A 230,686-nucleotide genomic window follows, 5' to 3' on the forward strand; every position below is an offset into this window, starting at 1 on the left:
AATTTGTGAGGGGTTCCGTGGGCACCTATTTTTGTATCTGATTGCTAGGGATGCTAAAGAGACAAAACCAATTTCACTGCTTTTTATTTTGGTGTTATATATTGCTGACTACTATATGAACAACAAAATTCATTATTTCCACTATTCGTTATGACACCCACCCTCATTGCTTGTTGCATATCACAAAACTATTACCCGCCTCAGATATTACAACTTGGTATATATACAATAAAAATCTATTTAAAACCATCGTCTGACATAAGGACATTCTCAATGTATAAACCAATGCTTGGTAATTCTAAGCTTCACTTCATATTTTTGGCGACATTTCTTCTCTTTGGCTGTGGAGGAGGAAATGGAAATAATGATAAGCAGAACAATGTTAACGCAATGAAATTAAGTGACCTCCACAACATAAACTCAGGTCTCTCTGCGTGCATAAATGAGCTGGCTGAAGAAAGTGATACTCCATTGGATGAGATAACCAGAGTAAGCTGTGGAAATAACATTGCATTTGATCGGCTTGAGGGCATAGAGTTTCTAACTAACTTAGAAGTTATTTATATTGAGGAGAACGGTTTGTATGGTGACATTGACATTCCGTGTGAAAAAATCCAGAACCTTATTGAGTTAAACTTATCAGCTGGGAAGGGGATAACAGGTATCAACGTGAGCGAGTGTTACAACCTACAAAAGCTTGTTGCTCAAGGCAATGATATCAACAAGGTTGATTTATCAAGCAACGAAAACCTGCAGTATATTGATTTTAGCTACAATGATTTAGGTACACTTGAACTGCCTGCTGGCTCAGAAATGTACGAATTGCACATTAGCAACACAAGTTTTGATATCAGTAATATTGAGAGGAAAGACTTAATCTCTTTCCTGAAAGTAAGTCATAATCATTTAACAAGTATCGACTTAACCAGTTTTACGAACTTAGTATCATTTGATGCTTCTCATAATGATTTGACGGAAATAGATACAACGAATAACCCCCTCCTTCAGGAAGTTGATATTGATTCCAATAATATTGAAGATGTTGTTTTTTCAAACAACCCACAACTGAAAACTATTTCTATCAAATATAACCCTCTGAGCACGGCAGCTATAGACTACTTAGACTCTCTGTCTTCTAGTGGAATAATTGTATCAAGATAGTTAAATGACCTCAGCCCTAGCTCTGATGTGAGACTAAGATAACCCACCTAACCTCTCTTAAAGCTAGGTGAGTTTTACTTTATGCGCCTAGATTACTGGAGGCTTTCGATTTGATCGGCGAGTTTGATTTGCTCCGACGCGCCGTGAACGATTGGGCGCAGCACATTATCACGCAGAGTTTGCTTGCCTATCTTGCGCATCGACTCCTCAAACACATGACGGTTGTCCTTACCGACCCAGTTTTTGACTTCGCTGGTCATTTGTGGGGTGAAGATGGCGCGGCATATCTCATCGAGGTGAGCACTGTTATCACTTGGGTTGGCTAAGTCTGCTAAAAACTTATCGCGATTAAATACGTAGACCGAGGTGTCTTTATGGCCCCAGTTACCCGGAATCGTCAGCGCCGAAGACATATACTCTCGACCAACCATTGGCTTAATCAGCTGTTTGGCCAAGCGATATAAATTTACCGCAGGAGCAACAGGATTAGGGATCTGCCAAGGTTTCTTCGACTTGTTGGCTTCAATCACACTGATGTAATCGCTTGAATCAAGTTTGTTCTCTCTATTGCCAAGGTAACCATTTCGACTGGTCAATCGTTTGACAATACGGCGCTCAAAGTCGTTGGCAAAGCCCTGCTCTTCAGCGAACTTAAATAAAGAATCAATCTGATCAAATCGCTCGTTTTTATTTTGCGGTTCGAGATCAATGCTTTGCTGCTTGGCAATATGCTGCGCTACAAAGGCAGAAAAACCCGTGTAGTTATCTTGCTTATTAAGCGCTTTTTGTGCTTTGCCTATCACATCCAGTGTCGCGCTATCATCCTGGATCTTATCAAAGGCTTCGCGATACAGCTTTCTGTAATGCCCAGAGTGCTCTTGACCATATTTAAGTAGCGGCTTGCCTGCTGCTTGTAAAATCTCGCTGGCGCTTTTGTCTGGATTCTTAACCGCTGTTTGGAAGATGTTTAACCACACTTTTGGCATGGCTTGATCTTGGCTCAGTTCATAGAGCATTTTTATCCTGCGTTGAATGACCTCAAATGGCGTTTTTCCAGGCTCTGACCAGCGACTGATTTCCTTCTCTTTGTCTGACATCTCATCCGACACCTCAAATATCTTGTTGGAGTACTGAGCCGCAATTTGACTTAATCCAACACCGCCAATTGTGGCGCCAACACCAGCATAAAGCACAGGAGCAATGCCTGTTCCAAGTGGTCCACCGAGTATCATGCCAAGCTGTCCAGCCGTAAGCACCGTATTACCAATGGTCTCAGCAATCACCACATTACGCTGATGGCGGTTAAATTGACTAAGAATACCCTTAACTTCGGTGAGATCTTTATCTGAACTGTCTAACACTTTTGAGTCGCGGATTTGTTGCAGCCATTCATTTAACGAGCGTGCTTCTTGAATGCCAAGACCCATTTTAGTTAGGCCAGCGACCACCATTTGCGCCTGTCCAACCACATTGAACGCATCACCGACTTGAGACAGCACACTCGTCAGGCTTTGCACAGACGTTCCTGCTAAGGCTTCTGCTGTTGCTCTAGCTTCAAAGGAAATCATGCCCCAATACATGCCACTTAAACCAGATTCAGTAAATGCTGCTGCCACATAGGCATCGGCAAACTTGGCTACCTTGTCATCTTGGTTGGCTTGGAATTTCGCAATTTGTTGGAGAAGGTCATGGCACTTGGCAGAAGATGGATCAAATACCTCACTTTGATTATCGGCCGTTAACAACTTTTGTACATGCTCGGGAAGGACACTGACATCAAGGTCGGCTTTGGTACTCATCATCTGATTATGACCAGAGACTTCCTCTTTAAGCTGCTTGAGCTTAGCGATATTATCAGTAAGTGTTTTAAGCTCACCGTCAGCTTGCTTACCTGATTGTAAGATAGGTTTGACCGACTCCAGAACATTGGCCTTAAATTTGAGCTGTTCAAGCAGTGCACTTTGAAGGTTTTGAATTTGCTCATCATCGGTTGCATTAATCAATTTCTCTTTGAGCACCAATTCATCACTGAGCGCTTTCATGACTACGCCACCAATATCTTCTCTTAGCGATTTTTGCTCAGCTTTTAGCTCAGAGAAGGCTTCACGTGTCTCGTCATATTCCTCTTTGGCGCCTTTCCAACCTGTAAATACCACACCAGCAAATGCAGGGTAAAGTAAGGTACTTTGCGCAGCTAAAACTAAAGAGCGCGGAAGACCTGAGTTCTCCAAACTTACCGCAAGATCATCACCGCCATCTATGACAAGCACTGGCCCCGACTGGTTTGGCGTAAAAGAAGTGACATTATTGACATCACGGCCTCTTATCATCCTCTCCACTGCTACCATGTGTTTGGCTCTGTGTTTTAAAAAACCACCTTGCAGCGCTTGCTTCATTTTTTCAAGTGATGGGAAACGAAAGCTCTGCTCTAATGCGCCGCCACTCACCTTCCATGGGTGCTTTTTATTAGATGAAGGAGCAATGTCTACTTCCCATCTTTTCTCTATATCTGCTGCCAAGGCTTTATCACTAGAATAATTATCCTGTAAGTAACTTTTCAGTGATTTCAGAGAATCAAATACCCTTGGCTTGCTATATAGCTCACTGGATAGCTCCCAAGAAGAAAATCCGCGCCGCGAGATTTGCACATCAAACTCTTCACCCAAGGATGCTAACTCATCGTTCAGGGAAGCTTGACCATCTAAGCGTATGATCTGGCCATTATCATTGGGCTTACCTCGATTAAACGAGCTACTGTGAAGACGCTCTTGACTGGTATTTTTCACCTTGGCAATAGAAATAATATTACTGGCAGATTTTTTAGGTGCTGACGTTTCAAGTGGTGTTTCTTGGGAGGGTTTTACAGCTGATAACATTGTTTAACCTTTATATTGTTTGTTTTTATTTTATAAGCACTAAGCTTACACCTCCCCAATAAATGGGGATGCACAATATAAATGATAATAAATCCCATTACCATTTGGGTTTAACTATTAATTACAATAAGTTGCATAATATATCGTGATGAATAACCTGATTACTTATAAGTTTAAATTTCCTATCTCTGGCGTATTTCTAATCTAGGTAGAGCTGTTAGTAGGGGATAATTAATTTGGGTGGCATAAGTTAGTTTAGTTTGAGTGAAATGATAAATTTCAGGTAAAAAAAAGCTGGCACGGAGAAGCCAGCTAAAGTCTCATTAACAACCCATTACATACTAATTACCTTGAGGCTCTTTGAGCATAGCTAAAACTTCTTGATACATAACAATGTGTCGCTTATTTTTGCCTTTATATCAGACTTTTGTGTATTACTTCCCGCCACAGCGTAAATACTAAAAGACAAGTAACAGCTTTATGTGACTGATATCGACAATGAGGTTTAAGGAGAAAATTCAGAGATAAAACGCACAAATAAAAAAGCTGGTAGCCATCAAGACCACCAGCAAAGTTGTACATAGTTAAAAAGACAAACATGAATGCATATAGTGCATATATCCCGATTAAGGATGGGAAGAAAATACGACAAAATAGATAAGCATTCAAGTTCATATTCATTGAATCTACCCATTGTGTATATCGTTTGTTCATTACTTTATCTTCCGCACAAAGAAACTTAATATAAATGATTGATTTATAATATTTATTATTTTATTTTTTAATAAGGTTTCATCAGAAAACCAACTTCTATTCAAATCCAGAATAAGCACACTTTTTAAATGTTTTTCAATCCAACTAAGATGAGTATTGAACAATAAGCAGCCATACACCAAAAGTCGTGGGAAGAAGTAACTAGGTGAGATTTCATCGCCTGTCGAGTTGGTTAAGCAGACTTGCAAGCCTTGGCATAAAGTGGTCCTTCTTGTGTTAACCGCTGTAAGCAGAGGGATAAAATGTACTATGGTAGGTAAAAAAATGCTGACCCAAAAGTGTGAGTTGGAGTCAGCATAGTTCCATGAAGCAAATAAGAGTGTTCAAAAATTACCCATAGGAGCCCCCATCCTAAATGACACAATACAAAACTCAATGCATATTTTGTTCTAATTCTATCTATCGATAGGATTTGCTTCTTACCGCATCCTTTAAGGTAAACTTTGGAAATTTTACCAAAAAAAGTGTGATTGAAATCATAATGGAAGGATTGGCGGCCGAGAATGTATCGGTGAATAAAAGTAGCCCAACCAAGGTTTTTTAGCCCATAGCATGACATATAACTTAATTGAGTCCACAAAGTTAGGACTCCCTTCCGCTTCTAGCGGTATCGTTTTGCTTGCGAATAAGGTAACGTATAGTGATAGCAGCAGTCATAACAATCAAAAACTTGATCAATTCACTGACTGCTCTATCAGAAATACTGTTTGATAAACGATATTCATCTAGAAATGGTATATTATTACTATGTCCAATGGTGATTGGTGAAAAATTTGGACCACAAGTTAATAGAACAAATTGAAGAAATGTGTGCAGTGCGAGGAGTGAGACTGACTCCTCAGCGAAAAAGGGTTTTCGAGTTAATCTGTGCTAGCCCAAAAGCGTCAAGTGCATATGAGTTACTGGAACAGCTAAAGACGAGTGAACCGCAAGCGAAACCACCCACAGTATATCGCGCACTCGACTTTCTCCTAGAGCAAGGATTCATCCACCGTGTTGAGTCGACCAATAGCTTTATCCAGTGCAATTCATGTAACGCACACAAGCATTACTCACATTTGTTAATATGCGATAAATGCAGCAATGTTATTGAACTTCAAGAGGATAGTTTGATAACTTTACTGACAAATAATGCTAAAAAACATGGATTTAAGATCACAAATCATGTGATAGAGTCCCATGGAATTTGTCAGTCATGTACAACCGGACAGACGGAATAATATTACACCATGATAATGCGCGCCGAATTTATAAACCCGTTTTTAGCCTCCTTGATGAATGTGCTTAAAACGATGGCTTCTCTAGAATTGAAGCCACAGAAGCCTCGAGTCAAAAAAGACGAGATTGCTCGCGGTGATGTATCCGGCTTAATTGGTATGGTTGGTCAACCAACTCGTGGGTCAATGTCGATAACCTTTGATGAAACGCTTGCACTAGAAATTATGCAAAACATGCTAGGTGAGCGCCCCAACGGCCTGAATGATGAAGTAACTGATATGGTGGGCGAGATCACCAATATGGTAGCAGGAGGCGCTAAACGAATCCTCTCTGAAAGCGGCTTTGATTTCGATATGGCAACGCCGATAGTCGTTTCTGGCAAAGGACACACGATCCGCCATAAATGCGAGGGCGCCATCATCATCATGCCCTTCACCTCAGAATGGGGCAACGCCTTTATCGAAATTTGTTTCGAGTAACTTACTCTGACAAAAAAGCTTCCACAAGATGGAAGCTTTTTTGCTTTAAGCAATAATATGGCGACTTCTCAGTGTTTGTAAGCACTCTTCCATCAAACGATCAATCGGCTTTGCTCCTGCCTGTAAATCTAAATCTGGCGCAAGAGGTGGCTGATAATCAGAGTCAATACCGGTGAAGTTGGCAATCTGGCCTGCACACGCTTTTTTATACAGCCCCTTTGGATCTCGCTGCTCACACACTTGCAAAGAAGTATTAACATACACTTCTATAAACTCCCCTTCTGGGAGCAAGTCTTTAACCAGTTGGCGCTCTTCCCGATAGGGCGAAATAAAAGCTGAGAGAACGATTAAGCCAGCATCAGCCATCAGTTTGGCTAATTCACCAATACGGCGAATGTTTTCACGTCTATCTTGCTCCGAAAACCCAAGATCGCTACACAAACCGTGTCGAACGTTATCACCGTCTAAAAGGTAGGTATGATAGCCAAGTTCAGCCAAGGCATTTTCTAGAGCACCAGCAATGGTTGACTTACCTGCCCCAGATAAGCCTGTAAACCAAACTACAACTGGCTTTTGCCGTTTTATTTGAGATCGAAAAGCTTTATCAATATTGTGCTGATGCCAAGTAATGTGACTGTCTTGGACTTGTACCTGAGATGTCATAAGCGCATCCTTTAAAATGGAAAAAATCTTGGAATAAGAGCCAGCACCAGCAACGAATACACCAAAGAGACAGGAAGCCCAACTCTCATGTAATCCGCCAATGTATACTGGCCTAAGCTGTATACGAGTAGATTAGTCTGATAACCGTAGGGAGAAACAAAACTTGCACTGGCGCCAAACAACACCGCCATAATAAATGGCATGGGATCGACGCCGTAACCTAAAGCCATGCTATAGCCCAATGGAAAGGCAAGTGCTGCCGCCGCATTGTTGGTAACAAGCTCTGTTAATATCAGAGTAAAAAAATAGGTGGCAACCATAGCGCCAAAAGCCCCCCAGCCATTAAATGTTTCAATAAACACATTGCCTAATGAGGCTGAAAGGCCAGAAGAGAGCATCAACTGTGCAATGGAAAGGGCCGATCCCACAATAACCACAATATCGACAGGAAACCGTCGTCTAAGCTCTCCTAGCTGAACCACGCCACTAAACAGTGAGGCGAGTAAAAATAAAGACAAGCCTTTAATAAGCGGGAACTCACCGAGTAAAGCAGCCACAATGACACTAATAAACCCTAGCAAGACTATGCGAGACTTCCGACTATCAAGACGAGCGCTAGAGTCGAGAGCGTTAACCAATACAAATTCTTTACTCTGGGTTTGCCTTTCCTGTTCGAACCGTTTACCCGGCACAAGAACTAGAGTGTCACCCGCATTAAGCTCGATATTCCCAAGGCCACCACGAAGCCGTTCGTGACCACGTCGAATCGCCACTACAACCGCGTCAAATCGCTCTCTAAACTCGCTTGATTTTAATGTTTTGCTGCATAAACTGGCCGAAGAGCTGACCACCACTTCTACTAAGCTTTGACCATTTAGATGATGCTGGCCAAACAATCTTAAACCTTGGATCTCCTGTAAGGTGGTAACACTTTCGATATCACCGCAAAACAATAACCTGTCGTTTGCCTGCAACACAAAGTCTGGCTCAACAGATGGCATAACTTCACCATCTCTTATCACTTCTGCGAGAAACAATTTACGCAAATCACGCAGCTTGTTATCGCTAATACTATTCCCCACCAAATGCGAATTAGGCTCGACAATGGCCTCAAGAAAATAAGGTAACTCTTCTTCTTGCAGCTGGTCATTGGATGGCAAAAAATAGCTAAGCGGGATCAGAATCAAAAGCCCTGCAACCAATACCACCAGCCCAATGGCGGTCGGGGTGAAAAAGCCAAGGCTAGGAAGTCCTGCATCTTCAACAAAGCTGTTAATAATAAGGTTGGTTGAGGTACCGATCAAAGTCAGAGTACCACCAAGAATCGCAGCATAAGATAAAGGGATCAGCAACTTGGAAGGCGCATGGGTTTGGTTACGTTTTATCGCGCCAATTAAGGCCACCACCACAGCGGTATTATTGGTAAAGGAAGAAAGTAACGCGGTTGATAGTCCTAACTTAGCGATCACGGTCGCCAATTTCCCAGAGGACAAAGAGCGACTAACCCAACTCACCAAACGCGTCTTTTCCAATGCACTTGATGCAAGGATCAGCAAAACTAAAGTCAGCAAAGAAGAGTTAGTAAAATTTGTTGCGACATCACCTAGCTCTATCCTGCCAGCGAGAAAGGCGACAAATGCTGCCCCAGCAAAAATAAAGCTTGGCTTAACGCGTGTGGCAATAAGGCTAATAACAATACCTAATAATACCGCTAGCACAAATCCTTGTTGCCACATGGTGCACACCCTCAATTAGTTAAATTTTGGCGTCCCACTCGGGAAAATGTTTGAGGATCAGGGCTTTTAGCTCATTTTCAAATGCCCCCATTCGCTCGCTTGGTGACGGTGTCCGCTCATTTAATGCTTGACGAACTAGTCCAGCACCCACGGTCACGTTAGTTAAGCGATCGATAATGATAAAACCGCCGCTATCTTGAACCTGGTCATAACTGTCGAGGGCTATAGATTCATTCAAGGTCCAATCACAAAGACCAATACCGTTTAAGGGCAGCTCCTTAGCATCATGCGTGGATAAATTGTTAATATCGTATTGATGCTGAATAGATACCACACGTCCTATGGTCTTCTTGCCGGCGATTTTGATGTCATACTCTCGTCCAGCGACCAAAGGCTGCTCAGTCATCCACACAACATCCGCTGATAAATGCGAGCTAAGGGCAACATCATCTCCCTCATGGACAATCAAATCACCACGACTAATGTCTATCTCATCTTCCAATGTCAGGGTGACGGCTAATCCAGCCTGAGCCTGAGACAAGTTCCCATCGAAGGTCACAATACTGGCTACGCGAGATGTTTTTCCTGATGGTAACGCCTTGATGACATCACCAACTTTAATCGAGCCAGAGGCGATGGTGCCAGAGAAGCCTCGAAAATCGAGATTAGGCCGATTCACATATTGAACAGGGAAACGAAACTCACCGTTTTCTTTGGCTTTAGTGACATCAATGCTCTGTAAAAGGTCTAATAAAGCTGGGCCATCAAACCATTTAAGGCGCTCACTAGCCTCAACCACATTGTCTCCTTCAAGCGCCGAAAGTGGAACAATATGGATATCGGTTTGACCTTGCAGCTTATTAGCAAAAGCCAGGTAATCGTCACGGATTTCTTCAAAACGCTGCTGTGAGTAATCAACCAAGTCCATTTTATTGACTGCGACAATAAAATGTTTCAAGCCAAGTAGATTCGCGATAAAGGAGTGACGACGAGTTTGATCCAATACACCTTTGCGCGCATCAATCAATATCACCGCCAGATCGCAAGTAGAGGCGCCGGTGGCCATATTTCGCGTGTACTGCTCGTGTCCAGGTGTATCGGCGATGATAAATTTACGCTTTTGGGTAGAGAAATAGCGATAAGCAACATCAATGGTGATACCTTGCTCGCGTTCAGCCTGCAGCCCATCAACCAACAAAGCTAAGTCAGGACGCTCACCCGTAGTACCAACCCTTTGGCTATCGGCGTGAACAGCAGCTAACTGATCTTCATAGATTTGCTTGGAATCATGAAGCAATCGTCCAATCAGAGTACTTTTACCATCATCAACCGAGCCACAGGTTAGAAATCGAAGTAATGATTTGTATTGATGCTGAGTTAGGTAGCCTTCTATACCCAACTCTGCTAATTGAGTTTCCACTGCCGTGTTCATAATGCTTCCTCGATCCTGTTAGAAATAGCCTTGGCGCTTTTTAAGTTCCATCGATCCTGATTGATCGTGGTCGATCGCACGACCTTGCCTCTCACTAGAGGTGGCAACTAACATCTCTTCTATGATGCCAGTCAAGGTGTTTGCTTGAGATTCAATCGCCCCTGTAAGCGGATAACAGCCTAAGGTGCGAAAGCGAACCTTTTTCTCTTCAACGGTTTCACCAGAGCCAAGCTTCATTCGTTCATCATCGACCATGATCAACATGCCATCACGCTCAACAACAGGCCGTTTTTCCGCAAAGTACAAAGGAACGATGTCGATATTTTCTAAATAGATGTATTGCCAGATATCTAATTCAGTCCAATTGGAAAGTGGAAAAACACGTATACTTTCCCCTTTATTTATTTGGCCGTTATAGGTATGCCACAGCTCTGGGCGCTGGTTTTTAGGGTCCCAAGTATGGTTCTTATCACGGAAGGAATAGACCCGTTCTTTTGCTCGTGATTTCTCCTCATCTCGCCTTGCCCCACCAAAGGCTGCATCAAAGCCATATTGATTTAGTGCCTGCTTGAGACCTTGAGTTTTCATGATATCTGTGTGTTTAGAGGAGCCATGCTCAAAAGGGTTGATCCCCATAGCCAAACCTTCTGGGTTCTTATGAACCAAAAGCTCAAAGCCATATTTCTCTGCTGTTTTGTCGCGAAATTCAATCATTTCCTTAAACTTCCAGTCAGTGTCGACATGCAGCAGTGGAAAAGGAATTTTGCCCGGATAAAACGCCTTGCGAGCTAGATGTAGCATCACGGATGAGTCTTTACCAATCGAGTACATCATCACCGGATTATCAAACTCAGCCGCCACTTCTCTTATGATGTGGATACTCTCGGCTTCGAGCTGCTGTAGATGGGTTAAACCTTGTTGATCCATGTTAGTGCTTCCTATGCGCTCACAATGCGCAGCTTATTGAGGTTAATAGACGTTAGGCGAATTGCTGCTGGGGTAAGGTACTCTGTGGCTCTCCAAACCAAGCAAGTTTGCTTGATAATGCGACCACTTCTCCAACCACGATCAAAGACGGTGACTTAGCATCCTGAGCCAGTGCCGCTAACTCGGACAATTGACCAGTGAATACTTTCTGACAAACTTGGGTACCACGTTCAATAATGGCTGCCGGAGTGTCAGATGCGCGTCCATGTAGTATTAGCTGCTCTTGGATATAATCTGATTTGAGCAACCCCATATAGATGACCAAGGTTTGATTACCTCTTGCCAAGGTAGACCAATCCATACCATCCCTATCTGCTTTAAGATGACCGGTAATAAACATCGCGCTTTGTGCATAATCACGATGGGTAAGCGGAATTCCCGCATACGCTGTGGCGCCAGAGGCGGCGGTAATTCCGGGCACGACTTGAAACTGAATCCCCGCGTCAGCCAATACTTCTAACTCTTCCCCTCCACGACCAAAAACAAAAGGATCGCCCCCTTTTATGCGCGCAACGCGGTGGCCTTGCAGAGCAAAATCGACCAACAACTGATTTGTCTTTTCCTGAGGAACACTGTGATAACCTGCGCGCTTTCCAACACACACCAAGATGGTATCGCTTGGGATCAAAGCAAGAATGTCATCGGAAACCAAATAGTCATACAAAACCACATCAGCCTGCTGTATAAAACGTAGCGCTTTAAGTGTCAGAAGTTCAGAGTCTCCGGGGCCTGCACCGATCAGGGCAACTTCTCCAGCATGCAAAATACTTTGCCCAGCGCTATTTAGAGCTGAAACGGATGGATTCAACTTTCTTATGTTGTTTTTGGGAAATGGAGAAATCGTATCCTTGTTCGTCATCATGCTGTTCCTTGCCTGTCTTTGAACGCATTATGGCGCCACATACATATTACTTGAAATTCTAAAATTTTATTTTTTATACCTTTTAGTGATATGCAATGACTGGCTTTATCCTAGCCACAGAATCCAGATGCGATCTCGCAGACAGAACCGAGTAAAAACCCTGACTCCAAATCACATTTCGTTAGTGAGTGAAATATTCATTGCACAAGCTTTTGCTAAATTATGCTTGGTTTAAAAACAACGCTACTGGAGCTAATACCATGAAAGTCGCAGTCACCCCCCTTGCGGTAGCCGTCTTGAGCGGCATGCTGACGATTGCAGGACCGGCTATGGCCGAAACTATCAAGTTACGTATTGTCGAGACCACCGACATTCACACCAACTTGATGGACTACGATTACTACAAAGACAAACCGAGCCAAAAAATTGGTCTGACTCGCGCTGCGACTATAGTGAAACAAGCTCAGGCTGAAGTTGAAAACAGTGTTCTGGTTGATAATGGCGACTTAATTCAAGGCAGTCCTATGGGTGACTATATGGCTGCGAAAGGAATAAAACCGAGTGAAGTTCACCCTGTTTATAAAGCAATGAACCTGCTTAGCTATGATGTGGGTAATATAGGTAACCATGAGTTTAACTATGGCCTAGCGTTTCTAAAAGAAACCATCAATGACGCCAACTTTCCCTATATCAATGCCAACGTATTCGATAAAGAAACAGGCCAACATTACTTCAAGCCCTACATCATAAAGCCACACACATTTAAAGACGTGAATGGTAAAGAACATCAAATCAAGGTTGGTTATATTGGCTTTGTTCCCCCACAAATCATGGTTTGGGATAAGAAAAATTTAGAAGGGAAAGTGTTTGCTAAAGACATTAAACAAACAGCCCAAGCTCTCATTCCAGAAATGAAGAAACAAGGTGCGGATGTCATTGTCGCTATCCCCCACTCTGGTGTTTCCTCAGATCCATACAAACTTGGCTCAGAGAACTCAACCTACTATCTAGCAGAAGTCGAAGGGATTGATGCTATCGCTTTTGGACATTCTCACGCAGTATTCCCGGGTAAAGGCTTTGATAATATTCCTGGTGTGGACAACATAAAAGGCACAATTAATGGTGTGGCCTCTGTGATGCCTGGCCGTTGGGGCAGCCATGTAGGAGTCATCGACCTTGAGCTCAAACAAGATAAAGGCGAGTGGAAAGTTGTCAAAGGAGAAGCCCAAGCTCGACCAATTTTCGACCAGAACAATAACAAGTCACTTGCACAAGCAGACCCTGATATGGTCAAAGCACTGACATTCGATCACAAAGGCACGCGCGACTTTGTTAATCAGCCAATTGGTAAAGCAAGTGGTGTGATGTACAGCTATTTAGCCTTAGTTCAAGATGATCCAACCATACAAATTGTCAACTTGGCTCAAAAGGATTATGTCGAGCGCTTTATTCAAGGAGACCCTGACTTAGCCGATATCCCAGTCCTTTCTGCCGCCGCTCCATTTAAAGTCGGTGGACGTAAAAATGATCCAGCTAACTTCACCGAGGTTGAATCTGGACAACTGACTTTCCGCAACGCTGCCGACCTTTACCTCTATCCAAATACCTTGGTGGCAATGAAAGTTAAGGGCCAGCAAGTAAAAGACTGGCTTGAATGTAGTGCGGGGCAATTTAATCAAATTAATCCAAGCAGTACCCAGCCTCAGCAATTGATTAACTGGGATGAGTTCCGTACCTATAACTTTGATGTGATTGATGGTGTCGAGTATCAAATTGACGTGACTCAACCTGCTAAATACGACGGAGAGTGTAAACTCATCAACCCTGATGCTCAGCGTATTACAAGTCTTACCTTCCAAGGTAAGCCTCTGGACATGAAGCAAGATTTCCTAATCGCAACCAATAACTACCGTGCATACAGCAATAAATTCCCGGGTACAGGCAGCGAGTTTATCGCCTTTGACTCACCGGATGAAAACCGTTCCATTATTGCCAACTACATTACTCGCGTGAGTAAAGAGCAAGGTGAATTTAAACCAAATGCGGACAATAACTGGCGATTTGCGGCTATTAACTCCGATAAAGCGCTCGATATCCGCTTTGAAACTTCACCCAGTGACAAAGCGGCAAACTTTATCAAAAATAATGGCCAATATCCGATGAAAAAAGTAGCCACCGACGATCTTGGTTTTGCTGTTTACCAAATAGAGATGCCAAACTAAATGCCATCTTTCAAACGCCGCGACTTTAATCGCGGCGTTTTTAATCCCCAAGATTCACAATAAATCTTTCTTATTGGGGTAAAATTCTAGAAAATTCATCTAGTCAGTCAGCAATATGGATCCAATCACACATTTTAAACAACAACTTTCCAGTGCAGGGTTTGACCAGCACAGCATAAACCAGCTCGTCGACTGCGCTCGGCTGGTAGAGCTACCCACACGGCACATATTGCTCAATCAAGGACAAGTAGCTGAAGATATTTTTTTCTTGATTGAAGGCGTTTGTCACTCCGCCTATTTAACCGATAAAGGAAAAGAGTTCAGCAAAGAGTTCTACTGGGAAGACGATTGGATCATTGGTTTTGAAGGCTTAGTCAAGCAACAAGCCTCACCTTACTTACTGGAATCTCTTACTGCATGTGTTTTGTTTTCTCTGCCTATTGCCACCCTTCGCAACTGGCGGGATGACAAACATCCGATTTATGTAAAGCTGTTGGAAACTCAGCTTATGTACAAGGAGAGTAAAGAACGCTTTATGCTGCTCTATACACCTGAAGAGCGTTATGAGTTATTTTGCCAGCACTATCCTCATCTATGCCAAAGGCTGACTGACTACCATATTGCGGCCTATCTTGGTATTACCCCAATTAGCTTAAGTCGTATCAAGAAACGCCAGAAAAATTAACAATGGTTAATGCGATAGATAACCGATTCCTTTAAGCTCCGTATCTAAACACATATTCAATAGGCAGATTATGATCACATGGCAACTTCTCACTTTCGAACAATTAACCACTCACCAGTTGTATCAAATGCTGAAATTAAGAGTAGATGTGTTCGTTGTTGAGCAAGTTTGCCCTTACCCTGAATTAGATGGCAAAGACAGTATTTATGGTGTTTATCACCTACTGGGTTATAAAAATGATGAGCTGATTGCCTATTCACGGTTACTGCCTAAGAATATTAGCTACCCTAATGTGAGCATAGGCAGAGTAGCGACTGCACACTCTCACCGAGGGGGGGGATTGGGGCATAAACTATTAGAACGAGCACTGATAGAATGTGAAAAACTTTGGCCGACAGAAGATATTGAAATAGGCGCTCAGGCACATTTAGAAAGCTTTTATCGCCGACACGGATTTATACCCACCTCTTCACAATACCTCGAGGATGGTATTGCTCATATTGACATGAAATTCAGCCGCTAACCGTGAGCAAGCTTTCTTTACAGACCCTAGCCTTATGGCTATTAATCGCAGGTAACCTAAGTGCGTCGCTGTCAGATGTAATGGTGAAATTACTTGATGGCAGCGTACATCCAAACCAATATATTTTCATCCGGCAGCTAATATCTGTGATTGTAATATATCCATTTTGGAGCAAGGAGTGCGTGGAATCCAGACAACTTAACGCACCATGGTTAAACTTGTTTCGTGCCCATTTAGTCATTATTGGCAGTGGCTGTATGGTGGTTGCCATCACACACCTGACATTAGCCAGTGCTAATGCAGTATTTTACGCCGCCCCATTACTTATGTTGCCAATATCAGTCTTGATGTTGAAAGAAACGCCGCCTCGAAGCAAGATATTAGCGACAATTATCGGCTTTATAGGGGTTCTGATCGTCCTCAGACCTTCTCAGTTCCACTGGGCAGCTATCTTTGCCCTCACCACTGCGACAACACTGGCGTTATTTAATGTTTCTGCCCGTAAACTGCCGCAAAAACAAACCATGATAAGCACGCTATTTTGGACCTCTGTACTCTCAGTGCCTGTATCCGCTGTACTAGCCTTGGCCTATTGGCAGCCAATCAACTTTGTTCAGCTCAGCCTTATTGCTGCTAGTGCTGTTTTTGTCTTGCTATACAACGGCCTCGCGGTTTTAGCCTATCGAAAAGCGCCTGCGGGCGAGATTGGCGTCGCAGAATATTCTGGCTTAGTGTTTGTCACTTTATTCGGAGTATGGTGGTTTAATGAAGTCCCTGACTGGTTGACTGCGATAGGGATCCTCTGCATCATAACCCCTTTAGTGCCAATAAAGCGCGGCTTCCGGCATGGTTCAAGACAGCAATGATCGATATACAAGCAAAACTATCTTATTTACTGCGGCCAAACGCACCATCTGATAAGCGAAAGAACATGACAGATTTTGAGCTTTTCTCAAGTTGAAGAATATCGAGTTTACCATCTTCAGCGAGTTTAAAGCGCACTAACTGTCCTGCCTTTATCCGGCTTAAAGGTCTATCACTTCCTTCAACTCGAACGAGAGCGTTGAGATCAGACATGGCCAAATCATTATTGCGAAACACTTGAGCAAGAGTATCACCCTTTTCTACGGTATATTCTTGCCATGCCTCAGACTTTAAACTTTGCTGCTCGCCAGAACGCTGCTGGCTCAGTCCAGTAGTATTAATGTTAACCGAAAAACGCTGCTTTGACTCAGAGTGAGCACTATTTTGCTCTGAACCTGGGGTGGCCTGTGGCACAGGGAGCACAAGTAACAGGAGAAAAAGCGGAACGAGTATGATTAATACTCGTCGATGAAGTTTTGGCAGTATCCACCAAAGATCTTTGACATAGCGAACCATAGCCTTCCAATCAATCTGCGCGATCTTTTGTTGAATTAGCTCTACATAATCGACCTGTTTAGGCTTTTTCTTTCTACGGTTCATTAATCGGGCTCTCCCTAAGGTCCACGACTCTAAGTATAAAAACGAAGCGCACTCTAGTATAGGGATTTTGAATCTGTTAGGTAATGTAGAGGTCAAAATTGCTATTTGAGGCAAAAAAATCAGACTCAACTCCCACATTAGGAGCATTATTGTTATCGAACTCTAGCGCCATTTCATCGAACCTTCATAACTGGTATCCTGTGCGCCGTAAATACACTAAACATAGAGAGACATCATGTCTGAAGTTAAATTTGAAACAGTAGAGCAAAAAGCCAGCTACGGTATTGGTCTGCAAATGGGCCAGCAGCTAGCTGGCTCTGGTCTGGAAGGTCTTAGCGTTGATGCTATCGCAGCGGGCATAGCTACCGCACTCGTTGGTGATATGCCAGCAATTGAAATTGACGACATTAACTCTGCGCTTCAAGACATGCATCAGCGCGCTGAGGCTGCTCGACAAGAAGCTGCTAAAGCTGCTGCTGCAGACGGTGAAGCTTTCCTAAAAGACAATGCTCTTCGCTCAGAAATCACTGTGCTTGAGTCAGGTCTACAATACGAAATCCTAACTGAAGGTACTGGTGAAATCCCTACTTCAGACAAGCAAGTTCGTGTTCACTACCACGGTGAATTAACTGACGGTACTGTATTTGACAGCTCTGTTTCTCGCGGTCAACCAGCTGAGTTCCCAGTAACTGGCGTAATTAAAGGCTGGGTTGAAGCACTTCAACTAATGCCTGTTGGCTCAAAGTGGAAACTCTACATCCCTCAAGATCTTGCTTATGGCGAGCGTGGTGCTGGTGCATCTATCCCTCCATTTGCAGCACTAGTATTTGAAGTTGAGCTACTGGATATTCTGTAATAGCCATATGACTCAATAAAGAAGGCGGCTTTATAGCCGCCTTCTTTATACCTAAATTATTCCAGATACAAAAAAGCCGAGCATTTGCTCGGCTCTTTCGTTACTACGAACTGATTACTCAGCAGCTTCTTCAGCAGCTGGGCGATCTACAAGCTCAATGTAAGCCATTGGAGCTTTGTCACCAGCACGGAAACCAGCTTTTAGGATACGAGTGTAACCGCCCTGACGAGCAGCAAAACGTGGACCTAGTTCGTTAAATAGTTTTGCAACTACTTCGTTGTCACGAGTACGTGCAAATGCTAGACGACGGTTAGCAACGCTGTCAGTCTTAGCTAGTGTAATCAAAGGCTCAACGACGCGACGTAGCTCTTTTGCTTTTGGCAAAGTAGTCTTGATAACTTCATGACGTACTAGAGAGCTAGCCATGTTGCTGAACATCGCTTTGCGATGTGAGCTGTTGCGGTTGAGTTGACGACCACTCTTACGATGGCGCATGACCTAATCCTTCTAACTAGTATCGATTAATCTTCAGCGATAGACGCTGGTGGCCAGTTTTCTAGGCGCATACCTAGAGACAGACCACGTGATGCAAGTACGTCTTTGATCTCTGTAAGAGATTTTTTACCAAGGTTAGGCGTTTTAAGTAGCTCAACCTCAGTGCGCTGTACAAGATCACCGATGTAGTGAATCGCTTCTGCTTTCAGACAGTTAGCAGAGCGAACTGTTAGTTCAAGATCGTCTACAGGACGCAGTAGGATCGGATCAAATTCTGGCTTCTCTTCTTTCTCCTCAGGAACTCGTACATCACGTAGATCTACGAAGGCATCCAATTGCTCAGCTAGAATAGTAGCTGCGCGACGGATCGCTTCCTCAGGGTCCAAAGTACCGTTCGTTTCCATATCGATGACAAGCTTGTCTAAGTCTGTACGCTGCTCTACACGAGCTGCTTCTACAGAATAAGCAATTTTGTCTACTGGGCTGTACGTAGCGTCAACCAGTAGGCGACCAATTGGACGCTCATCTTCTTCAGTATGGATACGAGCTGAAGCTGGAACGTAACCACGACCACGTTCTACCTTGATACGCATTGCGATCTCGGCATTAGCATCTGTCAAATGACAGATAACGTGTTCTGGGTTAGTGATCTCTACATCACCATCATGGGTGATGTCACCTGCAACCACAGGGCCCGAGCCTGATTTGTTCAGCGTAATAAACACTTCATCTTTGCCTTCGGCAACGCGCACAGCCAAACCTTTTAGGTTTAGAAGAATTTCAAGAATATCTTCCTGAACACCTTCTTTAGTGCTGTATTCGTGTAGAACGCCTTCAATCTCTACTTCTGTCACAGCACAACCTGGCATAGAAGATAGAAGAATACGGCGAAGTGCATTACCTAGAGTGTGACCAAAGCCACGCTCCAATGGCTCAAGAGTTACTTTTGCGTGTGTCGTGCTAACTTGTTCGATGTCAACAAGACGTGGCTTAAGAAATTCTGTTACAGAACCCTGCATTGTGTCCTCTCTTTAGTTTAAACCTTACTTAGAGTAAAGCTCGACGATCAGTTGTTCGTTGATGTCAGCAGATAGATCTGAACGTTCAGGCAGACGCTTAAACGTACCTTCCATCTTACCACCATCTACTTCAATCCAAGTTGGTTTTTCGCGTTGTTCAGCAACTTCTAGAGCTGCTTTGATGCGAGACTGCTGTTTTGCTTTCTCACGGATAGTAACAACGTCATTAGCCGCAACTTTGAAAGAAGGAACGTTTACAACTTTACCGTTAACTAGGATAGCTTTGTGGCTAACTAGCTGACGTGCTTCTGCGCGAGTTGCGCCAAAGCCCATGCGGTAAACTACGTTATCAAGACGACCTTCAAGAAGCTGAAGTAGGTTTTCACCAGTGTTGCCTTTAAGGCGCGCTGCTTCTTTGTAGTAGTTACGGAATTGTTTTTCTAGAACGCCGTACATACGACGTACTTTTTGCTTCTCACGAAGCTGAACGCCATACTCAGATAGACGACCGCGACGAGCGCCGTGTACACCTGGTGCGTTATCAATTTTACACTTGGTATCGATCGCGCGAACACCAGACTTAAGGAATAAGTCAGTGCCTTCACGACGGCTAAGCTTCAGCTTAGGACCCAAATATCTTGCCATGATCTTTCTCCAGTAATCTAAAAAACGTTATACACGACGTTTCTTAGGTGGACGACAACCGTTATGAGGGATTGGTGTAGCATCAACGATGTTTGTGATGCGGAAACCAGCAGCGTTCAGTGCGCGAACAGTAGATTCACGACCTGGACCTGGACCCTTAACCATAACTTCCAAGTTCTTTAGTCCGTATTCTTTCGCCATTTCAGCACAACGCTCAGCAGCTACCTGTGCCGCGAACGGAGTAGATTTACGAGAACCACGGAAACCTGAACCACCTGCAGTAGCCCATGCTAAAGCATTACCTTGACGGTCAGTAATAGTTACGATTGTGTTGTTGAAAGACGCATGGATGTGCGCAACGCCATCTGCAACTTGCTTGCGTACGCGCTTACGAGCGCGAGTTGGTTGTTTAGCCATTGTACTCTACCTTCCCGATTATTTCTTGATCGGCTTACGCGGACCCTTACGGGTGCGAGCGTTGGTTTTAGTACGCTGTCCACGTAGTGGTAGACTGCGACGATGACGAAGACCACGGTAACAGCCAAGGTCCATTAGACGCTTGATGTTCATGGATACTTCACGACGTAGATCACCTTCTACAGTGTACTTAGCTACACCATCACGCAGTTGATCGATCTGCTCTTCAGTTAGTTCACTGATCTTAACATGCTCAGCAATGCCCACCCCAGCTAGAATAGCTTGAGAACGAGTCTTACCGATGCCGTAGATCGCTGTTAGTGCGATTACAGCATGCTTTTGATCAGGAATGTTAATGCCTGCTATACGGGCCATTATTCACTCCTAAGTGTTTCTATAAAAGAATTAGCCGCAGCAAAGCCCGTTATGGATACGCTGCGGAATACTACTTCTTTTGCACGCAAAAGGTAGGCCGAGCAATATACTCAACGCTACCTTATATTTCAAGTAAAAATTTCTGCTTATTAGCCTTGGCGCTGTTTGTGCTTTGGCTCACTGCAAATCACGCGAACGACACCGTTACGCTTGATAACTTTACAGTTACGGCAGATTTTTTTAACGGAAGCACGAACTTTCATTGCTAAACTCCGCAATTAAAACCCGATTTATCGGCCGTAGCCTTTCAGGTTTGCCTTTTTCAACACAGAATCATACTGTTGAGACATCAGATGAGTCTGTACCTGTGCCATAAAGTCCATAATAACCACTACTACAATCAGTAGTGATGTTCCGCCGAAGTAGAAACGTACGTTCCACGCGACCATCATGAACTCTGGAATCAGACAGATAAAGGTAATGTATAACGCACCCGCTAGGGTTAAACGCGTCATCACTTTATCTATATATTTAGCTGTCTGCTCACCTGGGCGGATGCCGGGTACGAATGCACCAGACTTCTTCAGGTTATCTGCTGTTTCTCTAGGGTTGAATACCAACGCTGTGTAGAAGAAACAGAAGAAAATAATCGCTGCTGCATATAGCATTACATATAAAGGCTGACCTGGGCTAAGAGCCAAAGACACGTCAGTTAACCAACCAAGCGTGCTGCTCTCACCATTTTGACCAAACCACTGCGCCAGTGTTCCTGGAAACAGTATAATACTAGATGCAAAGATTGCTGGAATAACACCTGCCATATTAATTTTAAGTGGCAAGTGTGTGCTTTGTGCAGCAAAGACCTTACGACCTTGTTGACGTTTCGCATAGTTAACGACGATTCGACGTTGACCACGCTCCATGAAAACAACGAAGTAGATCACTGCAAAAGAAAGTACAACAATCAACAGCAGAAGAAGTACATGCAATTCACCTTGACGCGCTTGCTCGATTGTTTGACCGATTGCAGAAGGCAATCCAGCAACAATACCTGCAAAAATAAGTAACGATATACCGTTACCAATTCCACGCTCTGTAATTTGTTCACCTAACCACATCAGGAACATGGTACCAGTTACTAAACTTACGGTAGCAATTAGCGTAAACATGGTTTGGTTGATAACAACCAGATTATCGACCATGTTTGGTAAGCCTGTTGCAATACCAATAGCTTGGAATGTTGCAAGTACAAGCGTGCCGTAGCGCGTATATTGGCTTATCTTACGACGGCCTGCTTCACCCTCTTTCTTGAGTTCAGCTAACGCAGGGTGAACTACGGTTAGCAGTTGGACAACAATCGATGCCGAAATATACGGCATGATGCCCAACGCTAATATAGATGCACGCTCAAGAGCACCACCGGAGAACATGTTAAACATTTCAACGATGGTACCTTTTTGCTGTTCGAACAAATCGGCAAGTACAGCAGCGTCAATACCAGGAATCGGCACAAAAGAGCCGGCTCGGAATACTAAAAGTGCACCAATTACGAATAACAAGCGCGACTTTAGTTCACTTAAGCCGCTCTGAGCACTACGAAAATCTTGTCCTGGTTTCTTAGCCATCTGTACCTCGTTCCTCGAGATTATTCCTCGATTTTACCGCCAGCAGCTTCGATAGCAGCTTTAGCGCCTTTAGTCACACGTAGACCTTTAACAGTCACTGCTTTGTTAATTTCACCAGAAAGAACAACTTTAACAAATTCGATGTTCTTAGTGATAACGTTAGCAGCTTTAAGGCTGTTTAGGTCAACGACGTCACCTGTTACTTTCGCTAGCTCAGCTAGACGAACTTCAGCAGACACGAGACTCTTACGAGAAGTGAAGCCGAACTTAGGTAGACGCTGTTTCAAAGGCATTTGACCGCCTTCGAAGCCTGGACGAACACTGCCGCCAGAACGTGACTTTTGACCTTTGTGGCCACGACCACCGGTTTTACCAAGGCCAGAACCGATACCACGACCTACGCGCTTCGCAGAAGGCTTAGAACCCGCAGCCGGTGATAGAGTATTCAAACGCATTCTGATTACTCCTCAACTTTAACCATGTAGAAAACCTTGTTGATCATTCCGCGTACACACGGAGTATCTTCAAGTTCTACAGTATGGTTGATTTTACGAAGGCCTAGACCCTTTAAGCACAATTTGTGCTTAGGTAGACGACCGATTGAGCTTTTAGTTTGAGTAACTTTAATAGTTGCCATGGTGTTCTTACTCCGAAATAGATTCAACAGTTAGACCACGTTTAGCAGCAACCATTTCTGGCGACTTCATGCTATCTAGTGCATCGATCGTAGCACGAACGATGTTGATAGGGTTCGTAGAACCGTATGCTTTAGATAGTACGTTATGTACACCTGCTACTTCTAGTACTGCACGCATCGCACCACCTGCGATTACACCTGTACCTTCTGCAGCTGGCTGCATGTAAACTTTAGAGCCCGAGTGGCGACCTTTTACCGGGTGGAAAAGTGTGCCTTCGTTAAGCGCGATAGTAGTCATATTACGACGCGCTTTTTCCATTGCTTTTTGAATCGCTGCAGGTACTTCACGAGCTTTGCCGTAACCGAAACCTACGCGACCGTTACCGTCACCAACTACAGTTAGTGCAGTAAAGCTCATGATTCGACCACCTTTAACCGTTTTTGATACACGGTTAACTGCGATTAGCTTTTCTTGCAAATCATTCGCTTGAACTTGTTGTTCTTTAGCCATCTTCCAACCCTACCTTAGAATTTCAGACCAGCTTCGCGAGCAGATTCTGCTAGCGCCGCTACTCGACCGTGGTATTGGAAACCAGAACGATCAAATGCAACTGACGCTACGCCTTTTTCTAGCGCGCGCTCAGCAACAGCTTTACCTACTGCTTTAGCTGCATCGATGTTACCAGTGTTCTTCACTTGCTCACGGATCGCTTTTTCTACAGTAGAAGCTGCTGCGATAACCTCAGAGCCGTTTGATGCGATAACCTGAGCGTACACATGACGAGGAGTACGGTGTACTACTAGGCGAGTTGCACCCAGTTCTGCAATCTTACGACGTGCGCGTGTAGCACGACGGATGCGAGATGCTTTCTTATCCATAGTGTTACCTTACTTCTTCTTAGCTTCTTTAGTACGCACATTTTCATCTGCGTAACGAACACCTTTACCTTTATAAGGCTCAGGCTCACGGTAAGAACGAATGTCAGCCGCAACTTGACCTACTAGCTGCTTATCGCAACCAGAGATAACAATTTCAGTTTGGCTAGGACATTCAGCTTTAATACCCTCTGGCAACTCGTGCTCAACAGGGTGTGAGAAGCCTAGTGTTAGAGATACACCTTTGCCTTTAATAGCAGCACGGTAACCAACACCTTTAAGAGTTAGCTTCTTAGTAAAGCCTTCAGTAACACCAACAACCATGTTGTTTACTAGAGCGCGAGCAGTACCTGCTTGAGCCCATGCATTAACAACACCTTCTTTAGGACCGAAAGTTAGGTTGTTTTCTTCCTGAGCCACTACAACTGCATCGTTAAGAACGCGTGATAGTTCGCCCTTTGCACTTTTTACAGTGATTTCTTGGCCGTTTAGTTTCACCTCTACGCCAGCTGGAATAGCGACAGGTGCCTTAGCAACACGAGACATATTCTACTCCTATTACGCTACGTAGCAGATGATTTCACCGCCAAGACCTGCTTTACGTGCAGCACGGTCTGACATCAGACCCTTGGAAGTTGAAACGATAGCAACACCAAGACCGCCCATTACAGAAGGAAGATCATCTTTCTTCTTGTAAACACGTAGACCTGGACGAGAAACACGCTTAAGTTGCTCGATTACTGGTTTAGCTTGGAAGTACTTAAGAGTAACTTCTAGCTCAGGTTTTACTTCGCCTTCAACAGCGAAATCAGTGATGTAACCTTCAGCTTTTAGTAGTGCAGCAATTGCAACTTTAAGCTTTGAAGAAGGCATTTTAACAGCAACTTTGTTTGCTGCCTGACCGTTACGAACGCGGGTCAGCATATCCGAAATCGGATCTTGCATGCTCATATGATTTACTCCAAATGATTAAGTGGCAATTACCAGCTAGCCTTACGAAGTCCAGGAATCTCGCCTTTCATGCAAGCTTCACGAACTTTGATACGGCTTAGACCGAACTTACGTAGGTAACCGTGTGGACGACCAGTTTGGTTACAACGGTTGCGCTGACGTGATGCACTTGAATCACGTGGAAGAGTTTGCAATTTAAGAACTGCGTTCCAACGATCTTCTTCAGATGCGTTTACATCGCTGATGATAGCTTTAAGCGCTGCACGCTTCTCAGCGTACTTAGCTACTAGCTTCGCACGTTTTACTTCACGTGCTTTCATTGAATTTTTAGCCATAACAGTAACCCTTCACCTTACTTACGGAATGGGAAGTTAAAGGCAGCCAGCAGAGCACGGCCTTCCTCATCAGTACCAGCAGACGTCGTAATAGTGATGTCTAGACCGCGTACTCGATCAACTTTATCAAAGTCGATTTCCGGGAAGATGATTTGCTCGCGAACGCCCATGCTATAGTTACCGCGTCCGTCAAAAGACTTAGCGCTAACGCCACGGAAGTCACGTACACGTGGAAGAGCGATCGAAATAAGACGCTCAAGAAAATCCCACATACGTTCGCCACGCAAGGTTACTTTACAACCGATAGGGTAGCCTTCACGGATTTTGAAACCTGCAACAGATTTGCGCGCTTTTGTGATAAGTGGCTTCTGACCAGAGATCGTTGCCATATCAGACGCTGCATTTTCTAGCAGTTTCTTATCGTTGATTGCTTCACCAACACCCATGTTTAGGGTGATTTTCTCGATTCTAGGGACTTGCATGACGCTTGTGTAGCTAAACTGTTTGGTCAGTTCAGCGACTACAGACGACTTGTAGTAATCATGCAGTTTCGCCATAGTAGAACTCCAAATTACTCTATTTAGTTAGAAACGGTTTCACCGTTAGACTTGAAGAAACGAACTTTCTTGCCGTCTTCAAAACGGAAACCGATACGGTCAGCTTTACCAGTAGCTGCGTTGAAAATAGCCACGTTAGATACATCGATAGCTGCTTCCTGCTCAACAATACCACCTTGGATATTCATTGCAGGTACAGGTTTTTGATGCTTCTTAACAAGGTTAATGCCTTCAACGAAAACTTTACCAGTTGCTAGAACCTTAGTTACTTTACCTTTCTTGCCTTTATCTTTACCAGCAAGAACGATTACTTCGTCATTACGACGGATTTTAGCTGCCATTTCTACGTGCTCCTTACAGAACTTCTGGAGCCAGTGAAACGATCTTCATGAACTTATCGCCACGAAGTTCGCGTGTCACAGGACCAAAGATACGTGTACCGATTGGTTGCTCAGTGTTATCGTTTAACAATACGCAAGCATTTCGGTCGAAGCGAATGACAGAACCGTCAGGACGACGTACGCCTTTACGGGTGCGAACTACCACCGCCTTCAGAACGTCACCTTTTTTAACTTTACCGCGAGGAATTGCTTCCTTAACAGTAACTTTGATAACGTCACCGATGTGTGCATAACGGCGATGAGAGCCACCCAGAACCTTAATACACATTACGCTGCGTGCGCCTGAGTTATCAGCTGCGTCCAGCATACTTTGCATTTGGATCATGTTAGTGCTCCGCTAAATATAAAAAAAACTAGACCCTCACGGGTCGGGCTGCCTCTTTAAAAGGGACGCGAATTGTACCACCCTTTTATGTAATTGGGTAGTCAAAAAATAAACGGCCCCAAAATATTTTTTGGAGCCGCTTTTTTCATAGAATCAACGAAATTAAATCTTCGCTTTTTCTACGACTTTTACCAATGCCCAAGACTTAGTCTTAGACAGAGGACGACACTCTGCGATTTCAACTGTGTCGCCTAGGCCACACTCGTTGTTCTCGTCATGTGCGTGTACTTTAGTCGTGCGCTTTACGAACTTGCCGTAAATTGGGTGTTTAACCATGCGCTCGATAGCAACAGTGATAGACTTGTCCATCTTGTCGCTAACGACACGACCTTGTTGAGTACGTTTTACTTCGCTCATTATGCGCCTGCCTTCTCAGTCAAAACAGTTTTCACACGTGCGATATCACGGCGTACAGCTTTCAGAGTGTGAGTTTGCTGTAGCTGACCAGTTGCCGCCTGCATGCGCAGGTTGAACTGTTCGCGTAGCAACTCTAGTAACTCAGAGTTAAGCTCTTCAACGCTCTTTTCGCGTAGATCTTGTGCTTTCATCACATCACCTGCTTAGTTACAAATGTCGTCTTGAAAGGCAGCTTACGAGCCGCTAGGCGGAACGCTTCACGTGCCAATTCTTCAGGTATACCACCCATTTCGTACATTACCTTTCCAGGTTGGATTTGGGCTACCCAGTACTCAACGTTACCTTTACCCTTACCCTGACGAACTTCTAGTGGTTTTTCTGTGATAGGCTTGTCTGGGAACACACGGATCCAGATTTTACCTTGACGCTTAACGTGACGTGTCATTGCACGACGTGCCGCTTCGATCTGACGAGCAGTTAGACGACCACGGCCAGTTGCTTTAAGACCGAATTCGCCGAAGCTTACTTCAGTACCTTTAGCTAGACCACGGTTACGACCTGTCTGAACCTTACGGAACTTAGTACGTTTAGGTTGTAGCATCTGTCGACTCCTTACTTACGGCCTTTGCGCTGCTTCTTAGGCTTGTCGCCTTTAGGCTCTACAGCGTTAGCTGCTGGCATTCCGCCTAGGATCTCACCTTTGAAGATCCAAACTTTAATGCCGATCACACCGTATTGAGTGTGAGCCGAAGAAGTTGCGTAATCAATGTCAGCACGTAGAGTGTGTAGAGGCACACGGCCTTCACGGTACCACTCTGAACGTGCAATTTCAGCGCCGCCTAGACGACCACTTACTTCTACTTTGATACCTTTAGCACCTAGACGCATAGCGTTTTGTACCGCACGCTTCATAGCGCGACGGAACATAACACGACGCTCTAGTTGAGACGCGATGCTGTCACCAACAAGTTGTGCATCTAGTTCAGGCTTACGTACTTCAGCGATGTTAATTTGCGCTGGTACACCTGCAATTTTAGCTACAGCTGCGCGTAGCTTCTCAACGTCTTCACCTTTCTTACCGATTACAACGCCTGGACGAGCAGTGTGAATAGTCACACGGATGCTCTTAGCAGGACGCTCGATAACGATACGTGAAAGAGACGCTTTTTTCAGTTCACTTGTAAGGAACTGACGTACCTTGAAGTCGCCGTCTAGGTTGTCAGCGAATTCTTTGGTGTTAGCAAACCATGTAGCATTCCAAGGCTTAACGATGCCAAGACGAATACCATTTGGATGTACTTTCTGACCCATTGCTTACTCTCCTAGTCTCAAGCGTCTGCAACAACAACAGTGATGTGGCTTGAACGCTTCAAGATACGATCCGCACGACCTTTAGCACGAGGCATAATACGCTTCATGATAGGGCCTTCATCTACGAAGATCTTTGCGACACTTAGGTCGTCAATATCTGCACCTTCGTTGTGCTCCGCGTTCGCGATAGCTGACTCAAGAACTTTCTTTACTAAGTCAGCAGCTTTTTTGTTGCTGAAAGTTAAGATTTCTAGAGCTTGGTCAACTGATTTACCACGGATTTGATCCGCAACTAAGCGAGCTTTCTGAGGCGAAATGCGAGCAAAGTTATGTTTAGCTAGTGCTTCCATCATCTACTCCTTAACGCTTCTTAGCTTTCTTATCCACGACGTGGCCGCGGTAAGTACGAGTTGGTGCAAATTCGCCCAGTTTGTGACCGATCATTTCGTCGGTTACGAATACTGGTACGTGCTGACGACCATTATGGACAGCGATGGTCAAACCGATCATCGTAGGGATGATCATTGAACGACGGGACCAAGTCTTAATAGGCTTTTTGTCTCCGCTTTCCACCGCTTTCTCTACCTTCTTCAGCAAGTGTAGGTCGATAAATGGACCTTTCTTGAGAGAACGTGGCATGGCGATTCCTCTTTATATAGATTACTTGTTACGACGACGTACGATGTACTTGTCAGTGCGTTTGTTCTTACGAGTCTTGAAGCCTTTAGTTGGCTGACCCCATGGTGATACTGGGTGACGACCACCAGAAGTACGGCCTTCACCACCACCGTGTGGGTGGTCTACTGGGTTCATCACAACACCACGAACGGTTGGACGAACACCGCGCCAGCGGCTAGCACCAGCTTTACCAAGTTCACGTAGCATGTGCTCAGAGTTACCAACTTCACCGATTGTTGCACGGCCTTCAGAAAGTACTTTGCGCATTTCGCCAGAACGTAGACGAAGAGTTACGTATGCACCGTCGCGAGCAACGATTTGAGCATATGCACCCGCCGAACGAGCTAGCTGACCACCTTTACCAGGCTTAAGTTCAACGTTATGAACCGTTGAACCTACTGGGATGTTACGCATTGGAAGTGCATTACCAGCTTTGATTGGTGCGTCTGCACCAGACTGGATAGCATCACCAGCTTGAACACCTTTAGGTGCTAGGATGTAACGACGCTCACCGTCTGCGTACAGAACTAGAGCGATGTTAGCGCTACGGTTTGGATCGTATTCTAGACGCTCAACTTTCGCTGGGATACCGTCTTTAGTACGTTTAAAATCAATTACACGGTAATGGTGCTTGTGACCACCGCCGATGTGACGTACTGTGATACGACCGTTGTTGTTACGACCACCGTTCTTAGAGTTTTTCTCTAGAAGAGGTGCGTATGGCTTACCCTTGTGTAGGTCAGCGTTAACAACTTTAACAACGTGACGACGACCAGGGGAAGTCGGCTTACATTTAACAATAGCCATTTCTCAACTACTCCTGTTATTCCGCGCCGCCAACAAAGTCAAGATCTTGACCTTCTTTCAAAGTAACGTACGCTTTTTTAACGTCGCTGCGGCGACCTTGGCGTAGACCTTGACGTTTGGTCTTACCCTTAGTGATAAGAGTATTTACAGACTTAACTTCAACTTCAAATAGCTTTTCTACAGCTGCTTTGATCTCATTTTTAGTTGCATCTTTAGCAACTTTGAAAACGATAGTGTTCGCTTTCTCAGCAGCCATAGTTGCTTTTTCAGAGATGTGTGGAGCACGTAGAACTTTTAGGATACGCTCTTCAGTGATCATGCTAGCATCTCCTCAACTTGCTTAACTGCTTCTGCAGTCATTACAACTTTGTCGAACGCGATTAGTGAAACTGGATCAATACCAGCTGCATCACGTGCATCAACTTTGTATAGGTTACGAGCAGCTAGGAATAGATTCTCATCTACTTCGCTAGTCACGATAAGCGCATCAGTTAGCTCAAGCTCTTTCAGCTTAGCGACAAGCTCTTTTGTCTTTGGCGCTTCTACTGAGAAGTTATCAACAACGATTAGACGCTCTTGACGAACAAGCTCAGAAAGAATGCTCTTCATAGCACCACGGTACATTTTCTTGTTAACTTTTTGGCTGTGATCTTGTGGTTTCGCAGCAAAAGTAACACCACCTGTACGCCAGATTGGGCTACGGATTGTACCAGCACGTGCACGGCCAGTACCTTTTTGACGCCATGGCTTAGCGCCACCGCCTGCAACTTCTGAACGTGTTTTTTGAGCACGAGTACCTTGACGAGCACCTGCTGCATACGCAACAACTACTTGGTGTACAAGAGCTTCGTTAAACTCACGTCCGAAAGTAGTTTCGGAAACAGTTAGTGCATCAGCACCTTTAACCATTAGTTCCATTACTTACTCCTGAGACGTTATGCTTTAACAGCTGGTTTAACGATCACGTTACCGCCAGTTGCGCCAGGGACTGCACCTTTAATAAGAAGCAGGTTGCGCTCAGCGTCAACACGTACGATCTCTAGGTTTTGAGTCGTTACACGCTCAGCACCCATGTGACCTGCCATTTTCTTGCCTTTAAATACGCGACCTGGAGTCTGACATTGACCGATAGAACCAGGAGCACGGTGAGACAATGAGTTACCGTGAGTCATATCTTGAGTAGAGAAGTTCCAACGCTTAACAGCGCCTTGGAAGCCTTTACCTTTAGAAGTACCAGTAACGTCTACTTTCTTAGTTTCGTTGAATAGTTCAACCGTTAGTTCTGCACCAACTTCGAACTCTTCACCGTTTTCCAAACGGAATTCCCAAAGACCGCGACCAGCTTCAACACCTGCTTTAGCAAAGTGACCTGCTTCTGGCTTAGTAACACGGTTAGCTTTCTTAGCACCAGTCGTTACCTGAATTGCTGCATAGCCGTCTGTTTCAAGTGTACGAACTTGAGAAACACGGTTAGCTTCAACTTCAACAACAGTTACTGGGATAGAAACGCCTTCTTCAGTAAATACGCGGGTCATACCCACTTTACGACCGATTAGACCAATCATTCTTCTAATCTCCCTTAACCTAGGCTAATTTGTACGTCAACGCCCGCAGCAAGGTCTAGACGCATTAGAGCATCAACAGTTTTGTCTGTTGGCTCAACAATGTCGATTAGACGTTTGTGAGTACGGATTTCGTACTGATCACGAGCATCTTTGTTAACGTGTGGAGAGATAAGAACTGTGAAACGCTCTTTACGAGTAGGTAGTGGGATTGGACCACGAACCTGTGCGCCAGTGCGCTTAGCTGTTTCAACGATTTCCGCTGTAGAAGCGTCGATTAGTTTGTAATCGAAAGCTTTTAGGCGGATACGGATACGTTGGTTCTGCATGAGACAGAGCTCCAAAATTAAAAATTACACAAACAATATCGCCACTCATACTCGAATAGCCGAGAGAATGCCGATTGATTTATGTGAAACCGTAGCATCCAAGATTAGGACGCATTGTCAGTTAATTTTCGATTAACTATCCCTACATGCCAGAGTCACCTCTGGGGATAGTTTTTCCGAAGAAAAGATAGCTAATTGTATTAACTGCGAACATAAGCTGAGTTTACATTACCTGAAAAATCTTATAGATAATTCAGCTCCTCGTTACTCATTGGTTCACAACTGGCTTAACCAGTGCGCCGCATTATACAGATCACGCTTTGACATGCAAGCACTGTTTGAAAAATAAACGCATCACACAGCCATAAGTCATTCGCTTTAATCTGCTAATAAAACAAAGCGCAGACTGGCTAACCCGTCTGCGCTTGAGTCATTTGATAAACGCTAACTTCATTAGGCTAATCGTTGACGCACCGCTTCAAATAGACAAACCCCTGAAGCGACGGAAACATTTAAACTAGACACGCTACCTGCCATAGGGATTTTGATTAAATCATCGCAAGTTTCACGAGTTAAGCGGCGCATACCATCACCTTCAGCACCCATTACAATGGCCAGTGGACCTGTCAACTTAGCTTGATAGATATCATGCTTGGCTTCGCCAGCAGTGCCCACAAACCAAATCCCCTGTTCTTGTAAGGTGCGCATAGTGCGCGCTAGATTGGTGACGCGAACAAGCGGCACGGTTTCCGCTGCGCCGCAAGCAACTTTACTCACGGTAGCGTTAATATTGGCCGACTTATCTTTTGGCACAATCACAGCAGCAACCCCTGCTGCATCAGCGTTACGTAAGCACGCACCAAGATTGTGTGGATCGGTCACGCCGTCCAAAACCAATAATAATGGCGCATCTTGTTTGGCAATAATGTCGTCCAAGTCATGCTCATTGAGCTGCTTGGCTGGTTTTACCTTGGCCATAATACCCTGATGATTCGCGCCACGCGCTTTGTCATCAAGTGTTTTACGCGCCATTTGCTGAATTGACACTCCGCACATTTGCAGCTGATTGATAATCGGCATTAGGCGGTCATCTTGACGGCCTTTTAGCACAAAGGCTTCGACAAAACGCTCTGGTTCTTTTTCCAATACTGCTTTTACCGCATGAATGCCGTAAATAAATTCATTAGTCATTAACTTATCCGATTAGTGTTTCTTAGCCCGTGCCTTCTTGGCTTTCTTACGTGGCTTTTTCTTATTTGCCTGATTAGAGGGCTTTTTCGACGCTTTTTTACCTTTGCCTTGATGCTCATCGTCATCTGGCCGTTTAGTTGCTTCAACTAAAGGTTTGGCTTTTCCTACACTACGCCTGCCGTTTGCCGCAGCATTTTTTTTCGCTTTAGCTTTTTGCTGCGCTTCTGCTGCACGCTTCTTCGCCGTTTTTCCTTTGCCGCGTAGCTTACGACTTGTTTCAACTAATTCAAAGTCTATTTGCCTATCATCTAGATTGACTGACAATACTTTCACTTTGACCGCATCGCCAAGACGATAAATCGCACCAAAACTCTCACCAATAAGCCTTTGACCTATTGGATCAAATTGATAGTAATCATTGGCAAGCGTTGAAATATGCACCAAACCATCAATATGCAGCTCGGTCAAACGAACAAAGAAGCCAAATCCGGTTACATTAGCAATAACACCGTCTAACTCTTCACCCACATGATCTTGCATGTACTCACATTTGAGCCAATCCGCTACCTCTCGGGTTGCATCATCAGCGCGGCGCTCTGTCATTGAGCACTGCTCACCGTAAAAATCCATATCATCGAACGAATAGTGATAGCCACCAGTTGGCGTCCAGCGATCTTTTAATGTGCCATTTTCTTTGGCGATAAGATATTTTATCGCCCGATGCAACAAGAGATCCGGATAACGGCGAATCGGCGAGGTAAAGTGAGCATAACGCTTAAGCGCTAGACCAAAGTGTCCACAATTATCGGCATTATAAACGGCTTGCTTCATCGAACGCAGCAGCATGGTTTGGATCAGCTCTTTATCTTGACGCTCACCAATTTGACGCACCAGATCTGCATAATCAGTTGGTGAAGGCTCAAGACCGCCTTTCAGATCGAGACCTAGTTCACTTAAAAAGTCGCGAAAGCCCATTAAACGCTCTTCTCCGGGCGATTCGTGGATCCGATACAAAGCCGGCTCCTTAGCTTTTTCAACCAAAGATGCCGAGGCAATGTTGGCCAAAATCATACACTCTTCAATGATTTTGTGCGCATCATTACGCACTACAGGCTCGATACTGTCTATCTTGCGCTCAGCATTAAAGATAAATTTGGTTTCAACCGTTTCAAATTCAATCGCACCGCGATGATCGCGTGCTCGTTTAAGCACCTTATACATCTTGTGCAGCTCTTCAAGATGAGGCACCAAAGGCTCATAGCGCTGGCGCAGCTCTTCATCACCTTCAAGAATATGATGGACCTTATTGTACGTCAGGCGCGCATGTGAATTCATCACGGCTTCATAATGCGTATAACCTGATAACTTACCCGATTCAGATACTGTCATCTCACACACCATGCACAGGCGATCCACCTGAGGGTTGAGCGAGCAAAGACCATTAGACAGCACTTCTGGCAACATGGGCACAACTTGAGAAGGGAAATACACTGAGTTACCACGATTAATGGCTTCTTTGTCTAACGCAGAATCTGGACGCACGTAATAGCTGACATCGGCAATTGCTACCCAAAGACGCCAACCGCCACTTTTTTTTGCCTCACAGTAAACAGCATCATCAAAATCTCGTGCATCTTCACCATCGATAGTCACTAAAGGCAATTCACGCAAATCAACCCGCCCTTGTTTGGCTTCTTCAGGCACCTCTTCACCTAGACCCTCGATTTGCGCATCGACTTCTTCAGGCCACTCATGAGGGATTTGGTGGGTACGAATGGCAATTTGTGTTTCCATACCTGGCGCCATGTTCTCGCCCAGCACTTCCACCACTTTGCCCATCATGCCACGCGTACGAGAATCGCGGTCGGTAATTTCAATCACCACCACATTACCCATTCTCGCTCCAGCACGCAGCTCATTAGGAATAAGAATGTCTTGGCTTAGCCTTGAATCATCCGGCACCACATAAGAGTACCCATATTCCATAAAGAAGCGACCAACGATTTGCCCTTGCCTTTCTTCCAGCACCCGCACCAAACGGCCTTCTTTTTTGCCTTTTTTCGAATTCTGTGTTGGTTGCACTAAGACAAAATCACCGTGAAGCAGGTTTTTCATTTGATGATGAGGCAGTAACACATCCCCTTCTTTGCCTATACTGCCTTCGGGACGCACCCAGCCATGACCATCTTTGTGGCCAATAACATAACCTTTAATCATCTCCAGCTTTTCTGGCACGGCATAACACTGACGGCGGGTAAACACTAGCTGACCATCTCTTTCCATCGCCCTTAATCTGCGACGTAAGCCTTCATACTGATCTTCACCCTTCAAATGCAGGGCTTCAAACAAGTCATTGCGATTGAACGGCACACCCGCTTGCTCGAGAAACTCAAGAATAAACTCACGACTGGGGACAGGATTGTCGTATTTCTCGGATTCGCGTTCAGCAAAAGGGTCGTTTGGGGTGTGTTCTGACATAGGCAGGCCTAATTCTACAAGGAAGGTATTTAAAGCTAGTATATCCGACTCAATTACTAAGCTACAGAAGTGTTAGGTCAAAATGCCAAATTGTTAGGCTATTTTCATTGTTTAAGGTGGGTAGGTCTGGTTTTTTTAAAGTACGAGTAAAAAATACGCTTCTACAACAGATCAGCTTTATAAGCTATTTATCAATTAATAGGTACTAGGAAACAGCCCAGAGTATCAGACTCCATTATTAAGTTGCACAACTAAACCCTTTGGGTTCTTACACATTTCAATGTAACACTCAGCATCAGCTAATATTTCCTCAACAATTCTATTATGCACTTTGTCCTGCTTCTCTCTAACTGTTTCGAGAACATGATGAATAAGATCATGAAAACTAATGTCTTCGTATTGTGCTATATAATCCGGCTGAGCTCTCTCTTGTGAGATAGTCAGCTCATAGTTTTTCGCTGGGTTCACAATTAGTATCGACTTTGCCAATTCAAATTTCTCATGTCCTGAATGTGCAGCAAAGCTATTGCGATATAGCATTACTTGGTCATGAACAACTCTATACTCTTCAGTAAACATTTTACGGTTTAGACGTGCTCGCCTTCCTGGGCAATTGGTGAAACATTTGGCATAGAATGTTAACGAAGATACAAATAGAGACTTAACCAAATTCCAAACTTCTCGATCAGTGCCATGTAAAACTCTGGACTTGTCCTTTTCTTCAGAAGGTAGAAATGTATCTATAGATTTTAACCAACCAAGAACCGTTTCTAGATCTTTTTCAATCAAAGAATAACCTGCTAACTGCTCGGATAACTTCGAATCTAATATGAAGGCTGGTAATTGCTTTCGCTTATAAAAATATTTTAGATGAATAGTCCCTGCTTCTTCATTCAGAGTTCTTTCAACGCGGATATTTTTACGTGTTTGGGACAACATATAGAGAACCTCTCTATCTTATATTGTTGTATAAATATCCTCATAAACTTATCTACACTTATCAGAACTTAATCTATACATATCAAAGATTTAAAAGTGAAGGTTAATATTAATGCACAAGGACTTTAGTTCATTCGGACCATTACAAAATAGACCTTCTCATAGAAATATCCTAGGTTCACATTTAAAGTCACATAAAAATGACAACCGCCAGTGCGCAAAAAAGTAGATAGGCGACAACACCACCAGCATAAGGAATTCGTAAGAACCACCACTAAAGCTCAGCGATTTGCGACAAGGTTTCGGGATAGCGTTGGACCAATTTAAGCAGCGTTACCGCTTGTCCATTTGGTGCACTTCGGCCTTGTTCCCAGCTTTCTAGCGTGCGAGATGAAGTGTGCAAGAGCCGAGCAAATACACCGCGAGACATATTAAACTGCTCTCGAAGACTCAAAATCTCTTCAGGTGAAATATTTAGTTCATTAATATCATCAACTTGATAGGTCTTTAGTGTTAGCTTACCTTCTGAATGCTGTTTGGCTTCAGAAAGAGCAGAGCTTAACTCTGCAAATAAATCACGATTGTTCATTGCGCCATGCCTCCATAAAAGCCTTAAGCTGTTTCTTTTGCTCTGCTGTCAAATCAGACACTTCATTTTTGCCATATATGGTGAGCAAATAAAAGCGTCGTTGTTCATCTAAAAAATAGTAAATAATACGAGAGCCGCCTCGTTTCCCCTTACCTTTACTTGCAACTCTAATTTTTCGTAAACCACCCGTTCCTTGAATGACATCCCCTTGTTTAGGGTTAGACATTATCTCTGCTTGGAAGAGTCTAAACTCTTCATCGCTGAGGTATTGGCTGCGATACTTTTCAAATATGCTGGATTCGACAAAAACACTTTTCATACAAAAATTATACGTGAATTACGTATAGATAACAAATAGCCTATCGCCTAGCTAATCTTTTTCTACATACCATATGAAAAAATCACCCGTGTGGGTGATTTTGTCTGAGTCAAACCTGAGTGCAGTCAGGATGAAATATAACTGGACGTTACCAAGAGGTTTCGCGTTTCTTCGCTCTGGCAATAATATTTTGCGGCATACGGCGTTCAAGCCCTTGGCGCAAAATCGAGATCCGTTTGTGGGTGCGTTGATCAGCGGTAACAGATGCGTAGAGCCATCGATAAGCATCTTCGTAGTCTAGCGGGCTGCCATAGTCTCGCAGCAGCAATTCAGCTAGGTGAATTCTGGCTTTTAAGTTACCCATGGCGGCGGCTTCCCGCAGGTAAGGAATAGCACGTTCTTTATCTTGTTGCACCAAGGTGCCCCGCGAGTAATAACGCCCAAGCTGCTCTAGTGCCGCAGGCAGACCTTGATGAGCGGCGTTTTCGATATAATAAAGCCCAAGCTCAACGTCTTGCTCAACACAAACACCCCACGCCAGCATGTCACCATATAAGAATTCGTACGAGGGCAAACTTATCCGAGTCGCCCGAGCAACGATATCTTCAACAATCTGACAATTATCGGCCTTAACTTGCTCTAGATGCTTATTTTCGTTAATTAGTTTTATTAGTTCAGCTTCGGTATAAATGGGTATCGGTTCACCAATATCGGTAAACTCATCGGCAACAGCCGCAGAAGCCCCAAACAGTAATACCATCGAAGCAGCTAACTTTCTTAGCTTCATCGTCTGCACTCTTTGACTTCGATAATGTGTTTATCTGCCTAATCAAGGCAGTGGCGTAATATCACGCCTTATGAACTCAAGATTGGCCTGCATTTCACCATCTTGAATTCTTTATCGACCTCGGCAGCTAAGTCTTTAATCAAAATTGCCGATGACTGGCAAAAAATTGCCACCTTAATAGTTAAGTATAGGCTTAACCACCAGACATAAAAAAACCAGCACTCTAGTGCTGGTTTTTCTCACTCTTCATACAAAGCAAACTTACGCTTGGTAAGGATGAACCTTGATGATGGTTTCGTTACGATCTGGACCGGTAGAAATGATATCTACGGGTACACCCGTAAGCTCTTCGATACGTTTAATGTAATCCAAAGCGGCTTGTGGTAGCGCTTCTAGAGACTTAGCGCCAAAAGTAGTTTCAGACCAACCAGGCATGGTTTCGTAGATTGGCGTCGCTGCTTCAAAAGATTCAGCCGCCATTGGTGATACTTCTAGAACAGTACCATCTTTCATCTTGTAACCAGTACAGATCTTGATCTCTTTTAGACCATCAAGAACATCTAACTTGGTTAAGCACATACCAGTTAACGAGTTGATTTGGATAGCGCGGCGCATAGCCACAGCATCAAACCAACCAGTACGACGCAAACGACCTGTCGTAGCACCAAACTCATGACCAACATCGCCTAAGTGTTTGCCTACAGGATCTTGTTTGTCTTGACCATCGTATAGCTCAGTTGGGAATGGACCTGAACCAACACGAGTACAATAAGCTTTAGTGATACCTAGAATATAACCAATATGGCGTGGGCCAAAACCAGAACCTGCGGCTACACCACCAGCGGTAGTGTTAGATGAGGTTACATATGGGTATGTACCGTGGTCGATATCAAGAAGCGTACCTTGAGCACCCTCGAACATGATCTTGTCACCGCGCTTACGAGCTGCATCCAGCTCATCAGTCACGTCCATAACCATGGAAGTGAGAAGCTCAGCATAGCCCATGCACTGCTCAAGAACCGCTTCATAGCTAACCGTTTCTGCTTTGTAGAAATGCTCAAGCTGGAAGTTATGAAATTCCATGACTTCTTTTAGTTTCTCAGCAAAGACTTCTTTATCGAAAAGATCGCCAACACGCAAACCACGACGAGCGACTTTGTCTTCATAAGCAGGACCGATACCACGACCCGTTGTACCAATTGCTTTTTTACCACGCGCAATTTCACGCGCGTTATCGATAGCAATATGGTAAGGAAGAATTAGAGGACAAGCTTCAGAAACGAAAAGACGTTCACGAACTGGAATGCCGCGCTCTTCAAGAGGTTTCATTTCTTTCAACAGTGCTTCTGGTGATAGTACGACACCATTACCGATAACACATTTGACGTTATCGCGAAGAATACCTGATGGAATTAAGTGAAGAACGGTTTTTTCACCGTCAATGACAAGAGTGTGACCTGCGTTGTGACCGCCTTGGTAGCGAACCACGTATTTTGCATCTTCAGTTAAAAGGTCTACGATTTTACCTTTACCTTCGTCACCCCATTGGGTGCCCAGAACGACTACGTTATTTCCCATCTTTCCAAGTCTGATTGCTAGTTAAAAATGGATTCTAGCACCGAATTACATTTGTTGCAGTCATTTTTTAATCATGAGCAAGCCATCCTTGGCTAAGCGACTGTGTAGTTTGAATTTAAACTCAATTTAAGGCTTACTCGTCGGCGTAAATCTTAACCATTAAACGCCCATCAAGGCCGATACTGGCACGATACATACCACTGGTATTCATAGAAAAATGTATTTCCCCATCGCCGTTTATAGCGATGACGCCGCCTTCTCCACCCATGGCTTTTAATTCACCATGGATAACCGCTTCACAAGCCTGCTGAACATTTTCTTTCAAATAGCGCATTCGCGCTGCAATGTCACTGGCCACTGTTTTGCGAATAAAATATTCACCCATGCCTGTGGCTGAGACAGCCAGATTACCATTTTGTGCATAAGTGCCTGCACCAATAATCGCCGAATCTCCTACGCGGCCATATTGCTTATTGGTGATCCCGCCAGTACTGGTCGCTGCCGCAAGGTTGCCTTGCTGATCAAAGGCCACAGCGCCGACCGTACCATGTTTACTATCATCAGGGTATTTAGACTCTGATAGCGCAAATAATCCCTTCTCTTTCATGGATTGCAATTGATCGTAGCGACGATCGGTGACGAAATAATCCTGTTCTGTGTAGGTATGTTGCAGCCCAAAAGCAAACTCTTCAGCCCCATCGCCAATCAGTAATACATGAGGACTATGCTCCATGACGTCGCGAGCTAATTCCACCGGGTTTCGAATATGGCGTACACCTGCCACTGCGCCAACTTTAGCGTCTTCACCATGCATGACCGAAGCATCCATCTCTACCATTTCTTTATGAGTCAAAACAGAGCCGCGCCCTGCATTAAAATGCTCTGAATCTTCGAGTACTTTAACCGCTGCTACTACCGCATCCATAGCATCACCACCATGAGCTAGTATCTCATGGCCTGCCCGAGCTGACTTTTCTAAATCACGACGAATTTCTTCATTTAGATCCTTACTCATTTGCTCACGCAAAATGGTGCCTGCACCGCCATGGATGGCAATTGAAAATGGTTTACTCACGTCTTGCTCCTGCATGCTGATAGGGTTAATTCTCCAGACAAACAAAAAGCGCAAGTTAATCTCTTAAACTTGCGCTTTGTTACAACCTTAATGGGCAGCTTTATTCTATTAGTGCGAGCTGCAGCTACCACTGCCACAGCAGTCATCGTGATCATCACCGTGATCGTGACTACCGCAGCTACCATCTGCTTGGTGAACATGACCATGCTCGATTTCTTCCGCAGTTGCTTCACGTACAGACACCACTTCCACATCAAACGTAAGAGTTTGGCCTGCAAGCATATGGTTACCATCCACCACAACTTCGTCACCATCGACTTCTGTTACTTCTACTGGAATCGGACCTTGATCAGTATCAGCTAAAAAGCGCATGCCTACTTCAATTTGCTCTACACCTTGGAACACATTGGCAGGCACACGTTGTACAAGCGCATCATTATGCTCTCCGTACGCTTCTTCAGGCGAGACAGTCACTGAAAACTGAGCGCCAGCTTCCTTACCTTCCAGAGCCGTTTCAAGACCTGTGATCAGGTTGTTGTTGCCGTGCAAGTAATCCAGTGGCGCTTCTGTTGTCGATTGATCAACAACCACACCATCCTCTAGCTTGACTTGGTAAGCTAGGCTGACAACTACATTTTTTTCAATTTTCATAATGACTCCAAGGAGATAAAGAAACGGAGCAAACTATTGCTCCGATTTACTGTTTTCTATGCCGCTATTATGGGGAACAATTACAGAAACTCAATTAATCCGGCTTAAAAATCCCGATCATCTCTTGTTTCGCATGTTCAGTTTTTTCCACAGCTTGAGGCTTACGTTGTTCTTGATATTCACACTCAACACACTCAACCAGCTCGATATTATTTTCTATCCACCAACGCAAAGTATCTTGCTGAGAACATTTAGGACAGCTAGCACCTGCGATAAATCTTTTTTTCATTGTGTTCATTCCAATACATCACCCATGGATCCCTCTGACGATACTTTTACGCATAGAAGGTAAACAGGGTTTGGAGTTAATCCCAAAAGTTCTTTGATTGTTGATCTTTTTCCATTTCCCGACCAAAGATTTCTTCCAGTTCTTTGCGGGCTTCTTTGGCTCTCATCGCCAATTGTTTGTCTTCGTGATGCTGAGGAAGCAACTCTTTCAACATGCCGTGATCAAGTTTTTTGAAATGCGCTTCCGCTCGTTTGGCTTGATAAGGGTGCATTCCAAGCTCCACCAATGCTTGGCGGCCAAGATCTAACGCGCCCAAGAAGGTTTCACGGGAATAATTTTCTACTCCGTGACTCATAAGCTGATACGCTTCGACACGACTTCGTGCACGGGCAAACAGCTTAAGATGCGGAAAGTGGTACTTACATAACTCGACAATTTTCATGATCTCTTCTGGCGAGTCGGTACATATCACCATGGCTTCAGCCTTACTTGCCCCAGCGGCCCTTAATAAATCAAGCTGGGTAGCATCGCCATAAAACACTTTATACCCGTATTTTCTCAATAAGTGAATCTGGCTAGCATCACTTTCTAATACAGTGACTCGGATTTTGTTGGCATACATTAAACGGCCGATAATCTGACCAAAACGGCCAAAACCAGCAATAATTACCCGTGGCTGACGATTAACAACATCACTACGCTTTAACCCTGACTCGTCAAAGTTTAACCCTCGCGCATACCACTTGCTTTGCGCCATCAAAAGAAGCGGTGTCGTCACCATAGATAAACTCACCACCACCAGCAAAAAGGCATTTTGCTCTGGGGCGATTAATCCTTCTTTACTCGCTGCGGTGAAGATAACAAAGGCAAACTCACCACCTTGACTTAAAATCGCCGCCATTTTGCTGCGTACTTTGGGCCGGCCACCTGACAATCTGGCCAAGAAGTAAAGAATCAATCCCTTGATAACAACTAAACCAATTACCGCCCCTAGTACATTAAGAGGCTCAAGAGCCAGCAAGCCCAGATTTACTGCCATTCCTACTGCGATAAAGAAAAGACCGAGTAATAGGCCTTTAAAAGGTTCAATAGCAATTTCTAATTCATGACGATACTCACTCTCAGCCAGCAGCACGCCAGCAAGGAAAGTACCCAAAGCCATCGACAGACCAAGATGCTTCATCAACAAAGCAATACCAATCACTAGCAATAATGCCGCGACTGTAAATAGCTCACGTACACCACTTAAAACCACATAGCGAAATAAAGGCCTTAGGAGAAAATGGCCTCCGACAAGCAGACCTATAACACCGCACAACATCCAGATGGCATCGGACCAATTACCAGCCGTGTTACCCGCCAGTATCGGAAGCAGGGCAAGCATTGGAATAACGGCAATATCTTGAAACAAGAGAACAGCAAAACCAGATTGCCCCGTTTCACTACCGGCAAGCCCTTGCTCTTCTATCACTTTTAAAGCGATTGCCGTGGAAGACAGCGCAAGCCCCATTCCTATTACTAAACTTGTTTGCCAACTAAGGCCGCAAAAATACGCCACAACGCCCAGCGCAGCTGTAGTGATGACAACTTGCGCCCCGCCCAGTCCCAAAATAGGCCCCTTCATCTGCAGTAGCTTTTTGGGGTTAAGTTCTAAACCAATCAAAAACAGCAGCAGTACTACGCCAAACTCGGCAAAATGCAAAATAGCTTCAACATCACTGATTAAGCTTAACCCCCAAGGGCCAATCACTACACCAGCCAGTAGGTAGCCAAGTACAGAACCAAGCCCTAGCCGCTGGGCAAGCGGCACTGCAATGACAGCTGCGGTTAAAAAAATCACACTGCTTTGTAAGAAATCACTTTCAAGTGCCAAACGGATCTCCTTCTACATTGAGGCTAGTCGCAAAATCTGTCGTGACATGGAGCAACCAACGGCGGTAGTTCTCCGCATGTTGATAGCGATCCATTTCAGTGATATTTCGTGCCCAATAAAGAACTAAAGGCTCTATCCAATGCATCTGGCACAAGGCTGCAGACAATTCAAACGGCTGGAGTATTTCTGACAAAGGATATCGGTTATAACCTTCACTACAGAAAGCTTCCTCGTTTCCCCCTGTGGTAATAATGCTACGCCAATACTTACCTTTGAGTGCTTCCCCCTTACCATAAGCAAACCCTTTGGCTAGCACTCTATCCATCCATTCTTTGAGAAGCGCTGGGCAAGAATACATATAAAGTGGATGCTGAAATACAATCACATCATGTTCTAGAAGAAGCCGCTGCTCGGCATCAACATCGATAAAGAAGTCAGGATAATAGGCATAGAGATCTCGTACCGTCACATGTTCTAACGACGCGATCTTTTTGACCATGACTTGATTTGCAACTGAACTGCGTGACTCTGGATGTGCATAAATCACCAGTACTTTTGCAACTTTAGGAGGTTCGTTGGTTAAATCATCTACCGCCATGTTTTAAGCAGTCATCCTTCTGTTTTCAAGACATAAGAGGTTTTTTATCTGTATGAGTTTGTTATACGTTGTTGTTAAGCATAACGCAATGATCGACATTTTATCTCATTCCACCTACTATTCGACGCGATAAGAGAAATATTAAATAATAAAGCATAAACTATGATTACCTTTTCTGACATCCAGCTCCTGCGTGGCGGTAAAGCCCTACTGGATAACACCTCAGCAACCATACACCCGGGCGATAAAGTCGGCTTAGTGGGTAAAAATGGCTGCGGCAAATCCACCCTGTTTGCCTTGATCAAAAATGAACTGTCCATAGACGCGGGTAACTTCAACTGCCCTTCGTATTGGGAGATGGCGTGGGTCGCACAGGAAACACCAGCATTAGAGCGCCAAGCACTGGACTATGTTATTGATGGTGATCGCGAGTATCGCCGCCTTGAAGCTGAACTAACCGCTGCAGAGCAAAAAGACAATGGCACCTTGGTTGCTGAGCTGCATGGAAAGATCGAAACCATTGGCGGCTATAGCATAAAAGCTCGCGCCGCTGAACTGCTTGACGGTCTTGGCTTTTCCCAACAGCAAATGAATTGGAACCTCACTCAGTTCTCTGGTGGTTGGCGGATGCGCTTAAACCTCGCTCAAGCGCTACTTTGTCGCTCCGACTTATTACTCCTGGATGAGCCAACCAATCACTTAGATTTAGATGCTGTGATGTGGCTAGAGCGTTGGCTACAAAATTATCCTGGTACCCTGATCTTAATCTCTCACGACCGTGATTTTCTCGATCCTGTGGTTGGGCGCATCATACATGTTGAAAATCAGCAGATGAACGAATACACAGGGAACTACTCATCATTTGAAGACCAGCGCGCGCAGAAGCTACTTCTCCAACAGGCTCAGTATCAGAAACAGCAAAAACAAATGGCGCACATGCAAAGTTATATCGATCGATTCCGATATAAAGCCTCAAAAGCTCGCCAAGCACAAAGCCGAATTAAAGCTCTAGAGCGAATGGAAAAAGTATTACCTGCACAGTTTGACAATCCGTTTAGCTTCGAGTTTCGAAAGCCCGATGCTCTGCCAAATCCGATTATTATGATGGACCAAGTATCGGCAGGTTATGGTGACAGTCTAATTTTAGAGAAAATTCGCCTCAACCTTGTACCTGGCAGTCGTATTGGTTTGCTCGGGCGAAATGGTGCAGGTAAATCAACTCTGATTAAATTGCTCTCTGGCGAGCTAAAAAGTCAGGCGGGTGAACTAACCTACTCCCAAGGCGTCAAAATCGGTTATTTCGCGCAGCACCAGCTGGAAACTCTACATCCAGAGGAAACACCGCTTCAGCATATGATGCAAATCGCACCAGATAAAAATGAACTGGAGCTAAGAAACTATCTTGGCAGCTTTGGTTTTCAAGGTGAAAAAGCACTAGATAAAGTGGCGCCCTTTTCTGGCGGAGAAAAAGCACGCCTTGTTCTAGCACTGATCGTCTGGCAAAAGCCAAACTTATTGCTACTCGATGAGCCGACTAACCACCTAGACCTTGATATGAGACAAGCACTAACACTTGCCCTGCAAACCTTTGAAGGCGCTATGGTTATCGTTTCGCATGACCGCTATCTACTGCGAGCCACCACTGATGATCTCTACTTGGTTCACAACAAGCAAGTCGCACCTTTTGATGGCGACCTAGATCAGTACTATAAATGGCTCACTGATCAACAAAAAGCAGAGCGCCGTGAAGCCCAGCCTACACCAACTGAAAAAAGCGCCACAAACAGTGCCGCCGCTAAAAAAGAGCAAAAGCGCCGCGAAGCAGAGTTACGCAAACAAACCGCGCCGATTCGCAAAGCAATAGCCAAACTGGAAACTAAGATGGACAGTTTAAACTCCACACTTAGCCAAGCAGAATTGCAATTGTCTGATAACTCACTGTATGAGTCAGAAAATAAAGCTAAACTTAACGGGGTGTTAGCAGCGCAAAGCCAAGCGAAAATTGAGCTTGAAGAAGTAGAATTAGAATGGATGGCACACCAAGAAGAACTTGAACAAATGGAACAGGAGTTTAATCACCAATGAACTCGAAGCACGTATCTGTGTCCCTAACCTTAGAACGCCTGTGGCAATTTAGCTTGCAATATTATGGCGTCCGAGAAGTCAAAGATGCGTGCCTTAATTTACAAAATCAGTTTAAGGGTAATGTTAACCTTTTGCTGCTCCTTAAGTGGCTAGACGAGCAGCAAGCAGCGTTCCTAGATGAAGACTGGCATAGAGTAGAAGAATGTCTGGGACGTTCTGAGGCCTTACTCCACAGCTACCGAGATTTACGCCGTAAGCTCAAATCACACGTTCCCGAAACCTTATATCGAGAGTCACTTCAATTCGAGCTACAACTTGAAAAGCAGCAACAATCTGATCTTGTTGATTGCATCAACAGTATCACGTTATTGCACAATCAAGGTGAACCACTGACCTTAAGATACTGCCGTCAACTTGGAGGAGAGCACTTACATCAAGCTTTTGCTCAACCAATTGAAGAAGTGGTGCCCAAATAGGAAGTATTATGACCCATTTTACTGCTGCTAGAGGTTTATCCAATCCGCACCTGCAAACATTGGCGCCGCGCTTTATCCGCAAAAAAGCGTTATTTGAGCCCATATGGCAAAGGCTAGAAACCCAGGATAACGACTTTCTCGACCTAGCATGGAGTGAAGACTGGCACGCAGAACAAGCCCAGAAAAAGCCTGTTTTTATTCTCTTTCATGGTCTAGAAGGCTGTTTCTATAGCCCTTATGCCAATGGCTTAATGCACGCTTTTGCCCAGCATGGCTGGCTAGCGGTAATGATGCATTTTCGTGGCTGTAGCGGCGAGCCCAACCATAATGCTCGCAGTTATCACTCCGGTGAGATAGAAGATGCGCGTTTTTTTCTCGAACATATTGACCGCCAGTTTCCCAATCAAAGAAAGATTGCTGTTGGCATATCGCTTGGTGGTAACATGCTGGCAAACTACCTCGCACAATATAATCAGGATCCCTTGCTCGAAGCAGCCACAATTGTTTCAGCACCACTGGATCTCTCGGCATGCTCCGCGCGCATTGAACAAGGCCTTTCTAAAATCTACAAAACCTATTTACTCTCTTCTTTGAAAAAAAGCGCACTGCAAAAGCATCACTTAATCAAGGGAGAATTAGATGTTTCCTATCAAAGCATCAAACGCGTAACCAAACTGTATCAATTTGATGATTTAATTACGGCGCCTTTGCATGGATTTAAAGGTGCTGATGACTATTATCAGCGTTGCTCTGCCATTCACAAACTCCAAGATATTCGTCTTCCTTTGCAAATCATACATGCGAAAGACGACCCCTTTATGACAGAGGCGGTTATCCCTAAGTACGCTCTGCCAAGCAATATAGACTATCGACTATCTGAGCAAGGTGGTCACGTTGGCTTTGTAACTGGAAGTGCCATAAAGCCGAGATTTTGGCTCGAAGAGACATTGCCTACTTACTATCAAAGCTTGGTATCATCTAGCTAACGCTTTTACTATTGCCGAACATAAAAGAAAGAGGTATTTATGATCGTTCCTTGGCAAGACATTGCCCCAGAAACTTTAGACAATTTAATCAAAGAGTTTGTCCTTAGAGAAGGCACAGATTACGGCGCTGTAGAAGCCTCATTGCAAAACAAGATAGATCAAATAAAACAACAACTTAAATCTGGTGATGCTGTCGTGGTTTTCTCTGAGCTGCATGAAAGTGTTGATATTCAACTTAAGCATAAATTTTCCTTTTAAAGCACTGCATACACTATTGTCTTTGCAAAGCATGTTATAGTGAAGTGCAACAGTGGACAGTTATTCATAGACAAGGGTTGTCATGTCAGCAAAACATCCAGTTATCGCCGTTACTGGCTCGTCAGGTGCAGGTACTACCACCACATCTGAAGCTTTTCGCAAAATGTTCAATATGATGAAGGTCAAGCCAGCTTGGGTTGAAGGAGATAGCTTTCACCGCTTTACTCGCCCCGAAATGGATGTTGAAATTCGCAAAGCTCGCGAACAGGGGCGACACATCAGCTATTTTGGCCCTCAAGCCAATGACTTCCCTGCCTTAGCTGAATTTTTCCGCAAATATGGCAATGAAGGTACAGGCAAAGTTCGACGTTATCTCCATACCTTTGACGAAGCGGTTCCCTACAATCAAATGCCCGGTACTTTTACCCCTTGGCAAGAGCTACCAGAAAGCTCTGACGTGCTGTTTTATGAAGGCTTGCATGGTGGCGTTGTCGACGGTGAAGTTAACGTCGCGCAGCATGTGGATTTTTTGATAGGCATGGTGCCTATCGTCAACCTTGAATGGATTCAAAAATTCGTGCGCGACACCCGCGACAGAGGACATTCACGAGAGGCTGTGATGGACTCAATTGTTCGCTCAATGGATGATTATCTTAATTACATCACCCCGCAGTTTTCTCGCACTCATATTAACTTCCAGCGAGTGCCTACCGTCGATACATCAAACCCACTAAACGCCAAAGGCATCCCAAGCCTTGATGAGAGTTTTGTTGTTATCCGCCTTCGGGGAATAAAAAATGTCGACTTCCCATATCTACTGGCAATGATAGATGGCTCATTTATGTCACGTCACAACACCATAGTTGTACCCGGTGGAAAGATGAGTTTTGCCGTCGAGTTGATAGTTAGGCCAATACTTCAGCAGTTGATAGAAACGGGAAAAATTGGTTAAGACTTACTTTGTATACAGGATTACTTTTGATTGCGTGATCAGGCGCACACTTTTGTACACAAAATAGCCAAGTGAAGGCGATTAAAATCAAGAAATCAATTCAAAAAAAAGATACTATTTGAAACAGAAACAAAGATGGCTTGCAGCATTTGAAAAGTGCTCTTATCCTAATAAGTCTTGATTCAAGGCTTAGCTAAAACATGGAAAGAAGCAAGCGTACCCTGCAGAGGAAGTGAGATATTATGGTTCTAGGTAAACCTCAAACTGATCCAACATTAGAATGGTTCCTTTCACACTGTCATATTCATAAGTACCCATCTAAGAGCACACTGATCCACGCTGGTGAGAAAGCGGAAACGCTTTACTACATAGTCAAAGGTTCAGTTGCGGTACTTATTAAAGACGAGGAAGGCAAGGAAATGATCCTGTCGTACCTAAACCAAGGTGACTTTATCGGTGAGCTTGGTTTGTTCGAAGAAGACCAAGAACGCACAGCGTGGGTTCGAGCAAAATCACCTTGTGAAGTGGCAGAAATTTCTTTCAAGAAATTCCGTCAGCTTATCCAAGTAAACCCTGATATCCTAATGCGCTTGTCGGCTCAAATGGCAAGTCGTTTGCAGGTAACCAGTCAAAAAGTCGGAGATCTTGCTTTCCTTGACGTAACTGGCCGTATCGCTCAGACACTGCTGAATCTTGCGAAACAACCAGATGCCATGACGCACCCTGACGGCATGCAAATCAAGATCACTCGTCAAGAGATTGGCCAAATAGTTGGCTGTTCACGCGAAACGGTTGGCCGCATCTTAAAGATGCTTGAAGAGCAAAACCTGATTTCAGCACATGGTAAAACGATCGTCGTATACGGCACTCGATAACCATTGTTCTACACATAAAGCCGAGTTCATGATTGGACTCGGTTTTTTTCTTATTTGTTAATTAGCTTGCTCTATCCTAACCTTAGTTTGAATTTCAACAGTAACTTTCAGGCAGGATGGACTCATGATTTTAAAGCTACTTTCTTCGCTGGTATTGGCTTTCAGCCTAGTTTTTTCATCAATCTCAATTGCCCAAACGACCATAATTCACCCTATCCCACGGGAAGGTTCTGAGCTAGACCAGTACGCCATCGACCTCATTCAGTTTCTTGTGGATAAATCAGGCGAAGGGATTTTGCTCCAACCTTATAAAACACCTGTTGACTCACAATCACGTAAAGTCACTCTGCTCAAAGAAGGCAAAATTACGGTAGATTGGCTAGGCGCCGATAAGACCCTTGAGCAAGAGCTACTTCCTATTCGCTACCCAGTTTTTCGAGGTCTCCTTGGCCATCGTATTTTTATCACCAATAAAACCACTGCAGCCAAACTAGGCAATATAAACAGCATAGAGGAATTGCGTAAGCTTGGTATGATACAGGGGCAAGGCTGGGCAGATGTAAAAGTCTTAAAATCCGGCGGGTTTAAAGTAAGAGAAGTGCCTAGCTTTGATAATATCTTTCGTATTGTCGATAGCGAACGTACCGATTTGTTCCCACGAGCCGTTATCGAACCCTACAGCGAAGTTACCCAGCGCAGTCAATTATCCAATCTAGTGGTTGATGACAAACTGATGCTGATTTACCGCTTTCCTATGCTGCTGTTTGTGAGCCCTAAGAACCCTGAGGTAGCAGCTACGCTCAAAAAAGCGTTCGAAGCTTCGTATCAAGATGGTTCATTTGTTGAGTTCTTTGAAAAAGCACCTCTAGTGAAAAAAACCTTCGAGCAAGCGGGTATTAAAAGTAGAAAAGCGTTTAGTATAGATAACCCCCACCTAAGCGAAGAAACGCGTTCGATCCCAGACCAATATTGGCTTAGTGTAACAGAATAGAAAAAGGCGCCTTAAATGGCGCCTTTTTATTCAGAAGTCTGTGCATCCCCACTCAAGACTCGTTATTTGTGCTCTCAAATATCTTATCAGCCGATGCAGCGACAAACCCAGGATATAATTCACCATTACTCATAGGATAGCGTTTAGCAAATTCATAAAAGCCGCCAGGGACTATCTGGGAGCCTTCTGTGAAAGATACTGGCACTTTATCTGCCATGGTCGAGGATTGCTCAAGTAACACGTCTGATGAGCCTTTGACCTCACCGCCTGATTCATTAATTGTAAACCCAGCTTGGCGCAAATGGTCATTAACCTGTTTTGCTTCATCGAACGCAGTCAGTTGATTGACACTCACAGTAAAGTGGTTGGCTCCATAGCCGTGAGCAGCAAGCCAAGCAGCGTATTCACTTTCTTTGGCAAGTTGTTGGTAATCTTCAAAACTGAGTTGCCAAAGACGGCCAGAAGATAAAAACTCAAAGCTTGTCAGTTTGCTAGTATCAATCTGATCGACCAACCTCTTGACTATGCTCTGCAATTGCGGCGAACACTCTTCTACTTTTAGCTCACTAATAAAGACTTTAGGTTGCTTAGGATCTGGGTGTTCGTAATGTTTCGCCAGCAATTTTTTCGCCTCAAATTGGTAATCTCCACATGGAGTGTAACCAACATCAATAAAGGGCTTGGCTATCGCTTCCATACCAACTGGGCTTAAATTAAAAGTTCGCAGAGCGATATGGTCGTTAATCAGGGGCTCGCTTTCTTGCAATAATTGATGAATTTTATCTGCTGAGGGGCATAAGCGCTGAATATAGTCATTCCATAACGACTGAAATAAAACATCTGGCGTCATAACGCCTCCTTGTCTAGTTTATTAGGTTGATAGTCAGCTCGCTGGCTCAGCGAGCTGACCCTTTTCGCTAAAGGTACTATGTGTACTAGTTATAACTCCACACCAGGACTCAGTGTTTCAGGTAACACGGTTTGATCGCCCTCCATCGAAGCCATTGGATAGGCACAATAATCAGCCGCATAATACGCACTTGGACGAAGGTTACCTGAAGCGCCAGGGCCGCCAAATGGCGCATCACCACTTGCCCCTGTCAGCTGGCGGTTACGATTAACAATACCTGCGCGGATATGGTCGACAAAATATTCCCACTCGCTATCATCGGTGGAAACAAGCCCTGCGGATAAACCAAAGCGCGTATCATTGGCAAGCTCGACCGCTTTTTCTAGACCTTGGTATCGAACGACTTGCAGCAAAGGACCAAAATATTCTTCATCTGGCAGCTGCGCAATTGGTGTGACGTCTATGATACCTGGAGTGACAAAAGCAGCTTCACCTGCTTTAGCCTCTAACAAGCTTTGACCTCCAAGCTTAACCAGATTCGATTGAGCCTGAAGAATAAAGTCGGCTGCCGCTTTTGAAATTTGTGGCCCCATAAAGGGTGCAGGCTGCGCAAAAGGTTGATCAACATGAATCTTTTGCGTTGATTCAATCAAATTAGAAACTAAGGCGTCCCCTTTTTCCCCCAAAGGAACATAAAGGCGACGTGCACAAGTACAGCGCTGGCCTGCACTAATAAATGCCGACTGAATAATGGTGTATACGGTTGCATCTAAGTCACCATATTGCTCAGAAATCACCATAGGGTTGTTGCCGCCCATTTCCAAAGCCAGCATTTTGTCTGGTTGACCAGCAAACTGACGATGCAGGATATGACCGGTATTGGCACTACCAGTAAACAACACACCATCAATACCTTTGGATTCAGCCAATGCAACGCCTGTTTCTTTAGCACCTTGAACCAAGTTAATCACGCCGGCAGGCAGACCTGCTTGTTGCCATAACTTCATTGCGAACTCGCCTGTTAGCGGCGTTTGCTCCGATGGTTTAAATACCACAGTGTTACCGGCAAGTAAGGCTGGGACTATATGGCCATTTGGCAAATGACCAGGGAAGTTATAAGGACCAAATACCGCCATCACACCCAAAGGACGATGACGTAAAACAATCTGGTTACCTGCCGCTTCACGTTGCGCTTCACCTGTGCGGTCATGATAAGCACGAATTGAAATAGCGATTTTACCCACCATCGCGGCCGCTTCCGTTCGGGTCTCCCACAAAGGCTTACCGGTTTCTTTAGCGATAATCTCTGCGATTTGCTCACTGTTTTCTTTCACTTTCTCAGCAAAAGCTAGCACGATTGACTCACGCTCTATATAGCTGCACTTTTTCCAGCTTAAAAAAGCGTTTCGAGCAGCACTGACCGCTGACTCAACCTGCTCGGGAGAAGCACTTTGTCCTTGCCAAATTACTTCGTTGTTGTAAGGGCTGGTGGAATTTATTGCTGCGCCATGCCCATCCAGCCACTCACCTGCAATCCAATGTGTCATATGATTATTCCTCTCAATTACTGGGCCAACATGCGAACGTAGTCACCTTGCTTGACTTGTAAAGCCTCAGCCGCTTCTGGGGATAAAATGACAGACTCAGAGGCCTGATCATATGCAGCCTTAGTTGCTACCGCTCTAAAATGCTCAAAAGAAGTATTTGAGACTAAGTAATCCTGCGAGCTAGAGTGCTGCGCAATCGATACTTTTGCTCGGAATGAGTGGCGTACAGATTCGATATTGCGCATATCACACTCAACCGATGGACCACCATCGAAAATATCGACATAGTTGCGACAAGTGAAGCCTTCCTTTTCAAGTAAGCGCAGCGCAGGTTTAGTGTTTTCGTGTACTTGACCTATGACCTCTTGGGCCTCTTTACTAAGCAAGTTAATGTAAATCGGCAGCTTAGGCATAAGATCGGCAATGAAGCCTTTCTTACCAATACCGGTTAAGTAATCCGCCATGGTAAAGTCGATGGAGAAAAAGTGCTCTTGTAACCATTGCCAAAATGGTGAGTTACCTTCATCGTCAGACACCCCGCGCATTTCGGCAAATACGGTTTTAGAAAAACGATGTGGGTGCTCGGCCATCATCAAAAACCGACACTTTGACATTAACCGACCGTTCAATCCGCCGCGAAAGCTAGGTCTTAGGAATAAAGTACAAATCTCACTGCAACCTGTATAGTTGTTACCAAAAGTCAGCAGCTTTACCACATTATTGACCCCAAGCTTTGGCGATGAGTGAACTATGGTACTGATATGATAAGAATAAAATGGCACATCCCAACCAATGGAAGCTTCGATACCCGTGCACCCTGCTACCTCGCCACTCTTGCTATCAAACCCAACCATTAAATAGCCTTCATCGCCGGGCTCTGTCACTTTCGGTTTAGAAAAGCTGTATTCAGAGTGTGTAATACGGTTGGTCAATAACTCTTCGTTGACCGGAAGTGATGTAAATCCATGTCCAGATTCGACGGCACAAGTATGCAAAGCATCGTAGTCCGACATTGTTATCGGGCGAACAACTAGCATCGATATTCCCTCCTGATGCATAGGTCAGCGCCACATTCATCAAGATTTGGCTCATCTCTAGCCAAATAGCATTCACAACAGGTTATAGGATTTAAGAGCCGAGGATCGTCTTAGTGTTGGGAATACCTAATGCGTGGAACTGAAAAAAGAAGATCGCCTCACTAGGACGATCTTCCGTGTTTCTTAATTATTTACTGAGTGTTGCTAGAGCCTTATCAAGCCTTGATAAACCCTCTTCAACTTCTTGCTTAGTGATGACCAAAGACGGTGTAAAGCGAACAACATTGGTACCCGCGACCAGTACCATCAAGCCTTCTTTACCAGCGGCAACCAACACATCTCGCGCTCGGCCTTGCCACTCGTCATTGAGCGCAGCGCCGAGTAGCAAACCTTTACCACGAACTTCAGCAAACATCTGATATTTTTCGTTGAGTTTGTTTAACCCTTCTCTAAACCATGTTTCGCGCTCTGCTACACCTTTAAGTGTTTCTGGGTCGCTGACGATATCGACCACAGCTTCAGCGACTGCACAAGCAAGTGGGTTACCCCCATAGGTTGAGCCATGTGTACCAATTTTAAGATGCTCAGCAAGCTCTGCCGTGGTGAGCATAGCGCCAATTGGGAAACCGCCACCAAGTGATTTGGCTGTACTCAAAATATCTGGGGTTACACCAAGGCCTTGGTAAGCATAAAAGTGCCCTGTACGACCGTTACCTGTTTGTACCTCATCAAAAATCAGTAGCGCATTGTGCTTATCACACAGTTCACGAACCGTTTGTACAAATTCGTCAGTCGGAGCGATGATGCCCCCCTCTCCTTGAAGAGGCTCCATCATAATCGCACAAGTGCGATCTGAAATATGTGCCCGTAAGGTCTCGATATCGTTGTACGGTAAATGGGTCACGTCACCCGGTTTGGGACCAAAGCCATCAGAGTATGCTGCTTGTCCACCTACGGTAACGGTAAAGAAAGTTCGGCCATGAAAGCCTTGTTTAAAGGCGATAATTTCAGATTTCTCAGGACCAAACTTATCGGCTGCATAGCGACGTGCAAGCTTAAGCGCGGCTTCGTTGGCTTCTGCGCCTGAGTTGGCATAAAACACTTTGTCGGCAAAGCTCACTTGGGTGAGTTTTTTCGCCAAACGCAGCGCTGGCTCATTAGTCATCACATTACTTAAATGCCAAAGCTTTTGACCTTGCTCTGTTAGCGCATTCACCATAGCTGGGTGACAATGTCCAAGACAGCTCACCGCAATACCACCTGCAAAGTCGATGTACTCTTTGCCTTGCTGATCCCAAACGCGTGCGCCTTCACCTTTAACAGGCACCATTTCCATCGGGTTATAACAAGGTACCATGACCTCATCAAACAAACCGCGTTCTACTTTACTTTCAACTGTCATTGCACATTCCCTCTCAATACCGCATGCCAGGCAATTTTTGCATCCTTGCCTTCTTATTAATGAAAGCACATTTTGTTTTGCATATGAGCAATTACGGCATTGTATTTACATTTAATTAACCATTTCAATAGTGAATTATTCTTTTTATTCAACCATGAATAGGCAACCCCTCACTTTCATTGAGTATTTATGCACTAAGTCACTGCTTTTATGAAGCAATATATTCTTATAGTTAACATAAGCTGTCGTTAAACATGGTGATTACAGGCTTGAAGTGTTAAAGCTCAAAGGGGCAACGAATAGTTTTTCACAACATATTCGCAGCATAAAATATGAAATAAATGTTAAAAAAAGTGATCGCTATCAGGTTTTGAGAGAAGAGAAAATAGTTGAGCGATCGAGAAAGTTAGCCAATAACTCATGGCCTTGCTCGGTTTTGATTGATTCAGGGTGAAACTGAACCGCTTCTATCGGCAGGGTTTTATGTTGAAAACCCATGATTTCATCCATTGAACCATCTTCTCGCGTTGTCCATGCGGTCAGTTCGAAGCAATTGGGTAAGCTGTCATTTTTTACCACCAGCGAGTGGTAGCGAGTGACAGTGAGTGGGTTATTGAGCTGGGTAAATACGCTGCGGTTATTATGGCGAATGGCAGACGTTTTACCGTGCATCACCTGACGTGCGCGCACCACTTCTCCGCCAAACACTTGCGCAATGGCTTGATGGCCTAAGCACACGCCCAAAATAGGTAATTTACCTGCAAAATGCTCAATCGCGCTGAGTGAGATGCCTGCTTCATTCGGCGTACATGGACCTGGTGATATCACCAAATGAGTGGGATTAAGCGCTTCAATCTCTTCAAGGCTAATTTGATCGTTACGCACCACCTTTACCTCTGCGCCCAACTCACAAAAGTACTGATACAAGTTGTAGGTAAAAGAGTCGTAGTTATCGATGATCAGCAGCATAGCTCTTAAATGGTTTTGATAAATCGTATATATGACGCGGTATTGTGCATTACCAAAGCCGAAAGGCAAGGATTAACTGAAACTAGATTCTGTTATTTAACCATGTAGCGAGCTTCGCTTGGATGACTTATCGGCGAATTTTATGCTCGGTAGCAATATCCCACCCCATAAATGGACTAATTTGCACTTCCAAACTCTTTTGGCACTCAAGATCCCGGAGCTAAATGGTTCTAAATTTGAGATTCTGCCCAATGATCGCCACATTGGCGATCATTGACCGAGCGTTTATAGAATAATTACTACCCATTGATAATGCTTATCTCTATAATTTGCCACTTAACAGAAAGTGGTAAATAAACGAGAACTATAAATGACATTAAAACATATCGCAGTGGCTGGCCTTACCGTATTTGCATTAAGTGCCTGTCAAACTACCTCAGTTGAAAATATTCAAACTACAGCCTCACAAACAACCATTGATGAAGCGAGAAAAAACTTCAAAGGGGCAGAAGACTTCAAAGTACTCGATAACGGTGTGATTTATTACACCAAGCAACTTGACGGTAAACATCGCTGGAGTCCAGTGCACACAAAAGAGCTTAGCTATCGCATGTCTTGTGAAGACTTCCGCTGGTATCTAGAGCGCGGCATGACAGTAAGGATAGCGCTAAGAGGCAAAGGCGCGGTCACCTATGACTATAATTTAGAGCGCTGCGAAACCGAAGCGCCAACCAATCTTTACGATTCCTAACATCAACCGCCACTGCTTTCAGTGGCGATTTTTTACAGTAAAGGCTATTTACGTCTGCGCCATAGGGCTAGACCAAATAAAGATACGATTGCGCCAAGGCCAAATGAGCCGGCCATTTTTAGCTCAAGTACCGCTGGGTCGTGATCTGATGAACGAAAGTGGTCGGTATATTTTGGCAAATCACCTGTGTATCTATCACTGTATTCAAACAGAGTCGATTCACCGCCATTAATATGCCATTCAGTGGCATCGACCACATACTTTTCAAGACTTGGGCTTATCAATATATGGTCAAGCGCGCCCACTTCATCATTGTATGAAAAGCTCCAATTATTTGGATGTTTAGCGGCCACCGCATTAATGTAACCATAGCTGTGATGAATAACCTCGCCCTGATCGCCAAATTGCTCAACACCGCCAATATAAGTATTGCGCGCCGCTTTAATCACTTTGCCATATTGCTTTTGGCTGTAATCGGTTAAAACCAGCATAGGGTCTTCTTTACCGTAAGCATTTAAATCACCCAATATCACTTTATGGCCAGGAATATCTTCAAGCGCCTCTCCTAGTGCCACTGCGGCGGCAACGCGAAAGTTCTCACATGAGCCTTGCTGATCGACGTCTTTTCCACCCTGACCGCCTTCATCGATTGGCGCAGCGTCTTCCCAACATTTGGAGCCTTTTGATTTAAAGTGGTTAACCGCGACAGTGATACGTTCCTCTGCATCTTGCTTTTGGTCTTTGCTTTTTATCCTAAAGGTAGGGGCGAGTGTATTGCGCTGGTAATTCTTACCATCTTCAATCACCTTGCCATCATCATCAAGCACTTCTGGGGCTTGTTGGCTCGGCATCTCAATGACTCGTGAGCTTTGAAGCTCAACGGATTTAAAACGATACAGCACCCCTGTGGTAATCGCATCAGTGCCAATATAATCATTTTTATCCTTGATACCGTCACCATTGGTATCAAGCGCGACAAACTTATAGCGATCTTTTTTGTTATCAATCTGCTGGTTTAACTGCTCAACAAGCTGGCCAATGGCGCCATTTTCGCCCAAGCCATTATTTTCAATTTCCATTAAACCTATGATATCGGCATCCAGGCGCAAAATGGCATTAACAATTTTGGCTTGCTGAATTTCAAACTCAGGATAGGTCTTAGCGCCTCGATTGCCGCCATTGGGGTTAGTGTCTCCGCCAAAAGGAGAGTTGAAATAATTGAGCACATTAAAGGTCGCGATTCTTAAATCGCCCTTTTCTTTAACTTCTGGTTGCTGAGTACGTGGGTAGCGGCGAATAAAATTGTCTTTGCTTAAGGTGTTGGTGGTAATTAAGCGATAGTCGCCATAGCTGTAGCTCAGCACCCCTTCAAGCCCAACGATAGTATCGCCAATGCGAATATAATCTTCGGTCGAGCCATTTTGGTCAGCGTCGGTGACACCAAATTCAGGGTAATAAGGAATCACGCCATTGGGCGCTTTATGGTCAGATTCGATAAATAAACGTCGCTCGCTATTATCCTTGCTTTGCTGCTTAGCCTTATCTGAACCGGCAGCAAAAGCTTGGTTAGGGTGCATATTGATGCCCCCTTGCGCCAGTACCATGTTATTACGACTCGCCGCATAATCGTAACCAAAGGTGCGCGTGACTCGCATATCAAGATTGGCACTTGTTTTAACCAACATACCTTCATAGCGCTCAAGGGATTGTTCAAAGCTGGCATCATCGGCCAAAATATCAATCTCAGTTGCAACTGGCGGTGTGTGCTCTCCCTGCTTAACCCATGCGTTTTTCCCCGCTTTTAGCTGGGTCTGCTGGTAGTTTTCCTGAACTTTACCTTTAACACAGACTAGATCGCCTGGCTTAAGCTCAGACTGAGATTGGTTGGTTTCAACAAATAGGCCTTCTGAGGTTTTCGGGTTGCCATCATCGTTAAGCGCTTGCAGGTAAAAGCCTTTGGTCAGACTGCTAGTAACTGCGCTCACTATGCCTTTTACATACACCTCATCGTCGGAGATAAAGGCACCATTATTGAGCAGTGGAGAGCGACTGCCCTCACCTTGAATCTCTTGAATTGAGGTAAAGACTGGCTCATGACCGTCTTGCTCGCATGCAAACGGCTCTGGTGCTTGACCGCCATTAAGCTCACCCAAACCTTGAATATCATTTTTATCTGACTCTAGCCAATTTGAGGCTTGGTAATGAGAAGAAGGAGAAAAATCATCTTGGCTGCGCGTTAAGGTGACATCTTTGGCAAAATCATTTCCGCCCATATCACCGATTACATCATGTACATCGTTACCTTTAAGCAGAGCAACTGGGTCATTACCGTTAAAGCCAAGTACATCATTGTCTAGAAAATCACTGAGGTTTTTAATATCCTCATTTGACTGCGTATGGCCAATCACTAAGACGCTTTTCGCCTGTATAACTTTACCGTCTAATGACAGCTTGCTATCCCAATCGCCACCACCATTGATTGATTTAGCCAAACTGTAACCATCAAGCTCTACCGAAACTTCGCCAGTATTGGCAATTTCAATGGCTTTATTATTATTGCTACCTTCGACGTATTGAGAAATAATGATCTCAGACATTGCTGGCGTAGAGAGAACACTTGCGACCACTGCTGCAAGTAAAGTTGGAGTGAGTTTTTGTTTCATTCTGTCCACCTTGCGTCGCTTCCTTTGTTATCTAGGTATAGAAAGCGCGTTTCAATTCCCTTTTCCTGTTGAGAAAAGACTTATAAAGCTCGACCAGTGTTGATGTTTTTTATGAAACTAAAAACAACATTCCATGACATTGAGATTTCGATCCCATAGGTAAAATGAATATTTGGATAAGCGTCAAACTTTAAACTGAATTGAAATACTTGTTGCAAATTTGCAAGCTAGGTATCAAGAAAGGAGAGAGTTTCGAGCACAACTAGAATAAAGGCTCAAGGGTGGAGCGGACGCTAATCACTAGCGTCCATCACAAGGTTAGGGCTTATTGAGGTGGTTATTGTTGTCGTCTTCTTTGCGCTCATATTCACCTTCAAATGTATGGCCATCATTATCTTGGTTGTGGCCAAAGCCATCTTGCCGGAACTGATGAGAGCCAAACTCTGCGGAGGCTTTTACCACCATTTTGGTCATCAGATACTTGGCTAAAGCGCGGCGCGGCGCAGGCAATAGGACTATCATGCCCAGCGTATCAGTTAAAAAGCCTGGAATAAAAAGCAACACCCCAGCGACGGCAAGCAACACACCTTCTAGAATTTGCTGTGCCGGTAGCTCTCCTTGCTTAAGCCTGCTTTGCACTGAGAGTAAGGTTTGTAATCCTTGACTACGCACTAAAGAGGCCCCCAGAAATGCGGTCAAAAAGACCATGGCGATGGTTGGCCATAAGCCAAGATAATCGCCTACTGAGATAAACAAACTTATCTCGATAACAGGAACCAATACAAATATTAAGAATACGATAGCAAACACATGCCCTCCTTTGTTGGCACTAGTGTAAGATCAAAGCTTGCCAAACCTCAAACGAAAGCGACAAAAATTCACAGCGCTATGGCAGTTTAAACTCAGTTTAGCGTTTAAAAACATTCAACAAAGCAAAAATAAAAAAAGTGATCAAGATAGCGTTTTTATCCGCTGAGTGAAGTATCATGAGCCCCATAAGTCAGGACGTATTTTACAGCCAAAAAACTCTGACGAATGGATTCTTAAGTTGCAGAATGGCGAGCATTTTCATTTACATCAGAATAATTATCTAAGGATCCTATCATGGCTAGCCTAAATGATACCCTACACCCAGCGAACACAACCCGTATTGAAGAAGATCTTCTCGGTGAGCGACACGTTCCCGCTGATGCTTACTACGGCATCCATACCTTGCGCGCAATTGAGAACTTCAATATTTCTAACGTGACCATTTCCGATGTGCCTGAGTTTGTTCGTGGTATGGTAATGACCAAAAAAGCGGCAGCGCTTGCTAATAGCGAGCTTGGTGTTCTACCAAAAGAAATCGCTCAATACATAGTTGAGGCATGTGATTTGATCCTAGACACAGGCAAATGTATGGATCAGTTCCCATCGGACGTGTTCCAAGGTGGGGCTGGAACCTCGGTCAATATGAATACCAATGAAGTAATTGCCAATGTTGCATTGGAGATCATGGGCAAAGAAAAAGGGCAATATCAGTTTATTAACCCTAATGATCACGTTAACAAGAGCCAGTCGACCAACTGCGCCTACCCAACGGGTTTTCGTATCGCAGTTTATAACAGTGTCCAGACGCTTATCGAAGCAATAGAATACTTAAAAGGCGCATTTGCACTAAAAAGCAAAGAGTTTAAAGGCGTACTAAAAATGGGCCGTACTCAGCTTCAAGACGCTGTGCCTATGACAGTTGGACAAGAGTTTCATGCCTGGTCTGTGACCTTAAATGAAGAAATTCGTGCGCTTGAATATACATCTAAACTCTTGCTTGAAATTAACTTAGGCGCGACGGCAATTGGTACTGGTCTCAATGCCGCGCAAGGCTACCAGCAATTGGCAGTGAAGCATTTGGCACAAGTTACTGGGTTGGATGTGGTACCGGCAGAAGATCTTATTGAAGCAACCTCAGACTGCGGCGCTTATGTAATGACCCATGGCGCACTAAAACGCCTCGCGGTTAAATTGTCTAAAATCTGTAACGACTTACGTCTTCTATCTTCTGGTCCTCGCGCTGGTATTAATGAGCTCAACTTACCAGAGCTGCAAGCTGGCTCGTCAATTATGCCCGCTAAAGTTAACCCTGTGGTTCCTGAAGTGGTCAACCAAGTGTGTTTTAAAGTGCTGGGCAATGACAACACGATTTCGTTTGCAGCAGAAGGTGGCCAATTGCAGCTTAATGTCATGGAGCCTGTAATTGCTCAGAGCATGTTTGAGTCCATTTCTTTACTTGCCAATGCGTGTATTAATCTGCGTGACAAGTGTATCGATGGCATCACAGTTAATAAAGAAGTGTGCGAGGGATACGTCTATAACTCCATTGGCATAGTCACTTACCTAAACCCGTACATTGGCCACCATGAAGGCGATATTGTCGGTAAAATCTGCGCAGAAACAGGCAAGAGCGTGAGAGAAGTCGTGCTTGAGCGAGGCCTACTCAGCGAAGAAGAACTCGATGATATCCTCAACGTCGAAAACTTCATGCATCCCAAATACAAAGCAAAGCGCTATCAATAACAAAACGTGACTAGGGCCGAAGCAGGCCCTTTTTTGCACAGCAAATTTAATTCCACAATTTTTTAGCGGATTAAATCAATCGCTTTCTAAAGTTCGAATTACTGGCTTTTAACAGCCAAATATAAAAGTTAAAATATATAAGAGGTATCTACCATGATTATGCTTGAGCTATTTGTCGTCCTGCTCTTCATCTTCCTCGGAGCGCGCATTGGTGGTATTGGGATTGGCTTTGCTGGCGGCGCTGGCGTCATCGCACTGTCCTTTGTTCTGGGCGTGCCTACCAGTCAGACTTACATACCTGTTGATGTCATCTTGATCATAATGTCAGTCATTACTGCCATTGCAGCAATGCAAGTTGCAGGGGGTATGGATTGGCTGGTTCAATTGGCGGAAAATTTTCTTCGTAAGCACCCAGAGCGGATAACTTTTTATGCGCCCATTGTAACCTTTTTAATGACTTTGATGGCAGGTACGGGCCACACGGCATTCTCGACCCTACCGGTTATCGCCGAAGTGGCCAAGGGTCAAGGCGTTCGCCCATCTAGGCCATTGTCAATTGCCGTTGTCGCATCACAAATCGCGATTACCGCTTCACCCATATCCGCCGCTGTGGTTGCATTCTCATCCATGCTCGCGCCAAAAGGGATTGATTATCTGACCTTACTTGCTGTGTGTATCCCAACCACTTTCATCGCTTGTATGATAGGTGCATTTGTTGCCAACTTCATGGGTAGTGAGTTAAAAGATGATCCCATCTACCAGCAGCGTTTAGAGCAAGGTCTAGTTAAGTTAGCACCGCAAAAGCAGCGTGATATTTTACCAACCGCTAAAACGGCAACCTATATATTCCTCATCGCGATTGCATTTGTTGTGTGCTACGCAGCTGCCATCTCAACATCAGTAGGACTGATTACCGACCCAGCGCTTGGGCGCAACGAAGCCATTATGGCAGTGATGTTAACCGCGGCAGCAGCGATTGTGCTCTTCACTAAGATTGATGCTTCAAAAATCCCCAGCGCGTCGACATTTCGCTCAGGAATGACGGCATGTGTTTGCGTTCTTGGCGTGGCATGGCTGGGCTCTACTTTTGTCAACGCCCATGTGGAAGGCATTAAAGAGGTGGCTGGGGGGTTATTGAGTGACTATCCTTGGATGCTAGCAATTGTATTATTTTTTGCTTCCATGCTACTTTACTCTCAAGGGGCAACCACGGTCGCTTTAATGCCAGCAGCACTGGCAATAGGTGTCGCGCCGCTCACCGCAGTGGCTTCGTTTGCTGCCGTCAGTGCTTTATTCGTCCTACCTACCTACCCAACCTTGCTCGCTGCGGTAGAAATGGATGACACAGGCTCGACTCGGATCGGCAATTATGTCTTTAACCATCCCTTTTTTATCCCAGGCGTTGTGACCATTACTTCTGCTGTTGCACTGGGCTTCACCTTGGGAGGGGTCCTTATTTAGATAAAGCATGGAGGTACTATAATACCTCCATGATAAAGACCTCTTTTTAGACAAGCAGCCTCTTGACTTAGATCATATATATCACTGTTCTCAAAAGTGCCTAAATAATGAATAGTTTTCTCTATTTAAATCATCAAACCTATTATATTCAATATAAAAACTATTTTTATAGCATAGTCATTTGATTAAAATAAAATTTTAATCATCAGACATTGTTAGCTGAATTTATCACATAATACTTTTGTGAAGAACAACAATAATAATATCGGTCATAATTATTAGAATGGGTAAGGTTTTTATACTTATATAAAATATACCACTCTTAGTTGACTTCTATTTACTGCTTGCCAAATAGAAGTTAGGAGGTCATCATGACAGCACAAATTGATCCAAGTGGCAAAAAAACGGGCTTCTTTGCCAGACTCAAGTTTCCATCCGCCTACAGCATACTTTTTATATTAATTGCCTTCGTCGCACTGCTGACATGGGTGATCCCTGCTGGTCAATATCAACGCGAAATGAACCAGGATTTAGGCCGTGAGGTACCCATAACTGGGACATACCAAACCGTCGAAGCCAATCCGCAAGGCATAGCGGATGTCTTTCTTGCACCTATAGATGGCTTTTACGATCACCAAAGTTATCAAGCGGCTGCTATCGATGTTTCTCTATTTATTCTGGTTATGGGTGGGTTTCTTGGTCTTGTCACAGCAACAGGCGCCATTGATGCCGGAATAGAGCGAGTGACTCATGCCTTGCACGGCCGAGAAGAGATGATGATCCCTATATTGATGGCGTTATTTGCTGCAGGTGGCACAATTTATGGTATGGCAGAAGAATCATTGCCTTTCTATTCTCTGCTAGTTCCGGTCATGATGGCTGCACGCTTTGACCCTGTTGTGGCTGCCGCAATCATATTACTCGGAGCAGGAATTGGTGTACTTGGCTCGACTATTAACCCTTTTGCCACCGTCATCGCTGCTAACGCATCAGGCATCCCGTTTACTGACGGTATATTGCTGCGCGCAGCAATATTAGTCATTGGTTGGTTTATCTGTGTCGCTTATGTTATGCGTTATGCGCGTCTAGTACGCAGCGATCAAAGCAAGTCCATTGTCTATGACCAATATGAGGAAAATAAACAAAGGTTTCTTGGTCAGAGAAGTGAAGAATCTATTGAGTTCACAGGCCGCCATAAAGCAATCCTATGCATATTTGGCGCTTCCTTCGCGGTCATGATCTACGGTGTTTCAGTCGCTGGGTGGTGGATGGCCGAAATATCAGCCATGTTCCTTGCTGCCGCTGTGTTAGTTGGCTTAGTTGCCGGCATGAGTGAAGAAAATTTTATCCATAACTTTATTGATGGTGCGCGTGACTTACTCGGCGTAGCACTTATTATTGGTATTGCTCGTGGTATCGTGGTTGTGATGGATAACGGAATGATCACAGACACTATTCTAAACTCTGCTGAGCAGACAGTGACAGGTTTGTCTTCTGTTGTGTTCATCAACGTAATGTTCTTTTTGGAAATTTTACTTTCTTTCCTTGTTCCCTCGACCTCAGGACTTGCCGTGCTAACCATGCCAATCATGGCGCCTCTGGCCGACTTTGCAGGAGTAGGACGAGATCTTGTCATTACCGCATACCAATCAGCATCCGGACTAGTCAACTTAATCACACCGACTTCTGCGGTCGTAATGGGAGGACTTGCAATAGCACGCGTCCCATATATTCGCTGGATAAAGTGGGTCGCGCCACTGCTGGGTATACTTACCATCTTCTGCGTTATCATGATAAGTATCGGTGCCATGTTCTAAAAAGCTCTCATTCTACCAAGCCGCTTAATCAAGCGGCTTTTTTAGTACAAATAGTCGGCAGATTTTCAAATGTCACCGTCACTTCAATCCTTATGTTTAACGTGAGCCAAGTCATATTTATCGAAAGAATTTATGTTAATAAAAGTTAAACAAGTCCATGTAATTAATTACCTATTAATTTCTTATGAATAGATTAAATTTAAACTTTGGTTTTAAATTTCTATTCGTTTGAATATTGTTCCTAGATGGTGGCTCTCTATTATCATGGAATTTAAATAGGTGAATATTTTTTCCATCTAAATGTATATTCAGAGCGTTAACAAATATTAAACACATGCATAGATATTGTTAAAGCCTTTTCTTAAAGACAATAATGTATAAAACATAAACTGTGATTCCCTTCTAAGAAGCCCCCAGTAACAGGCGTATTATGAATTTCAGCCAAACAAACATTTCTCCATTCTGAGCACACAACACGCCAGAACTTAACCAGAGAGACTTGAGTATGAATAACTTGTACGTTGGTTCCGAAATTGGTCAGTTGCGTCGCGTTCTCGTTCACCGCCCCAAACGCGCGTTAACCCACCTAACCCCTTCAAACTGCCATGATTTACTGTTTGATGATGTGCTTGCAGTTGAGCGGGCTGGCGAAGAACACGATGTGTTTACCGCAACTTTATCTGAGCAAAATGTTGAAGTACTGTTTCTAACCGACTTGCTGTCTGAAACGCTCCAAGTGTCAGAAGCAAAAGATTGGCTACTCTCGCATCAGGTATCAGAGTACCGACTAGGACAGACATTTGCTAGCGATGTTCGTTGCTACCTAAGAGATTTGCCCAACATAGAACTGGCTAAAATACTCACAGGTGGCTTGTCTTATGCTGAAATGCCAGTTCAATCTTCTTCCATGATGCAAGGCCTTCACCAACCGATAGACTTTATCCTTGAACCACTTCCCAATCACTTATTTACCCGAGATACCTCCTGCTGGGTATATGGCGGCGTGTCGATAAACCCAATGGCCAAAACCGCACGCCAACGAGAGACGAACCATCTCAGAGCAATATACCGCTGGCATCCGACATTTGCTCAGCAAGGTTTCATCAAATACCTCGGCGATAAAGAAATCCAGTATGACAATTCGACCATAGAAGGTGGGGATGTTTTAGTGATTGGTAAAGGCGCGGTTTTGATCGGAATGTCTGAACGTACAACGCCTCAAGGCGTCGAGCATTTAGCTTCGCAGCTTTTCAAACACAGTCAAGCCAAACAAGTCATTGCGATGGAGTTACCCAAGCATCGCTCTTGCATGCACCTTGATACTGTCATGACCCATATGCGCGAAGATACTTTTTCAATCTATCCAGAAGTGATGCGCAGTGATATCCAATGCTGGAAATTAACTGGCGATGAGTCAGGCAAGGTCAATGTAAAACAAGAAAACAGCTTTGTTCATGCGATAGAAAAAGCACTTGGTATTGGTCAGATTAACCTCATCACAACAGGGGGGGACAACTTCAATGCAGAACGAGAGCAGTGGAATGATGCCAATAATGTTCTGACTGTAAAACCTGGGGTTGTGATTGGCTACCAAAGCAACACCTATACCAATGAAAAATACGACAAAGCAGGTATTACCGTGTTGCCTATCCCCGGTGACGAGCTTGGGCGAGGTCGCGGAGGCGCTCGTTGTATGAGTTGTCCTATTGAGCGTGACGGCATTTAAGTCCTAACACCTATCAATGTCTAGATTGGGAGATCACATCATGAACAAACAAACGGTCGTCATTGCACTTGGTGGCAACGCACTTCTTCGTCGCGGCGAGCCTTTAGAAGCAGGGGTTCAGCGTCACAACATACAAATTGCTGTTAAGGCGATCTGCGAAGTCGCACAAAATTACAAAGTCGTGCTCGTACATGGAAACGGCCCTCAAGTAGGTTTATTGGCTCTACAAGGCTTGGAATATAAGCAAGTTGCTCCTTATCCGCTTGATGTACTAGGGAGCGAAACCCAAGGCATGATCGGTTATATGTTAATGCAAGAATTTAAGAACCAGATGCCAGACATCAATGCGACCTGCATGCTAACGCAAATGACGGTCGATCCAAACGATCCTGCTTTTCTTAATCCCACCAAACCCATTGGGCCAATTTATACTCAGGATGAGGCGCGAACGCTGGCCGAGAAATATAATTGGACCATCAAACCCGACGGTGATCATTTTCGCCGCGTTGTCCCAAGCCCTGAGCCAACAGGGATCATCGAACATCAAGCGATTACCACTCTGATTGAGCATGGCCACCTGGTGATATGCACTGGCGGCGGGGGAATTCCAGTCCAATATGATAATGGGCAGTTAGTCGGTGTCGAAGCGGTAATTGATAAAGATATGTCAGCGGCTTTGCTAGCAAAACAGTTACATGCTGATGCCCTGTTAATCTTAACCGATACAGATGCCGTCTATCATGATTGGGGTAAAAGTAGCCAGCGAGCATTAAGAAACACAACACCAAGCGAGTTAAGCCAATATCAGTTTGAGCAAGGATCTATGGGGCCCAAGATTCAAGCATCATGTGAATTTATTAAACAGGGAGGAAAAGTGGTGGGTATTGGCGCTCTAGAAGACGGTTTGCGCATTCTTCAAGGACTCGCAGGGACTTCTATCACTCAAGGTTAATTCAAGTTGTATCACTCTCGTTGTAAACAAATAAGTTAATCACTGCGCCTGATTATTAACAGAGCGCTCGTCGAACAATAAGGAATACACTATGGCTTTCAATCTTCGTAACCGCAACTTCCTAAAGCTTCTCGACTTCACTCCGAGAGAGATACGACATTTTCTCGATCTCTCGATAGAGCTCAAAAAGGCCAAATATAATGGCTATGAGCAGCCTAGATTGAAAGGAAAGAATATCGCCTTAATTTTTGAGAAAACCTCAACTCGCACTCGATGTGCTTTTGAAGTTGCCGCTTTTGACCAAGGTGCACAAGTCTCTTATTTAGGCCCCACAGGATCGCAGATTGGCCACAAAGAGTCGATGAAAGACACCGCCAGAGTGCTAGGGCGCATGTATGACGGGATTGAATATAGGGGTTTCGGCCAAGAGATTGTCGAAGAGTTGGGTTCCTATGCTGGTGTACCTGTCTGGAATGGACTGACGAATGAATTTCACCCAACCCAAATACTGGCAGATTTTTTAACCATGATGGAACATGGCCGTGGTAAGCAACTTCACCAAATGGCATTTGCCTACTTGGGAGATGCCCGCAATAACATGGGCAACTCTCTTATGGTCGGCGCGGCCAAAATGGGCATGGACATCCGTCTTGTAGCGCCAAAACAATTTTGGCCACATGAGGATTTAGTTGCGCAGTGCCGTGAAATAGCTCAATCAACGAACGCAAAAATTACCTTAACCGAAGACATTAATGAAGGCGTGCTTGGTTGCGACTTTCTTTATACCGATGTATGGGTGTCAATGGGGGAAGCGAAGGAGGCATGGGCAGAACGTATTGCTCTAATGCTGCCTTATCAAGTTAATATGCAAACCCTCAAAGCCACTCAAAACCAAAATGTGAAATTTATGCACTGCCTACCGGCGTTTCATGGCGAAGATACCAAAATTGGTAAACAACTGGCAGATGAATACTCTGAACTAAAACAAGGCTGTGAAGTCACTGACGAAGTGATTGAATCGGACTACTCGATTGTTTTTGATCAGGCAGAAAACCGCATGCACACCATAAAAGCGGTAATGGTCGCAACCCTAGGAGACTAACTATCACCCCAAAATAGCGGCTTTAACTAGGTATTTTCATCAAATAAGAGATAAGGGGTATCATGATGAACCCCTATCTCTTTTTTTTTTGAGTACGTTTCAACCATGACCAGTTGCTGAACCTAACATGGCCCCTCAACTAGCAATAACTCTATTAAAAACTCGCTTGTTTGTTTGGTGATCACTTTCAAAAAGACACACTTTATTTGGTGATAATATGACCCGACATCAAAGTCACCACAGAAGTGGCAATTGAGTATTTTAGGGTACTTCAACGGATTGAAGCACTGAAAGCCATAGGGAACAACTTTACACCATTCTTTTTGAGGAATTCTCATGAGTGAAACTCTTAGCCCACACTCAGTTGAAGAAAATGAAGACAAAACCCTGATTACAGCCTGTAAAAGGCTACTTCAACAACAAAGCTTTTCGACTCAACATGAACTGAGAGAGGCGCTGGTTGATGTCGGATTTGTTGGTATTAGCCAGTCGACTGTCTCACGTTTATTGTCACAACTTGGCGTAGTCAAAGTCCAAAATGCTTGTGGTAAAAAAGTATATTGTATCACGGTAGAAACAGCTCCCGTGCGTATTGAGTCTTCTATTTCCTCACAGATTGAATTCATTACTCACAACCAATCGATGGTCGTCGTGAAAACGCACCCAGGCAGTGCTCAACTGGTCGCTCGACTAGTCGATATAGACCCACATATTGATATTCTCGGTACGGTCGGAGGAAACGATACTGTCTTAGTGATCCCCAAGGACATACAACAAATTGATGAAACAGAAAGGGTAGTTAGAGCTAGACTAGGAATAGCCTAACTATCTGATAAAATAAATATTTCATTAAGCTTGAAACTTAATACCACTTTTCTCTGTCTGATTGAGTTAAAATGAACAAAATTTGACTTAAGTGACTTCTGTATGCGTGCTATTTTATCGCTTTTTTTGCTCTCTCTGACCGTTTTTTCAGCGCCTAGTATGGCGCTTTTTGAGCAATCTAAATCGACACCCAGTTTCGGTAACCAAGCTAATAGCTTTGTCCCTGTCGATGAAGCCTTCCCATTCAATGCGTTTCAACAAGACGATCGTGTCTTTCTCGATTGGCAGGTCAAAAAGGGCTATTACCTCTACCAGCAGAAGTTATCCATTAATGGTGAAAACGTTACGCTGAAAGCAGTCAACATAAAAGATGGCACACTACATCAAGACGAATTTTTTGGCGAAGTTAATATTTATACTGAACCTTTATTCATTGAAGTTCCTGTAACGGATTACCAAAATGGAGCCAAGCTTATCGTGCAGTATCAGGGCTGTGCTGAAGCTGGTTTCTGTTACCCGCCAGAAACTCGCATAGTGGATTTAACACCTTTTAACTCTACAAGTAACAACACTCCAGAGCCAACAAGTCAAGCCAAGCTAGCGAAAACGAATGCTGCCCCCCCCCCATTAACATCACAAGAGTCTAATCTAGCCACCAGCCTAAGCGATAACTGGTGGACGCCACTACTTTTCTTGGCGCTTGGGGTAGGACTTGCTTTCACTCCATGCGTTTTGCCCATGTACCCTATTCTGACTAGTATTGTGCTTGGTAGCGGTAAGCTCAATCACGGCAGAGCACTTGGACTGGCCTTTATCTATGTGCAAGGCATGGCCCTCACCTATACCCTACTTGGCTTAGTCGTCGCCTCTGCTGGACTACAATTTCAAGCAGCAATGCAACACCCCTATGTACTGATTGCTTTGAGCGTCCTGTTTATCGCTTTAGCCTTATCGATGTTTGGTGCCTATACCATTCAGCTACCTAGCAGTGTTCAAACTTGGCTCAATAACTTAAGCAACAAGCAAAAAGGGGGAAATTCATTCGGTGTATTTGCAATGGGCGCTATATCAGGGCTGGTTTGTTCTCCATGCACCACTGCCCCGCTCTCCGGCGCCTTACTTTATGTGGCTCAAAGTGGCGATCTAGTCACAGGAGGCGTCGCCCTCTATGCACTGGCCTTAGGTATGGGGATCCCATTGATGCTGGTTGCTGTATTTGGTAATAAACTGCTGCCTAAAGCGGGAAACTGGATGGATAGAGTCAAAACACTGTTTGGGTTTATTCTCCTAGCCGCGCCAATATTCCTACTAGAACGTATCATGCCTGAAGTTTGGGCAACAGGGTTGTGGTCAGCACTTGGCCTGGCGGCATTTGCGTGGCTGTATCACATCAAGAATTCCTTACCATTAGGTGGATGGAAACAAAGTACTATCGGCGTCATTGCGATACTCGGGTTATTTGTATCGGCGCAGCCAGCTTTAACCTATTGGCGTGGTGGACATATTGAACAGTCGCAACCAAGTATCCAATTCACTCGCATAGCAAATGTGGCAGAGCTTGATCAACATCTAGCACAAGCTAAACTGGCTGGCAAACCTGTGATGCTCGACTTTTATGCCGATTGGTGCGTAGCTTGTAAGGAATTTGAGAAGTACACTTTTCATCAATCCGATGTGGAAAACAAACTGAAAGGCTTTGTGTTACTCCAAGCTGATGTCACGAAAAGCTTGCCGCAAGACATTGAGCTCCTAGAAAAAATGAAGGTTCTCGGGCTACCCACCATAGAATTTTGGGATGCAAGCGGACAGCCTATCCCCAGTGCAAGAATCACTGGATTTATGGCAGCTGAGCCTTTTTTACAACATCTTGATACACATAGCCTATAAACCAAGGTAAAGTCGCCGCCAGTTCTTGAGCTGGCGGCCACAGTCACGTATCTTCCTGATTGAGCAGAAAACCCGATATAGTTCAGAGTTTTTATGCATGGAGATTGTTCACGTCCTTAAAGCCGACAATAATCTTATTAAGCCAACCTTTAATTGATACGATTCAATACCATGGATTCAACTTACACCATTATCATCGCTGACGATCATCCGCTATTTCGTAATGCACTGTTTCAGTCAGTACACATGGCAATAAGTGGTGCTAATTTGATCGAAGCTGACTCGCTTAACGGCTTACTCACGGTTTTGAGCAAAGAACAAGAGCCTGATTTACTGCTATTAGATCTCAAGATGCCCGGCACCAATGGTCTATCAGGGTTAATACAACTGCGCGCAGAATACCCAGATTTACCAATCGTGGTCATTTCTGCCAGTGAAGAGCCTTCCGTTGTCACACAAGTCAGAAGCCATGGCGCGTTCGGTTTTATCCCCAAATCGAGCGATATGCGTGAACTCATCAAGGCTTTAACCCAAGTACTAAACGGAGAGCCTTTTTTTCCTGAATATGCAACCACACACCAGATTAATGACGAGTTAACTGAAAAAATAGCAGCTTTAACTCCACAACAATATAGAGTCCTTACAATGTTATCTGACGGACTACTAAACAAGCAAATAGCCTATGAGCTTAATGTCTCTGAAGCAACGATAAAAGCCCATATGACGGCTATATTTCGCAAGTTAAATGTAAAAAATCGAACTCAAGCCGTTATTTTGCTCCAACAGCGAGAATATGAATATTCTTAACGTTTTTTCACTATTGATGTTATTTATCTGCTAAGATACTTTCATCGATTAACGAATCGATGTGTTCATCCCTCTGTTTAACCAACTCTGGGAGTCAAAATATTGCTTAGCGTATTATTCACTCAATTTGTTGTGCTCTGGGCTGTTATAGACCCTGTAGGCTCTGTACCAGTTTATCTATCTCAAACCCAACATCTTTCAGCAAAACAACGTCGATTAGTCGCACTGAAAGCGGTAGGTATTTCGGCTGGAGTGCTACTCTTTTTCTTGCTTGTTGGACAACTGCTTCTCGACGCAATGCAAATTCCTTTACCAGCTTTCCAAGCTGCCGGAGGACTCGTTTTACTGCTATTTGCATTGACTATGATATTCGGCGAGTCTAAACCGGAACAAGAAACGAAAATATCAGAGGAAGCCAGTCACTCAGACTTGGCAGATCTCGCTGTTTACCCACTAGCCATACCCTCGATTGCATCTCCTGGCGCTATGATGGCTATAGTGATGCTGACTGATAATCATAGATACTCAGCAGCCGATCAGTTAGTCACTGCCGCTGTCATGATTGGCGTATTATTGATAACTTTAATCCTCTTGCTAGGAGCAACTCATATCCAAAAGTGGATAGGAAATGTCGGAGCGGCGATCATCAGCCGAGTTATGGGATTAATCCTTGCAGCAGTTGCGCTTAACAACTTACTGTTAGGAATAAAAGACTTTTACCTCGGCTAGCTATCAAAAATATTTTTAAGCGGCTATTAGACTTTGGTCTAATTTTTTAGTTAAAAACGCTTAAATTCAAGCTAACTTCTAAACAAGCGCCTGTTTTACAGGCGTTTTTTGTATATCTCAACAATACTAAAGTTGAAAAGCGCTTCTAACTGACGCTTGGTAAGGTAATTAATGAAACATTTTATTTACAACCAATCGTAAGGAGGCGGCAATGGCATTTGAAAGTCAGGAAAGAGCCAAAGCCTATTGGAATAAGAACGTAAAGCTCATGATTACCTTAATGGTTATCTGGTTTTCTGTTTCATTTGGTTGCGGGATTTTAGTTGTCGACCAACTCAATCAATTTCAGATCGGTGGGTATAAGTTGGGATTCTGGTTTGCTCAACAGGGCTCCATCTATTCGTTCCTCGCTATTATCTTTTTCTATGCATGGAAAATGCGACAAATCGATCGTGAATTTAATGTCGACGAGTAGGGAGCGACGGAAATGGATCTGAAAACTACGACTTATTTGATCGTTGGCGCCACTTTTATTCTTTATATTGGTATAGCCATATGGGCACGCGCAGGCTCAACAAAAGAGTTCTATGTCGCAGGTGGCGGTGTCAACCCAATCGCAAACGGCATGGCAACAGCAGCAGACTGGATGTCGGCAGCTTCCTTTATTTCAATGGCTGGCTTGATCGCATTTATGGGCTACGGCGGGTCAGTATTTCTAATGGGGTGGACCGGGGGTTATGTCTTACTTGCACTTTTACTCGCACCCTATTTACGCAAATTTGGTAAATTTACCGTGCCTGAATTTGTAGGTGAGCGCTTCTATTCAAATACTGCACGTATTGTTGCTGTCATCTGTCTCATCATAGCGTCTGTTACTTATGTTATTGGGCAGATGAAAGGTGTGGGTGTTGCCTTCGGACGATTTCTCGAGGTGGACTATTCAACGGGATTGTTCGTTGGTATGTGTATCGTATTTATCTACGCTGTTATGGGTGGAATGAAAGGTATCACCTACACACAAATTGCCCAATATTGCGTTTTGATTCTTGCATATACAATACCAGCAATATTCATTTCGCTTCAATTGACAGGTAACCCTATCCCTCAAATAGGTCTCGGCAGTACGATGGCTGGTAGTGATGTGTACCTGCTTGATCGCCTTGACCAAGTGGTGACTGAATTGGGATTTAGTGAGTACACGACCCAAGTTAGAGGCGACACTTTGAATATGTTCGTCTACACCATGTCTTTGATGATAGGGACAGCTGGTTTACCGCACGTTATTATTCGCTTCTTTACGGTACCTAAAGTAAGAGACGCCCGCTCATCGGCTGGCTGGGCATTAGTATTTATCGCCATTTTATATACCACAGCCCCTGCTGTATCAGCGATGGCAAGACTAAACTTAATGGATACAGTCAACCCAGCACCTGGACAAAATCTTGCCTATGATGAGCGGCCGGATTGGTTTAAAAACTGGGAAAAAACCGGACTATTGGGTTTTGAAGACAAAAATGGGGATGGAAAAATACAATATACCCCTAGTGCAGAAACCAATGAACTGAAGGTAGATCGCGATATCATGGTTCTCGCCAACCCAGAAATCGCCAAGCTGCCTAACTGGGTCATTGCACTTGTCGCTGCTGGCGGACTTGCTGCTGCTCTCTCTACTGCCGCAGGACTACTGCTCGCAATCTCATCAGCCATCTCACACGACTTAATCAAGGGTGTGATTAACCCCAATATATCCGAAAAGACAGAGCTATTGGCAAGTCGGATTTCCATGGCTATCGCCATTGCCGTTGCAGGATATTTGGGCCTCAATCCACCTGGTTTTGCCGCAGGGACCGTAGCACTGGCCTTTGGTTTGGCCGCCTCTTCGATCTTCCCTGCACTCATGATGGGCATTTTCAGCAAAAATATTAATAAAGAGGGTGCAATAGCAGGCATGATTGCGGGTATTACCATAACCCTATTTTATGTTTTCCAACACAAAGGTATTCTATTCATTGCTGACTGGAAATACTTGCAGAGTTGGGGCAGCAACTGGTTCTTAGGTATCGAGCCTAACGCTTTTGGTGCGATAGGTGCTGTGTTTAATTTTGTCGTTGCTTTCATTGTCTCCAAAGTCACGGCTGAAACACCACAAGAAGTAAAAGACTTAGTGGAACACGTCCGTGTACCAACTGGCGCAGGCCAAGCTGTCGATCATTAGTCGTTAACTTGCCTCTCTACCATCTACTGTAGAGAGGCTTTCCCCCTACAAAAATTTCAGTTACTGTGAGTTTATCTGCATCAATTGGATACTAAGATGTTAACAAACAAGCATTTCATTGCTGCTCTACTTATTGCGCCGATTTTGTCTATTATTGCTTACCTTGCGACTGATATTGCAGTGAGTGAAAAACCACAGCCTGCGATTAAAGGACAGAGTTACAAAATGGTCAGTCAGTCTAACTGCCGATATACCAGCGGGCTTTGCAATATGGAAAATGGTGATTTTAAAATTAAAATACGCTCAGAGAAGATAGGAGATGATCAGCTGGAACTTTCATTACGTACTGAATATGCAATTGAAGGTGTAAAGTTGTCCATCGCAGATAGCCAAACACAAAATACGCCTCCCACAGACATGAAACCGTTAGATCAAGCAGGGAAAAGCTGGCACATCAGCTTGCCTAAACCCAATTCTTCTCAGAGCTGGTTAAGAGTAGTAGTGCAATTTGGTGGCTCCCTATACTACGGAGAAACTCAAACTGCGTTCGTAAAATACGAAACGCTGTTCACCGATTAAAACACGATACTCAAGCCATGGCTTGCTCTTTTTTACCTATCCGATTTAACAAACTTCTGAGTTTTAGCGGCTTAACCGGTTTGGGAATAAAGTAAAAGCCATTGGAACGAACGCCTTCCATCATGTCATCAGCTCTGTCTGCACTAATAATGATCCCATCAAATCGCTGACCTAATCTTAATCTAAATTGCTGCAACAACTCTAACCCAGTTCGATCATTATCAAGCCGATAATCAGAGAGGATCACATCAGGTCTCCAGCCTTGCTCAAGACACTTTAGGCTTGAGAAGATATCCGTCGCCGTACGCACATCCCCCCCCCAACGCTCTAATAAGCTCTCCATACCTAGCAAAATATCTGGCTCATTATCAACGCAAAGCACTTTAATTCGACCCAAGGTAACATCAAGCTTTGTCTGAGTTGAGGGCGTCAACTTGGCAGCTTGTTTTCCACGCTCAAGAGTAATCGAGAAAACACTTCCTCTGCCAGGCCAAGAGCGCATAGAAATTTGATGTCCCAAAACGTGTGCAATCCCTTTAGATATTGCTAAACCTAGCCCAAGACCATGATCTGTACGTGCTTGGTCGCCTCGATTGAATTCCTCGAATATCTCCTGCTGTTTCTCTGGCTCAATACCAACGCCATTGTCCCACACTTCTATTCTGGCTTTTTCTCCAACGCGTCTAACACCCAAAACAACCTTACCTTTGGGGTTATATCGAAAAGCATTAGTTAAGAAATTTTGTACGACTCGACGAAGTAATTTTGGATCAGATGATACGACGAGTTTACTATGCACCATTTGAAAATCGATACCTTGACACCTAGCCAAGGCGCTAAATTCAGCGTTGAGATTTGACAACACATCACTCACGGCAAACATATGAGGATAGACTTCAAGCTTACCAGACTCCAAGCGTGAGATATCAAGCAAATCACCAATCAGATCTTCAGCAGCTTCTAAGGCGGTTTCTATATGCTGAGATAAACGCTGGGTTTCCTTTTCTTGGGCTGTTTCTGATAACGAAGATGCAAACAAACGTGCAGCGTTAAGTGGTTGCATCAAGTCATGACTTACGGCAGCAAGAAATCGTGATTTAGATTGAGACTCAAGTTCAGAACGCTTTGTTGCTGTAACCAAACATTTATTTAATTGCTCTAGTTCTTGAGTTCTTTGCAAAACACGCTCTTCGAGGCTTTCATTTACTTCCTTAAGCGATCGTTCTGCCTCACGAAAAACCGTAATGTCAGAAAAGCTCATCACAAACCCACCACCTGGCATTGGGTTTCCTTGAACCTCAATGACTTTTCCATCAGGCCGAACTCTTGAGGAAGTATGCTGGGTACCTCTATGTAGATGATGTAGACGGCGACGGACATGATCTTCTGGATCACCTGGGCCACATAAGCCTTGTTCGGCATTATGACGAACGACATCTGCGATTGGCCTACCAACTTGGATAAAACCTTTAGGGAAACTAAAAAGTTCTAGATAACGATTATTCCATGCAACTAGCCTTAGTTGCTTATCAACCACTGCAATACCTTGACCTATATGTTCAATAGCGCCTTGGAGAAGACCACGACTAAAATCATATAGCTCCGATGCTTCATCTACTATCGTTGCCACTTCTTCCAGCTGCATATTGCGACCTTGCAACGCAGAAGTCAGCACCAATTTAGCTGAGGCGGCACCAAACACGCCGGCTAGAACTCTCTCCGTATGACGTATCAAACTGGGTGACGCCTGATGCCCAGAGATAAGATGCTGGTTGTGGGTTTGCGCAAATTGTTCATAAGCGGCGCGAACACGCCCTATTCCTACAAAACGAGCCGCCAACATTTCAAGTTCACCAACCGTCACTCTACTTTGATAAAGACTTAAGTTGTCACTTTCCGTCGCTGGAAGACCAATAAAAGAACCCGATTGCAGTCGCTCACTGATGCTAGTTCGGGTAAATAAAGACACAAGCAAATAACAAACTGCATTTAGCAGCAAACTCAATGTCATGCCCCAATCAACATTCTCAATATTTAAAGGTTTAAGAAGTTCAGGAGGTGTCATTACCCATGCAAAAAACTGATTGGTGTCATATTGAGACATCTGGTTTAAAAGCGTAACAAACCAAATGGAAAATCCCACACCAAGGCCACTATATACGCCCTTGCGATTCCCTTTTCTCCAATACATGCCACCCAATATTGCGGGGGTGAACTGAGCGACAGCAGCAAATGACAAAAAACCAATCGTCGCCAGCGAGTGAACATTGCCGAGTACATGATAAAAGCCCCATGCACCAATCAGAAGAACTACTATCAGGCAACGTCGGATTCTCAACAGTAACTTAGAAAAGTGGCGGTGTTTGCGTTGCGCCAGCTTAGTCCCTCGCAATAACATTGGCATAACGAGATCATTCGACATCATGATAGCTAGGGCAATGGTTGAGACAATCACCATTCCACAAGCGGCTGAAGTCCCTCCCAAGAAAGCAATTAAAGCTATCTGTTCAGCGCCTAATGCCATAGGTAAACTGATCATATAAGTATCTGGGCTAACACCACTTAAAACTTCCTGACCAACCCAAGCAATAGGTAATACAAACATCGCCATCAGAAGCAAATAGATAGGAAAAATCCAACGCACAGTTCTTAAATCTTTGGCATGTTCATTTTCGACCACTAATGTGTGAAACTGGCGCGGTAGACATAATATCGCCATCATAGTCAACAAGGTATGAATGACAAGGGTCGCAATATTGGGAGAGCGATAAGTGCTATGTGCAATCGACAACAATTCAATATCTGCACGTTGAAGAGTAAGGTAGACAATAAAACCACCCACAATGAGGAAGGAAAATAACTTTATCACCGATTCAAAGGCAATCGCTTTCATCATCCCTCTATGATGCTCAGTACTATCAACGTAACGAGTACCAAACAAAATCGTAAAGACCGCTAGAGCTGTCATGACAAACCACGAGATATCAATCCCCTGTGTTGTAACAGCGCTAAATAACTCAGGTGATACCAGTTCTAGCCCCATGGTGATAGCTCGTAGCTGTAAAGCGATATAAGGTAAAACACCCAGAACAGCTATTAATGTCACCGCCACTGCGAGTCCTTGTGATTTGCCATAACGTGCGGCAATAAAATCGGCAATTGAGGTAATGTTTTCTCGCTTCGCTGTAACCAAAAGCCGAGCTAGTATTCGCCAACACAAGGTAAAAACTATAATTGGAGCAAGGTACAGAGGTATAAACGACCATGGGTTTATGCTCGCTTGACCAACAGTGCCATAAAAAATCCAAGAAGTGCAATATACAGTGATCGACATACTGTAAATCAAAGCACGCCAGCGAGATAGCCAATTGGGGGCCCTATCACCGTACCAAGCAATAACAAAGAGCAACCCCAAATACATTAATGATACTGTAATCACTTGCCAATCTTGCATCTGGTTTCCCTATTCAATTCCACTCGTTTCATCGCCAAATTAAAAAACCTCTCCGGTAAAGAGAGGTTTTATTTAACGCCGAGTCACGACTTAACTCAAATTATTGTTTTCAATTCTGCGTTTCGGTATCAATAATAGAAGGCTGACTACGAATAGGCTCTACATGGATAAATAACGCGGCAATCCCCATGAGCGCCATAATCCAAAATACATTCGCCCCCCAAGACTCGTACCCCCAACCACACAAGGCTGTCAACAAAGCAATTACTGCCCCTAAAGGAATAGCATTATAGAGCGCTTGCAAGGCAACAATTCTATTAACATCAGAATGTTGAATGTATTGGATGGCAGCAATATGGGCAACACCAAAAGTCACCCCATGCAGTAACTGAATTAAAATAAGAGCTGAGAGCGCCGTCGTTGAAGCGGTTAGACCCCACCTAACAGTGACACCAACTGAAGCTAATACAAAGAGGGTTCTCAGTGACCAACCAGTAAACAACCTCTTACTAAAAGCAAACACGGCAACTTCAGCAACCACACCTAAGCTCCAAAGATACCCTATTGTATCTTCAGCATGTCCCACTTCTTTCCAATAAATAGCACTAAAACCATAATAAGCAGCATGACTTCCTTGAATAAGAGCAACTAAGGTCAAAAATTTAATCACAGAGACATCTTTGAGCATGTCTCCTAGTTTAGGGCGATGGGTTGCTTCTTTTTCTACCGTTTTCGGCATAGGTTGGATACGACGCATAGAAAACAGAATAGCGCATAACATACCTGCAGCAGCGGTATACAAAATCATCTCACTGCCAAATTCAGCAGCCAGATACCCCACCACTGTCGAACCAATAATAAAAGATACCGATCCCCAAAGACGCGTTCGACCATAATCAATCATTTTTATCCGTGCGTAGTAATTCGCCATTGCATCGGAAAGCGGCACTATGGGGCCAAAACATAGATTGAAGAGCACAGTCGCAAGAGCCATCAACCAAAAGCTCGTTGTCGCGAGAAAATGAAACATCACAAATAGAAGCGCAGCAATACTTAACCAGCGCAAAGCAGGCATGAGCTGCTCCACCTTGTGAATCCGTGGCGTAATGACCATGTTGGCGACACAGCGGGTAGCAAAGCCAATACCAACTAACAAACCTATATCTGTGGCTGAAATTCCTTGATCTTCAAACCACAATGCCCAAAAAGGCAGATACACACCATAGGCAAAGAAAAAACCAATGAAGTACTGAGATGTCCAATGAAAGGGAGAAGTGGTTAGCATGTCCAACTCGAATGCATATGAAAACTGATGCGATATTATCCTTATTTATCAGGCCAATAAAAGGAAAGTTTTTAACCGTAAGGCCCATTTATTTGTATTCGACCAAAGTCGTCTGGCGACACACAACAAATTTGTCAAACTGTATTCATGTCTTCTTTTCTGAGTTGGGGTTTTTATGCCTGCTCACTTCAATCTCAAATTGCCGCCCTTTGATTGTCTGGAAGAAAGTCAGAAAAACACATTACTAAGCAGTATAGATATCGCCTATTTTCGTCATAATCAACATGTACTCAAAACTAACCAAGACAGCCAATACTTACATATTATTATCAAGGGCATAGTTGAAGAAAGAGATGAGGATGGCAGGGAAGTTTTCGCTCATTATACCCATGATGACCTTTTTGATGTGCGCGCATTATTCGAACAAAAGGTTCGCCACGATTATGTTTCTTTAGAAGACACCCTAGTCTACCTTTTACCTCGTTCTGTATTTATTGATTTGTATGACCAGAATGGTCAATTCGCTGCCTATTTCAACAATAATTTAGCCAAACGCCAAGAACTAGTAGACACCGCCCACAAGCAACAAAACTTAGCTGAATTCATCCTCAACAGAGTCGATACTAATTTATGTCACCCTCCTTTAATACTTAGCTGTGACAGCTCGATTCAGGAAGCCACCCTGATCCTCAAAGACTCTGGCTGTGATGCTGCATTGATAAGATTAAATGACGACGACCACCGATTAGAAAGTGAAGAGCACTCACTGCCGTTTGCCATTATAACCAGAACCGACATGTTGCACGCCGTTATACTTGAAGAGCTGTCTCACAACACCCCAATCACCTCCATAGCAAGCTACCCTGTATTGCAAATACATCAAGGGGAGTTCTTGTTTAATGCCATGATAAAGATGACAAGGCACCGTTTTAAACGGATTATGGTGGTCGATGGAAAAGAGCCTATCGGCATGCTTGATATGACTCAAATTCTCAGCGCATTTTCAACCCATTCCCACGTCTTAACCTTAAGCATTGCCAGAGCTACAAGTATTGACGAACTCGCCACCACTTCACTTCGTCAACGGCAATTAGTCGATGGACTGTTTGCACACGGGATCCATATTCGCTTCATAATGGAGCTGATGTCGGCGGTCAATGAACAAATCATTGAAAAAGCGTTTGAGTTAGTTGTGCCGCCCAAAATGCACAAACAATGCTGCCTAGTTGTGCTAGGTTCAGAAGGCCGTGGGGAACAAATACTCAAAACAGATCAAGATAATGCGCTGATCATTAAAGACGGGGTGGTTTGGCCTGAATGCTGCCAAATTATGGAAAAACTCACCCATACACTGCATCAACTGGGTTACCCATTATGTCCAGGTAAGGTAATGGTGAATAACCCTGACTGGGTTAAAAGCCAAGCCGAATGGCAAGAGACCCTCAGCAATTGGGCATTGGCGAGATCAGGCGATGACATCATGAACTTGGCCATATTTACCGATGCTCATGCGATTGCTGGAAATCTTAAGCTCCTCAGTCCAGTTCGCAGCCACCTAAAACAGGTAATGAAAAATAACATGCTGTCTTTACAGAGCTTTACTCAACCTGCGGTACAATTTTCTCTACCTTTGACTTTGTTAGGCAAGGTCAAATATGGCAAACAAGGTATCGATATAAAAGCGGGAGGCATTTTTCCTATCATTCATGGCATCAGAGCTCTGACACTCGAATATGGACTGACCTCAAACAATACCTTTGCGCGCATTACGCAACTCAGCAACAAAAAAATTCTAGAGCCTGATACGGCTGAGAATTTAACCGAAGCATTAAAATTGATGTTCAAGCTGCGCTTGCACCAACAGCTAGACCAACAGCACACTCATAACCAAATAACATGGGAAGGCCTGGATAGAGCTGAACGTGATTTACTGCGCCATAGTCTCCATGTGGTTAAAAAGTTTAAGCAGTTTCTGGTTTTCCATTATCAGATTAGAGAGTGAATATGAACTGGCTACAACGTTGCTATTGGTACTACAAACTAAAAGGCTCACCCTATCGGCCGCTATTCTCTTATGTACACAAAGGAAGGTATGTCGCAATAGATTGTGAGACTACCGGCTTAAATCCAAACACCGCTGAGATTATTACCATAGCTGCGGCTGAAATTATCGATAACCAAATTCTCACCAGTCAATCATTTCATATTAAGCTCAAGGCCCCAAAATCATTAAACGCAAACTCAATAAAAATACACCAGATACGCCACTCAGATCTCGAAGACGGTCTTAATGAAAAACAAGCCATTACCCAGTTACTCGAGTTTGTTGGTAATAAGCCTCTGGTAGGCTATCACATTCGATATGACAAAAAGATACTCGATATTGCCTGCAAGCGTCACTTAGGTTTCCCTATGCCTAACCCCATCATTGAAGTGAGTGAGCTCTATTACGATATGCTGGTTAAACACCTACCTAACGCCTATTTTGACCTGAGCTTGGAAGCAATATGTAACCATCTAGACATTCCCACCGACAACAAACATGATGCTCTGCAAGATGCTATATGTGCAGCGATTGTATTTGTGCGACTTAAAAGGGGCAGCTTACCAAGCTTGAGCGTTCCGAGCAGAAGGGAAAATCACTCCCAGCGCACCTAAACCATATACTGGTGATAATTTCTCCATTCAGATTGAAAATAGCAATACAAGGCTTCAACTTATAAAGGCGGGTCTTAATTTCTCATCCTAAAGTCTAATTGTCGAATCAGCGCAAGTGCTAGAAAGTGATAGATAAAGTGATTGGCAAATAAAGTAGCAGTATTTTAAAGGATATTGACTCACTTCCCAGCGAAATGAGTACAAGGAGACAAATCATGAGTGAAGCCCACATTTATCCGGTTAAAGAAAATATTAAAAACAATACCCATGCGGATAACAACACTTACCTTTCTATGTATCAGCAGTCCGTCTCGAACCCAGAAACTTTTTGGTCAGAGCATGGCAAAATCATTGATTGGATAAAACCATTTAGCCAAGTAAAAAGCACTTCCTTTGATACAGGCCACGTAGATATTCGCTGGTTCGAGGATGGAACTCTTAATGTATCAGCCAACTGTATTGATCGACATTTAGCTAAACGAGGTGATGATGTTGCTATTATTTGGGAAGGTGACAACCCTGCTGAAGATCAATCCCTCACATTCAAACAACTCCACCAGCAAGTATGCCGATTCTCTAACGCTCTAAAAGCACAAGGAGTAAAGAAAGGAGACGTCGTCTGCCTATATATGCCAATGGTACCTGAGGCTGCTATTGCTATGCTGGCTTGCACTCGAATTGGCGCAGTTCATACGGTTGTATTTGGTGGTTTCTCACCAGAGGCATTGTCTGGGCGGATCATTGATTCAGACGCTAAGGTCATCGTTACCGCTGACGAGGGTATACGTGGTGGAAGACCTGTACCACTTAAGAAAAATGTTGATCAAGCATTAGCCAATCCGAAAGTAAAAACCATCGAAAAAGTATTGGTGCTAAACAGAACTGGTGGAGACGTTGATTGGCATCCACAACGCGATGTTTGGTGGCATGAAGCAATTGCATCTGTGTCTGATCATTGCCCGCCAGAAGAAATGAACGCCGAAGATCCTTTGTTTATTCTTTACACCTCAGGTTCAACAGGAAAACCTAAAGGTGTACTGCATACAACTGGGGGGTATTTGGTTTACGCCACGATGACATTTAAATATGTATTTGATTACCAGCCAGGAGAAACCTTCTGGTGTACCGCTGATGTGGGTTGGATCACTGGCCACACCTACCTTATTTACGGACCACTCGCCAACGGGGCCAAAACAATTTTATTTGAAGGGGTCCCAAATTATCCAGATACCAATCGAATGAGCCAAGTCGTCGACAAGCATCAAGTTAATATTCTTTACACAGCTCCAACAGCCATACGAGCACTAATGGCTAAAGGCGACGAAGCGATAAAAGATACGTCACGTACTAGCCTTAGAATTATGGGATCAGTCGGTGAGCCGATAAACCCTGAAGCATGGGAATGGTACTACCGAACTATTGGTAATACTCAGTCTCCCATTGTCGACACTTGGTGGCAAACCGAAACTGGCGGCATTCTGATTACACCATTACCCGGAGCGACTGAGCTCAAACCTGGCTCCGCGACTCGGCCATTCTTTGGCGTACAACCAGCCCTAGTCGATAACATGGGGAATCTAGTCGATGGCGCAGCAGAGGGAAATCTTGTCATCCTTGACTCATGGCCAGGTCAGATGCGTACCGTCTATGGAGATCACGAACGCTTTGAACAAACCTACTTCTCAACTTTCAAAGGCATGTACTTTACCGGCGATGGTGCTCGGCGCGATGAAGATGGGTACTACTGGATTACGGGCCGTGTGGATGATGTCCTCAACGTGTCTGGCCATAGAATGGGAACAGCAGAAATCGAATCAGCGCTTGTCGCATTCGATAAAATTGCGGAAGCCGCTATTGTAGGTATTCCTCATGACATCAAGGGCCAAGCTATATACGCTTATATCACTTTAAATGATGGTGAGTTTCCAAGTGCAGAACTACATAAGGAAGTCAAAGACTGGGTTCGAAAAGAAATAGGACCCATTGCTACTCCAGATGTGCTGCACTGGACCGATTCTTTACCTAAGACTCGCTCAGGTAAAATTATGCGGCGCATCCTAAGAAAAATCGCCACTGGAGATACAAATAACTTAGGTGATACATCGACGCTAGCAGACCCTAGTGTTGTTGATAAACTGATTGCCGAAAAGGCGAAACTTTCATAAACATGCTAGTTATATGTCAGTAAAGCGCCGGTTATAAAGCCCTACAGACATAACTTAACTATTTGTATAGAAATACATTTAAATAAGATAATGCCGTCACAAATGTGGCGGCTTTTTATTCTTTTGACTCCACCTATTCCATCAAAACCTCAATCAAAATAGCCAAAACTGTTAGCTTAATAACAGTTTTGGAAACGATAAATAGGAGATTAGACCAGTAATTTGCTGCTAAATGTAATGAATTAGCTATAATCTGTGTCTATTTTGGCGACTAAGTATAAAATTTTACAATTTTCTCATGCTGAGTCGACAATAATATGGGAAAATTCCAGTTTATCTCATGAAGTAGGAAGATAGCAGCACAATGACAACCAAATCATGCATACTTGTCTTAAATGGTCCGAATTTGAACCTATTGGGGTTGCGCGAGCCAAACCACTATGGCTCTCAAACTCTAGCACAAATTACCGACAGATTAGCCAAGCAAGCTCAAAGCGCTGGCATCGAGCTGGATCACCTACAATCAAACCGCGAATACGAGTTGATTGAGAAAATCCATGAGTCTGCCGACAAGGTGGATTTCATTATAATCAATCCTGCTGCTTTTACACATACTAGTGTCGCACTAAGGGATGCCCTACTTGGCGTTTCAATCCCATACATTGAAGTACATTTGTCCAATGTGCACGCGAGAGAACCATTTCGCCACCATTCTTATCTATCAGATAAAGCGCAAGGCGTCATTTGTGGCTTGGGTGCACAGGGCTATGAGTTTGCTTTGTCTGCCGCGATAAGCGCGCTGCAAATCAAGTAACTCACATGAACATACTCTGCAGTTCTTCCGAGCTGTCTTATTCACAAGATAAAAGAGAAAGAAAAGATGGATATCCGTAAAATCAAAAAACTTATCGAATTAGTTGAAGAATCTGGCATTGCTGAGCTGGAAATCTCTGAAGGTGAAGAGTCGGTACGCATTAGTCGTAACGGTGTGGCACCTGCGCCTGTGCAATACGCAGCACCTGCACCGGTTGCTGCTCCAGCAGCCGCTCCAGCAGTAGCTGCACCTGCAGAAGTTTCAGCGCCAGCTGAAACCAACTCAGTACCAGCGGGACACAAAGTGCTTTCTCCAATGGTCGGTACTTTCTACCGAGCTCCAAGTCCTGATGCGAAATCGTTTATTGAAGTTGGTCAATCTGTATCAGCAGGTGAAACACTTTGTATCGTCGAAGCAATGAAGATGATGAACCAAATCGAAGCTGATAAGTCAGGTGTTGTCACTGCTATCCTAGTTGAAGACGGTCAACCCGTTGAGTTCGACCAACCACTTGTTGTTATCGAATAATAGAGGCTGTCTCTTATGTTAGATAAATTAGTCATCGCGAATCGAGGCGAAATAGCCCTTCGTATACTTCGCGCATGTAAAGAGCTCGGCATCAAAACCGTTGCTGTACACTCGACAGCTGATCGCGACTTAAAACACGTTCTTCTTGCGGATGAAGCAATTTGTATAGGTCCTGCTCGTGGTATCGACAGCTACCTGAATATCCCACGCATTATTTCAGCAGCTGAAGTCACTGGTGCCATCGCTATTCATCCAGGTTACGGCTTCCTATCTGAAAATGCAGACTTTGCAGAGCAAGTCGAACGCAGTGGCTTCATTTTCGTTGGCCCTAAAGCGGAAACCATTCGCATCATGGGCGATAAGGTTTCAGCTATTAACGCAATGAAGAAAGCAGGCGTTCCATGCGTTCCTGGCTCTGATGGTCCACTAAATGACGATGAGTCAGCCAACAAAGCACACGCAAAGCGCATTGGTTATCCAGTGATCATCAAAGCTTCTGGTGGCGGTGGTGGTCGCGGTATGCGTGTAGTTCGCTCAGAAGGTGAACTGGTTGAAGCTATTGCCATGACTCGCGCTGAAGCCAAAGCAGCTTTTAACAATGATATGGTTTACATGGAGAAATTCCTTGAAAACCCACGCCATGTTGAAGTTCAGGTCATTGCGGACGGTCAAGGCGGCGCTATCCACTTGGGTGAACGTGATTGCTCTATGCAGCGTCGCCACCAGAAAGTTGTTGAAGAAGCGCCAGCGCCTGGTATTACTGCAGAAATGCGTAAATACATTGGTGAACGTTGTACTCGTGCTTGTCTTGAAATCGGCTATCGCGGAGCGGGTACGTTTGAGTTCTTGTATGAAAATGGTGAGTTCTACTTCATTGAAATGAACACCCGTATTCAGGTAGAGCACCCTGTTACCGAGATGGTAACTGGCGTTGACCTTATCAAAGAACAACTGCGTGTTGCGGCAGGCCAACCACTGTCATTTACTCAAGATGACATTAAAATTCGCGGCCATGCTGTGGAGTGCCGTATTAATGCTGAAGATCCTGAGCGCTTCCTTCCTTCACCAGGTAAGATTGAGCGCTTCCATCCTCCGGGTGGCATGGGAGTTCGTTGGGAATCACACATATACACAGGCTACACTGTACCGCCTCACTATGATTCTATGATTGGTAAGCTTATCACCTTTGGTGAGAATCGTGACGTTGCCATTGCTCGTATGAAAAATGCGCTTGGTGAGATGATTGTTGAAGGCATTAAGACTAATGTTCCTCTTCAAGAAAGCATAATGAACGATGAGAACTTCCAACACGGTGGTGCCAACATTCATTACCTCGAGAAGAAACTCGGCCTACAATAAGCTAACTAGCATATTATCTTTCCAATAGGCAGCGTCTGCTGCCTATTGTTATTTTCTAACTAGGCTATAGAACTCTAGTCTCAGTTTTGCCACAATGCCCTCCTTTGGTTTTAGAGTATTTTATATTCTTTCTCTCCACTCAATAATTATCACAACTTGATTTAAATAATGAAAACCTTGCCTGAACGCTATCAACAAGCGAATAAAGAGGCTAAATGGGCGGTGTTCCTCGCTCTAGCCTACTTTGTTTGGTGGTATGTATTTGCTTATGTTATTTTCCCAAACCAACCGCATGAGACACTGCCTAATCTATACTGGGGGTTGCCGCTGTGGTTTCTTTTTGCTTGCATCATCGGACCTATAGTTTTCACTCTGCTATGCGCACTTATGGTTAAGTTCATCTACAAGAACATGCCTTTCGATATAGAAGAAGAGACTAACCATGAACAGTGAGCTCCTCATCCCTCTTATTATTTATCTGGTCCTTGTTTTCGCAATAGCTGTTTATAGTCAATCGACTCAACGTAATAAACCGAACTTTCTGAGTAATTATTTCCTTGGTAACCGCAGCATGGGCGGCTTTGTTCTAGCCATGACACTTGCTGCAACATATGCGAGTGCAAGTTCATTTATTGGTGGCCCTGGAGCGGCGTATAAAATGGGGCTAGGCTGGGTGTTACTGGCAATGATCCAACTTCCAGCGGCTTGGTTGACACTGGGCGTCTTGGGCAAAAAGTTTGCTATCGAAGCGAGACGCCACAATGCTCTTACCCTCAACGACATGCTCTATGCAAGGTATCGTAATCGTACAGTAGTGATCCTGGCTTCCATCACCCTATTATTGGCTTTCTTTGCCATCATGGTAGTGCAGTTCGTTGGCGCCGCACGCTTACTTCAGACAGTGACGGGGCTAAGTTATCTGCAAGGGTTAACTGTGTTTGCCATCACTGTGGGCATATATACCACAATCGGCGGCTTTCGCGCTGTTGTTGTCACTGATGCTGTGCAAGGCATAATGATGATCATCGGGACGATCGCCCTATTGTTTGGGGTCATCCATGCAGGAGGAGGTCTTGGTAAGCTAGTCACTGATTTACACCAAATCGATCCAAGTTTGATCACTCCTTACGGACCAGATAATTTTCTCAACCAGCCATTTATGCTGAGTTTTTGGATACTGGTTTGCTTTGGCGTTATTGGCCTACCACATGCTGCGGTTCGCTGCATGTCATACAAGTCTAGCCAGTCTCTGCATCGCGGTATGATAATCAGTACTGCTATGGTTGCATTTCTTATGCTAGGCATGCATTTATCCGGCGCTCTGGGTCGAGTATTAGTGCCTGAAATTGATAGTCCTGACCAAATCATGCCAACTTTGATGGTGACTGTGCTATCTCCCGCGATTGCCGGTATATTTTTGGCTGGACCAATGGCCGCCATCATGTCAACCATTGACTCCCAATTGATCCAAGCCTCAGCGACTCTACTCAAGGATCTCTACCTTAATTACATCTCTCCCAAAACAAGCTCCCCTAAAAAGCTATCCAGACTATCATTTTGGATCACAGGCATTTTTTCAGCTTTAGTGTTTATGGCAGCCATAAATCCACCTGATATGATCATATGGCTTAACCTTCTTGCTTTTGGTGGCTTGCAAGCCGTCTTTCTCTGGCCTTTAGTTCTGGGGTTGTATTGGAGAAAGGCATCCGCTATGGGCGCTCTGTGCTCCATGCTGATCGGCTTAATATGCTACACCAGCCTTTCTTTGATTAAACCTAACTTATTTGGGGTTCATGCTATTGTACCGACATTAACTTTAGGTCTTATTACCTTCGTTCTGGTTAGCATCATCCGTCCAAACAAGACCACGAGTGAATAAATGCGAGCTTTTTGTACAATAGGAAGAACATGATAGAATCCGTGCCCACAAACCACCGCCAATATCGGATAACCCATGCCTTGGATTCAAATTAAGCTCAACGCAACCAATGATAACGCAGAACAAATTGGTGACATGCTAATGGAAGAGACCGGAGCTTTATCGGTCACTTTCCTTGATGCCCAAGACACACCTGTGTTTGAACCCCTACCGGGGGAAACCCGACTATGGGGAGATACTGATGTCTTGGCTTTATACGATGCCAACGCAGACACCCAGTTTATTATTGAGCAGATCAAATTAAGCGAACTTCTGGCTCATGATTTTGCTCATAAAATCGAACAACTTGAAGATAAAGACTGGGAGCGCGAATGGATGGACAACTTCCATCCAATGAAATTTGGTCAGCGTTTATGGATTTGCCCAAGCTGGCGAGAGGTCCCTGAACCTGATGCTGTCAATGTTATGCTCGACCCAGGACTCGCCTTTGGAACAGGCACTCACCCAACCACAGCTCTATGCCTAGAATGGTTAGAAAGCCTAGATTTGTCAGGCAAAACTGTGATTGACTTTGGTTGTGGATCAGGAATTTTAGCCATAGCGGCCATAAAATTAGGCGCAAAAAAAGTGGTGGGTATTGACATAGATCCACAAGCCTTGATCGCATCAAAAGACAATGCTGAGCGTAATAGCGTCGCAGACAAACTGGAAGTTTTCCTGCCACAGGAACAACCACAAAACTTAGTTGCCGACGTTGTGGTTGCAAACATTTTAGCAGGGCCACTGCGTGAACTTTCAAGTGTGATTACCTCTCTTGTCAAACCAAACGGCGAGCTTGCGATGTCTGGCGTGCTTGATACTCAAGCCCAAGATGTCGCAACCTACTATAGTGACGCATTTAATATTGAGCCGATAAAAGAGCTCAATGAATGGTGCAGAATTGCTGGCCGAAAATTCACTTAAATAAGACTTTGTGCATTAATTGACTGATTTTTGGGCATTTTACTAAAACAATTTGTAAATGCTCAAATATTGGTCTTTTCACGGCGTGAAAAAATGCGTAAAATGCGCGCCCTTGCTGGTATAGAACTGTGATTTAGTGTTTTGAAAATCGGAACTCATAAACTCGAGAATAATCTTATCGTAGCCCCCATGGCGGGAGTTACCGATAGACCCTTTCGTGAGTTGTGTCTCCGCTATGGTGCAGGGATGGCTGTCAGTGAAATGATGTCGTCAAACCCAAAGCTATGGAACACATCTAAGTCAAAACAGCGTATGGTACATCAAGGCGAATCGGGCATTCGCTCTGTACAAATAGCAGGAGCAGATCCTCAACTGATGGCTGATGCTGCTCAGTTTAGTGTTGAAAATGGTGCACAGATCATTGATATCAACATGGGCTGTCCTGCTAAAAAAGTGAATAAAAAGCTGGCGGGCTCAGCATTGCTTCGCTACCCGGGTATCATTCAAGATATTCTCAAAGCGGTGGTCAATGCAGTAGATGTCCCCGTGACACTAAAAACTCGTACCGGCTGGGACCCAGACAATAAAAACTGTGTTCAAATCGCTAAATTAGCCGAAGACTGCGGCATACAAGCTCTTGCGCTCCATGGCCGCACCAAAGCCTGTATGTACAAAGGAGAGGCCGAATATGACAGCATTAAAGCGGTTAAACAAGCAATCTCAATTCCGGTTATCGCTAACGGTGATATCGATAGCCCAGAGAAAGCAAAGTATGTGCTTAATTACACGGGCGCAGACGCTTTAATGATTGGACGCCCCGCCCAAGGGCGACCATGGATTTTTCAGGAAATCCAACATTTTTTGGAAAACGGCACCACGATGCCCGACCTTCCAATATCGGAAGTTAAGGACATCCTGCTTGGTCATGTGAATGCTCTACATACATTTTATGGTGAGTATTTAGGTCCGCGTATCGTACGAAAGCACGTGGGTTGGTACCTAAAAGAACATGAACAAGCAAGTGAGTTTCGCCGTACCTTCAATGCTATCGATGTGGCAGAGCTGCAACTTGAAGCGTTAGAAGGTTATTTTGATAACGTTGCATCATAATTAGAGAAGAGCTAGACCGAATATGTTCGAACAAAACCTGACTTCAGAAGCCTTAACAGTAACTACAGTAACTTCACAAGACCAGATTACTCAGAAGCCTTTACGCGACTCTGTTAAAGCATCTCTTAAAAACTACTTGGCTCAACTAAACGGGCAAGAAGTCACAGAGCTATATGAGTTAGTTCTAGCTGAAGTAGAACAACCATTACTTGATACCATAATGCAATACACTCGCGGTAACCAAACTCGCGCAGCAACTATGATGGGTATCAACCGCGGCACTCTTCGTAAGAAACTAAAAAAATACGGCATGAACTAATTTGTTCATCGCATTGTTATAAATACATAAAGTCGCGATTTTATCGCGACTTTTTCTCAATCGATTTAATTCCCTTTGACTAGAAGCGTATCCGACGGTTCCTGCCATTCCATCGCAACATAATGCTCACCGTAATATTTCTCCATTTCGCGATCAAGCCAATCTCGAGCAAAGTTTAGAGCCACAAAAATGCTAATCCTATCCAACCCATGAGACTGGCCGTTAACCAACTGGATATTAGATGGTGTAGCCCTTGCCGCGATAATTCCGACTAGCGCACCTTCTTGATTGTAGACCCCACCACCACTCATCCCGTCTTGGACAGGGGCATCCATGATACTAGCTGGACACTTGTCGAAGTAATGTGAGTCAATCAATGTCAAATCAAGGCGATAAACCCCCTCTCCTTTCAGCACACTGCCTCCAGGGCTCATTCCGAATGTTTCCACACTTTGACTTGGATAAACCAAGCCAAACTTGGGCTGATGATTAAGTATGTTCCTAGACTCAACTATCGCAAGATCACATTGAGGATGGTAGGCTATGACCTTGTCATAATTGAGCTTGGCAACATGGGCGACGGTAAGGCTAAGTTCTGAAGTGATTGGCGTGCTAGTGCCAAAACCAAAAAATAATAGTGGAATACCCGTTAACTCATAATCGAGATCAGGGTGTTGCTCTACCACAGTTAGTTGACCGTTACTACCAGTACAACCCGCTAAAATAATAAACAACAGTAACGTACATAAGCGCGAAATTGAATATAACAGATTGCTACAAAGGTTCATCCTTCACCCCTTAGTTATGTTTGCCCTGCCAAGATTGGTATAGTCGTAGCACCAAATACAACGGCACTACCTTAAGTGTAGGAATTTGTCACAAGAAAGGTGGGGTAAAAACAGCATTATGTAATTAAAGCCTAATCACATTAAAATCATATATTTATAGAAGTATTTGTTATTTACTCACTGGCTAAAGCGGTTAAAATTGAGCAGTGGCTCGCATTATCATCCACATGACCACAACAAGCATCATTAATTTTCTTGAGGGCGGTTCGAATTCTGGTTAATTCAGAAATCTTTTCATCAATGAGGTTGAGTTTCGCTGTTGTAATCGCTTTCACCTCGGCACAACTATGCTCGGTTGCTTCGAGATTGATATCTAGTAACTCACGAATTTCCTCAAGGCTTAAGCCCAAGTCTTTTGCTCTAAGTATGAAGCCTACTTGCTTTTGATTTTCTTCACTGTACAAACGATAGCCAGACTCGCTGCGCCCAATAGGCTGAATGAGGCCATTTTTCTCGTAAAAACGAAGCGTATCAGTGGTTACCCCGCAACGTTTTGCAAGTTCTCCTATTTGAAACATGGCGACCCTTATTGTCTATTTCGTAAACTTTCACCCCAAAGTACGCCATTTTTATCATAATTTCACTCATGCCAAACGATTGCGCGAGCTTTTTTGTAATAAATTAGTTAGAATGTGCGCACTTCAATTTGGATACAGTACAGACTCTAATCAAGATAAGGTCTTTACCAAAACTGACCTCTATACTACCGATCGGCACATACGTAGTATTGTAAGAAAAGCTCAAAAGCGGGTTCATTTTTGGCAAATATCTTTACCAAACGTATTAAATCTGTGATTTTGAGGAAAATAGAAGCATGACTAACGCTCGTCCTATTCGCCGCGCATTAATCAGCGTATCAGACAAAACTGGTATCGTTGAGTTTGCCCAAGCTCTTGCAAATCGTGGTGTTGAACTTCTATCAACAGGCGGCACTGCTCGCTTATTAACCGAAAACAGTATCTCTGTGACCGAAGTATCCGATTACACTGGTTTCCCAGAAATGATGGACGGCCGTGTTAAAACACTTCATCCTAAAGTTCATGGCGGTGTACTGGGTCGTCGGGGCCAAGACGATGAGGTGATGTTAGAACATGACATCAAACCCATTGACATAGTAGTCGTCAATCTATATCCATTTGCTGAGACTGTCGCCAAACAAGGCTGTACTCTTGCTGACGCAGTTGAAAACATCGATATTGGTGGCCCTACAATGGTAAGGTCCGCAGCGAAAAACCACAAAGATGTCGCTATTGTTGTGAATGCAAGAGACTATGATCGCGTTATTGCTGAAATGGATGAAAACGAAACTTCTCTTACTCTAGATACACGTTTCGATCTTGCTATTGCCGCTTTCGAGCATACAGCAGCATACGATGGCATGATTGCTAACTACTTTGGCACTATGGTTCCTTCTCATAACATATCGTCATTGGATGAAGAGGGAAAAACAGCAGATCAAGACTCAAAATTCCCACGCACTTTCAATCAGCAGTTAATCAAAAAGCAAGACATGCGCTATGGCGAAAATAGTCACCAAGATGCTGCTTTTTATGTCGAGGCTAACCCAGAGGAAGCTTCGGTTTCAACCGCTAGGCAAATTCAAGGAAAAGCACTTTCATACAACAACATCGCAGATACAGACGCTGCCCTTGAATGTGTAAAAGAATTTGATGAGCCAGCTTGTGTGATAGTTAAACACGCCAATCCATGTGGTGTCGCTCTAGGACAAAATATTTTAGAAGCCTATGATCGTGCTTATAAAACCGATCCTACCTCGGCATTCGGTGGCATCATAGCCTTTAACCAAGAGTTAGATGCCCAGGCAGCTAGCGCTATTGTTGAGCGTCAGTTCGTTGAGGTCATCATTGCTCCTTCTGTTTCACCACAGGCAATTGAAATTGTCGCAACGAAGAAAAACATTCGTTTACTCGAGTGTGGTCAATGGTCAACTAAAACAACAGGTCTCGATGTGAAACGCGTCAACGGCGGCTTGCTAGTACAAGATAGAGACCAAGGTATGGTTAGCCTCAATGATCTAAAAGTGGTGTCTAAACGCCAACCGACTGATGAAGAGCTTAAGGATGCGCTATTTTGCTGGAAGGTTGCCAAGTATGTTAAATCAAATGCGATCGTTTACTCAAAAGGCGATATGACCATAGGTGTTGGCGCTGGACAGATGAGCCGTGTTTACTCTGCCAAAATAGCAGGTATTAAAGCAGCAGACGAAAACCTACAAGTCGAAGGCTGCGTGATGGCATCTGATGCATTTTTCCCATTCCGTGACGGTATAGATGCCGCAGCGGACGCGGGAATCAAATGCGTAATCCAACCTGGCGGTTCGATGCGTGATGATGAAGTCATCTCTGCTGCAGATGAGCACGGAATGGCGATGATTTTCACGGGTATGCGTCACTTCCGTCATTAAAAATTTCAGTTTAGTTGGCACGATTGTGATGTTCTGGTTCCTTATCTTCCAAACAATAGTGTCAACAAGTCGAAAAACGATATTTTGAAATCAAGGAATTTTGAATATGCAAGTTTTAGTTATTGGTTCAGGTGGTCGCGAACATGCTCTCGCATGGAAAGCGGCACAAAACCCCAGTGTAGAAGTTGTCTATGTTGCGCCAGGTAACGCTGGCACCGCATTAGAGCCAAAGTTAGAAAATGTTAATATCAAGGTCGAATGCATTTCTGAGTTGGTCTCATTTGCACAAGATAAAAACATAGAACTTACCATAGTTGGACCAGAAGGGCCTTTGGTTATTGGCGTCGTCGATGCTTTCCGTGAAGCTGGCTTGCCGATTTTCGGTCCAACACAAGCCGCAGCGCAATTAGAAGGCTCTAAGGCTTTTACCAAAGACTTCCTCGCTCGTCATAATATCCCAACAGCAGCCTATGCAAACTTTACCGAAATTGAGCCAGCCCTTGCCTATGTGCGTCAGCAAGGGGCTCCTATTGTGGTCAAAGCCGATGGCTTAGCCGCAGGTAAAGGGGTAATTGTCGCCATGACCTTAAAAGAAGCGGAAGATGCCATTCAAGACATGCTCGCTGGCAATGCTTTTGGTGACGCTGGCAGCCGAGTCGTTATAGAAGAGTTTCTCGATGGAGAAGAGGCTAGCTTCATTGTTATGGTCGATGGGAAGAATATTCTGCCTATGGCAACCAGCCAAGACCACAAGCGTGTGGGAGAAAAAGACACAGGCCCTAATACGGGTGGTATGGGGGCTTACTCTCCAGCACCGGTTGTCACACCTGAAATCCATGACCGTATTATGCAAGAAGTTATCTACCCAACGGTACGCGGTATGGAAGCAGAAGGACACCCTTACACGGGTTTCCTTTATGCGGGCTTGATGATAGACAAAGAAGGAACACCAAAAGTCATTGAGTACAATTGTCGTTTTGGCGATCCTGAAACACAGCCTATCATGATGAGAATGGAGTCCGATTTGGTCGAATTATGTTTAATGGCCATCGATGAAAAACTCAATCAAGCTGAATCTAAGTGGGATCCTCGTGCATCTATCGGCATTGTTCTTGCCGCTGGTGGTTATCCACTAGAGTATGCAAAGGGTGATGTTATCTCTTTACCAAATTCACCACTAGCTAACCAAAAAATATTTCACGCAGGTACAGCGCGAAATGATGCGGGAGAGGTTGTGACTAATGGGGGCCGAGTTCTCTGCGCCGTTGCATTAGGAGATACCGTATCACAGGCCCAGAAGCAAGCATACGAGCTTGTTGACACTATTAGCTGGGAAGGCATGTTTTATCGTAATGATATTGGTTACAGAGCGATAGAGCGCGAAAAAGCTTAAACAGGCATTCAATTCAAAAAGGCGCATTTAGCGCCTTTCTTTATAGATTGCTGTCTTCTTTCAGTAAGCTAGGCCGCTCGACACACTTGTGTCCATCGTCTGAAAGCAGCAGTAAGTCTTCGACTACAACACTATTATTTCTTCTGCTACCGACAAAGGCAACATAATTTTCCACATCAGACAAGCGGTTAACGACAAATGCTGGTAAGGTCTGATTAAATTCTAGGTGATCGTAGCTCTTACCCTCACATGTTTCGAAGTGATCTCCATCCCAGAAACCTTGGATCAATCTAAAGCCCTTTTTATCTTGAGCTTTTGCCACGTTCGCTGCTCTTTTAGCCTCATCCACGTATTGAACCAGTTCAGTAGGCTTAATAGGAAGTACTTTTCCATCAAGACGGTAGTGCTGATAAATAGCCTCTCCATCTTTATTAAAACGAATATGAATACGATAGTTGACTAGAGCATCATTTTTGAGCCGCTCTCCTTCACGAATCATCTCTCTGAGCTTGCCTTGAGACCAGCGATAATCGCTATGGTACCAACCATAGTCACCAGCAGTAACATAATCAGCGGCAGAACTCGGTGACGCCGACTTTTCCGTATACCAATAGAGGCTAGTTGCATCTCCAGCACTTTTTCCACCTGTGTAATATGAATATTGTTCTTTATTAGGCAACGTTGAGCTAGTAGAGCAACCCAATATTAAGCAAGTGATTAGAGAAGAGACCAAAAAGTTTTTCATAATTTTACTGCGCCAAGACAGAAAACCATCTTGGCGCTTCACACATTATTTCACTGCATCTTTCAGGGCTTTACCCGCAACAAATGCTGGAACATTCGCCGCAGCGATTTGAATCTCTGCACCTGTTTTAGGGTTACGACCAGTGCGAGCTGCACGGTGATTGACTTTAAACGTACCAAAACCAATTAGCTGAACTTGGTCACCCTCTTTAAGCGCATCTGTCACTCCATCGAGAGTCGCTTCAAGCGCTGCTTTAGCTTGAGCTTTAGATAAATCTGCTTTCTCTGCAATAAAGTCGATTAATTGGGTCTTGTTCATTAGGTTTCCCTTCTTATAGGTTATCGAATTCTGCTCACTCTAAAACATAAATGCCCTATCTGGCAAAGGTTTGTAAGCGATCTTTCGCTTTAATGACGTACTTTTAACCATAATATGAGTATTAACTCACAATTTGTTACCTTGATCTCCTTTTTCATTGCTTGCTTTCAAACACAAACAGCCCTATTTATAAGGTATTATCATGAACAAAGCCTGACATGATGGGGGTTGAGGAAGACGCAAAGCGCACGGAGAACGAATAACTCAATATTGATTAAAATAAAATCTAACAGTTTCACCCTCACGAGACTTCTTATTGGAGTCACTAAGGAAATATTCAAAATCTCTGACATAATCAGAAAAGTTTCATCAACATAGGAAATTTATGTTACTCCTCACCATATACGTCTCAATCGCCATCGGCATATCTTTTATTTGCTCTGTACTTGAAGCCGTATTACTTAGCATCACCCCTAGCTATATAGCTCAGCTTCGTCAACAAGCACACCCTGCCGCAGAGAAATGGACAGTATTAAAGGCAGACATAGATCGCCCTTTAGCCTCTATTCTCACCCTAAACACCATAGCACATACCATTGGTGCCGCGAGCGCTGGTGCGCAGGCCTCTGTGGTCTTTGGCAGCGAGTGGTTAGGAGTATTTTCTGCAATACTAACTCTCGGGATACTGGTACTTTCTGAAATTGTGCCTAAAACACTCGGAGCAACATACTGGCGACAACTTGCCCCGCTAACAGCAGTAGTTCTTCGATGGATGGTTTGGACGCTCGCACCCTTCGTCTGGTTCTCAGAACAAATTACCAAACGGCTAGCCAGTGGTCATCAGTTACCAAAAATGCGAGAAGAGCTATCAGCCATGGCACTCTTGGCGAAAGAAAGTGGAGAATTTGCCGAGGGAGAGACAAAAATACTGAGCAACTTACTCAGTATTCAAGGTGTGCCAGTCACTCAGGTCATGACGCCTCGCCCGGTGGTATTTAGAGTCGATGCAGAGATGACCATAGATCAATTTCTCTCTCAATATCATGATTCTCCATTTTCAAGACCTTTAGTATACAGCCAGTCTAAAGATAATATCTTAGGCTTTGTTCACCGCCTAGAGATATTCAAATTACAGCAAGTTGGAGGGGGTGATAAGCAGCTTGGGGCAGTGATGCGTCCTGTCCATGTACTTTTAAATACCCTATCTCTACCTAAGGCATTTGAACAGATGATGGCTAGAAGACTTCAGCTGGCAATGATTGTTGACGAATATGGCACGATACAAGGCATACTGACCCTAGAGGATATATTTGAACATCTTGTTGGGGAGCAAATCGTTGATGAAGCTGACAGAGCTCCAGATATGCAGCAGCTCGCTTTTGAGCGATGGGAAAAATGGAAAGCCAAGCATGGAGTCATTGAAAATAGCGATGATGACGAAACAGCTGTAAAAGAGAATAAAAACAAAGAAAATTAAATACAGGGGCTAATAGCCCCTGCACTGTTTACAATGACACGCCTATGTTACTTACGCCTTCTTCCCTAAGCTCTAAACGCAGGTCTTTGATCAAATCGATGTCTCTTTCGTTAGCATCTTTAAGAGGACGAAAGATTGCCCATTGCACATCCCATTCCTCACTAACCGATTGATTATCCCTTTGATTGTCATTTGTTAACTCGATACCACTTTGAGCTTGCTCAAGCTCAGCGACGGTTTGTACTGACAACTGACTTACCTTCTGCATACTTTCAAAAAGATCATCTCGATCAAGTAAGCCGTGTAATAGTGTTGATAAGCCCACGCAAGCATCAATTGCAGGATACACCCCATAAAACTCAAAATCTTCTGAGCTAGGGATAATCTCTTCAAGTTTTTCTAACTGACGCTCATAATTGACTTTGGCGTTCTTTACCGTTAACTGCTCCCAAACACTATCGAGAATATCGCGATAAATCCGAGATTCAGAGAAAGCTGTACTGTCGCAAAACTTCGCATAATTGGGATACATGCGTTCACACAGACACGCCATAAAGGTAATCTGCTTCCATGGTTCTAACTTTTCAAGGCGAAGTTGGAGAGGGTTCTGTAGCATAAAGGCTCATTGATTCATAAATGGACCGCAGAAGTGTACTTGATAACCACAATGGAAAAAAGCCAAGACGATGAAGAAATCCACCAATAAAGTCTATTTACTTACCGAGCACAATGAGAAGTACCAATCACTATTAGAAGACAAACAACTAACTGATCTCGAAATTGTCACTACCCCTTGCGATGCGAGCATCCTATTAGCTTCACCACCATTAGCGGTTAAGCGGCTGGATGAGTTTCCAGAGCTGGAATGGATTCAATCTGTTTATGCCGGCGTGGATGCCATATTCAAAGCCAAAACAGACGACTTCATTCTTACTAATGTTAAGGGGATCTTTGGTCAACAAATATCAGAGTATGTTATTGGCTACTTAGTTCAACACTTTCGTCATCTTCCTCATTATCATGAGGCGCAGTCCCTATCAAGCTGGCAACCCAAGAGCTATCGTACTTTAGACGGACTAACCATGCTTACACTAGGGACAGGCTCAATAGCTAGTCACCTAGCAAAGGTGGCTCAGGCTTTTGGCATTAAGGTTGTAGGAATCAATCGAAGTGGTATACCAACAATTAACTCCTCGTTTGATGCCACCTATCATATCCAAGAACTTGATAGTGTCCTCAGCAAAGCTGATATCATAGTCAATACATTGCCTAGCACACCTCAAACGCATCATATACTCGACGAAACCAGTTTATCTCATTGTTCGTCTACATTATTGTTCAATGTTGGACGAGGTAACGCCATCTGTGAGAAAGGCCTGCTTTCAGCGCTCGAAAACCAATCAATTGAGCACGCATTTCTCGATGTCTTCGAGCAAGAGCCCTTAGATAAATCCAACCCTATGTGGCAGCATCCATCTATCACGATTACACCTCATATTGCCGCGCTCAGCTTTCCCGACAAAGTTATCGACGTTTTCGCAGAAAATTATCAACGCTGGCGAGATGGATTTAGCCTAATTAACCAAGTTGACTTAACAAAAGGTTATTAATGCTCGATAAGCTCATCAACGAGGTTCGCCAATGTAAAGTATGCGATCCAGATTTGGCTTTAGGGGCTAGGCCCATTATCCAAGCTGGTACAGAAGCAAGGTTACTAATCATAGGTCAAGCACCGGGGGTCAAAGCTCACAATACAAATATGCCATGGAGTGACCCGAGTGGGGATAGATTAAGAAAGTGGTTATACCAACCTGAGTAAAAATATGATCGAATTGAGGCTGTTACTTCTTCGTGATAAATGACGCTATGGACAGTCGCAATAACATTGATTTCAAAAAGCTTGCTAGCCAACAAAAATCTATTCAAATGAAGATGCGATTGCTCGCATTGGCTCACTTTAAAGATGGTCACTCTCGAACCCAAGTTGCTACGTTCCTCAAGGTAAGCAGAACCAGTGTGAATAAATGGGTTGAAGAAGGGCTTGAAGGGCTGAAAGAGAAACCAAGAACGGGTCGCCCAGCATTTCTTAACGCGATGCAGCGAGAAGAATTACGTCAGTATATAAAAGCTCGAGCGATGGATTCGTCTGGCGGTCGATTAACTGGTAACGATATTCATGCTTATATCGTTAATAAATTTGGCAAACACTACCACCCAGATTCGATCTACTACTTGCTCAACCATATGGGCTTTTCTTGGATAACTTCACGCTCCAAGCACCCTCGTCAATCCCAGCCAATCCAAGACGATTTTAAAAAAATTCAAAATTGAAACGATCCTTAAGATCCCCGGTCACATGGGGCTTGCTAACGTCGATGTCTGGTTTCAGGATGAAGCAAGATTTGGCCAGCAAAACACGACAACTCGACTTTGGGCTAAACGTGGATCAAGATCAAGAGCAGTAAAACAGCAGCAGTTTGAATATGCTTATTTGTTTGGCTCAGTATGTCCCGCTAGAGGTATTGGCGAGGCGTTGGTCGTTCCTTGGGTTAACAAGGACACTATGGTTGAGCACCTTAAGCAGATATCCACGGCGACCGAAAAAGGTCGTCATGCAGTAGTCATTATGGATGGTGCTAGTTGGCATACAGATGACATTGCAGAGCAGTTTAGTAATGTCAGTACCATCAAACTCCCGCCCTACTCACCAGAACTCAACCCGATAGAACAAGTGTGGAGTTGGTTGAGGCAGCACTATCTAGCCAACCAATCGTTTACCGATTACGACGATATCGTTGCCAAAATCTGTGCTGCATGGAATCGCTTTTTGGATAGCTCGAAAAGAGTCACTAAGATGTGCTCGAGAAGATGGATAGAGCTGACCAGTTAATTTTCCAGATTGGTATTAGAAGCGATTTTGCTACTAAAACAAGAAAGCCCCAGCATTGCTGCTGGGGTTTAGAAGAAGTGGCGGAGCGGACGGGACTCGAACCCGCGACCCCCGGCGTGACAGGCCGGTATTCTAACCAACTGAACTACCGCTCCGCACTGGTTAGACCTAAGTCTAAATATAAAGCCTGGCGATGTCCTACTCTCGCATGGGGAAGCCCCACACTACCATCGGCGCTATTGCGTTTCACTACTGAGTTCGGCATGGAGTCAGGTGGGTCCACAATGCTATGGTCGCCAAGCAAATTCTTTCTCTCTATCTCTAGAGAATAACTTGGAAAGCTGTTTTCGTTCTTACACATTCAATGTTCTAGTTGAGTCCATCAAAACCCTTTGGGTGTTGTATGGTTAAGCCTCACGGGCAATTAGTACAGGTTAGCTCAACGCCTCACAACGCTTACACACCCTGCCTATCAACGTTCTAGTCTCGAACAACCCTTTAGGACCCTCAAGGGGTCAGGGAAGACTCATCTTAGGGCTCGCTTCCCGCTTAGATGCTTTCAGCGGTTATCGATTCCGAACTTAGCTACCGGGCAATGCGTCTGGCGACACAACCCGAACACCAGAGGTTCGTCCACTCCGGTCCTCTCGTACTAGGAGCAGCCCCCTTCAATCTTCCAACGCCCACGGCAGATAGGGACCGAACTGTCTCACGACGTTCTAAACCCAGCTCGCGTACCACTTTAAATGGCGAACAGCCATACCCTTGGGACCGACTTCAGCCCCAGGATGTGATGAGCCGACATCGAGGTGCCAAACACCGCCGTCGATATGAACTCTTGGGCGGTATCAGCCTGTTATCCCCGGAGTACCTTTTATCCGTTGAGCGATGGCCCTTCCATACAGAACCACCGGATCACTATGACCTGCTTTCGCACCTGCTCGAATTGTCATTCTCGCAGTCAAGCGGGCTTATGCCATTGCACTAACCTCACGATGTCCAACCGTGATTAGCCCACCTTCGTGCTCCTCCGTTACTCTTTGGGAGGAGACCGCCCCAGTCAAACTACCCACCAGGCACTGTCCTCAACCCAGATAATGGGTCTAAGTTAGAACATCAAACATACAAGGGTGGTATTTCAAGGATGGCTCCATGCACACTGGCGTGCACACTTCAAAGCCTCCCACCTATCCTACACATGTAGGCTCAATGTTCAGTGCCAAGCTGTAGTAAAGGTTCACGGGGTCTTTCCGTCTAGCCGCGGGTACACTGCATCTTCACAGCGATTTCAATTTCACTGAGTCTCGGGTGGAGACAGCGTGGCCATCATTACGCCATTCGTGCAGGTCGGAACTTACCCGACAAGGAATTTCGCTACCTTAGGACCGTTATAGTTACGGCCGCCGTTTACCGGGGCTTCGATCAAGAGCGTCGACTTACGTCTAACCCCATCAATTAACCTTCCGGCACCGGGCAGGCGTCACACCGTATACGTCATCTTACGATTTTGCACAGTGCTGTGTTTTTAATAAACAGTTGCAGCCACCTGGTATCTGCGACTCTCATTAGCTCCATCCGCGAGGGACTTCACCGACAAGAGCGTACCTTCTCCCGAAGTTACGGTACCATTTTGCCTAGTTCCTTCACCCGAGTTCTCTCAAGCGCCTTGGTATTCTCTACCCGACCACCTGTGTCGGTTTGGGGTACGATTCCTTACAATCTGAAGCTTAGAGGCTTTTCCTGGAAGCATGGCATCAATGACTTCACTACCGTAGTAGCTCGACATCGTGTCTCAGCCTTGTAGAGAGCCGGATTTACCTAACTCTCAAGCCTACGCACTTGAACCTGGACGACCGTCGCCAGGCCCACCTAGCCTTCTCCGTCCCCCCATCGCAATTGTAAGAAGTACGGGAATATTAACCCGTTTCCCATCGACTACGCCTTTCGGCCTCGCCTTAGGGGTCGACTTACCCTGCCCCGATTAACGTTGGACAGGAACCCTTGGTCTTCCGGCGAGGGGGTTTTTCACCCCCTTTATCGTTACTCATGTCAGCATTCGCACTTCTGATACCTCCAGCATGCTTTACAACACACCTTCAACGGCTTACAGAACGCTCCCCTACCCAATACGATAAATCGTATTGCCGCAGCTTCGGTTTACAGCTTAGCCCCGTTACATCTTCCGCGCAGGCCGACTCGACTAGTGAGCTATTACGCTTTCTTTAAATGATGGCTGCTTCTAAGCCAACATCCTAGCTGTCTAAGCCTTCCCACATCGTTTCCCACTTAGCTGTAATTTGGGACCTTAGCTGGCGGTCTGGGTTGTTTCCCTCTCCACGACGGACGTTAGCACCCGCCGTGTGTCTCCCGGATAGTACTTACTGGTATTCGGAGTTTGCAAAGGGTTGGTAAGTCGGGATGACCCCCTAGCCTTAACAGTGCTCTACCCCCAGTAGTATTCGTCCGAGGCTCTACCTAAATAGATTTCGGGGAGAACCAGCTATCTCCAGGTTTGATTGGCCTTTCACCCCTAGCCACAAGTCATCCGCTAATTTTTCAACATTAGTCGGTTCGGTCCTCCAGTTGATGTTACTCAACCTTCAACCTGCCCATGGCTAGATCACCTGGTTTCGGGTCTATATCCAGCAACTCGACGCCCAGTTAAGACTCGATTTCTCTACGGCTCCCCTAGATGGTTAACCTTGCTACTGAATATAAGTCGCTGACCCATTATACAAAAGGTACGCAGTCACAGGACAAGCCTGCTCCTACTGCTTGTACGTACACGGTTTCAGGTTCTATTTCACTCCCCTCACAGGGGTTCTTTTCGCCTTTCCCTCACGGTACTGGTTCACTATCGGTCAGTCAGTAGTATTTAGCCTTGGAGGATGGTCCCCCCATATTCAGACAGGATATCACGTGTCCCGCCCTACTCGATTTCACTGAACACGCGTCGTCAACTACGGGACTATCACCCTGTATCGTCGGACTTTCCAGACCGTTCGTCTAACGCGTGTAAAGCTTAAGGGCTAATCCAATTTCGCTCGCCGCTACTTTCGGAATCTCGGTTGATTTCTTTTCCTCGGGGTACTTAGATGTTTCAGTTCCCCCGGTTCGCTCTGTTAACCTATGAATTCAGTTAACAGTAACTGCTTATGCAGTTGGGTTTCCCCATTCGGAAATCCCAGACTCAAATGGTTTTTACTACCTAATCTGGGCTTATCGCAAGTTAATACGTCCTTCATCGCCTCTGACTGCCAAGGCATCCACCGTGTACGCTTAGTCACTTAACCATACAACCCCAAAGGGTCTTAGATTAAACAACCAAAGTGTCTGCAATTATTTAAACATGATGCAGACTCGATTTTGCCGGACTCAAATATAAACAACACACTAAGGTGTTGTTTCCAAGAACACTTGAATGTGTTTATTGGTGTTTATCTTTCGATAAACATTGAGAACTTTACAAACAATCTTATTCACAAAGAATCAAGATTGCTTTGTCAGCTTTCCAAATTGTTAAAGAGCGTTGTTTTCCCAAAGGGAAGCACATTATCTAAAGATTCTCGGCGTCATTTATCTAACCACATACGTTTACTGACGTGGTTTGGATAAAACAACCAAAAATACTTAGAGAATGGTGGGCGATACCGGGCTCGAACCAGTGACCCCCTGCTTGTAAGGCAGGTGCTCTCCCAACTGAGCTAATCGCCCACATAAGTTTTTATTCTTCGTGGAGAAGAATGGTGGGTCGTGCAGGATTCGAACCTGCGACCAATTGATTAAAAGTCAACTGCTCTACCAACTGAGCTAACGACCCAATGGTATCCCGTAGGGGAGTCGAACCCCTGTTACCGCCGTGAAAGGGCGGTGTCCTAGGCCTCTAGACGAACGGGACACTAAGTCGAAGATATTGGGATATCTTCTTTCTCTTAAACTACATAAACCATCAATCTGTGTGGACACTTGTCTTAATAATCATCGTATAAGGAGGTGATCCAGCGCCAGGTTCCCCTAGCGCTACCTTGTTACGACTTCACCCCAGTCATGAACCACAAAGTGGTGAGCGTCCCCCCGAAGGTTAAACTACCCACTTCTTTTGCAGCCCACTCCCATGGTGTGACGGGCGGTGTGTACAAGGCCCGGGAACGTATTCACCGTGGCATTCTGATCCACGATTACTAGCGATTCCGACTTCATGGAGTCGAGTTGCAGACTCCAATCCGGACTACGACGCACTTTTTGGGATTCGCTCACTTTCGCAAGTTGGCCGCCCTCTGTATGCGCCATTGTAGCACGTGTGTAGCCCTACTCGTAAGGGCCATGATGACTTGACGTCGTCCCCACCTTCCTCCGGTTTATCACCGGCAGTCTCCCTGGAGTTCCCACCCGAAGTGCTGGCAAACAAGGATAAGGGTTGCGCTCGTTGCGGGACTTAACCCAACATTTCACAACACGAGCTGACGACAGCCATGCAGCACCTGTCTCATAGTTCCCGAAGGCACCAATCCATCTCTGGAAAGTTCTATGGATGTCAAGAGTAGGTAAGGTTCTTCGCGTTGCATCGAATTAAACCACATGCTCCACCGCTTGTGCGGGCCCCCGTCAATTCATTTGAGTTTTAATCTTGCGACCGTACTCCCCAGGCGGTCTACTTAACGCGTTAGCTCCGAAAGCCACGGCTCAAGGCCACAACCTCCAAGTAGACATCGTTTACGGCGTGGACTACCAGGGTATCTAATCCTGTTTGCTCCCCACGCTTTCGCATCTGAGTGTCAGTATCTGTCCAGGGGGCCGCCTTCGCCACCGGTATTCCTTCAGATCTCTACGCATTTCACCGCTACACCTGAAATTCTACCCCCCTCTACAGTACTCTAGATGACCAGTTTCAAATGCTATTCCGAGGTTGAGCCCCGGGCTTTCACATCTGACTTAATCATCCACCTGCATGCGCTTTACGCCCAGTAATTCCGATTAACGCTCGCACCCTCCGTATTACCGCGGCTGCTGGCACGGAGTTAGCCGGTGCTTCTTCTGCAGCTAACGTCAAATGAGTATGCTATTAACATACCCACCTTCCTCACTGCTGAAAGTACTTTACAACCCGAAGGCCTTCTTCATACACGCGGCATGGCTGCATCAGGCTTGCGCCCATTGTGCAATATTCCCCACTGCTGCCTCCCGTAGGAGTCTGGACCGTGTCTCAGTTCCAGTGTGGCTGATCATCCTCTCAGACCAGCTAGGGATCGTCGCCTTGGTGAGCCCTTACCTCACCAACTAGCTAATCCCACCTGGGCATATCCTGACGCGAGAGGCCCGAAGGTCCCCCTCTTTGAGCCGAAGCTATTATGCGGTATTAGCCATCGTTTCCAATGGTTATCCCCCACATCAGGGCAATTTCCCAGGCATTACTCACCCGTCCGCCGCTCGACGCCGTTATCGTCACCCGAAGGGTCAGATAACTCGTTTCCGCTCGACTTGCATGTGTTAGGCCTGCCGCCAGCGTTCAATCTGAGCCATGATCAAACTCTTCAATTTAAAGTTTTGATTCCCTAAATAAATAGGGGAGGCTCAATGAATACTGATAACATTACTGTGTAATGTTGAATTGACTGTGCCGGTATTACTACCGATTGGTCACTCAGTTCATTGATAAATCTTTTGGATTATCATCAACGAGTGCCCACACAGATTGATAGGTTTAGTTTGTTAAAGAGCGTTCTAACAAGGCTTCACACCGCGTTGCTAGGGCTGCGTATGTTACGCATTTTTTTACTAAAGTCAAGAGCTTTTTAACACTTTCTTCTCTAGTCGTACCGAATAAATCAGAGCTGACCCTACTTCGTTTCGGTGAGGCGGCATTATATGGACAATGACAAAGATCACAAGGTTTTTTTTTACCTTATTGTTTGAGTGCTCAAAAATAGACCAAATAGCTTAAAATTAAGATAAAATTGCAACATTTGAGTCATGTCACATCAATAGGTTGGAAAAACAACAACCATATACGTAAGATCTGTGTGTCTATGTCAATAATGCTTAGGCATTTATTCTTAACTTACGAAGTTGTTTCCCAATATGAGTTCAAATAAATCAATGTTAATGATTGCCGCCTTAGCTATATTGGGCGCGATTATCTTTTCACAGGTTAATGTTCATCCTGCACTCAGCTTTGTTGTCGGTGTTTTTGTTTCCACTATTGTTATTAGATTTTCAAACACCTCATCTAAGCCAGTAACCAGCCATGACACTGCAACGAAAACCCTATATGTAGGAAATCTGCCATATAAAGCAAATGAGTCACACGTAAAAGATTTATTTGCCAAGCATGGTGAGGTTTTTGCGGTGCGCCTTATGAAGGATAAAAGAACCGGAAAAAGGCGAGGGTTTGGTTTTGTAGTAATGGCTGCAACAGACGTTGTCAAAGCAATAGAAGGATTAAATGAAAAGGATTATATGCAGCGTACTTTAAAAGTTCGAATTGCTAACGATCCAAAATCTCAAGTTGAACAGGACTAAAGCCCCACTCCTGTAAGGCTGTATTCAACGCTCCTTCAGCATATGGAGGAGCCGTTGAGAAAATCTCACGCTTCCCTTTTTTACCGTCATCACTCAACCCTTCATTTCCAAGTAACTCTTGCACTCGACGAGCAATTGCTTCTCCCGAGTCAACCAGCAATACATGCTCACCCAATACATGTTGGATTTCTTGTTTAATAAGAGGGAAATGGGTACAGCCCAGAACGGCAACATCTATCTTGCCTGCCATTGGCTCTAGCGCTTGCTGTAACTCAAGTTGCGATAGCTCTCTCCCGCGCAGTTTTTCCTCTGCCATATCAACCAATAATGTCGAGCCTAACAGCTCCACCGGTTTGGTCTTAGAGAAGTCCCTGATTAAATCATGGGTATATTCGCGAGTGACAGTGGCTGGGGTGGCAATAAGACCAACAGCTTTATTGGCAAGGTTGGATGCTGGTTTAATGGCAGGTACCACACCGACCACAGGTATAGATAACCTGGCGCGCAGCGAGGGCAAAACAATCGTGCTAGCTGTGTTACATGCAATCACAACAAGATCAATCTCGAGCTTTTCTACATATTGACAAACCAGCGTCTCAACACGCGCAGTCAGTGTCTCATGCTCTAGCTCACCATATGGGTAAGCAGCATTATCAAAAATATAAAAGTAGTTAAGCGCTGGCAGTTTTGCCTCTATCTCTTTAAACACTGATAGCCCGCCGACTCCAGAGTCAAAGATTAGGATTTTTGTTTGTTGCGACACTCGGTAACCCACATTATTCTATTGGCCAATCATACTCACTAAGCTCAGTTTGGCAATCTTTTCATTAAATGAGTAAGGTTAAGTATTGTTGATTTGTCTGGTAACAACTAAAAAACCGCCCGAAGGCGGTAAAGAGTTAAAATTTATAGTTAAGACCTACAAAATAGCTGCGTTCTTGAGTGTTGTAACCATATGAAGTTTCATAGTCTTCATCAAATAAGTTGGCAATCTTGCCGCGAGCAATCAAACTGTCTGTAATATAGTAGTGGGTTGCGAAATCAACAAGAGAGTATCCGTCTAACCTAGTATTGTTAGCAGCATCATCAAAATTCTCACCGCGATATAGATAACTTAAATCAAAGTTCCAATCATAATACGTGTAGCTTACATTCCATTTAGCACTGTACTTTGATCTTCGAGCTAATTCTTTACCTGTATCCTTATTCTCGGTATCCATTACATCGATACTTGCCGAGTGAAATAAAGCACCTGTTGTAAACTCTCCAACAAGTTCGAGGCCCTTTATTTCTGCTTTTGCAATGTTTTCATTTTTACCTGTCGAACCCGAAACCGATATCAGATCAGAGATTTCATTCTGGTAGAAAGCAATCCTAAAATCACCAATCGATGGAGTTACATCCAAAGCAATCTCGTAGTTTAAAGACTCTTCCGGTGTTAAATCAGGGTTCGCAGAATCTCCCCACTTCGATGCTGGATAGTACAAATCATTAAATGTTGGAGCTTTAAAAGCGGTCCCCGCCATTACAGATAAACGGTAGATTGAAGTAAACCTGTAGCCTGAGCCCACTTGCCAAGTGGTGTAATCTCCATATTGCTCATTATCATCAATACGCAAGCTCATTTCAGCTTGCATTTTATCTTTAGAATACAGCCCCGAGGTGTATAGTCCAAGATTTGAACGACTTGTTTTAGCAAACGCTGTCGTAGATTCCGATACATCGTCATTGACCCAATCTACACCACCTAGCATTAACAATTCAGCATTAATTTGATAGCTGTTTTGCCAAGCAACAGATTGCCGATTGGTTTCATAGTTATCCGATGAGCCTATGTAAGAAGATTGATCTCTACTGGCTGCTAGTATAACTTCGCTGCTCAACGAGTCAGTTTTATAGGCTCCAACAATTGAACTGCTTAATAGCTTTTGATTTTGCTCTCCAGAATCAAATTCAATATCACCCTCTGTGTAGTTCGTATTCCATTTAAAACTTAGCTCGTCAGTCGACTGAACTCCCAGTTCTAACAACAAGTCAGTATGGTCATAACCATCATTGTCGGGATCAAAGCTTGAACTGTTTTCGTTGGTGGCTGAAAACCCAGCTGTTTTTTCACGATTAACAGAAGCCTTAGCCCAGCCGTTTTCTCCAATCTGGTTAGCAGTATTTACCGCATATTTTTGATAATTATCGCTACCACTCTCTACCCATAACTCAGTTTCATCACCAGTATATGAGGTAATTATATTGATTACTCCACCAATAGCATCCGAACCGTATACAGCGGTTCGTGGACCTCGCACATACTCTATTCGCTCCACTCCGTTTAATGGCAAAGAAGAAATCGCCGTTAATCCCGCAGTAGCGCTACTAACGCGAACACCATTTACTAGTATAAGTGTATGATCAGACTCTGTGCCTCGAGTATAAATGCTAGCCAGCTGGCCATAACCACCATTACTAGACACTTGTATGCCGGGCAATCGACGTAATACTTCTTCAATCGACTTGGCTTGAGTAGACTGAATGTCCTCTTTGGTCACGACCACGACTGGGGCAAGAGTTGAATTTACTGACTGCTCAAATCGATTTGCCGTAACCACCATAGTTTCATCGATGGAAGTTTCTTGGGCATATAAATGGGAGGCATGGGGAAGCAGCGATGCTACTGTCATCGCTAACATTGTTCGGTTCATTGTTATCGTTCCTAAATCGCGTAAGTCCTACCGAGCTTGGAGTGTTGCACTCCAATACCACTGCTCAGTCGCTGGCAGGTATTCGGACTCAAGAGCATGGCTATGCCACCTAATCACTCGACTTCCCAAATGATACTTCATTCAGTGTCATTGGAGCTTTCGTTCTCTCTTACCGCTGCGCGTCAGTTCTGGATTTACACCAGATTCCCTTTTCAGCCATCTATACATCTAAATGGCACCAGCTTGACGACGATGTTATTAAGCAATCGGTAGTTTGTCCACTTTAATATCGCTAATTTGGCTTTTATATGCTGGCTATGTCTAGAATGGGGCTGGACATAGCGCTTAGATTGAATAAAATCTGCGCTCCTAAATGAAATACAACCTCAACGGGCAACAACCTAAGGTAAAGAGCATGGCGAATCTTGACGTAAATCCACAAGACTACCAAGAACAATTGAATGAAAAAAAAGCGCGTCTTGGGCAAATGTTCGCTTGTTACCAAATGCCAAAACTTGAGGTGTTTGAATCTGAAAGCCAACATTATCGCATGCGCGCTGAGTTTCGTGTTTGGCATGAGGGCAATGATCTTTACTACATCATGTTCAATCAGGAAACGCGTGAAAAGTATCGTGTTGATCAGTTTCCAGCCGCCAGTGGTTTGATCAATGAGGTGATGCCGCTTTTGATGGATGAGATGAAAAACAGTGATTCACTGCGTCGTAAACTCTTCCAAGTCGACTTCCTCTCAACGCTCAGTGGTGAGATTCTAATCTCCCTTTTATATCATCGCCAATTGGATGAACAGTGGATTGAAAACGCAAAAGCACTCAAACAGCGCCTAATCGATAAAGGCTATAAGCTCAATATCATTGGGCGAGCTCGAAAAATGAAAATTGTACTCGATCGTGATTATGTGATTGAGCAGCTGAACGTAAATGGGCAGCCATATCTATACCAGCAAGTAGAAAACAGTTTTACTCAACCAAACGGAAAAGTCGCCGAGAAAATGCTGGAATGGGCAATAGACTGTACTCGTGATAGTCAAGGCGATTTGCTAGAACTCTATTGTGGCAATGGTAATTTTTCTCTCGCACTGGCACAAAACTTTAGACGTGTACTGGCAACTGAGCTGGCCAAACCCTCGGTTGAGTCCGCCCAATATAATATTGCGGCTAATAAGATTGATAACGTGCAGATATTGCGCCTCTCGGCAGAGGAATTTACCCAAGCCATCGAAGGAAAACGAGCGTTTCGCCGCCTCAAAGATGCTGGCGTGGATTTAAAAAGCTACGATTGCAATACAATTTTTGTCGATCCGCCAAGAGCTGGAATGGATCTAGATACCTGTAAAATGGTGCAAGGATACCAACGTATTGTTTATATTTCCTGTAACCCAGAAACACTCAAACATAATTTAGATGTTTTGTATCAGACACACAAAGTTACGCGTTTTGCGCTGTTTGATCAGTTCCCATACACCCACCATATGGAAGCGGGCGTAATGCTAGAACGCAAAGTTTAGTGCCGATTTCTCATCGCAAATAAAAAACGAGCTTTTACGCTCGTTTTTGTTTTACAACATTATTCAGTCCTGGTGGAACGGTCCATAAAGCCGAGCTTTTTACCTATCCACACTAGCAGTAGTAATGAGACGACGATGGCAAAAAAGTTAGAACCCGCATCTGGATACTGGGCTTTAACGAACGCCGAATGGCCAAAAGCACCGACAAAGAAGCAAGCTAATCCGACAAGCGGAATGTCTTCAGAGACAGGGTTGCGGAGGTATTCTTGATAGAGAGCCTGCACAGATAAAACCAGCGCAATCAGAGGAAAAATAGAAAAAGAGACTTCACTCATTGTTACCCAAGACAACAAGGCATCACCACACATACCAGCAATAAGTGCCAATATTAAGGTTTTTTTCTCTGAGCCAGTATCCACTCGGTTTACTTCATTCGACATTAATCTGTTCCACCTTTTAATCGGTTACGTTCACGTTCTTTTCGGTACCACAAAGCGCCTTTGGCAATCATGCGCAATTGAGTAATCAATCGCTCAGCTAGTTCATCACGTTCATGGCTGGCTAAATCTAGTGCTTCCGCACCTGAGCTAAACACCAAAGTGACTGAGGCTTCCGCTTGAGTGTATGCTTCATCACGAGACATCCGAGTACTAACAAGGTACTCAGTAAGCTCAGCAACAAAATGTTGAATTTCTCTCGCTACGGCGGCTCGAAATTCAAATGATGTTCCTGAACGTTCTCGTAACAAAAGTCGGAAAACATTGGGGTGATTATCAATAAACTCCATGAAGGTCTCAACGGAAGTTCGTATCACACTTCCCTCTTTCACGATCCTTTGCCTTGCTTGGCGCATCAATTGACGAAGTAATAAGCCTCCCTCATCAACCATAGTTAAGCCAAGCTCGTCCATATCTTTAAAATGGCGATAAAAAGAGGTAGGAGCAATCCCAGCTTCGCGGGCAACTTCTCTTAAGCTTAAGTTAGAAAAGCTTCGCTCAGCGCTTAGCTGACTAAACGCTGCATCAATGACTGAACGACGCGTTTTTTCTTTTTGCTGTGCTCGGATTCCCATGGTTGCCATCTACTTGTTATTGAATTATTTGCTCGCTAGCAAATATACAATGATTAGAGCAAAGACATAAGACAAAATCACTACCTTTGATAATCGGATGGTAATTAAATCCAATTCGCCCAACTTTTCAATAATTTAACATACATTTAGCAGTATACTTATAGACAAATATCAAAACAGCCCTATCCTGCCTACTCACTTACTTAAAGGCTTCAATACGTGTGCATTATCGAGAAATCAGTTAAAATCTCGATAAAGCAATGTAAAAATAGTATAACCAAGGAAAAGTTATGGCGGAAAGTAACCACTTTGACGTAATTGTTATCGGTAGTGGTCCTGGAGGAGAAGGGGCTGCAATGGGGCTAACCAAAGCGGGACTCAATGTCGCCATCGTTGAGAAGGAAAGCAGCGTGGGAGGCGGATGTACCCATTGGGGCACCATTCCCTCAAAATCACTTCGCCATGCCGTCAGCCGTATTATCGAATTTAATAACAATCCTCTCTTTTGCCATAACAACACCAGTCTTCATTCTACCTTTTCTAATATCTTAGGCCACGCCAAAACTGTGATTGATAAACAAACGCGCTTAAGACAAGGATTCTATGACCGTAACCAGTGCTCCTTAATTTTTGGTACCGCACGGTTTACCGACAAGTACACCATTGCTGTCGCACAGGCTGATGGTACAGAAGAGCTGTATAGCGCAGACCGATTTATTATCGCAACAGGCTCACGTCCATATCAGCCAAAAGATGTCGACTTTATGCATGAGCGCATTTACGACAGTGATTCTATCTTGAGCCTGAGTCATGATCCTCGCCATATCATCATCTACGGTGCTGGCGTTATTGGTTGTGAATATGCCTCTATCTTCAGAGGGCTTGGCGTTAAAACTGACCTTATCAATACCCGTGATCGCTTACTGTCTTTTCTCGATAACGAGGTATCGGATGCCCTGTCTTATCATTTTTGGAATAGCGGTGTGGTGATTCGAAATGATGAAACCTACGAAAAAATCGAAGGTACTGACCAAGGCGTTATTATCCACTTAGAGTCCGGCAAGAAGATGCGCGCAGACTGCTTATTGTTTGCCAACGGACGAACCGGTAATACCGATAAGCTTAACTTATCAGCTGTAGGTCTAAGTGCTGACTCAAGAGGGCAACTAAGTGTAGATAGCAATTATCAAACCGATGTTGAGCATATCTATGCTGTGGGTGATGTGATCGGATATCCTAGCCTTGCGAGCGCTGCCTATGACCAAGGCAGGTTCGTTGCTCAAGCAATTGAAAAAGGGCAGGCAGACAGTCACCTCATTGAAGATATCCCAACCGGTATATACACCATCCCAGAAATCAGCTCGGTTGGTAAAACCGAGCAAGAGCTCACTGCTGCTAAAATTCCATACGAGGTGGGACGCACGTCATTTAAGCACCTCGCTCGAGCCCAAATTGCAGGTAAAGATATTGGCAGCTTAAAGATTCTCTTCCACCGTGAAACTAAAGAAATTTTAGGTATTCACTGTTTTGGTGAGCGCGCTGCCGAAATTATCCATATCGGCCAAGCCATCATGGAGCAAAAAGGCGAAGCAAACACCATAGAGTATTTCGTCAACACTACCTTCAACTACCCAACCATGGCAGAAGCCTATCGGGTTGCTGCTCTTAATGGCCTTAATCGTTTATTTTAAGTAGTAACTCAGCGCAGCCACTTCTGATCGAGTGGCTGTCACTTAAACCATAAAAAAGCGCTCTTCTCGCCATTGGCGATAAAAAATCACACCCAAACTCATGCCCCGCATTGCCATAAAGCCCAACATGGCTAACCACAAAGCATGATTACCCATATCCGAAAAGCCAAAGAACAAACCAAAAAAGACGCACATAGCACCAAACATACTATTGCGCATTTCTTGGCCCTTTGTTGCGCCAATAAAAATTCCATCAAATAAAAAGCACCACATGGACACAAGTGGCATAGCCACTAGCCATGGAAGGTAAATATTAGCGGTGTCTGCTACTTTGGAAATATCTGTGATTAGACCCACTAACGAAGAACCAGCAAAACTAAACACTAGAGTTAAGCCAGCGCAAATCACCAAACCCCAGAAAAAGGTGCCAATTAAAGAGCGGCTCAATTGCTGTTTATCATGGGCGCCAAAGGCTTTACCCACTAATGCTTCCATTGCGTAAGCAAAACCGTCCATACCATAAGAAATAATCATTAAAAAACTCATCAACACCGCATTGGCAGCCACCACATCGTCTCCAAAGCTTGCACCTTGGAAAGTCATAAAAGTGAAGGTCGCTTGTAAACACAAAGAGCGCAGAAAAATGTCACGATTTAACTTGATGAACCTACTCAATCCGTGGGAAGTGTCTTTCACTAACGTAAGCAGCTTTGGCAACTGTTTTTGTTGCCAAGTTTTATAGACACAACAAAGGCCAAAAATCATACCGCTATAATCAGCAATGACCGAAGCTAAAGCGGCTCCTTCTACTTTCCAACCCAAGCCCACAACAAAAAGAATATCCAAAGCAATATTTGTTGAGTTAACAATGATCACCATCCACATAGGGGCTTTTGAATTTTGTGTCCCTAGTAACCAACCCAAGAGAACGTAGTTGACTAGAGCTGCGGGAGCGCTCCATACGCGAACAGAGAAATACTGCTGGCCATAGTGTTTCACTTGCTCACTGGCGCTACTGACTGAAAATACAAAATCAGCAATAAATGAATGAAGAGCAATAAAAGCCAGTGCAAAACCCAATGCCATAAAAAGGCCTTGAGTAAAAACTATTGCAAGCTGCTTACCGCTATCCGCACCATAGGATTGAGCAGCAAGGCCAGTGGTAGACATGCGCAAAAAGCCAAGCAACCAAAAAGCCACACTGATCATTGTGCTGCCAAGAGCTACGCCACCTAAATACCAGGCGTGCTCTAGGTGGCCAATGACTGCTGCATCAACTAAACCAAGAAGGGGTACTGTGATATTGGAAAGCACCATAGGGATAGCAAGCAACAACACTTGCTTATGCAGCGCTTTATCACAAAGGAGTCGTAAGATGTTCAAATTATCCACCATCTGGTATTAGAGAGCGGAAATTGTAACCGGATTACCAGCGAAGCTGAATCACTACTGGTGTTAGTCTGTGCTTAAAAGAGCTAAATTTTGTCAGCCAGCGCTGCCAAAACTTCCAACGCCCACAATGTCTATCAAGAGGAGAAAAGGTTCTGACCCAGCGAGACCACGGAAGATAGTTAAGTACCGCATCTCCCGGCGATACATACCCATGGCTGTACGCCCCTGAACCCATTTTTTCCCCTAACCGGGTTGATGCTCTGTCGCCCGCTAGCACTATACATGCTATTGCTGAATCAAAGTGGCGCCCCAAGGCTTGGATAAACTTACCCACTTGCTTTTCACTGCAATCAAGCAAAGCTTGCTCACAAACAATTAAAACTGGCGTCTTCTCTGAAATTGGAAGCTGCTCAAGCCAAGATAGGTCATCAACATGGCCGCAGATATGTTGGTAGCGCTCACTTTTATGGAATAATTTTTGGCGCCATAATAAGTTTTCTGTCACATCCAACTCTAACCAATGACAGCGTCCATTATCTACACGATAAAAACGGGTATCTAAACCAGCACCAACATTGATTATCCAGCCATCCGGGTGCTGGGAAAGAAAATGATTCACTCGCTCATCACAAATCTGAGTCAAAGTAGCATGGAGGAGCTGTTTCTGGTCAATATCTCCTGATAAGCATTCAGGTGCGAGCTGACAACGTTGGCAAGCAGTAGCTGCTATCGGATCATATACTAAACCATCGTCAACCAAACTTTCTTGGCTACGAAACCATAGAGGCTGAAGTAAATTAACAGGAACCTGGTAACGATGCCCTGAAACCTTTTGTCTAGCGACCATTATCATCTTCCTCCATTATTAGGATTTAGATGATAATGAATATCAGTTAACAATTCAAGTTATTGAGAATTATTCTCAATTAAAAGGTGAGAACTATGAGCCATATCTCTAAATATTTATGATCTCCACACCAAACAGTGGAGATTCAAACATCAAGATCTACATCCAATCGGTATTACGAATAATACCAACCGCTAAACCTTCGATAGTTAAGTGCTGGCTGGTGAGATCCACCTTAATTGGAGCAAACTCCTCATTCTCTGCATGCAATAGAACGGTTGAACCCTTACGTTCAAGTCTTTTCACAGTTACATCATCATCGACTCTGGCCACAATAACCTGACCATCATGAACATCTTGTGTCTTATGAACAGCCAACAAGTCACCATCCATAATCCCAATATCTTTCATACTTTCGCCATTAACTCGTAATAAAAAGTCTGCTTGAGGCTTAAACATGGAGGGGTCCAGTTGGTAGTGAGTTTCAACATGCTCCTGAGCCAGAATCGGTTCTCCAGCTGCCACCTGACCAATAAGAGGTAGTCCAGCATCATTGGCGGCGTCTTCTAACAAGATACGAATACCGCGAGACGCTCCTGGAATAATTTCAATCGCTTGCTTGCGAGCGAGGGCTTTAAGGTGCTCCTCTGCTGCATTGGCTGAACGAAAACCAAGCTCTCGAGCGATTTCCGCTCTTGTTGGAGGCATACCTGTATCTTCAATTTTGCTTCTGATCAGATCATATACTTGTTGCTGGCGTGGTGTTAGTGGCTTCATGACTCACCTGTCTTTTTATACAGTTAACTGTGAGTATATCCAGTAATCGATTAAATGAAAAGCCAATTGGTGTTTTTTTGATTTAGTTAACCTTTTGACTACAAAAACAATACTTCTGCCCACACGTAAGCAGTCAATAACATGGTTAGCATCACAGCTGCAGAGCCAATATCTTTTGCTTGGCCAGATAGGGGGTGCTGCTCTGGACCAATGCGGTCCACCACAGCTTCAATTGCACTATTGAAGAGCTCTGCAATCAAAACCAAGATAACAGTGACAATGAGTAAAATACGCTCAACCTGAGTAATATCCAAGATCGCAGCCGTGGGTATCATGATGACGCTTAGTACGACTTCTTCACGAAAAGCTGGCTCATTGCTAAATGCAGAACGTAAACCTTGGCACGAGTATCGAGTCGCATTTCTAATGCGTTTTAATCCATGAAGTGTTTTCTGTGTCACATGCTTTCCCTCATAGCAAATCAATAAATATTGACCCCAACACTTTAGCTTGGTCAACAGTATATTGCTTAGCATGAAGACCGTAAGAATAAAGTCAACAGACTCAAAATATTAAGTGACATCGACGTGCTTATATTCAATTTACGGTAAAAGGTTCGACCAGTTTCTGGTATTCTTGCAACCCCAAAAAAGTCAGCGTTGGTGAAGCTCAGCGTGGCTTCTGCGATTTATCTGTTTTTCGAGGCTATAAACCTTATGTCTTCAGGACAATCATTACCAAGTGCATTACTAAAACTGCCTTTATCAATGATGGTAAAAGGAACAACCATTCCCTCCAATCCCATTGAAGATCATGGTATTGATCTGAACAAGCCCATAGTTTATGCGCTGCCCTATCGGTCGAGTGTTGATTTGCTTACGCTCCAAGCGCAAGTCATTCAGTTGGGTCTGCCCGATCTGTTCACTCCGATTGAAATCAATGGTAAGTCGTTCCGGCGCTATGTGTTCATCTCTTCTCGTCAAACTGTGATGAGTAACGATCATAATGTGCCTAATGAGTCAATTGCTCTGTTTTCTGAGCTACTTGAACAGCATAAATATGACAATAAACTCGATGTGCAAGTTATCCCAACTTCGGTATTATGGGGAAGAAAACCAGGAAAGGAATCACAAAAAACGTCTTATTTACAGGCGCTTAATGGTCCAGAAAAAGCGATCGCCGTCCTGAAGTATGGTCGTGACTGTCTAGTTAGAATCAGTCCTGTTGTATCACTTAGGTATATGGCTGACTCCCATGGTACCGACGTATCAATCGCTCATAAGCTTGCGAGAGTGGCTCGCATTCACTTCTCACGCCAAAAATTAGCCGCTTCCGGACCAAACTTACCCAACAGAGAAGCCCTTTTTGCTCGCTTAATGCGTTCAAAAGCGATTATCAAGGCGATCGAAGATACAGCCAAAGCTAAAAATATATCACTTGAAAAAGCTCGTAAAGAAGCCCACTCGATCATGGATGAAATCGCCTCAGATTTCTCCTATTCAATGATTAAAAAAGGCGAGCGACTACTGAGTTGGCTATGGAACCGTATTTATCAAGACCTCAATATCAATAATGCATCAGTAGTGCGCAAACTAGCTCAAGACGGCCATGAAATAGTTTATGTGCCCTGTCATCGCAGCCATATGGATTACTTGTTACTCTCGTACGTTTTGTACCATGAAGGTATGGTGCCACCACATATTGCTGCTGGTATTAACCTTAATTTCTTTCCTGCAGGTCCTATATTTCGTCGCGGCGGCGCTTTCTTTATTCGCCGCAGTTTTAAAGGCAATAAGCTCTATTCCACTATTTTCCGTGAATATCTGGCAGAGCTGTTTTCCAAAGGTTACTCAGTGGAATATTTCAGTGAAGGAGGCCGCTCTCGTACTGGTCGCCTACTGCAAGCCAAAACAGGCATGTTGGCAATGACAATCCAAGCCATGCTGCGTGGTTTAAATCGCCCTGTCACCTTGGTGCCGGTTTATATTGGCTATGAGCACGTCATGGAAGTCAGCACATACGCAAAAGAGCTAAGAGGGAAAAGAAAAGAAAAGGAAAATGCAGGACTGGTACTAAAAACGATTAGGAAGTTGCGTAATTTTGGCCAAGGTTACGTCAACTTTGGTGAACCAATTCAGCTTAATCACTATCTCAATGAACAGGTGCCAGAATGGACACAAGACATAGATCCTGTTGGTAGTGCTAAACCTCAATGGATTAACCCTATAGTCAATATACTTGCCAATAAAGTCATGACACATATCAACGATGCAGCTGCAACCAACGCTCTGACGTTATGCGCCACCGCTTTGCTCGCCTCACGTCAGCGTGCCCTATCAAGAGATAGCTTGATTAAACAAGTGGATTGCTACTTGGCACTGCTAAAGAATGCCCCCTATTCTTCTACGTTTACCGTGCCTAGTGAAAGCGCTGAAGAACTAGTGTGTCATGCAGAGTCATTGGACAAATTTGTTATCGACTCTGACAGTATGGGCGACGTAGTCTCTCTTGATCGCAACCAGTCAATACTGATGACCTACTACCGCAATAATATTATCCACCTATTTGCGATTCCCTCTTTGATTGCTCAAATCCTTATCCGTCACCAAAAGCTGAGTTTGAAAAAGATTAAAACGAATGTCGCCTTGATTTACCCTTTCCTAAAACAAGAGCTCTTCCTAAGTATTGAAGATGATAAGTTAGGTGAATTCACTGAATCGACGATTGAGGAAATTGCTCGCTTGGGCCTTATTACTGTAGATGGGCGGCATAATGTAGCAATCAGACAAGATAATATCCAAATGCTGATGTTGCTAGGCCGTACCATTACCGAAACTCTTCAACGCTATGCCATTACACTCAATCTATTGCCGACCAGCCCAAATCTGAATAAAGGAGATTTGGAGCAAAAAAGTCAGGAAATAGCCCAAAGATTGGGACGTCTACACGGTATTAATGCACCAGAGTTCTTCGACAAGGGTGTATTTTCATCCATGCTAACCACTTTAAAGCAACAAGACTATTTAGATAATGATGGAAGCTGTGACCAAGAAAGGAGCCAAGCGCTCGCTGACCTACTGTATTCGTTACTCTCACCAGAGGTATGCTTGACTATCAAAGAAAGTATTTGCCAAGCATCAGAAACGCCATAAGCACATAACAGCAATCGTCAAAACAAGAAGAGGCAACCTGTTTAGGTTGCCTCTTCTTTGGAACATCATTAGTCTTTACCAGAAACTGAACCACAATCCAGCAGCGATTGCCATACCAACATAGTTATTGTTTAAAAATGCACTAAAGCATTTTTCTCGCTCACGATAGTAAGTAAGGCGCTGCTGAAACACAAATAAACCAGCCACCAGCACCAAGCTCAAATAATAGGCCAGCCCTAAGCCATACCACCAACCTAAAGTAATCAGCATAATTAACGTGGTCAGCTGCAATAAACCAATCACTAACTTATCCCAGCGTCCAAACAAAATGGCCGTTGACTTAATACCAATTTTAAGATCATCATCTCTATCAACCATCGCATATTGAGTATCGTAGGCAATGGTCCAGATGGCATTGATAGTAAAGATATACCAAGCTACAGGAGAGAGTTCTCCTGTCTGAGCTGCCCATGCCATAGGAATAGACCAGCTATACGCCAACCCCAGAAAGAGTTGAGGAAGGTGAGTATAGCGCTTCATAAATGGATAAATAAACGCCAAAACTAAAGCAATCAATGACAACTTTATTGTCAGAGTATTCATGGTCAAAACCAGCAAGAAAGACATCAGGCACAAAATCACAAATAAGCCTATGGCTTCAAAAGCACTGACTCTACCGGAAGGTAAGGGTCGCTGATGAGTTCGCTTCACATGACCATCAACCCTGCGATCAGCAAAATCATTAATAACACAACCCGCTGAGCGCATAAAAAGAACGCCAAGAGAAAACACGAGAAGAACTTTGAAATCCGGCATACCCTGCGCTGAGATAAACAGAGACCATAATGTAGGCCACAATAAGAGTAATGAACCAATGGGTCTATCCATTCGCATTAGCTGCCAATATGCATGTGATTTTTTAGCAATCATTCACTCACTTTCCTTACTGTATATTGGCGCGTTAGGTAAAAATAGCTCAGCAATCAACATTGGCTTTTGATTCACCCATAAGCGAGAACGACGTGCTAAGAAATCACCATCAGACGTTTTTACCCAAGCGACCTGAAGAGAATCACGCTTAATGTCATCAGAAGTAAATATCGTCAAACCCAAAGGTTTCTCGCCCTGCATAGTGAAATCAAACTCATGATCCTCCATAGATGAATTTGGGATCAAAGTTCGACCGAGCACCCAAGGACAGTCATCTCCTCTGAGCACGACCTTTCTCAGTAAGCAGGGTTCTCGCAGCAAAAGTTCGACTTCTTGATTATCGAGTTTCTCTTCGTTAACGACATTGTTGTGAAGCAAGTCGACACTTAATACTTGGCAGTGAGTTTCCAGTAAACGAGACAGTGACCCTTTCTCTAGCAGCCATTTTTTTGAAATGTGAGTTGGGAAGCAGAACTTATCAGGATCTTGCCAGTCGGCTTGGCGAAGAGCAGATAAATAGAGCGCATTAGGTTGATTCATACTAGTATTCAATAAGTAGCTTTGTCGCCAATGCATGAGAGGATGGTTAGATAATAGAGCCACCGCTTAATTGTCTCGTGCACAACTCTCTAAAAGTGTTCTATTGTAACAAGAGTCTGGCGGTTCTAGTATCATCATTCGAAAAAAGAAAAGACAAACCTATGATTAAACGTTGCTTAGTCCAGTTATTGTTTACATTGAGTATACTGCTTAGTTTTTCTTCATTAGCTGAAGAGGAAGGGGAAGATAAACTGGCTTATTTTACTCTTGAGCCCGACCTCACCACCAACTTTTATACTAAGGGCAAAGAACTCGGATACATTCAGGTTCGCATTGACATCATGGTAGCTAACAGTGCTGATTTATCCATAATAGAGCTTCATCAACCACTGATACGAGATGCGGTTATTGAACTCCTCGGGAAACAATCAGGCGATACTATTACTTCTCTGGCAGGACGAGAAGATTTGCGCAAGACCTTGGTTGATAAGCTAAACGCCATTTTATTACCAGAAACGGGTAGAACCGTTATTGCAGACCTATTGTTTACCAAATACCTGTATCAATAAATAAAAGCGAGGCGGCTATGGCTGCCTCATTCTTCTAGCATCCAGCAAACCAATTATCACTCCACAAAGCAAGCCAACCAAATGGGCAGTATTTGCTATTGCCATAAAAGGCTGAACAAAACCAAGTACTAGCCATACCAGCATAAATCCAATAATAGCTCTGGGTAGACTCAGTCCAAGATGTGGAGCTTTGTACCCTAGCATCCAAAGGTAACCAACTAGCGCATATACTACGCCAGACAAACCGCCAAAATTAGCCCCTTCGACCCAATATTGACCCGCCCCCGAAAGAGCAGATGACACTAAAAAAAGTTGTGTCAACTTCCTCGCACCGAGTTTTTTCTCAATATCTCCGCCCAGTTGCCACCACCAAAGTAGATTAAAGGCAATATGGACAATGGAAAAATGCAACAACGCATGACTAATCCAGCGCCACAACTGCCACTCTTGCCCAGCTAAAGCAGGAAAATGCAGCGCAGCAAAAACGGCCCTTCCAGCCCCAAATTGCTGTAAGAAAAAAATCACGGTACACAAGACCATAATAAATATGGTTACTGGACCAGCTTTTGCTTTAAGCATGGACATTATCGAAGGAGAATAATAGCGAAATTGGTTAGTGCGGCTTTCAGCCATATCCCAAGACGCAGCTTGATAACGACTGTCGTTAGGGTTGTTTAGGAAACGTTGCAGCTCTGACTCTGTCTCTATCTGATGCTGGGGATCAATAAGCCATAAGATAAACTGATCATTACCTTCCGGCATCATCTTAATATGAATATGTCGAGATGCCATATAGTCAATAAAAGCTTGGCCCATTCTAGGGTTAGGTAGTGAAACAAGTCTTATCATGCTTATACCTAAGAGCAATTTGATTCAATAGGCAATTGGGCACGTTGCCAAGCTTCAAATCCACCATCAACACTATATACCTGTTCATAACCTTGGTTAATGAGATATTGGGCTGCGCCTTGGCTACTGATGCCATGGTAACACATAACTAAAATCGCCTGCTCAAACTCCACTTCGTCCATCAATTGAACCATGGTTTCATTCGTCAGGTGGTAGGCTTTTGACGGATGAGCGATCGCAAAAGACTGAGGATCACGAATATCAACCAAGCGCGCATTTCCCTCTTCTACTAGCGCTTGCGCACTTAAGACATCGATATGTTGAAATTGATCCATTCTACGGCCTCTTTGTAAACACCAATATTGAGAGCCATTGTAACCTATCCAGTGGTAAACAAGTACACTCTGTCAATATGGTTATCCACTTTTGGCCATTTCTTTACCATCTGTGGATAAATCTGTGGATTGCGTTGATAAGGTATAAAAATAATAATCGATCCACAACATATAGTAATGATCCTTATTTTTCTGTGTGGATCACACAAAATATCCCCAATCAAAAATTAGCCCTAGAGCCTTTGTTTACCCGTATTTTTTACATTAAGCAAATAAATTTCTCACAGAGTTACCCACAGGCAAGTAAGGCAAGTAAGGCAAGTAAGGCAAAATTCGATCCAACACCCGAGTATCGAAATAGCTTGTCGATCCCAAAAAACAAAAAAAACCGAGACCTTACGATCTCGGTTTTTAAAGTACTATCAACTTTTGCTAGAAGTCACCAACGGCAAGCTTAAGCTTTTTCATCGCATTCTTCTCTAACTGACGAATACGCTCTGCAGAAACATTATAGGTCTCTGCTAGATCCTGTAGAGTCAGCTTGTTATCTTCCAACCATCGAGAACGCACAATATGCTGGCTGCGTTCATCAAGGCTTGATAGCGCTAAACTGAGACGCTGGTTGGTATGAGCTTCCCAGTTTGCCGCTTCAACATTATCCGCAACATCTGAAGCCTTATCTTCAAGGTAAAGCATTGGCGCTGAGTAAGATGCCCCAGCATCATCATCATCACTTTGTAATTCAAACGCAGCGTCTTGTGCAGCAAGGCGAGATTCCATTTCCCGAACCTCTGCTGGCTCTACACCAAGCTCTTTAGCTACTGTTTCTACCTCACCATTATTAAACCAGCCCAAACGCTTTTTTGACTTACGTAAGTTGAAGAAAAGCTTACGCTGAGCTTTAGTCGTTGCTATTTTAACTATGCGCCAGTTTCGTAGGACATATTCATGAATCTCCGCCTTAATCCAATGAACAGCGAATGAGACAAGACGTACGCCAACTTCTGGATTGAAACGTTTGACCGCCTTCATCAGGCCAATGTTGCCCTCTTGAACTAAATCTGCCATTGGCAAGCCATAACCAGAATAACCCCGAGCAACATGTACAACAAAGCGCAGATGAGAAAGAATCAAGCCTTTAGCTGCTTCAATTTCGCCATCATAATGTAATCGCTCTGCCAGCTCACGTTCCTCTTCAGCGCTCAGCATAGGGTAGCTGTTCACTGTGCGGATATAACTATCTAAACTATCTTGTGTAACTACAGCCATTGGATATGTTTGGTTAGTCATTTATTTCCTCATTTAAATACGAGATCTGGGTTTGGTTTTGTTCAGTTAATCTTGAATCTAACGTGAGCAAGATTCAAGCATATCAGAACTATTATGCATAAACCTTTCACTGATACAAGTAAAAGGCTCATTATGCCTGACTCTGTCTTGAGACAACACAGGCTTACACTGGTTCAATTTCTTTCAGGTGACGCTGAGCAGAGATTTTTGCAGCCAAGCACCCGAGGAAGACTCCGAGCATTAATAATAATAGACTTTCATCCCAACTCAAACTCACTAGCCGAAACTGGCTGTCATAAAGTAACGCCAACTCTTCCACACTTGTATTGAGTACAATCGTAATTAAAACCGTTAAAGCCCAAGCAAATAAAGCACCTAAGAGACCAAACCACATGCCTGAATACAGATATGGCCTCAAGATGAAACCATTGGTCGCGCCTATCAACTTCATGGTCTGGATTTCTTCTTTGTTAGCAAGCACATTGAAGCGTAGAGTATTCCCAACAATCAAAAATACTGAACCCAGCATAAGCACTGAAAGTGTAATGACAATCCCACACACTAGTTTTTTTATTGCATCCAACCGCGTTAGCCAATCTTCGTCCAAGCGAACATCAGTGACTTCCTCCTCTTTCGCAATGTCGGAGGCTAGTTGCTTTATTTCCGCTTTATCTTCAGTACTAGGTGTAACAACTAACACACCAGGCAAAGCATAATCATCAAGCAATGATATCGCCTGCTCAAAGCCGGAATGCTGGCTCAAATCTTCGAGGCCCTGTTGAGGAGAGATGTATTCTACTTTGGAAACCTTATCCATAGTTTCCAATTTATCTTTTAAGACCATAATCCGAGATTCAGGAGTTTGCTCTTTTATATAGCCACTCACTTTGGAAGGACTGGTCACATTTACTGAGGCAACAGATATATTCTTCCCCAACAAATACAAAGCAGAAGGCATCGCCAAAGCCATAGAAATCACTGCTATTGTGAGAGCATTACCTAGAGGGCGAGACCATATCTGTGCAAAAGACGCTTTCGCCTGCCTGATATGCACCGCAATAAAACTATCACGCTTAACATGATTTTGAGGTCGAACTTTAGCGGTTTTTCGATTGCGCACATTAGGCATAGTCTTCTACCTCACTAAGAAAGCCTTGATTCAGCTCTAGATGACGATATTGTGGGCGAGTATTCACTAGACCCGCATCGTGAGTGGCAAGTAATATAGTTACACCTGCACGATTAAACTCTTCAAATAATTTCACCACTCGATTTGATAAATCTGGGTCAAGATTACCTGTAGGTTCATCAGCAAGAAGTAACGTAGGCCTATTAACTACAGCGCGAGCAATACCGACTCGCTGCTGTTCTCCGCCCGAAAGCTGGCTTGGTAAACACTTAGCTTTATCGAGTAAGCCTGTTTTATCTAAAGCAGCACAGACCCGCCGCTTGATATCGCTCTCAGCAATCGACTCAATACGCATGGGTAAGGCAACATTATCAAACACCGAACGATCCATCAGCAATCTATGGTCTTGAAAAACAATACCTATATTACGACGTAGAAAAGGTATGTCTTTGTTTGGAATACGAGTGATATCATGATCATTGAAGCTAATTTTACCATCCGTTGGTCGCTCTATCGCACAAATCAGTTTGAGTAAGGTGCTTTTACCTGCCCCTGAGTGCCCTCCGAGAAAAGCCATCTCACCACGACGCAAGTAGAAATCCACTTTCTGTAAGGCTTGTCTACCACCACGATACGCTTTACTTACTTGCTTAAACTTTATCACTCGTCATTCCTCTCACTAGGCCTAATCTTCGCGGCTAAATAAAGCGTCTATAAACTCCTGAGTCTCAAACGGACGTAGATCGTCAATATTCTCTCCCACGCCAATATAGCGAATAGGGATCTGGAACTTATCAGCGAGAGCGAAGATAACGCCGCCTTTTGCTGTTCCGTCTAGCTTAGTTAAGGTAATCCCTGTCAAGGGCGTCACATCACTAAACAGCTTTGCTTGGCTGATCGCATTCTGGCCTGTTCCAGCGTCCAATGTCAGCATGACCTCATGGGGGGCAGTGTCATCGACTTTCTTCATTACTCGGACAATTTTTCTTAACTCTTCCATTAAATTAGCTTTATTTTGCAAACGTCCAGCCGTATCTGCGATAACCACATCAAACCCTTTTGCTTTTGCAGATTCAATCGCATCATAAATGACTGAAGCACTGTCTGCACCAGTATGTTGGGCAACAACAGGAACTTGGTTACGCTCTCCCCATACTTGTAACTGTTCCACAGCTGCCGCACGAAATGTATCGCCAGCAGCTAACATCACCTTCTTACCTTGAGCTTGGAACTGCTTAGCCAGCTTACCTATGGTTGTAGTTTTACCTACACCGTTTACACCTACCATCAAAATCACATATGGCGTTTTATCAGTTTCAATCTCAAGTGGCTTTTCAACACTTGCTAATATTCCCGCCATTTCCTCTTTAAGCAGACCATACAGAGCTTCACCATCTTTAAGCTCTTGGCGAGAGGCTTTTTCAGTTAAGTTATTAATGATTTTTAGCGTGGTATCCATACCAACATCGGCAATCAGTAATTGCTCTTCCAGTTCTTCAAACAGCTCATCATCAATCTGCTTTCCTTTGAACAAACCAAAAAAGCCAGCGCCAATATTGGCTTTAGTTCGAGCCAAACTGCGCTTTAGACGAACAAAAAAACTCTCGGTTGGTTTCTGTTGCTCAACAGCTATGTTTTCTTGTTGTGATTCTACGTCTTGTAATGCTTGTGGACTCTCTTGTACAGGTTGTTCAATAACCTCAACCTGTTCAACAACTTCAGTGATGTCCTGTGATTTCTGTTCATGGGTTGTATGGCTAGTTTGCTCTTCTTCACCAAAACCTAACCAAGAAAGTAATCCGCGTTTCTTTTTTTCCGTCATCTGGGGATATCCTAGATCGTCTTAACTTACTCTGACACTTTTCATCGGGTATTGTCCCGATTACGAAAAGAAAAATGACAACAAAGTGAAAAGTTTTCAGCACAGGTGTGATGGTATACACTTTGTCATCAACAAATTTGGGCTTTACTCAGATCGAACTCACTGAGCGACTGGGTATAGTATCACTTTATTAGCGGTCAAAGAATCTATGGTACGACGTCGCCACCAAAACACATCACAAAAAAAGCCTTCCTCCGGTTTTGTGCGGATCATTAGTGGCTTATGGAGAGGGCGAAAATTGCCTGTTCATGATGCAGAAGGGTTGCGCCCAACCACTGATCGTGTAAAAGAAACTCTCTTTAACTGGCTGGCACAAGACATACCTCATGCTAAATGTCTTGATCTATATGCAGGCTCTGGTTCTTTGGGCTTTGAAGCTGCTTCTAGGCAAGCTGAAGAGGTTACTATGATTGAACTCAATCAAAGTACATTTGCACAATTAAAGCAAAATATCTCATCGCTAAATGCAAAAAACCTCATAGCCATCCAAGCTGATACTCTGAGCTATTTGCAGCAATCTGGATCGCCCCATCACATTGCCTTTATTGATCCCCCCTTTCATAAAGGCTTATTGAAACAAACCGTTTGCCTTCTCGAAAACAATGGATGGTTGGCAGACGATGCCATGATTTATATTGAAACAGAAAAAGAGCTTAAGCTGGAAGGCGTTCCCAGCAATTGGCATTTGCACCGTGAAAAGCACGCAGGACAAGTAAGCTATCGACTATTTTTAAGAACACAAAACGACACGAGAATATTATGAAAGCACTACTGATAATGGCTAAAATGGCAATTGGATTTGTATGGCTAATCCTGCTGCTAAACTTTTTTATGCCCTTCCCTGGTAAAGCAGCCATTGCACTCTACATATTAACGGCCTTTTTGTTCATGATGCACGGCCTACAATCAGCTATCTTCATTGGTGCATTTGGCGACAAGATTGAGATGACAACATGGGAAAAGTGGTCAATTTTAATATTTGGTGTATTCGCCCTGTTGGACATTCGCCGCAAACATATGATGTAACATGATACAAAACCGCCGCTCGCTCGAGCGGCGGTTTAATTTTAGCTGAGATAACTTTTGACGCCGTTAAGAAACATCTGCGTTGAAATCATCACAAGTAGAAGCCCCATCAAACGCTCTATCGCCTTAAGCCCTCGCTCTCCCAGAATGCGGTGAAAGAAGCTGTAGAACATAAGAATAAAGAAAGTCGCTCCCCAAGCCAGCATCACCGCAACGGATAGCTCCACTAACTTATCTGGATGCTGCGTTGACAAAAGCAGTAAGGCTGCGATGACCGAAGGCCCAGCGATCATAGGAATCGCCATAGGCACAATAAAAGGCTCTTCACCTGCAGCTAGGCCTGTAATACTTCCTGCACTTGGGAAAATCATTTTAATCGCAATAATAAATAAAATGATTCCACCAGAGATACTCAATGTTTCGGGCTGCACATGAAGAAAGCTCAAAATCGCCTTGCCTGCGAATAGAAACAGCATCAATATCAGCAATGCAAAAACCAACTCTCGAATTAGCACTTTGCGTCGGCGCTTTGGGTCTAAATGTTTCAAAATCGATAAAACGATAGGGAGATTGCCAAGCGGGTCCATAATAAGAAATAGCATGGTCGCAGCAGAAAGGATTTCCATCAATGAGCCTCCAATGGCAGAGAGTTGCGAGCCTCCATATTTAGCCTGAGCACTCTGATCATTGCAAGCAAATCAACTCTCACATTGATAAGAAAAACAATTAATCATCAGTCAGAGTTATTAGATCAATCTATCATGGCTTTATACTTGGTGCGTCGAATGCTTGATTATCAAGTAATTAAGGAAGCGACTATCAACGAATGGGCAAGTAAATAACTACCAGAAATCAAATAACGGCCATAGGTGATAGAGTGTTTATAATCATGTACAGCCAAAAGCGCCGCAGAACAGGTCAATGTAAGGGTTCCCACAAATCCCATCATGCTGGCCACTGTGTCTGCTGTTAGCCATAATTCTCCTGCAGCCCAATTAAACTGAAATAAAACCATCCCCATAATGACAACGGGGAAAATGACCCGATCTATTTTCGGCAGCATAAGAAAAAACACAACGACACCGATGGCAAGCAGCATAGCTGGAAGCCACCATACTATTCCACCAGACAGCATCAACCAATAAGCAGCGCTATAACATAGCTGAGCAAGAATAAACGCTGAAAAGCATAGCTTTTTCTTTTTTTTATAGATGTGTAGAATATCGGCAAACATAGAAACCACTATGCCCAAGGTAACCCACCATACGGACACATCATCAGGCCTACCCTGCGTCCACAGTATAATTACCAGCATACAAAGAGAAAGTGTTTTAAACACAGCAGCCTGAACATATTGGCTGCGTTCGTTAGCATTGACGCTAATGAACCCCGATAACGCGACTGAAAGCCAGCTCCACATGCTTCCCCCTACTCAAAATCAAGTCGCCAGTGTAGGCAGGCAAGCAAAGAAGTCCAGAAATGAAAGACAAAATTTCGATCTGGGTTAGGCTCTGTAATGAGCAACTTTATAACTAAAAGTGAGAATAAAAATGGAAAACCCACCCATTTTAGCCATCTCACAACCAAAAAACCAAAAGCATAGAAAAAACCAAAGAAAACTTATAAAATCAAATCAAAAAACCAAAAAACCAGTTTAAAATCAGAATCTTAAACAAAAAACGAAGAGTTCAATAAACATACACTTTTATATTAAAACCTAACTTTCTCAAGATCGCCAAAGAAAAGCAAGGCTCTTTCGGTTTTCCTCATAGGAAAGCTCCGCTAATTATACATTTTACCTAACCATGACATTGGTATACCTTAAAAACACCACAAACAGTAAACTATATAAAAAACCAAGACAGGATGATTAAAAAACAAATAAAAATCAAAAGCTTATAATTAATCGAAAAATTACAAACAAATTTTAAACATATGAAAAGTCAGCGTTAATCATAATTTAATCTAACTTTATCTGTAATTTTAAGGGTCTTAGCTTCTAACATCATGAGAGTTATAATAATTAATACTTGATCAAACTACGAAAGTACTGCTATTCTTAGAATCATAGATTAAAAGATAAGCATCGAGGAGCAGAGTTATGATTACTTCTTCACAAAAACAAGGACTTGTAATGATCGCAGTTGTTGTTGGCCTAATGACACTGCCAATGATGTACTAGATCATATCCAATTAAACAAAAAGGGACGCGTTAGCGTCCCTTTTTGTTTTATGATAACTTTATAGTCAAACATGGATTATTTATTCGACAAATGACAACTTTTGACTATTTTTCGCGTAGTTACAGTTTTAAAGGCTTAGCTACAAATGTTTGGACAAAGTGTCCCAGTGAGCATAATAGAACAAAAGTGCAGCCAAAGTTATCAAAGTCATTAGAGTAATTGCGGCCCTCCAGACAAAGCGGCTACTTCTTGGGGTTAACTCTTTTTCGCATTCATCACACACAGCAAGAAAGTCCTTACGGCTCTCTAATTGGTAATCATCTTCATGGACAACTTTATTACGAATGGTTGCGATATAGCGTAGTTTTCCAATAACATCGTGCGGTAGTCGCTCCTCGCAGCTGGTAACCAGTTGATGCAACCCCTTACCCTCTGCGTGATACTGTGTACGAAGCAAGGTTTCAATCTTCCGTGTCCTCGTTACTACCTTTTCAATATCAGACATAATGCTCTCCATCGCTACTATCATTAGCGTACAAAACCAGCCTCCAGACAAATATCAACACTCAAAGCTCACTATCTATAACTAACTTCAATGCATTCAGTAATGTAGAATAATCAAAGACTAGCCATATCAGGATACTGAAAAATAACTGGCTAACGTGTGATGTGTCTCGAAGAACGCTACAAAGACAAACCATGGTAAGTTCTGGATTTATGTACAAAAGGAATGACTGGCTCAAAATGTCAATATCACATTGGTGTTCACTATTTTCAGTTCATAAACCCTGGTGATAATGTTTTTGGCATATCACAAAGTGATGTGCTTTTGCATTGTGCTAACAAATCCAGTTTATTGTTTCACCATTTTCAGCATATTGTTCTTTGCCATATCATCTGCCACTTCAGGTGGTAGGGCATCCAAGATTTCATCCCAACCAGACAGTACTTTGCCAGTATTTCTAAATCGACCCACCACATCAGAGCCCATCATAAAGCGATGCGGATATTTAGTAATAAGAGATGCCCATTCTTCTTTAGACTGAGGGCTGTTTAATATCACATCACGTAAGGACCAAGAGGCAAGTATATAAAGGTTATCGTAGTCTTCCAGCAACTGTGTAACCTCATCAATAAGAAAAGACAAATCTTGACGCTTGAGCAATGTCGCACTTGTTCCTGCATGAGCCCATATAAAGCGCGTTTTGGGGTTCTTCTCGAGAGCTTCCACCAACTCATGTTTGTACAACGGCTTTTTTTCACGTTCAGAAGTAATATTACTGTGCAATACCACTGGTAAATGATGCTTGGCTGCTACCTTATAAACCTTCATTAGAGCAGGATGATTAGCCCGTGCCTGTTCACCTAATGTCAGAGCTGACAAACTGTCATGCCGTGTTAAGACCTCCCCAATCCCCTTCCAAAAGCCGGGATTGTCGTCAATCATTTGTTCTATTTGTTCGGCGGCAAACATATCTGTAGGGTTAAACCCTGTAATAAAAGGGAAAAATCTATCTTTATGTGGTGATTTGTTCAATGCACGATAAAGAAGGTCATCAGTACGAGAATAATAATAAACTGGTGAATCATCTCCTTGCATATACCTAGGTGGCTTAGGGTCATAAGCGCTCCATTTTTTTATGATCGGCAGCCCCATCAAAAAAGCATAATCAATATGGCTTTTGTCCATATTGTGCACTAAGTATTTGACGCCATCAGTTCGTTGAAAATAGTCGACAAAGTGCACTTCTGCATCGTTATAACCACCTTCATACCCATAAGCTAGAGGCACAGAAAACCACATCAAACATAGCATCCATCGTCTTTTCATTTTCAACTCTTAAACCGTTTTTAACTACCATAAAAATATAACAACAAAAAAGCCGACCAAAATACAACCTCAGTCAGCTTTCTGTCATAAAAACCATGGGTGTCTATGCTCTTAATGACGCCTACTGGGTAACTGAATAGAAATTAACGTAGTTAGAACAATAAAAACAAAAGAAACCCACAAACAAGTAGCCAGCCCCGCGATTTGAAATACCCAACCCGAGAGTATAGTCCCGATTAAGCGTCCCATCGCGTTGGCCATATAATAAAAGCCCACATCCAAAGACACGCCATCGCCTTTGGCATAACTAACGATAAGGTAAGAGTGCAAAGATGAATTGATCGCAAACACTGCGCCAAACATGAGTAAACCGAGAATAATAACTAATTCAGGCTGCCATTCAATTTGAACCCCATATGCTATGCCCCCTGTGATCACCGCGAGCAAACCAGCCCAGAATAACGCCGAAGCACCATCTGGTGCACTCCCTTCAGAACTGCCTGTTATTTTTGGCGCTATACCCTGCACAAGGCCGTAAGCAATCACCCAAGAGGCTAAAAAGCCACCGACCCACGAATGATTCCAGCCAAAGACACTCCCTAGATAAACAGGTAAGGCAACAACAAACCAAACATCTCGTGCACCAAACAAAAACATGCGTGCGGCAGATAAAATATTAATAGAACGCGACTTAGAAAAAATATCATGAAACTTTGGCTTATTTTTCGCCTTACCTAAATCACCTTCTAAACCATACAAGCTGCCGATAAGAACTAAGGTCAATATGCTTGCCATCAAGACCACAGCATATTTAAATCCAACTAAAGACAGTAATAACCCACCAATAAAAAATCCCACTCCTTTCAACGCGTTTTTAGAGCCTGTCAGAACAGCGACCCATTTATACAAAGCGCCTTGTTGCTGTTCTGGAACCAAGGATTTGATAGAGCTTTTGGCACTCATTTTATTAAGATCTTTTGCAATACCTGATAAAGCTTGTGCCAACATTACCCAAGATATGGTTAACCATGCAGTAGGGACAGCCAACATGGTTAAAGCAACAATCTGCATCAATAATCCAAGATTCATGGTCTTATTTAGACCAAGTCTAGCTCCCAAAAAACCACCAACTAGGTTGGTCACTACGCCAAAAAACTCATAAAACAAAAACAGAGAGGCGATTTCCAGTGTGCTGTATCCCAAATCGTGGAAATACAACACCACCAGCATTCTCAATGCGCCATCTGTAATGGTGAAGTTCCAATAATTGAACGTCACTAACATATATTGGCGGATATTTTTAGCCAAAAGTACACTCACAGACTATGCCTCATCTTGGCTTGCTCTCACACATTACCTACTTTTCTTACTAGCTCAGCGGTGCGTGTTGCATAACCCATCTCGTTATCATACCAGGCATAGATTTTCACCATTCGCTCACCAACCACCATGGTTGATAGAGCATCAACTATGGTTGAGCGCTGATCGCCTTTGTAATCTATGGACACTAGTGGACGCCTCTCAAAACCAAGGATACCTTTAAGCTCTCCCTCTGATGCCTCTTTGAGTAGTTTGTTCACTTCCTCTAGTGTCGTGTCTCGTTTGACTTCAAAAATAATGTCTGTCAACGACGCATTTGCTAGTGGAACCCGAACGGCGTGACCATTAATCTTGTCTTTTAAATCTGGAAATATTTCAATAATGGCGGTAGCACTGCCAGTAGTCGTAGGAATTAAACTCATGCCACAAGCTCTTGCACGGCGCAAATCTTTATGCGGCGCATCAAGGATAGTCTGAGTGTTAGTCAAATCATGAATGGTCGTAAATGACGACTTCTCAATACCAAGATGCTCATGGATCACTTTAACTATCGGAGCAATACAATTGGTTGTACATGATGCCGCAGTAACAATTCGGTGCTTTTCAGAGTCAAAGATACTATCGTTAACTCCGACCACAATATTGGCGACGCCTTCTTCCTTTACAGGCGCCGAAACAACAACACGTTTCACGCCTTGAGTTAGATACTTCTCAAGCAAAGAGGTCTTACGATGTTTGCCTGTCGATTCAATCACAACATCGCAGCCAGACCAATCAACGGCATCAATATCTTTCTCACGAAGTGTTTTAATTCGTTGCCCCTGAATCAAAATGTCGTTAGCTTCAGCTTGCACTTCATGGTGCCAACGCCCTTGCACTGAGTCGAACTCTAATAAGTGTGCTAGCGTCTGTGCATCACCTGCGACGTCATTGATCTGGATAAACTCGATATCTTCCCAATCAAATGCAGCACGTAAAGCAAGACGCCCAATACGGCCAAAGCCATTGATTCCAACTTTAATAGTCATCACTTTCTCCTATTATCTATCTTGACAACAAACTGGCCGGCCAGAAATACGATGAAGTCTTGCAACGTCTTTCTGATATAGCGTTGCTAAACACTGTGAGGCAACCAAATTATCGACCAACTTTTTCATCCAACCGGGCAAGTCCTTACTTAGTCGGTAAAAAACCCACTGACCTTGCCGGATATCAACTAAAATTCCACTTGATCTAAGCTGAGCGAGATGGCGAGAAATCTTCGGCTGACTTTCCTGCAAAGCCTCGGTCAATTCACCCACAGACAAACACTGCTCACGTTCGATCAACAATACACAACGCACTCTGGTTTCATCTGAAAGTAATTTAAAAAACTGATGTGGCAACATAATATAACCTTATTCGAATATGCATATATATTTATTTATAAGGGAAGGAAAATCAATAGGGGATTGGCATTGTCATAAAAAGTTCATCGAGTGAATTCTGAGAACTCAAACGAGCCGGTGGATATCTCGGCTCCAGCGCTGTGCTTCTGATATTCGAGCCATGACCTCATCAACCGACAAGTTGAGCTGGTGACACGCTCTTTGCATCCCGAGCCAATCGGCTTTCTCATAGCACTCTTCTAAGTTAAGCAAGATACCATAAGGACCTTGGCGCTCTAACAGCGCTTTTTCAATAGTTTGGTTGAGAGGTAACTGCCTAACGAGTTCTTCAAGAGAGAGATCCAACAAGGCATCTAATGTAGAGAAAAGTCCGATAAGAAATGCTTGTTCCCTATATTGGTTAAATGGGTTGTCACGGGCCATCAATTGGCAAAACTGTGCACGTTGAAGAGACAAATTGTAAAGCTCTTTAGGTTTTTTAATCGAGATAAAAGAGGCAACTGTGAGAGATACAAAAATTCGTAGCCTATCTTCCCCAAGATACACCAAGGCTTGGCGAAACGACGAAATAGTCACTGCTAACCTTTCGGACATCGTATTGACAAAACGAAGCAGTTGGTAAGATAAGGCGACATCTTTAGCCACAATCGCTTCTACCTTTTGAAAGTCGACCTCCGTCTTGCAAACTTCACTAAGTAACTCCATTGCAATAATCTGTTCAGGACTGATATAACGCTGCTTTATCATCTCTGGTTTACTAAAGAAGTAGCCTTGGAAAAAGGTAAACCCAGCAGAACGAGCCGTTAAAAAGTCTTGTTCAGTCTCAACACGCTCGGCAAGAAATTTACGTCGACTACCGCGAGATTTATGCTGCTTAACAAACTCGCAAGCCTCGTCTAACCCCATAGCCATAATATCAAGCTTTATAATTTGGACATAAGGTAAGAAGCGCTCCCACTCTTGGCTATATACAAAATCATCCAAAGCAACAATATATCCAGCAAGACTGATTTCTTTTATTGCCTCGTATAATTCATCAGTGGGAGAACAGGTTTCCAACACTTCGATGACGACCTTATCCTTTGGCAAAGTAAGAGGCAAGCGCCTAAGTAAACTTTTATGGGGAAAGTTAATAAAGCTACGTGATTGCACCAAAGCAGGATTAACCCCGAGAGATAAAAAGTTCTCAACAATTAGCCTATATGTCGCTCGATTCGCCTCAATATGAGCAGGATAAGCATTCTGCTCCCCATCACGAAAGAGCAGCTCGTATCCCAATGTCTGTCGCCTAGCGTTGAAAATTGGCTGACGAGCTACATATGTATCACGCATTAACTACCACACACTATGCTTTCGTTGTCGCGAGTAATGCCCCACAAAATATAAACATGGAGCCAAATAGCTTATTGAGTTTACTCATGACCTTATCTGAGCGAATAAAACGCCCCATTTGCGCAGCTAAAGACGTGTATCCAACCATGACTATGGAATCAATCACGACTGTGGTAACACCTAAAAATAAGAATTGCGTTAGTTGCTCACTGGCAGGGTCAATAAACTGAGGAAAAAGTGCGACCAAAAAAACAACCGACTTAGGGTTGGTCAGATTAATCAGTGTCGCTTTGCGCATCATGGCACTAGCTGGCAATGCTTTATCGGCATGGTGTGTGGTCAAGGTAGAGGTGTCTCGCCATTTTTGAACCCCAAGCCAAATCAGATATCCTGCTCCAAACCATTTGATAACGGTAAATACAGAGGCAGACTGCGCGACGAGCGCGCCAATACCAACCCCAACTAACACGATATGTATTGCTAGGCCAATCTGCAGCCCCGCAACCGCAGCCAATGATTTTCGGGTACCGTAGGAAATACCGTTACTAACAGAATTTACCATGCCAGAACCGGGAGCCAAACTAAACACAACCGCTGTAACTACATAGGCGAACCAAATATGCATATCCACTGTATTTTCTCCTCGACTAAACGACCTTAGGGACACATAATTTAAACTCATTAATTTTATTCGTGTCGGCAGTAGACCCAAGATTATGAATAAATCATCCGTAACTATTCAACCCTCTTATACCCAAGAGTTGAATTTTGAGCAAGTAATCAATAGCGATATTACTCAGCTATGGGCAAGACGTGAAGAAGGTTTTATTCAATCCTTTGATAAAACTCGTTTGTACTGGATAAAAATTTCATCCGCCCACAATAACAAAGCCATTGTGATCGTCAATGGGCGTATTGAGTGTGTTTGGAAGTATCAAGAACTCTTCTTTGACCTCTTCCAGCAAGGTTATAACATTTACTCTTTCGATCATCGCGGCCAGGGTTTATCCGAACGATTAATCGATGACAGCCAGATGGGCTACGTTGATGATTTTGAGGACTATACTCATGATTTACATCACCTAGTGCAACACTTTAGTTTAGAACGATACAAAAGCCTCTACCTGATGGGACACTCCATGGGTGGCAATATCGTAACTCGTTACCTTCAAACATACCCTCAACATCCCTTTGCCGCTATTGCACTAAGTGCACCCATGTTTGGTGTCAATCTGCCTTGGCACCTTCAACTTGTTGCCATTCCTTTTAATCAGCTGATGGCCGTGCTTTCAAGCCAACCAAAGTTTGCTCCAGGGCAACTGCCATACTATCCAAAGCCCTTTGATGGAAACCTACTCAGTCAAAGCCATGTCCGCTACCAATGGTTTAGAGCCTTGTACGAGCAAAAACCGGAACTTAAAATTGGTGGCGCTAGCCACCGGTGGGTGTGGCAAGGCCTTATGGCCGCCCAAAAATGTCATCTGATGGCAAGACACATTAAGAACCCGCTTCTTATCCTGCAAGCGGGCGATGACAAAGTTGTCTCCAATTGTGATCAACTAAAGTTTTACAACAAAGTGATTAAAAACAATCACGACTGTGTATTAAAAGTCATCGAAAACTCGCGCCACGAGATTTTATTTGAAAAGGATGAATATCGGAACCAAGCACTCGATAGCATTCTCTCTTTTTACCGCCGTTATTGACAAACTAGGAAAAAAATCAAAGCCATCTTTACCCTCTTTTTATTCTTATCACTGCTGTAACATAAAGATTCAGACCCGTTGAGCAGTATTTATCAATAAATCGTGAGGATGATATGACAGAAATACGCACAGAAACCCCTTTTCAACTCGTCGCCTCAGATTTAGATGGCACCTTACTTGCACCCGATCATAAACTCAGCGAGTTCTCCAAACACACCTTGAAAGAGCTGTTTCAAAAAGGTTATACCTTTATTTTTGCAACTGGTCGTCATCACATTGATGTCGCTGGCATTCGAAGCCAAGTAGGAATTCCTGCTTACATGATCACCTCTAACGGTGCTCGAGTTCATGATAAAGACGATAATCTGATGTACAGCAATAACATACCATCAGACTTGGTCCAACCTGTAATAGATATAGTGCGTCAAGACCCTGATATTTTTATTCACATTTATCAAGACGAAACTTGGTTATTAAACCGTGAAGATGAAACAACCGCAATCTTTCATAGTGAGTCTGATTTTAATGTTGAGATGTTTGACTCTCATGCTGCGCCAACCTCAGGCATCGCTAAAATTTTCTTTACTCATCCGAATAAAGATCATGAACATTTAGTTCAATTTGAGAACTTGTTAAATGATAAATTTGCAGGAAAACTCAATGTCGCCTTCTCAACACCTTGGTGTCTTGAAGTAATGGCAGCCGAGGTTTCTAAGGGTGAAGCGCTTAACGTTATCGCTACGTCTCTTGGTTTAACACTTGAAAACTGCATTGCATTTGGCGACGGAATGAATGATGTTGAAATGCTAACAATGGCAGGTAAAGGACTTGTAATGGAAACAGCGCATGACAAAGTAAAAAACGCTCTTCCAGATAACGAAGTGATAGGCAGCAATGCTAATGATGCAGTTGCCCACTACCTGCATACCCACCTTTTCTAACGTAGACGCTTAACTACAACCAAGCTCCTGCTTCTTTTTCGAGTATCGCCTGCCATTCATCGTCACTGACCGGCATGACTGACAGGCGGCTACCAGGTTTCACTAACGGCATGTTTTCAAGCTCTGGCATTGCTTTCATCACAGATAACGGGATCACACGCTGCGTTTTTCTCACAAACTCAATATCCACCATAAACCAGCGTGGATTCTCGGCTGAAGACTTAGCATCAAAATATTCACTCTCTGGGTCAAAGGCGAAATGATCCGGATAGGACTCTCTTATCACTTTAGCAATGCCAGCCACGCCAACATGTTTGCAAGACGAATGATAGATGAATACTAAATCACCAACTTTAACTTTGTCTCTGAGCATATTACGCGCTTGGTAGTTACGGACACCTTCCCAGCAGGAAGTAACCTGTGTGCGAAGTGTGTCAATAGAGAAAGTGTCTGGTTCAGTTTTGAATAGCCAATATGCCATAATGGGGTCCGAATGATTTACTCCGAGGAAGATATACCATGAAGGCGTTAAAAAACCCAGTAGTGGTCACAGCTGCTTTACTACTCCAAGCTTGTTCTAGTTTCCAGTCTAACCACGCAGATACACCACTTGCTACACTCAGTAACCCTTCATCTATCAAGCCTCAGTCGTTCGTTATACGAGGGGAAGTCGTTTTAGGTAATGAGGTCCGCTCAATTGTACCCTGTGGCAGTAAACAGCAGTACTGGCTAGATATGCCAGAAGACAGATTTCAACAAGGACAAAAGCTAGCCCCCTCCCCATACGCTCCCTTATATGGAGAAATGATAGGTCACTTGGAGACAGCAGATAAAAAAGGCATTGATGGCAACTATTCTGCTCGCTTCGTTGTTGAACAGATCAACCTTTTGACGGCAGAAAACCCCAAACGCTGTAATCAACCCGCTCAGCCAACAAAAGCCTTCGGTAATGAACCCTTTTGGTCAGTAGAATTTAAGCAAAGCTCACTACTTTTTAATCAAATGGGCTATCCAAAACAAGAATTCGATTTACAATCAAGCAAGCTTCAACAAGAACGTCGCCGATACACGTTCAGCAATGGACACCTAGAGCTCAACCAACAAAGCTGTACAGATACCATGAGTGACAGCCTATATGGCTGGAGCGCATCACTCAGTCTTAGTGATAAAAACTATCGAGGCTGTGCCACACTTTCCAATCAAGATCCCTCATTAAACTGGGCTGCGATTTATCAGGCCAAATCGACCAAAAACTCGGCCTTTAGTGTTAGCCTGACATTAAATCCAGACCATACTGCTAGCACCACATACAGCTACCAAAATGGCGGTGAAGACACGGTAGAAAAAGGGTTTTGGCAGCAGCTAAACAACCAACAAATCCAAGTGGTCAGTACTCATTTACAAGGTCAGGTGTTACGCTCTGAGCGCATCTACACTCAATTTGAATCCGGCCAACTAAAAGCAACACAAGAAAAAGTGGGAACTGTGGTATACGATATTGCTGACGGAGGCTTAAACCTCTACAAATCAGCAAACATAGACTCAGAAAAGCCTACTGTATCAGACAGCAACAAAATATTTTCAAGTGCTGAGTTCAATCCTAAAGTGGACCACGCATTACGTTCTTACTTTACCAAGACCAATCAGGACGCTGCCGACACACGTTATCGCTGGCTTACGTATGATTTGAATAATGATGGGCAGGAAGAGCTGTTAGTCCAATTAGATTGGTGTGGTTCAGGTGGCTGTACCATGTTGATTTTTAGTAACAGTAATAGAGAGTGGCAGTTCAATAGCCGCATCACGTTAGTGCAAACGCCATTAAACTTAGGCACTAACAGTCATCATAACTGGCGAGATCTCGTGATGTTTGTTAGTGGTGGCGGAGCTATTCCCAATCAGCACACATTAAAGTTTGATGGGAGCCAATATCCGCTTAACCCAAGTAATGCGCCTGTTGCTAACTATCAAGAAATAAGCCCTATCCAGCTTTTTGCTGATGGCATAACACCTCACCAAGGAGGAATCAAACTGTAATATGCCTACTGTTTGTAACCTATGCCGACTAAAATACAATTGCGTATGTGAGCACTTACCATCAATTGATGTCCGTGCACACATTGCAATTTTGATGCATGAAAATGAGCAATCGCGAGAGACTAATACAGGGCGCTGGCTACTTCAATCCATTCAAACAACCAGTCGGCATATTTGGCAAAGAAACAAGCCATGTTCTAGGCTCATATCTTTAATATCAGACCCAAGCTACAAAACCTTTTTACTTTTCCCCGAAGAAGAGAGCCAATTGGTAGATAAGGCCATACAGCTAAGTGAAGAACAAGGTAAAAAGCCACTTTTTATCATCATTGACAGCACATGGCAGGAAGCAAAAAAAATATTACGCAAAAGTCCATGGCTCGCAGACTTACCAAAGGTCAGTCTGCAGACAAGTGCTGTTTCAAACTACCAACTTCGCCGAAATCAAGAGCCTGGCCACTTATGCACCCTAGAAGTAGGAGCTGAAATTGTCCAAGCGCTAGGTGATACAGGCTCTGCCGAAAAGCTAAGCTTGTTTCTTGACCATTACAACAAGGTATTTCATGCAGATAAGAGCGGCCATCAGTTCTAATCTACCTAATTCATTTCAAATAGGGAAAACAGTAGCCACAACAACTTTGAAAGATAACTAATCAGTTGTTTATATTGCCAGCTAATGACTCAAGCTCAGTCAAGCTAGACACCTCAATATCGGGTAAAATCCGAGCACACGGATGCTTACTAAGCTGTGCAGATTGGTCGTTGAACCAGCAGGTTTGCAGTCCGCAATCTTTAGCGCCCTTCACATCACTTAGCAGATGGTCTCCAACATGCAATACCTTAACTGGTGGTAGCTGGAGATACTCGATGGCTTTATCAAACATTTGTCGATGAGGTTTTGCGCACCCATCTTGCCCGGCTTTCAGTACCAAAGAGAAATAGTCCGCCAAGCCAATACGCTCAACATCGACATTACCATTGGTGATCGCCACTAAAGGGATTTGTTTGGCTAAAGCTTGCAGAACTCGATGAGTTTGCTGAGGCACTTCAAAGTCACTCCTTAAGTAGCGCACTTGCTCCATGGCCTCGTCAGCTGCCTGCTGAGCTTGCTGCTCTTCATACCCTAAACGGTATAAACCAAGTTCAATCTGCTTATAGCGCCACAAGGATAGATCATTGGCTAACCAAGCATCTTGCCTAACTAACTCTTTTTTCAACTGTCGCCACCAGCTCATAGGTTGAGTTGCTGATATAGGATGATGTTTATGTAACCATGAGACAAATTCGGTTTCTAGGCGCCTGATGACAGGGCGATTATCGTACAAGGTATCATCCAAATCGAAAGTCATAGCGTCGATTGCGGATAATGGACGAAAGAACCTCATCATTTTTCCTCTTTTTTCTTCGCTCTGGGATGCGCTTTATCGTACACATCAGCCAAATGCTGAAAGTCGAGATGAGTATATATTTGAGTGGTAGAAATATTCTCATGCCCTAAAAGCTCTTGAACTGCTCTCAAGTTCTGGCTTGACTCTAGCATATGAGTTGCAAAGGAGTGGCGAAGCTTATGTGGGCTAATATGACTCGCCACTGACTGCTTTTGCCCCCATTCCGCTAAACGTTTTTGTACACTACGATGAGAAATTCTTCCTCCGAGCTTAGACACAAACAGGGCTGGCTCATCAGCATTAGCGATGCTCGCGCGAACCTTAAGCCATTTTGTTACCCATTCTCTTGCCATACCTGAAAAAGGGACTTTACGCTCCTTGTCTCCTTTACCGACTACACGAATTTCACCAGAAGATAAGCTTAGATGACGAACATCGATACTCACTGTCTCCGCCAATCGCAGCCCTGAACCATACATTAGCTCCATCAAAGCGCGATCGCGAATGGCTAATGGATCATCTTCATTCACTTCAAGCAGCTGATTTACTTCATCAACATCAAGATTCTTTGGCAAGGTTCTTTGTTTACGCGGTGCAGAGACACCTTTTGCTGGGTTAGCTGTGAGTTGGCCGCGCAAGATTAAAAAGTCGAAAAAACTACGCAATGATGATAATCGTGTTGCAAGGCTACTCGCCTTCATTCCATCGCGCATACCCTTACTGGCAAGCTGTCGAACCCATGTAGAGTCAACCTGAGACCAATCTTTTAAGCCCATCGTGACCAAATGCCCTGCCATAGTCTCTAGTTGTTGTTTGTAATTACGCTGGGTGTGTAGGCTCAGTCCTTTTTCACTTCTTAAGTATTCATAGAAACGATTCAATGGATTTTGTAAGTCACTAGGAAGAGGAATGGTTGGTGGCTTCATAGGCCTCATTTTTCCATGGTAAGGTGTAAATCAAATGAGACAAAACAAGCGCAAGGTGCCTCAAAAACAACGTATCCATATTAGGTTGGAAGTGCCCACCATCACTACTTGAAAAGGCGAGAATGCCCTGAAGTGATTTATTTTTTAGCGGCAAAATGACATAAGAGCCCATTTCAGGGGCCTGTATGCCATCCCCAAGTAGCCTAATGCGATCAGCTTTACGCAGCCGCCCTAAGTAAGCACTTTTACCATTCAAATGACTAGTGGCGAAACCTTGATACTCAGTTTTGTTAAGAGAATAGTGCGTTGAAGGCACATCTAACAAACGGAAGTAAGCGACCAATCCCATCGACTTTGCTGTCTCTTCAACGACTTCAATAACAGACACCATACTGTCACACTTTAGAATCTGCTCTTCAAGTGCCATAAACTCGTGAAAAGTTCGATCATTACTTTTTGCCAGTGACATCAGAGCCGTAATTTCTTCTTCCAACTCTTCAATACGTTGACGTTGCCTCTGCATTTGCAAGTGAGCTAGAGAAACAGTACCACTTTCATTATGGGGTAAAACCAGTCTGTCGATTAACCCGCTGCGGCCGATAAAAAATTCAGGATGGTCTCGCAAATAATCAGCAACAACCTCAGCTGTTAGCCCTTCTAGCTCAACTTGTGACACATTAACTCCGTTATCCGATTATTCTTTTAACAGCTTAGCTGACCATCAAACACATGGCATGCTGGACCTGTCATAAACAGTGGTTTACCCGGGCCTTTCCAACTAATTTTTAACGAACCACCAGGCAAATTCACTTTCACTGTTTCGTCCAGTGAGGATTGTACTATCCCAACAGCCACAGCGCCGCATGCGCCGCTGCCACATGCTTGAGTCTCTCCCGCACCGCGTTCATATACTCTGAGGTTAACTTCATTGCGACTCACTATCTGCATAAATCCTGCGTTAACTCGCTCTGGGAAACGCTCATGTGATTCTAATAGAGGCCCAAGATTATCAACATCGGCTGTTTGGATATCATCCACTACTGTCACAACATGTGGATTTCCCATGCTGACCGCACCACAAAATAAGGTGTGTTCATCAGCACGTAAGATGTAGGTCTTTTCAACTTGCTTGGCTTTAAAAGGGATTTTGCTTGGTTCAAATTCCGGCACACCCATGTTCACCGTGACTTGGTCATCATCCTCGATATTGAGAATCATTTTGCCTTTTTTAGTGCTAACACTGATGCTGAACTTATTAGTTAAGCCTTTCATTCGCACGAATCGGGCAAAACATCGAGCACCATTGCCACACTGTTCAACTTCACTTCCGTCAGCGTTAAAGATCCGATAGTGGAAATCAGTTTCTGGATCATAGGGTGCTTCAACGACTAAAAGCTGATCAAAACCCACCCCTGTATGACGATCCGCCAAACGGCGGATCAAATCAGGGGAAAAGAAGATGTTTTGGGTAATACAATCGACAACCATAAAGTCATTACCCAAACCATGCATTTTAGAAAAATGGAAATGCATATGATCAAATCACTCCGCAAGAATATTCTCTAGTGCCCACAAGCTCGATAATTCTTCACGCTGACGTACTAAGTGTACCCTATCACCATCAACCATAACTTCAGCAGCACGAGCTCGAGTATTATAGTTGGAAGACATCACAAAGCCATATGCCCCAGCAGATCGTACGGCCAATACGTCATTTTCTTCGATAACCAATGATCTGTCTTTACCGAGAAAATCGCCTGTTTCACAAATTGGTCCCACCAAGTCATAAGTGACAGCTTGTCCATCCTTTGGCACGACAGGTACAATATCTTGCCACGCTTGATATAACGCAGGACGCATTAAATCGTTCATCGCAGCATCAATGATGGCAAAGTTCTTATGCTCTGTGTGTTTAAGAAATTCAACCTTAGTCAACAAAACCCCTGCATTAGCGGCTATGGCACGACCAGGTTCAAAGATGAGTTCGAGATCCTGGTGGTTCTCTAACCTTCCCAACAAAGCCTTAGCGTAATCTGAAGGCTGAGGTGGCAATTCATCCCGGTAAATCACTCCTAAGCCGCCACCAACATCAAGGTGCTTAATATTTATACCCTGAGTCTTAAGATCATCGATTAGAGCTAAAAGACGATCGGTCGCATCAATGAAAGGCTCAATGTCGGTAAGCTGTGATCCGATATGACAATCAATCCCTTGAATATCCAAATGCTCAAGGCCTTGAGCAAATTTATATACTGCTGGCGCCCTATCAAAAGCTATACCGAACTTGTTATCACGTAGTCCGGTTGAAATATAGGGGTGAGTATTTGCGTCCACATCTGGATTGATACGCAGCGAAATAGGTGCTTTCAAACCTAACTTACCAGCAACTTGGTTTAATCTTTCAAGCTCTGGTTCAGACTCAACATTGAAACATTTAATGCCAAGTTTTAAAGCTTGTTCCATCTCTTGTGAGGTTTTACCCACACCGGAAAATACCACCTTGCTAGGTTCACCACCAGCGGCAATAACACGCTCTAACTCACCACCAGATACAATATCAAAGCCAGAGCCTATACGTGCTAGAGTATTCAGAACACCCAAATTCGAATTCGCTTTAACAGCGTAGCAAACTAGGTGCGGGTGTTTCCCAACCGATTTATCAAACGCATTCCAATGACGCTCAAGTGTCGCGCGTGAGTATACGTATAAAGGAGTCCCGTACTGCTCTGCTAACTGAGTGAGAGGTATATCTTCGGCCCAAAGCTGGCCATCATCCTGATAGTTAAAGTAATCCAAAATGCGATCCCTTGTGAAAAATAGTTATTGTTGTGAAGGCTGCTCATTTTGAGACGCATCTTCGGGCATATAAAGAGGTCCAGTTTGACCACAAGCGGTCAAACCAAGAAGGGTTAAAACAAATAAAGCAACGAGTGATTTTTTCATGCCTTGTATCGTGATTAATCTTTCAATGCCCCCTATAATCGCACCACATTCTAGAAAAGCAATAGGGTAACAAGATGAACGATACTGAATTTCATCAGTTGGTAGATATTCAAATGCAGATCATCGAGGAAATGATTGATGATTCCGGTGCAGATATTGACTATGAAACCTCAGGTAATGTGATGACTCTAGAATTCGAAGACCGAAGTCAAATCATCATAAACCGTCAAGAGCCAATGAAAGAAATATGGATAGCATCGAAATCAGGAGGTTTTCATTTTGCTTTGGTCGATTCAAAGTGGGTATGTTCCAAAACGGGGATAGAGCTTATCTCCATGGTAAAGCAAGAATGTGTTAAACACTGCACCGAAGAGATTGACTGGGCCTAATCACTCAGCCTGTGTTGGCGCCTCAAACAGCAACTTGAGGTAGCCAACAGACTGTTATGCATTCACCGCCTTATCGGACTTTGCGTAAGTGCAACCATCATTACGATAGGGCTCTATGTATGATTCCCCTTCCATAGGGTGAACAATTTGATAGTATTGAGGCAAATTAAAGTTTATCAATTGGGTAGGCAGTTGGTTATCGTCTTTGATTGATGTATAAAAACTATTAACGCTGGCAATCATCTCATCCTTCATACCACTGAACTGATGGTAAACCTCGACACGATTCGCTTCATCTAACACGTAAATGTTAAAGCCCTGTTCGCTATCTTCGAAGAAGAACTGAATTAGACCTTCGCTTGCGTAGCAATCGACAATTTGCGGTAGCTGAAACTCCTGCTCTTTGTCCAACATTAACAACGGAGAGCCTTTAAGTTTACTAATTGAGATACTGCGATAAAAATCCACTGAGTTCTCTAGTACTTGAACAGAAACTCCACGACGCTCAAAGAAAAGTCCATAAGTTTGCTGAGCAATTTTCAACGCTTTAAAACGACGACGTTTCTCCTGCTCGATCGGTTTTAGACGCAAATCTATACATTCAGCCAGCAGCTGGTACACCATATTGCGCATCACCCCACGCAAATTTTTGCTATAGCAGAATACATCCACAGACTCAGGCGGTATGGCATCTTGATGCATTTTACCCAAAATGGTCTTCAAAGCTTCCAGCATCGCTGTTTCACCTCGAAAATGTAGGGTGCGCACTTCATGCCAGGAATTGCGATACACTAAGTCAACACTACCAACGAGACTTACTTGCTGGTCTGAAAAACTGAAGATATCGGTGGTTTTCAGGTCAACTTTTAGCGAACGCCCGCTCAATTCACTGGTGGGATCTTCTTCAAAATTGATGAACATGGCCAACTGACTAATTTCACATGGGCTTGCTAAAGCTTGCATTGTCGGCCTACGTTTTCGCAATGAAAACGTGTTACGAAGATCGCTGACCATTTGATAAAACTTATCAATATCAAGATGTGCATCTCGAACTACAGAGTGCAAACGAGTCGACTCAGTTATCAAACCATTGAAGAAAGACCAAGCGACTAACTTACTGAGATATTCATTATGTTCCAAAAATGTCTGACCAATGAGGCTCTCTGCTTTGAGCGGATGTTTATATAAATACCAACCTGCTTTGTTTGTTCGCCCCGGCTGCACCTCTATGAAACTTAAATCTGGTTCATGTAAATCAGGAGAGATCTGTGGGTTAAGTAAGGTCACTTTACCGGGCAGAACTTCAAAAGCGGCATAGAGCTTACGGGCCAGTATGCTGATATCTTGTGGGCTTATCGCCGAAGTAATATCGTTGCGACGAGCAAACTGAATTAAATTTCGATAACTTAACATAAGTGCATCAAGTAACGCGTGATGCACTACCTTAACCTGCTCTACTTTCCAATTGCGACGATCATCAAGCTCGGCAAGTACCTTTTCATCCCACTGCCACTTGTCAATCATATCGCTTAGTGCTTCACGACGCCATGCAACCGAACCCACACCAGGTTCACGTGACAGCTTTTCGTGCGTTTTGAGGTAGAAACAACGCCTAACCAGATCGAGCCTAGCATGGTCGCCTATGCGTAGGAGATATCGTGTCACCTTTTCCAGCATCAGATAGTAGGCATCCATACCATAGAGATCAGGTTTATGCGCAAAAAAACGACGTTTAGTATCGATACTAAGGAGCTGAGTATGAGGATACTCCCACGAATAAGCTTCGAGTAGAATAGCCTTTAATACTGACTTGTAGGGCGAGTCAATACTCTTGTATAACTGCCATAAATTTGACCCAAAGTATTCCTCTGCTGGAATACGATTTAACTGTCCAAAATCAATCCAATCAGCACAATCAATAATACCTTGGCGACAAAGACCTTGAACGTACTCATCGTAACATTCTTCCATCTCTGGAGGTACAATTTGCCAGAGTAGCCTTTGTCCAGCTAAACGAACGGCTGACCGATAAAACTCATCAAGTAGCAAAAGGTGCTGAGAGGAGCCACAGTTATCTCCAGTCATTTCTTCTGAGTGGTTGGTAAGAAAGCGCTTCTCATCCATCACAAAGAAATTGGCTTCAACACCTTGGTTTTGTGCCCACTCTGTGATTAATAAACACTTATTGGACAAGCTCTCCCTATCTTCGCAGCTCATCGTTGGTGAAACGCAAACCCAGATATCTAGGTCACTGGAAGTACTTTGGCCGATAGATGACGTACTTCCCATGGTATACAAAGCTAAAATAGCCGGCTGAGAGCATGTCTCCAAAGGTTGACCCGTCGTGAGCTCGGTATCTTCGATAAATTGCTGCTGAACCGCATTAAACTCGAGACCGAATACCCCAAACGGGACATGAGCATCGTAATAACCTGGGATGGAGGTATGATTGAAATGAAGGAGCGCTGGGATCAAGTGAAAAACATGCTGGCCTTGAATATCCATAAGAGCCAGAGCACGCTCAATACGCTGCTGGTTTAAGTTATCTAATCTCTGGATAAGCGTCTTTGTGTAAGCCTGCAAGGTAAAATCCTTGTAAATTCCTAACGGTGCCTTGATGACAAAGTACTCGAAAGCACTGACAAAACGTGATCAATTTAACACTTTTATTGTCATTGGTAAAGAAAGGTATGACCACATTAACATTATTTTGTTAATCAATACGCTTGCGTCATAGTGTGGTACGTATCTTTCTTTAGTAACAATAGCTCAATATATAAATGAGATCAAGATCACACAATTTTGAATATTATATGCTAGGCCGAAATGAATCAACCAACGCCAAGATCTAGCAGTAAGATTTTTTTCTGGAGAGTGGTAGGATTAGAACATCTATAGTTCACATTAAATATACCAATATGACTCAATCAACCCCAATTCGTATTGCTACACGAAAAAGCCCCCTTGCACTATGGCAAGCAAACTATGTAAAAGAAGCGCTACAAGCGGCGCACCCAGGGCTGAAGGTTGAACTCATCACTATGGTTACCAAAGGCGATGTCATTTTAGATACTCCTTTGGCAAAGGTTGGGGGTAAAGGCTTATTTGTCAAAGAGCTTGAAGTTGCCATGCTAGAAAATCGTGCCGACCTAGCCGTTCATTCAATGAAAGATGTGCCGGTTGATTTTCCAGAAGGTTTAGGTTTAGTTACGATTTGTGAACGTGACGATGCAAGAGATGCGTTTGTATCCAACAAATACGATTGCATTGACCAACTCCCTCAAGGAGCGATTGTTGGAACCTGTAGCTTACGTAGGCAGTGTCAACTCAAAGAATATCGCCCTGATATAGAGATAAAAGAACTCAGAGGTAATGTCGGCACCCGACTAAATAAGCTCGACTCCAACGAATATGACGCCATTATTCTCGCAGCTGCGGGACTTAAGCGTCTTAAATTGGAACAGCGCATACGTAGCTTTATAGAGCCTGAGCAATCTTTACCTGCGGTCGGCCAAGGGGCTATTGGTATCGAATGTCGTCTTGACGACCAACAACTAATAAAGCTTCTTGAACCGCTCAATCACAGAGCAACCTACGATAAAGTTATGTGCGAGCGTGCAATGAATTTAACACTAGAAGGCGGCTGCCAAGTACCAATCGGCAGTTACTCTGTTTTGCAAGGAGAGGAGCTATGGCTCAGAGCCTTAGTCGGAGAGCCTGACGGTTCAAAAATTATTCGAGGTGAAATTCGAGGATCCAGAAATGAGGCAGAAACTCTTGGTGTAACACTCGCTAATCAGCTGCTCGATAATGGTGCTCGCGACATACTAACCAGATTGTACGCGAAGCAAGGCTAACGCTATGGCAGTGCTGATTACGCGTCCAGGAGAACAAGGTCAAGCGCTTTGCCAACTACTGAACACAGCCGGCACCAGCGCTTTCTATTTACCCTTGCTCAAGATCACATCTGGCAAGGACTTCTATAACGCTAAGAAAGAGCTAGCCGATGTCGATATAGTCATAGCGGTTAGCCCAAATGCGGTTACTTTCACTCAGCAAGCACTCTCTGGTATATGGCCACGTAAATCAACCTATATTGCGGTTGGTCATAAAACAGCACATGCATTAAGTAAACACAACCAACAAAACGTACACTACCCTGATGTATCAGATAGCGAGCACTTGCTTGAGCTTAAGCAACTAAGCAAAGTAAATGGAAAGAAGATTATTATTCTGCGCGGTAATGGAGGCCGTGAGTTAATTCGCAACACATTACTCGCACGAGGGGCACAAGTGAGTTATCTCGAAATCTATCGAAGAGAGAACATCACTTTCGATGCTGATATTGAAACCGTTAGTTGGAAAAACAATCGCATTAAGCAAATAGTGATCACCAGCTTAGGTCAACTGAATCACTTTGTATCACAACTCTCTCAAACACAGAAAAACTGGGTGGTTACGCTGCAGCTTTTCGTTCCTAGTCAACGAATTGCAACAGAGGCAAAACAATTGGGGTTTCTTGACGTGATAACCACGAGCAGCGCTTCAAACAAGGACTTACTGGCTGCACTCAAGCCAAAGTAGAACAGGAATACATGTAATGACAAGCAAAGATAAAAACAATTCGATCGAACCTGAAACAGACATTACAGCACAAGAAATAGCAAAAGATAAGGCAAAAGCACCCAATAAAGACATCAAGAAAGAGCACATACACAACAAAGCAGCGCCTAATTCAATGAGACTCGGATGGCTTGCGATAGCTCTGTCCATAGTATTGCCAAGTGGTGTTGCCTATTACTCTTATGAGCAAAACGCTCAATATGAAATACAAATCAGCTCTCTACAAGCTCAGCTAATGCAAGCAAAAACAACCATTCAGCAAGAATTAAACGCCAACCAAGAGGCAACAGTTTCAAAAGTAGAAAATGCCGCACAAAACGCCGAAACTCGCCTTGCTCAACAACAGAGAAGTATTAATAGCTTGCAGCTCGCATTAGCTGATGTCAAAGGACGGCACCCAAACGACTGGCTGCTTGCTGAAGCAGATTACTTAGTTAAACTGGCTGGTCGAAAACTATTTCTTGAGCATGATGCAGCAAGTGCAACTGAGCTAATGGAAAGCGCAGATCAACGTATCGCGACACTAAACGATCCTAGCTTGGTACCGCTACGCCAATCCATGAGCAATGACATTATGACACTAAAGTCCATTCCTATCATAGATAAAGATGGTCTTGTGCTTAGGCTCACTTCGTTGCAGCAGCAGGTAGATAACTTGCCACTGGCTAATGCCATTCTTCCTGATACTCAAAAAAATGAGCAGCCTAGTGTCTCAACCGACATCCATGATTGGAAATCGAATTTACTAACGTCACTTAAAGATTTTTCGCAAAACTTCATTACATTTCGCACGCGAGATGGTAGTGCGATACCACTGCTCTCACCACAGCAGCATTTCTATCTGAGAGAAAATATCAAAGCCAAACTCGAGACTGCAATCAAAGCAGTTTACATTGGACAGCAAAACATCTATTCAACAGCGCTAACAACAGCTGACAATTGGTCTAGCACCTATTTCAACCAAGAGTCCAGTATGGTTAATGAGTTTAATAGTGCGCTAGCTCTGCTAAGTAAACAGAATATTCATGTTGATTACCCAGTTAAGCTTGAAACACAACAGGTTTTATCTGATGTTATCCAAGATCGCCTTCGTCGAGATGTTGCAACACTTATCACGGAGGATAAATAATGTTTAGGCTAGCATTTCTGTTTGTTGTTTTAGGCTCAGGACTATTTATAGGCAATCAATATGCAGGTCAACAAGGCTATGTGCTGATTTCCGTTGCCAATAAAACCCTCGAAATGAGCGTAACAACACTGATAATTTTGGCAATCCTTGGAGTTGTCATTTTATTTGGATTAGAGTTTGTCGTAAGAAAGGCTTTCTATGCGAGCTCATTAACTTGGAACTATTTTTCAGTGCGAAAAGTGAGGAAAGCTCGACGCCACACCAATGAAGGTATTATCAAGCTACTGGAAGGTGATTTTAAGTCTGCAGAGAAGCAAGTCACTCGCCAAGCGAATCACCATGACATGCCTTTATTGTGCTATCTAGTCGCATCTGAAGCCGCTCATGGGTTAGGTGATAAAGTAAAGCGAGACCAATACTTAGGCCTTGCCTCGCAACAAGACAACTCTGAGTTAGCAGTCGCTCTTACACGTGCAAAACAACAGGTCGCTGAAAAAGATTATGCAGCAGCATTTGATACTCTATCAGAGTTAAAATCCAATCAGCCGAATAATCAAGTTGTCCTCACATTGCTTAAAAGCATTCATACAGAACTCAAAATGTGGCAACCTCTACTTGATAGTCTACCTGTGTTGGAAAAGAAAAAAATAATTTCCAAAGAAGAACGTATATTACTCAATCGTCAAGCTCAATGTGGTTTATTAGAGCAAATAGCAGAGCAGCAAGGTAGCGATGGAGTCTCAACATACTGGAATAACTTGCCGCGCAAATTGAAAACGGATACCCATCTTGTTGAATGCTTTGCTAAACAACTCATGGCACGCAAGTCAGACGCCAATGCCTTCACTGTAATAAAAGAACACTTAAAGAAATACCCTAGCTCTAGCTTATATGAACTGCTACCGGATATGAACCTAGCCGATCCTCATCCGATCATTGCTTTTCTTGAGAGTATTTTAAGAAAGGACGATAACAACGCTTGTGCTCATAGTGCCTTAGCTCGGTTCCATTTAAGAAAAGGCGATTGGGCTGATGCACAAAGTCACTTAGAGAAAGCGCTGTCAATTCGCTCCAGCCTTGCAGATTATGCCTGCCTAGCTGATGCATTAGAGAAACAAAACATGACAGTAGCAGCACGTGAAGTGTCTAAAAAAGCACTCACATTAGTGCAAGCATAACCACCTTTACTTAATCTAATCAAGTCGGCTATTTAGCCGGCTTTTTTATACACTAATGAAATTCTAATACCAACCTGAGTAAAAATATGATCGAATTGAGGCTGTTACTTCTTCGTGATAAATGACGCTATGGACAGTCTCAATAACATTGATTTCAAAAAGCTTGCTAGCCAACAAAAATCTATTCAAATGAAGATGCGATTGCTCGCATTGGCTCACTTTAAAGATGGTCACTCTCGAACCCAAGTTGCTAAGTTCCTTAGGGTAAGCAGAACCAGTGTGAATAAATGGGTACAAACGTTCCTTGAAGAAGGGCTTGAAGGGTTGCAAGAGAAACCAAGAACGGGTCGCCCAGCATTTCTTAACGCGATGCAGCGAGAAGAATTACGTCAGTATATAAAAGCTCGAGCGATGGATTCGTCTGGCGGTCAATTAACTGGTAACGATATTCATGCTTATATCGTTAATAAATTTGGCAAACACTACCACCCAGATTCGATCTACTACTTGCTCAACCATATGGGCTTTTCTTGGATAACTTCACGCTCCAAGCACCCTCGTCAATCCCAGCCAATCCAAGACGATTTTAAAAAAATTCAAAATTGAAACGATCCTTAAGATCCCCGGTCACATGGGGCTTGATAACGTCGATGTCTGGTTTCAGGATGAAGCAAGATTTGGCCAGCAAAACACGACAACTCGACTTTGGGCTAAACGTGGATCAAGATCAAGAGCAGTAAAACAGCAGCAGTTTGAATATGCTTATTTGTTTGGCTCAGTATGTCCCGCTAGAGGTATTGGCGAGGCGTTGGTCGTTCCTCGGGTTAACAAGGATACTATGGTTGAGCACCTTAAGCAGATATCCACGGCGACCGAAAAAGGTCGTCATGCAGTAGTCATTATGGATGGTGCTAGTTGGCATACAGATGACATTGCAGAGCAGTTTAGTAATGTCAGTACCATCAAACTCCCGCCCTACTCACCAGAACTCAACCCGATAGAACAAGTGTGGAGTTGGTTGAGGCAGCACTATCTAGCCAACCAATCGTTTACCGATTACGACGATATCGTTGCCAAAATCTGTGCTGCATGGAATCGCTTTTTGGATAGCTCGAAAAGAGTCACTAAGATGTGCTCGAGAAGATGGATAGAGCTGACCAGTTAATTTTCCAGATTGGTATAATGGAAAACAATAAATTAGAGTGTTAGATAAAAGAAAACCCCAGTATTGCTGCTGGGGTTTAGAAGAAGTGGCGGAGCGGACGGGACTCGAACCCGCGACCCCCGGCGTGACAGGCCGGTATTCTAACCAACTGAACTACCGCTCCGCACTGGTTAGACCTAAGTCTAAATATAAAGCCTGGCGATGTCCTACTCTCGCATGGGGAAGCCCCACACTACCATCGGCGCTATTGCGTTTCACTACTGAGTTCGGCATGGAGTCAGGTGGGTCCACAATGCTATGGTCGCCAAGCAAATTCTTTCTCTCTATCTCTAGAGAATAACTTGGAAAGCTGTTTTTGTTCTTAACACATTCAATGTTCTAGTTGAGTCCATCAAAACCCTTTGGGTGTTGTATGGTTAAGCCTCACGGGCAATTAGTACAGGTTAGCTCAACGCCTCACAACGCTTACACACCCTGCCTATCAACGTTCTAGTCTCGAACAACCCTTTAGGACCCTCAAGGGGTCAGGGAAGACTCATCTTAGGGCTCGCTTCCCGCTTAGATGCTTTCAGCGGTTATCGATTCCGAACTTAGCTACCGGGCAATGCGTCTGGCGACACAACCCGAACACCAGAGGTTCGTCCACTCCGGTCCTCTCGTACTAGGAGCAGCCCCCTTCAATCTTCCAACGCCCACGGCAGATAGGGACCGAACTGTCTCACGACGTTCTAAACCCAGCTCGCGTACCACTTTAAATGGCGAACAGCCATACCCTTGGGACCGACTTCAGCCCCAGGATGTGATGAGCCGACATCGAGGTGCCAAACACCGCCGTCGATATGAACTCTTGGGCGGTATCAGCCTGTTATCCCCGGAGTACCTTTTATCCGTTGAGCGATGGCCCTTCCATACAGAACCACCGGATCACTATGACCTGCTTTCGCACCTGCTCGAATTGTCATTCTCGCAGTCAAGCGGGCTTATGCCATTGCACTAACCTCACGATGTCCAACCGTGATTAGCCCACCTTCGTGCTCCTCCGTTACTCTTTGGGAGGAGACCGCCCCAGTCAAACTACCCACCAGGCACTGTCCTCAACCCAGATAATGGGTCTAAGTTAGAACATCAAACATACAAGGGTGGTATTTCAAGGATGGCTCCATGCACACTGGCGTGCACACTTCAAAGCCTCCCACCTATCCTACACATGTAGGCTCAATGTTCAGTGCCAAGCTGTAGTAAAGGTTCACGGGGTCTTTCCGTCTAGCCGCGGGTACACTGCATCTTCACAGCGATTTCAATTTCACTGAGTCTCGGGTGGAGACAGCGTGGCCATCATTACGCCATTCGTGCAGGTCGGAACTTACCCGACAAGGAATTTCGCTACCTTAGGACCGTTATAGTTACGGCCGCCGTTTACCGGGGCTTCGATCAAGAGCGTCGACTTACGTCTAACCCCATCAATTAACCTTCCGGCACCGGGCAGGCGTCACACCGTATACGTCATCTTACGATTTTGCACAGTGCTGTGTTTTTAATAAACAGTTGCAGCCACCTGGTATCTGCGACTCTCATTAGCTCCATCCGCGAGGGACTTCACCGACAAGAGCGTACCTTCTCCCGAAGTTACGGTACCATTTTGCCTAGTTCCTTCACCCGAGTTCTCTCAAGCGCCTTGGTATTCTCTACCCGACCACCTGTGTCGGTTTGGGGTACGATTCCTTACAATCTGAAGCTTAGAGGCTTTTCCTGGAAGCATGGCATCAATGACTTCACTACCGTAGTAGCTCGACATCGTGTCTCAGCCTTGTAGAGAGCCGGATTTACCTAACTCTCAAGCCTACGCACTTGAACCTGGACGACCGTCGCCAGGCCCACCTAGCCTTCTCCGTCCCCCCATCGCAATTGTAAGAAGTACGGGAATATTAACCCGTTTCCCATCGACTACGCCTTTCGGCCTCGCCTTAGGGGTCGACTTACCCTGCCCCGATTAACGTTGGACAGGAACCCTTGGTCTTCCGGCGAGGGGGTTTTTCACCCCCTTTATCGTTACTCATGTCAGCATTCGCACTTCTGATACCTCCAGCATGCTTTACAACACACCTTCAACGGCTTACAGAACGCTCCCCTACCCAATACGATAAATCGTATTGCCGCAGCTTCGGTTTACAGCTTAGCCCCGTTACATCTTCCGCGCAGGCCGACTCGACTAGTGAGCTATTACGCTTTCTTTAAATGATGGCTGCTTCTAAGCCAACATCCTAGCTGTCTAAGCCTTCCCACATCGTTTCCCACTTAGCTGTAATTTGGGACCTTAGCTGGCGGTCTGGGTTGTTTCCCTCTCCACGACGGACGTTAGCACCCGCCGTGTGTCTCCCGGATAGTACTTACTGGTATTCGGAGTTTGCAAAGGGTTGGTAAGTCGGGATGACCCCCTAGCCTTAACAGTGCTCTACCCCCAGTAGTATTCGTCCGAGGCTCTACCTAAATAGATTTCGGGGAGAACCAGCTATCTCCAGGTTTGATTGGCCTTTCACCCCTAGCCACAAGTCATCCGCTAATTTTTCAACATTAGTCGGTTCGGTCCTCCAGTTGATGTTACTCAACCTTCAACCTGCCCATGGCTAGATCACCTGGTTTCGGGTCTATATCCAGCAACTCGACGCCCAGTTAAGACTCGATTTCTCTACGGCTCCCCTAGATGGTTAACCTTGCTACTGAATATAAGTCGCTGACCCATTATACAAAAGGTACGCAGTCACAGGACAAGCCTGCTCCTACTGCTTGTACGTACACGGTTTCAGGTTCTATTTCACTCCCCTCACAGGGGTTCTTTTCGCCTTTCCCTCACGGTACTGGTTCACTATCGGTCAGTCAGTAGTATTTAGCCTTGGAGGATGGTCCCCCCATATTCAGACAGGATATCACGTGTCCCGCCCTACTCGATTTCACTGAACACGCGTCGTCAACTACGGGACTATCACCCTGTATCGTCGGACTTTCCAGACCGTTCGTCTAACGCGTGTAAAGCTTAAGGGCTAATCCAATTTCGCTCGCCGCTACTTTCGGAATCTCGGTTGATTTCTTTTCCTCGGGGTACTTAGATGTTTCAGTTCCCCCGGTTCGCTCTGTTAACCTATGAATTCAGTTAACAGTAACTGCTTATGCAGTTGGGTTTCCCCATTCGGAAATCCCAGACTCAAATGGTTTTTACTACCTAATCTGGGCTTATCGCAAGTTAATACGTCCTTCATCGCCTCTGACTGCCAAGGCATCCACCGTGTACGCTTAGTCACTTAACCATACAACCCCAAAGGGTCTTAGATTAAACAACCAAAGTGTCTGCAATTATTTAAACATGATGCAGACTCGATTTTGCCGGACTCAAATATAAACAACACACTAAGGTGTTGTTTCCAAGAACACTTGAATGTGTTTATTGGTGTTTATCTTTCGATAAACATTGAGAACTTTACAAACAATCTTATTCACAAAGAATCAAGATTGTTTTGTCAGCTTTCCAAATTGTTAAAGAGCAGATTCATTAAAGAACCATGTTTAAGAACACTTAAGACTTTCTATTTCAAAAGAAATGCGCTTAAAGATGGTGGAGCTAAGCAGGATCGAACTGCTGACCTCCTGCGTGCAAGGCAGGCGCTCTCCCAGCTGAGCTATAGCCCCATCAGGTGATACTGTATGCCACGTCTTATTGGGAATAAGATTGGTGGGTCTGAGTGGACTTGAACCACCGACCTCTCGCTTATCAGGCGAACGCTCTAACCACCTGAGCTACAGACCCAGTATCGTCTCTAAAACTTCTAAACCATCAATCTGTGTGGACACTTGTCTTAATAATCATCGTATAAGGAGGTGATCCAGCGCCAGGTTCCCCTAGCGCTACCTTGTTACGACTTCACCCCAGTCATGAACCACAAAGTGGTGAGCGTCCCCCCGAAGGTTAAACTACCCACTTCTTTTGCAGCCCACTCCCATGGTGTGACGGGCGGTGTGTACAAGGCCCGGGAACGTATTCACCGTGGCATTCTGATCCACGATTACTAGCGATTCCGACTTCATGGAGTCGAGTTGCAGACTCCAATCCGGACTACGACGCACTTTTTGGGATTCGCTCACTTTCGCAAGTTGGCCGCCCTCTGTATGCGCCATTGTAGCACGTGTGTAGCCCTACTCGTAAGGGCCATGATGACTTGACGTCGTCCCCACCTTCCTCCGGTTTATCACCGGCAGTCTCCCTGGAGTTCCCACCCGAAGTGCTGGCAAACAAGGATAAGGGTTGCGCTCGTTGCGGGACTTAACCCAACATTTCACAACACGAGCTGACGACAGCCATGCAGCACCTGTCTCATAGTTCCCGAAGGCACCAATCCATCTCTGGAAAGTTCTATGGATGTCAAGAGTAGGTAAGGTTCTTCGCGTTGCATCGAATTAAACCACATGCTCCACCGCTTGTGCGGGCCCCCGTCAATTCATTTGAGTTTTAATCTTGCGACCGTACTCCCCAGGCGGTCTACTTAACGCGTTAGCTCCGAAAGCCACGGCTCAAGGCCACAACCTCCAAGTAGACATCGTTTACGGCGTGGACTACCAGGGTATCTAATCCTGTTTGCTCCCCACGCTTTCGCATCTGAGTGTCAGTATCTGTCCAGGGGGCCGCCTTCGCCACCGGTATTCCTTCAGATCTCTACGCATTTCACCGCTACACCTGAAATTCTACCCCCCTCTACAGTACTCTAGATGACCAGTTTCAAATGCTATTCCGAGGTTGAGCCCCGGGCTTTCACATCTGACTTAATCATCCACCTGCATGCGCTTTACGCCCAGTAATTCCGATTAACGCTCGCACCCTCCGTATTACCGCGGCTGCTGGCACGGAGTTAGCCGGTGCTTCTTCTGCAGCTAACGTCAAATGAGTATGCTATTAACATACCCACCTTCCTCACTGCTGAAAGTACTTTACAACCCGAAGGCCTTCTTCATACACGCGGCATGGCTGCATCAGGCTTGCGCCCATTGTGCAATATTCCCCACTGCTGCCTCCCGTAGGAGTCTGGACCGTGTCTCAGTTCCAGTGTGGCTGATCATCCTCTCAGACCAGCTAGGGATCGTCGCCTTGGTGAGCCCTTACCTCACCAACTAGCTAATCCCACCTGGGCATATCCTGACGCGAGAGGCCCGAAGGTCCCCCTCTTTGAGCCGAAGCTATTATGCGGTATTAGCCATCGTTTCCAATGGTTATCCCCCACATCAGGGCAATTTCCCAGGCATTACTCACCCGTCCGCCGCTCGACGCCGTTATCGTCACCCGAAGGGTCAGATAACTCGTTTCCGCTCGACTTGCATGTGTTAGGCCTGCCGCCAGCGTTCAATCTGAGCCATGATCAAACTCTTCAATTTAAAGTTTTGATTCCCTAAATAAATAGGGGAGGCTCAATGAATACTGAACATTACATAACGTAATGTTTGAATTGACTGTGCTCTTATTGGTGTTCACTTTTGAAAAAGTAAAACAAAACAGCTCAAGGCTGCTTCCCAATTCGAATGGTCACTTCGTATCATTGAAACCTAAATTGTTTCTAAAGAAACTATTTGGATTATCATCAACGAGTGCCCACACAGATTGATAGGTTTAGTTTGTTAAAGAGCGTTGCTTTGGACTGTTTATCTCTCAAAGCGGAGGTGAATTCTAGCGATATAATTTAAAGAGTCAAACACTTTTTTAAAATTATTTTTAATGGCTATTTCGACCTCACTAACACGCTTCAGACATATGCCTTACCCCGTGTCAGTGGGAGCGCATTATAGAGAGCTAGCGTGACTATGCAAGTGTTTATTTCAATTAAAATAGACATTAAGATGTTTTTGGTTGATTCCTAGACAAATCATCAGGCGCTATGTTCACTATATAAACGCATAAGCGTCTGCAAACATTTGTTCACTCTTAGCTCCTTTACTTTGGGTAAACTGTTCACGAGCAGCTCCTGCCATTTCAAAACGGCCAGCAATGTAGATGTCATAATCATCTAGTAAATCAAAGTCTTCATCTATGGCAGCCAAAACATTACCTCTTTTCCCTTGCCAACTAGAATCAGCTTGTTCTACAACTGGTATAAAATGAATGTTGCTGTGGTTAGATGCGATATCGTTAAGTTCTTCTATTGCGTATAGTTGGCATTCATCACGAGCTCCCCAGTAGAGGTAGATATTCTTAGAGTTATTTTGCGCAATACAGTGATCCAAAATAGAACGTACGTAACTAAAACCTGTTCCACCAGCGATTAAAAGTAGTGGTCGATCACTGTCTTCTCTTATCCATGCATCACCATGAGGCGCCTCAATGTTCACTTTAGAACCTTCATCCAAAGATTTTTGCATTATATCCACCACTTCTATGGCGTAGGCATTATGTTCAGCTGCACCAATATGAAGTTCAAGCTCACCGTGATGACGGCAGGGACTACTTGCTATCGAAAATGGGCGCTTGTCTTTTTCACCCATCACCACAGTTAGATATTGCCCAGCTTTAAAAGCCACGGGAGCTTCAGGGTGCAAAAGAATGCGATAAGTATTACTGGCTAGGGGCTCAATAGATTTCACTATACATTGGATAGTCATGGTATTCCTCTGGTCTACTTGCCGACGTAGACTCTGTGTCATGTGACGCCTCTCTCCAACAGTGAAGCGCCGCTTTTATTAGTTATAATTTCTTAACTCAGTGGTTTGATATAATATCATTTTAGTACTCGAGTAACGTCTCATATACCGAGCTTACTCCACTTAGCATCAACCTGCTCAACTAGATTAGGGTCTTTCTTAATCGGGATCCCCCACTCTCGTGTTACTTCACCAGAGAGCTTCTTGGTTGCATCCAGCCCTAGCTTTGCGCTCTGTCTGCCTTTTTCTTGGGCTATAGTTGCATCACGTAAAGGGTCCATTCTAGTCGTGATGGCCCAAATGATATCATTCCAATCATGAACATTAACATCATCATCACAAAGAATGACAAATCTAGCATCAAGTTTCTGTTGTGAAAGTTCCCATATGCTTTTTAGTAGCGACTGGGATTGTCCCGCGTGTGCTTTCAGCATCGAAATAATTACAAAAGCGCTTGTTCCCGAACTTGGCATAGAAATATCAATTATTTCCGGAAAAGCTTCACGTAGCTTTTCTAGTGTATCCTCCACAGTGACGTCGCTTGGCGCCGATAGAATATCTTGACGATTAATCTTTTCTGCGTCCCATTTTATAGTGGCATCTAAACCCATTTTAGAGCCAAGTCCAGCAATAGGAGAAGCAAAGTCCAACGAGTCAATCGGGGTGTTTTCTATTAATAAAGTATCAGCCGCAGGATCCATGTTCTGACACATTGCACTAACAACATCATTCCAACAACGAGCATTAACACTTTCATCGCAAACAAGGACAAATTTCGTATACATAAACTGACGTAAAAAAGACCATACACCCATCATTACTCGTTTAGCATGTCCTGGATATTGCTTTTTGATTGTCACTACAGCCATTCGATAAGAGCAGCCTTCAGGTGGTAAGTAGAAATCCACTATTTCTGGGAATTGTTTTTGTAATATAGGCACAAAAACTTCATTAAGTGCGACACCAAGGACTGCAGGCTCATCCGGCGGGCGGCCAGTATATGTACTGTGATATATAGGATCTTTACGCATAGTCACGTGAGTAACTGTAAAGACATGATGCCTTTCTTTTTCGTTGTAGTAGCCCGTATGGTCTCCGTAAGGTCCTTCATCGGCGTACTCATTTGGATCGATGTAGCCTTCGAGCACGATTTCAGCACTTGCTGGTACCTCGAGATCATTACTAATAGACCTCACTACCTCAGTTTTGCTCCCTCGCAACAACCCCGCAAATGCATATTCTGACAAGGTATCTGGTACAGGTGTAACCGCACCAAGAATAGTGGCGGGATCTGCACCAAAAGCAACAGAAACTGGAAAAGGCTCACCTGGCTTAGCCTCCATCCAATCTTTCAGATCAAGAGCTCCACCACGATGGGCAAGCCAACGCATGATTACTTTGTTCTTACTAAGTTTTTGTTGACGATAAATACCAAGGTTTTGACGCTTTTTAAACGGCCCTCGGGTGATAGTTAGCCCCCAAGTTAACAAAGGTGCGACATCGTCAGGCCAGCAACTCATTACTGGAATTTTATCAAGATCAACTTCATCAGCTTGCCAAATGATCTGCTGACACGCTGCATTACGTAACCTTTTAACCGGCATATTGAGTACCTGCCTAAATACAGGAAGCTTTTGCAATGCATCTTTAAAACCTTTAGGTGGTTCTGGCTCTTTGAGATAAGACAGCAATTTGCCTACATCACGTAGGTCCATCACATCATTGCGTCCCATACCTATTGCCACTCTCTCTGCGGTACCAAACAGATTGGTAAGCACAGGTATATCGTAACCAATTGGGTTTTCAAATAACAATGCAGGGCCACCTGCGCGTAGCACACGATCGCTTATTTCTGTCATCTCATAATGTGGATCAACAGGTTCAGAAATGCGCTTTAGTTTCCCTTCCCGTTCAAGGTGAACAATAAAATCGCGTAAGTCCCTAAAAATCATAGATCTGCTGTGAGTTGATTAGTCTGGGGGCAGTATAACAAAAAGAGAGATATCTCCATCCCCCTTTTTAATAAGGTTAATACTATTGTGACAAAGCATTCATAATAGCGTGGCTTCGCACCTGAGGATTATCGTTGGCAAGTTCTTCCAGCCATGGGGAGTAACCTTGATTGGCAAGTTCAGTCGCAACCATAGAGGCTTCATCATGCAAAGTCATTCGGTCAATCAGAAACGTTTTAACCTGTTCTTTCATTGGCTTAATACGCGCCAACTCCTTAATTGCTTGCTCTTTAAGACTAGGGTTATATGAGGCATTCATAATTTGCACTATGGAAAATCTATCCCCGACTTCAGCTAAACGGTTCAACTCCGACTGACTATGGAAATCAGCCCGCATTAACCAAAGTAGTTTGTAGACTTCAGAGTCTTTGCTGGCTTGTGCCAGTCGGACCATAATTTTTGACGAGGGTAACCAGCTTGTAACCGCTTCATCGGTTAATTGAGATGCTAGATTATCAATAGCTTTCGAGGATAAATTATCAAGTTCACGCAAAAATAGAGCTTCTTTCGCTTGAAGCTGATATTCATTACCTGACAACCAGTGCTTAAGATCCAGTTCTCCACGCTCAGCTTTGAGAACAAAGTCTAAGGCCAGTGTATCTTGCTTCCACCGTTTAAGTATGCGACTAGCGATTGCAGGGTAATTAAAAGCGGGAACAGAAAACTCATATCCCTCCCCTCTTTCCATAACCTGATAAGTGGGAGCCATAGATTTCTGCTGTTCAACAAACAGCGCCATTGAAGGCGTTAAGGGAATATTTTGTGCTTCTATCTCCCGCAACAAAAGATACCTAGCAACTTCCTGTTGCGGGAGTGCCATTCTTTCCAACGCAAAGCTCAGTGTATCTGTCTTACCTTGAATTGCAGATTGCAGCAAATCAGCCACCTTTCTGTTAATTTGTTGGCTATCAATCAGAAGATGAACTTGTTTAGGCTGCATTTCGGTTGCCAATGCACTTGGAACTCCGATGAATAAAGATGCACACAGGAGAACCGACGACAACATTCCTTGTTGCATGTTAACCTCCTTTTAACATTCTTACTCATTGTGCGGCTTATCAAACGAGAATGCAAACAAAAACGCCACCGACAGTGGCGATGGCGTTATGAGTCACAAATTATTATTGACGCCGCATTGCATCGAAAAATTCATCATTAGTCTTGGTCATCGCAAGCTTATCAATCAGGAATTCCATTGCGTCGATTTCTCCCATGGGGTGAACAATTTTACGCAAAATCCACATTTTCTGTAGCTCGTCCGTTTTAGTCAAAAGCTCTTCACGACGAGTACCACTGCGGTTGAAGTCAATAGCAGGGAAAACTCGCTTCTCCGCAATCTTACGATTTAGGTGCAGTTCCATATTACCTGTACCTTTAAATTCCTCGTAGATCACTTCATCCATCTTAGAGCCTGTATCTACAAGCGCAGTCGCGATAATAGTTAAACTGCCACCCTCTTCAACATTACGGGCAGCACCAAAGAAGCGCTTAGGACGGTGCAATGCGTTGGCATCAACACCACCAGTCAGGACCTTACCTGAAGAAGGAACAACAGTGTTGTAGGCTCTTGCTAGGCGAGTAATAGAATCAAGCAAGATAACCACATCTTTCTTGTGTTCAACTAAACGTTTCGCCTTTTCAATCACCATTTCTGCGACTTGAACATGACGTGACGCAGGTTCATCAAAAGTAGAAGCAACTACTTCCCCTTTAACCAAACGCTGCATCTCAGTTACTTCTTCCGGACGTTCATCAATAAGAAGTACCATCAGCTCACACTCAGGGTGATTATAAGCAATGCTCTGTGCAATATTTTGCAGCAGCATTGTTTTGCCCGCTTTTGGTGGAGCAACAATCAAGCCACGCTGACCTTTACCAATCGGCGAAGCAAGGTCTAAAACTCGTGCGGTAATATCTTCTGTCGAACCATTGCCTCGTTCCATCACCATACGCTCATTGGCGTGTAATGGGGTTAAGTTTTCAAACAGAATCTTATTACGTGCGTTGTCTGGCTTGTCATCATTAACCGTATTGACTTTTAACAACGCAAAGTATCGTTCACCGTCCTTTGGTGGACGAATCTTGCCAGCAATTGAGTCACCGGTACGTAGGTTAAAACGACGGATCTGACTCGGAGAAACATAAATGTCATCAGGACCGGCTAGGTATGAACTGTCTGCACTGCGCAAAAAACCAAAGCCGTCTTGAAGTATTTCCAGAACTCCGTCGCCAAATATATCTTCACCGCTTTTTGCATGTGCTTTTAAAATGGCGAAGATGATATCTTGTTTTCTCAAACGAGCTAGGTTTTCAAGGCCTAAGCTTTCGCCCAGCTTGACAAGATCAGACACTGGTCTGTTCTTCAGTTCTGTTAGATTCATGGTGGTGGATACTTGTTTAGTCAAAATAGGATCTGTTATTTAGTTAAGATGAATTCGGTCACAGGATCGACCAAGAAGAGAAACTTGTTTATTTAACGTGCGATAATCTAGCACTAAATACTAGCCTAGTCTAGATTTTGTTGATATTCAAAACCGTGCATCGATAAAAATGCACGGTCTCATCGCAGGAACAACTTACAGGTTCGCGTCTAAAAACTCTTTCAGTTGAGTTTTAGACAAAGCGCCTACTTTAGTTGCTGCTACACCACCATCCTTAAATAGTAATAAGGTCGGTATACCTCGGATACCAAATTTGGGTGGAGTACCTGCATTTTGGTCGATATTTAATTTACCGATAGTGAGTTTACCTTCGTACTCGTCTGCGATTTCGTCCAAAATAGGGGCGATCATTTTACAAGGACCACACCATTCTGCCCAAAAATCAACAAGAACTGGGCCTGCAGCATTGATTACATCGTTCTCAAAACCGTCATCAGTTAGCTGCAAAATCTTATCACTCATCTTACACTCCAATGTGTTTTTTCGGACTGGTTGGATGATAACCAGTATTTAGATGCCCTATTGGAATGTATTTACCTTCGTATTGCAAGCTTAAGCTGATATTCTATAGCTATGAAAAAGACGCATATCACAGAGCAAAAGTTCGCCGATTTGGGTTTACACCCCCAAGTTATTGAAGGTTTGAATAAAAAAGGGTTCGAATTTTGTACCCCAATTCAAGCTTTGGCGTTGCCGGTATTGCTCACCGGCCAAGACATTGCAGGACAGGCTCAAACTGGAACAGGGAAAACCCTGGCGTTTCTGACTGCTACTTTTAACCACCTTCTCAACACACCCGAGCATGAAGGTAGAAAGATTACACAACCTAGGGCCATCATAATGGCTCCGACTCGTGAGCTTGCCATCCAGATATATAATGATGCCAAGCCGTTAATTGAGAGCACAGGCATCAAAGCCGCACTGGCTTACGGTGGCGAAAGTTATGACAAGCAATTGTCAAAGCTAGAGCAAGGTGTTGACGTTCTTATTGGCACCACAGGTCGAATTATCGATTTTTATAAGCAACGGGTATTTAATCTTAAAAGCATACAAGCCGTCGTCCTTGATGAAGCCGATCGAATGTTTGATCTAGGCTTTATTAAAGATATACGCTTCCTTTTCCGCGGCATGCCAGAACCCAAACAACGCCTAAACATGTTGTTCTCTGCCACCTTATCTTATCGTGTTCAAGAGCTGGCTTTCGAGCATATGAATAACCCAGAACACCTTGCTGCTGAGCCAGAGCAAAAAACAGGTCACCGCATCCAAGAAGAACTCTTCTATCCATCAAACGAAGATAAGATGACTCTTCTACAAACTTTGATCGAAGAAGAATGGCCTGAGCGAGCAATAGTATTTGCTAACACCAAGCACAAATGCGAGTCAATCTGGGGACACCTTGCGGCCGATCAACACAGAGTTGGGCTTCTCACTGGCGATGTGCCTCAGAAAAAACGTGAAAAGATCCTTGAGCAATTTACTCGTGGAGAAGTCGACTTGCTTGTCGCAACGGATGTGGCCGCTAGAGGACTGCATATCCCACAAGTCACTCACGTATTCAATTATGACCTACCTGACGACTGTGAAGATTACGTTCACCGCATAGGCCGCACAGGAAGAGCTGGTGCGAGTGGTCATTCTATTAGCTTCGCTTGTGAAGAATACGCCATTAATCTTCCCGCGATTGAAGAGTATATAGAACATACCATTCCAGTCTCTGAATATGATGCGTCAGCGCTAATTCAAGATCTGCCTGCACCATTACGTATGCGTTCTAATCGACCACAGCAACGCCGTACTAACACTGGTGGTTCACGCTCGAATAACCGCCGTTCAAACAACCGCTCTCGTCAGCGTCACAGTAAAGATTCATAAGGCCGTTTATGAGACAAGAAGTGTCATCCCCACTTTATGCTGCCATTGACCTAGGGTCTAACAGTTTTCATATGCTGATTGTTCGTCATATTGACGGCAGCATACAAACCATGGCGAAAATAAAACGTAAAGTACGTCTAGCTGCAGGACTGGACTCAAACAATCGTTTGAGCCAAGAGGCTATGCAGAGGGGGTGGGACTGTCTAAGTCTCTTTGCTGAACGCCTGCAAGACATTGATAAGCAGAATATTCGCATTGTCGGCACAGCAACACTGAGAACAGCGACCAATGCCGATATCTTCCTTAGCCATGCCAAACAAATACTAGGCTATGAGATAGAAGTTATTGATGGTAAGGAAGAAGCCGCAACTATCTACAAGGGTGTTGCGCACACTTCAGGTGGCTGCGGACGCCGCTTAGTGGTTGATATTGGCGGGGCAAGTACAGAGCTCATCATCGGCCAAGGGTTTGACGCTCAAGTGCTCAACAGCTTAAAAATGGGCTGTGTCACTTGGCTAGAAAATCACTTCAAAGACCGACAGCTTTCTGCTGAAAACTTCGAAAGTGCTATAGCCGCAGCCAAAAAAACCCTACACCCCGTACTAAGCCAGTACACAAGCATAGGTTGGGATGTGTGTGTCGGTGCTTCAGGCACAGTGCAAGCCTTGCAGGAAATTATGCTGGCACAAGGAATGGATGAGGTCATCACCCATGCTAAGCTAAAACGACTACAAAAACAGGCCATGCTCACCGATCACCTAGAAGAACTTGAAATTGAAGGCTTAACCCTAGAGCGCGCCCTAGTGTTCCCGAGTGGCCTTTCTATTTTAATTGCAATTTTTGAGCTGCTAAACATAGATTCGATGACACTGTCTGGCGGAGCACTGCGCGAAGGACTGGTATATGAAATGGTTGATGAGCTTAAGCAAGACAACATTCAAGCTCGCACCATAGCCAGTGTACAAAGTCGCTACCAATTGGATAAAGCGTACGGCGATCAAGTGGCTAACTTGGCTGGTAAGTTGCTCCATCAATGTGAAGACAAATGGATACCGGAAGCGCAAGGCACTGCAATTCTAGAAGCAGCGGCTAAGTTACATGAAATCGGTCTAACCATTGATTTCAAAAAAGGCGGGGATCACAGCGCCTATCTGTTGCAACATCTAGATCTGCCAGGCTATACACGCGCTCAAAAGCAGCTTTTGAGTGAGATAGTACGTCGTTATCGCGAAAACCTAACTCCTCTGCCAGCGCAGCATGCCATGTCAGCTAGCAGCGCCGCACGAGTGCTCCGTTTACTTCGTGTGGCAGTGATACTTTCACACAGGCGCAACCCTGATTTAGAACCAAAAATCAGACTGACATCGGATAAGGACGAGCTGACACTCATCATGTCTTCTCGCTGGCTTAAAGCAAGCCCTCTCATCGCAGCGGAGCTAGAAATAGAAGCCAACCGACAAAGTGATCTTGGCTGGCCTCTCGTAATTACAACCGATTAAAAACCAAAAAGCCCAGCATAGATAGCTTGGGCTTTTCGTTCTTCATTCACTATGAACTGGTGCCGAGAACTCTAAAGTTGGGGTTCACCGCGGTGATTTTTTTCACCAGATAGTTCAATAGCACACCATACATAGGAACAAACAGGCCTAAGCTAATGATGAGTTTAAAACTATAGTCGACCAAGGCTATTTCAACCCAATGTTCTGCCATAAAAGGGTCGCTACTTTGATAAAACGCAATCGAGAAAAAAGCGATAGTATCAAGAGCGTTTCCGAGCAAGGTTGAACAAGTCGGTGCTATCCACCACTGCTTCATTTGCCGCAAGCGATTAAATACATGCACATCCAATATCTGACCGAGCAGATAAGCCATAAAACTTGCAATCGCGATACGTGCAACAAATAGGTTAAATTCACTCAGATGAGAGAAGCCTTGAAATTGGCCTTCAAAAAAGAGCACTGACAACCCATAAGACACCGCGAGCGCCGGCAACATCACCCAAAAGATGATTTTTCGTGCTAGCTGAGCACCAAAAATACGTACTGTCAGGTCAGTCGCCAAAAAGATAAATGGAAAAGTGAAGGCGCCCCAAGTGGTATGAAAGCCAAAAACCGTAAATGGCAATTGAACCAAATAGTTACTAGAGGCAATAACGACGAGATGAAACAGGGTTAAAACAAGAAGCGCTTTACGCTGCTGAGCGAGAGAAAAACTACTCATAAGATACCTTTTTAATTTGGTTTGGGGGTGAGGGAACCCAAATCGAGTCCAATATGTTATTGAGCTCTTACCAACACTGTTAATAATCAAAGCTGATAATTATCTAGACGAATATCTCAAGCAAACAATTTCGCCACAGCTAGAATAAACATCTATCGATATTCAACTTGATAATTATCGCGGCCGGTGATTATACATTAACCACCTTTAGCTGCAATAGCGAGTATGGACGCGCAAGATGCCTAGCTAAAAGCCACAGCGAAATAAGTTAGCCAAGTAATCAAGTTCTTCTTTGCTGTCTTTTATCACTAGTGATTCAATCCATACACTTTCACTGTAATGCTCAGATTTGAGTAATAGCTGGCAACCTTCAAAGTCAATTAACCATGAGTGAATGTCCGCATCCCATTGCTTTTCTATAACTGTTGCAGAAAGTAGCATCACCATTTGCTCTGCCATTGCAGGAAAACTATCAAAATCAAAGCTTGGCGTTTTTAGTTCCAAACGCCCTTCTTGCGGCTGATATGCCCGCAAACCGAATCTGTGTGTAGAATCAACCATGGTAAGAAACATGCTCCTGAATCAAATCTAAAAATGGATCGGCGTATTTCTCCAACTTACGCTGGCCTACCCCACTAACAGCCAACATTTCACCATAAGAAGTAGGTAATATTTCTGCCATGTCAATTAATGTTGCATCACTAAAGACGACATATGGTGGTAGCCCATCTTCATCAGCAATCGATTTACGCAATTTGCGCAGCTTGGCAAATAACTTCTTATCGTAATTCTTACTGGTTAGCTTATCTGATTTAGCCGTTCTCGCGGCAGTATCCAGTCTAGGAACCGCCAACTCTAAGATCATATTACCCCGTAAGAGTGGGCGAGCTTCTTCAGTCAACTGAAGCGTTGAATTACGGGTAATATTTTGTGTCAGCATCCCTTTATGTATCAACTGACGAAAAATACTGACCCAGTAATCATGGCTGTTTTCACGGCCAAGACCATAAGTTGAGAGCTTGTCATGACCATGCTCTCTAATGCGGCTGGTTTGCATGCCGCGCAGCACTTCAACCACATAACCAATCCCAAAGCTCTGGTTGACTCGATAAACGCAAGATATTGCCTTACGTGCTTGGTCAGTTGCATCAAAATGTTTGGGTGGGTCAAGGCAAATATCACAATTGCCGCAAGGCTTATCACTGTATTGACCAAAATAATTGAGTAGGACTTGGCGCCGACAAATTTGCGCTTCAGCGAAAGCACTCATGGCATTTAACTTATGACTTTCTACCTGCTTTTGCGGCCCTTCATCTTTTTCATCCAACATGCGTCGTAACCAACCCATGTCCGCTGGGTCATACAGCATCATGGCTTCAGCTGGCAGACCATCTCGACCAGCTCGACCCGTCTCCTGATAGTAGGACTCTATGTTGCGTGGAATATCGAAATGAACAACAAAACGAACGTTAGGCTTATTAATCCCCATACCAAAAGCGACGGTGGCAACCACTATCTGTATATCATCACGCTGAAAGGCTTCTTGAACATAAGCTCGTTCATCGGTATCTAGCCCAGCATGATAACTCGCAGCACGGATATGGTTGTTGCACAATTTTTCTGTCACCATTTCGACTTTCTTGCGGCTACCACAATAAATAATGCCGCACTGGTTTTTTTGTCCCGTAACGAATCTTATGATCTGAGAAATGGGTTTATGTTTCTCTAGCAAGGTATAGCGAATGTTGGGCCTATCAAAGCTGCCTAAATAAACATGTGGCTCTCGAAGCTGCAATCTTTGGGTAATATCATTACGAGTCGCTTCATCGGCGGTGGCGGTCAGCGCCATAATAGGCACATGAGGAAATTGCTGTTTTAGTTGACCCAAAGAGGCATATTCTGGTCTAAAATCATGCCCCCACTGAGATATACAATGAGCTTCATCAACAGCAATCATTGACAACGAAAGAGTTTCAAGCCGCTCAACAAAGTCTCGCATGAGCACCCGCTCTGGAGAAAGATAAACAAGTTTTAATTGCCCCATTTGCATACGACTGTATACGCTACTAAGTTCCTCGCGCGTCATTGTTGAGTTTATACACTCAGCCGAAACACCATTAGCTTTTAACTGATCAACTTGGTCTTTCATTAGTGAAATCAAAGGAGAAATCACTATAGTTAACCCTTTACAGACTAAAGCTGGGATCTGGTAGCAGAGTGACTTTCCTCCACCAGTTGGCATAATGACGATACAATCCTGACCGCTCACTACAGAATCGATCACTTCTTTTTGACCATCGCGAAATGTTTTATAGCCAAACACTTCTTCTAGGACAACTTCAGGTGTGATTGAGGGTTCGGCTTGTTGAGCAAACAATGTCTCAGTCATGAGTGCCTCAGTTAGACAAGGTAGAGAAAAGCAAAGCGCACATTGTAGTGGTGTTCGGATATGAATAAAACCGCAAATTACCGCCTATTAGGACGAAAAGACGCCAAGCACTAGATGATATATTTACCAATTTGTATACTAGACAAACAATAGAATAAGAAGAAACACATTAATGACCACAGATCAAGAATCAAGACAGGGTATCCTACTCGCCATCGCAGCCTACACAATGTGGGGCATTGCACCGATTTATTTCAAAGCTATCAGTCAAGTTCCAGCTCTTGAAATCCTCAGTCATCGCGTCGTTTGGTCATTTATTCTACTTGCTGTTTTATTACACATAGGCCGCCGCTGGCGCAGTGCAAGAGACATCTACCGCTCAAAAAGTAAGATGTTACTATTAATTTCTACCGCCCTGTTAGTTGGAGTCAATTGGCTGATTTATATTTGGGCAGTGAACTCAAACCATATGCTAGATGCCAGTCTTGGCTACTATATCAACCCTTTACTCAATGTCATGCTCGGATTGATATTCTTGGGCGAGCGCTTGAGAAAAATGCAGTGGTTTGCCGTTGCTCTAGCAACTTGCGGTGTAGCCATACAAGTGATCATATTTGGCTCAATCCCTACCGTTGCCATAGCCTTAGCATTAACCTTTGGGTTTTATGGATTGCTGCGTAAAAAAGTCAAAGTCGATGCTCAGACTGGTTTGTTTATCGAGACCTTAGTGATGCTGCCAGCAGCAGCCATTTATCTGCTTTGGATTGCCGACTCTGCCACTTCTGATTTTAGAGTGAATACTTTAACCTTAAATGTTTTGTTGATCTGTGCGGGTATAGTGACCACTCTCCCGCTACTTTGCTTTACTAGTGCGGCAACTCGTCTCAAACTCTCAACTTTAGGCTTTTTCCAATATATAGGTCCAAGCTTAATGTTTTTGCTAGCAGTCTTAGTTTACGGTGAGTCCTTTACAATTGATAAGGCTATTACCTTTGCATTTATCTGGAGTGCTTTAGTCATTTTTAGTTATGACGGGCTTAAAGCGAGTAATCAAAAAAAACAGGTATAGCCCATCAAGAGTAATAATGAAATACAAGCACTCCATCTAGAACCTTATAAGTAAGAATATTAGGCCTCAACGAATCCCAATTTTTGGTTCTAAGGTTACGTACTATTAGGTCTTCAAGGTGAGATGCTGCCTTAATACGCTGATGCCTTTTGTCAGCGCTAAACCAAGGAAGCTTGGCATGGTTACCAAACATACGGATACTTCCTTATTCTAGAAGTGGCTCTATCACATATTCTTAAGTTTATGATAGAGCCTATTAAATATCCCTTTGTTAATTAGGTTAGTTACATATGTTCTTCGGATCGTCTACAAATAGCCAGTTAGCACCAGTATTCCACTCCGACGACATTGAGTCATTAGCAGCTTGATAATCTGGCGCATCGCCTGCGTTTGAATACCATTGGTTCTGATACACACGTTCACCACCCTCTTCGTCTTCGTAGATAACAGGCTCGCTACACTCTTGGTATGCAACACTTGAATCCCAATATCCATCTTCTACAGGTGGCTTCTCAGGTTCTTCTTCATACGGTACAACCTCAAAAACACACTGCTCGTCTCGGATATCGATATTCATTTGCGTTGGTGAGTTGGGGTCAAAACTATCCGTAGCTTGCTGGAACGCTGCATTAGCTTCATCACTACAATCAACACCACCTACGCTGTAGGTCAAGCTATCGATGTCAGAGGAGAGGTCCAAAGATTGGTGGTGGCCTGGAGTTAACCAATCGTTGTAAACATTTGCTCCTTCAACACTTGCAGCCATAAACAAGGCATTGGATTGAAGCTTTTCATCCGGATAAATAGTCATCACTTGAGAAGGATCAATCGGACCTTGCTCTGCGAATGTTTTGAGCTCAACCGAGGTAATCATAGCCTCTATGATCTTACCAAAGTCATGTTGATAACTTATTGTATCCTCTGTTTTAAGGCTGTCGAAAACGGGGAGAGCATTGCTTTCTATGGTCGATTTTTCCTCCTCAGTATAGAAGCCATACTGAGTCAGAAGGGTAAAGTAGGCACTAATATCATCCCAGCTTAAACGCTCGTCATACTTAGTCGGCGACTCATCAAGTTGCTTAGCCACGTCCGGTATTTGACGAATATAACGTGTCCCAAAATCGTTTTGCTTAGTAAAACAAGTCCAATCATTTTCAAGCTCTTGACTAGCCATACAGTGATTAAACGTTTCTTCATCTTTTAGCGGCTGATCTTTAGCAGCGTATGGGCCTCGGTTATACATAAAAGACAACATAATTGCCAATGCATCAGGATCTTGTGAACCTTGAATAAATTCATGTAAACGGTTTTGAGGGTTAGCTTGACCCTCTGGATTCTGATCCCATTCTAAAGAGCCAGTATTAATTCCAGTTGCAGAAGCATTATAATAAGCACTGGTTGCTGCAGACCCGAGAATGTTACGAGCAGGACCATTGTTTGAACTTAGTACAGCCTTAGGATCCATGCTTGCAAACAACGCAGGAAAACCACCACTGGCAACCCCTTGTAGCTCAGACCATGCACTTCCAGGATACTCTACCTGAAGTACTCCGTCATCGCAGGTTTCATCCGTAGAACACATAATATTATCATCGGGCAAATCATCACCCAACGAGGATTCTTGCAAGCCTTTAGATAAATAGTAATTTGGCCCCATATTTCTCATAAAGTAGTCACCAAATTGCTCTTGTGTTCCATCTGGCCCCGTAAAAGTCTGCTCTAAGTTGAAGGTACCACCATCTTTATTAAGGCCATACTGCATCAAGACCATACTATTCATAGCAGAATGTGCAAAAGCCATTGCCCATAATTTATGCTCTTCTACATAAGTATCTTTAGCAGAATCATTGCCAAAAATTTCCAAACTAACTAAGTTAGGATAATCATTGACAAAATTTATCGTTCTTTGATCACATGTACTTTCATCTAAGACAAAAGAGCCATCTTCTGTTTCCATTATATCGCAGTGGTAATCAACCGTCGTATTTGTTGCTAAGTTAATATCATAGCTTGAATTTTGTGGTAGTAGTGCCTGATATTCCTCCGTTGAAATCATCTTGCCAGCATAAACATATGAACCAGACAAAGCAGCTACCATGCCTATTGTTATCAAATTTAATCTTTTCATCTATTAAAAATCCTTATATAATTATTTCAGTTTATTTAAATCCATCTAATGATAATCAAAGAAAAATTTTTACCACCTCCAACTAATACAAATACAAATACAAATACAAATACAAATACAGAATTATTATAAAGTAACACAATTATTATTTATTATTGCACTTATTTCTGATCAATTATTTAGATTAAAGTTATTTTTTAAAATATTTTGGTATAGAACCAAAATTTATTTATCAAGTCACTGTAGATATAATTAAAATCTATTAAACGGAAATAAAAAGAACCTTTAATGTATTATTCAAATACTGTTTATTAATATTAAAAACTCAATGCTTGAATATATTTATGCCAATATGTCTATTATTATTTATAACATTCAAGTGATCTTTTTTTACAAGACAAATGATAGAAAAAAATATATAATTGATTAAAATTCAACCGGACTTTAGCTATGGATCAAGTCAAGTATCACAGTACACAAAATGAGAATATAGGTCTGATCCAAGCTAGTTATCAAAGATTTACCTTTCGAAAACACTTCCATCTTGACTTTCACATCGGTCTGATCACCAAAGGCCAACAAAAGTTCTATTCCCAAGGTACGAGCCATACTGTTGGTAAGGGACAAGTTGTCATCATGCCACCCGATGAGCTACATGATGGAAGCTCGATGTACAGCAATGGCTATCAGGTACGGATATTTTCTATCGATCCCAGATGGTTTAGTGAGCTCGCTGAGCTAAACAGTGGGAGCGATCAGGTTCAATTTCGCCAATTGATTATTTCAAACCCAACTCTTTTCCAACATATGATTAGGCTCCATCAAGCCTTGGGCACTCACAATCTTAGTCAGTTAGCAAAAGATTGTTTACCATACGAGGGTTTTGAGTTCTTATTTCGTCATTATGGCACCATACAACCAAAAGGCACTGTACCACTGGGAAACCAATCAATCTCAACGCTAAAAGACTATTTAATGGAAAATTTAGCCCAGCCAGTGAAGCTTGAAGAATTATCACAGCTGTGCGAGCTCAGCCCGGCACAATTTCAACGTCACTTTAAAGCTAAAGTCGGTTTAACACCTTATGCTTGGCTCAGCCGTTTAAGGCTCGAATATGGTTTTAAACTGCTTAAAAGCGGAGTAAGTGGCACTGAGGTCGCCCATCAAATTGGTTTTTATGACCAAGCACACTTTAGTAAAGCCTTCAAAGCGTCTTATGGTATTTCACCCTCTAAGATTTAGTGTTAATAATTTACAATCTTCACTGTTTTGATTAAGACAAAATAGGCTCATGATTAACTAATTGGGCATCACAATGAACGAAATCACCATTCTTACTACGCTTGCCAGCGTGCACTTTATTGCTCTCATGAGTCCAGGGCCAGATTTTGCTTTAGTGGTCCAAAATGCCGCACGTTATGGCCGTCAAACCGGACTCTATATTGCCTTAGGTCTCTCATTTGGCATCCTACTGCACTCTATCTTGAGCCTAACTGGAATTAGCTACTTGGTTCACCAACAACCAGAACTCTTTGCTGGATTACAGTTCGTCGGGGGTAGCTACCTAGCCTATTTAGGTTATTGTGCTCTCAAAGGATGTTGGCAAGCAAAAAATAATCTCGAGTCACACTCTAAGCGGGAAAGCAGCACACTGTTAAGCAATAAGCGTCAAGCTTTCTCTCGAGGATTATCAACTAATATCCTTAACCCTAAAGCTCTAGTTTTCTTCATAAGCCTTATGTCAAGTCTAGTGCCAGCAGATATGTCGCTCACAGGTAAAGGACTTGCATTGGGTATATTGTGGGGTCTCTCTTTTGTATGGTTCTCCCTACTCGCTTGGGCACTTTCTACCAAACATATGCAAGGAAAAATCAAAGCGATGGCATTTTATATTGATGGCTTGTGTGGGCTGATATTCACCATCATAGGCACTAGTATTCTTTGGCAGTCCATATCCGAGTTACTGTTAAAAGTGTAAAAAATTTGATTCCAGATTACATTTTTATAACAAACCTTTAGACTCTCAGCGCTTCCACTGCCACTCTGTCACCGCATAATTCACAAGGAGTACAAGATGCAGTGGAAACGACCATTTTTAACAACCTGTCTATTATTGACCTCGGTTTCAGCTTTCGCCAATCAGGCAGCCGATTCTGTTGCCCCTGAACAAAGCAGCGGCCTAGAAACAAAACAATTAGTCAAAGCAAAAGACTGGATGGTTACAGCCGCAAATCCACTTGCGACTCAAGCTGGCGCTAATATTCTCAAGCAAGGTGGCAACGCCATCGATGCCATGATAACCACTCAGCTGATGTTGGGACTTGTCGAACCGCAATCTTCTGGTATTGGCGGTGGGGCTTTTCTTGTCTACTGGGATGCTAAACAAAAAAAACTGACAACCTACGACGGACGAGAAACCGCTCCTCTTGCCGCTACACCACAATTATTTCAGGACGAACACGGTCAGCCGATGCAATTTTATGATGCCGTGGTCGGCGGCCGCTCTGTTGGCACACCTGGAGTAGTAAAATTGATGTGGGAAACCCACCAAAAATATGGAAAGCTGAAATGGGAGCAACTATTTGAACCGGTAATTCAGGTAGCCAAACAAGGCTTTGCTATCAGCCCTAGGCTTGCCACCCTAATCAGTAAAGATGCCAAGCGTTTGTCTCGTTTTCCTGCCACAAAAGCCTATTTCTTTAACCCTGATGGCTCAGCAAAAAAACAAGGCACCATTTTAAAAAACCCAGCTTATGCAAACACCTTATCTAGCATTGCCAACCACGGAGCAGATGCTTTCTATAAAGGTAAAATTGCTAGAGATATCATTAACACAGTAAAATCAGCACAGGGCAATCCAGGTGTCCTCGCCCAGCAAGATTTCGACACCTATAAAGTCAAACAGCGAGAGCCTGTTTGCTCAGCTTACCAAAGCTATGATATTTGCGGTATGGGTCCACCAGCTTCTGGCGCTCTTACCATCAATCAAATATTAACCATGACACAAGAGTTTGACCTTCAAACTTGGGGCCCCGAAAGTGCTAAATCTTGGCAAGTCATTGCTGATGCTTCGCTTTTAGCCTTTGCAGATCGTGGCATGTACATGGCGGATGAAGACTTTGTTCCTATGCCGACTCAAGGCCTAGTTGATTCTGAATACTTAAAGCAGCGCGCCAAACTGATTACTCCCGGAAAAGCATTAGAAAATGTTTCGGCGGGTTCACCTCCGTGGAGTTACGCACATCAACAAAGTCCTGACGAATCTATTGAGCTGCCTTCAACCAGTCACTTCAATATTGTCGACAATGAAGGTAATGTCGTATCCATGACAGCATCGGTTGAAAATGCATTTGGCTCACGCCTCATGACCAACGGCTTTATTCTCAACAACGAGCTCACTGACTTCTCATTTCGTACCCACAATAATGGTAAACCAATTGCTAATCGCCTCGAGCCGGGTAAGCGCCCCCGCTCCTCTATGGCGCCAACCATCATATTAAAAGATGGCAAACCCTATATGGCGATTGGATCTCCCGGAGGAAGTCGCATTATAGGCTATGTAGCGCAAGCCATTATTGCTCATACTCAGTGGGGCATGGATATCCAGCAAGCTATCAATCAAGCTCATGTACTAAACCGTTTCGGCACACTTGATATCGAACAAGGCACCTCTGCAGAAGAGCTCAAGCCAGAACTCGAAAGGATGGGATTTGAGATCAAAGTGGGTGACTTGAACTCAGGTCTTCACGCAATACTTATTAATGGTCGCCAATTAGAAGGGGCAGCAGATCCAAGAAGAGAAGGTACGGCAATCGGTCATTAGTAATATTTACCCGCCATCTTGTGAGATATTTCTTACAAGATGGTGCGTAAATACCTCTTTTTTAATGAGCTTATTGAAATTAGAGTAATATAACTAGCTGTTATAAAAGGGGTTGTTTTATTTTTGAACACTTGATTTTAATAACGAATAAAGAGTCCAACCTTGAGGAATATTCTTGGCATCGTAATATAGCACTTGTCGGAAGGATGCTGACACGGAACAGGAAAGGCCAAGGAATTGGTGACCTTCAGGATGAAGATTCGGCTACTTAGTTTAGTGGTCGGCAAGGAAAGCAAACTGGACATTGAACGGACTCATATTAGTAACTAGGATGGGTTACTACTAGGGAAGGGAAATGGATACCGCTTAAGGATTAGGCGATGTGAGCTAACTAGGATAGTTAGCGGACCAGGATAAGGTCATGGACACCGCTAGGATGGCGATGAAAGGACTGAGCTGAAGGACATCAGCATACTATCAAGGAATGATGCATGGAGCACCTTTAGTAGCGGGATTGCTGCGAGTAAGACTATAACCCCGATGGGCGAAAGCCCTCGGGGTTTTTCTTTTCACCTAAAGCTGCTCTAGCTTTGCATAGGCAGTCACCAACCATTTAATCCCTTCACCATTAAAAGCAACTTGTACCCGACCTTGATGGCCACTGCCTTCAAAATTAATAATGGTTCCTTCACCAAACTTGGGATGTTTAACACGCGACCCCAAACCAAAACCGGTTTCATTAAAGTTATCTTTGACAACTTGAGTACTAAATCGCCCCGCACTCGCCGGCCTGCTAACCTGAGCTTTCATTCGAACTTCATCTAAACAACTTTCGGGCAACTCTCGAATAAAGCGTGATGGTTTATGGTATTTATCTTGACCGTACAAGCGGCGCATTTCAGCATAGGTAATGTAGAGCTTTTCCATCGCGCGAGTCATGCCCACATAACACAAGCGTCGTTCCTCCTCCAAGCGACCCGCTTCTTCGGCTGACATCTGACTTGGAAACATTCCCTCTTCCACTCCAACCATAAAGACCAGTGGGAACTCCAGCCCTTTTGCGCTGTGCAAAGTCATCAGTTGTACCGCATCTTCAAATTCATCAGCTTGCCCTTCACCTGCTTCCAACGCAGCATGGGTCAAAAATGCCGTGAGTAAAGTCATCTCTTCCGCTTCTTCTGGTTTTTCAAACTGACGTGTGGCTGTGACCAGCTCTTCTAAGTTTTCAATGCGAGCTTTCGACTTTTCACCTTTTTCCTGTTCATACATCGCATACAAACCAGAATACTTAATCACATGGTCAGTCTGGGCATGCAGTGGCAACTCACTGGTATCATCTTCAAGCGCGTTAATCAGTTCAACAAAACGTCCAAGAGCAGAGGCAGCTCTACCTGCAAGCACTTTCTCTTCTAACAAAGCCACGCTAGCATCCCACATGGTACATCCGCGATCCCTAGCTGCTAAACGCAGCGTCTCGAGCGTTTTGTCTCCCAGTCCTCGGGTTGGCGTATTGACCACTCTTTCAAATGCAGCATCATCATTACGGTTTGCTATCAAGCGCAAATAACTCAGGGCATCCTTGATTTCCTGACGCTCGAAAAATCGCATCCCACCATAGATTCGATAAGGCAAACCCGCTTGGATTAAGGCTTCTTCTAACACACGCGACTGAGCGTTGTTACGGTAAAGCATGGCCGCATCATTCAATGAGCCACCTTTTTCCTGCCAATCTTTGATTTTATTGACCGCAAAACGCGCTTCATCTAATTCGTTATAAGCCGAATAAACTGAAATAGGATCGCCAGCTAAGCCTTCGGTCCATAATTCTTTACCCATACGCTCAGTATTGTTGGCAATCAACGCATTGGAAGCCTCAAGAATTGTCTTGGTCGAGCGATAGTTTTGTTCGAGGCGAATGGTATTAACACTTGGAAACTCTTGAGTAAATTTTTCAATATTCTCGATTTTTGCACCGCGCCACCCATAGATAGATTGGTCATCGTCACCGACAATCATCACATTGGATTCAGGCCCAGCCATCATTCTTAGCCATGCGTATTGGATGTTATTGGTATCTTGGAACTCATCCACAAGTATATGCTTAAAACGGGCTTGATAGTGCTCACGAATATGTTTTTTATTTCGCAGCAGCTCGTGAGCTCGAAGTAGAATTTCGGCAAAATCGACCAAACCCGCGCGATCACATGCTTCTTGGTAGGTACTATAGAGTTGAAGATAAGTTTGAGTCACAGGATCGCGATACGCATCAATATGATTGGGACGTAACCCTTCATCTTTTTTCCCGTTAATCCACCAAGCGACTTGCCTTGCTGGCCACTGTTTCTCATCCAAGTTCTGTGCTTTGATCAATCGTCGCAGAAGTCTCTGTTGATCATCACTGTCCATGATCTGAAAATCTTCCAACAACCCAGCATCCAGATAATGAGCACGCAAAATACGATGACAAATACCGTGAAAAGTGCCGTTCCACATACCTGATGTGGTTCCCATCATCAAGTCTTCGATACGACCTCGCATCTCAGCCGCTGCTTTATTGGTAAAGGTCACAGACATAATTGAAAAAGGCGAAGCCTGCTCAACGGACATCAGCCAAGCAATCCGATGTACGAGCACCCGTGTTTTACCACTTCCTGCCCCAGCTAAAACCAATAAGTTTTCAAGTGGAGCGGCAACAGCTTCACGCTGCTTATCGTTGAGACCATCGAGGAGTAAAGAGGGATCCATTAGCATTCAGTCACTGGTTATCTATACATGAAAAGTGATTATAACCTAAACACCAGACCGAGTTTAGAATATTCGCTGCAAAAAAACTTCCTAGATACATGCACAAAAACAATAATTTAAGTAGATTAAATTTATTTTTTATCTTTAATTGACGTTTTTTTGAAAGTTTTGCGATGTTTTTTCTATCCTTTTAGTTGAACAAGCATATGAAATACTGTGCTAATCAGCCTTAGCCAAACCTCAAGGAACTATGCGCTAAGGTATTAAAGTCTTCACTGAGAATGGAAAACCAGAGGAAACGAGAATGAAAAAATCAAGTCTTGCTGTCACAGCTGCGGTCACCAGCCTTGTTGCGTTTGGTGCAAGTGTAATGACCACCCCTGCTTTGGCTGCTGAGAAGGAAAAGTGCTACGGCGTTTCAAAAGCTGGAAAAAATGACTGTGCAACCAAATCCAGCTCTTGCGCTGGGACTTCAAAAGAAGATAACCAGAAAGATGCTTTTGTGGTTGTACCCAAAGGTCTATGTGAAAGGTTAGTCGGCGGCAGTACGCAGTCGTCATAGCAAGCAAAGGCGGCTTTATCATAGATAAGCCGCCTTGGTTTGACGCTCATAAAGGAATAATGAGTGAAGACAGATAAATATCACAAACAAGTGGGTGTCGGCCTACGTGCTCCTCACGTCGACTATTTTATTTCTAACAAACCGCCCCTAAGCTGGTTAGAGATTCATAGTGAAAACTATTTTGAGCCTTATTCAACGGCCAGAAAAAAACTGCGACAACTTGTCGATAATTATCAGATTAGCTGTCATGGAATCGGCTTATCTCTTGGCAGCATTGAACCGGTAAACACTCAACACCTCAAAAAGCTTAAAATGCTTGTCGATGAAGTCCAGCCCTTTCTTATTTCTGATCATCTCAGCTGGAGCCATCACGGCGGACATTACTTTAATGACCTTCTTCCTTTGCCTTATACCGAAGAAGCTTTGGATGTTTTCTGCCGCAACGTAAACCATGTACAAGAATATTTAAAACGACCGATTCTTATTGAAAATCCATCAAGTTATCTCAAATTTGACCACTCAACCATTGAAGAGTGGGAGTTTCTAAATCAAGTGCAAAAGCGTACTGACTGCAGACTATTGCTCGATCTCAACAATATTCATGTCTCAGCTTTTAACCATGGCTTCGATTGTCAAACTTACATTGAGGCAATTCCAGAAGATAAAGTTGATGAGATACATCTGGCCGGCTTTACCATTAAACACCTTGAGCAAGGGGAAATATGGATTGATACCCACAGTCAGCCAGTAAGTGATGATGTTTGGTCACTGTATGAGTATTGGCTATCCCATCATGGCCCACGTCATACTCTGATTGAGTGGGATCTCGATATACCAGAGCCAGAAGTGCTGTTAGAAGAATGCCAAAAGGCAAGCCAAAGATTGATACCATTTAGCACACTCAAAGGAAGAAAAGCGTCATGAGTTTAACTCTTGCCGACCTGCAGCAGAACTTCACCAGTGCGCTCCAATACCAAACATCTGGAGAAGAGTGCCACATCAAAAGCGATCATTTTACCGCAGAGGAACGCATCCAAATCTATCGTAATAACTTTATTATTGGTTTAACCGACGTTCTTCAGGCAACCTATCCCATGGTTCATGTCTTGGTTGGAGAGGAGTGCTTTACCCAGCTGGCTCGCCAGCATATTCTCAATAGCCCGCTCAAGTCTGGTAATGTAAGTCACTACGGCGAACACTTTGCGAGCAGCATAGAAAACTTCCCTAGGGTAATGGAAGCTGTGCCTTATATTCAAGAGGTCGCTAAGTTTGAATGGCAGATTGATCTATCAGAACAAATCTTATCTAAAGTCGAGCCAAGCAAGCACTTACTTTCTATCAATCAATTGTCATCTGTAGCAGAAGAACATCATCAATATATCAAGCTCCACTTATCTCCCAATGTACTAGCCTTTCAATCAAGCTTTGCTGTCTTTTCTCTGCGCTTAGCTATTGAAGCTAATGACTTCTCACAGCTAGATATCAATCATGCAGAGCAAGGCGTCATAATGAGTCAATATGATGGCCCGTGCTCGACAGTGAAACTGAATAGCACATCATTCGAACTGCTTGAGTATCTCAAAAACGGATACACCTTGGGGCAGATCCCTGAAACGCACCTTGCATGCCTCGAAACACTGCTCGAACATCAATTCATTTGCGGCTTTTCTCTCGCGCCACATCAATAAGGATATAACTATGCCCGAGTCCATAAATAACCTAATTAAGCGCTACGACGCCATAGTCGACAAAGCTCAATGCTTTTTTGTTCCGCTGTTATTGCTCTCTTGTCGCTTATGGGTTGCGTGGGTATTTTTTAATTCTGGACTTGTGAAAGTTTCCTCTTGGGACAGCACCTTGTATTTGTTCGAATACGAATATCAAGTGCCAATTCTACCTTGGGAGCTGGCCGCTTATATGGGAACCGCTGCAGAGCTTATTTTGCCTGTTTTTCTCGCATTAGGGCTACTTTCTCGACCAATGGGAGCGATATTATTTGTGTTCAATATTATTGCTGTTGTCTCTTATCCCCTGCTGTGGGAGAAAGGCTTCTACGACCATCAATTGTGGGGGTTAATGATTTTAGTCGTGGTGGTTTGGGGACCAGGACCACTTTCTGCCGACAAACTCATCAAAGGGAAATTGCAGAGCTAGTGGATGGAAACAGCCACGCCTTCCAACAGAAGGTATGGCTTGTTATTATTTCGAATTAGGCTTCGATACCTGCGTGACGAAGCAAGGCATCAATTTGCGGCTCTCTTCCACGAAAACGTTTGAAAAGCTCCATAGGCTCTTCGCTGCCGCCCATCTCAAGGATATTATTTAAGAAACTCTTACCAGTTTCCGCATTGAATATTCCCTCTTCTTCAAAACGAGAGAAAGCATCCGAAGACAACACCTCAGCCCACAGATAGCTGTAATACCCCGCACTATAACCACCAGCGAAAATATGGCTAAAGCTATGAGAAAATCGATTCCACTCCAAACTTGGCAAAACAGCTACCTTAGCTTTCACTTCGGCCAATGTTTCCAACACCTTAGGTCCAACATCAGGGTCGAATTGTGTATGAAGGGTAAAGTCGAACAAACCAAACTCGAGCTGACGCAAAATAAACATGGCTGACTGGAAGTTTTTTGCAGCTAACATTTTATCAAGCATCTCTTTTGGCAAGGGCTCGCCTGTTTGATAATGACCAGAGATAAAGGCAAGTGCTTCTTGTTCCCAACACCAATTTTCTAAAAACTGGCTAGGGAGTTCTACTGCATCCCAAGGCACACCATTGATACCAGAAACTGCTCCTGTTTCCACTTGTGTCAGCATGTGATGAATACCATGACCAAACTCATGGAATAAGGTCACCACTTCATTATGAGTAAATAGCGCAGGCTTATCTCCAACAGGACGAGTGAAATTACAGGTTAAATAGGCCACTGGCGATTGTAGCTCTCCATTGGCGTTGATGCGGCGAACGCGACATTCATCCATCCACGCACCACCACGCTTATGCTCCCTTGCATACAAGTCGAGATAAAAGCTGCCGCGCAGTTTTTCATTGGCATCAAAGATATCGAAAAAACGCACCGATTCATGCCAAGTATCTACCCCTTGACGCTCAACGACCTTCATACCAAAGACACGATTCAAAACCTCAAATAAACCACTCACCGCTCTTTGTTCAGGGAAGTAAGGGCGTAGTTCTTCATCGGAAATCTGGAACAAGTGCTGCTTTTGCTTTTCACTGTAATAAGTAATGTCCCACAGCTCAAGCTCTTCAACACCATATTCACGCTTGGCGAACTGGCGCAACTCTTCAACTTCTTTCTCTCCTTGCGGTTTGGCTTTATTGGCCAGATCATTGAGAAAGCTCAGTACTTGGGCAGGATTTTCTGCCATTTTAGTCGCCAAAGACTTTTCACTAAAGGTATTAAAACCGAGCATACGGGCGATTTCATAGCGCAGCTTTAGCTGCTCATTGATAATCTCTGTATTGTCCCACTTTCCTGCATTTGGACCTCGGTCAGAAGCTCGGGTCGAGTATGCCTCATACAGCTCTTTACGCAGTGCCTGATTATCGCAATAAGTCATCACTGGCAAATAGGAAGGAATATCTAATGTCAGCAGATAGCCATCCAGCTCTTTCGCCTGCGCCGCAGCTTTAGCCGCAGCCAACGCGGATTCAGGCATACCCGCTAGCTGTTGCTCATCTTCTATATGCTTTGTCCAGCCCATGGTGGCATCAAGGACATTGTTGGAAAACTTGGACCCCAGCTCAGACATGCGTTTGCTGATCTCACCATAGCGATGCTGCTCATCTGCAGGTAGGCCAATACCAGATAGCTCAAAGTCACGTAGGGAATCTGTCACGGTTTTTTTCTGCGCTTGCGTCAACTGAGAAAACTCATCACTTTCCTTGAGAGCTTTGTATGCCTCAAATAAGCCTTTATGCTGGCCAACCCAAGTTCCATACTCAGACAAAAGAGGCAAACAACTTTCATAAGCTTCTCGCAATTGCTCACTGTTGACCACAGAGTTCATATGACTGATCGGAGACCAGATACGACTCAAACGGTCATCAACTTCTTCAATAGGGGCAACAATATTTTCCCAACTAGGCTCGCGATTATCGGCCAACACTTGCTCGATTTTAGCGCGGCAATCGGCTATCGCTTGTTCAACTGCAGGTTTAACGTGCTCCGGCTTAATTTGAGAAAAAGGAGGTAAATCAGTAAAACTAAGAAGAGGATTAGACATAAGTATTCCTTTTGTTTAGCAAAAAGCGCACGGACAGTGTTGTCTTGTTGAGCTCTGACTGGGTTTAAATTATTAAATATAGGTAGGTTCAGCAATTTTCAATAGTGACGTATACTAGCTGGATTAAAATTCCCCAACCGTGATCCACTAGAGAGTTCAATTTTGCTAAGTTATCGCCACAGTTTTCACGCTGGCAATCATGCCGATGTCCTAAAGCATATCGTTCAAAGCCTTATTCTCAATGCTCTGAAGCAAAAAGATAAACCCTTTGTTTACCACGATACTCACTCTGGCGTTGGGCGCTACGACTTAAACCACGAGTGGGCAGAAAAAACTGGCGAATATAAGCAAGGTGTCGCTCGACTCTGGCAGCAAGTCGATATCCCAGCAGAACTGCAAAGCTACCTAGATTCAATCAAGGTCCTAAATAATAGTCAGAATTTACGTTATTACCCAGGTTCACCACGAGTTGCGCGCGCGCACCTTAGAAAACAAGATCGCATGGTATTAACCGAATTGCACCCAAGCGACTATCCACTTCTCGAGCAAGAGTTTCACCGTGACCGTCAGGTAAGCATCTACAAGGAAGATGGTTTTAAACGGCTCAAGGCAAGCCTACCACCTCAAGAGCGCCGAGGCCTAGTTCTTATCGATCCACCATATGAGCTGGCGAAAGAATATCGTGATGTCGTACAAGCGATTCATCAAAGTCACAAGCGCTGGGCAACGGGTATTTATGCCATCTGGTATCCTGTCGTCAATCGGTGTGACATCGAAGATATGATTGAAGGTCTTGAAGGGCTTGAGATTCGCAAAATACTGCAAATTGAATTGGGCGTATCAGCCGACAGCAATGAGCATGGCATGACAGCATCTGGGATGATAGTCATCAACCCACCATGGAAGCTTGAAAGCCAGATGCAAGCAATTCTCCCCTTCCTTAAAAACGCTATTGCACCGACAACGGGTCACCACACTGTGAAGTGGATTGTACCTGAGTAACATGAGTGAACTTCTCGCCTAAAGTGGATAAGTGAAGAAAATTTAAGCTGGATAGATTGAGTTAGGCCAATCTATCCTCCATATCATAGACAATAAAGAAACGCGGGTGCCAAAGTGACGATACACTTATCTGGCACATCGATTCGCAAAAATTGGAGAAATAAATGGCGACTCATTTTGATTATATCTGTATCGGCGGTGGTAGCGGTGGTATTGCATCAGCAAACCGAGCAGCAATGTATGGCGCAAAAGTAGCGCTAATTGAAGCGCAAGATCTCGGCGGTACATGTGTGAACGTTGGCTGTGTGCCAAAGAAAGTCATGTGGCATGGAGCTCAAGTCGCCGAAGCCATCAATCTCTACGCCGAGGATTATGGTTTTGATGTGGATCTAAAAGACTTCAATTGGAGTAAATTGGTCGAAAGCCGCCAAGCCTATATCGGGCGAATTCACGAGTCTTACGATCGCGTACTAGGTAACAACAAGGTTAACGTTATTAAAGGTTTTGCCAAGTTTGTTGATGCAAAAACCGTAGAAGTCAATGGTGAACACTATACAGCGGATCATATCCTTATTGCTGTCGGTGGCCGCCCAACTATTCCTAACATCCCAGGAGCAGAGCACGGTATCGACTCTAACGGCTTCTTCGAATTAAGCGAGCAACCAAAACGCGTTGCAGTTATTGGTGCAGGCTATATTGCAGTAGAGATTGCAGGCGTCTTGCATGCTCTTGGCACTGAAACTCACCTTTTCTGTCGTAAAGAGTCGCCGCTGCGAAGCTTTGATCCCATGATCGTAGAAACTCTAGTAGAGGTCATGCAAGCTGAAGGGCCAACTTTACACACTCACTCTGTGCCCAAAGAAGTGGTTAAAGAAGCCGATGGCAGCCTAACCTTGCACCTAGAAAATGGCAACACACACAATGTTGATACTCTGATTTGGGCGATCGGCCGCCACCCAGCCACAGATGCAATTAACCTTGCAACTACCGGAGTTGAAACCAATCAAGCTGGCTACATTAAGGTAGATGAATATCAGCAAACCAATGTTGCGGGTATCTACTGCGTCGGCGATATCATGGAAGGCGGCATAGAGCTGACTCCTGTTGCAGTTAAGGCCGGAAGACAACTTTCGGAACGCCTATTTAATAATGAGCCAAATGCCAAAATGGATTATGACTTAGTCCCTACCGTGGTATTTAGTCACCCACCGATTGGCACCATAGGCCTCACGACCCAAGAAGCGGAGCAAAAATACGGTAAAGACAACATTAAGGTATACACATCTGGCTTTACCGCCATGTACACGGCCGTCACTAAGCATCGTCAACCATGCAAAATGAAGCTCATTTGTGCCGGCGAAGATGAAAAAGTGGTGGGCTTGCATGGTATCGGCTTTACGGTTGATGAAATGATTCAAGGCTTTGGCGTGGCGATGAAAATGGGCGCGACCAAAGCAGACTTTGATTCCGTTGTCGCCATCCACCCAACCGGCTCTGAAGAATTTGTTACCATGAGGTAATCAAAGAAAGTAATGACATCTCATTGATACAAAACAAGGCCAGATTAATCTGGCCTTTTACTTTGAACGCTTCTTTTATGCTTGCAACATATCACGACTTAACCCATAAACCACAATAATCTGAGCTCTTGATAACAACAAAAAGCGGAAGGCATAAACACCTTCCGCTTTAAATAGGATATCGAGTGTCGTTTTACTGACAGCTTGAAGGTCCTACCTTAGCCCAAACACCCGCTTGACCTGGCAGATCACCTTTTGTCCACCATTTGGCTTCCCAGCGAGAATCACCATGGTTAACTTGGTCACCACCATCATATGCTATATTGGCATCCCAAGGTAATTCTACCTCACTCAGCAGAGCCCATGCTTCATTCGATGGTGAAGGCTCACTATCTTGTACCCACCACTTAGCTTTGTATACCAATCCAAGATGAGAAACAGGATTGCTAGCGTCAGTATATACAGTACCTGAATTATAGGCTGGGTACTGAGAAGCGTTAGGATCGGTCGCTGAACAGCTACCTTCACCACCACCACTGTTTACATCAACAACAAGCATGGTCGTTGAAGCAGAAACCTCATTTTGTCCACCGTCAATAACCTTCAACGTTGCGGTTAGACTTGTGTTATGTTCAACCTCAGGGGCTGTAAACTCAATTGAACGTCCGTCTGACGCAGTCGTAAACTCTACATCATTCGACAAGCTCCACTCTAAGTTGAACTCTTGATCATCGCTGTCAGTAATGGTTGCATTTACTCTAACGTTAGCCTGCCCCTCATTAACCTCTTGCGGAGCGTTTAATGTCACTACTGGTGGCTGGTTGCCTGACTCTACTTTAGCAATAATGTTTACGCTATCTTTGGCTGTTGCACCTTCTGCATCAGCCACTGTCAATTCAAGTGTAAAGACAGTGTCTTTTGATATTGCAGGTATCGTTACCAATGTATTGACTGCGTTCGGTGACGCAATATAGAGACCAGTACCAGAACTGTCACTTTGGCGCCATTGGTAACTCACAATTTCGTGGTCATCGCTTGACGCATGGGCAGACAACTGTACTTGTGCAGGCTCTGTCGCATCAACCGTTTGATCTGCTCCAGCATTAGCTGTTGGTGGCTGATTACCTCCTAAATCATCGTAAACCTCAACACCAAACTTATCTTCCACACATTTGGTGTAATCTCCCGCAATAAACGAAGAATATGGACCTTGGTAAGCCACCAGCTGACATTTATATACACGACCATCTGACGTGTTAGCATCCCAGCCCCAGTCTTCTTCCCAGTAGATATTAAGCGCACCAGCACCAGAAGCATCAAACTGCTTCATACCTTTACAACCAAGCACTTCATCAGGTGCGATTTCAACATCAAGATAATTTGCAAACTCGTGATAATAGTTGATGCGATTTTGCGACTGAGCGTGCTCTGCAGAACCACCGCACTCTACACCACCATTAATGATTTGCGTAGTTACGCCAAAACCAGGTACCAAACCATTCGCTCGATCATTGTCATTGGGTTGCCAAGTACCATCGATCACGTGCAACATACTTGGTTTCGGTGGCTGAGGATATAAGTAGAAAAACACTGCACTAGCAAGGTTTAACCAAGTGTCAGCTACCAGCTCAGGTTCATTTAGCAGTTTTTCAACATTACCATAAATTGATTGAGAGAATGGACCATAGTTGTAGTTGTAACTTAGCTGCTTAGAACCGCGCCCAAAGTAGCTCTTAAAAGTACCGTCTGGATTAGTTCCACAGGGATAAGCTTGCCCTTGCCAGATAGTCGTATCGCACACGCCATAAGCACCTGAAGTCTCCTCTGACATGCCCATCTCTCTCACATAAACTAAGCCTTGTCTCCACTCAGGGATCTCGCTGTGGGAGTTATGCCCACCCGTTTCTTGGGTAAAGTGAGCAAACATAGTGGCCAGTGTCTTGCGACAAATCGCATCTGAATTACGACCATCAGTATATGTGCCACATAATGCTGGATACTTTCCTGCTGCTTTTAGAAAATTCAAATAAGTGTAGGCTGAATCACGTTCAGCAAATAAATAATTCCAATCTTGTTCCGATAGTATTGCTTCAATACGTTTAACGTTTTCAGGATTACTAGTACGGTTTGGTAAAATGGCTTCCACAACCTCATTATCACGCGTTTGTATCGAATCCATTACCAGCTGGTACGACTCTGGTTGTTGAGCAATAATTTCTTGTTCATCTGCAAGCACCTGACTCAAAGGTAATTGCGACAACGCTTCTCCATCTGCGGCATGGAGAGGAGAAGACATTAGGTATAATACTGGAACGACACCAGTCTTTAGAATTGCGCTCAAATTCAACGCTATTTTTGATTTACCAATCACTTGAGACAAAACGTAATCCTCATATAACTCTTTGTTTTTTATGCAAATTAAATAGATATAATTTTCAATATATATCATTCAAAAAATTAACACCTACTGATTGCACGATGTTAATTTATGAAGATAAATAAGTATGGAGAAAATTTTTCTCTTCCCCTATCAAGAAAAAGAGGTGGTTGAGATACTGTTTATTTAATGCCACATTGAATGAGATGAGAAGTGATAAAATTCTATTTAATGAATTTTTGAATAAAATAGATAATTTCAAGATTTTCGGTAAGAATAATTCATATTTTCACAATTTTTCATAGCATATAAGTTTAACCATTTCATAAACTTAAATTAGACATTGATATTAAATATAATCAATACAATCAATATAACCAATATTCATGTAAGTATAAAATTCAAACTCTCGTAATGACGACACTTTTCATGGCTTATCTTCCGACTCAGCAACGCTTTTAGCAGGCCTGTGCGATGAACTGATCCAATCTTCATTGCAATAGGCAACTACTGCTGTGGACAATTTAATTTTCAGCTATTGACTTAAATTAAGCCTAAACAAAAAGTTAATTTATCTGTCTACACTCCTGATAACGCGATACAAAAGGCGTTACTTTCCTACAATAATCAAGCTCTAGAAGCACTCTGCATTATGTCACCTAAGTTATTACTCCGAAAAATTTCTTAAACCATTTAATATCATTAACTTAAACATTAATATCGCCAAGATGGATGCATGATTTGTACATTTGATTGAGTTCGGCATAGAGCCCAAGTCCACACCTTGTAATAAAACACTACACATAGTTATAAATTTGTCATATTGATAACTTCAACTACGATCTTGTATGAAACAAGACACATTAAACGTCAGGAGTTTCTATGAATAGAAACATTCATTTTTACGAGCCTAATGATGCCTACGGATTTCTATCTAACTTTTTCAGTGCTCCGATTAACATCAACGGCACCATATGGAAAACCAGTGAACATTACTATCAAGCACAAAAATTCACAGACAAAACAATCATAGAGACAATTCAAAATTGCGCTACACCTGATATCGCCTTCTCACTGAGCCGCCAATACTGCAAGTACGTCAGAGAAGACTGGAATAACATTCGATTAGATGTCATGCGCTTTATTGTCGAAGAGAAATTTAAGCAAAATCCAACCTTGGCATTGCTATTACTTGAAACCGGTGACGTAACCATAACCGAGCACTCGCACAAAGATAGTTTTTGGGGGGATGGTGGCAACGGAAAAGGCGAAAACCAGCTTGGCAAAATTCTTATGGCAGTTAGAGAAAAGTTGAGTCTACAAGAACCATATAGTCCGATTCACTTGGTTGATAAAGCACAACTTTCAACTCGATAGTCCATTTAAAATATACACTTACTGCCGAGATACAGATTTTATGCGCGAGCAATTAACATGTTTGCTCTGTTGTTTTGTCACAAAAACAAGCTATCGCCTCTTCGCTGGCTTATATAAAATTAGCCAGTGTTTTATATATCTATGATGATTCAAAGCTATGCGGGAATAGCTGTTGCGATTCCCGCTATTAACCCTTGTTCACAAGCAAGAACAAAGAACTCGTCGTTAAATATACTTGTTAATGATTTCGTCAATTTTACCCTGTTTTTTCAGTACTTTTAGACGCTTATTAATATAGTCTTGAACTTCTTTGTCCATGGTGGGTGATAAAGCCAGGTACACAGAGTAATCAGGTATCACGTCATTGAACCCTTGCTGAGCATAAAGGCTTTTATCAAGATTAAGTTGATTTTGGTTGTAGATAATTCTGGAACCCATTTCAACAAACACCATTTCTCCGGGGTGACGGTCAACCACTCGAAATGCCGACTGATAATTTTTAACTCGCATTTCTTGTACTTCCCCACTTGCAAAATAGGGCTGAAGTTCTGGATAATCAAACCCCATCAGTAATACGACCACTTTGCCATTCAGGTCAGATGCCTTGGTATAATCAATCGGCTTCTTACTGCTAAATAACAAATTATGTCGCACGGTATAGATGGGTTCTTCCGATAAATTCTCCGACTGAACGTTCCCCCAATTAGGGCTGCCGTAAGTAATCCAATTACCTTGGTCTTGTGAGGAGAGGATAGAAATCATACGATTAAACGGATAAGTGTGATAATTGAGCTGGTGGTCACTATCTTTGAACACTTCTTTAACGATGTCCGTCACTATGCCAGAATGGTCAGCGCCTTTAGTTTCAATCTGAAATGGTCTGGCTTGGTCTGCAATCACGTAGTAGTCGATCTTGTTTGCACTCGCCAAAGATATGTTCAGCATCAGCAAGACAGCTGATATTAGGTGAAATTTCCAGTTCATTATTGATCCCCATTTTATTATTGAGCAATTAAAACTATATTTACAATAGCCAACATTAATTAAGAGTGTAGTTGCATATTTTGAATAAAGAACGTCGATACCTTAGCATTGGTAAACAAGTGGTTTACGCGGTTGCCTTCTTTAGCGTGATACTGGCTTTGGTAGGCACCAGCTACAATCTATATCACCAGTTGCAGAGAGACATTGATAACCTGCATCTCACTCTCGACAACCTAAAAACCAGCCAGCTTCCAAGCCTTCGTACCAGCCTTTGGGTCGAAGATAGAGATTTATTGAACGCTCAGCTAGAAGGCCTAATCAGCTTGCCAAGAGTCGACTACGTTCACCTATACAGTGGTAACGAATCCATTATTGAAAAAGGCCACACATCACATGACTCTATTTCCGTCACTTGGCCTTTGGAGTACGAGCTAGGGAATAAAAGTTACTCTCTAGGAAGACTCGTCATTCAGTCGGATCTAACACCTATCTATGATGACCTCTGGGTGCAGTTTTTTCATATATTGGCAGCAGAAGCTGTTCGCATCCTTGTGTTGCTAGTCGCACTACTGAGCTTCATTTGGATAGTTATAATGAAACCTATCAGCATGATAACGGAAGCCGTAGCAAGTGTAAAAAAAGATCATTCACTTCAAAATGTTACGCTCTACCCTCGTATGTTTAAAGACGAAATATCTCAGCTGACTGAAAACTTTAATAGCTCAAATATTCGCCTAGACGCCTACCACCGAGAGCTAAAAAGTGCTAAAGAAGATGCCGAAACCGCTAACCGTCGTAAGAGTGAATTCCTAGCTAACATGAGCCATGAAATTCGTACCCCAATGAACGGCATTATCGGTATCGCAGCGCTAATGGAAGACTTGGACCTGAATCAATCTCAGATGAAATACCTGAAGATGATTCAACAGTCATCAGAAGATATGCTAACCATAATCAACGATATTCTCGATATTTCTAAAATTGAAGCGGGTCGAATTGAGTTAGAGACGATACTGTTTGATATTCATCAGCTCATTGAAGATATCCATAGAGTTAATGAGGTTAAAGCGAATAATAAGCACTTACAGATGATGGTAGATGTTGAACCCAATGTCCCCCAAACTCTGTTAGGAGACCCCATTCACGTCAAACAGATCCTCAATAACCTTGTGAGTAATGCGATCAAGTTCACTCAGGTTGGGTTCGTTAGAATCAATGTCAGCTACCCACCATCAGGTTTAAAAATTGCTGTCAGTGATACGGGGATTGGTATCGAAGCAGATAAACTCGATGTTATCTTTGATAAATTCCATCAAGCCGATGGGAGTACAACGCGGCAATATGGCGGCACAGGGCTTGGGCTTGCGATTTCCAAAGAGCTGACCGAGTTGATGGGCGGAAACATACAAGTATCGAGTGAAGTCGGACTTGGTAGCCGCTTTTCCGTAGAGTTACCACTTCCTTCTCAATCTAGCAGTCTAAAAGTTATCACCTCACAAAATGAACCAGACAAGCAAAACAGAGTAAAAGTACTAGAAAAGCCAAGTGATAATAACCAAGACAAGCCAATATCATCGAAAGCACAAGTATTAGTTGTGGAAGATAATTCGGTTAATCAGGTGGTGATAACAAGGTTACTCGAGCGCCTTAACCTAAGCTGTGATGTAGCTGAGAACGGTCAAGTCGCGCTGGACCTTTTCAAACTGCATGACTACCAATTAATATTCATGGATTGCCATATGCCAGTGATGGATGGGCTTACTGCCACTCAACATATTCGAAAAATGTCCAACTGGGGTCGTCAAGTACCAATCATTGCCATAACTGCCAACGTGCTAGAAGAAGACAAACAGCTGTGCTTTGATGCGGGAATGAGTGGGTTTATTTCAAAGCCAGTCAACGTCGACACAATAGAAAAAACGATACGCGAGCATATACCTGCCGCTATGGATAATTCGCTGGACATCACAAGCTAAACAACACAGCCAGCAGGCAAGCCTACTGGCTGGAATATACGACTAAGAGTGATTATTGAACTTTAACTAAGCCATATTCATTGGCATCAGTATCATCGTCTGAACCATAGAATATCCCGCCCGTTAATCCATAGGCAGTAATTCCTTCAATTTTATGATTCGAGAATGAATGAACCGCTTCAATTGCAACCTCGTGTGGTGAGCTTTCTAAACCTTGCATAAAGGTATCACTTTCTAAATAGAATGCTTTAGCACTTTTGTACATAGTCGCACTGGGCTCAGTGGAACCTTCTGGTGCGTTATCGTCTTCTGGATCTAACGAAGCCACACCATATAGATAATGCCATTGCTCTGTGTAGAAAAGATCGGAGATATTACGGCTTGTTCCCCATTCTGTTGGTGCCTGTATATTACCCACAGGTTTTAAATCTAACACCTGAGTGGTATCTGAAGTAATATCAGCCATTGGCTGTATCTTGTCCCAATATAAGTCACCTGATGTTCTATCTCCCAATAAGATATTGTAGCTACCATCATTACTATCAGATCGCGCACATGCTAAACCTTCAAAAGATTTTTCATCGTAATCCGATGGAGTTGCGGTAAGTGAGTAAATCGCTGAGACTGACAACCCTGAATACAAAGTGCCCTGTGTTGGATTGCGTTCAATAAGAAATAAGCGACCATATTGATGTGTGACCCCATCATCATAATAACTACTTTCAGCGGCTAGATAATACGTATCGTCTATCTGACAGATAGCCTCTAAATCATTGCCTCTCGGCTCCGACTCTGGCCAGTTAACGATGCTTTGATCAAGCGGTACAACAGTGGCAGAATCACCATGGCGTTCAACAACACCAAATCTTGGTTTTGGAGTTTGATCGCCATAGTTTTTCCAGTCAAATACCGCTAAGGTACTGTAGTCATACTGCTCACCATGTTCTGCCGCATCTCCCGCAGCAAGGCCGCTGATTGGCATCTCAACATCAGATGAAAACTCCAATGCTTGTTTGTACTCATCGTCATCACTGCACCCAGTAACCCCAGAGACTAAGGCTCCCATCATGGCCAGCAATATTAGATTCTTTTTGTAGTTATCGTTTCTCATTGGTTATCCGTTCCTCATCATGCCAATGGCAAAAAATGATATGCCTTCGGCCATCTCATTTTGCCGATAAAATCGAACGAAAAGTTAATGATTCAGTGATAAAAACAGAAACGAATTATGGGGAAATACGCGGAAAAAACATCAAACCATAGACCAGAATGATTTATATTTTTCAGCTCAGCAATGGGCATATTCAACGAGAAAAGGGAGTGAGTTCAAACATGAACTGACAATAGTAGAAAGTAGGTCTTTCTGCGATTAGACTCAAATACTAACTGTTATGGTTAAAAACCAATTAGCGTGATTTTACCTTGGGCCAAATCTTCAAACTGACAGGAGAAATCGACCCTTTTATCTTGCTCTTTACTGTACAGAGCCTCAAGCTTCTCAAAGGCAGAAGGAATAAAGCTAACACTTTTGAGGCGCAAGCTTTTACGCGAAGCACTGTCGAGAAAGGCAAGCGCTGATTTATCGAGCACTTTATGACAAGTATCTAAAATATCCTTGCTCACCAACTTACTATGGATTGCTTGTTGCAAGTCGTCCTTACTTATTTTCGAATTGGATCGCGACAATATACATATCGCGTAAATATCTAATATTGCGACCGCGCGAGTTCTCTGGGTGTCACCATCTTCGTACATAGCAAGCAAACAAGGGATTTTACTTTCATCAAAAGATTGCTTACGGATGTTGCTAAGCGTGAGGCGAGCGCCAACTTCTCGCTTCATCAGCTTTTCGAGCTGAGCGAGCCTAGGTAAGGCCAATTCCTTTTGCACATCATTAATATTATCTAATGTGCGCTCACTTTCTTCTGCCCCTTGCACCAAAGGCAGTAGCTTACGATGCAGATCTTTATCGACGAAAGGCTTTGATAAGACGAAACTTGCTCCCGCTGATTTGGCTTGGTTTATTTGGACTTGGTCATCGACGGTGGTAATCATACCCATCTTGGTGCCTAGATCGAGCTTCTTTATCTCTTGAATCAAGGTAAGCCCCGTCATATCAGGCATATGCCAGTCGGTAAGAACAATCTCAGGTTGCCATTCCTTTACTCTATTTAGCGCACCGACTGCACTGTCCTCTTTTTGGATGGATAAACGACGATAGCCAAACTTTTCCAATGCTCGTCGGACTATCTCTAACGTCGCTTTACTGTCATCGACAATCAGGATTTTCACAAAAAGTATTCTGCTCTAGCTGGATGATTATATTAAATTATAGGCACAATTTCTGACGACAACTAAACTTACACCCTATAGTTATCGCAAAACATAGAATGAGTTCATGGATTTAACCGCGCTTCTCACGACTCCGTTAATAACTACTGAGAGTTTGTTTGCCCTTGCAGTCGATGTTGGACTGTTAATCTTGCTGGTATGGTTCGTCATTTTGCTGCTCATGATCCGAGAGTTTCGCCAATTCGCACGTGATGTTGTTCATGGCCCTCAATCTGGCTCAAATCCAACAATAGATGGTCAAACCTACGAACTCTGCCAAAAATCAGTTGAAAACGCTCTCAATTATACCACTGAAAACAATGACACTTTAAACGACCTCATTATCATTCAAAAAGCTCTAGAGGCCCAAGTTTCACAGATCAAAGCTGCCAGTCAAGTCAGCCTCACCGCCGATGAACAAGAGTCCATTGATGATCTTAATCAGCAGCTATCCAAGTCTCACCAGCTTATCCGCAAGCTCAAAGGAGATCTTGATCGGAGCATGGAAGGGTTAAGAAAAGCCAAAAATAAACTCGACAAGCAATCAGATACGGTTGACAGCCTGCGACAAGAAAAAGAGCAACTCGAAAAACAGTTTGAACAACTGGAGAAAGAATATATGCAGGTCAGTGAATCTGGTGGCTTTAATAAAATGGAAAAGGAGTATCATCAAGAAAGACAACAATTGCTCAATATTATTGAGAACTACAAGAAGAAAATCAGCGAACAGCCAGAAGGTGGAGCAGGCCCGTCGAATCAAGAGCTCGAAGCTATCCAACAACAATTACATCATGTCACTAAAGAAAAAGAGTTTGTCGAAAAGAAATACCTCGATTTACTTGAAGAGTCAGAAAAAAAAGCTGAGGAGAAAAAGGACCCATAATTTATCTCGGCCCTTATATCAAAGCTACTTGACACACATAACATTGAGTAACGAGGAACCTTTGAGTGACTTCACCTTGCCGGTATAAAAAAGCCCTGTTTTTTCTTCCCCCCAATAAGGTAAATGCATTGGCCACTTGTCCTTCATCATCACATTAGCTTTCAACAAAGATTGCCATTCGCTATTACTGGCAAGGCGCATCCCCATTTGATCACAAGTCTTAGACGCCATATCGTAGCTCATTCGGTTCCAAGGTAGCTCATGCTCCATATAAAACTGGTCATTGCTGAGCAGTGAATATGGCACTGTATATTCAACACCATTAATCACTATTTTATGGCGAATCGCTATACTCTCTTTTCGTTCATGAGCAATTACTGGCTGATTAGTCGAACCTGCATCAAGCTTAGGCTGCAATCTTGTTGATACTTCTTTAGTCGTCGGTGGTGTATTACTTTTCGGTGGTGTATTACTTTTCTGTGCTGAGCCTTTTGATATCTGGCGGATAAACGCTTGGCCGTAATCCGGCAAACGTTTCACCCTAACTAAGTCTTGTTTGGCATTAGAGAAGTCTTTGTATGGCCCGACCAGACATCGGTATACATCACCCTCAGGTTTAGCCCAAACATCTGCTGTAATACTGGAATAAATACGTTTCGCTTCAGTTAAGCTCAATGGCTCACTATAGATGCCGCACTGAATCCAAAAGTAAGATGCGTCAGGTTTGGGCTTTCTTTTTCCCCACATCCCTTTACCTATCGGACAATCATTCTCCAAAAAAGGAAGACTGCTATTTGATACTTGTCTTGCATCACACAAAAATTCCTGTGTGTAAGCCTTATCAGGCAAGGTTAAGCCCAACACAGTAAGGTTTATGAGTACAACCACAGAAAGTTTGGATTTTACAACCATTCTTACATCCTCATTCCAACCTTAAATTTTCTATCCAATCACTTGGCATCACTAGAGACAGCGCCTGCCAACATTCAAACTTGATGCAAAAAAAGAGCCGTAACTTGCTACGACTCTTAGTTGGATGACAACTATATAATAAAATCCGAGGTTAGCTTAGCCTTTATAGATTTTAGGATTGAATACATCCCTAAGCCAGTCACCTAATAAATTAATCACCAGTACTAGTGTCACTAAAACAACACCAGGAAAAGCTGTAATCCACCAGGCACCTGAAAAAATATAGTGAAAGCCAATGCTGATTAAGGCCCCTAACGATGGTTGATCGACAGGCAAACCAAGTCCAAGGAAAGACAAAGCCGCTTCTGACATAATCGCGTTTGCCACCTGTACTGTCGAGATAACCAGAATGGGTGACAAGCAATTTGGCAGAATGTGACGAAACATAATACGTGGCGCCTTAAAGCCCATCACTCTGGCCGCTTCGACATATTCTTTTTTCTTTTCGGCCAATACTGACGCGCGGATCGTTCGAGCATATTGAGGCCATTCGGCCACGCCAATAATCACCACCAGCATAATCACTGCATATTGGCTATAAAAGTCACTACCAAAACTCGCTTTAAAAATAGCGGAGACTATGATGGCCACCATCATAGTCGAAAATGACAACTGAATATCGGCAAAACGCATCAATAAACTATCAATCCGGCCACCAAAATAACCCGCAGATAGGCCTATGATAATACCGAGTACTAGCTGCAGACCAACCGCCAAAAAGCCGATAGTTAGAGAAAGTCGCGAACCGTATAATATGGTAGATAAAATATCTCGCCCTTGCTCGTCGGTTCCCAAAACAAAGCGTTCATCACCCTCCTCCATCCATGAAGGAGGTAACTCTGAATCCATGATATCAATCGATGATAAATCATAGGGATTGGTCGGCGATAATATCGGTGCAGCTATCGCCATAACCAACATTAGCATAAACACGGTAAAGCTTGTCATTGCCACTTTATCGCGTTTGAAGTAGTACAAGAAATCTGATTGCTTAAAGCGCTCCCATCGAGAAGGAGCAGTTGCAGTTTGGCTCATGATTATGCTCCTTTTCCAGTAAGGTTCACGGTAGGATTAATGATCCCGTACAACAAATCGACTATGGTGTTGGTAATCACAAATATTAGGCCAACAAAAATCACGTAAGCGGTAATGAGTGGAGTGTCAACACGGTTAATCGCCTCTAAAAAAAGAAAGCCTGTACCGGGCCATTGAAAGACGGTTTCGGTGAGAATCGTATAGGCCACCATAGTACCAATTTGCACGCCACCTACCGTCAATACTGGTAGCATGGTGTTTTTTAACGCATGCTGATAGTAAATCTTGTTCAGTGCTAATCCTTTTGCCTTGGCAAACTTAATATACTCTGAGCTCAACACTTCGAGCATCTCTGAACGCACCAAGCGGATAAAAAGCGGCAACATGATTGAGGCAAGAGAGATACACGGCAGCACAAGATGCGCAAGCCCATCAAGAGTGAAGTACCCCGATTCCCAGCCAAGCAAATTCACTGTTTCGCCGCGACCAAATGAAGGCAACCAGCCAAGTTCTATCGAGAAAACATACATTAGCATGATGGCTGTCAGAAACACGGGAATAGAGATACCCACACTACTAAATGCCATTACTGCTTTAGTGAAAATGCTTTTAGGATGAATCGCCGAGTACACTCCCAAAGGAATGGAGCAGGCAATAATGATAAGCGTGGCACCAAACACTAATTCTAGTGTCGCCACCAATTTATCTAAAATAACGTCAACGGCTGGGCGCTTGAAGAAGTAGGATGTACCTAAGTCCCCATGAAGCGCAGAGCCGACAAAACGAGTGTATTTGGTTATGAAAGGATCGTTAAGGCCTAGTTCATCACGCAGAGCCTGACGTTCTGCCTCTGAAACCGACTGCCCCACAAGCTCGCGTAATGGGTCACCCAGATTATCCTGAATGGCAAACGCCACTAAACTGATCACAAACATCACTATCAGTGCCTGAAATAGGCGCTTGACCAGAAACGAAAACATTCCTTGCCCCTTTACTTTCCATAGATTTCAATACGCAGTTCCACTGCCCTGCACATTGAATATTAAAAAGGTGCTCACTTAATCAAAATAAAGTTCACACCTCAAGTTTCCAAGTTATTAATATTAAACACTTGGATAAGTTAAAACACTTTACTTAACAACAAGGTCGCCAAAGTAAGGCTGATCCATACCGTTGACAATTGGGCCTATTTTAACATTGCTCTTCGCGGCCCATGAAGGGTCCTCCCAATGCAAAGGAACAAATGCCGCCTCATCGTAAAGTGTCGCTTCTACCTGCTTAAGCATTTCACCACGTTTACCTAAATCAGTCTCGGTATTCGATTGATTAATCAGCTTATCAACTTCTGCGTTACCATAATGCCCACAGTTATACTGTCCTTTGCCCGTTTCACTATTGCGAGTCATAGCAAGAAACTCTGTGAAGTTAGCCGAATCTTCGGTATCTGGATGCCAGCCTATCATCATCATATCTGCCGAACACTTATCAAATTCAGGCCAGTATTGGGCTTTGGGCATGGTTTTCAGATCAACCTTGATACCGATTTTGGATAACATCGCAGCTGCAGATTGAGCAATTTTGGCATCATTCACGTAACGGTTATTCGGCGCCATCATGGTCAGTGAAAAGCCTTTTTCGTACCCCGCTTCTTTCATCAACGCCTTAGCTTTTTTCAGATCATAACGAGGTTTAAGACTATCATTATAACCTGCGTAACCTACTGGGCTTTGCTGTGCAGCTGGTGTTCCTGCACCTTTCATAATTTTTTTCACTATGCCTTGGTTATTGATCGCATAAACAATCGCTTGACGAACGCGAACATCTTTAAGCGCTGGATTACTGTTTTGATTCATCTGGAAGGTGATCACCCGAGTACCCGGCATAGTGTATAGGTCAACGCCATTAGCACTTTGAATTCGCTTGTAATCATTTGGAGCTACAGGTGCAATCATATCGACATCACCAGAAAGCAGCGCTGCAACACGAGTGGCATCTTCTTTGATTGGCACCAGAGTTAGTTTATCAACATTACCTTTTGACCCTTTGTCCCAGTAGCCTTCAAAGCGTTCGAATTCAACTTTTACACCTTGTTCGCGTGAGGTAATAATGAATGGGCCTGTACCAGATGCGTGTGTCGAAGCGTAAGAGTTGCCATGTTTGACCATCTCAGACTTATCCTTGCCATCCTTGGTTTTGCCTGTATAGAACTTACTGTCCATAGGGAAGATATAAGTAGCAACATTTTCAATCAGAGGATAAGTGCCATCAGTTTTGATCTCTACGGTGTAGTCATCAACTTTATTTAATGCCACAAGAGGTGCAAAAATACCCTTAAAGTCCGCTGAATCTTTGAGGCGATTAAACGTCCATACGACATCATCGGCCGTAAACGCGTTCCCTGAGTGGAACTTGACCCCTTTGCGAAGATGGAAACGCATGGTTTCGTTATCTACTCGCTCCCATGACTCTGCTAAACGAGGCTCAAATTTCATCTCCTGCGTAAAGCGCACCAGTGGGTCAAACACCATGTGAGACATTTGTAAAGTGCCACCAGATAGCTGCTCATGAGGGTCTAATGAGACGGGATCAGAGGCATACCCAACGGTGATATCTGCGGCTACTGCACTAAAGCTCAAGCCAGCTGCCATTAAAGCCATGGCAAGTTTGCTTTTCATGGTTTTCATTGCATAACTCCTTATGCGGGATTAATCCCTAGTAATGTGTATTGTCTGTTTAACTAATTTAAAATTATGTTTCGGCTTGTGCCTGTTATATTGCTTCTCTTAACCCAGTAAATTCCGGCATTAAGGAAATAAGTTGTTTACTGTATTCATGCTGTGGCGAATTAAACAGCTGCTCGGTCGGAGCAACTTCGAGTAAGGTACCCATTTGCATTACACCTACGCGATCACACATCTGACGAATAACGGGCAAGTCATGACTAATGAACAACATGGTGAGATTAAGCTCATCTTGCAAATCTTTAAGTAAGTTCAATATCTGAGCTTGCACGGACACATCAAGTGCTGAAGTTGGCTCATCACAAATTAAGAGTCTTGGACGAGTCGCGAGTGCTCGAGCGATGGAGATACGCTGGCGTTGTCCACCAGAGAACTCATGTGGATATTTAACACCCGCCATCTTTCCTAATCCAACGTGATCAAGAAGATCATTGACGATCTGCCTGGTTTGGTTTTCATTCTCAGTTAACTTATGAAAACGAATAGGCTCAGCAATAATATCGAAAATCTTCATACGAGGGTTCATCGATGTATACGGATTTTGAAATACCATCTGCATCTGACGACGCATGGGGCGGCGCTCTTTTTCCGATTTCAAAGACGTTAAGTCAATACCTTCAAAAGTAACCTTACCTGAGTTGGGTTGATACAATCCGGCAATCACGCGCGCAATGGTCGACTTGCCTGAACCAGACTCTCCAACTAGACCAAAAGTTTCCCCTTCATAAACCTCAAAACTCACATTATTAGAGGCTTGAACATATTCGCGGCGGCTTTCAAATAGTGAATCTTTAGTCACAAAACGTAGATTTACCTTTTCTACTGTCAGTAATGAGCCGCTGTATTCACGATGATCCTGACTTTGGCCAAGCCAATGATTTTTGACATCAAGAGGTTCCATTTCTTGTGCTTGTTCTATGTAGTTAACAAGAGGAAAACGCTCCAGCTTTGCATCGGAGCGCGGAACTGCAGAAATGAGACTTCGCGTGTATGAGTGATCCGGATCGCCCAATACTTTCTTAGTTTCACCAAATTCGACTAAATCACCACGATACATAACTGCAACGCGATCAGTAACATTCGACACCACTCCCATATCGTGCGTTACCAACATGCATCCAACATTATTCTTTATGCACAAATCACGAATAAGATCGAGAATTTGGTCTTGTATCGAGACATCTAATGCAGTGGTTGGCTCATCCGCAATAATAAGGTCCGGCTCACCAGCTAGAGCAATAGCAATCACAACACGCTGGCGCATACCACCTGAAAATTGATGAGGGTACTGTTTAAGTCGATTCTCTGGTTGAGGAATACCTACTTGCTGCATCAAGGACAAAGCTCTCTGATAGGCTTCATCCTCTGAAACATTCATGTTAGCGTGGATGGTTTCAGTTAACTGCTGTTCTACGGTAAATAGGGGGTTTAAAGATGTCATAGGATCTTGAAAAATAAATCCTATTTTAGAGCCTCTAACTTGTCGCATCTCTTCGGCTGACAAACCAGATATTAGTTCACCATCTAAATAAACATCGCCACTCGCGATACGCCCTGGAGGGCTGAGTAGATCGATAACAGCATTACCAACTGTCGATTTTCCAGCACCAGATTCACCAACAACACCGACTATTTCACCGCGCTCTATATTGAACGACAACGATTTAACAGCAGCATGTACACCATGGCGTGATGGGTACTCAATACGAAGGTTCTTAACTTCTAAAAGTGACATTACCAGACCTCTAATGCTCCGGCAGCTTCCTGCCCTGTCTGAGATTGAATCCATTCAAGTCAGCCACCAACCCTGTTTAGCTTATCACTCAACCAAGCTTAATGATCTGACAATTTATAAGCTCATCAATTTGGCAAAAAACTCACAAAAGTGCAACATTTAAACCATTAAAACGCCTATTTTAAGCCAATAATACTCAAATAATAGAAATATATATGCAATATATCACTCTTGGTTACGAATTTAAAAGTCACAAAATTTAGAAATAGTTTATCGATTAGCTGGAGAGGTTTGTATTCAGAGAGGGGGTATATATGCATTCAAGCTGACTAACAGCTATGAAATTCAGATAAGAAAAAAGCCTGCTATTTAGCAGGCTTTTCAATGTGGTCGGTGAAGAGGGATTCGAACCCCCGACCCTCTGGTCCCAAACCAGATGCGCTACCAAGCTGCGCTATTCACCGAAATTTTTTATCGAGAAAATATCGTATTTTCTCTCATCTCAGCGAAGTATGCTGAGGAATTAATGGGGTGGCTAACGAGACTTGAACTCGCGACAACCGGAATCACAATCCGGGGCTCTACCAACTGAGCTATAGCCACCGCAGTATTTTTATGTCTACCGCTTAAATTAAGCCATAAACGAGGTAGTGGTCGGTGAAGAGGGATTCGAACCCCCGACCCTCTGGTCCCAAACCAGATGCGCTACCAAGCTGCGCTATTCACCGAGAATGGGGTGGCTAACGAGACTTGAACTCGCGACAACCGGAATCACAATCCGGGGCTCTACCAACTGAGCTATAGCCACCACTATATTTTTACCGATAATGCCCCTCCGGCAATGGCGCGCCCGAAAGGATTCGAACCTTCGACCTTTGGCTCCGGAGGCCAACGCTCTATCCAGCTGAGCTACGGGCGCATGCCCTATCGGCGGAGTGGAATAATACGTATATCACACTATGTCGTCTAGTACTTTTTAAAGTTTTTTTCTCGTTTGATGTCTTTTTGGGCAATTAAAGTGTGATAAACCCCTATTTCCGCTTATATAACCATATAGATGCATGCCTCTTGCTGTTTATTGCAACAGGTTATCCGGATATAATCACTTAATATTTACATTGATTTCTCAGCAAAACGCTGCAAATCAAACCACACTCTAATAATCTAATAATATAGGTGAGCACGAACTTACCGTTAGGAATGTAAAGTGAGTTAAATGGATATGTCTCGAAAAATCTTAACCGCTATGGTGGCTGCTATTACTTTTTCCAGCGCCTCTTTTGCAGCAAAAATTAGCCAACAAGACTACGATGCAATAGCAGAACGCGTTAAACCTGTCGGCAATGTTTACCTTGCTGGTGCAGAGCCCGTCAAAGCTGAGCCCACAGGCCCACGTGATGGCGCGAGCGTCTATGGCACCTTTTGTACTGCCTGCCATTCATCTGGCGTTAGCGGCGCCCCAAAAACTGGCAATGCCGATGATTGGGCACCTCGTATTGCTCAGGGTAAAGATGTACTTAAAAACCATGCCATCAATGGTTTTAATGCTATGCCAGCCAAAGGAACATGTATGGACTGCTCTGATGATGAGATTGTAGCGGCCATTGAACATATGATTAAAGGCCTATAGTTCAGCAAATGAGGCTTAGCTCAAGCTAAGCCTTCAGATAGTGGTTAGACGAACTACTTGTTATTGAACATTGCTCTGAGGTTAGCGATATGCGCTTGGCCTTTTGCCATTCTTTCTTCCTGAGATTGAGGCTTTTTGTTTACTTCCCATTCCACATCATCAAAAGGAAGTTCATCAAGGAATCGGCTTTGGGTCGGTTTTATTAGCTCCCCAAACTGTCTGCGCTCTTTACACATGGTGAAAGTCAATTCACGCTGAGCACGAGTAATGCCGACATACATTAGGCGGCGCTCTTCCTCTATATTGTCTTCATCGATACTAGTTTGGTGGGGCAAAATACCTTCTTCAGAGCCAATTAGATAGACATATGGAAACTCAAGTCCTTTTGACGCATGCAATGTCATCAATTGCACCGCATCCGTATCTTCCTCTTCCTCACCACGCTCCATCATGTCGCGTAAAGTGAGACGCTGAACCACTTCTTTCAAGCTTTTTTCTTCTTGATCGTAATTATCACCTTCTAAGTCAGACACTATCCATGAGTATAAATCTGATACATTTTTCATTCGCATCTCGGCAGCTTTAGCACTAGTGGATGTCTCATACAACCAGTCTTCGTAATTAATATCACGAACCAATGAGCGCACCGCCTCCACTTTATCACCGCGCTCAGATTGGTCAGCAATCTTAACCAACCAGTGAGTAAAACGGCGCAAGTTTTCTAATCCTCGACCAGATAAATGTTGCTCTAAACCAATCTCAAAACTCGCTTCAAATAAGCTTTTACCACGCATATTGGCATAACTGCCCAGCTTCTCTAAGGTCACCGGACCTATCTCTCGTCGCGGCGTATTTACAATGCGCAGAAAGGCATTATCATCATCCGGATTAACCAAGACCCTGAGGTAAGCCATGATATCTTTTATTTCCGCACGGGCGAAAAATGAGGTACCTCCAGAGAGCTTATAAGGCACACGGTTTTGCATTAACGATTTTTCAATCAGCCGTGATTGATGATTACCCCGATAAAGAATTGTATAATCTCTATATTCGGTGCGATTTAGGAACTTATGTGCGATAAGCTCGCCTGTAACTCGCTCTGCTTCATGCTCTTCATCTTTGGCTAATAGAACTTTGAGCTTTTCTCCATCTGGAATTTCAGAGAACAAGGACTTTTCATACACGTGCGGGTTGTTAGCAATCAAGATATTGGCTGCCCGCAGAATGCGACTGGTGGAGCGGTAGTTTTGCTCAAGCTTAATAAGCTTGAGTTTAGGATAATCTTGGCCCAGTAAAACCAGGTTCTGAGGCTTGGCGCCACGCCATGAATAAATCGATTGATCGTCATCGCCAACCACTGTCAGCCGCCCCCTTTCACCGACAATCAACTTGACCAGTTCATACTGACTGGTATTCGTGTCTTGATATTCATCTACCAAAAGATAACGAATGCGATTTTGCCATCGTTGACATACTTCCTGATTGGTTTTCATCAGTAGTACAGGAAGCAAAATTAGGTCATCAAAATCGAGCGCGTTATAGGCTTTCATCTGCTTATGATACAGCGAAAAGCAATCGGCAAAGAGTTGCTGTTGTTCACCTTGAGCACGCTTTAGTACCTGCTCTGGCGTCAACATATCATTTTTCCAATTTGAGATGGCACTGAGCAGTTGACGTAATAAATCTTTATCACCATCAAGCTGCTTTTCCGTCAGCTCTTTTAAAAGCGCCAACTGATCTTGGTCATCAAATAAGGAGAAACCAGGCTTAAGACCTAGCGCTTTATATTCACGCTTAATGATGTTTAAGCCTAAAGTATGAAAGGTTGAAACCATTAACCCTTTAGATTCACCTTTGCCCAGCGTTTGCGCTACACGCTCTTTCATTTCACGGGCGGCTTTATTGGTGAAAGTAACCGCAGCAATATTACGCGCTTTGTAACCACACTGCTTAACTAGATAAGCAATTTTATTAGTGATCACTCGCGTCTTACCTGAACCTGCCCCAGCAAGGACTAAACATGGGCCAGACACGTATTTCACGGCTTCATCTTGGTTGGGGTTAAGTTTCATGGCCATCTCAGGAGTGTAAATCAAAGGATATATCATAATCGTGCAATAAGAAGATTGCTATGATTAGAGAACCCTTATGGAAAGCTAAATCTTTATCAAAATAGTTAATTGAACGTTTTTTCATAAATTATAAGAAAGTTTGTTGCATATTGGATGGTATTTTAAGCTATAATGAATGAACGTTCATTCACCCACTATATGTAAGTGTCTGGATCTAGTTCTATGGTAGATAAAAGACAGCAAATCATAGATGCCGCCGAAGACCTGATCGCTGAATCAGGTTTTCAGGGTTTCTCGATGCATAAGTTGGCCAAGGAAGCTGGCGTTGCAGCAGGAACGATATACCGCTATTTCTCTGACAAGGAAGATTTATTGCTACAAGTAAGACTAGCGGTAGTACAACGAAATGCTGAAGTTGTTCAACGTGGCGTTAATAACGCTATGCCACTTAAGGAACGATTTAGAACTATGTGGCTAAACATTTTCGATCTCTCGCGTACCAACATCGATAATTTAAAAAATCGAGCGCAGTACGATTCCTTGCCTTGCATGCGCAATCATGAAACTAAGGAAATTGAGCGCAAAATGTTTAGCAAAGTGGATAAATTTTTTACAGAAGGTCGAGAGCAAGGGCTGTTTAAGCCTCTAGATAACCCAGTGTTGGCAGCACTGAGTCTAGAAATCAGTGTCACTTTGGCACGCAAACAAGCTCTTGGATATTACCAATTGGATCAAACAGCCATTGATGCGGCCATTGAAGCTAGTTGGGATGCGATTATCAAACACTAATTTGGAGTTCTAATAAGAATGAAAAAGTGGACTTTTTATATGCTGCTTATCGCAATACTACTCTTTGGTAGCGTGATAGGCTATAACCTATTTAGACAATACAAGATAGAAGAGTATCTGGCCAATCGTCCAGAACAAGAATTCCCCGTTACTGCCACTCAAGTTCAAGCGGTCGACTGGGTACCTGTTATTGAAGCCATAGGCTTTATCGAGCCCAACCAAGGCGTCACAGTTGCCAATGAATCGGCAGGTGTGATTGATAAGATTGCTTTTGACTCAGGCACCAATGTCGAAGAAGGCCAGCCTTTGGTAATGCTAGATTCATCGGTCGAAAAAGCTGATCTCAAGAGCGCCGAAGCGAAATTACCAGCCGCACGAGCCAAATATAAGCGTTACCAAGGGCTTTATAAAAAAGGCTCAGTATCAAAAGAAACCCTTGATGATGCTGAAGCCAACTACTTCTCGCTTAGATCGGATATCGACAGCCTTAAGGCTACTATTGATAGGCGCGAAATCAAAGCACCTTTTGCTGGCGTAGTCGGCATTCGTAATGTTTATCTAGGGCAATACCTGCAAACGGGTACAGATATTGTTCGCCTTGAAGATACTAGTGTAATGCGCTTGCGTTTTACTGTTCCACAAACAGACATTTCACGCATCAACTTAGAGCAACAAGTCGATATTTTTGTCGATGCTTACCCAGACACTCCATTCCAAGGCTCAATCACAGCTATTGAACCTGCTGTCAGTGTGCAAAGTGGCTTAATTCAAGTGCAAGCAGACATTCCAAATAATGATGGAAAGCTGCGCAGCGGCATGTTTGCTAGGGCTAACATCATATTGCCAACCATGGAAAACCAAGTCACCCTGCCACAAACCGCTATCACTTTTACTCTCTATGGTGACAATGTATACATCATCTCTGAGCAAGATGGAGTAAAACGCGTCAAGCAGCAAGTGGTTAAAGTCGGTGAGCGAGTAAGAGACATTGCTCATATTCTAGAAGGCGTTAAACCAGGCGACATGGTGGTCACATCAGGTCAAGTACGCCTTAGCAACGATGCAAAAGTGCGTGTAGTAGAAAGCGATGCCACTACTCCACCAGCTGAAACACCTATGCTCTAATCTGGAGGCCTCATGCGCTTTACTGATGTTTTTATTAAACGTCCAGTTTTAGCGGTATCAGTCAGCTTTTTGATCGCACTGCTTGGCTTACAAGCCGTGTTCAAAATGCAGGTACGAGAATACCCTGAAATGACCAACACCGTAGTCACGGTGACCACTAGCTACTACGGAGCCAGTGCAGATTTGATTCAAGGCTTTATTACTCAGCCTTTGGAGCAAGCCGTAGCTCAAGCTGATAATATCGACTACATGACTTCATCTTCTGAACTCGGTACTTCTACCATTACTGTCAATATGAAGTTAAATACCGACCCAAACTCGGCTTTGTCTGATATTTTGGCTAAAACCAACTCGGTCCGCTCTCAGCTGCCGAAAGAAGCAGAAGACCCTACTGTAACCATGTCAACAGGTTCAACGACTGCGGTTTTGTATATTGGCTTTACCAGTGATGAGCTATCATCGAGTCAAATCACTGATTATCTTGAGCGAGTGGTTAATCCGCAGCTATTTACCGTTAATGGTGTTTCAAAAATAGACCTTTACGGCGGCCTTAAATATGCACTGCGTGTATGGCTTGACCCAGCTAAAATGGCAGCTTTTGGCTTAACCGCAAATGATGTAATGGGGGTTTTGGATGCTAACAACTACCAGTCAGCCGCAGGCCAAGCGGTGGGTGAGTTTGTTCTTTACAACGGCAGTGCAGACACTCAAGTTTCTAATGAGGAAGAACTGAGAAACTTGGTGGTGAGTTCTGATAAGGGCAAAGTCACTCGCTTGGGGGATATCGCCAAGGTAACACTTGAAAAAAGCCATGATACCTATCGCGCCAGCGCCAATGGTCAAGAAGCAGTGGTTGCCGCGATTAACGCAGCACCAACAGCTAACCCAATCAATATTGCCGCTGATGTGCATAAGATGCTTCCTCAGTTAGAGAAAGATCTGCCGAGCAACATCAAAATGAACGTGATGTATGACTCAACTATTGCTATCAATGAGTCGATTAATGAAGTTATTCACACTATCGCTGAAGCTGCATTAATTGTACTTGTGGTAATTACCCTATTTTTAGGCTCATTTCGCGCCGTTTTAATTCCTATAGTCACTATTCCATTGTCATTGATTGGTGTTGCTATGGTGATGCAAGCCATGGGCTTTTCATGGAACCTAATGACGCTACTAGCCATGGTTCTTGCAATAGGTTTGGTGGTTGATGATGCTATCGTCGTTCTAGAAAACGTCGATAGACATATAAAACTTGGTGAGTCACCATTCAGAGCAGCCATTATAGGAACAAGGGAAATAGCGGTCCCAGTTATTGCTATGACCTTAACTCTAGGCGCGGTCTACGCACCAATAGCGCTTATGGGAGGCATTACCGGTTCCTTGTTTAAAGAGTTTGCTTTAACACTGGCAGGATCGGTATTTGTATCAGGCATCATAGCATTAACCTTATCACCCATGATGTGTTCTAAAATGCTTAAGGCCAATGAGGAGCCAAGCAAATTTGAGCAAAAAGTTCACCATGTGCTCGACAATATGACTCTGCGCTATGAGAAAATGCTTAGCGCTGTGATGCTCCATCGACCAGTGGTCATTGGTTTTGCGGTGATTGTTTTTGCCAGCTTACCTTTGCTATTTAAGTTTATTCCAAGTGAGCTCGCTCCCTCGGAAGACAAAGGCGTTGTAATGCTGATGGGTACGGCACCTTCCAATGCAAATCTCGACTTCATGCAAAACACCATGAATGAGGTCAATACTATACTATCGGATCAAAAAGAAGTGGCCTATGCACAGGTCTTTACTGGTGTGCCTAGCTTGAATCAAGCCTTTGGTATTGCTTCATTGGTCCCTTGGAGTGAACGTGAAGCTGGACAAAACGAAGTTGTAAATAGAGTAACAGAGCTGGTAAAAGAAGTTCCAGGAATGGCAGTAATCGCATTCCAGATGCCTGAACTTCCGGGAGCTGGGTCTGGACTACCCATTCAGTTTGTACTCACAACACCAAATGCGTTTGAAAGTTTATTTACTGTAGCGACCGACATCCTTACTGAAGTGAGTGCTAACCCAATGTTTGTCTATTCTGAGCTGGATCTTAACTATGATTCAGCCACGATGAAGATCAAGATTGATAAGGATAAAGCCGGCGCTTACGGCGTGACCATGCAAGATATTGGTACCACGTTAAGCACTATGATGTCTGATGGTTATGTTAACCGTATCGATCTCAATGGTCGCTCTTATGAAGTGATCCCTCAGGTAGAACGTAAGTGGCGCCTTAACCCAGAATCAATGAAAAACTACTATGTTAAAGGCGCAGATGGTAAAGCGCTCCCTCTTAGTAACTTAATAACTATTGATGTGGTGGCCGAACCGCGCTCCTTACCTCACTTTAACCAGCTAAACTCAGCAACTATAAGTGCTGCTTCAGCACCAGGCACTGCAATGGGTGATGCTATTAATTGGTTCGAGGACATAGCAAACAACAAACTACCAAGCGGTTATAACCATGATTATATGGGTGAATCTCGCCAGTTTGTTACTGAAGGTAGCGCCCTTTATGCCACCTTTGGGTTGGCACTAGCGATCATCTTCTTAGTCTTAGCAATTCAATTTGAGTCGCTAAAAGATCCACTGGTGATTATGGTATCCGTGCCTCTCGCTATCTGTGGCGCTTTGATATCTCTAGCATGGGGTGCAGCATCGATGAATATCTATTCTCAGGTCGGGCTAATAACCCTAGTGGGCTTGATTACCAAACATGGTATCTTGATCTGTGAGGTCGCCAAAGAAGAACAGCTGCATAACAAGTTAGGTAAAATGGACGCAGTGATGGCGGCAGCCAAAGTTCGTCTGCGCCCAATCCTAATGACCACCGCAGCCATGATCGCGGGTCTAATCCCTCTGATGTACGCATCAGGAGCAGGAGCAGCCCAGCGCTTTAGTATTGGCATTGTTATTGTTGCAGGGCTTGCGATAGGAACTGTGTTTACCCTATTTGTTCTGCCTGTAATATACAGCTACCTTGCCGAAAAACATAAACCGCTTCCGGTTTTTGTTGAAGACAAGGACTTAGAGAAGTTGGCTCGAGTCAATGAAGCAAAAGCCGCTCATCGCCAACTGGCTGATAAAAAATAACGCCACAATCTAACACTGAGGCCGCCCTTTGAGGTGGCCTTTTTTATTCTTTACGCCAATAACTGACGCTCTCATAGCGACTTTCTTTAGCCAATTACGTAAAATAGAAACAAACGTAAAGGAGCTTTTGACATGTTTGACCCCAAGAAATTAGAGCAGATCGCGAAACAAATTCATGACTCCATGCCTACTCCTGTAAAAGAGTTAGGTGCCGATGTCGACCAGAAAGTTCGCCAGGTGATTCAAGGCCAGCTAAACAAGCTAGATGTGGTAAGCCGGGAAGAGTTTGATGTACAGACTCAAGTTCTTATGCGTACCCGCGAGAAGCTGACCGCGATGGAACAAAAGCTGACCGAGCTAGAAGATAAGCTAGCAGAGAAATAAGCGCACGAGAGCGTTTCATATACAATAAAAAGGCTTGGTCTCAATCGACCAAGCCTTTTGCATTAGATGTTGTGTATTATCTTGTATTTATTGCTCCAGTCTGTCTGGAGTCTATATCAGGCGCAGTTTATGCGCCTTTTCATAAGATGAATTAACCGCCCACAGCGATACGTTTCATGTCCGTCATGTAACCGCGCAGTTCTTCACCAATGTATTCTACTGGGTGATTGCGGATCGTTTCATTCACAGCAATCAGAGTCGCATTATCGACTTGATTTGAGGTCTCGCCCAAACCTTTACCAATCACATCTGTGCCAATTGATGGCATGAACTTCTCGCGCAACAAAGGTGTTGCGACATTAGCAAACAGGTAGTTACCATATTCTGCCGTGTCTGAGATAACAACGTTCATTTCGTACAGACGCTTACGTGCCACAGTATTGGCAATCAGTGGCAGCTCGTGTAGTGACTCATAGTAAGCGGACTCATCAATAATACCAGACGCTGTCATAGCTTCGAATGCAAGCTCAACACCCGCACGAACCATAGCAACTAGCAAGATTCCTTTATCGAAGTACTCTTGCTCAGTGATCTCTACATCACCAGCTGGGTAGTTTTCAAACGCAGTCTCACCAGTTTCAGCACGCCAACCAAGTAAGTTTGCATCATCATTGGCCCAGTCAGCCATCATGGTGCTAGAGAAATGCCCAGTAATAACATCGTCCATATGCTTATTATAAAGAGGGCGCATAAGCTCTTTCAGCTCTTCAGAAAGCTCAAATGCTTTAACTTTTGCTGGGTTTGATAGGCGATCCATCATATGTGTAATGCCGCCAAACTTAAGCGCTTCAGTGATGGTTTCCCAACCGTACTGGATCAATTTACCTGCAAAGCTTGGGTCAATACCTTCCGCTACCATCTTCTCATAGCTAACAATAGAGCCCGCTTGCAACATACCACACAAGATAGTTTGCTCACCCACAAGATCAGATTTAACTTCAGCAACAAATGAAGACTCTAGACAACCTGCACGATGGCCACCAGTCCCAGCAGCCCATGCTTTGGCAATATCCCAACCTTCACCTTTGGGGTCGTTTTCTGGGTGTACTGCAATCAAGGTAGGGACACCAAAACCTCGCTTGTACTCTTCACGAACCTCGGTACCTGGACATTTAGGCGCGACCATAACAACGGTTAAGTCCTTACGGATCTGCATACCCTCTTCAACAATGTTAAAACCATGCGAGTAACCAAGTGCAGCGCCTTCTTTCATTAGTGGCATAACCGTTTCTACCACATTGGTGTGCTGCTTATCTGGCGTTAGATTAACTACTAAATCAGCTTGAGGTATAAGCGTTTCATAGCTGCCTACTTCAAAACCATTTTCTTGAGCATTTTTAAAAGATTGACGCTGCTCATCGATAGCAGCTTGACGCAATGCATAAGACACATCCAAACCTGAATCACGCATATTTAGGCCTTGGTTTAGACCTTGAGCACCACAGCCAACAATGACCACTTTCTTACCTTTTAGGTAATCAGCTTCTGTTGCAAACTCACTGCGATCCATGAAACGGCAGCGGCCAAGCTGATCTAGCTGCTCTCGTAAGTTTAGTGTATTGAAATAGTTAGCCATGTCGGGCCTCCTTTAAAGATATATCCGCTTTGGTCGGTCTCTAATCACCGAATATCTCGATACTAAAGCAGACACAAGCTTGCTTAAAGTGATATATTCACAACTAGTTATTGCAAAAATTGCAACATGGAACCAGCTATTTATGAACATAAAGCACTTACAACTCTTTATTCACTTGTGTGATAGTAAAAGCTTTGCCAAAACGGCTTCAGCCATGCATGTCAGTCCCTCAGCCCTTAGCAGACAGATACAAAAGCTAGAGTCAGAAACAGGGCAGGAGCTGTTTGTGCGTGACAACCGTAGCGTCGAACTTACCCCTGCTGCAAAGAAATTGATGCCTGTCGCGCTGAAAATAATAACTGAGTGGCAAAGCTTTTACTCTCAATTGCAATATGAGGAGCAGGAACTCAAAGGCGAGATTCGTTTATTTTGTTCTGTCACCGCAAGCTATAGTCATCTTCCCGAGCTGCTGTCTGAGTTTCGCCTGCGACATCCTTTTATTGAGTTTAAATTATCAACGGGGGATCCTGCGCAAGCAATAGACAAAGTACTCAGTGATGAAGTTGACGTCGCTATTTCGGCGCAGCCCGACCAACTGCCCGCCAAACTAAAGTTTGAAACAATAAGTGAAATTCCATTGTCTGTTATCGCACCCGCAGGTGTCAGTAGCTTTACTCAAGCTTTGCAAGAAGCTAAGCCAGACTGGACCCAGATACCCTTTATTGTCCCAGAATCAGGTACAGCAAGGGAACGGGCCAACACTTGGTTTAAATCAATGAAAATAAAACCAAATATCTACGCTCATGTTTCAGGACATGAAGCCATTGTTAGCATGGTTGCGTTAGGTTGTGGCGTGGGCATTGCCCCTGACGTGGTTATCAATAACAGTCCGGTCAAAGAAAAGATTCACAGATTGAAAGTCGCTTCAATCAAACCGTTCAAGCTTGGGGTATGTTGCAAACGTTCCCAGTGGGACAACCCACTGGTCAAAGCTTTGTGGCAAGTCGCGCAAAACACTTATATTGTTTCCTAGCTTTTATCAACCAAGCCTCTAGATAGGGTAAATCATATGACTCTGGAAAATTGCTGCTGACGCGCCTTGATGCGCAAGTATTTGTCAAAACACATACAAATATTGCGAATAAGAAGTCGTCCACGAAGAGTGACCAGTAGCTCCTTTTCCGTCATCTCAACCAGTTCATCGTCAATGAAGGTTTGTAGCAATTTAATATCATCTTTAAAGTATTCACTAAACCGGATACCAAACTCCGACTCAATTGTGCTGACATCAAGTCTGAAGTTACAAATTAGCTGTTTAATCACTTCACGGCGTAGTAAGTCATCACTATCAAGAGATAAGCCTTTCCAAAGTGCATGTCGCTGAGAAAGCACTTGCTCATAATAGGTCTTCAAATCCTTTTGATTCTGAGCATAAGCATTTCCAACCATGGAAATCGCAGAAACGCCAAAGCCCACGAGATCGCACTCACCCTGTGTGGTATAACCTTGGAAGTTACGATGCAAAACACCATGACGCTGAGCAACAGCCAGCTCATCATCGGGCTTGGCAAAATGGTCCATACCAATATACTGATAACCTGCCTTGGTTAAGGTCGAGATTGTATCTTGAAGAATAGCCATCTTTTCTTGAGCTTTGGGCAAGTCTTCATCTTTAATTTTACGCTGAGCGGCAAACAGTTGTGGCATATGAGCGTAGTTAAATATAGACAAACGGCCTGGTTGCAGGTCTAACACTTGGGTCAAGGTGTTAGCAAAGCGCTCTCGCGTCTGTTTGGGCAGACCATAAATAAGGTCTAAGTTTGTTGAACGGAAACCAAGCGCTTTCGCCCGCTCGACCAAAGCAAAAATAAAATCTTCATCTTGCTCACGATTCACCAACTTTTGAACTTGCTTGTCAAAGTCTTGAACACCAATACTTAAGCGGTTAAAGCCCTCATGGCAAAGATGATCGAGTGTATCCAGCTCGATTTCCCTAGGGTCCACCTCAATACTTATTTCAGCGTCGCCTTCGAAACAAAACTCAGCCCTTAAGGTGTTCATCAAGCGGCTAATTTGCTGCTTACTAAGAAAAGTGGGGGTTCCACCGCCTAAATGAAGCTGGGTCACTCTACGCCCTTGCAGCAGTGACGCCCGCGTAAGAATTTCTTGCTCAAGGACATCCAGATATTGATCGGCTTTATGGGCATGGCGTGTGATAACTTTATTACACCCACAGTAATAACAAAGCTTATGACAAAACGGAATATGGATGTATAGAGATAATGGACGCTCTGGATACTCAGCACAAGCCATGTCGTAATCAGCAATAGTAAACGCCTCATGAAACTCTAGCGCTGTGGGATAAGACGTATAGCGAGGACCAGCGTAATTATACTTATCAAGTACGACTTGATCCCAAACTATTTGTTGGCTTGCAGCGACTGGCTGAGACATGGTGTTCTTCCGTTTGTGAAATCATACGCAGGCGGTCAGAGTAACCGCGCTAATACTCCGCTTATTCTGCCACATACATTTGAAGAACAAAGGCAAGCTTAGTATTTATAAGGCAGTAATAGTGAGAACTGATAACTCGATCACTTACCCAAAAACACGCTGCCTTGCTATATCATCTGAATATTAATTTGGTTGTTGAGTGGTTGAACTTTCTCTTGTAGCTGTTTTAGTTCCTCGATAACAGTTTGTTCTAGGCGTGACTCTGCCTTGTGGCGTTCAAGGTTTTGCTTCATGCGCTCTTTTTTAGCCAGTTGCTGCCTATCATCGCCGCGAGCCATGTCTTTTACCAAATGATAGAGCTCTGAGGTTGCCGGAAACTCTTTGTCAAAATCAAAGCGTTCTTCTCCCTGAACATAATCCATAATGTTGTACACACGAATACTTATTTCCGATAAATCACATTGGCCCTGAATACCAGCCATACATAAAATACGTACGTTTTCAAAAATATTAGCATTGCGCTTATCAATGGCTAACTTTGTATGATGCTGCTGCAATTCCTTTTGCTTCTTTAGTTGGAGCAGAAGGTAACCGGCATAAGACGCTAAGGCGAGAATAATAACTCCACCGACTATGGCTAATAAGGTTACATTCATCAAACGCTCTACCCTTTAAACTGATTCAAATCGAGATCTTCAAATTGCGACAACAACTCGTCATCAGATGACAATTGCTTAGTCATTTTCTTCTTAGCTGAGGAGACATCATCTCCCGAGGTTAAGTGTTCATCCTCGGAATCATCTTCGACATAAATGCCCAACTGTTTCATCAGTACTTCGATACGAGCAAGTTTTTCATCAACATACTTCTGTAGACCAGCACCTAGGTTTTCACCATTATCAAGGCGGTCAAGCAAAACATTAAGCTGGGCATCATTTTCCAACATGTCTAATTCTTGCTCTGCATCTAGACGGCGCTGTGCCTTGGTCGATTTTTTGACCGTTTCCACTACCAATGGAATTTTCTTTTTGCTGCCCAAACGCGGATCACTTGCTTGACCAGACGATGTATGCGCTTGCTTCTTCGCTTCTGAATTACGATTTCCGGTTTTTAATCCTTTGCGCTTTTTATCTTTCTTACGCAAACGCCCTTCAACATCAGCTTGGGTCCGGTTACGCACCACAATCAGATCGCCATTACCACCTGATTTTACTTTTTTACTACGGCTCATTACTGGGGTTTCCTCAGTAGAATTACATCATTTCCAACAAATTCGAGTTTGAGCTTATCCCGCTCAGCCAAATACTTAAACGTATTGCGGCTAAAAAAGACCACATGAGTTGGGTCATTTTTATAGTGCCATTTTGCAAACGCCTCAACATCGATAACCATCTTGGTCATCAGGCCAATCCAGCCACCAGGCTTAACTAAATTTAACCATTGCTGCCACACCTTATCTGGATGATAGAGATGCTCAATCACTTCCGTGGCAGTCACAAAATCATAAGTACGCGCCAATACCTCAGAGCTAGGGTAATAATAAAGGTCGTACAAAGACATTTTATGTCCCTGCTCTTCTAACATCAAAGATAGCGTCGGGCCGGGTCCACAGCCAAAATCTAGGCCTTCTGAGCTAGGCTTTATGCGCTCTAGCATAGAATCGGCGATCCTTGATAAGAAGTTACGGTAGCCATCATCATTTGGATCGTTCTCATGCAGATCGTAGTGGGCTTTTTCCGCTTTTGCATCCAATCTTTGTTCAGGATCCACATAGACTAGTTCACATTCTTGACACTGAAGATAAGCACGACGTTTATCCTGATAATAATCCAAGAGTGCGGAACTATGGCAAAGTGGGCAGTAATTCATGATGGCATCCTTAAACAGGGATGCGAAACATACCAGAAACTGACGCCAGAGTGGAGCATTATTGGACAAATAATCATCAGTTGTGAAAAATATTCACCGCGAGTAAAGCAGCTTCTGGGGTTTAGAGTGCTCGTTATAATAAAGCGCTGAGTTGGTAGACTCCCAGATTGTATGATATGTCCAAGCTACACTGGCAAATCATTTTGAGTTTTAGAAACTATATATCTGGTTGAAATAAAAAAGCGATAGGAAATACCTATCGCTCTCTAAGCTTGCCGTGCGGCAATAATACGCAGTGATAAACTTGCGTTAAATGTCCATTTGTTATTAACGCTTTCCTTGCTAAAGATGTTGTTTTTCACCATCCTAGTGAATTTTAATCATCCTTTCACTTCCTGTCTCTGGGCTTTTCCTTAGCCTGATCCTTTTCGTTGTCTAAACCCTCAGACAAAGCGATCATCCCTATCATGTAGGCTTCCTGCTTACTACACTTCCTGAGTGATACAGGTGAATACTCAGCTGATTTGATTACTCTAACTTCTAACAAAATTAACGCAATCTAGATGAAGAAAAAAACACCCGCTTATAGAGATAAAGATATAAAACATTAAATTTCAAATGCTTATACTTATTCGATAGAAAAAAATGATAGCAACAAGCGCTAATATCTCACAGAATTATGAGACAGATAACTAACCCACATACATTGAGCAATGTGATATCACTCATCTGAAAAAGCCCAGACAAGTGTCTGGGCTTTTCAAAACCATAATTGCTCGAGCAAATAAATCAGTGTTAATGCAGGCCACCAACATATTTCGACAAAGTGTCTATGTCTTCATCAGTCAGTTTCTTAGCGATGTCACGCATCATGCCATTCATATCATTAGCACGATTACCGTCACGGAATTTTTCTAACTGAGCTTTGATGTAGTCAGCATGCTGACCAGAAATTTTAGGGAAACCTGAAAGCTCAGTACCATTCCCACGAGGGCCGTGACAAGCAATACAGGCGGTAAGACCGCGTTCAGCGTCACCTGCTGTGTATAAGGCTTTGCCCTTTTGCACAACGTTTTCTGGAGTGGTATTATTCGAAATCGGTAATGACGAGTAGTAGGCCGCAAGGTCCTTCATGTCCTGCTCAGATAGAGGCATGGCCATTCCACTCATGACAGGATCATAACGTCCTTGCTTACCGTTGCTGGTCATACCTAGCTTAAACTCTCTAAGCTGCTTCTCGATATATTTAGCATGTTGACCTGCAATCTTAGGATACATTGCGAGTTGACTGTTGCCGTCAGCACCATGACAAGCAACACAAGTTTGAGATTTTCCTTTTCCAGCTTCGATACTGCCTTGAGCCCATACAGAGCAGCTGGCTAAAAGACTCAAGATTAGCGCTAATTTATTCATGACATTCCATTATAATTATCAAGCTTCCAGTACCACTCTGCGTTGCCACTCATGGTACAATAGGCGACCTTATGCCGAGCACGGTTATTTTACACACTTTCATATAAAAGTAATCAATCGACGACACAAAGTCGAGATGGAGTTAACAGTGAACGTAAAAATTCATTATCAAAACACCCATTTCATCACCAGCGCACCTGATATTCGTCATCTGCCTGAGGATGAAGGTATCGAAGTTGCGTTCGCAGGACGCTCCAATGCAGGTAAATCGAGTTCATTAAATCGGTTAACCAACCAGAAAAGTTTAGCGAAAACCAGTAAAACACCAGGCCGAACACAATTAATCAACCTTTTTAAAGTGACAGAGGGCTGCCATATTGTTGATCTTCCGGGTTATGGTTTTGCTCAAGTCCCGCTTGAAATGAAGAAGAAATGGCAAAAATCTTTGGGAGAATACCTACAAAAACGTCAATGTTTAAAGGGACTTGTGGTATTGATGGATATTCGCCACCCGATGAAAGACCTTGACCAACAGTTGATCTATTGGGCAGTAGATAGCGGCATTCCTGTGCAGGTGCTTTTGACCAAAGCAGACAAGCTAAAAAGTGGTGCGCGCAAAGCTCAGGTTCTAAAAATAAAAAATGAGGCGGTAGGGTTTGGAGGAGATGTGAGCGTGGCGGCATTTTCTTCACTGAAAGGCATAGGTGTGGATGCACTGCGTAATAAACTTGATCAATGGTTTGCACCTGCTTTGACAGAGCAACTAGAAACAGATCAAGATGAGCAAGAAAACTCCGCCCTCGACCAAGGTAGCTAACCAGAAAAATAGATCTGAATTTATTTAGGCCTAACATCAGCGACCTTGCTCTATGGTAGGTTCGCTAAATACCTCTACCTTTTTCTATCCGTCCAATGGCGTTAGTAAGACCCAAACATTATTAGTAACTCGTTGGCTTAGTATTGAGGACGATCAGTACCTATCGATAACAATCGATACCTCTTAGAAGATATAAAATGAAGCTTTATTACAAATTTAGTTTGGGTTACTACATAAATGACACCCATAAGTACTGTAGATAACTGGATAGCATGTAGGTCAAAGATTTTATTTCGGCACAATAAAAAACGCCCCAGCCAAACACTGGCTGGGGCGGCTGAATCAGCCTAATCCAATAACGTGAAACAAAAGGTCTAAAAGATAGAACATCTTACCTCTGTACCCTACGCCTTGTAATGTACAACAATTGGTCATAAATTAAAACCATTTTTGTAAGTTATTTTCAGCATTTTTTTATTTAGCTACATAGACAAAAAATGCAAATGAAAAACTTCAAATAATAAAAAAGCCAGCATCAATTGCTAGCTTAACTTATTTGCATGATATTAATGGTATTTTTATCAGTGGGCTTGATCCCAATTATCACCATGGCCTGCTTCCGCCACCAAAGGAACGTTCAGACTTGCTGCAGATTCCATCAGCTCTTGTACTTTACTTTCAATTTCAGTCAAAACTGATTCTTTAACTTCAAAAACCAATTCATCATGAACTTGCATGAGCAGCTTAACTCGGCCTTCTCCATGCGCCTCAATCCACTCATCAACCAATAACATGGCCTTTTTAATTATATCAGCGGCAGTGCCTTGCATAGGTGCGTTAATCGCTGCTCGCTCTGCTGCTTTACGGCGGATACCGTTGCGCGACTTTATTTCGGGTAAATACAGCCTGCGACCAAGAAGTGTCTCGACATAACCTTTCTCTGCCGCCTTACTACGCGTATCTTCCATATACTGCATTACCCCTGGATAGCGCTCAAAATAGGTATCCATATATTGCTGGGCTTCGTTACGCGCAATACCAAGTTGCTTTGCCAGTCCAAAAGCACTCATGCCATAGATCAGACCAAAATTCACTGCCTTCGCACGCCGGCGTTGCTCCGCCGAAACCTGCTCAATATCAACACCTATGATTTCTGCGGCTGTCGCTGAGTGAATATCCTTACCCTGCTTAAAAGCATCCAATAGCGCTTTATCACCTGACAAGTGAGCCATAATGCGCAGCTCAATCTGAGAATAGTCGACAGCCATTATCTTATACCCTGGCGAAGCGATAAATGCCTGACGGATACGGCGTCCTTGCTCATTGCGAATAGGAATGTTTTGTAAGTTCGGGTCTGTCGACGATAATCGACCTGTAGCAGTGACGGCTTGATGGTAGGAAGTATGAACACGGCCCGTCTGTGAATTGATCATCTTGGGCAGTTTATCCGTGTAAGTCGATTTGAGTTTGGCCAAACCTCGATATTCTAAAATCAACTTAGGCAGTGGGTAATCGAGTGCCAGTTCCTGCAAGACTTCTTCGTTGGTAGACGGAGTGCCAGAAGGCGTCTTCTTGATAATGGGTAAACCCATTTTTTCAAATAAGATAGCTTGCAACTGCTTTGGCGAGTTCATATTGAACTCTTGCTCGGCGACTTCAAACGCCTCTTGCTCCAATTCATCAAGGCGCACAGTAATTTCTTTAGATTGTTCGGCGAGTTTGACGGAGTCAATCAATACACCTGTTCTTTCCATCCGGGACAACACAGGAACAAGAGGCACTTCAATCTCCTCATAAATCCCCCTAAGCTTGTCATCTTGATTGATGCTTTCAGTCAAGCGGTTATGCAAGCGGAGTGTTACATCCGCATCCTCAGCGGCGTATGGAGACGCTTGCTCTAATTCAATCTGATTAAAAGTAAGCTGTTTCTTTCCCTTACCCGCAATCTGCTCAAAAGAAATGCAATTGTGCTGTAGAAAGCGTAACGCCAAACTATCCATATCATGTTTGCCGCCGACACTGTTGAACACGTAGGAAGCAAGCATAGTATCATGCTTTATCCCCTTCATTTCAATGCTGTATCGCGCTAGTACACTGGCATCATATTTAAGGTTTTGACCAACCTTAGATTGAGAGTCGTCCTCTAAAATTGGTTTAAGTTTATCAAGCACCCAACTGCGATCCAGTTGCTCTGGGGCATCAAGATAGTCATGAGCCAGAGGAACATAAGCTGCAAGCCCCTCTTCAATCGCAAATGAGACACCAACTAGATTGGCAGCCATGTAATCTAGGCTGTCTGTCTCTGTGTCAAAGGAAAAAACATCGGAGGCTTCAAGTTTGGCAAGCCAGGTATAAAAAGTATCCTGATCCAGTATGGTTTGATAGCCACTGCGATCAATCGTAACCGCTGAGTTCTCCACATCACTCGCAGCACGAACATTTCCAGCCGAAGAAGAATCCGATTTTTCATCTACAACGACAGCGCCATTGCTACCGTCCAAAATTTCATTTAACCAAGATTTAAACACCAACTGGCCATATAGCTTGGTCAGTTCACCTGTATTTGGCTGGGATTTAAGTAAAGCATCGTATGAGTTTTCAAGCTCTACATCTAATTTTATCGTCGCTAGTTCATAAGATAAAAACGCATTGTCTTTGTTATCAACCAACTTCTTAGCCATGGTTTTAGAACCTCGAAAGCCAAGATCCGCGATCTGCTCAAGATTATCATAGAGCTTAGTCAACCCTCCAATGCCTTTCAGCAGCGCAGTAGCAGTTTTATCACCGACGCCTGGGACTCCAGGAATATTGTCCACCTTATCACCCATAAGTGCCAAATAATCAATAATTAACTCTGGTGGGATACCAAACTTTTCAATGACCCCTTCGCGATCCAACACAACATTAGTCATGGTGTTGATTAACGTGACATTCTCATCAACTAGCTGAGCCATATCTTTGTCACCTGTACTGATCAAAACTGGCATTCCTGCTTGAGAAGCTTTTGAAGCAAGCGTACCAATCACATCATCAGCCTCGACGCCTGGTACACAGATTAAAGGCAAGCCCATAGCCCTAATAACGTCATAAAGAGGTTCAATTTGGCACCTTAGTTCGTCAGGCATAGGTGGACGGTTGGCCTTATACTCAGGATACATGTCATCACGGAAAGTCTTTCCTTTGGCATCAAATACTACGGCAATGCGTTCTGAAGCAAACTGGCGCATCATACTGCGCAGCATATTCACTACACCATAGACAGCATTGGTAGGTATCTCGCCATTAGTCATAGTGTCTGGGTAGGCATGAAATGCACGATAGAGGTAAGAAGAGCCGTCAATTAAGATCAGCGGGTTATCAGGAATACGAGCCATAGTTTAAGCATCCAAGAAAAAAATACCTGCTAAGAATGCCATGACTGCCTCAGTGGATCCATGTTAACTGATCACATATCCCTTGGATCTGTTAACAAACTCGCGCGCTGCAACAAGCCACCTGTGGATAAGTCTGTTTATAGTATTTATACATTTCAACATCAAACAATAACAAAAATGACATTAATGATTATATTTAACTGATCTAAAAAGAAAAAATGCAAGATCTATATGTTAAGTCTCGATCGAAAAAAGATCCTGAGTTGTGGAAAAGACTATCGGTATCCTTTCACTCAGATCAATAGGTGATTTACCATAGTGGTATTTTGCGCAAACCGATAATTATCAAACGCCAAACATAAAAAAAGCGACATCGATTGGATGTCGCCTAGCAAAAATTAGTTAAAGCATACCTAGTTGAACAATACGCTTTATCATAAAGCTATAAATTACACTGGAAGCAATGTGAGCAATGTCGTGTCAAATTGAATGAGCGTAAGTTCGATAGAATTCATATCCTTAAAAGGCTAGATTTCGCTGAACCTCTCTTATTCCCTAAGACGAGATAAATAATAATTATTCTCATTTAAAACGTCAAGGTCTAAATGAGAAAAAATCTCATTTATTTTTTAACACGCTAATATTTGCTTAATAAAATGGAGCCTAGATTTAGTTAAAGGTGATTTTTTTTCAAAATTTTCAACTAGATAGTTATTTTTTATCAATAGGTTCAGCATCTTGGGGAATTGATTACGAGATTTAACCCTGAGCTGTGAGTACTTGTTCTGTCGCACCCAAGCTTCTTGGTGTTCCAGAAGTTTTTGCGCCACACCTTTTTTTCGGGCGAATGGAATTACTCCTCCTAACCAACTATAAAAAGTATCTCTATCCAATTCATAGCCAATCTTAAAGCCAAGTAATTGATGGTTTTCTTCGGCAACTTGAATGAGATACTTCTTATCCCTCAAACGAGAG

210 protein-coding genes, 12 tRNA genes, 6 rRNA genes and 1 riboswitch (1 of these 229 running past the window's edge) are annotated in these 230,686 nt (G+C 43.7%); of the genes, 85 read left to right on the plus strand and 143 right to left on the minus strand.

Annotated features, from left to right (window positions below; translation table 11 throughout):
- Nucleotides 1-273 precede the first annotated feature (273 nt).
- Nucleotides 274-1,161 carry a leucine-rich repeat domain-containing protein gene (locus tag FIV01_RS13010; protein WP_152431359.1) on the plus strand — a complete coding sequence of 296 codons (888 nt, stop codon included), beginning with the start codon at nucleotides 274-276 and terminating at the stop codon, nucleotides 1,159-1,161.
- Between the two features lie 92 nt (nucleotides 1,162-1,253).
- On the opposite strand, the gene FIV01_RS13015 is transcribed toward FIV01_RS13010, so the two are convergent.
- Entirely contained in the window at nucleotides 1,254-4,037 is a 2,784-nt protein-coding gene (locus FIV01_RS13015; RefSeq protein WP_152431360.1) for a hypothetical protein, read from the minus strand.
- Between the two features lie 1,535 nt (nucleotides 4,038-5,572).
- On the opposite strand from FIV01_RS13015, the gene zur reads away from it, so the two are divergent.
- Nucleotides 5,573-6,031 carry a zinc uptake transcriptional repressor Zur gene (zur, locus tag FIV01_RS13020; protein WP_152431361.1) on the plus strand — a complete coding sequence of 153 codons (459 nt, stop codon included), beginning with the start codon at nucleotides 5,573-5,575 and terminating at the stop codon, nucleotides 6,029-6,031.
- Nucleotides 6,032-6,046: 15 nt separating this feature from the next.
- Nucleotides 6,047-6,508 carry a chemotaxis protein CheX gene (locus FIV01_RS13025; RefSeq protein WP_114787432.1) on the plus strand — a complete coding sequence of 154 codons (462 nt, stop codon included), beginning with the start codon at nucleotides 6,047-6,049 and terminating at the stop codon, nucleotides 6,506-6,508.
- 45 nt (nucleotides 6,509-6,553) lie between these two features.
- Here FIV01_RS13025 and cysC read toward each other — a convergent pair whose 3' ends face one another.
- The 5 genes from cysC to cobA are packed head-to-tail and all read right to left on the minus strand — an operon-like array spanning nucleotide 6,554 to nucleotide 12,185.
- Nucleotides 6,554-7,171, minus strand: coding sequence for an adenylyl-sulfate kinase (cysC, locus tag FIV01_RS13030; protein ID WP_152431362.1), 618 nt, complete (start codon nucleotides 7,169-7,171; stop codon nucleotides 6,554-6,556).
- 11 nt (nucleotides 7,172-7,182) lie between these two features.
- Nucleotides 7,183-8,907 (minus strand): SLC13 family permease, encoded by a 1,725-nt coding sequence (locus tag FIV01_RS13035; RefSeq protein WP_152431363.1) that lies wholly within the window; start codon nucleotides 8,905-8,907, stop codon nucleotides 7,183-7,185.
- 19 nt (nucleotides 8,908-8,926) lie between these two features.
- Nucleotides 8,927-10,339 (minus strand): sulfate adenylyltransferase subunit CysN, encoded by a 1,413-nt coding sequence (gene cysN / locus FIV01_RS13040; protein ID WP_152431364.1) that lies wholly within the window; start codon nucleotides 10,337-10,339, stop codon nucleotides 8,927-8,929.
- A gap of 18 nt (nucleotides 10,340-10,357) precedes the next feature.
- Complete coding sequence (cysD, locus tag FIV01_RS13045) at nucleotides 10,358-11,266, minus strand: sulfate adenylyltransferase subunit CysD (RefSeq protein WP_152431365.1); 909 nt, start codon at nucleotides 11,264-11,266, stop codon at nucleotides 10,358-10,360.
- A gap of 52 nt (nucleotides 11,267-11,318) precedes the next feature.
- Complete coding sequence (gene cobA / locus FIV01_RS13050; protein ID WP_152431737.1) at nucleotides 11,319-12,185, minus strand: uroporphyrinogen-III C-methyltransferase; 867 nt, start codon at nucleotides 12,183-12,185, stop codon at nucleotides 11,319-11,321.
- Nucleotides 12,186-12,448: 263 nt separating this feature from the next.
- On the opposite strand from cobA, the gene cpdB reads away from it, so the two are divergent.
- The 4 genes from cpdB to FIV01_RS13070 all read left to right on the plus strand — a co-directional run bounded on the left by cpdB (nucleotide 12,449) and on the right by FIV01_RS13070 (nucleotide 16,484).
- Nucleotides 12,449-14,410 (plus strand): 2',3'-cyclic-nucleotide 2'-phosphodiesterase, encoded by a 1,962-nt coding sequence (gene cpdB / locus FIV01_RS13055; RefSeq protein WP_152431366.1) that lies wholly within the window; start codon nucleotides 12,449-12,451, stop codon nucleotides 14,408-14,410.
- Nucleotides 14,411-14,525: 115 nt separating this feature from the next.
- The gene (locus FIV01_RS13060; protein WP_152431367.1) at nucleotides 14,526-15,095 is read left to right on the plus strand and encodes a Crp/Fnr family transcriptional regulator; all 570 of its coding nucleotides are present in this window, start codon (nucleotides 14,526-14,528) and stop codon (nucleotides 15,093-15,095) included.
- Nucleotides 15,096-15,165: 70 nt separating this feature from the next.
- On the plus strand, nucleotides 15,166-15,618 hold the full coding sequence (locus FIV01_RS13065) for a GNAT family N-acetyltransferase (protein WP_152431368.1): 453 nt from the start codon (nucleotides 15,166-15,168) through the stop codon (nucleotides 15,616-15,618).
- A 2-nt stretch (nucleotides 15,619-15,620) separates the two neighbouring features.
- A complete protein-coding gene (locus tag FIV01_RS13070; protein WP_152431369.1) occupies nucleotides 15,621-16,484 on the plus strand; it encodes a DMT family transporter in 864 nt (287 codons plus the stop codon).
- Between the two features lie 22 nt (nucleotides 16,485-16,506).
- On the opposite strand, the gene FIV01_RS13075 is transcribed toward FIV01_RS13070, so the two are convergent.
- Nucleotides 16,507-17,082, minus strand: coding sequence for a LysM-like peptidoglycan-binding domain-containing protein (locus FIV01_RS13075; RefSeq protein WP_152431370.1), 576 nt, complete (start codon nucleotides 17,080-17,082; stop codon nucleotides 16,507-16,509).
- A gap of 235 nt (nucleotides 17,083-17,317) precedes the next feature.
- On the opposite strand from FIV01_RS13075, the gene bamJ reads away from it, so the two are divergent.
- Complete coding sequence (gene bamJ / locus FIV01_RS13080) at nucleotides 17,318-17,938, plus strand: BamJ family beta-barrel-assembly machinery protein (RefSeq protein ID WP_152431371.1); 621 nt, start codon at nucleotides 17,318-17,320, stop codon at nucleotides 17,936-17,938.
- Between the two features lie 114 nt (nucleotides 17,939-18,052).
- On the opposite strand, the gene rplQ is transcribed toward bamJ, so the two are convergent.
- The 40 genes from rplQ to kefG all read right to left on the minus strand — a co-directional run bounded on the left by rplQ (nucleotide 18,053) and on the right by kefG (nucleotide 44,067).
- Nucleotides 18,053-18,433 (minus strand): 50S ribosomal protein L17, encoded by a 381-nt coding sequence (gene rplQ, locus FIV01_RS13085; protein WP_005383141.1) that lies wholly within the window; start codon nucleotides 18,431-18,433, stop codon nucleotides 18,053-18,055.
- A gap of 26 nt (nucleotides 18,434-18,459) precedes the next feature.
- A complete protein-coding gene (locus FIV01_RS13090; protein ID WP_114787347.1) occupies nucleotides 18,460-19,452 on the minus strand; it encodes a DNA-directed RNA polymerase subunit alpha in 993 nt (330 codons plus the stop codon).
- Nucleotides 19,453-19,476: 24 nt separating this feature from the next.
- Entirely contained in the window at nucleotides 19,477-20,097 is a 621-nt protein-coding gene (gene rpsD / locus FIV01_RS13095; RefSeq protein ID WP_114787348.1) for a 30S ribosomal protein S4, read from the minus strand.
- Nucleotides 20,098-20,124: 27 nt separating this feature from the next.
- Nucleotides 20,125-20,514 carry a 30S ribosomal protein S11 gene (gene rpsK / locus FIV01_RS13100; protein WP_001118870.1) on the minus strand — a complete coding sequence of 130 codons (390 nt, stop codon included), beginning with the start codon at nucleotides 20,512-20,514 and terminating at the stop codon, nucleotides 20,125-20,127.
- Nucleotides 20,515-20,532: 18 nt separating this feature from the next.
- Entirely contained in the window at nucleotides 20,533-20,889 is a 357-nt protein-coding gene (gene rpsM, locus FIV01_RS13105; protein WP_152431372.1) for a 30S ribosomal protein S13, read from the minus strand.
- Nucleotides 20,890-21,038: 149 nt separating this feature from the next.
- The gene (rpmJ, locus tag FIV01_RS13110) at nucleotides 21,039-21,152 is read right to left on the minus strand and encodes a 50S ribosomal protein L36 (protein WP_000868186.1); all 114 of its coding nucleotides are present in this window, start codon (nucleotides 21,150-21,152) and stop codon (nucleotides 21,039-21,041) included.
- 27 nt (nucleotides 21,153-21,179) lie between these two features.
- A complete protein-coding gene (gene secY, locus FIV01_RS13115) occupies nucleotides 21,180-22,514 on the minus strand; it encodes a preprotein translocase subunit SecY (protein ID WP_152431373.1) in 1,335 nt (444 codons plus the stop codon).
- Nucleotides 22,515-22,534: 20 nt separating this feature from the next.
- Complete coding sequence (rplO, locus tag FIV01_RS13120) at nucleotides 22,535-22,969, minus strand: 50S ribosomal protein L15 (protein ID WP_006963206.1); 435 nt, start codon at nucleotides 22,967-22,969, stop codon at nucleotides 22,535-22,537.
- Between the two features lie 5 nt (nucleotides 22,970-22,974).
- A complete protein-coding gene (gene rpmD / locus FIV01_RS13125) occupies nucleotides 22,975-23,151 on the minus strand; it encodes a 50S ribosomal protein L30 (protein WP_114787350.1) in 177 nt (58 codons plus the stop codon).
- A 7-nt stretch (nucleotides 23,152-23,158) separates the two neighbouring features.
- Nucleotides 23,159-23,662, minus strand: a complete 504-nt coding sequence (rpsE, locus tag FIV01_RS13130) for a 30S ribosomal protein S5 (RefSeq protein WP_114787351.1) — start codon at nucleotides 23,660-23,662, stop codon at nucleotides 23,159-23,161.
- A gap of 14 nt (nucleotides 23,663-23,676) precedes the next feature.
- Nucleotides 23,677-24,030 (minus strand): 50S ribosomal protein L18, encoded by a 354-nt coding sequence (rplR, locus tag FIV01_RS13135; RefSeq protein ID WP_114787352.1) that lies wholly within the window; start codon nucleotides 24,028-24,030, stop codon nucleotides 23,677-23,679.
- A 9-nt stretch (nucleotides 24,031-24,039) separates the two neighbouring features.
- On the minus strand, nucleotides 24,040-24,573 hold the full coding sequence (rplF, locus tag FIV01_RS13140; RefSeq protein WP_152431374.1) for a 50S ribosomal protein L6: 534 nt from the start codon (nucleotides 24,571-24,573) through the stop codon (nucleotides 24,040-24,042).
- 12 nt (nucleotides 24,574-24,585) lie between these two features.
- Nucleotides 24,586-24,978: a 30S ribosomal protein S8 gene (rpsH, locus tag FIV01_RS13145; protein ID WP_152431375.1), complete on the minus strand. Its 393-nt coding sequence runs from the start codon at nucleotides 24,976-24,978 to the stop codon at nucleotides 24,586-24,588.
- Between the two features lie 29 nt (nucleotides 24,979-25,007).
- On the minus strand, nucleotides 25,008-25,313 hold the full coding sequence (rpsN, locus tag FIV01_RS13150) for a 30S ribosomal protein S14 (protein WP_114787355.1): 306 nt from the start codon (nucleotides 25,311-25,313) through the stop codon (nucleotides 25,008-25,010).
- 17 nt (nucleotides 25,314-25,330) lie between these two features.
- A complete protein-coding gene (rplE, locus tag FIV01_RS13155; protein ID WP_114787356.1) occupies nucleotides 25,331-25,870 on the minus strand; it encodes a 50S ribosomal protein L5 in 540 nt (179 codons plus the stop codon).
- A gap of 23 nt (nucleotides 25,871-25,893) precedes the next feature.
- Nucleotides 25,894-26,211: a 50S ribosomal protein L24 gene (gene rplX, locus FIV01_RS13160; protein ID WP_114787357.1), complete on the minus strand. Its 318-nt coding sequence runs from the start codon at nucleotides 26,209-26,211 to the stop codon at nucleotides 25,894-25,896.
- Nucleotides 26,212-26,224: 13 nt separating this feature from the next.
- Nucleotides 26,225-26,596, minus strand: a complete 372-nt coding sequence (gene rplN, locus FIV01_RS13165; RefSeq protein WP_004410450.1) for a 50S ribosomal protein L14 — start codon at nucleotides 26,594-26,596, stop codon at nucleotides 26,225-26,227.
- A 162-nt stretch (nucleotides 26,597-26,758) separates the two neighbouring features.
- Nucleotides 26,759-27,013, minus strand: a complete 255-nt coding sequence (rpsQ, locus tag FIV01_RS13170; RefSeq protein ID WP_152431376.1) for a 30S ribosomal protein S17 — start codon at nucleotides 27,011-27,013, stop codon at nucleotides 26,759-26,761.
- On the minus strand, nucleotides 27,013-27,204 hold the full coding sequence (rpmC, locus tag FIV01_RS13175; protein WP_114787359.1) for a 50S ribosomal protein L29: 192 nt from the start codon (nucleotides 27,202-27,204) through the stop codon (nucleotides 27,013-27,015). Before rpmC ends, rpsQ begins: the two co-directional genes overlap by 1 nt.
- A complete protein-coding gene (rplP, locus tag FIV01_RS13180) occupies nucleotides 27,204-27,614 on the minus strand; it encodes a 50S ribosomal protein L16 (RefSeq protein WP_114787360.1) in 411 nt (136 codons plus the stop codon). Before rplP ends, rpmC begins: the two co-directional genes overlap by 1 nt.
- 11 nt (nucleotides 27,615-27,625) lie before the next feature.
- Nucleotides 27,626-28,324, minus strand: a complete 699-nt coding sequence (gene rpsC / locus FIV01_RS13185) for a 30S ribosomal protein S3 (protein WP_114787361.1) — start codon at nucleotides 28,322-28,324, stop codon at nucleotides 27,626-27,628.
- Nucleotides 28,325-28,341: 17 nt separating this feature from the next.
- Nucleotides 28,342-28,674: a 50S ribosomal protein L22 gene (gene rplV / locus FIV01_RS13190; RefSeq protein ID WP_114787362.1), complete on the minus strand. Its 333-nt coding sequence runs from the start codon at nucleotides 28,672-28,674 to the stop codon at nucleotides 28,342-28,344.
- A gap of 10 nt (nucleotides 28,675-28,684) precedes the next feature.
- Nucleotides 28,685-28,963, minus strand: coding sequence for a 30S ribosomal protein S19 (gene rpsS / locus FIV01_RS13195; RefSeq protein WP_042485188.1), 279 nt, complete (start codon nucleotides 28,961-28,963; stop codon nucleotides 28,685-28,687).
- Nucleotides 28,964-28,984: 21 nt separating this feature from the next.
- Nucleotides 28,985-29,809, minus strand: a complete 825-nt coding sequence (gene rplB / locus FIV01_RS13200) for a 50S ribosomal protein L2 (protein ID WP_114787363.1) — start codon at nucleotides 29,807-29,809, stop codon at nucleotides 28,985-28,987.
- Nucleotides 29,810-29,825: 16 nt separating this feature from the next.
- Nucleotides 29,826-30,128: a 50S ribosomal protein L23 gene (rplW, locus tag FIV01_RS13205; protein WP_114787364.1), complete on the minus strand. Its 303-nt coding sequence runs from the start codon at nucleotides 30,126-30,128 to the stop codon at nucleotides 29,826-29,828.
- A complete protein-coding gene (gene rplD / locus FIV01_RS13210; RefSeq protein ID WP_152431377.1) occupies nucleotides 30,125-30,727 on the minus strand; it encodes a 50S ribosomal protein L4 in 603 nt (200 codons plus the stop codon). The genes rplW and rplD overlap by 4 nt, the downstream gene beginning before the upstream one ends.
- 17 nt (nucleotides 30,728-30,744) lie before the next feature.
- Complete coding sequence (gene rplC / locus FIV01_RS13215) at nucleotides 30,745-31,374, minus strand: 50S ribosomal protein L3 (protein ID WP_152431378.1); 630 nt, start codon at nucleotides 31,372-31,374, stop codon at nucleotides 30,745-30,747.
- Nucleotides 31,375-31,388: 14 nt separating this feature from the next.
- Complete coding sequence (gene rpsJ, locus FIV01_RS13220; RefSeq protein WP_001181007.1) at nucleotides 31,389-31,700, minus strand: 30S ribosomal protein S10; 312 nt, start codon at nucleotides 31,698-31,700, stop codon at nucleotides 31,389-31,391.
- A 453-nt stretch (nucleotides 31,701-32,153) separates the two neighbouring features.
- Nucleotides 32,154-32,891 (minus strand): 23S rRNA (guanosine(2251)-2'-O)-methyltransferase RlmB, encoded by a 738-nt coding sequence (gene rlmB / locus FIV01_RS13225; protein WP_152431379.1) that lies wholly within the window; start codon nucleotides 32,889-32,891, stop codon nucleotides 32,154-32,156.
- Between the two features lie 12 nt (nucleotides 32,892-32,903).
- The gene (gene rnr / locus FIV01_RS13230; RefSeq protein ID WP_152431380.1) at nucleotides 32,904-35,369 is read right to left on the minus strand and encodes a ribonuclease R; all 2,466 of its coding nucleotides are present in this window, start codon (nucleotides 35,367-35,369) and stop codon (nucleotides 32,904-32,906) included.
- A 225-nt stretch (nucleotides 35,370-35,594) separates the two neighbouring features.
- Nucleotides 35,595-36,308 carry a hypothetical protein gene (locus tag FIV01_RS13235; RefSeq protein ID WP_152431381.1) on the minus strand — a complete coding sequence of 238 codons (714 nt, stop codon included), beginning with the start codon at nucleotides 36,306-36,308 and terminating at the stop codon, nucleotides 35,595-35,597.
- A 274-nt stretch (nucleotides 36,309-36,582) separates the two neighbouring features.
- Nucleotides 36,583-36,897 carry a helix-turn-helix domain-containing protein gene (locus tag FIV01_RS13240; RefSeq protein ID WP_114787371.1) on the minus strand — a complete coding sequence of 105 codons (315 nt, stop codon included), beginning with the start codon at nucleotides 36,895-36,897 and terminating at the stop codon, nucleotides 36,583-36,585.
- A complete protein-coding gene (locus tag FIV01_RS13245) occupies nucleotides 36,884-37,216 on the minus strand; it encodes a type II toxin-antitoxin system RelE/ParE family toxin (protein ID WP_152431382.1) in 333 nt (110 codons plus the stop codon). Before FIV01_RS13245 ends, FIV01_RS13240 begins: the two co-directional genes overlap by 14 nt.
- A gap of 148 nt (nucleotides 37,217-37,364) precedes the next feature.
- Entirely contained in the window at nucleotides 37,365-38,003 is a 639-nt protein-coding gene (motX, locus tag FIV01_RS13250) for a flagellar protein MotX (RefSeq protein ID WP_114787373.1), read from the minus strand.
- A 261-nt stretch (nucleotides 38,004-38,264) separates the two neighbouring features.
- Nucleotides 38,265-39,581, minus strand: coding sequence for an adenylosuccinate synthase (locus FIV01_RS13255; protein WP_152431383.1), 1,317 nt, complete (start codon nucleotides 39,579-39,581; stop codon nucleotides 38,265-38,267).
- Nucleotides 39,582-39,714: 133 nt separating this feature from the next.
- A complete protein-coding gene (locus FIV01_RS13260; RefSeq protein WP_152431384.1) occupies nucleotides 39,715-40,656 on the minus strand; it encodes an isoaspartyl peptidase/L-asparaginase family protein in 942 nt (313 codons plus the stop codon).
- Nucleotides 40,657-40,764: 108 nt separating this feature from the next.
- Nucleotides 40,765-41,307 (minus strand): peptidylprolyl isomerase, encoded by a 543-nt coding sequence (slyD, locus tag FIV01_RS13265; RefSeq protein ID WP_152431385.1) that lies wholly within the window; start codon nucleotides 41,305-41,307, stop codon nucleotides 40,765-40,767.
- 94 nt (nucleotides 41,308-41,401) lie between these two features.
- Nucleotides 41,402-41,596, minus strand: a complete 195-nt coding sequence (locus FIV01_RS13270) for a YheV family putative zinc ribbon protein (RefSeq protein WP_152431386.1) — start codon at nucleotides 41,594-41,596, stop codon at nucleotides 41,402-41,404.
- Nucleotides 41,597-41,672: 76 nt separating this feature from the next.
- The gene (gene kefB, locus FIV01_RS13275) at nucleotides 41,673-43,469 is read right to left on the minus strand and encodes a glutathione-regulated potassium-efflux system protein KefB (RefSeq protein WP_152431387.1); all 1,797 of its coding nucleotides are present in this window, start codon (nucleotides 43,467-43,469) and stop codon (nucleotides 41,673-41,675) included.
- The gene (kefG, locus tag FIV01_RS13280; protein ID WP_152431388.1) at nucleotides 43,459-44,067 is read right to left on the minus strand and encodes a glutathione-regulated potassium-efflux system ancillary protein KefG; all 609 of its coding nucleotides are present in this window, start codon (nucleotides 44,065-44,067) and stop codon (nucleotides 43,459-43,461) included. The genes kefB and kefG overlap by 11 nt, the downstream gene beginning before the upstream one ends.
- Before the next feature lie 162 nt (nucleotides 44,068-44,229).
- Here kefG and FIV01_RS13285 point away from each other — a divergent pair, with 162 nt between their 5' ends.
- The 7 genes from FIV01_RS13285 (at nucleotide 44,230) to FIV01_RS13315 (ending at nucleotide 50,690) form a co-directional block, all read left to right on the plus strand.
- The gene (locus tag FIV01_RS13285) at nucleotides 44,230-46,152 is read left to right on the plus strand and encodes an ABC transporter ATP-binding protein (protein ID WP_152431389.1); all 1,923 of its coding nucleotides are present in this window, start codon (nucleotides 44,230-44,232) and stop codon (nucleotides 46,150-46,152) included.
- Complete coding sequence (locus FIV01_RS13290) at nucleotides 46,149-46,628, plus strand: TIGR02444 family protein (protein WP_152431390.1); 480 nt, start codon at nucleotides 46,149-46,151, stop codon at nucleotides 46,626-46,628. Before FIV01_RS13285 ends, FIV01_RS13290 begins: the two co-directional genes overlap by 4 nt.
- 8 nt (nucleotides 46,629-46,636) lie before the next feature.
- The gene (locus FIV01_RS13295; protein ID WP_152431391.1) at nucleotides 46,637-47,614 is read left to right on the plus strand and encodes a hydrolase; all 978 of its coding nucleotides are present in this window, start codon (nucleotides 46,637-46,639) and stop codon (nucleotides 47,612-47,614) included.
- A gap of 39 nt (nucleotides 47,615-47,653) precedes the next feature.
- Entirely contained in the window at nucleotides 47,654-47,872 is a 219-nt protein-coding gene (locus FIV01_RS13300) for a YheU family protein (protein WP_152431392.1), read from the plus strand.
- Between the two features lie 82 nt (nucleotides 47,873-47,954).
- Complete coding sequence (locus FIV01_RS13305; RefSeq protein WP_114787384.1) at nucleotides 47,955-48,824, plus strand: phosphoribulokinase; 870 nt, start codon at nucleotides 47,955-47,957, stop codon at nucleotides 48,822-48,824.
- 242 nt (nucleotides 48,825-49,066) lie between these two features.
- Nucleotides 49,067-49,699 carry a cAMP-activated global transcriptional regulator CRP gene (gene crp / locus FIV01_RS13310; RefSeq protein ID WP_004410522.1) on the plus strand — a complete coding sequence of 211 codons (633 nt, stop codon included), beginning with the start codon at nucleotides 49,067-49,069 and terminating at the stop codon, nucleotides 49,697-49,699.
- 124 nt (nucleotides 49,700-49,823) lie between these two features.
- Nucleotides 49,824-50,690: a type 2 periplasmic-binding domain-containing protein gene (locus tag FIV01_RS13315; RefSeq protein WP_152431393.1), complete on the plus strand. Its 867-nt coding sequence runs from the start codon at nucleotides 49,824-49,826 to the stop codon at nucleotides 50,688-50,690.
- 52 nt (nucleotides 50,691-50,742) lie between these two features.
- On the opposite strand, the gene FIV01_RS13320 is transcribed toward FIV01_RS13315, so the two are convergent.
- From FIV01_RS13320 to FIV01_RS13340, 5 genes are all read right to left on the minus strand, one after another.
- The gene (locus FIV01_RS13320) at nucleotides 50,743-51,540 is read right to left on the minus strand and encodes a DUF1338 domain-containing protein (RefSeq protein ID WP_152431394.1); all 798 of its coding nucleotides are present in this window, start codon (nucleotides 51,538-51,540) and stop codon (nucleotides 50,743-50,745) included.
- A gap of 89 nt (nucleotides 51,541-51,629) precedes the next feature.
- Nucleotides 51,630-53,087 carry a succinylglutamate-semialdehyde dehydrogenase gene (gene astD / locus FIV01_RS13325; protein WP_152431395.1) on the minus strand — a complete coding sequence of 486 codons (1,458 nt, stop codon included), beginning with the start codon at nucleotides 53,085-53,087 and terminating at the stop codon, nucleotides 51,630-51,632.
- Nucleotides 53,088-53,104: 17 nt separating this feature from the next.
- On the minus strand, nucleotides 53,105-54,124 hold the full coding sequence (gene astA / locus FIV01_RS13330; protein ID WP_152431396.1) for an arginine N-succinyltransferase: 1,020 nt from the start codon (nucleotides 54,122-54,124) through the stop codon (nucleotides 53,105-53,107).
- Between the two features lie 187 nt (nucleotides 54,125-54,311).
- Complete coding sequence (locus FIV01_RS13335) at nucleotides 54,312-55,526, minus strand: aspartate aminotransferase family protein (protein ID WP_114787389.1); 1,215 nt, start codon at nucleotides 55,524-55,526, stop codon at nucleotides 54,312-54,314.
- A 363-nt stretch (nucleotides 55,527-55,889) separates the two neighbouring features.
- Nucleotides 55,890-56,495, minus strand: coding sequence for an aminodeoxychorismate/anthranilate synthase component II (locus FIV01_RS13340; protein WP_152431397.1), 606 nt, complete (start codon nucleotides 56,493-56,495; stop codon nucleotides 55,890-55,892).
- A 370-nt stretch (nucleotides 56,496-56,865) separates the two neighbouring features.
- On the opposite strand from FIV01_RS13340, the gene FIV01_RS13345 reads away from it, so the two are divergent.
- A complete protein-coding gene (locus FIV01_RS13345) occupies nucleotides 56,866-57,246 on the plus strand; it encodes a putative periplasmic lipoprotein (RefSeq protein ID WP_152431398.1) in 381 nt (126 codons plus the stop codon).
- A gap of 44 nt (nucleotides 57,247-57,290) precedes the next feature.
- Here FIV01_RS13345 and FIV01_RS13350 read toward each other — a convergent pair whose 3' ends face one another.
- Nucleotides 57,291-59,909, minus strand: coding sequence for an ExeM/NucH family extracellular endonuclease (locus FIV01_RS13350; RefSeq protein ID WP_152431399.1), 2,619 nt, complete (start codon nucleotides 59,907-59,909; stop codon nucleotides 57,291-57,293).
- A 318-nt stretch (nucleotides 59,910-60,227) separates the two neighbouring features.
- On the minus strand, nucleotides 60,228-60,719 hold the full coding sequence (locus tag FIV01_RS13355; protein WP_152431400.1) for an FxsA family protein: 492 nt from the start codon (nucleotides 60,717-60,719) through the stop codon (nucleotides 60,228-60,230).
- Between the two features lie 294 nt (nucleotides 60,720-61,013).
- Here FIV01_RS13355 and aspA point away from each other — a divergent pair, with 294 nt between their 5' ends.
- From aspA to FIV01_RS13420, 13 genes are all read left to right on the plus strand, one after another.
- Entirely contained in the window at nucleotides 61,014-62,462 is a 1,449-nt protein-coding gene (gene aspA / locus FIV01_RS13360) for an aspartate ammonia-lyase (protein WP_152431401.1), read from the plus strand.
- 153 nt (nucleotides 62,463-62,615) lie between these two features.
- Complete coding sequence (locus FIV01_RS13365; protein WP_152431402.1) at nucleotides 62,616-63,923, plus strand: anaerobic C4-dicarboxylate transporter; 1,308 nt, start codon at nucleotides 62,616-62,618, stop codon at nucleotides 63,921-63,923.
- 371 nt (nucleotides 63,924-64,294) lie between these two features.
- Nucleotides 64,295-65,740: a YfcC family protein gene (locus FIV01_RS13370; protein WP_152431403.1), complete on the plus strand. Its 1,446-nt coding sequence runs from the start codon at nucleotides 64,295-64,297 to the stop codon at nucleotides 65,738-65,740.
- A 505-nt stretch (nucleotides 65,741-66,245) separates the two neighbouring features.
- Complete coding sequence (arcA, locus tag FIV01_RS13375; protein ID WP_152431404.1) at nucleotides 66,246-67,466, plus strand: arginine deiminase; 1,221 nt, start codon at nucleotides 66,246-66,248, stop codon at nucleotides 67,464-67,466.
- Between the two features lie 40 nt (nucleotides 67,467-67,506).
- Nucleotides 67,507-68,418, plus strand: coding sequence for a carbamate kinase (gene arcC / locus FIV01_RS13380; RefSeq protein WP_152431406.1), 912 nt, complete (start codon nucleotides 67,507-67,509; stop codon nucleotides 68,416-68,418).
- A gap of 91 nt (nucleotides 68,419-68,509) precedes the next feature.
- A complete protein-coding gene (argF, locus tag FIV01_RS13385; RefSeq protein ID WP_152431407.1) occupies nucleotides 68,510-69,520 on the plus strand; it encodes an ornithine carbamoyltransferase in 1,011 nt (336 codons plus the stop codon).
- 336 nt (nucleotides 69,521-69,856) lie between these two features.
- Complete coding sequence (locus FIV01_RS13390; RefSeq protein ID WP_152431410.1) at nucleotides 69,857-70,345, plus strand: arginine repressor; 489 nt, start codon at nucleotides 69,857-69,859, stop codon at nucleotides 70,343-70,345.
- Nucleotides 70,346-70,447: 102 nt separating this feature from the next.
- The gene (locus FIV01_RS13395; protein WP_152431411.1) at nucleotides 70,448-72,232 is read left to right on the plus strand and encodes a protein-disulfide reductase DsbD; all 1,785 of its coding nucleotides are present in this window, start codon (nucleotides 70,448-70,450) and stop codon (nucleotides 72,230-72,232) included.
- 171 nt (nucleotides 72,233-72,403) lie between these two features.
- The gene (locus FIV01_RS13400) at nucleotides 72,404-73,039 is read left to right on the plus strand and encodes a response regulator (protein ID WP_152431413.1); all 636 of its coding nucleotides are present in this window, start codon (nucleotides 72,404-72,406) and stop codon (nucleotides 73,037-73,039) included.
- Nucleotides 73,040-73,141: 102 nt separating this feature from the next.
- Complete coding sequence (locus FIV01_RS13405) at nucleotides 73,142-73,768, plus strand: MarC family protein (RefSeq protein ID WP_152431415.1); 627 nt, start codon at nucleotides 73,142-73,144, stop codon at nucleotides 73,766-73,768.
- Between the two features lie 211 nt (nucleotides 73,769-73,979).
- Nucleotides 73,980-74,243, plus strand: coding sequence for a DUF4212 domain-containing protein (locus FIV01_RS13410; RefSeq protein ID WP_152431417.1), 264 nt, complete (start codon nucleotides 73,980-73,982; stop codon nucleotides 74,241-74,243).
- A gap of 12 nt (nucleotides 74,244-74,255) precedes the next feature.
- Nucleotides 74,256-75,983, plus strand: coding sequence for a sodium:solute symporter family protein (locus FIV01_RS13415; RefSeq protein ID WP_152431419.1), 1,728 nt, complete (start codon nucleotides 74,256-74,258; stop codon nucleotides 75,981-75,983).
- A gap of 96 nt (nucleotides 75,984-76,079) precedes the next feature.
- On the plus strand, nucleotides 76,080-76,562 hold the full coding sequence (locus FIV01_RS13420) for a hypothetical protein (RefSeq protein ID WP_152431420.1): 483 nt from the start codon (nucleotides 76,080-76,082) through the stop codon (nucleotides 76,560-76,562).
- A gap of 10 nt (nucleotides 76,563-76,572) precedes the next feature.
- Here FIV01_RS13420 and FIV01_RS13425 read toward each other — a convergent pair whose 3' ends face one another.
- Nucleotides 76,573-80,016: a PAS domain-containing hybrid sensor histidine kinase/response regulator gene (locus FIV01_RS13425; protein WP_152431423.1), complete on the minus strand. Its 3,444-nt coding sequence runs from the start codon at nucleotides 80,014-80,016 to the stop codon at nucleotides 76,573-76,575.
- A 109-nt stretch (nucleotides 80,017-80,125) separates the two neighbouring features.
- Nucleotides 80,126-81,301, minus strand: a complete 1,176-nt coding sequence (locus FIV01_RS13430; protein WP_152431425.1) for a 3-phenylpropionate MFS transporter — start codon at nucleotides 81,299-81,301, stop codon at nucleotides 80,126-80,128.
- 175 nt (nucleotides 81,302-81,476) lie between these two features.
- On the opposite strand from FIV01_RS13430, the gene FIV01_RS13435 reads away from it, so the two are divergent.
- The 11 genes from FIV01_RS13435 to fis all read left to right on the plus strand — a co-directional run bounded on the left by FIV01_RS13435 (nucleotide 81,477) and on the right by fis (nucleotide 93,096).
- Complete coding sequence (locus FIV01_RS13435; RefSeq protein WP_152431426.1) at nucleotides 81,477-83,303, plus strand: DUF294 nucleotidyltransferase-like domain-containing protein; 1,827 nt, start codon at nucleotides 81,477-81,479, stop codon at nucleotides 83,301-83,303.
- Nucleotides 83,304-83,305: 2 nt separating this feature from the next.
- Entirely contained in the window at nucleotides 83,306-83,959 is a 654-nt protein-coding gene (locus FIV01_RS13440) for a 3'-5' exonuclease (RefSeq protein ID WP_152431427.1), read from the plus strand.
- 215 nt (nucleotides 83,960-84,174) lie between these two features.
- Nucleotides 84,175-86,124 (plus strand): acetate--CoA ligase, encoded by a 1,950-nt coding sequence (gene acs, locus FIV01_RS13445; protein WP_152431428.1) that lies wholly within the window; start codon nucleotides 84,175-84,177, stop codon nucleotides 86,122-86,124.
- Between the two features lie 364 nt (nucleotides 86,125-86,488).
- Nucleotides 86,489-86,938, plus strand: a complete 450-nt coding sequence (aroQ, locus tag FIV01_RS13450; protein ID WP_152431430.1) for a type II 3-dehydroquinate dehydratase — start codon at nucleotides 86,489-86,491, stop codon at nucleotides 86,936-86,938.
- A 66-nt stretch (nucleotides 86,939-87,004) separates the two neighbouring features.
- Nucleotides 87,005-87,466: an acetyl-CoA carboxylase biotin carboxyl carrier protein gene (gene accB / locus FIV01_RS13455; protein WP_152431432.1), complete on the plus strand. Its 462-nt coding sequence runs from the start codon at nucleotides 87,005-87,007 to the stop codon at nucleotides 87,464-87,466.
- Between the two features lie 15 nt (nucleotides 87,467-87,481).
- Nucleotides 87,482-88,825: an acetyl-CoA carboxylase biotin carboxylase subunit gene (accC, locus tag FIV01_RS13460; RefSeq protein ID WP_152431434.1), complete on the plus strand. Its 1,344-nt coding sequence runs from the start codon at nucleotides 87,482-87,484 to the stop codon at nucleotides 88,823-88,825.
- Between the two features lie 168 nt (nucleotides 88,826-88,993).
- The gene (locus tag FIV01_RS13465; RefSeq protein ID WP_152431436.1) at nucleotides 88,994-89,278 is read left to right on the plus strand and encodes a YhdT family protein; all 285 of its coding nucleotides are present in this window, start codon (nucleotides 88,994-88,996) and stop codon (nucleotides 89,276-89,278) included.
- Nucleotides 89,268-90,704 (plus strand): sodium/pantothenate symporter, encoded by a 1,437-nt coding sequence (gene panF / locus FIV01_RS13470; RefSeq protein ID WP_152431438.1) that lies wholly within the window; start codon nucleotides 89,268-89,270, stop codon nucleotides 90,702-90,704. Before FIV01_RS13465 ends, panF begins: the two co-directional genes overlap by 11 nt.
- Before the next feature lie 75 nt (nucleotides 90,705-90,779).
- On the plus strand, nucleotides 90,780-91,667 hold the full coding sequence (gene prmA / locus FIV01_RS13475; protein ID WP_152431440.1) for a 50S ribosomal protein L11 methyltransferase: 888 nt from the start codon (nucleotides 90,780-90,782) through the stop codon (nucleotides 91,665-91,667).
- Nucleotides 91,668-91,808: 141 nt separating this feature from the next.
- Nucleotides 91,809-92,777, plus strand: coding sequence for a tRNA dihydrouridine synthase DusB (dusB, locus tag FIV01_RS13480; protein WP_152431442.1), 969 nt, complete (start codon nucleotides 91,809-91,811; stop codon nucleotides 92,775-92,777).
- Between the two features lie 22 nt (nucleotides 92,778-92,799).
- Nucleotides 92,800-93,096: a DNA-binding transcriptional regulator Fis gene (fis, locus tag FIV01_RS13485; protein ID WP_000462885.1), complete on the plus strand. Its 297-nt coding sequence runs from the start codon at nucleotides 92,800-92,802 to the stop codon at nucleotides 93,094-93,096.
- A gap of 65 nt (nucleotides 93,097-93,161) precedes the next feature.
- Here fis and FIV01_RS13490 read toward each other — a convergent pair whose 3' ends face one another.
- Together FIV01_RS13490 and zntR are read right to left on the minus strand one after the other, a co-directional pair.
- Nucleotides 93,162-93,884, minus strand: coding sequence for a S1 family serine peptidase (locus FIV01_RS13490; RefSeq protein ID WP_152431444.1), 723 nt, complete (start codon nucleotides 93,882-93,884; stop codon nucleotides 93,162-93,164).
- 173 nt (nucleotides 93,885-94,057) lie between these two features.
- Nucleotides 94,058-94,462 (minus strand): Zn(2+)-responsive transcriptional regulator, encoded by a 405-nt coding sequence (gene zntR, locus FIV01_RS13495; protein ID WP_152431446.1) that lies wholly within the window; start codon nucleotides 94,460-94,462, stop codon nucleotides 94,058-94,060.
- Nucleotides 94,463-94,758: 296 nt separating this feature from the next.
- Here zntR and purH point away from each other — a divergent pair, with 296 nt between their 5' ends.
- Entirely contained in the window at nucleotides 94,759-96,369 is a 1,611-nt protein-coding gene (gene purH / locus FIV01_RS13505) for a bifunctional phosphoribosylaminoimidazolecarboxamide formyltransferase/IMP cyclohydrolase (RefSeq protein ID WP_152431448.1), read from the plus strand.
- Nucleotides 96,370-96,475: 106 nt separating this feature from the next.
- Nucleotides 96,476-97,762 carry a phosphoribosylamine--glycine ligase gene (purD, locus tag FIV01_RS13510; protein ID WP_152431450.1) on the plus strand — a complete coding sequence of 429 codons (1,287 nt, stop codon included), beginning with the start codon at nucleotides 96,476-96,478 and terminating at the stop codon, nucleotides 97,760-97,762.
- Nucleotides 97,763-97,802: 40 nt separating this feature from the next.
- Here the strand turns inward: purD and FIV01_RS13515 are convergent, their stop codons facing one another.
- A complete protein-coding gene (locus FIV01_RS13515) occupies nucleotides 97,803-98,507 on the minus strand; it encodes a DUF1481 domain-containing protein (protein WP_152431451.1) in 705 nt (234 codons plus the stop codon).
- Nucleotides 98,508-98,552: 45 nt separating this feature from the next.
- Entirely contained in the window at nucleotides 98,553-98,825 is a 273-nt protein-coding gene (gene hupA / locus FIV01_RS13520; protein ID WP_021707210.1) for a nucleoid-associated protein HU-alpha, read from the minus strand.
- A gap of 385 nt (nucleotides 98,826-99,210) precedes the next feature.
- Here hupA and FIV01_RS13525 point away from each other — a divergent pair, with 385 nt between their 5' ends.
- Nucleotides 99,211-100,302 carry a CNNM domain-containing protein gene (locus FIV01_RS13525; RefSeq protein WP_152431452.1) on the plus strand — a complete coding sequence of 364 codons (1,092 nt, stop codon included), beginning with the start codon at nucleotides 99,211-99,213 and terminating at the stop codon, nucleotides 100,300-100,302.
- Nucleotides 100,303-100,330: 28 nt separating this feature from the next.
- Here FIV01_RS13525 and FIV01_RS13530 read toward each other — a convergent pair whose 3' ends face one another.
- Nucleotides 100,331-100,918 carry a YjaG family protein gene (locus tag FIV01_RS13530; protein WP_152431453.1) on the minus strand — a complete coding sequence of 196 codons (588 nt, stop codon included), beginning with the start codon at nucleotides 100,916-100,918 and terminating at the stop codon, nucleotides 100,331-100,333.
- A gap of 70 nt (nucleotides 100,919-100,988) precedes the next feature.
- On the opposite strand from FIV01_RS13530, the gene FIV01_RS13535 reads away from it, so the two are divergent.
- The 3 genes from FIV01_RS13535 to FIV01_RS13545 all read left to right on the plus strand — a co-directional run bounded on the left by FIV01_RS13535 (nucleotide 100,989) and on the right by FIV01_RS13545 (nucleotide 103,192).
- On the plus strand, nucleotides 100,989-101,912 hold the full coding sequence (locus FIV01_RS13535; protein WP_152431454.1) for a D-2-hydroxyacid dehydrogenase: 924 nt from the start codon (nucleotides 100,989-100,991) through the stop codon (nucleotides 101,910-101,912).
- Nucleotides 101,912-102,121, plus strand: coding sequence for a uracil-DNA glycosylase family protein (locus tag FIV01_RS13540; protein WP_152431455.1), 210 nt, complete (start codon nucleotides 101,912-101,914; stop codon nucleotides 102,119-102,121). Before FIV01_RS13535 ends, FIV01_RS13540 begins: the two co-directional genes overlap by 1 nt.
- A 47-nt stretch (nucleotides 102,122-102,168) precedes the next feature.
- Nucleotides 102,169-103,192, plus strand: a protein-coding gene (locus FIV01_RS13545) for an IS630 family transposase (protein ID WP_152431456.1) whose coding sequence is annotated in 2 segments (ribosomal slippage) — nucleotides 102,169-102,615 and nucleotides 102,617-103,192 — 1,023 coding nt in all. Because the reading frame shifts where the segments join, the coding sequence is not laid out codon by codon here.
- Nucleotides 103,193-103,270: 78 nt separating this feature from the next.
- On the opposite strand, the gene FIV01_RS13550 is transcribed toward FIV01_RS13545, so the two are convergent.
- From FIV01_RS13550 to FIV01_RS13580, 7 genes are all read right to left on the minus strand, one after another.
- Nucleotides 103,271-103,347, minus strand: a tRNA-Asp gene (locus FIV01_RS13550).
- A gap of 30 nt (nucleotides 103,348-103,377) precedes the next feature.
- Nucleotides 103,378-103,493: ribosomal RNA gene (rrf, locus tag FIV01_RS13555) — 5S ribosomal RNA — on the minus strand.
- 102 nt (nucleotides 103,494-103,595) lie between these two features.
- A 23S ribosomal RNA gene (locus FIV01_RS13560) occupies nucleotides 103,596-106,485 on the minus strand.
- A gap of 345 nt (nucleotides 106,486-106,830) precedes the next feature.
- A tRNA-Val gene (locus FIV01_RS13565) sits at nucleotides 106,831-106,906 on the minus strand.
- A gap of 30 nt (nucleotides 106,907-106,936) precedes the next feature.
- Nucleotides 106,937-107,012: transfer RNA gene (locus FIV01_RS13570), tRNA-Lys, on the minus strand.
- Nucleotides 107,013-107,014: 2 nt separating this feature from the next.
- Nucleotides 107,015-107,090 (minus strand) — tRNA-Glu (locus FIV01_RS13575).
- 88 nt (nucleotides 107,091-107,178) lie between these two features.
- Nucleotides 107,179-108,730 (minus strand): 16S ribosomal RNA (locus FIV01_RS13580).
- The 16S, 23S and 5S rRNA genes sit together here with 4 tRNA genes alongside, the layout of an rRNA operon.
- Nucleotides 108,731-109,270: 540 nt before the next feature.
- On the opposite strand from FIV01_RS13580, the gene FIV01_RS13585 reads away from it, so the two are divergent.
- Complete coding sequence (locus tag FIV01_RS13585) at nucleotides 109,271-109,711, plus strand: RNA recognition motif domain-containing protein (protein ID WP_152431457.1); 441 nt, start codon at nucleotides 109,271-109,273, stop codon at nucleotides 109,709-109,711.
- Here FIV01_RS13585 and murI read toward each other — a convergent pair.
- Nucleotides 109,677-110,474: a glutamate racemase gene (murI, locus tag FIV01_RS13590; RefSeq protein WP_152431458.1), complete on the minus strand. Its 798-nt coding sequence runs from the start codon at nucleotides 110,472-110,474 to the stop codon at nucleotides 109,677-109,679. The two genes, FIV01_RS13585 and murI, sit on opposite strands and share 35 nt — an antisense overlap.
- A 136-nt stretch (nucleotides 110,475-110,610) precedes the next feature.
- Nucleotides 110,611-112,407, minus strand: a complete 1,797-nt coding sequence (locus FIV01_RS13595; protein ID WP_152431459.1) for a TonB-dependent receptor domain-containing protein — start codon at nucleotides 112,405-112,407, stop codon at nucleotides 110,611-110,613.
- 56 nt (nucleotides 112,408-112,463) lie between these two features.
- A riboswitch (cobalamin riboswitch) is annotated at nucleotides 112,464-112,665 on the minus strand.
- A 157-nt stretch (nucleotides 112,666-112,822) separates the two neighbouring features.
- Between FIV01_RS13595 and trmA the strand changes: the two genes are divergently transcribed.
- Nucleotides 112,823-113,932 (plus strand): tRNA (uridine(54)-C5)-methyltransferase TrmA, encoded by a 1,110-nt coding sequence (gene trmA, locus FIV01_RS13600; RefSeq protein WP_152431460.1) that lies wholly within the window; start codon nucleotides 112,823-112,825, stop codon nucleotides 113,930-113,932.
- A 59-nt stretch (nucleotides 113,933-113,991) separates the two neighbouring features.
- Here the strand turns inward: trmA and FIV01_RS13605 are convergent, their stop codons facing one another.
- Both FIV01_RS13605 and fabR read right to left on the minus strand, forming a co-directional pair.
- Nucleotides 113,992-114,372, minus strand: coding sequence for a YijD family membrane protein (locus FIV01_RS13605; protein ID WP_152431461.1), 381 nt, complete (start codon nucleotides 114,370-114,372; stop codon nucleotides 113,992-113,994).
- Nucleotides 114,372-115,013 (minus strand): HTH-type transcriptional repressor FabR, encoded by a 642-nt coding sequence (gene fabR / locus FIV01_RS13610; RefSeq protein WP_152431462.1) that lies wholly within the window; start codon nucleotides 115,011-115,013, stop codon nucleotides 114,372-114,374. Before fabR ends, FIV01_RS13605 begins: the two co-directional genes overlap by 1 nt.
- Nucleotides 115,014-115,294: 281 nt before the next feature.
- Here fabR and sthA point away from each other — a divergent pair, with 281 nt between their 5' ends.
- Complete coding sequence (gene sthA, locus FIV01_RS13615) at nucleotides 115,295-116,695, plus strand: Si-specific NAD(P)(+) transhydrogenase (protein ID WP_152431463.1); 1,401 nt, start codon at nucleotides 115,295-115,297, stop codon at nucleotides 116,693-116,695.
- Between the two features lie 42 nt (nucleotides 116,696-116,737).
- Here the strand turns inward: sthA and dinF are convergent, their stop codons facing one another.
- The 4 genes from dinF to FIV01_RS13640 all read right to left on the minus strand — a co-directional run bounded on the left by dinF (nucleotide 116,738) and on the right by FIV01_RS13640 (nucleotide 120,172).
- The gene (dinF, locus tag FIV01_RS13620; protein ID WP_246210406.1) at nucleotides 116,738-118,078 is read right to left on the minus strand and encodes an MATE family efflux transporter DinF; all 1,341 of its coding nucleotides are present in this window, start codon (nucleotides 118,076-118,078) and stop codon (nucleotides 116,738-116,740) included.
- 43 nt (nucleotides 118,079-118,121) lie between these two features.
- A complete protein-coding gene (locus FIV01_RS13625; RefSeq protein ID WP_152431465.1) occupies nucleotides 118,122-118,934 on the minus strand; it encodes a class I SAM-dependent methyltransferase in 813 nt (270 codons plus the stop codon).
- A gap of 159 nt (nucleotides 118,935-119,093) precedes the next feature.
- Entirely contained in the window at nucleotides 119,094-119,711 is a 618-nt protein-coding gene (lexA, locus tag FIV01_RS13630; RefSeq protein WP_152431466.1) for a transcriptional repressor LexA, read from the minus strand.
- A 98-nt stretch (nucleotides 119,712-119,809) separates the two neighbouring features.
- Entirely contained in the window at nucleotides 119,810-120,172 is a 363-nt protein-coding gene (locus tag FIV01_RS13640) for a diacylglycerol kinase (protein WP_152431467.1), read from the minus strand.
- 255 nt (nucleotides 120,173-120,427) lie between these two features.
- Between FIV01_RS13640 and plsB the strand changes: the two genes are divergently transcribed.
- Entirely contained in the window at nucleotides 120,428-122,863 is a 2,436-nt protein-coding gene (gene plsB, locus FIV01_RS13645) for a glycerol-3-phosphate 1-O-acyltransferase PlsB (protein ID WP_152431468.1), read from the plus strand.
- Nucleotides 122,864-122,938: 75 nt separating this feature from the next.
- Here plsB and ubiA read toward each other — a convergent pair whose 3' ends face one another.
- Both ubiA and FIV01_RS13655 read right to left on the minus strand, forming a co-directional pair.
- A complete protein-coding gene (gene ubiA, locus FIV01_RS13650) occupies nucleotides 122,939-123,793 on the minus strand; it encodes a 4-hydroxybenzoate octaprenyltransferase (protein ID WP_152431469.1) in 855 nt (284 codons plus the stop codon).
- The gene (locus FIV01_RS13655) at nucleotides 123,794-124,333 is read right to left on the minus strand and encodes a chorismate lyase (protein WP_152431470.1); all 540 of its coding nucleotides are present in this window, start codon (nucleotides 124,331-124,333) and stop codon (nucleotides 123,794-123,796) included.
- 161 nt (nucleotides 124,334-124,494) lie between these two features.
- On the opposite strand from FIV01_RS13655, the gene FIV01_RS13660 reads away from it, so the two are divergent.
- A complete protein-coding gene (locus FIV01_RS13660; RefSeq protein ID WP_152431471.1) occupies nucleotides 124,495-124,902 on the plus strand; it encodes a flagellar basal body-associated protein FliL in 408 nt (135 codons plus the stop codon).
- Between the two features lie 15 nt (nucleotides 124,903-124,917).
- Here the strand turns inward: FIV01_RS13660 and glpG are convergent, their stop codons facing one another.
- The 6 genes from glpG to ftsY form a co-directional block, all read right to left on the minus strand.
- Nucleotides 124,918-125,751 carry a rhomboid family intramembrane serine protease GlpG gene (gene glpG / locus FIV01_RS13665; protein WP_152431472.1) on the minus strand — a complete coding sequence of 278 codons (834 nt, stop codon included), beginning with the start codon at nucleotides 125,749-125,751 and terminating at the stop codon, nucleotides 124,918-124,920.
- An 8-nt stretch (nucleotides 125,752-125,759) separates the two neighbouring features.
- Nucleotides 125,760-126,086: a thiosulfate sulfurtransferase GlpE gene (glpE, locus tag FIV01_RS13670; RefSeq protein ID WP_152431473.1), complete on the minus strand. Its 327-nt coding sequence runs from the start codon at nucleotides 126,084-126,086 to the stop codon at nucleotides 125,760-125,762.
- A 432-nt stretch (nucleotides 126,087-126,518) separates the two neighbouring features.
- Complete coding sequence (gene rpoH / locus FIV01_RS13675; protein WP_152431474.1) at nucleotides 126,519-127,376, minus strand: RNA polymerase sigma factor RpoH; 858 nt, start codon at nucleotides 127,374-127,376, stop codon at nucleotides 126,519-126,521.
- A gap of 163 nt (nucleotides 127,377-127,539) precedes the next feature.
- Nucleotides 127,540-128,505, minus strand: coding sequence for a permease-like cell division protein FtsX (ftsX, locus tag FIV01_RS13680; protein ID WP_152431475.1), 966 nt, complete (start codon nucleotides 128,503-128,505; stop codon nucleotides 127,540-127,542).
- Nucleotides 128,498-129,169: a cell division ATP-binding protein FtsE gene (gene ftsE, locus FIV01_RS13685; RefSeq protein WP_114787964.1), complete on the minus strand. Its 672-nt coding sequence runs from the start codon at nucleotides 129,167-129,169 to the stop codon at nucleotides 128,498-128,500. Before ftsE ends, ftsX begins: the two co-directional genes overlap by 8 nt.
- Nucleotides 129,170-129,190: 21 nt before the next feature.
- Entirely contained in the window at nucleotides 129,191-130,327 is a 1,137-nt protein-coding gene (gene ftsY, locus FIV01_RS13690) for a signal recognition particle-docking protein FtsY (protein ID WP_152431476.1), read from the minus strand.
- Between the two features lie 208 nt (nucleotides 130,328-130,535).
- Between ftsY and rsmD the strand changes: the two genes are divergently transcribed.
- Nucleotides 130,536-131,150 carry a 16S rRNA (guanine(966)-N(2))-methyltransferase RsmD gene (rsmD, locus tag FIV01_RS13695; protein ID WP_152431477.1) on the plus strand — a complete coding sequence of 205 codons (615 nt, stop codon included), beginning with the start codon at nucleotides 130,536-130,538 and terminating at the stop codon, nucleotides 131,148-131,150.
- A complete protein-coding gene (locus FIV01_RS13700) occupies nucleotides 131,147-131,413 on the plus strand; it encodes a DUF1145 domain-containing protein (RefSeq protein ID WP_152431478.1) in 267 nt (88 codons plus the stop codon). The genes rsmD and FIV01_RS13700 overlap by 4 nt, the downstream gene beginning before the upstream one ends.
- 41 nt (nucleotides 131,414-131,454) lie before the next feature.
- Here the strand turns inward: FIV01_RS13700 and FIV01_RS13705 are convergent, their stop codons facing one another.
- The 9 genes from FIV01_RS13705 to rhtB form a co-directional block, all read right to left on the minus strand.
- The gene (locus tag FIV01_RS13705; RefSeq protein ID WP_152431479.1) at nucleotides 131,455-132,039 is read right to left on the minus strand and encodes a YhgN family NAAT transporter; all 585 of its coding nucleotides are present in this window, start codon (nucleotides 132,037-132,039) and stop codon (nucleotides 131,455-131,457) included.
- Between the two features lie 170 nt (nucleotides 132,040-132,209).
- On the minus strand, nucleotides 132,210-132,833 hold the full coding sequence (locus FIV01_RS13710) for a lysoplasmalogenase (RefSeq protein ID WP_152431480.1): 624 nt from the start codon (nucleotides 132,831-132,833) through the stop codon (nucleotides 132,210-132,212).
- Between the two features lie 902 nt (nucleotides 132,834-133,735).
- Nucleotides 133,736-134,101: a DUF4145 domain-containing protein gene (locus tag FIV01_RS13720; protein WP_114787958.1), complete on the minus strand. Its 366-nt coding sequence runs from the start codon at nucleotides 134,099-134,101 to the stop codon at nucleotides 133,736-133,738.
- A gap of 348 nt (nucleotides 134,102-134,449) precedes the next feature.
- Nucleotides 134,450-135,427 carry an amidohydrolase family protein gene (locus FIV01_RS13725; RefSeq protein ID WP_152431481.1) on the minus strand — a complete coding sequence of 326 codons (978 nt, stop codon included), beginning with the start codon at nucleotides 135,425-135,427 and terminating at the stop codon, nucleotides 134,450-134,452.
- A 111-nt stretch (nucleotides 135,428-135,538) separates the two neighbouring features.
- Nucleotides 135,539-136,711 carry an organoarsenical effux MFS transporter ArsJ gene (gene arsJ, locus FIV01_RS13730; protein ID WP_415846766.1) on the minus strand — a complete coding sequence of 391 codons (1,173 nt, stop codon included), beginning with the start codon at nucleotides 136,709-136,711 and terminating at the stop codon, nucleotides 135,539-135,541.
- Nucleotides 136,712-136,773: 62 nt separating this feature from the next.
- Entirely contained in the window at nucleotides 136,774-137,775 is a 1,002-nt protein-coding gene (locus tag FIV01_RS13735) for an ArsJ-associated glyceraldehyde-3-phosphate dehydrogenase (RefSeq protein ID WP_152431483.1), read from the minus strand.
- Nucleotides 137,776-137,787: 12 nt separating this feature from the next.
- Nucleotides 137,788-138,135, minus strand: a complete 348-nt coding sequence (locus FIV01_RS13740) for a metalloregulator ArsR/SmtB family transcription factor (RefSeq protein WP_152431484.1) — start codon at nucleotides 138,133-138,135, stop codon at nucleotides 137,788-137,790.
- Between the two features lie 105 nt (nucleotides 138,136-138,240).
- On the minus strand, nucleotides 138,241-139,467 hold the full coding sequence (locus FIV01_RS13745; RefSeq protein WP_152431485.1) for an EAL and HDOD domain-containing protein: 1,227 nt from the start codon (nucleotides 139,465-139,467) through the stop codon (nucleotides 138,241-138,243).
- Nucleotides 139,468-139,480: 13 nt separating this feature from the next.
- Entirely contained in the window at nucleotides 139,481-140,098 is a 618-nt protein-coding gene (rhtB, locus tag FIV01_RS13750) for a homoserine/homoserine lactone efflux protein (RefSeq protein WP_152431486.1), read from the minus strand.
- An 85-nt stretch (nucleotides 140,099-140,183) separates the two neighbouring features.
- Between rhtB and FIV01_RS13755 the strand changes: the two genes are divergently transcribed.
- Complete coding sequence (locus FIV01_RS13755) at nucleotides 140,184-141,173, plus strand: alpha/beta fold hydrolase (protein WP_152431487.1); 990 nt, start codon at nucleotides 140,184-140,186, stop codon at nucleotides 141,171-141,173.
- Nucleotides 141,174-141,286: 113 nt separating this feature from the next.
- A complete protein-coding gene (locus FIV01_RS13760) occupies nucleotides 141,287-142,114 on the plus strand; it encodes a Cof-type HAD-IIB family hydrolase (RefSeq protein WP_152431488.1) in 828 nt (275 codons plus the stop codon).
- 13 nt (nucleotides 142,115-142,127) lie between these two features.
- On the opposite strand, the gene FIV01_RS13765 is transcribed toward FIV01_RS13760, so the two are convergent.
- Complete coding sequence (locus FIV01_RS13765) at nucleotides 142,128-142,595, minus strand: EVE domain-containing protein (RefSeq protein ID WP_152431489.1); 468 nt, start codon at nucleotides 142,593-142,595, stop codon at nucleotides 142,128-142,130.
- Nucleotides 142,596-142,633: 38 nt separating this feature from the next.
- On the opposite strand from FIV01_RS13765, the gene FIV01_RS13770 reads away from it, so the two are divergent.
- Entirely contained in the window at nucleotides 142,634-144,151 is a 1,518-nt protein-coding gene (locus FIV01_RS13770) for a COG3650 family protein (RefSeq protein WP_152431490.1), read from the plus strand.
- 1 nt (nucleotide 144,152) lies between these two features.
- Nucleotides 144,153-144,743, plus strand: a complete 591-nt coding sequence (locus FIV01_RS13775) for a tRNA-uridine aminocarboxypropyltransferase (protein WP_152431491.1) — start codon at nucleotides 144,153-144,155, stop codon at nucleotides 144,741-144,743.
- Nucleotides 144,744-144,804: 61 nt separating this feature from the next.
- Here FIV01_RS13775 and yigB read toward each other — a convergent pair whose 3' ends face one another.
- Genes yigB through lptM form a run of 6 tightly spaced genes read right to left on the minus strand, consistent with a single transcriptional unit; the run spans nucleotide 144,805 to nucleotide 149,408 of the window.
- The gene (gene yigB, locus FIV01_RS13780; protein WP_152431738.1) at nucleotides 144,805-145,536 is read right to left on the minus strand and encodes a 5-amino-6-(5-phospho-D-ribitylamino)uracil phosphatase YigB; all 732 of its coding nucleotides are present in this window, start codon (nucleotides 145,534-145,536) and stop codon (nucleotides 144,805-144,807) included.
- Nucleotides 145,536-146,465, minus strand: coding sequence for a tyrosine recombinase XerC (gene xerC, locus FIV01_RS13785; protein WP_152431492.1), 930 nt, complete (start codon nucleotides 146,463-146,465; stop codon nucleotides 145,536-145,538). The genes yigB and xerC overlap by 1 nt, the downstream gene beginning before the upstream one ends.
- Nucleotides 146,437-147,141, minus strand: a complete 705-nt coding sequence (locus tag FIV01_RS13790; RefSeq protein WP_152431493.1) for a DUF484 family protein — start codon at nucleotides 147,139-147,141, stop codon at nucleotides 146,437-146,439. The genes xerC and FIV01_RS13790 overlap by 29 nt, the downstream gene beginning before the upstream one ends.
- Nucleotides 147,142-147,167: 26 nt before the next feature.
- On the minus strand, nucleotides 147,168-147,998 hold the full coding sequence (gene dapF / locus FIV01_RS13795) for a diaminopimelate epimerase (protein WP_152431494.1): 831 nt from the start codon (nucleotides 147,996-147,998) through the stop codon (nucleotides 147,168-147,170).
- Between the two features lie 9 nt (nucleotides 147,999-148,007).
- Complete coding sequence (gene lysA / locus FIV01_RS13800) at nucleotides 148,008-149,261, minus strand: diaminopimelate decarboxylase (protein ID WP_152431495.1); 1,254 nt, start codon at nucleotides 149,259-149,261, stop codon at nucleotides 148,008-148,010.
- Nucleotides 149,262-149,285: 24 nt separating this feature from the next.
- Nucleotides 149,286-149,408 carry an LPS translocon maturation chaperone LptM gene (gene lptM / locus FIV01_RS20945; RefSeq protein WP_415846764.1) on the minus strand — a complete coding sequence of 41 codons (123 nt, stop codon included), beginning with the start codon at nucleotides 149,406-149,408 and terminating at the stop codon, nucleotides 149,286-149,288.
- Between the two features lie 74 nt (nucleotides 149,409-149,482).
- On the opposite strand from lptM, the gene cyaY reads away from it, so the two are divergent.
- Nucleotides 149,483-149,797, plus strand: coding sequence for an iron donor protein CyaY (gene cyaY / locus FIV01_RS13810; RefSeq protein ID WP_152431496.1), 315 nt, complete (start codon nucleotides 149,483-149,485; stop codon nucleotides 149,795-149,797).
- Between the two features lie 54 nt (nucleotides 149,798-149,851).
- Here cyaY and FIV01_RS13815 read toward each other — a convergent pair whose 3' ends face one another.
- The gene (locus FIV01_RS13815) at nucleotides 149,852-152,380 is read right to left on the minus strand and encodes a class I adenylate cyclase (protein WP_152431497.1); all 2,529 of its coding nucleotides are present in this window, start codon (nucleotides 152,378-152,380) and stop codon (nucleotides 149,852-149,854) included.
- Nucleotides 152,381-152,715: 335 nt separating this feature from the next.
- Here FIV01_RS13815 and hemC point away from each other — a divergent pair, with 335 nt between their 5' ends.
- From hemC to FIV01_RS13840, 5 genes are all read left to right on the plus strand, one after another.
- Nucleotides 152,716-153,654, plus strand: a complete 939-nt coding sequence (hemC, locus tag FIV01_RS13820) for a hydroxymethylbilane synthase (protein WP_152431498.1) — start codon at nucleotides 152,716-152,718, stop codon at nucleotides 153,652-153,654.
- 4 nt (nucleotides 153,655-153,658) lie between these two features.
- Nucleotides 153,659-154,381 carry a uroporphyrinogen-III synthase gene (locus tag FIV01_RS13825; protein ID WP_152431499.1) on the plus strand — a complete coding sequence of 241 codons (723 nt, stop codon included), beginning with the start codon at nucleotides 153,659-153,661 and terminating at the stop codon, nucleotides 154,379-154,381.
- A gap of 16 nt (nucleotides 154,382-154,397) precedes the next feature.
- Nucleotides 154,398-155,549, plus strand: a complete 1,152-nt coding sequence (locus tag FIV01_RS13830) for a uroporphyrinogen-III C-methyltransferase (protein WP_152431500.1) — start codon at nucleotides 154,398-154,400, stop codon at nucleotides 155,547-155,549.
- Nucleotides 155,549-156,727, plus strand: coding sequence for a heme biosynthesis protein HemY (locus FIV01_RS13835; protein ID WP_152431501.1), 1,179 nt, complete (start codon nucleotides 155,549-155,551; stop codon nucleotides 156,725-156,727). Before FIV01_RS13830 ends, FIV01_RS13835 begins: the two co-directional genes overlap by 1 nt.
- Nucleotides 156,728-156,856: 129 nt before the next feature.
- A protein-coding gene (locus tag FIV01_RS13840; protein WP_152431502.1) for an IS630 family transposase occupies nucleotides 156,857-157,892 on the plus strand; the annotation gives its coding sequence in 2 pieces (ribosomal slippage) (nucleotides 156,857-157,315 and nucleotides 157,317-157,892; 1,035 coding nt in all).
- Nucleotides 157,893-157,978: 86 nt separating this feature from the next.
- Here FIV01_RS13840 and FIV01_RS13845 read toward each other — a convergent pair.
- The 11 genes from FIV01_RS13845 to trxA form a co-directional block, all read right to left on the minus strand.
- Nucleotides 157,979-158,055 (minus strand) — tRNA-Asp (locus FIV01_RS13845).
- A 30-nt stretch (nucleotides 158,056-158,085) separates the two neighbouring features.
- Nucleotides 158,086-158,201: ribosomal RNA gene (rrf, locus tag FIV01_RS13850) — 5S ribosomal RNA — on the minus strand.
- A 103-nt stretch (nucleotides 158,202-158,304) separates the two neighbouring features.
- A 23S ribosomal RNA gene (locus tag FIV01_RS13855) occupies nucleotides 158,305-161,194 on the minus strand.
- 303 nt (nucleotides 161,195-161,497) lie between these two features.
- Nucleotides 161,498-161,573 (minus strand) — tRNA-Ala (locus FIV01_RS13860).
- Nucleotides 161,574-161,614: 41 nt separating this feature from the next.
- Nucleotides 161,615-161,691: transfer RNA gene (locus FIV01_RS13865), tRNA-Ile, on the minus strand.
- Nucleotides 161,692-161,755: 64 nt separating this feature from the next.
- A 16S ribosomal RNA gene (locus tag FIV01_RS13870) occupies nucleotides 161,756-163,307 on the minus strand.
- A 504-nt stretch (nucleotides 163,308-163,811) separates the two neighbouring features.
- Nucleotides 163,812-164,525, minus strand: coding sequence for an NAD(P)H-flavin reductase (gene fre, locus FIV01_RS13875; RefSeq protein WP_152431740.1), 714 nt, complete (start codon nucleotides 164,523-164,525; stop codon nucleotides 163,812-163,814).
- Nucleotides 164,526-164,665: 140 nt separating this feature from the next.
- Entirely contained in the window at nucleotides 164,666-166,516 is a 1,851-nt protein-coding gene (gene ubiD, locus FIV01_RS13880; protein WP_152431503.1) for a 4-hydroxy-3-polyprenylbenzoate decarboxylase, read from the minus strand.
- Nucleotides 166,517-166,598: 82 nt separating this feature from the next.
- A complete protein-coding gene (locus FIV01_RS13885) occupies nucleotides 166,599-167,594 on the minus strand; it encodes a hypothetical protein (RefSeq protein ID WP_152431504.1) in 996 nt (331 codons plus the stop codon).
- Nucleotides 167,595-167,697: 103 nt separating this feature from the next.
- A complete protein-coding gene (rho, locus tag FIV01_RS13890) occupies nucleotides 167,698-168,957 on the minus strand; it encodes a transcription termination factor Rho (RefSeq protein WP_114767716.1) in 1,260 nt (419 codons plus the stop codon).
- Nucleotides 168,958-169,152: 195 nt separating this feature from the next.
- Nucleotides 169,153-169,479 (minus strand): thioredoxin TrxA, encoded by a 327-nt coding sequence (gene trxA / locus FIV01_RS13895; RefSeq protein ID WP_004741193.1) that lies wholly within the window; start codon nucleotides 169,477-169,479, stop codon nucleotides 169,153-169,155.
- Between the two features lie 111 nt (nucleotides 169,480-169,590).
- Here trxA and rhlB point away from each other — a divergent pair, with 111 nt between their 5' ends.
- Together rhlB and gppA are read left to right on the plus strand one after the other, a co-directional pair.
- On the plus strand, nucleotides 169,591-170,892 hold the full coding sequence (rhlB, locus tag FIV01_RS13900) for an ATP-dependent RNA helicase RhlB (RefSeq protein WP_152431505.1): 1,302 nt from the start codon (nucleotides 169,591-169,593) through the stop codon (nucleotides 170,890-170,892).
- 8 nt (nucleotides 170,893-170,900) lie between these two features.
- Nucleotides 170,901-172,391, plus strand: a complete 1,491-nt coding sequence (gene gppA, locus FIV01_RS13905) for a guanosine-5'-triphosphate,3'-diphosphate diphosphatase (RefSeq protein WP_152431506.1) — start codon at nucleotides 170,901-170,903, stop codon at nucleotides 172,389-172,391.
- 49 nt (nucleotides 172,392-172,440) lie between these two features.
- Here the strand turns inward: gppA and FIV01_RS13910 are convergent, their stop codons facing one another.
- The 3 genes from FIV01_RS13910 to recQ all read right to left on the minus strand — a co-directional run bounded on the left by FIV01_RS13910 (nucleotide 172,441) and on the right by recQ (nucleotide 175,501).
- On the minus strand, nucleotides 172,441-173,112 hold the full coding sequence (locus FIV01_RS13910; RefSeq protein ID WP_152431507.1) for a 7-cyano-7-deazaguanine/7-aminomethyl-7-deazaguanine transporter: 672 nt from the start codon (nucleotides 173,110-173,112) through the stop codon (nucleotides 172,441-172,443).
- Nucleotides 173,113-173,358: 246 nt separating this feature from the next.
- Nucleotides 173,359-173,673: a DUF3630 family protein gene (locus FIV01_RS13915; RefSeq protein WP_152431508.1), complete on the minus strand. Its 315-nt coding sequence runs from the start codon at nucleotides 173,671-173,673 to the stop codon at nucleotides 173,359-173,361.
- A complete protein-coding gene (gene recQ, locus FIV01_RS13920; protein ID WP_152431509.1) occupies nucleotides 173,666-175,501 on the minus strand; it encodes an ATP-dependent DNA helicase RecQ in 1,836 nt (611 codons plus the stop codon). The genes FIV01_RS13915 and recQ overlap by 8 nt, the downstream gene beginning before the upstream one ends.
- A 172-nt stretch (nucleotides 175,502-175,673) precedes the next feature.
- Here recQ and rarD point away from each other — a divergent pair, with 172 nt between their 5' ends.
- On the plus strand, nucleotides 175,674-176,570 hold the full coding sequence (rarD, locus tag FIV01_RS13925) for an EamA family transporter RarD (protein ID WP_152431510.1): 897 nt from the start codon (nucleotides 175,674-175,676) through the stop codon (nucleotides 176,568-176,570).
- Between the two features lie 4 nt (nucleotides 176,571-176,574).
- On the opposite strand, the gene FIV01_RS13930 is transcribed toward rarD, so the two are convergent.
- The gene (locus FIV01_RS13930; RefSeq protein WP_152431511.1) at nucleotides 176,575-176,763 is read right to left on the minus strand and encodes a hypothetical protein; all 189 of its coding nucleotides are present in this window, start codon (nucleotides 176,761-176,763) and stop codon (nucleotides 176,575-176,577) included.
- An 87-nt stretch (nucleotides 176,764-176,850) separates the two neighbouring features.
- Entirely contained in the window at nucleotides 176,851-178,698 is a 1,848-nt protein-coding gene (locus FIV01_RS13935) for a hypothetical protein (RefSeq protein ID WP_216649450.1), read from the minus strand.
- Nucleotides 178,699-179,148: 450 nt separating this feature from the next.
- Here FIV01_RS13935 and FIV01_RS13940 point away from each other — a divergent pair, with 450 nt between their 5' ends.
- The 3 genes from FIV01_RS13940 to ggt all read left to right on the plus strand — a co-directional run bounded on the left by FIV01_RS13940 (nucleotide 179,149) and on the right by ggt (nucleotide 182,521).
- Nucleotides 179,149-179,940: an AraC family transcriptional regulator gene (locus tag FIV01_RS13940; protein ID WP_152431512.1), complete on the plus strand. Its 792-nt coding sequence runs from the start codon at nucleotides 179,149-179,151 to the stop codon at nucleotides 179,938-179,940.
- Nucleotides 179,941-180,013: 73 nt separating this feature from the next.
- Entirely contained in the window at nucleotides 180,014-180,676 is a 663-nt protein-coding gene (locus FIV01_RS13945; RefSeq protein ID WP_152431513.1) for a LysE family translocator, read from the plus strand.
- Between the two features lie 96 nt (nucleotides 180,677-180,772).
- Nucleotides 180,773-182,521 (plus strand): gamma-glutamyltransferase, encoded by a 1,749-nt coding sequence (gene ggt, locus FIV01_RS13950; protein WP_152431514.1) that lies wholly within the window; start codon nucleotides 180,773-180,775, stop codon nucleotides 182,519-182,521.
- A gap of 573 nt (nucleotides 182,522-183,094) precedes the next feature.
- Here the strand turns inward: ggt and uvrD are convergent.
- Nucleotides 183,095-185,266, minus strand: coding sequence for a DNA helicase II (gene uvrD, locus FIV01_RS13960; RefSeq protein ID WP_152431515.1), 2,172 nt, complete (start codon nucleotides 185,264-185,266; stop codon nucleotides 183,095-183,097).
- Nucleotides 185,267-185,570: 304 nt separating this feature from the next.
- Here uvrD and FIV01_RS13965 point away from each other — a divergent pair, with 304 nt between their 5' ends.
- The 4 genes from FIV01_RS13965 (at nucleotide 185,571) to FIV01_RS13980 (ending at nucleotide 187,982) form a co-directional block, all read left to right on the plus strand.
- The gene (locus FIV01_RS13965; RefSeq protein ID WP_114787836.1) at nucleotides 185,571-185,828 is read left to right on the plus strand and encodes a BufA1 family periplasmic bufferin-type metallophore; all 258 of its coding nucleotides are present in this window, start codon (nucleotides 185,571-185,573) and stop codon (nucleotides 185,826-185,828) included.
- Nucleotides 185,829-185,891: 63 nt separating this feature from the next.
- Complete coding sequence (gene bufB / locus FIV01_RS13970) at nucleotides 185,892-186,752, plus strand: MNIO family bufferin maturase (RefSeq protein WP_152431516.1); 861 nt, start codon at nucleotides 185,892-185,894, stop codon at nucleotides 186,750-186,752.
- Nucleotides 186,749-187,516 carry an HvfC/BufC N-terminal domain-containing protein gene (locus FIV01_RS13975; RefSeq protein WP_152431517.1) on the plus strand — a complete coding sequence of 256 codons (768 nt, stop codon included), beginning with the start codon at nucleotides 186,749-186,751 and terminating at the stop codon, nucleotides 187,514-187,516. The genes bufB and FIV01_RS13975 overlap by 4 nt, the downstream gene beginning before the upstream one ends.
- A 10-nt stretch (nucleotides 187,517-187,526) precedes the next feature.
- On the plus strand, nucleotides 187,527-187,982 hold the full coding sequence (locus tag FIV01_RS13980) for a DoxX family protein (protein ID WP_152431518.1): 456 nt from the start codon (nucleotides 187,527-187,529) through the stop codon (nucleotides 187,980-187,982).
- Nucleotides 187,983-188,037: 55 nt separating this feature from the next.
- Here the strand turns inward: FIV01_RS13980 and prlC are convergent, their stop codons facing one another.
- A complete protein-coding gene (prlC, locus tag FIV01_RS13985) occupies nucleotides 188,038-190,080 on the minus strand; it encodes an oligopeptidase A (protein ID WP_152431519.1) in 2,043 nt (680 codons plus the stop codon).
- A gap of 162 nt (nucleotides 190,081-190,242) precedes the next feature.
- Here prlC and FIV01_RS13990 point away from each other — a divergent pair, with 162 nt between their 5' ends.
- Nucleotides 190,243-191,082 (plus strand): 23S rRNA (adenine(2030)-N(6))-methyltransferase RlmJ, encoded by an 840-nt coding sequence (locus FIV01_RS13990; protein WP_152431520.1) that lies wholly within the window; start codon nucleotides 190,243-190,245, stop codon nucleotides 191,080-191,082.
- 164 nt (nucleotides 191,083-191,246) lie between these two features.
- Nucleotides 191,247-192,602, plus strand: coding sequence for a glutathione-disulfide reductase (gorA, locus tag FIV01_RS13995; RefSeq protein ID WP_152431521.1), 1,356 nt, complete (start codon nucleotides 191,247-191,249; stop codon nucleotides 192,600-192,602).
- A gap of 193 nt (nucleotides 192,603-192,795) precedes the next feature.
- On the opposite strand, the gene FIV01_RS14000 is transcribed toward gorA, so the two are convergent.
- Nucleotides 192,796-194,973, minus strand: coding sequence for a glycoside hydrolase family 19 protein (locus FIV01_RS14000; RefSeq protein ID WP_246210459.1), 2,178 nt, complete (start codon nucleotides 194,971-194,973; stop codon nucleotides 192,796-192,798).
- An 888-nt stretch (nucleotides 194,974-195,861) separates the two neighbouring features.
- Between FIV01_RS14000 and ybiA the strand changes: the two genes are divergently transcribed.
- Complete coding sequence (ybiA, locus tag FIV01_RS14005) at nucleotides 195,862-196,356, plus strand: riboflavin biosynthesis intermediates N-glycosidase (protein ID WP_152431522.1); 495 nt, start codon at nucleotides 195,862-195,864, stop codon at nucleotides 196,354-196,356.
- Nucleotides 196,357-196,581: 225 nt separating this feature from the next.
- On the opposite strand, the gene FIV01_RS14010 is transcribed toward ybiA, so the two are convergent.
- A complete protein-coding gene (locus FIV01_RS14010; RefSeq protein ID WP_152431523.1) occupies nucleotides 196,582-197,340 on the minus strand; it encodes a substrate-binding periplasmic protein in 759 nt (252 codons plus the stop codon).
- Nucleotides 197,341-197,420: 80 nt separating this feature from the next.
- Here FIV01_RS14010 and FIV01_RS14015 point away from each other — a divergent pair, with 80 nt between their 5' ends.
- Nucleotides 197,421-199,316 carry an ATP-binding protein gene (locus FIV01_RS14015; RefSeq protein ID WP_216649452.1) on the plus strand — a complete coding sequence of 632 codons (1,896 nt, stop codon included), beginning with the start codon at nucleotides 197,421-197,423 and terminating at the stop codon, nucleotides 199,314-199,316.
- A gap of 52 nt (nucleotides 199,317-199,368) precedes the next feature.
- Here the strand turns inward: FIV01_RS14015 and FIV01_RS14020 are convergent, their stop codons facing one another.
- Together FIV01_RS14020 and FIV01_RS14025 are read right to left on the minus strand one after the other, a co-directional pair.
- Entirely contained in the window at nucleotides 199,369-200,427 is a 1,059-nt protein-coding gene (locus tag FIV01_RS14020) for a hypothetical protein (RefSeq protein WP_152431525.1), read from the minus strand.
- A 284-nt stretch (nucleotides 200,428-200,711) separates the two neighbouring features.
- Complete coding sequence (locus FIV01_RS14025) at nucleotides 200,712-201,608, minus strand: response regulator (RefSeq protein ID WP_152431526.1); 897 nt, start codon at nucleotides 201,606-201,608, stop codon at nucleotides 200,712-200,714.
- 106 nt (nucleotides 201,609-201,714) lie between these two features.
- Here FIV01_RS14025 and FIV01_RS14030 point away from each other — a divergent pair, with 106 nt between their 5' ends.
- On the plus strand, nucleotides 201,715-202,530 hold the full coding sequence (locus tag FIV01_RS14030; protein ID WP_152431527.1) for a chromosome partitioning protein ParA: 816 nt from the start codon (nucleotides 201,715-201,717) through the stop codon (nucleotides 202,528-202,530).
- Between the two features lie 24 nt (nucleotides 202,531-202,554).
- Here the strand turns inward: FIV01_RS14030 and FIV01_RS14035 are convergent, their stop codons facing one another.
- The 10 genes from FIV01_RS14035 to FIV01_RS14080 all read right to left on the minus strand — a co-directional run bounded on the left by FIV01_RS14035 (nucleotide 202,555) and on the right by FIV01_RS14080 (nucleotide 209,932).
- Nucleotides 202,555-203,442 carry an SPOR domain-containing protein gene (locus FIV01_RS14035; RefSeq protein WP_152431528.1) on the minus strand — a complete coding sequence of 296 codons (888 nt, stop codon included), beginning with the start codon at nucleotides 203,440-203,442 and terminating at the stop codon, nucleotides 202,555-202,557.
- Nucleotides 203,443-203,598: 156 nt separating this feature from the next.
- Nucleotides 203,599-204,537, minus strand: a complete 939-nt coding sequence (locus FIV01_RS14040) for an ABC transporter permease (RefSeq protein WP_152431529.1) — start codon at nucleotides 204,535-204,537, stop codon at nucleotides 203,599-203,601.
- Nucleotides 204,538-204,539: 2 nt separating this feature from the next.
- Nucleotides 204,540-205,517 carry an ABC transporter permease gene (locus FIV01_RS14045; RefSeq protein ID WP_152431530.1) on the minus strand — a complete coding sequence of 326 codons (978 nt, stop codon included), beginning with the start codon at nucleotides 205,515-205,517 and terminating at the stop codon, nucleotides 204,540-204,542.
- 150 nt (nucleotides 205,518-205,667) lie between these two features.
- Nucleotides 205,668-207,221 carry an ABC transporter substrate-binding protein gene (locus FIV01_RS14050; protein WP_152431531.1) on the minus strand — a complete coding sequence of 518 codons (1,554 nt, stop codon included), beginning with the start codon at nucleotides 207,219-207,221 and terminating at the stop codon, nucleotides 205,668-205,670.
- A gap of 85 nt (nucleotides 207,222-207,306) precedes the next feature.
- The gene (locus FIV01_RS14055; protein ID WP_152431532.1) at nucleotides 207,307-209,013 is read right to left on the minus strand and encodes a dipeptide ABC transporter ATP-binding protein; all 1,707 of its coding nucleotides are present in this window, start codon (nucleotides 209,011-209,013) and stop codon (nucleotides 207,307-207,309) included.
- A gap of 387 nt (nucleotides 209,014-209,400) precedes the next feature.
- Nucleotides 209,401-209,477, minus strand: a tRNA-Pro gene (locus tag FIV01_RS14060).
- A gap of 63 nt (nucleotides 209,478-209,540) precedes the next feature.
- Nucleotides 209,541-209,616: transfer RNA gene (locus FIV01_RS14065), tRNA-His, on the minus strand.
- Between the two features lie 48 nt (nucleotides 209,617-209,664).
- Nucleotides 209,665-209,741 (minus strand) — tRNA-Pro (locus FIV01_RS14070).
- A 4-nt stretch (nucleotides 209,742-209,745) separates the two neighbouring features.
- Nucleotides 209,746-209,821 (minus strand) — tRNA-His (locus FIV01_RS14075).
- Nucleotides 209,822-209,855: 34 nt separating this feature from the next.
- A tRNA-Arg gene (locus FIV01_RS14080) sits at nucleotides 209,856-209,932 on the minus strand.
- Between the two features lie 297 nt (nucleotides 209,933-210,229).
- Here FIV01_RS14080 and FIV01_RS14085 point away from each other — a divergent pair.
- Complete coding sequence (locus tag FIV01_RS14085; RefSeq protein ID WP_152431533.1) at nucleotides 210,230-210,643, plus strand: c-type cytochrome; 414 nt, start codon at nucleotides 210,230-210,232, stop codon at nucleotides 210,641-210,643.
- 53 nt (nucleotides 210,644-210,696) lie between these two features.
- On the opposite strand, the gene rep is transcribed toward FIV01_RS14085, so the two are convergent.
- A complete protein-coding gene (gene rep, locus FIV01_RS14090; protein ID WP_152431534.1) occupies nucleotides 210,697-212,715 on the minus strand; it encodes a DNA helicase Rep in 2,019 nt (672 codons plus the stop codon).
- A gap of 222 nt (nucleotides 212,716-212,937) precedes the next feature.
- Here rep and FIV01_RS14095 point away from each other — a divergent pair, with 222 nt between their 5' ends.
- The 4 genes from FIV01_RS14095 to ubiK all read left to right on the plus strand — a co-directional run bounded on the left by FIV01_RS14095 (nucleotide 212,938) and on the right by ubiK (nucleotide 218,148).
- A complete protein-coding gene (locus FIV01_RS14095; RefSeq protein ID WP_152431535.1) occupies nucleotides 212,938-213,504 on the plus strand; it encodes a TetR/AcrR family transcriptional regulator in 567 nt (188 codons plus the stop codon).
- Between the two features lie 18 nt (nucleotides 213,505-213,522).
- A complete protein-coding gene (locus FIV01_RS14100; protein WP_152431536.1) occupies nucleotides 213,523-214,629 on the plus strand; it encodes an efflux RND transporter periplasmic adaptor subunit in 1,107 nt (368 codons plus the stop codon).
- A gap of 12 nt (nucleotides 214,630-214,641) precedes the next feature.
- Complete coding sequence (locus FIV01_RS14105; RefSeq protein WP_152431537.1) at nucleotides 214,642-217,764, plus strand: multidrug efflux RND transporter permease subunit; 3,123 nt, start codon at nucleotides 214,642-214,644, stop codon at nucleotides 217,762-217,764.
- A gap of 132 nt (nucleotides 217,765-217,896) precedes the next feature.
- Nucleotides 217,897-218,148, plus strand: a complete 252-nt coding sequence (ubiK, locus tag FIV01_RS14110; protein WP_152431538.1) for a ubiquinone biosynthesis accessory factor UbiK — start codon at nucleotides 217,897-217,899, stop codon at nucleotides 218,146-218,148.
- Between the two features lie 151 nt (nucleotides 218,149-218,299).
- On the opposite strand, the gene ilvC is transcribed toward ubiK, so the two are convergent.
- The gene (ilvC, locus tag FIV01_RS14115) at nucleotides 218,300-219,784 is read right to left on the minus strand and encodes a ketol-acid reductoisomerase (RefSeq protein ID WP_152431539.1); all 1,485 of its coding nucleotides are present in this window, start codon (nucleotides 219,782-219,784) and stop codon (nucleotides 218,300-218,302) included.
- A 142-nt stretch (nucleotides 219,785-219,926) separates the two neighbouring features.
- Here ilvC and ilvY point away from each other — a divergent pair, with 142 nt between their 5' ends.
- Nucleotides 219,927-220,817, plus strand: coding sequence for an HTH-type transcriptional activator IlvY (ilvY, locus tag FIV01_RS14120; protein ID WP_152431540.1), 891 nt, complete (start codon nucleotides 219,927-219,929; stop codon nucleotides 220,815-220,817).
- A gap of 32 nt (nucleotides 220,818-220,849) precedes the next feature.
- On the opposite strand, the gene hemN is transcribed toward ilvY, so the two are convergent.
- The 5 genes from hemN to FIV01_RS14145 form a co-directional block, all read right to left on the minus strand.
- On the minus strand, nucleotides 220,850-222,238 hold the full coding sequence (gene hemN / locus FIV01_RS14125; RefSeq protein WP_152431541.1) for an oxygen-independent coproporphyrinogen III oxidase: 1,389 nt from the start codon (nucleotides 222,236-222,238) through the stop codon (nucleotides 220,850-220,852).
- A gap of 167 nt (nucleotides 222,239-222,405) precedes the next feature.
- Nucleotides 222,406-222,894 carry a DUF2489 domain-containing protein gene (locus FIV01_RS14130; protein ID WP_152431542.1) on the minus strand — a complete coding sequence of 163 codons (489 nt, stop codon included), beginning with the start codon at nucleotides 222,892-222,894 and terminating at the stop codon, nucleotides 222,406-222,408.
- An 8-nt stretch (nucleotides 222,895-222,902) separates the two neighbouring features.
- Nucleotides 222,903-223,469, minus strand: a complete 567-nt coding sequence (yihI, locus tag FIV01_RS14135; RefSeq protein WP_152431543.1) for a Der GTPase-activating protein YihI — start codon at nucleotides 223,467-223,469, stop codon at nucleotides 222,903-222,905.
- Nucleotides 223,469-224,107, minus strand: a complete 639-nt coding sequence (locus tag FIV01_RS14140; protein WP_152431544.1) for a class I SAM-dependent methyltransferase — start codon at nucleotides 224,105-224,107, stop codon at nucleotides 223,469-223,471. Before FIV01_RS14140 ends, yihI begins: the two co-directional genes overlap by 1 nt.
- Before the next feature lie 795 nt (nucleotides 224,108-224,902).
- Nucleotides 224,903-225,520 (minus strand): c-type cytochrome, encoded by a 618-nt coding sequence (locus FIV01_RS14145; RefSeq protein WP_114787692.1) that lies wholly within the window; start codon nucleotides 225,518-225,520, stop codon nucleotides 224,903-224,905.
- 148 nt (nucleotides 225,521-225,668) lie between these two features.
- Here FIV01_RS14145 and yihA point away from each other — a divergent pair, with 148 nt between their 5' ends.
- A complete protein-coding gene (gene yihA, locus FIV01_RS14150) occupies nucleotides 225,669-226,337 on the plus strand; it encodes a ribosome biogenesis GTP-binding protein YihA/YsxC (protein WP_152431545.1) in 669 nt (222 codons plus the stop codon).
- A 342-nt stretch (nucleotides 226,338-226,679) separates the two neighbouring features.
- Here the strand turns inward: yihA and spfP are convergent, their stop codons facing one another.
- The 3 genes from spfP to FIV01_RS14165 form a co-directional block, all read right to left on the minus strand.
- On the minus strand, nucleotides 226,680-226,727 hold the full coding sequence (spfP, locus tag FIV01_RS20980) for a small protein SpfP (protein WP_439144645.1): 48 nt from the start codon (nucleotides 226,725-226,727) through the stop codon (nucleotides 226,680-226,682).
- Nucleotides 226,728-226,918: 191 nt separating this feature from the next.
- On the minus strand, nucleotides 226,919-229,711 hold the full coding sequence (gene polA, locus FIV01_RS14155; RefSeq protein WP_152431546.1) for a DNA polymerase I: 2,793 nt from the start codon (nucleotides 229,709-229,711) through the stop codon (nucleotides 226,919-226,921).
- Between the two features lie 629 nt (nucleotides 229,712-230,340).
- Nucleotides 230,341-230,686: the 3' portion of a GNAT family N-acetyltransferase gene (locus FIV01_RS14165; RefSeq protein WP_152431547.1), read on the minus strand. The gene runs 98 nt beyond the window's last position; only the last 346 of its 444 coding nucleotides appear in the window; its start codon lies beyond the right edge, outside the window; its stop codon occupies nucleotides 230,341-230,343.

This window comes from Vibrio aquimaris (assembly GCF_009363415.1).
Taxonomy (GTDB): domain Bacteria; phylum Pseudomonadota; class Gammaproteobacteria; order Enterobacterales; family Vibrionaceae; genus Vibrio; species Vibrio aquimaris.

Excerpts from the sequence above, each read along its gene's own strand:
- FIV01_RS13010 (WP_152431359.1), top strand. The coding sequence starts at position 274 with ATGTATAAACCAATGCTTGGTAATTCTAAGCTTCACTTCATATTTTTG.
- FIV01_RS13015 (WP_152431360.1), bottom strand. The coding sequence starts at position 4,037 with ATGTTATCAGCTGTAAAACCCTCCCAAGAAACACCACTTGAAACGTCA.
- FIV01_RS13025 (WP_114787432.1), top strand. The coding sequence starts at position 6,047 with ATGCGCGCCGAATTTATAAACCCGTTTTTAGCCTCCTTGATGAATGTG.
- cysC (WP_152431362.1), bottom strand. The coding sequence starts at position 7,171 with ATGACATCTCAGGTACAAGTCCAAGACAGTCACATTACTTGGCATCAG.
- FIV01_RS13035 (WP_152431363.1), bottom strand. The coding sequence starts at position 8,907 with ATGTGGCAACAAGGATTTGTGCTAGCGGTATTATTAGGTATTGTTATT.
- cysN (WP_152431364.1), bottom strand. The coding sequence starts at position 10,339 with ATGAACACGGCAGTGGAAACTCAATTAGCAGAGTTGGGTATAGAAGGC.
- cysD (WP_152431365.1), bottom strand. The coding sequence starts at position 11,266 with ATGGATCAACAAGGTTTAACCCATCTACAGCAGCTCGAAGCCGAGAGT.
- cobA (WP_152431737.1), bottom strand. The coding sequence starts at position 12,185 with ATGACGAACAAGGATACGATTTCTCCATTTCCCAAAAACAACATAAGA.
- cpdB (WP_152431366.1), top strand. The coding sequence starts at position 12,449 with ATGAAAGTCGCAGTCACCCCCCTTGCGGTAGCCGTCTTGAGCGGCATG.
- FIV01_RS13060 (WP_152431367.1), top strand. The coding sequence starts at position 14,526 with ATGGATCCAATCACACATTTTAAACAACAACTTTCCAGTGCAGGGTTT.
- FIV01_RS13065 (WP_152431368.1), top strand. The coding sequence starts at position 15,166 with ATGATCACATGGCAACTTCTCACTTTCGAACAATTAACCACTCACCAG.
- FIV01_RS13075 (WP_152431370.1), bottom strand. The coding sequence starts at position 17,082 with ATGAACCGTAGAAAGAAAAAGCCTAAACAGGTCGATTATGTAGAGCTA.
- bamJ (WP_152431371.1), top strand. The coding sequence starts at position 17,318 with ATGTCTGAAGTTAAATTTGAAACAGTAGAGCAAAAAGCCAGCTACGGT.
- rplQ (WP_005383141.1), bottom strand. The coding sequence starts at position 18,433 with ATGCGCCATCGTAAGAGTGGTCGTCAACTCAACCGCAACAGCTCACAT.
- FIV01_RS13090 (WP_114787347.1), bottom strand. The coding sequence starts at position 19,452 with ATGCAGGGTTCTGTAACAGAATTTCTTAAGCCACGTCTTGTTGACATC.
- rpsD (WP_114787348.1), bottom strand. The coding sequence starts at position 20,097 with ATGGCAAGATATTTGGGTCCTAAGCTGAAGCTTAGCCGTCGTGAAGGC.
- rpsK (WP_001118870.1), bottom strand. The coding sequence starts at position 20,514 with ATGGCTAAACAACCAACTCGCGCTCGTAAGCGCGTACGCAAGCAAGTT.
- rpsM (WP_152431372.1), bottom strand. The coding sequence starts at position 20,889 with ATGGCCCGTATAGCAGGCATTAACATTCCTGATCAAAAGCATGCTGTA.
- rpmJ (WP_000868186.1), bottom strand. The coding sequence starts at position 21,152 with ATGAAAGTTCGTGCTTCCGTTAAAAAAATCTGCCGTAACTGTAAAGTT.
- secY (WP_152431373.1), bottom strand. The coding sequence starts at position 22,514 with ATGGCTAAGAAACCAGGACAAGATTTTCGTAGTGCTCAGAGCGGCTTA.
- rplO (WP_006963206.1), bottom strand. The coding sequence starts at position 22,969 with ATGCGTTTGAATACTCTATCACCGGCTGCGGGTTCTAAGCCTTCTGCG.
- rpmD (WP_114787350.1), bottom strand. The coding sequence starts at position 23,151 with ATGGCAACTATTAAAGTTACTCAAACTAAAAGCTCAATCGGTCGTCTA.
- rpsE (WP_114787351.1), bottom strand. The coding sequence starts at position 23,662 with ATGGCTAAAGAACAACAAGTTCAAGCGAATGATTTGCAAGAAAAGCTA.
- rplR (WP_114787352.1), bottom strand. The coding sequence starts at position 24,030 with ATGGATAAGAAAGCATCTCGCATCCGTCGTGCTACACGCGCACGTCGT.
- rplF (WP_152431374.1), bottom strand. The coding sequence starts at position 24,573 with ATGTCTCGTGTTGCTAAGGCACCTGTCGCTATTCCAGCTGGCGTAGAG.
- rpsH (WP_152431375.1), bottom strand. The coding sequence starts at position 24,978 with ATGAGCATGCAAGATCCGATTTCGGATATGCTGACCCGCGTTCGTAAC.
- rpsN (WP_114787355.1), bottom strand. The coding sequence starts at position 25,313 with ATGGCTAAAAATTCAATGAAAGCACGTGAAGTAAAACGTGCGAAGCTA.
- rplE (WP_114787356.1), bottom strand. The coding sequence starts at position 25,870 with ATGGCGAAACTGCATGATTACTACAAGTCGTCTGTAGTCGCTGAACTG.
- rplX (WP_114787357.1), bottom strand. The coding sequence starts at position 26,211 with ATGGCAGCTAAAATCCGTCGTAATGACGAAGTAATCGTTCTTGCTGGT.
- rplN (WP_004410450.1), bottom strand. The coding sequence starts at position 26,596 with ATGATCCAAATGCAAAGTATGCTGGACGCAGCTGATAACTCAGGCGCA.
- rpsQ (WP_152431376.1), bottom strand. The coding sequence starts at position 27,013 with ATGAGCGAAGTAAAACGTACTCAACAAGGTCGTGTCGTTAGCGACAAG.
- rpmC (WP_114787359.1), bottom strand. The coding sequence starts at position 27,204 with ATGAAAGCACAAGATCTACGCGAAAAGAGCGTTGAAGAGCTTAACTCT.
- rplP (WP_114787360.1), bottom strand. The coding sequence starts at position 27,614 with ATGCTACAACCTAAACGTACTAAGTTCCGTAAGGTTCAGACAGGTCGT.
- rpsC (WP_114787361.1), bottom strand. The coding sequence starts at position 28,324 with ATGGGTCAGAAAGTACATCCAAATGGTATTCGTCTTGGCATCGTTAAG.
- rplV (WP_114787362.1), bottom strand. The coding sequence starts at position 28,674 with ATGGAAGCACTAGCTAAACATAACTTTGCTCGCATTTCGCCTCAGAAA.
- rpsS (WP_042485188.1), bottom strand. The coding sequence starts at position 28,963 with ATGCCACGTTCTCTCAAGAAAGGTCCATTTATCGACCTACACTTGCTG.
- rplB (WP_114787363.1), bottom strand. The coding sequence starts at position 29,809 with ATGGCTATTGTTAAATGTAAGCCGACTTCCCCTGGTCGTCGTCACGTT.
- rplW (WP_114787364.1), bottom strand. The coding sequence starts at position 30,128 with ATGATCACTGAAGAGCGTATCCTAAAAGTTCTACGTGCTCCACACATC.
- rplD (WP_152431377.1), bottom strand. The coding sequence starts at position 30,727 with ATGGAACTAATGGTTAAAGGTGCTGATGCACTAACTGTTTCCGAAACT.
- rplC (WP_152431378.1), bottom strand. The coding sequence starts at position 31,374 with ATGATTGGTCTAATCGGTCGTAAAGTGGGTATGACCCGCGTATTTACT.
- rpsJ (WP_001181007.1), bottom strand. The coding sequence starts at position 31,700 with ATGCAGAACCAACGTATCCGTATCCGCCTAAAAGCTTTCGATTACAAA.
- rlmB (WP_152431379.1), bottom strand. The coding sequence starts at position 32,891 with ATGACTAATGAATTTATTTACGGCATTCATGCGGTAAAAGCAGTATTG.
- rnr (WP_152431380.1), bottom strand. The coding sequence starts at position 35,369 with ATGTCAGAACACACCCCAAACGACCCTTTTGCTGAACGCGAATCCGAG.
- FIV01_RS13235 (WP_152431381.1), bottom strand. The coding sequence starts at position 36,308 with ATGTTGTCCCAAACACGTAAAAATATCCGCGTTGAAAGAACTCTGAAT.
- FIV01_RS13240 (WP_114787371.1), bottom strand. The coding sequence starts at position 36,897 with ATGAACAATCGTGATTTATTTGCAGAGTTAAGCTCTGCTCTTTCTGAA.
- FIV01_RS13245 (WP_152431382.1), bottom strand. The coding sequence starts at position 37,216 with ATGAAAAGTGTTTTTGTCGAATCCAGCATATTTGAAAAGTATCGCAGC.
- motX (WP_114787373.1), bottom strand. The coding sequence starts at position 38,003 with ATGAAGCTAAGAAAGTTAGCTGCTTCGATGGTATTACTGTTTGGGGCT.
- FIV01_RS13255 (WP_152431383.1), bottom strand. The coding sequence starts at position 39,581 with ATGGGAAATAACGTAGTCGTTCTGGGCACCCAATGGGGTGACGAAGGT.
- slyD (WP_152431385.1), bottom strand. The coding sequence starts at position 41,307 with ATGAAAATTGAAAAAAATGTAGTTGTCAGCCTAGCTTACCAAGTCAAG.
- FIV01_RS13270 (WP_152431386.1), bottom strand. The coding sequence starts at position 41,596 with ATGAAAAAAAGATTTATCGCAGGTGCTAGCTGTCCTAAATGTTCTCAG.
- kefG (WP_152431388.1), bottom strand. The coding sequence starts at position 44,067 with ATGGCGGTAGATGATTTAACCAACGAACCTCCTAAAGTTGCAAAAGTA.
- FIV01_RS13285 (WP_152431389.1), top strand. The coding sequence starts at position 44,230 with ATGATTACCTTTTCTGACATCCAGCTCCTGCGTGGCGGTAAAGCCCTA.
- FIV01_RS13290 (WP_152431390.1), top strand. The coding sequence starts at position 46,149 with ATGAACTCGAAGCACGTATCTGTGTCCCTAACCTTAGAACGCCTGTGG.
- FIV01_RS13295 (WP_152431391.1), top strand. The coding sequence starts at position 46,637 with ATGACCCATTTTACTGCTGCTAGAGGTTTATCCAATCCGCACCTGCAA.
- FIV01_RS13300 (WP_152431392.1), top strand. The coding sequence starts at position 47,654 with ATGATCGTTCCTTGGCAAGACATTGCCCCAGAAACTTTAGACAATTTA.
- FIV01_RS13305 (WP_114787384.1), top strand. The coding sequence starts at position 47,955 with ATGTCAGCAAAACATCCAGTTATCGCCGTTACTGGCTCGTCAGGTGCA.
- crp (WP_004410522.1), top strand. The coding sequence starts at position 49,067 with ATGGTTCTAGGTAAACCTCAAACTGATCCAACATTAGAATGGTTCCTT.
- FIV01_RS13315 (WP_152431393.1), top strand. The coding sequence starts at position 49,824 with ATGATTTTAAAGCTACTTTCTTCGCTGGTATTGGCTTTCAGCCTAGTT.
- FIV01_RS13320 (WP_152431394.1), bottom strand. The coding sequence starts at position 51,540 with ATGACGCCAGATGTTTTATTTCAGTCGTTATGGAATGACTATATTCAG.
- astD (WP_152431395.1), bottom strand. The coding sequence starts at position 53,087 with ATGACACATTGGATTGCAGGTGAGTGGCTGGATGGGCATGGCGCAGCA.
- astA (WP_152431396.1), bottom strand. The coding sequence starts at position 54,124 with ATGCTAGTTGTTCGCCCGATAACAATGTCGGACTACGATGCTTTGCAT.
- FIV01_RS13335 (WP_114787389.1), bottom strand. The coding sequence starts at position 55,526 with ATGACAGTTGAAAGTAAAGTAGAACGCGGTTTGTTTGATGAGGTCATG.
- FIV01_RS13340 (WP_152431397.1), bottom strand. The coding sequence starts at position 56,495 with ATGCTGCTGATCATCGATAACTACGACTCTTTTACCTACAACTTGTAT.
- FIV01_RS13345 (WP_152431398.1), top strand. The coding sequence starts at position 56,866 with ATGACATTAAAACATATCGCAGTGGCTGGCCTTACCGTATTTGCATTA.
- FIV01_RS13350 (WP_152431399.1), bottom strand. The coding sequence starts at position 59,909 with ATGAAACAAAAACTCACTCCAACTTTACTTGCAGCAGTGGTCGCAAGT.
- aspA (WP_152431401.1), top strand. The coding sequence starts at position 61,014 with ATGGCTAGCCTAAATGATACCCTACACCCAGCGAACACAACCCGTATT.
- FIV01_RS13365 (WP_152431402.1), top strand. The coding sequence starts at position 62,616 with ATGATTATGCTTGAGCTATTTGTCGTCCTGCTCTTCATCTTCCTCGGA.
- FIV01_RS13370 (WP_152431403.1), top strand. The coding sequence starts at position 64,295 with ATGACAGCACAAATTGATCCAAGTGGCAAAAAAACGGGCTTCTTTGCC.
- arcA (WP_152431404.1), top strand. The coding sequence starts at position 66,246 with ATGAATAACTTGTACGTTGGTTCCGAAATTGGTCAGTTGCGTCGCGTT.
- arcC (WP_152431406.1), top strand. The coding sequence starts at position 67,507 with ATGAACAAACAAACGGTCGTCATTGCACTTGGTGGCAACGCACTTCTT.
- argF (WP_152431407.1), top strand. The coding sequence starts at position 68,510 with ATGGCTTTCAATCTTCGTAACCGCAACTTCCTAAAGCTTCTCGACTTC.
- FIV01_RS13390 (WP_152431410.1), top strand. The coding sequence starts at position 69,857 with ATGAGTGAAACTCTTAGCCCACACTCAGTTGAAGAAAATGAAGACAAA.
- FIV01_RS13395 (WP_152431411.1), top strand. The coding sequence starts at position 70,448 with ATGCGTGCTATTTTATCGCTTTTTTTGCTCTCTCTGACCGTTTTTTCA.
- FIV01_RS13400 (WP_152431413.1), top strand. The coding sequence starts at position 72,404 with ATGGATTCAACTTACACCATTATCATCGCTGACGATCATCCGCTATTT.
- FIV01_RS13410 (WP_152431417.1), top strand. The coding sequence starts at position 73,980 with ATGGCATTTGAAAGTCAGGAAAGAGCCAAAGCCTATTGGAATAAGAAC.
- FIV01_RS13415 (WP_152431419.1), top strand. The coding sequence starts at position 74,256 with ATGGATCTGAAAACTACGACTTATTTGATCGTTGGCGCCACTTTTATT.
- FIV01_RS13420 (WP_152431420.1), top strand. The coding sequence starts at position 76,080 with ATGTTAACAAACAAGCATTTCATTGCTGCTCTACTTATTGCGCCGATT.
- FIV01_RS13425 (WP_152431423.1), bottom strand. The coding sequence starts at position 80,016 with ATGCAAGATTGGCAAGTGATTACAGTATCATTAATGTATTTGGGGTTG.
- FIV01_RS13430 (WP_152431425.1), bottom strand. The coding sequence starts at position 81,301 with ATGCTAACCACTTCTCCCTTTCATTGGACATCTCAGTACTTCATTGGT.
- FIV01_RS13435 (WP_152431426.1), top strand. The coding sequence starts at position 81,477 with ATGCCTGCTCACTTCAATCTCAAATTGCCGCCCTTTGATTGTCTGGAA.
- FIV01_RS13440 (WP_152431427.1), top strand. The coding sequence starts at position 83,306 with ATGAACTGGCTACAACGTTGCTATTGGTACTACAAACTAAAAGGCTCA.
- acs (WP_152431428.1), top strand. The coding sequence starts at position 84,175 with ATGAGTGAAGCCCACATTTATCCGGTTAAAGAAAATATTAAAAACAAT.
- aroQ (WP_152431430.1), top strand. The coding sequence starts at position 86,489 with ATGACAACCAAATCATGCATACTTGTCTTAAATGGTCCGAATTTGAAC.
- accB (WP_152431432.1), top strand. The coding sequence starts at position 87,005 with ATGGATATCCGTAAAATCAAAAAACTTATCGAATTAGTTGAAGAATCT.
- accC (WP_152431434.1), top strand. The coding sequence starts at position 87,482 with ATGTTAGATAAATTAGTCATCGCGAATCGAGGCGAAATAGCCCTTCGT.
- FIV01_RS13465 (WP_152431436.1), top strand. The coding sequence starts at position 88,994 with ATGAAAACCTTGCCTGAACGCTATCAACAAGCGAATAAAGAGGCTAAA.
- panF (WP_152431438.1), top strand. The coding sequence starts at position 89,268 with ATGAACAGTGAGCTCCTCATCCCTCTTATTATTTATCTGGTCCTTGTT.
- prmA (WP_152431440.1), top strand. The coding sequence starts at position 90,780 with ATGCCTTGGATTCAAATTAAGCTCAACGCAACCAATGATAACGCAGAA.
- fis (WP_000462885.1), top strand. The coding sequence starts at position 92,800 with ATGTTCGAACAAAACCTGACTTCAGAAGCCTTAACAGTAACTACAGTA.
- FIV01_RS13490 (WP_152431444.1), bottom strand. The coding sequence starts at position 93,884 with ATGAACCTTTGTAGCAATCTGTTATATTCAATTTCGCGCTTATGTACG.
- zntR (WP_152431446.1), bottom strand. The coding sequence starts at position 94,462 with ATGTTTCAAATAGGAGAACTTGCAAAACGTTGCGGGGTAACCACTGAT.
- purH (WP_152431448.1), top strand. The coding sequence starts at position 94,759 with ATGACTAACGCTCGTCCTATTCGCCGCGCATTAATCAGCGTATCAGAC.
- purD (WP_152431450.1), top strand. The coding sequence starts at position 96,476 with ATGCAAGTTTTAGTTATTGGTTCAGGTGGTCGCGAACATGCTCTCGCA.
- FIV01_RS13515 (WP_152431451.1), bottom strand. The coding sequence starts at position 98,507 with ATGAAAAACTTTTTGGTCTCTTCTCTAATCACTTGCTTAATATTGGGT.
- hupA (WP_021707210.1), bottom strand. The coding sequence starts at position 98,825 with ATGAACAAGACCCAATTAATCGACTTTATTGCAGAGAAAGCAGATTTA.
- FIV01_RS13525 (WP_152431452.1), top strand. The coding sequence starts at position 99,211 with ATGTTACTCCTCACCATATACGTCTCAATCGCCATCGGCATATCTTTT.
- FIV01_RS13530 (WP_152431453.1), bottom strand. The coding sequence starts at position 100,918 with ATGCTACAGAACCCTCTCCAACTTCGCCTTGAAAAGTTAGAACCATGG.
- FIV01_RS13535 (WP_152431454.1), top strand. The coding sequence starts at position 100,989 with ATGAAGAAATCCACCAATAAAGTCTATTTACTTACCGAGCACAATGAG.
- FIV01_RS13540 (WP_152431455.1), top strand. The coding sequence starts at position 101,912 with ATGCTCGATAAGCTCATCAACGAGGTTCGCCAATGTAAAGTATGCGAT.
- FIV01_RS13585 (WP_152431457.1), top strand. The coding sequence starts at position 109,271 with ATGAGTTCAAATAAATCAATGTTAATGATTGCCGCCTTAGCTATATTG.
- FIV01_RS13595 (WP_152431459.1), bottom strand. The coding sequence starts at position 112,407 with ATGAACCGAACAATGTTAGCGATGACAGTAGCATCGCTGCTTCCCCAT.
- trmA (WP_152431460.1), top strand. The coding sequence starts at position 112,823 with ATGGCGAATCTTGACGTAAATCCACAAGACTACCAAGAACAATTGAAT.
- FIV01_RS13605 (WP_152431461.1), bottom strand. The coding sequence starts at position 114,372 with ATGTCGAATGAAGTAAACCGAGTGGATACTGGCTCAGAGAAAAAAACC.
- fabR (WP_152431462.1), bottom strand. The coding sequence starts at position 115,013 with ATGGCAACCATGGGAATCCGAGCACAGCAAAAAGAAAAAACGCGTCGT.
- sthA (WP_152431463.1), top strand. The coding sequence starts at position 115,295 with ATGGCGGAAAGTAACCACTTTGACGTAATTGTTATCGGTAGTGGTCCT.
- FIV01_RS13625 (WP_152431465.1), bottom strand. The coding sequence starts at position 118,934 with ATGGTCGCTAGACAAAAGGTTTCAGGGCATCGTTACCAGGTTCCTGTT.
- lexA (WP_152431466.1), bottom strand. The coding sequence starts at position 119,711 with ATGAAGCCACTAACACCACGCCAGCAACAAGTATATGATCTGATCAGA.
- plsB (WP_152431468.1), top strand. The coding sequence starts at position 120,428 with ATGTCTTCAGGACAATCATTACCAAGTGCATTACTAAAACTGCCTTTA.
- ubiA (WP_152431469.1), bottom strand. The coding sequence starts at position 123,793 with ATGATTGCTAAAAAATCACATGCATATTGGCAGCTAATGCGAATGGAT.
- FIV01_RS13655 (WP_152431470.1), bottom strand. The coding sequence starts at position 124,333 with ATGAATCAACCTAATGCGCTCTATTTATCTGCTCTTCGCCAAGCCGAC.
- FIV01_RS13660 (WP_152431471.1), top strand. The coding sequence starts at position 124,495 with ATGATTAAACGTTGCTTAGTCCAGTTATTGTTTACATTGAGTATACTG.
- glpG (WP_152431472.1), bottom strand. The coding sequence starts at position 125,751 with ATGATAAGACTTGTTTCACTACCTAACCCTAGAATGGGCCAAGCTTTT.
- glpE (WP_152431473.1), bottom strand. The coding sequence starts at position 126,086 with ATGGATCAATTTCAACATATCGATGTCTTAAGTGCGCAAGCGCTAGTA.
- rpoH (WP_152431474.1), bottom strand. The coding sequence starts at position 127,376 with ATGACTAACCAAACATATCCAATGGCTGTAGTTACACAAGATAGTTTA.
- ftsX (WP_152431475.1), bottom strand. The coding sequence starts at position 128,505 with ATGCCTAATGTGCGCAATCGAAAAACCGCTAAAGTTCGACCTCAAAAT.
- ftsY (WP_152431476.1), bottom strand. The coding sequence starts at position 130,327 with ATGACGGAAAAAAAGAAACGCGGATTACTTTCTTGGTTAGGTTTTGGT.
- rsmD (WP_152431477.1), top strand. The coding sequence starts at position 130,536 with ATGGTACGACGTCGCCACCAAAACACATCACAAAAAAAGCCTTCCTCC.
- FIV01_RS13700 (WP_152431478.1), top strand. The coding sequence starts at position 131,147 with ATGAAAGCACTACTGATAATGGCTAAAATGGCAATTGGATTTGTATGG.
- FIV01_RS13705 (WP_152431479.1), bottom strand. The coding sequence starts at position 132,039 with ATGGAAATCCTTTCTGCTGCGACCATGCTATTTCTTATTATGGACCCG.
- FIV01_RS13710 (WP_152431480.1), bottom strand. The coding sequence starts at position 132,833 with ATGTGGAGCTGGCTTTCAGTCGCGTTATCGGGGTTCATTAGCGTCAAT.
- FIV01_RS13720 (WP_114787958.1), bottom strand. The coding sequence starts at position 134,101 with ATGTCTGATATTGAAAAGGTAGTAACGAGGACACGGAAGATTGAAACC.
- FIV01_RS13725 (WP_152431481.1), bottom strand. The coding sequence starts at position 135,427 with ATGAAAAGACGATGGATGCTATGTTTGATGTGGTTTTCTGTGCCTCTA.
- arsJ (WP_415846766.1), bottom strand. The coding sequence starts at position 136,711 with ATGTTAGTGACGTTCAATTATTGGAACTTCACCATTACAGATGGCGCA.
- FIV01_RS13735 (WP_152431483.1), bottom strand. The coding sequence starts at position 137,775 with ATGACTATTAAAGTTGGAATCAATGGCTTTGGCCGTATTGGGCGTCTT.
- FIV01_RS13740 (WP_152431484.1), bottom strand. The coding sequence starts at position 138,135 with ATGTTGCCACATCAGTTTTTTAAATTACTTTCAGATGAAACCAGAGTG.
- FIV01_RS13745 (WP_152431485.1), bottom strand. The coding sequence starts at position 139,467 with ATGCGTGATACATATGTAGCTCGTCAGCCAATTTTCAACGCTAGGCGA.
- FIV01_RS13755 (WP_152431487.1), top strand. The coding sequence starts at position 140,184 with ATGAATAAATCATCCGTAACTATTCAACCCTCTTATACCCAAGAGTTG.
- FIV01_RS13760 (WP_152431488.1), top strand. The coding sequence starts at position 141,287 with ATGACAGAAATACGCACAGAAACCCCTTTTCAACTCGTCGCCTCAGAT.
- FIV01_RS13765 (WP_152431489.1), bottom strand. The coding sequence starts at position 142,595 with ATGGCATATTGGCTATTCAAAACTGAACCAGACACTTTCTCTATTGAC.
- FIV01_RS13770 (WP_152431490.1), top strand. The coding sequence starts at position 142,634 with ATGAAGGCGTTAAAAAACCCAGTAGTGGTCACAGCTGCTTTACTACTC.
- FIV01_RS13775 (WP_152431491.1), top strand. The coding sequence starts at position 144,153 with ATGCCTACTGTTTGTAACCTATGCCGACTAAAATACAATTGCGTATGT.
- yigB (WP_152431738.1), bottom strand. The coding sequence starts at position 145,536 with ATGAGGTTCTTTCGTCCATTATCCGCAATCGACGCTATGACTTTCGAT.
- xerC (WP_152431492.1), bottom strand. The coding sequence starts at position 146,465 with ATGAAGCCACCAACCATTCCTCTTCCTAGTGACTTACAAAATCCATTG.
- dapF (WP_152431494.1), bottom strand. The coding sequence starts at position 147,998 with ATGCATTTCCATTTTTCTAAAATGCATGGTTTGGGTAATGACTTTATG.
- lptM (WP_415846764.1), bottom strand. The coding sequence starts at position 149,408 with ATGAAAAAATCACTCGTTGCTTTATTTGTTTTAACCCTTCTTGGTTTG.
- cyaY (WP_152431496.1), top strand. The coding sequence starts at position 149,483 with ATGAACGATACTGAATTTCATCAGTTGGTAGATATTCAAATGCAGATC.
- hemC (WP_152431498.1), top strand. The coding sequence starts at position 152,716 with ATGACTCAATCAACCCCAATTCGTATTGCTACACGAAAAAGCCCCCTT.
- FIV01_RS13825 (WP_152431499.1), top strand. The coding sequence starts at position 153,659 with ATGGCAGTGCTGATTACGCGTCCAGGAGAACAAGGTCAAGCGCTTTGC.
- FIV01_RS13830 (WP_152431500.1), top strand. The coding sequence starts at position 154,398 with ATGACAAGCAAAGATAAAAACAATTCGATCGAACCTGAAACAGACATT.
- FIV01_RS13835 (WP_152431501.1), top strand. The coding sequence starts at position 155,549 with ATGTTTAGGCTAGCATTTCTGTTTGTTGTTTTAGGCTCAGGACTATTT.
- fre (WP_152431740.1), bottom strand. The coding sequence starts at position 164,525 with ATGACTATCCAATGTATAGTGAAATCTATTGAGCCCCTAGCCAGTAAT.
- ubiD (WP_152431503.1), bottom strand. The coding sequence starts at position 166,516 with ATGATTTTTAGGGACTTACGCGATTTTATTGTTCACCTTGAACGGGAA.
- FIV01_RS13885 (WP_152431504.1), bottom strand. The coding sequence starts at position 167,594 with ATGCAACAAGGAATGTTGTCGTCGGTTCTCCTGTGTGCATCTTTATTC.
- rho (WP_114767716.1), bottom strand. The coding sequence starts at position 168,957 with ATGAATCTAACAGAACTGAAGAACAGACCAGTGTCTGATCTTGTCAAG.
- trxA (WP_004741193.1), bottom strand. The coding sequence starts at position 169,479 with ATGAGTGATAAGATTTTGCAGCTAACTGATGACGGTTTTGAGAACGAT.
- rhlB (WP_152431505.1), top strand. The coding sequence starts at position 169,591 with ATGAAAAAGACGCATATCACAGAGCAAAAGTTCGCCGATTTGGGTTTA.
- gppA (WP_152431506.1), top strand. The coding sequence starts at position 170,901 with ATGAGACAAGAAGTGTCATCCCCACTTTATGCTGCCATTGACCTAGGG.
- FIV01_RS13910 (WP_152431507.1), bottom strand. The coding sequence starts at position 173,112 with ATGAGTAGTTTTTCTCTCGCTCAGCAGCGTAAAGCGCTTCTTGTTTTA.
- FIV01_RS13915 (WP_152431508.1), bottom strand. The coding sequence starts at position 173,673 with ATGGTTGATTCTACACACAGATTCGGTTTGCGGGCATATCAGCCGCAA.
- recQ (WP_152431509.1), bottom strand. The coding sequence starts at position 175,501 with ATGACTGAGACATTGTTTGCTCAACAAGCCGAACCCTCAATCACACCT.
- rarD (WP_152431510.1), top strand. The coding sequence starts at position 175,674 with ATGACCACAGATCAAGAATCAAGACAGGGTATCCTACTCGCCATCGCA.
- FIV01_RS13930 (WP_152431511.1), bottom strand. The coding sequence starts at position 176,763 with ATGTTTGGTAACCATGCCAAGCTTCCTTGGTTTAGCGCTGACAAAAGG.
- FIV01_RS13935 (WP_216649450.1), bottom strand. The coding sequence starts at position 178,698 with ATGAAAAGATTAAATTTGATAACAATAGGCATGGTAGCTGCTTTGTCT.
- FIV01_RS13940 (WP_152431512.1), top strand. The coding sequence starts at position 179,149 with ATGGATCAAGTCAAGTATCACAGTACACAAAATGAGAATATAGGTCTG.
- FIV01_RS13945 (WP_152431513.1), top strand. The coding sequence starts at position 180,014 with ATGAACGAAATCACCATTCTTACTACGCTTGCCAGCGTGCACTTTATT.
- ggt (WP_152431514.1), top strand. The coding sequence starts at position 180,773 with ATGCAGTGGAAACGACCATTTTTAACAACCTGTCTATTATTGACCTCG.
- uvrD (WP_152431515.1), bottom strand. The coding sequence starts at position 185,266 with ATGGATCCCTCTTTACTCCTCGATGGTCTCAACGATAAGCAGCGTGAA.
- FIV01_RS13965 (WP_114787836.1), top strand. The coding sequence starts at position 185,571 with ATGAAAAAATCAAGTCTTGCTGTCACAGCTGCGGTCACCAGCCTTGTT.
- FIV01_RS13975 (WP_152431517.1), top strand. The coding sequence starts at position 186,749 with ATGAGTTTAACTCTTGCCGACCTGCAGCAGAACTTCACCAGTGCGCTC.
- FIV01_RS13980 (WP_152431518.1), top strand. The coding sequence starts at position 187,527 with ATGCCCGAGTCCATAAATAACCTAATTAAGCGCTACGACGCCATAGTC.
- prlC (WP_152431519.1), bottom strand. The coding sequence starts at position 190,080 with ATGTCTAATCCTCTTCTTAGTTTTACTGATTTACCTCCTTTTTCTCAA.
- gorA (WP_152431521.1), top strand. The coding sequence starts at position 191,247 with ATGGCGACTCATTTTGATTATATCTGTATCGGCGGTGGTAGCGGTGGT.
- ybiA (WP_152431522.1), top strand. The coding sequence starts at position 195,862 with ATGAATAGAAACATTCATTTTTACGAGCCTAATGATGCCTACGGATTT.
- FIV01_RS14010 (WP_152431523.1), bottom strand. The coding sequence starts at position 197,340 with ATGAACTGGAAATTTCACCTAATATCAGCTGTCTTGCTGATGCTGAAC.
- FIV01_RS14020 (WP_152431525.1), bottom strand. The coding sequence starts at position 200,427 with ATGAGAAACGATAACTACAAAAAGAATCTAATATTGCTGGCCATGATG.
- FIV01_RS14030 (WP_152431527.1), top strand. The coding sequence starts at position 201,715 with ATGGATTTAACCGCGCTTCTCACGACTCCGTTAATAACTACTGAGAGT.
- FIV01_RS14035 (WP_152431528.1), bottom strand. The coding sequence starts at position 203,442 with ATGGTTGTAAAATCCAAACTTTCTGTGGTTGTACTCATAAACCTTACT.
- FIV01_RS14040 (WP_152431529.1), bottom strand. The coding sequence starts at position 204,537 with ATGAGCCAAACTGCAACTGCTCCTTCTCGATGGGAGCGCTTTAAGCAA.
- FIV01_RS14045 (WP_152431530.1), bottom strand. The coding sequence starts at position 205,517 with ATGTTTTCGTTTCTGGTCAAGCGCCTATTTCAGGCACTGATAGTGATG.
- FIV01_RS14050 (WP_152431531.1), bottom strand. The coding sequence starts at position 207,221 with ATGAAAACCATGAAAAGCAAACTTGCCATGGCTTTAATGGCAGCTGGC.
- FIV01_RS14055 (WP_152431532.1), bottom strand. The coding sequence starts at position 209,013 with ATGTCACTTTTAGAAGTTAAGAACCTTCGTATTGAGTACCCATCACGC.
- FIV01_RS14085 (WP_152431533.1), top strand. The coding sequence starts at position 210,230 with ATGGATATGTCTCGAAAAATCTTAACCGCTATGGTGGCTGCTATTACT.
- rep (WP_152431534.1), bottom strand. The coding sequence starts at position 212,715 with ATGAAACTTAACCCCAACCAAGATGAAGCCGTGAAATACGTGTCTGGC.
- FIV01_RS14095 (WP_152431535.1), top strand. The coding sequence starts at position 212,938 with ATGGTAGATAAAAGACAGCAAATCATAGATGCCGCCGAAGACCTGATC.
- FIV01_RS14100 (WP_152431536.1), top strand. The coding sequence starts at position 213,523 with ATGAAAAAGTGGACTTTTTATATGCTGCTTATCGCAATACTACTCTTT.
- FIV01_RS14105 (WP_152431537.1), top strand. The coding sequence starts at position 214,642 with ATGCGCTTTACTGATGTTTTTATTAAACGTCCAGTTTTAGCGGTATCA.
- ubiK (WP_152431538.1), top strand. The coding sequence starts at position 217,897 with ATGTTTGACCCCAAGAAATTAGAGCAGATCGCGAAACAAATTCATGAC.
- ilvC (WP_152431539.1), bottom strand. The coding sequence starts at position 219,784 with ATGGCTAACTATTTCAATACACTAAACTTACGAGAGCAGCTAGATCAG.
- ilvY (WP_152431540.1), top strand. The coding sequence starts at position 219,927 with ATGAACATAAAGCACTTACAACTCTTTATTCACTTGTGTGATAGTAAA.
- hemN (WP_152431541.1), bottom strand. The coding sequence starts at position 222,238 with ATGTCTCAGCCAGTCGCTGCAAGCCAACAAATAGTTTGGGATCAAGTC.
- FIV01_RS14130 (WP_152431542.1), bottom strand. The coding sequence starts at position 222,894 with ATGAATGTAACCTTATTAGCCATAGTCGGTGGAGTTATTATTCTCGCC.
- yihI (WP_152431543.1), bottom strand. The coding sequence starts at position 223,469 with ATGAGCCGTAGTAAAAAAGTAAAATCAGGTGGTAATGGCGATCTGATT.
- FIV01_RS14140 (WP_152431544.1), bottom strand. The coding sequence starts at position 224,107 with ATGAATTACTGCCCACTTTGCCATAGTTCCGCACTCTTGGATTATTAT.
- FIV01_RS14145 (WP_114787692.1), bottom strand. The coding sequence starts at position 225,520 with ATGAATAAATTAGCGCTAATCTTGAGTCTTTTAGCCAGCTGCTCTGTA.
- polA (WP_152431546.1), bottom strand. The coding sequence starts at position 229,711 with ATGGCTCGTATTCCTGATAACCCGCTGATCTTAATTGACGGCTCTTCT.